The 230,686-nt window shown below is 37.2% G+C and carries 190 protein-coding genes, 8 tRNA genes, 3 rRNA genes and 1 riboswitch (2 of these 202 only partly in view); of the genes, 107 read left to right on the forward strand and 94 right to left on the reverse strand.

The window, feature by feature from the left end:
• From cmk to yciH, 7 genes are all read left to right on the forward strand, one after another.
• Positions 1–173, forward strand: the end of a protein-coding gene (cmk, locus tag CKV78_RS02225) for a (d)CMP kinase (RefSeq protein WP_032855608.1). It extends 508 nt beyond the left edge of the window; the window shows 173 of its 681 coding nt (coding positions 509–681); its start codon lies off the left edge, out of view; its stop codon occupies positions 171–173.
• A 96-nt stretch (positions 174–269) separates the two neighbouring features.
• Positions 270–1,919 (forward strand): 30S ribosomal protein S1, encoded by a 1,650-nt coding sequence (rpsA, locus tag CKV78_RS02230; RefSeq protein ID WP_005764491.1) that lies wholly within the window; start codon positions 270–272, stop codon positions 1,917–1,919.
• Positions 1,920–1,989: 70 nt separating this feature from the next.
• Entirely contained in the window at positions 1,990–2,274 is a 285-nt protein-coding gene (locus tag CKV78_RS02235; protein ID WP_005764489.1) for an integration host factor subunit beta, read from the forward strand.
• Positions 2,275–2,371: 97 nt separating this feature from the next.
• Positions 2,372–2,671, forward strand: coding sequence for a LapA family protein (locus CKV78_RS02240; RefSeq protein ID WP_005764487.1), 300 nt, complete (start codon positions 2,372–2,374; stop codon positions 2,669–2,671).
• Entirely contained in the window at positions 2,671–3,861 is a 1,191-nt protein-coding gene (gene lapB / locus CKV78_RS02245; RefSeq protein WP_005764485.1) for a lipopolysaccharide assembly protein LapB, read from the forward strand. Before CKV78_RS02240 ends, lapB begins: the two co-directional genes overlap by 1 nt.
• A gap of 22 nt (positions 3,862–3,883) precedes the next feature.
• Positions 3,884–4,585 (forward strand): orotidine-5'-phosphate decarboxylase, encoded by a 702-nt coding sequence (gene pyrF / locus CKV78_RS02250; RefSeq protein WP_005764483.1) that lies wholly within the window; start codon positions 3,884–3,886, stop codon positions 4,583–4,585.
• 2 nt (positions 4,586–4,587) lie between these two features.
• The gene (gene yciH, locus CKV78_RS02255) at positions 4,588–4,905 is read left to right on the forward strand and encodes a stress response translation initiation inhibitor YciH (RefSeq protein ID WP_005764481.1); all 318 of its coding nucleotides are present in this window, start codon (positions 4,588–4,590) and stop codon (positions 4,903–4,905) included.
• Positions 4,906–4,975: 70 nt separating this feature from the next.
• On the opposite strand, the gene CKV78_RS02260 is transcribed toward yciH, so the two are convergent.
• Together CKV78_RS02260 and gyrA are read right to left on the reverse strand one after the other, a co-directional pair.
• Positions 4,976–5,326, reverse strand: coding sequence for a SirB2 family protein (locus CKV78_RS02260; RefSeq protein WP_005764479.1), 351 nt, complete (start codon positions 5,324–5,326; stop codon positions 4,976–4,978).
• A gap of 61 nt (positions 5,327–5,387) precedes the next feature.
• On the reverse strand, positions 5,388–8,075 hold the full coding sequence (gene gyrA / locus CKV78_RS02265) for a DNA topoisomerase (ATP-hydrolyzing) subunit A (protein WP_032855606.1): 2,688 nt from the start codon (positions 8,073–8,075) through the stop codon (positions 5,388–5,390).
• 151 nt (positions 8,076–8,226) lie between these two features.
• Between gyrA and ubiG the strand changes: the two genes are divergently transcribed.
• Positions 8,227–8,955 carry a bifunctional 2-polyprenyl-6-hydroxyphenol methylase/3-demethylubiquinol 3-O-methyltransferase UbiG gene (gene ubiG / locus CKV78_RS02270; RefSeq protein ID WP_005764475.1) on the forward strand — a complete coding sequence of 243 codons (729 nt, stop codon included), beginning with the start codon at positions 8,227–8,229 and terminating at the stop codon, positions 8,953–8,955.
• A gap of 95 nt (positions 8,956–9,050) precedes the next feature.
• On the opposite strand, the gene fur is transcribed toward ubiG, so the two are convergent.
• From fur to CKV78_RS02290, 4 genes are all read right to left on the reverse strand, one after another.
• A complete protein-coding gene (fur, locus tag CKV78_RS02275; RefSeq protein ID WP_005764473.1) occupies positions 9,051–9,503 on the reverse strand; it encodes a ferric iron uptake transcriptional regulator in 453 nt (150 codons plus the stop codon).
• Positions 9,504–9,527: 24 nt separating this feature from the next.
• Positions 9,528–10,052: a flavodoxin FldA gene (fldA, locus tag CKV78_RS02280; protein ID WP_005764471.1), complete on the reverse strand. Its 525-nt coding sequence runs from the start codon at positions 10,050–10,052 to the stop codon at positions 9,528–9,530.
• A 5-nt stretch (positions 10,053–10,057) separates the two neighbouring features.
• A complete protein-coding gene (gene ybfE / locus CKV78_RS02285; RefSeq protein ID WP_005764470.1) occupies positions 10,058–10,342 on the reverse strand; it encodes a LexA regulated protein in 285 nt (94 codons plus the stop codon).
• A 115-nt stretch (positions 10,343–10,457) separates the two neighbouring features.
• Positions 10,458–11,246 (reverse strand): alpha/beta fold hydrolase, encoded by a 789-nt coding sequence (locus CKV78_RS02290; RefSeq protein ID WP_032855604.1) that lies wholly within the window; start codon positions 11,244–11,246, stop codon positions 10,458–10,460.
• A gap of 81 nt (positions 11,247–11,327) precedes the next feature.
• Between CKV78_RS02290 and seqA the strand changes: the two genes are divergently transcribed.
• From seqA to dnaX, 9 genes are all read left to right on the forward strand, one after another.
• Entirely contained in the window at positions 11,328–11,954 is a 627-nt protein-coding gene (gene seqA / locus CKV78_RS02295) for a replication initiation negative regulator SeqA (RefSeq protein WP_032855603.1), read from the forward strand.
• A 2-nt stretch (positions 11,955–11,956) separates the two neighbouring features.
• Entirely contained in the window at positions 11,957–13,363 is a 1,407-nt protein-coding gene (gene menE, locus CKV78_RS02300; protein WP_005764465.1) for an o-succinylbenzoate--CoA ligase, read from the forward strand.
• 3 nt (positions 13,364–13,366) lie between these two features.
• Positions 13,367–16,705, forward strand: coding sequence for a mechanosensitive channel MscK (gene mscK / locus CKV78_RS02305; protein ID WP_005764463.1), 3,339 nt, complete (start codon positions 13,367–13,369; stop codon positions 16,703–16,705).
• Between the two features lie 3 nt (positions 16,706–16,708).
• Complete coding sequence (aroC, locus tag CKV78_RS02310; RefSeq protein WP_005764461.1) at positions 16,709–17,782, forward strand: chorismate synthase; 1,074 nt, start codon at positions 16,709–16,711, stop codon at positions 17,780–17,782.
• A gap of 59 nt (positions 17,783–17,841) precedes the next feature.
• Positions 17,842–18,690 carry a penicillin-insensitive murein endopeptidase gene (gene mepA, locus CKV78_RS02315; protein ID WP_005764459.1) on the forward strand — a complete coding sequence of 283 codons (849 nt, stop codon included), beginning with the start codon at positions 17,842–17,844 and terminating at the stop codon, positions 18,688–18,690.
• Positions 18,691–18,714: 24 nt separating this feature from the next.
• Complete coding sequence (locus CKV78_RS02320; RefSeq protein ID WP_005764457.1) at positions 18,715–19,476, forward strand: TSUP family transporter; 762 nt, start codon at positions 18,715–18,717, stop codon at positions 19,474–19,476.
• A 16-nt stretch (positions 19,477–19,492) separates the two neighbouring features.
• The gene (lpxM, locus tag CKV78_RS02325) at positions 19,493–20,440 is read left to right on the forward strand and encodes a lauroyl-Kdo(2)-lipid IV(A) myristoyltransferase (RefSeq protein WP_005764455.1); all 948 of its coding nucleotides are present in this window, start codon (positions 19,493–19,495) and stop codon (positions 20,438–20,440) included.
• Between the two features lie 77 nt (positions 20,441–20,517).
• A complete protein-coding gene (gene apt, locus CKV78_RS02330; protein ID WP_005764453.1) occupies positions 20,518–21,060 on the forward strand; it encodes an adenine phosphoribosyltransferase in 543 nt (180 codons plus the stop codon).
• 41 nt (positions 21,061–21,101) lie between these two features.
• Positions 21,102–23,327, forward strand: a complete 2,226-nt coding sequence (gene dnaX / locus CKV78_RS02335) for a DNA polymerase III subunit gamma/tau (protein ID WP_005764451.1) — start codon at positions 21,102–21,104, stop codon at positions 23,325–23,327.
• Between the two features lie 85 nt (positions 23,328–23,412).
• Here the strand turns inward: dnaX and CKV78_RS02340 are convergent, their stop codons facing one another.
• Both CKV78_RS02340 and CKV78_RS02345 read right to left on the reverse strand, forming a co-directional pair.
• Positions 23,413–24,735 carry a cation:proton antiporter gene (locus CKV78_RS02340; RefSeq protein WP_032855602.1) on the reverse strand — a complete coding sequence of 441 codons (1,323 nt, stop codon included), beginning with the start codon at positions 24,733–24,735 and terminating at the stop codon, positions 23,413–23,415.
• A 106-nt stretch (positions 24,736–24,841) separates the two neighbouring features.
• Positions 24,842–25,195: a RidA family protein gene (locus tag CKV78_RS02345; protein ID WP_005764445.1), complete on the reverse strand. Its 354-nt coding sequence runs from the start codon at positions 25,193–25,195 to the stop codon at positions 24,842–24,844.
• 102 nt (positions 25,196–25,297) lie between these two features.
• Between CKV78_RS02345 and CKV78_RS02350 the strand changes: the two genes are divergently transcribed.
• Together CKV78_RS02350 and CKV78_RS02355 are read left to right on the forward strand one after the other, a co-directional pair.
• Complete coding sequence (locus CKV78_RS02350) at positions 25,298–26,014, forward strand: YwiC-like family protein (protein ID WP_005764443.1); 717 nt, start codon at positions 25,298–25,300, stop codon at positions 26,012–26,014.
• A 9-nt stretch (positions 26,015–26,023) separates the two neighbouring features.
• On the forward strand, positions 26,024–26,767 hold the full coding sequence (locus CKV78_RS02355; RefSeq protein ID WP_005764440.1) for a tetratricopeptide repeat protein: 744 nt from the start codon (positions 26,024–26,026) through the stop codon (positions 26,765–26,767).
• Positions 26,768–26,820: 53 nt separating this feature from the next.
• On the opposite strand, the gene parC is transcribed toward CKV78_RS02355, so the two are convergent.
• On the reverse strand, positions 26,821–29,079 hold the full coding sequence (gene parC / locus CKV78_RS02360; RefSeq protein WP_005764438.1) for a DNA topoisomerase IV subunit A: 2,259 nt from the start codon (positions 29,077–29,079) through the stop codon (positions 26,821–26,823).
• Positions 29,080–29,238: 159 nt separating this feature from the next.
• Entirely contained in the window at positions 29,239–31,137 is a 1,899-nt protein-coding gene (parE, locus tag CKV78_RS02365) for a DNA topoisomerase IV subunit B (RefSeq protein ID WP_005764435.1), read from the reverse strand.
• A gap of 216 nt (positions 31,138–31,353) precedes the next feature.
• On the opposite strand from parE, the gene nspC reads away from it, so the two are divergent.
• The 3 genes from nspC to CKV78_RS02380 all read left to right on the forward strand — a co-directional run bounded on the left by nspC (position 31,354) and on the right by CKV78_RS02380 (position 35,627).
• Positions 31,354–32,469, forward strand: coding sequence for a carboxynorspermidine decarboxylase (gene nspC, locus CKV78_RS02370; protein ID WP_005764433.1), 1,116 nt, complete (start codon positions 31,354–31,356; stop codon positions 32,467–32,469).
• A 199-nt stretch (positions 32,470–32,668) separates the two neighbouring features.
• On the forward strand, positions 32,669–33,907 hold the full coding sequence (locus CKV78_RS02375; protein ID WP_005764431.1) for a saccharopine dehydrogenase family protein: 1,239 nt from the start codon (positions 32,669–32,671) through the stop codon (positions 33,905–33,907).
• A gap of 232 nt (positions 33,908–34,139) precedes the next feature.
• Positions 34,140–35,627, forward strand: coding sequence for a class I SAM-dependent methyltransferase (locus tag CKV78_RS02380; protein WP_005764428.1), 1,488 nt, complete (start codon positions 34,140–34,142; stop codon positions 35,625–35,627).
• Positions 35,628–35,686: 59 nt separating this feature from the next.
• Here CKV78_RS02380 and glnE read toward each other — a convergent pair whose 3' ends face one another.
• Entirely contained in the window at positions 35,687–38,629 is a 2,943-nt protein-coding gene (gene glnE / locus CKV78_RS02385; RefSeq protein WP_005764426.1) for a bifunctional [glutamate--ammonia ligase]-adenylyl-L-tyrosine phosphorylase/[glutamate--ammonia-ligase] adenylyltransferase, read from the reverse strand.
• Between the two features lie 146 nt (positions 38,630–38,775).
• Positions 38,776–38,867: riboswitch (TPP riboswitch) on the forward strand.
• Between the two features lie 38 nt (positions 38,868–38,905).
• On the opposite strand from glnE, the gene thiB reads away from it, so the two are divergent.
• The 9 genes from thiB (at position 38,906) to CKV78_RS02430 (ending at position 49,718) form a co-directional block, all read left to right on the forward strand.
• Positions 38,906–39,910, forward strand: a complete 1,005-nt coding sequence (gene thiB, locus CKV78_RS02390; RefSeq protein WP_032855601.1) for a thiamine ABC transporter substrate binding subunit — start codon at positions 38,906–38,908, stop codon at positions 39,908–39,910.
• 10 nt (positions 39,911–39,920) lie between these two features.
• On the forward strand, positions 39,921–41,531 hold the full coding sequence (thiP, locus tag CKV78_RS02395; RefSeq protein WP_032855600.1) for a thiamine/thiamine pyrophosphate ABC transporter permease ThiP: 1,611 nt from the start codon (positions 39,921–39,923) through the stop codon (positions 41,529–41,531).
• Positions 41,524–42,165 (forward strand): thiamine ABC transporter ATP-binding protein, encoded by a 642-nt coding sequence (gene thiQ, locus CKV78_RS02400; RefSeq protein ID WP_005764421.1) that lies wholly within the window; start codon positions 41,524–41,526, stop codon positions 42,163–42,165. Before thiP ends, thiQ begins: the two co-directional genes overlap by 8 nt.
• Positions 42,166–42,225: 60 nt before the next feature.
• Entirely contained in the window at positions 42,226–43,239 is a 1,014-nt protein-coding gene (bioB, locus tag CKV78_RS02405) for a biotin synthase BioB (RefSeq protein WP_005764419.1), read from the forward strand.
• A gap of 251 nt (positions 43,240–43,490) precedes the next feature.
• Entirely contained in the window at positions 43,491–45,755 is a 2,265-nt protein-coding gene (locus CKV78_RS02410; RefSeq protein ID WP_032855599.1) for a TonB-dependent hemoglobin/transferrin/lactoferrin family receptor, read from the forward strand.
• An 85-nt stretch (positions 45,756–45,840) separates the two neighbouring features.
• Positions 45,841–47,196 carry a PDZ domain-containing protein gene (locus tag CKV78_RS02415; protein WP_005764414.1) on the forward strand — a complete coding sequence of 452 codons (1,356 nt, stop codon included), beginning with the start codon at positions 45,841–45,843 and terminating at the stop codon, positions 47,194–47,196.
• A 9-nt stretch (positions 47,197–47,205) separates the two neighbouring features.
• Positions 47,206–47,991: a heme/hemin ABC transporter substrate-binding protein gene (locus CKV78_RS02420; RefSeq protein ID WP_005764412.1), complete on the forward strand. Its 786-nt coding sequence runs from the start codon at positions 47,206–47,208 to the stop codon at positions 47,989–47,991.
• Between the two features lie 30 nt (positions 47,992–48,021).
• Entirely contained in the window at positions 48,022–48,966 is a 945-nt protein-coding gene (locus CKV78_RS02425) for a FecCD family ABC transporter permease (protein WP_005764410.1), read from the forward strand.
• A gap of 14 nt (positions 48,967–48,980) precedes the next feature.
• Positions 48,981–49,718, forward strand: coding sequence for an ABC transporter ATP-binding protein (locus CKV78_RS02430; protein WP_005764408.1), 738 nt, complete (start codon positions 48,981–48,983; stop codon positions 49,716–49,718).
• A gap of 76 nt (positions 49,719–49,794) precedes the next feature.
• On the opposite strand, the gene nagE is transcribed toward CKV78_RS02430, so the two are convergent.
• Positions 49,795–51,252: an N-acetylglucosamine-specific PTS transporter subunit IIBC gene (gene nagE, locus CKV78_RS02435; RefSeq protein WP_005764406.1), complete on the reverse strand. Its 1,458-nt coding sequence runs from the start codon at positions 51,250–51,252 to the stop codon at positions 49,795–49,797.
• A 281-nt stretch (positions 51,253–51,533) separates the two neighbouring features.
• Here nagE and nagB point away from each other — a divergent pair, with 281 nt between their 5' ends.
• Positions 51,534–52,337, forward strand: a complete 804-nt coding sequence (nagB, locus tag CKV78_RS02440) for a glucosamine-6-phosphate deaminase (RefSeq protein WP_005764403.1) — start codon at positions 51,534–51,536, stop codon at positions 52,335–52,337.
• A gap of 10 nt (positions 52,338–52,347) precedes the next feature.
• Positions 52,348–53,484 (forward strand): N-acetylglucosamine-6-phosphate deacetylase, encoded by a 1,137-nt coding sequence (gene nagA, locus CKV78_RS02445; protein WP_005764402.1) that lies wholly within the window; start codon positions 52,348–52,350, stop codon positions 53,482–53,484.
• Positions 53,485–53,599: 115 nt separating this feature from the next.
• Here nagA and CKV78_RS02450 read toward each other — a convergent pair whose 3' ends face one another.
• The 6 genes from CKV78_RS02450 to dnaK all read right to left on the reverse strand — a co-directional run bounded on the left by CKV78_RS02450 (position 53,600) and on the right by dnaK (position 61,752).
• Positions 53,600–55,936, reverse strand: a complete 2,337-nt coding sequence (locus CKV78_RS02450; RefSeq protein ID WP_005764400.1) for a TonB-dependent hemoglobin/transferrin/lactoferrin family receptor — start codon at positions 55,934–55,936, stop codon at positions 53,600–53,602.
• Between the two features lie 151 nt (positions 55,937–56,087).
• On the reverse strand, positions 56,088–57,206 hold the full coding sequence (gene dnaJ / locus CKV78_RS02455) for a molecular chaperone DnaJ (RefSeq protein WP_005764398.1): 1,119 nt from the start codon (positions 57,204–57,206) through the stop codon (positions 56,088–56,090).
• 189 nt (positions 57,207–57,395) lie between these two features.
• On the reverse strand, positions 57,396–58,664 hold the full coding sequence (locus CKV78_RS02460; RefSeq protein ID WP_005764396.1) for an O-acetylhomoserine aminocarboxypropyltransferase/cysteine synthase family protein: 1,269 nt from the start codon (positions 58,662–58,664) through the stop codon (positions 57,396–57,398).
• 86 nt (positions 58,665–58,750) lie between these two features.
• On the reverse strand, positions 58,751–59,149 hold the full coding sequence (locus CKV78_RS02465; protein WP_005764394.1) for a GyrI-like domain-containing protein: 399 nt from the start codon (positions 59,147–59,149) through the stop codon (positions 58,751–58,753).
• 14 nt (positions 59,150–59,163) lie between these two features.
• Positions 59,164–59,766, reverse strand: coding sequence for an HNH endonuclease (locus tag CKV78_RS02470; protein WP_005764392.1), 603 nt, complete (start codon positions 59,764–59,766; stop codon positions 59,164–59,166).
• An 81-nt stretch (positions 59,767–59,847) separates the two neighbouring features.
• Entirely contained in the window at positions 59,848–61,752 is a 1,905-nt protein-coding gene (gene dnaK, locus CKV78_RS02475) for a molecular chaperone DnaK (RefSeq protein ID WP_005764390.1), read from the reverse strand.
• A gap of 324 nt (positions 61,753–62,076) precedes the next feature.
• Between dnaK and CKV78_RS02480 the strand changes: the two genes are divergently transcribed.
• Complete coding sequence (locus CKV78_RS02480; RefSeq protein WP_005764388.1) at positions 62,077–63,504, forward strand: YdgA family protein; 1,428 nt, start codon at positions 62,077–62,079, stop codon at positions 63,502–63,504.
• 100 nt (positions 63,505–63,604) lie between these two features.
• Here the strand turns inward: CKV78_RS02480 and CKV78_RS02485 are convergent, their stop codons facing one another.
• The gene (locus CKV78_RS02485; protein ID WP_005764385.1) at positions 63,605–64,984 is read right to left on the reverse strand and encodes a Do family serine endopeptidase; all 1,380 of its coding nucleotides are present in this window, start codon (positions 64,982–64,984) and stop codon (positions 63,605–63,607) included.
• 209 nt (positions 64,985–65,193) lie between these two features.
• Here CKV78_RS02485 and CKV78_RS02490 point away from each other — a divergent pair, with 209 nt between their 5' ends.
• On the forward strand, positions 65,194–65,856 hold the full coding sequence (locus CKV78_RS02490) for an NAD(P)H-dependent oxidoreductase (protein ID WP_005764383.1): 663 nt from the start codon (positions 65,194–65,196) through the stop codon (positions 65,854–65,856).
• A 52-nt stretch (positions 65,857–65,908) separates the two neighbouring features.
• Here the strand turns inward: CKV78_RS02490 and mrcB are convergent, their stop codons facing one another.
• The 3 genes from mrcB to erpA are packed head-to-tail and all read right to left on the reverse strand — an operon-like array spanning position 65,909 to position 68,977.
• Positions 65,909–68,245 carry a penicillin-binding protein 1B gene (mrcB, locus tag CKV78_RS02495; protein WP_005764380.1) on the reverse strand — a complete coding sequence of 779 codons (2,337 nt, stop codon included), beginning with the start codon at positions 68,243–68,245 and terminating at the stop codon, positions 65,909–65,911.
• 37 nt (positions 68,246–68,282) lie between these two features.
• A complete protein-coding gene (locus CKV78_RS02500; RefSeq protein ID WP_005764378.1) occupies positions 68,283–68,633 on the reverse strand; it encodes a YacL family protein in 351 nt (116 codons plus the stop codon).
• A 2-nt stretch (positions 68,634–68,635) separates the two neighbouring features.
• Positions 68,636–68,977 carry an iron-sulfur cluster insertion protein ErpA gene (gene erpA / locus CKV78_RS02505; protein WP_005764376.1) on the reverse strand — a complete coding sequence of 114 codons (342 nt, stop codon included), beginning with the start codon at positions 68,975–68,977 and terminating at the stop codon, positions 68,636–68,638.
• A 139-nt stretch (positions 68,978–69,116) separates the two neighbouring features.
• Between erpA and map the strand changes: the two genes are divergently transcribed.
• Both map and glnD read left to right on the forward strand, forming a co-directional pair.
• The gene (gene map / locus CKV78_RS02510) at positions 69,117–69,920 is read left to right on the forward strand and encodes a type I methionyl aminopeptidase (protein ID WP_005764374.1); all 804 of its coding nucleotides are present in this window, start codon (positions 69,117–69,119) and stop codon (positions 69,918–69,920) included.
• 54 nt (positions 69,921–69,974) lie between these two features.
• Positions 69,975–72,593: a bifunctional uridylyltransferase/uridylyl-removing protein GlnD gene (gene glnD, locus CKV78_RS02515; protein ID WP_005764372.1), complete on the forward strand. Its 2,619-nt coding sequence runs from the start codon at positions 69,975–69,977 to the stop codon at positions 72,591–72,593.
• 51 nt (positions 72,594–72,644) lie between these two features.
• Here the strand turns inward: glnD and CKV78_RS02520 are convergent, their stop codons facing one another.
• Together CKV78_RS02520 and hemL are read right to left on the reverse strand one after the other, a co-directional pair.
• Positions 72,645–73,493: a DMT family transporter gene (locus tag CKV78_RS02520; protein WP_005764370.1), complete on the reverse strand. Its 849-nt coding sequence runs from the start codon at positions 73,491–73,493 to the stop codon at positions 72,645–72,647.
• Positions 73,493–74,788: a glutamate-1-semialdehyde 2,1-aminomutase gene (gene hemL, locus CKV78_RS02525; RefSeq protein WP_005764368.1), complete on the reverse strand. Its 1,296-nt coding sequence runs from the start codon at positions 74,786–74,788 to the stop codon at positions 73,493–73,495. Before hemL ends, CKV78_RS02520 begins: the two co-directional genes overlap by 1 nt.
• Before the next feature lie 133 nt (positions 74,789–74,921).
• On the opposite strand from hemL, the gene wecA reads away from it, so the two are divergent.
• The 11 genes from wecA to CKV78_RS02585 all read left to right on the forward strand — a co-directional run bounded on the left by wecA (position 74,922) and on the right by CKV78_RS02585 (position 83,826).
• Entirely contained in the window at positions 74,922–75,989 is a 1,068-nt protein-coding gene (wecA, locus tag CKV78_RS02530; protein WP_032855596.1) for a UDP-N-acetylglucosamine--undecaprenyl-phosphate N-acetylglucosaminephosphotransferase, read from the forward strand.
• A gap of 32 nt (positions 75,990–76,021) precedes the next feature.
• Positions 76,022–76,870, forward strand: coding sequence for an LPS O-antigen chain length determinant protein WzzB (locus CKV78_RS02535; RefSeq protein ID WP_005764364.1), 849 nt, complete (start codon positions 76,022–76,024; stop codon positions 76,868–76,870).
• 147 nt (positions 76,871–77,017) lie between these two features.
• Positions 77,018–77,094 (forward strand) — tRNA-Arg (locus CKV78_RS02540).
• Positions 77,095–77,133: 39 nt separating this feature from the next.
• A tRNA-His gene (locus CKV78_RS02545) sits at positions 77,134–77,209 on the forward strand.
• Between the two features lie 13 nt (positions 77,210–77,222).
• Positions 77,223–77,299, forward strand: a tRNA-Pro gene (locus CKV78_RS02550).
• A 175-nt stretch (positions 77,300–77,474) separates the two neighbouring features.
• Positions 77,475–79,016: ribosomal RNA gene (locus tag CKV78_RS02555) — 16S ribosomal RNA — on the forward strand.
• A gap of 82 nt (positions 79,017–79,098) precedes the next feature.
• A tRNA-Ile gene (locus CKV78_RS02560) sits at positions 79,099–79,175 on the forward strand.
• Positions 79,176–79,209: 34 nt separating this feature from the next.
• Positions 79,210–79,285, forward strand: a tRNA-Ala gene (locus CKV78_RS02565).
• Between the two features lie 278 nt (positions 79,286–79,563).
• Positions 79,564–82,459 (forward strand): 23S ribosomal RNA (locus CKV78_RS02575).
• A gap of 136 nt (positions 82,460–82,595) precedes the next feature.
• A 5S ribosomal RNA gene (rrf, locus tag CKV78_RS02580) occupies positions 82,596–82,711 on the forward strand.
• The 16S, 23S and 5S rRNA genes sit together here with 5 tRNA genes alongside, the layout of an rRNA operon.
• A 347-nt stretch (positions 82,712–83,058) precedes the next feature.
• The gene (locus CKV78_RS02585; protein WP_005761903.1) at positions 83,059–83,826 is read left to right on the forward strand and encodes an SDR family NAD(P)-dependent oxidoreductase; all 768 of its coding nucleotides are present in this window, start codon (positions 83,059–83,061) and stop codon (positions 83,824–83,826) included.
• Between the two features lie 2 nt (positions 83,827–83,828).
• On the opposite strand, the gene CKV78_RS02590 is transcribed toward CKV78_RS02585, so the two are convergent.
• From CKV78_RS02590 to CKV78_RS02610, 5 genes are read right to left on the reverse strand one after another with little or no spacing between them, the layout of a single operon-like run.
• Positions 83,829–84,632 carry a peptide ABC transporter ATP-binding protein gene (locus CKV78_RS02590; RefSeq protein ID WP_005761904.1) on the reverse strand — a complete coding sequence of 268 codons (804 nt, stop codon included), beginning with the start codon at positions 84,630–84,632 and terminating at the stop codon, positions 83,829–83,831.
• A 10-nt stretch (positions 84,633–84,642) separates the two neighbouring features.
• Positions 84,643–85,689 carry a peptide ABC transporter ATP-binding protein gene (locus tag CKV78_RS02595; protein WP_005761905.1) on the reverse strand — a complete coding sequence of 349 codons (1,047 nt, stop codon included), beginning with the start codon at positions 85,687–85,689 and terminating at the stop codon, positions 84,643–84,645.
• A gap of 8 nt (positions 85,690–85,697) precedes the next feature.
• Positions 85,698–86,585 (reverse strand): ABC transporter permease subunit, encoded by an 888-nt coding sequence (locus CKV78_RS02600; protein ID WP_005761906.1) that lies wholly within the window; start codon positions 86,583–86,585, stop codon positions 85,698–85,700.
• On the reverse strand, positions 86,575–87,540 hold the full coding sequence (locus CKV78_RS02605) for an ABC transporter permease (protein WP_005761908.1): 966 nt from the start codon (positions 87,538–87,540) through the stop codon (positions 86,575–86,577). The genes CKV78_RS02600 and CKV78_RS02605 overlap by 11 nt, the downstream gene beginning before the upstream one ends.
• Positions 87,540–89,228: an ABC transporter substrate-binding protein gene (locus CKV78_RS02610; RefSeq protein WP_005761909.1), complete on the reverse strand. Its 1,689-nt coding sequence runs from the start codon at positions 89,226–89,228 to the stop codon at positions 87,540–87,542. The genes CKV78_RS02605 and CKV78_RS02610 overlap by 1 nt, the downstream gene beginning before the upstream one ends.
• 165 nt (positions 89,229–89,393) lie before the next feature.
• On the opposite strand from CKV78_RS02610, the gene CKV78_RS02615 reads away from it, so the two are divergent.
• The 3 genes from CKV78_RS02615 to CKV78_RS02625 all read left to right on the forward strand — a co-directional run bounded on the left by CKV78_RS02615 (position 89,394) and on the right by CKV78_RS02625 (position 92,943).
• Entirely contained in the window at positions 89,394–90,800 is a 1,407-nt protein-coding gene (locus CKV78_RS02615; RefSeq protein WP_005761910.1) for a YcjX family GTP-binding protein, read from the forward strand.
• 14 nt (positions 90,801–90,814) lie between these two features.
• A complete protein-coding gene (locus CKV78_RS02620) occupies positions 90,815–91,903 on the forward strand; it encodes a TIGR01620 family protein (RefSeq protein WP_032855245.1) in 1,089 nt (362 codons plus the stop codon).
• A gap of 86 nt (positions 91,904–91,989) precedes the next feature.
• A complete protein-coding gene (locus CKV78_RS02625) occupies positions 91,990–92,943 on the forward strand; it encodes a sigma 54-interacting transcriptional regulator (protein WP_005761914.1) in 954 nt (317 codons plus the stop codon).
• Between the two features lie 53 nt (positions 92,944–92,996).
• On the opposite strand, the gene hflX is transcribed toward CKV78_RS02625, so the two are convergent.
• The 9 genes from hflX to orn all read right to left on the reverse strand — a co-directional run bounded on the left by hflX (position 92,997) and on the right by orn (position 100,452).
• Positions 92,997–94,346, reverse strand: a complete 1,350-nt coding sequence (hflX, locus tag CKV78_RS02630) for a ribosome rescue GTPase HflX (protein WP_005761916.1) — start codon at positions 94,344–94,346, stop codon at positions 92,997–92,999.
• 14 nt (positions 94,347–94,360) lie between these two features.
• Positions 94,361–94,648: an RNA chaperone Hfq gene (gene hfq / locus CKV78_RS02635; RefSeq protein WP_005761917.1), complete on the reverse strand. Its 288-nt coding sequence runs from the start codon at positions 94,646–94,648 to the stop codon at positions 94,361–94,363.
• 125 nt (positions 94,649–94,773) lie between these two features.
• Positions 94,774–95,721 carry a tRNA (adenosine(37)-N6)-dimethylallyltransferase MiaA gene (gene miaA / locus CKV78_RS02640; RefSeq protein WP_005761918.1) on the reverse strand — a complete coding sequence of 316 codons (948 nt, stop codon included), beginning with the start codon at positions 95,719–95,721 and terminating at the stop codon, positions 94,774–94,776.
• 9 nt (positions 95,722–95,730) lie between these two features.
• Positions 95,731–97,653: a DNA mismatch repair endonuclease MutL gene (gene mutL, locus CKV78_RS02645; RefSeq protein WP_005761919.1), complete on the reverse strand. Its 1,923-nt coding sequence runs from the start codon at positions 97,651–97,653 to the stop codon at positions 95,731–95,733.
• 6 nt (positions 97,654–97,659) lie between these two features.
• Positions 97,660–98,931, reverse strand: a complete 1,272-nt coding sequence (locus tag CKV78_RS02650; RefSeq protein ID WP_005761920.1) for an N-acetylmuramoyl-L-alanine amidase — start codon at positions 98,929–98,931, stop codon at positions 97,660–97,662.
• A gap of 4 nt (positions 98,932–98,935) precedes the next feature.
• Complete coding sequence (tsaE, locus tag CKV78_RS02655; protein ID WP_005761921.1) at positions 98,936–99,442, reverse strand: tRNA (adenosine(37)-N6)-threonylcarbamoyltransferase complex ATPase subunit type 1 TsaE; 507 nt, start codon at positions 99,440–99,442, stop codon at positions 98,936–98,938.
• Between the two features lie 153 nt (positions 99,443–99,595).
• Positions 99,596–99,671: transfer RNA gene (locus CKV78_RS02660), tRNA-Gly, on the reverse strand.
• Between the two features lie 30 nt (positions 99,672–99,701).
• Positions 99,702–99,777, reverse strand: a tRNA-Gly gene (locus CKV78_RS02665).
• A gap of 120 nt (positions 99,778–99,897) precedes the next feature.
• Complete coding sequence (gene orn / locus CKV78_RS02670) at positions 99,898–100,452, reverse strand: oligoribonuclease (protein WP_005761922.1); 555 nt, start codon at positions 100,450–100,452, stop codon at positions 99,898–99,900.
• 82 nt (positions 100,453–100,534) lie between these two features.
• Between orn and rsgA the strand changes: the two genes are divergently transcribed.
• The 7 genes from rsgA to lpdA all read left to right on the forward strand — a co-directional run bounded on the left by rsgA (position 100,535) and on the right by lpdA (position 111,107).
• Entirely contained in the window at positions 100,535–101,584 is a 1,050-nt protein-coding gene (rsgA, locus tag CKV78_RS02675) for a small ribosomal subunit biogenesis GTPase RsgA (RefSeq protein WP_032855104.1), read from the forward strand.
• 230 nt (positions 101,585–101,814) lie between these two features.
• A complete protein-coding gene (gene ptsH, locus CKV78_RS02680; protein ID WP_005761924.1) occupies positions 101,815–102,072 on the forward strand; it encodes a phosphocarrier protein Hpr in 258 nt (85 codons plus the stop codon).
• Between the two features lie 111 nt (positions 102,073–102,183).
• On the forward strand, positions 102,184–103,911 hold the full coding sequence (gene ptsI, locus CKV78_RS02685; protein WP_005761925.1) for a phosphoenolpyruvate-protein phosphotransferase PtsI: 1,728 nt from the start codon (positions 102,184–102,186) through the stop codon (positions 103,909–103,911).
• A 58-nt stretch (positions 103,912–103,969) separates the two neighbouring features.
• A complete protein-coding gene (gene crr / locus CKV78_RS02690) occupies positions 103,970–104,470 on the forward strand; it encodes a PTS glucose transporter subunit IIA (RefSeq protein WP_005761926.1) in 501 nt (166 codons plus the stop codon).
• 475 nt (positions 104,471–104,945) lie between these two features.
• Complete coding sequence (aceE, locus tag CKV78_RS02695) at positions 104,946–107,609, forward strand: pyruvate dehydrogenase (acetyl-transferring), homodimeric type (RefSeq protein WP_005761928.1); 2,664 nt, start codon at positions 104,946–104,948, stop codon at positions 107,607–107,609.
• A 69-nt stretch (positions 107,610–107,678) separates the two neighbouring features.
• Positions 107,679–109,571 (forward strand): pyruvate dehydrogenase complex dihydrolipoyllysine-residue acetyltransferase, encoded by a 1,893-nt coding sequence (gene aceF / locus CKV78_RS02700; RefSeq protein ID WP_005761929.1) that lies wholly within the window; start codon positions 107,679–107,681, stop codon positions 109,569–109,571.
• A gap of 114 nt (positions 109,572–109,685) precedes the next feature.
• Positions 109,686–111,107: a dihydrolipoyl dehydrogenase gene (gene lpdA / locus CKV78_RS02705; protein WP_005761930.1), complete on the forward strand. Its 1,422-nt coding sequence runs from the start codon at positions 109,686–109,688 to the stop codon at positions 111,105–111,107.
• Positions 111,108–111,307: 200 nt separating this feature from the next.
• Here the strand turns inward: lpdA and CKV78_RS02710 are convergent, their stop codons facing one another.
• Positions 111,308–111,757: a LexA family protein gene (locus CKV78_RS02710; protein WP_032855105.1), complete on the reverse strand. Its 450-nt coding sequence runs from the start codon at positions 111,755–111,757 to the stop codon at positions 111,308–111,310.
• Between the two features lie 364 nt (positions 111,758–112,121).
• Between CKV78_RS02710 and sstT the strand changes: the two genes are divergently transcribed.
• From sstT to CKV78_RS02735, 5 genes are all read left to right on the forward strand, one after another.
• Entirely contained in the window at positions 112,122–113,363 is a 1,242-nt protein-coding gene (sstT, locus tag CKV78_RS02715; RefSeq protein WP_005761932.1) for a serine/threonine transporter SstT, read from the forward strand.
• A 150-nt stretch (positions 113,364–113,513) separates the two neighbouring features.
• Positions 113,514–114,437, forward strand: a complete 924-nt coding sequence (locus CKV78_RS02720; protein ID WP_005761933.1) for an SPFH domain-containing protein — start codon at positions 113,514–113,516, stop codon at positions 114,435–114,437.
• A 22-nt stretch (positions 114,438–114,459) separates the two neighbouring features.
• The gene (locus CKV78_RS02725; RefSeq protein WP_005761934.1) at positions 114,460–114,909 is read left to right on the forward strand and encodes an NfeD family protein; all 450 of its coding nucleotides are present in this window, start codon (positions 114,460–114,462) and stop codon (positions 114,907–114,909) included.
• A 7-nt stretch (positions 114,910–114,916) separates the two neighbouring features.
• Positions 114,917–115,534 (forward strand): NAD(P)H-dependent oxidoreductase, encoded by a 618-nt coding sequence (locus CKV78_RS02730; RefSeq protein ID WP_005761935.1) that lies wholly within the window; start codon positions 114,917–114,919, stop codon positions 115,532–115,534.
• Positions 115,524–116,099 carry a TorD/DmsD family molecular chaperone gene (locus CKV78_RS02735; protein ID WP_005761936.1) on the forward strand — a complete coding sequence of 192 codons (576 nt, stop codon included), beginning with the start codon at positions 115,524–115,526 and terminating at the stop codon, positions 116,097–116,099. Before CKV78_RS02730 ends, CKV78_RS02735 begins: the two co-directional genes overlap by 11 nt.
• Before the next feature lie 92 nt (positions 116,100–116,191).
• Here the strand turns inward: CKV78_RS02735 and CKV78_RS02740 are convergent, their stop codons facing one another.
• Positions 116,192–117,130, reverse strand: coding sequence for a Kdo(2)-lipid IV(A) acyltransferase (locus tag CKV78_RS02740; protein ID WP_005761937.1), 939 nt, complete (start codon positions 117,128–117,130; stop codon positions 116,192–116,194).
• A gap of 218 nt (positions 117,131–117,348) precedes the next feature.
• Here CKV78_RS02740 and hldE point away from each other — a divergent pair, with 218 nt between their 5' ends.
• Entirely contained in the window at positions 117,349–118,779 is a 1,431-nt protein-coding gene (gene hldE, locus CKV78_RS02745) for a bifunctional D-glycero-beta-D-manno-heptose-7-phosphate kinase/D-glycero-beta-D-manno-heptose 1-phosphate adenylyltransferase HldE (protein ID WP_005761939.1), read from the forward strand.
• Positions 118,780–119,197: 418 nt separating this feature from the next.
• Here hldE and CKV78_RS02750 read toward each other — a convergent pair whose 3' ends face one another.
• The 3 genes from CKV78_RS02750 to CKV78_RS02760 are packed head-to-tail and all read right to left on the reverse strand — an operon-like array spanning position 119,198 to position 121,266.
• A complete protein-coding gene (locus tag CKV78_RS02750) occupies positions 119,198–119,575 on the reverse strand; it encodes a SufE family protein (protein WP_005761940.1) in 378 nt (125 codons plus the stop codon).
• Between the two features lie 3 nt (positions 119,576–119,578).
• Complete coding sequence (locus CKV78_RS02755; protein ID WP_005761941.1) at positions 119,579–120,781, reverse strand: cysteine desulfurase; 1,203 nt, start codon at positions 120,779–120,781, stop codon at positions 119,579–119,581.
• Entirely contained in the window at positions 120,781–121,266 is a 486-nt protein-coding gene (locus CKV78_RS02760) for a thermonuclease family protein (protein ID WP_005761942.1), read from the reverse strand. The genes CKV78_RS02755 and CKV78_RS02760 overlap by 1 nt, the downstream gene beginning before the upstream one ends.
• A gap of 126 nt (positions 121,267–121,392) precedes the next feature.
• Between CKV78_RS02760 and CKV78_RS02765 the strand changes: the two genes are divergently transcribed.
• Genes CKV78_RS02765 through CKV78_RS02780 form a run of 4 tightly spaced genes read left to right on the forward strand, consistent with a single transcriptional unit; the run spans position 121,393 to position 125,831 of the window.
• Positions 121,393–121,800: a CidA/LrgA family protein gene (locus tag CKV78_RS02765; RefSeq protein ID WP_032855106.1), complete on the forward strand. Its 408-nt coding sequence runs from the start codon at positions 121,393–121,395 to the stop codon at positions 121,798–121,800.
• A 2-nt stretch (positions 121,801–121,802) separates the two neighbouring features.
• Positions 121,803–122,501 (forward strand): CidB/LrgB family autolysis modulator, encoded by a 699-nt coding sequence (locus CKV78_RS02770; RefSeq protein WP_005761944.1) that lies wholly within the window; start codon positions 121,803–121,805, stop codon positions 122,499–122,501.
• Between the two features lies 1 nt (position 122,502).
• Complete coding sequence (locus CKV78_RS02775) at positions 122,503–123,852, forward strand: anti-phage deoxyguanosine triphosphatase (RefSeq protein ID WP_005761945.1); 1,350 nt, start codon at positions 122,503–122,505, stop codon at positions 123,850–123,852.
• Between the two features lie 26 nt (positions 123,853–123,878).
• Positions 123,879–125,831 carry an ABC transporter ATP-binding protein gene (locus tag CKV78_RS02780; protein ID WP_005761946.1) on the forward strand — a complete coding sequence of 651 codons (1,953 nt, stop codon included), beginning with the start codon at positions 123,879–123,881 and terminating at the stop codon, positions 125,829–125,831.
• A gap of 149 nt (positions 125,832–125,980) precedes the next feature.
• Here CKV78_RS02780 and CKV78_RS02785 read toward each other — a convergent pair whose 3' ends face one another.
• The 8 genes from CKV78_RS02785 to rsxA are packed head-to-tail and all read right to left on the reverse strand — an operon-like array spanning position 125,981 to position 133,870.
• Positions 125,981–127,345 (reverse strand): sodium-dependent transporter, encoded by a 1,365-nt coding sequence (locus tag CKV78_RS02785; RefSeq protein ID WP_032855107.1) that lies wholly within the window; start codon positions 127,343–127,345, stop codon positions 125,981–125,983.
• 22 nt (positions 127,346–127,367) lie between these two features.
• Positions 127,368–128,000, reverse strand: coding sequence for an endonuclease III (gene nth / locus CKV78_RS02790; protein WP_005761949.1), 633 nt, complete (start codon positions 127,998–128,000; stop codon positions 127,368–127,370).
• Positions 128,000–128,725, reverse strand: a complete 726-nt coding sequence (locus CKV78_RS02795; RefSeq protein WP_005761950.1) for an electron transport complex subunit E — start codon at positions 128,723–128,725, stop codon at positions 128,000–128,002. Before CKV78_RS02795 ends, nth begins: the two co-directional genes overlap by 1 nt.
• Positions 128,722–129,336 carry an electron transport complex subunit RsxG gene (rsxG, locus tag CKV78_RS02800; protein WP_005761951.1) on the reverse strand — a complete coding sequence of 205 codons (615 nt, stop codon included), beginning with the start codon at positions 129,334–129,336 and terminating at the stop codon, positions 128,722–128,724. The genes CKV78_RS02795 and rsxG overlap by 4 nt, the downstream gene beginning before the upstream one ends.
• A gap of 1 nt (position 129,337) precedes the next feature.
• Positions 129,338–130,414: an electron transport complex subunit RsxD gene (rsxD, locus tag CKV78_RS02805; RefSeq protein WP_005761952.1), complete on the reverse strand. Its 1,077-nt coding sequence runs from the start codon at positions 130,412–130,414 to the stop codon at positions 129,338–129,340.
• Positions 130,415–130,431: 17 nt separating this feature from the next.
• Positions 130,432–132,693, reverse strand: a complete 2,262-nt coding sequence (rsxC, locus tag CKV78_RS02810; RefSeq protein WP_005761953.1) for an electron transport complex subunit RsxC — start codon at positions 132,691–132,693, stop codon at positions 130,432–130,434.
• Between the two features lie 2 nt (positions 132,694–132,695).
• Positions 132,696–133,289, reverse strand: coding sequence for an electron transport complex subunit RsxB (gene rsxB, locus CKV78_RS02815; protein WP_005761954.1), 594 nt, complete (start codon positions 133,287–133,289; stop codon positions 132,696–132,698).
• Positions 133,289–133,870, reverse strand: coding sequence for an electron transport complex subunit RsxA (gene rsxA / locus CKV78_RS02820; RefSeq protein WP_005761955.1), 582 nt, complete (start codon positions 133,868–133,870; stop codon positions 133,289–133,291). The genes rsxB and rsxA overlap by 1 nt, the downstream gene beginning before the upstream one ends.
• A 677-nt stretch (positions 133,871–134,547) precedes the next feature.
• Between rsxA and CKV78_RS02825 the strand changes: the two genes are divergently transcribed.
• The gene (locus tag CKV78_RS02825; RefSeq protein WP_005761956.1) at positions 134,548–135,555 is read left to right on the forward strand and encodes a porin; all 1,008 of its coding nucleotides are present in this window, start codon (positions 134,548–134,550) and stop codon (positions 135,553–135,555) included.
• A 124-nt stretch (positions 135,556–135,679) separates the two neighbouring features.
• Here the strand turns inward: CKV78_RS02825 and prmB are convergent, their stop codons facing one another.
• Positions 135,680–136,621, reverse strand: a complete 942-nt coding sequence (gene prmB, locus CKV78_RS02830; protein ID WP_005761957.1) for a 50S ribosomal protein L3 N(5)-glutamine methyltransferase — start codon at positions 136,619–136,621, stop codon at positions 135,680–135,682.
• A gap of 122 nt (positions 136,622–136,743) precedes the next feature.
• Between prmB and smrB the strand changes: the two genes are divergently transcribed.
• Positions 136,744–137,250, forward strand: coding sequence for an endonuclease SmrB (gene smrB, locus CKV78_RS02835; RefSeq protein ID WP_032855250.1), 507 nt, complete (start codon positions 136,744–136,746; stop codon positions 137,248–137,250).
• Here smrB and yccS read toward each other — a convergent pair.
• The 4 genes from yccS to CKV78_RS02855 form a co-directional block, all read right to left on the reverse strand.
• Positions 137,230–139,383 carry a YccS family putative transporter gene (yccS, locus tag CKV78_RS02840; RefSeq protein WP_005761959.1) on the reverse strand — a complete coding sequence of 718 codons (2,154 nt, stop codon included), beginning with the start codon at positions 139,381–139,383 and terminating at the stop codon, positions 137,230–137,232. The two genes, smrB and yccS, sit on opposite strands and share 21 nt — an antisense overlap.
• A gap of 14 nt (positions 139,384–139,397) precedes the next feature.
• A complete protein-coding gene (locus tag CKV78_RS02845; protein WP_005761961.1) occupies positions 139,398–139,847 on the reverse strand; it encodes a YccF domain-containing protein in 450 nt (149 codons plus the stop codon).
• 127 nt (positions 139,848–139,974) lie between these two features.
• Positions 139,975–140,433: a methylglyoxal synthase gene (locus tag CKV78_RS02850; protein ID WP_005761962.1), complete on the reverse strand. Its 459-nt coding sequence runs from the start codon at positions 140,431–140,433 to the stop codon at positions 139,975–139,977.
• Positions 140,434–140,486: 53 nt separating this feature from the next.
• Positions 140,487–141,143 carry a curli polymerization inhibitor CsgI-related protein gene (locus tag CKV78_RS02855; protein ID WP_032855109.1) on the reverse strand — a complete coding sequence of 219 codons (657 nt, stop codon included), beginning with the start codon at positions 141,141–141,143 and terminating at the stop codon, positions 140,487–140,489.
• A gap of 170 nt (positions 141,144–141,313) precedes the next feature.
• Here CKV78_RS02855 and CKV78_RS02860 point away from each other — a divergent pair, with 170 nt between their 5' ends.
• Positions 141,314–141,586 carry an acylphosphatase gene (locus CKV78_RS02860; RefSeq protein ID WP_005761964.1) on the forward strand — a complete coding sequence of 91 codons (273 nt, stop codon included), beginning with the start codon at positions 141,314–141,316 and terminating at the stop codon, positions 141,584–141,586.
• Here the strand turns inward: CKV78_RS02860 and CKV78_RS02865 are convergent.
• The 6 genes from CKV78_RS02865 to CKV78_RS02890 all read right to left on the reverse strand — a co-directional run bounded on the left by CKV78_RS02865 (position 141,583) and on the right by CKV78_RS02890 (position 146,250).
• A complete protein-coding gene (locus CKV78_RS02865; protein WP_005761965.1) occupies positions 141,583–142,413 on the reverse strand; it encodes a metal ABC transporter permease in 831 nt (276 codons plus the stop codon). The two genes, CKV78_RS02860 and CKV78_RS02865, sit on opposite strands and share 4 nt — an antisense overlap.
• Entirely contained in the window at positions 142,400–143,275 is an 876-nt protein-coding gene (locus CKV78_RS02870; RefSeq protein ID WP_032855111.1) for a metal ABC transporter permease, read from the reverse strand. Before CKV78_RS02870 ends, CKV78_RS02865 begins: the two co-directional genes overlap by 14 nt.
• Positions 143,276–143,277: 2 nt before the next feature.
• Entirely contained in the window at positions 143,278–144,168 is an 891-nt protein-coding gene (locus CKV78_RS02875; protein ID WP_005761967.1) for an ATP-binding cassette domain-containing protein, read from the reverse strand.
• A complete protein-coding gene (locus CKV78_RS02880) occupies positions 144,168–145,049 on the reverse strand; it encodes a metal ABC transporter substrate-binding protein (RefSeq protein WP_005761969.1) in 882 nt (293 codons plus the stop codon). Before CKV78_RS02880 ends, CKV78_RS02875 begins: the two co-directional genes overlap by 1 nt.
• Before the next feature lie 112 nt (positions 145,050–145,161).
• Positions 145,162–145,491: a TusE/DsrC/DsvC family sulfur relay protein gene (locus CKV78_RS02885; protein ID WP_032855252.1), complete on the reverse strand. Its 330-nt coding sequence runs from the start codon at positions 145,489–145,491 to the stop codon at positions 145,162–145,164.
• A 96-nt stretch (positions 145,492–145,587) separates the two neighbouring features.
• Positions 145,588–146,250: a Bax inhibitor-1 family protein gene (locus tag CKV78_RS02890; RefSeq protein WP_005761972.1), complete on the reverse strand. Its 663-nt coding sequence runs from the start codon at positions 146,248–146,250 to the stop codon at positions 145,588–145,590.
• 210 nt (positions 146,251–146,460) lie between these two features.
• Here CKV78_RS02890 and CKV78_RS02895 point away from each other — a divergent pair.
• Positions 146,461–146,550 (forward strand) — tRNA-Ser (locus CKV78_RS02895).
• Positions 146,551–146,621: 71 nt separating this feature from the next.
• On the opposite strand, the gene znuB is transcribed toward CKV78_RS02895, so the two are convergent.
• Entirely contained in the window at positions 146,622–147,407 is a 786-nt protein-coding gene (znuB, locus tag CKV78_RS02900) for a zinc ABC transporter permease subunit ZnuB (protein ID WP_005761973.1), read from the reverse strand.
• A gap of 11 nt (positions 147,408–147,418) precedes the next feature.
• Positions 147,419–148,210, reverse strand: coding sequence for a zinc ABC transporter ATP-binding protein ZnuC (znuC, locus tag CKV78_RS02905; protein ID WP_005761974.1), 792 nt, complete (start codon positions 148,208–148,210; stop codon positions 147,419–147,421).
• A gap of 189 nt (positions 148,211–148,399) precedes the next feature.
• On the opposite strand from znuC, the gene mepM reads away from it, so the two are divergent.
• Positions 148,400–149,944 carry a murein DD-endopeptidase MepM gene (mepM, locus tag CKV78_RS02910; protein ID WP_005761975.1) on the forward strand — a complete coding sequence of 515 codons (1,545 nt, stop codon included), beginning with the start codon at positions 148,400–148,402 and terminating at the stop codon, positions 149,942–149,944.
• 95 nt (positions 149,945–150,039) lie between these two features.
• Here the strand turns inward: mepM and CKV78_RS02915 are convergent, their stop codons facing one another.
• The 7 genes from CKV78_RS02915 to CKV78_RS02945 all read right to left on the reverse strand — a co-directional run bounded on the left by CKV78_RS02915 (position 150,040) and on the right by CKV78_RS02945 (position 156,529).
• Positions 150,040–150,987: a ribose-phosphate pyrophosphokinase gene (locus tag CKV78_RS02915; RefSeq protein ID WP_005761976.1), complete on the reverse strand. Its 948-nt coding sequence runs from the start codon at positions 150,985–150,987 to the stop codon at positions 150,040–150,042.
• A gap of 51 nt (positions 150,988–151,038) precedes the next feature.
• Positions 151,039–151,932 (reverse strand): 4-(cytidine 5'-diphospho)-2-C-methyl-D-erythritol kinase, encoded by an 894-nt coding sequence (gene ispE, locus CKV78_RS02920; RefSeq protein ID WP_005761977.1) that lies wholly within the window; start codon positions 151,930–151,932, stop codon positions 151,039–151,041.
• Entirely contained in the window at positions 151,932–152,552 is a 621-nt protein-coding gene (gene lolB, locus CKV78_RS02925; protein ID WP_005761979.1) for a lipoprotein insertase outer membrane protein LolB, read from the reverse strand. The genes ispE and lolB overlap by 1 nt, the downstream gene beginning before the upstream one ends.
• Positions 152,553–152,593: 41 nt before the next feature.
• Positions 152,594–153,874 (reverse strand): multifunctional CCA addition/repair protein, encoded by a 1,281-nt coding sequence (locus CKV78_RS02930; RefSeq protein WP_005761980.1) that lies wholly within the window; start codon positions 153,872–153,874, stop codon positions 152,594–152,596.
• A gap of 6 nt (positions 153,875–153,880) precedes the next feature.
• Complete coding sequence (locus tag CKV78_RS02935) at positions 153,881–154,492, reverse strand: TIGR04211 family SH3 domain-containing protein (protein WP_005761981.1); 612 nt, start codon at positions 154,490–154,492, stop codon at positions 153,881–153,883.
• Positions 154,493–154,556: 64 nt separating this feature from the next.
• Positions 154,557–155,819: an inorganic phosphate transporter gene (locus CKV78_RS02940; protein WP_005761982.1), complete on the reverse strand. Its 1,263-nt coding sequence runs from the start codon at positions 155,817–155,819 to the stop codon at positions 154,557–154,559.
• A gap of 29 nt (positions 155,820–155,848) precedes the next feature.
• Positions 155,849–156,529, reverse strand: coding sequence for a TIGR00153 family protein (locus tag CKV78_RS02945; RefSeq protein WP_032855112.1), 681 nt, complete (start codon positions 156,527–156,529; stop codon positions 155,849–155,851).
• Between the two features lie 172 nt (positions 156,530–156,701).
• On the opposite strand from CKV78_RS02945, the gene CKV78_RS02950 reads away from it, so the two are divergent.
• The 6 genes from CKV78_RS02950 to CKV78_RS02975 all read left to right on the forward strand — a co-directional run bounded on the left by CKV78_RS02950 (position 156,702) and on the right by CKV78_RS02975 (position 164,601).
• Positions 156,702–157,757: a CYTH domain-containing protein gene (locus tag CKV78_RS02950; protein WP_005761984.1), complete on the forward strand. Its 1,056-nt coding sequence runs from the start codon at positions 156,702–156,704 to the stop codon at positions 157,755–157,757.
• Between the two features lie 2 nt (positions 157,758–157,759).
• Positions 157,760–159,139, forward strand: coding sequence for a DNA repair protein RadA (gene radA / locus CKV78_RS02955; RefSeq protein ID WP_005761985.1), 1,380 nt, complete (start codon positions 157,760–157,762; stop codon positions 159,137–159,139).
• 186 nt (positions 159,140–159,325) lie between these two features.
• Positions 159,326–159,805, forward strand: a complete 480-nt coding sequence (lrp, locus tag CKV78_RS02960; RefSeq protein WP_005761986.1) for a leucine-responsive transcriptional regulator Lrp — start codon at positions 159,326–159,328, stop codon at positions 159,803–159,805.
• A 4-nt stretch (positions 159,806–159,809) separates the two neighbouring features.
• Complete coding sequence (locus CKV78_RS02965; RefSeq protein ID WP_005761987.1) at positions 159,810–162,620, forward strand: DNA translocase FtsK; 2,811 nt, start codon at positions 159,810–159,812, stop codon at positions 162,618–162,620.
• 10 nt (positions 162,621–162,630) lie between these two features.
• Positions 162,631–163,248, forward strand: coding sequence for an outer membrane lipoprotein chaperone LolA (lolA, locus tag CKV78_RS02970; RefSeq protein ID WP_005761989.1), 618 nt, complete (start codon positions 162,631–162,633; stop codon positions 163,246–163,248).
• A 12-nt stretch (positions 163,249–163,260) separates the two neighbouring features.
• Complete coding sequence (locus tag CKV78_RS02975; protein WP_005761990.1) at positions 163,261–164,601, forward strand: replication-associated recombination protein A; 1,341 nt, start codon at positions 163,261–163,263, stop codon at positions 164,599–164,601.
• Positions 164,602–164,694: 93 nt separating this feature from the next.
• On the opposite strand, the gene CKV78_RS02980 is transcribed toward CKV78_RS02975, so the two are convergent.
• Positions 164,695–165,522, reverse strand: a complete 828-nt coding sequence (locus CKV78_RS02980; protein ID WP_005761991.1) for a helix-turn-helix domain-containing protein — start codon at positions 165,520–165,522, stop codon at positions 164,695–164,697.
• Between the two features lie 114 nt (positions 165,523–165,636).
• Here CKV78_RS02980 and CKV78_RS02985 point away from each other — a divergent pair, with 114 nt between their 5' ends.
• Positions 165,637–166,473 (forward strand): cysteine hydrolase, encoded by an 837-nt coding sequence (locus CKV78_RS02985; RefSeq protein ID WP_005761992.1) that lies wholly within the window; start codon positions 165,637–165,639, stop codon positions 166,471–166,473.
• Between the two features lie 210 nt (positions 166,474–166,683).
• Here CKV78_RS02985 and CKV78_RS02990 read toward each other — a convergent pair whose 3' ends face one another.
• Positions 166,684–167,895, reverse strand: a complete 1,212-nt coding sequence (locus CKV78_RS02990; protein ID WP_032855114.1) for an aromatic amino acid transport family protein — start codon at positions 167,893–167,895, stop codon at positions 166,684–166,686.
• 216 nt (positions 167,896–168,111) lie between these two features.
• Here CKV78_RS02990 and ribH point away from each other — a divergent pair, with 216 nt between their 5' ends.
• Genes ribH through dapB form a run of 6 tightly spaced genes read left to right on the forward strand, consistent with a single transcriptional unit; the run spans position 168,112 to position 172,024 of the window.
• Positions 168,112–168,585, forward strand: coding sequence for a 6,7-dimethyl-8-ribityllumazine synthase (ribH, locus tag CKV78_RS02995; RefSeq protein WP_005761994.1), 474 nt, complete (start codon positions 168,112–168,114; stop codon positions 168,583–168,585).
• A 5-nt stretch (positions 168,586–168,590) separates the two neighbouring features.
• The gene (gene nusB / locus CKV78_RS03000; protein ID WP_005761995.1) at positions 168,591–169,025 is read left to right on the forward strand and encodes a transcription antitermination factor NusB; all 435 of its coding nucleotides are present in this window, start codon (positions 168,591–168,593) and stop codon (positions 169,023–169,025) included.
• Between the two features lie 18 nt (positions 169,026–169,043).
• Entirely contained in the window at positions 169,044–170,036 is a 993-nt protein-coding gene (gene thiL / locus CKV78_RS03005) for a thiamine-phosphate kinase (protein ID WP_005761996.1), read from the forward strand.
• 21 nt (positions 170,037–170,057) lie between these two features.
• Entirely contained in the window at positions 170,058–170,543 is a 486-nt protein-coding gene (locus CKV78_RS03010; protein WP_005761998.1) for a phosphatidylglycerophosphatase A family protein, read from the forward strand.
• 15 nt (positions 170,544–170,558) lie between these two features.
• The gene (locus CKV78_RS03015) at positions 170,559–171,194 is read left to right on the forward strand and encodes a homoserine/threonine efflux transporter (RefSeq protein WP_005761999.1); all 636 of its coding nucleotides are present in this window, start codon (positions 170,559–170,561) and stop codon (positions 171,192–171,194) included.
• Positions 171,195–171,211: 17 nt separating this feature from the next.
• Positions 171,212–172,024, forward strand: coding sequence for a 4-hydroxy-tetrahydrodipicolinate reductase (gene dapB / locus CKV78_RS03020; RefSeq protein ID WP_005762000.1), 813 nt, complete (start codon positions 171,212–171,214; stop codon positions 172,022–172,024).
• Between the two features lie 44 nt (positions 172,025–172,068).
• Here dapB and CKV78_RS03025 read toward each other — a convergent pair whose 3' ends face one another.
• Complete coding sequence (locus tag CKV78_RS03025) at positions 172,069–172,647, reverse strand: response regulator (protein WP_005762001.1); 579 nt, start codon at positions 172,645–172,647, stop codon at positions 172,069–172,071.
• On the reverse strand, positions 172,641–174,359 hold the full coding sequence (locus CKV78_RS03030; protein WP_005762002.1) for a sensor histidine kinase: 1,719 nt from the start codon (positions 174,357–174,359) through the stop codon (positions 172,641–172,643). The genes CKV78_RS03025 and CKV78_RS03030 overlap by 7 nt, the downstream gene beginning before the upstream one ends.
• Before the next feature lie 148 nt (positions 174,360–174,507).
• Between CKV78_RS03030 and ttrB the strand changes: the two genes are divergently transcribed.
• Genes ttrB through CKV78_RS03045 form a run of 3 tightly spaced genes read left to right on the forward strand, consistent with a single transcriptional unit; the run spans position 174,508 to position 179,373 of the window.
• Positions 174,508–175,245, forward strand: coding sequence for a tetrathionate reductase subunit TtrB (gene ttrB, locus CKV78_RS03035; RefSeq protein ID WP_005762003.1), 738 nt, complete (start codon positions 174,508–174,510; stop codon positions 175,243–175,245).
• Positions 175,242–176,291, forward strand: a complete 1,050-nt coding sequence (gene nrfD / locus CKV78_RS03040; RefSeq protein WP_005762004.1) for an NrfD/PsrC family molybdoenzyme membrane anchor subunit — start codon at positions 175,242–175,244, stop codon at positions 176,289–176,291. The genes ttrB and nrfD overlap by 4 nt, the downstream gene beginning before the upstream one ends.
• On the forward strand, positions 176,284–179,373 hold the full coding sequence (locus CKV78_RS03045) for a tetrathionate reductase subunit A (protein WP_005762005.1): 3,090 nt from the start codon (positions 176,284–176,286) through the stop codon (positions 179,371–179,373). Before nrfD ends, CKV78_RS03045 begins: the two co-directional genes overlap by 8 nt.
• Before the next feature lie 529 nt (positions 179,374–179,902).
• On the opposite strand, the gene yfaE is transcribed toward CKV78_RS03045, so the two are convergent.
• The 5 genes from yfaE to CKV78_RS03070 all read right to left on the reverse strand — a co-directional run bounded on the left by yfaE (position 179,903) and on the right by CKV78_RS03070 (position 183,457).
• On the reverse strand, positions 179,903–180,151 hold the full coding sequence (gene yfaE / locus CKV78_RS03050; protein WP_081442229.1) for a class I ribonucleotide reductase maintenance protein YfaE: 249 nt from the start codon (positions 180,149–180,151) through the stop codon (positions 179,903–179,905).
• Positions 180,148–180,336, reverse strand: a complete 189-nt coding sequence (locus CKV78_RS03055; protein ID WP_081442230.1) for an alpha/beta hydrolase — start codon at positions 180,334–180,336, stop codon at positions 180,148–180,150. The genes yfaE and CKV78_RS03055 overlap by 4 nt, the downstream gene beginning before the upstream one ends.
• 135 nt (positions 180,337–180,471) lie before the next feature.
• Positions 180,472–181,602, reverse strand: a complete 1,131-nt coding sequence (gene nrdB / locus CKV78_RS03060) for a class Ia ribonucleoside-diphosphate reductase subunit beta (RefSeq protein WP_005762007.1) — start codon at positions 181,600–181,602, stop codon at positions 180,472–180,474.
• Between the two features lie 257 nt (positions 181,603–181,859).
• A complete protein-coding gene (locus CKV78_RS03065; protein WP_032855115.1) occupies positions 181,860–181,952 on the reverse strand; it encodes a methionine/alanine import family NSS transporter small subunit in 93 nt (30 codons plus the stop codon).
• Positions 181,952–183,457, reverse strand: coding sequence for a sodium-dependent transporter (locus CKV78_RS03070; RefSeq protein WP_005762008.1), 1,506 nt, complete (start codon positions 183,455–183,457; stop codon positions 181,952–181,954). The genes CKV78_RS03065 and CKV78_RS03070 overlap by 1 nt, the downstream gene beginning before the upstream one ends.
• 909 nt (positions 183,458–184,366) lie before the next feature.
• Here CKV78_RS03070 and CKV78_RS03075 point away from each other — a divergent pair.
• Positions 184,367–195,181, forward strand: coding sequence for a YadA-like family protein (locus CKV78_RS03075; protein ID WP_005762010.1), 10,815 nt, complete (start codon positions 184,367–184,369; stop codon positions 195,179–195,181).
• A gap of 157 nt (positions 195,182–195,338) precedes the next feature.
• Here the strand turns inward: CKV78_RS03075 and CKV78_RS03080 are convergent, their stop codons facing one another.
• The 3 genes from CKV78_RS03080 to CKV78_RS03090 are packed head-to-tail and all read right to left on the reverse strand — an operon-like array spanning position 195,339 to position 201,076.
• Positions 195,339–199,166 (reverse strand): nSTAND1 domain-containing NTPase, encoded by a 3,828-nt coding sequence (locus tag CKV78_RS03080; RefSeq protein WP_005762013.1) that lies wholly within the window; start codon positions 199,164–199,166, stop codon positions 195,339–195,341.
• Between the two features lie 57 nt (positions 199,167–199,223).
• Positions 199,224–199,949: a RyR domain-containing protein gene (locus CKV78_RS03085; protein WP_005762014.1), complete on the reverse strand. Its 726-nt coding sequence runs from the start codon at positions 199,947–199,949 to the stop codon at positions 199,224–199,226.
• 26 nt (positions 199,950–199,975) lie between these two features.
• Entirely contained in the window at positions 199,976–201,076 is a 1,101-nt protein-coding gene (locus CKV78_RS03090; RefSeq protein ID WP_005762015.1) for a hypothetical protein, read from the reverse strand.
• A gap of 628 nt (positions 201,077–201,704) precedes the next feature.
• Here CKV78_RS03090 and dinB point away from each other — a divergent pair.
• From dinB to CKV78_RS03130, 8 genes are all read left to right on the forward strand, one after another.
• Positions 201,705–202,778, forward strand: coding sequence for a DNA polymerase IV (gene dinB / locus CKV78_RS03095; RefSeq protein WP_005762016.1), 1,074 nt, complete (start codon positions 201,705–201,707; stop codon positions 202,776–202,778).
• 87 nt (positions 202,779–202,865) lie between these two features.
• Entirely contained in the window at positions 202,866–203,729 is an 864-nt protein-coding gene (htpX, locus tag CKV78_RS03100) for a protease HtpX (protein WP_005762017.1), read from the forward strand.
• Between the two features lie 97 nt (positions 203,730–203,826).
• Positions 203,827–204,363 carry an elongation factor P hydroxylase gene (locus CKV78_RS03105; protein ID WP_005762018.1) on the forward strand — a complete coding sequence of 179 codons (537 nt, stop codon included), beginning with the start codon at positions 203,827–203,829 and terminating at the stop codon, positions 204,361–204,363.
• Positions 204,364–204,377: 14 nt separating this feature from the next.
• Positions 204,378–205,313 carry an ABC transporter ATP-binding protein gene (locus tag CKV78_RS03110; RefSeq protein WP_005762019.1) on the forward strand — a complete coding sequence of 312 codons (936 nt, stop codon included), beginning with the start codon at positions 204,378–204,380 and terminating at the stop codon, positions 205,311–205,313.
• Positions 205,310–206,077 (forward strand): ABC transporter permease, encoded by a 768-nt coding sequence (locus CKV78_RS03115; RefSeq protein WP_005762020.1) that lies wholly within the window; start codon positions 205,310–205,312, stop codon positions 206,075–206,077. The genes CKV78_RS03110 and CKV78_RS03115 overlap by 4 nt, the downstream gene beginning before the upstream one ends.
• 172 nt (positions 206,078–206,249) lie before the next feature.
• Positions 206,250–207,209 (forward strand): TAXI family TRAP transporter solute-binding subunit, encoded by a 960-nt coding sequence (locus CKV78_RS03120; protein WP_005762021.1) that lies wholly within the window; start codon positions 206,250–206,252, stop codon positions 207,207–207,209.
• Positions 207,210–207,288: 79 nt separating this feature from the next.
• Entirely contained in the window at positions 207,289–209,898 is a 2,610-nt protein-coding gene (locus CKV78_RS03125; RefSeq protein ID WP_005762022.1) for a TRAP transporter permease, read from the forward strand.
• A 12-nt stretch (positions 209,899–209,910) separates the two neighbouring features.
• Positions 209,911–210,333 carry a universal stress protein gene (locus CKV78_RS03130; RefSeq protein WP_005762024.1) on the forward strand — a complete coding sequence of 141 codons (423 nt, stop codon included), beginning with the start codon at positions 209,911–209,913 and terminating at the stop codon, positions 210,331–210,333.
• Positions 210,334–210,504: 171 nt separating this feature from the next.
• Here CKV78_RS03130 and CKV78_RS03135 read toward each other — a convergent pair whose 3' ends face one another.
• The gene (locus CKV78_RS03135) at positions 210,505–211,566 is read right to left on the reverse strand and encodes a metal-dependent hydrolase (protein WP_005762025.1); all 1,062 of its coding nucleotides are present in this window, start codon (positions 211,564–211,566) and stop codon (positions 210,505–210,507) included.
• Positions 211,567–211,726: 160 nt separating this feature from the next.
• Positions 211,727–214,000, reverse strand: a complete 2,274-nt coding sequence (gene metE / locus CKV78_RS03140) for a 5-methyltetrahydropteroyltriglutamate--homocysteine S-methyltransferase (protein WP_005762027.1) — start codon at positions 213,998–214,000, stop codon at positions 211,727–211,729.
• A 273-nt stretch (positions 214,001–214,273) separates the two neighbouring features.
• Here metE and CKV78_RS03145 point away from each other — a divergent pair, with 273 nt between their 5' ends.
• Entirely contained in the window at positions 214,274–215,200 is a 927-nt protein-coding gene (locus tag CKV78_RS03145) for a LysR family transcriptional regulator (RefSeq protein WP_005762028.1), read from the forward strand.
• A gap of 235 nt (positions 215,201–215,435) precedes the next feature.
• Positions 215,436–215,663 (forward strand): hypothetical protein, encoded by a 228-nt coding sequence (locus CKV78_RS03150; protein ID WP_005762029.1) that lies wholly within the window; start codon positions 215,436–215,438, stop codon positions 215,661–215,663.
• A 107-nt stretch (positions 215,664–215,770) separates the two neighbouring features.
• On the opposite strand, the gene CKV78_RS03155 is transcribed toward CKV78_RS03150, so the two are convergent.
• Positions 215,771–216,583, reverse strand: a complete 813-nt coding sequence (locus CKV78_RS03155) for an ATP-binding cassette domain-containing protein (protein WP_005762030.1) — start codon at positions 216,581–216,583, stop codon at positions 215,771–215,773.
• A gap of 16 nt (positions 216,584–216,599) precedes the next feature.
• Positions 216,600–218,441, reverse strand: a complete 1,842-nt coding sequence (locus CKV78_RS03160) for a glycine betaine ABC transporter substrate-binding protein (RefSeq protein ID WP_005762031.1) — start codon at positions 218,439–218,441, stop codon at positions 216,600–216,602.
• 259 nt (positions 218,442–218,700) lie between these two features.
• Between CKV78_RS03160 and rlmE the strand changes: the two genes are divergently transcribed.
• The 6 genes from rlmE to CKV78_RS03190 all read left to right on the forward strand — a co-directional run bounded on the left by rlmE (position 218,701) and on the right by CKV78_RS03190 (position 225,260).
• Entirely contained in the window at positions 218,701–219,330 is a 630-nt protein-coding gene (gene rlmE, locus CKV78_RS03165) for a 23S rRNA (uridine(2552)-2'-O)-methyltransferase RlmE (protein WP_005762032.1), read from the forward strand.
• A gap of 135 nt (positions 219,331–219,465) precedes the next feature.
• A complete protein-coding gene (gene ftsH, locus CKV78_RS03170; RefSeq protein WP_005762033.1) occupies positions 219,466–221,385 on the forward strand; it encodes an ATP-dependent zinc metalloprotease FtsH in 1,920 nt (639 codons plus the stop codon).
• Between the two features lie 185 nt (positions 221,386–221,570).
• Positions 221,571–222,398 carry a dihydropteroate synthase gene (folP, locus tag CKV78_RS03175; protein WP_005762034.1) on the forward strand — a complete coding sequence of 276 codons (828 nt, stop codon included), beginning with the start codon at positions 221,571–221,573 and terminating at the stop codon, positions 222,396–222,398.
• A gap of 18 nt (positions 222,399–222,416) precedes the next feature.
• Positions 222,417–223,751, forward strand: coding sequence for a phosphoglucosamine mutase (gene glmM, locus CKV78_RS03180; protein WP_005762035.1), 1,335 nt, complete (start codon positions 222,417–222,419; stop codon positions 223,749–223,751).
• Between the two features lie 71 nt (positions 223,752–223,822).
• Complete coding sequence (gene sixA / locus CKV78_RS03185; RefSeq protein WP_005762037.1) at positions 223,823–224,281, forward strand: phosphohistidine phosphatase SixA; 459 nt, start codon at positions 223,823–223,825, stop codon at positions 224,279–224,281.
• A 301-nt stretch (positions 224,282–224,582) separates the two neighbouring features.
• Entirely contained in the window at positions 224,583–225,260 is a 678-nt protein-coding gene (locus CKV78_RS03190) for a hypothetical protein (RefSeq protein ID WP_032855118.1), read from the forward strand.
• Positions 225,261–225,350: 90 nt separating this feature from the next.
• Here the strand turns inward: CKV78_RS03190 and minC are convergent, their stop codons facing one another.
• Positions 225,351–226,013: a septum site-determining protein MinC gene (gene minC, locus CKV78_RS03195; protein WP_005762039.1), complete on the reverse strand. Its 663-nt coding sequence runs from the start codon at positions 226,011–226,013 to the stop codon at positions 225,351–225,353.
• An 89-nt stretch (positions 226,014–226,102) separates the two neighbouring features.
• Between minC and CKV78_RS03200 the strand changes: the two genes are divergently transcribed.
• Positions 226,103–226,354 carry a YcgL domain-containing protein gene (locus tag CKV78_RS03200; protein WP_005762040.1) on the forward strand — a complete coding sequence of 84 codons (252 nt, stop codon included), beginning with the start codon at positions 226,103–226,105 and terminating at the stop codon, positions 226,352–226,354.
• Here the strand turns inward: CKV78_RS03200 and CKV78_RS03205 are convergent.
• The 6 genes in view from CKV78_RS03205 to CKV78_RS03230 are tightly spaced (at most 42 nt apart) and all read right to left on the reverse strand, a layout consistent with a single transcriptional unit that may run on beyond the window.
• Positions 226,344–226,727 carry a pyrimidine dimer DNA glycosylase/endonuclease V gene (locus CKV78_RS03205; protein WP_005762041.1) on the reverse strand — a complete coding sequence of 128 codons (384 nt, stop codon included), beginning with the start codon at positions 226,725–226,727 and terminating at the stop codon, positions 226,344–226,346. The two genes, CKV78_RS03200 and CKV78_RS03205, sit on opposite strands and share 11 nt — an antisense overlap.
• Before the next feature lie 42 nt (positions 226,728–226,769).
• Complete coding sequence (locus tag CKV78_RS03210) at positions 226,770–227,078, reverse strand: c-type cytochrome (RefSeq protein ID WP_005762042.1); 309 nt, start codon at positions 227,076–227,078, stop codon at positions 226,770–226,772.
• Complete coding sequence (locus tag CKV78_RS03215) at positions 227,078–227,593, reverse strand: TlpA family protein disulfide reductase (RefSeq protein ID WP_005762043.1); 516 nt, start codon at positions 227,591–227,593, stop codon at positions 227,078–227,080. Before CKV78_RS03215 ends, CKV78_RS03210 begins: the two co-directional genes overlap by 1 nt.
• Complete coding sequence (locus tag CKV78_RS03220) at positions 227,583–228,254, reverse strand: ABC transporter ATP-binding protein (RefSeq protein WP_005762044.1); 672 nt, start codon at positions 228,252–228,254, stop codon at positions 227,583–227,585. Before CKV78_RS03220 ends, CKV78_RS03215 begins: the two co-directional genes overlap by 11 nt.
• A 22-nt stretch (positions 228,255–228,276) precedes the next feature.
• The gene (locus tag CKV78_RS03225) at positions 228,277–229,392 is read right to left on the reverse strand and encodes an ABC transporter permease (protein WP_095075308.1); all 1,116 of its coding nucleotides are present in this window, start codon (positions 229,390–229,392) and stop codon (positions 228,277–228,279) included.
• 13 nt (positions 229,393–229,405) lie between these two features.
• A protein-coding gene (locus CKV78_RS03230; RefSeq protein ID WP_032855120.1) for an ABC transporter permease crosses the window boundary here: on the reverse strand, positions 229,406–230,686 show its 3' portion. 39 nt of this gene lie beyond the right edge of the window; only the last 1,281 of its 1,320 coding nucleotides appear in the window; its start codon lies beyond the right edge, outside the window; its stop codon occupies positions 229,406–229,408.

Below are 230,686 nucleotides of genomic sequence, written 5' to 3' on the forward strand. Positions count from 1 at the left end.
ACCAGATTTTAGCCGAGATAAAGGAACGTGACTTCCGCGATAGAAATCGTGCAGTTGCGCCTCTTAAACCTGCTGAAGATGCATTGTTGTTGGATAGTACTTTATTAACTATTGAAGAGGTTATTCAACAAGCCTTGTTGTATATTCAGCAAACGCTTAAAATTACTGTATAAATCCGTTTATTCAAGGATGAATAGACTGTTATTCTCAACCCCACATTCAATGGATTTTGAAGTGGACGTTATTAAATTTTAAATTGAAGATTAATTATGACTGAATCTTTTGCTCAACTATTTGAAGAATCATTAAAAGAACTTGAAACCCGTCAAGGTTCTATCGTTAGCGGTACTGTTGTTGCTATTCAAAAAGGCTTTGTACTTGTTGATACAGGTTCTAAATCTGAATCATCTATCCCTGCTGAAGAGTTTTTAAACGCACAAGGCGAACTAGAAGTTCAAGTTGGTGATGTTGTTGATGTTGTATTAAAAGCTGTTGATGACGGTTTTGGTGAAACTGTTGCATCTCGTGTTGATGCGAAACGCAATGAAGCATGGATTGCATTAGAAAAAGCATACGAAGAACAGGCTACTGTTATCGGTTTAATCAACGGTAAAGTGAAAGGTGGATTCACAGTTGAGTTAAACGGTGTTCGTGCATTCTTACCTGGCTCATTAGTAGATACTCGCCCAGTTCGTGAAACTCTACATTTAGAAGGTAAAGAATTAGAGTTCAAAGTGATCAAACTTGACCAAAAACGTAACAACGTTGTTGTTTCTCGTCGTGCTGTAATCGAATCAGAAAATAGCCAAGAACGTGAACAAATTCTTGAGAACTTACAAGAGGGGTCTGAAGTTAAAGGTATCGTTAAGAACTTAACCGACTATGGTGCATTCGTAGATTTAGGTGGTGTTGACGGTTTATTACACATCACTGATATGGCTTGGAAACGCGTTAAACATCCAAGTGAAATCGTGAATGTAGGTGATGAAATTACTGTTAAAGTATTGAAATTCGATAAAGATCGTACTCGTGTATCTTTAGGCTTAAAACAACTAGGCCAAGATCCTTGGGTTGCTATCGCTGAAAATCACCCAGTAGAAAGCAAATTAACAGGTAAAGTAACTAACTTAACTGACTATGGTTGTTTCGTTGAAATTTTAGATGGCGTTGAAGGTTTAGTTCACGTTTCTGAAATGGATTGGACAAACAAAAACATCCACCCATCTAAAGTTGTTAGTTTAGGTGATGTTGTTGAAGTGATGGTATTAGAAATCGATGAAGAACGTCGTCGTATTTCTTTAGGTTTAAAACAATGCAAACCTAACCCATGGTTACAATTCGCTGAAACTCACAATAAAGGCGACAAAGTTGAAGGTAAAATCAAATCAATCACTGATTTTGGTATCTTCATCGGTCTTGAAGGTGGCATCGATGGCTTAGTTCACTTATCTGATATTTCTTGGAATGCATCTGGTGAAGAAGCAGTTCGTAACTATAAAAAAGGTGACGAAGTTGCTGCAGTAGTATTACAAGTTGATGCGGTGAAAGAGCGCATTTCTTTAGGTATTAAACAACTTGAAGAAGATCCATTCAACAACTTTGTAGCAGTAAACAAAAAAGGTGCTGTATTAAGCGCTAAAGTTGTTGAAGCTGATGCGAAAGGTGCTAAAGTTGAATTAGATGGTGGTGTTGAAGGTTACATCCGTGCAGCAGACTTAACAAACGAAGTTAGCGCTGGTGATGTAGTTGAAGCGAAATACACTGGTGTGGATCGTAAAGCTCGTATCGTTCATTTATCTGTACGTGCAAAAGACCAAGCTGAAGAAGCTGCAGCAGTTGCAAATGTGAATAACAAACAAGAAGAAGTTGCTATTCCAAACGCAATGGCTGAAGCTTTCAAAGCAGCTAAAGGTGAATAATTAAGTTCCCTTAATAAAATCGGCTAGCGTGAGAAATCACGCTAGCTCATATAAAAGTTAGGAGAAAGCCATGACTAAATCAGAGCTTATTGAGCGTTTGGTTCAAAAACATCCTTCGATTTCTGCAAAAGATGTAGAAAATTCAGTAAAAGAAATTTTGGATCAGATGTCTTTTGCCTTAGAAAATGGTAAGCGCATTGAAGTAAGAGGATTTGGTAGTTTCTCATTGCATTATCGTCAGCCCCGTTTAGGACGTAACCCAAAAACAGGCGAACAAGTGAAATTAGACGCAAAATCTGTGCCGCACTTTAAAGCTGGCAAAGAGCTGAGAGAGCGTGTTGATATTTACGCATAATTTTAACTAACTTTAATATAACGACACTTTTAAGTGTCGTTTTTTGTATTGATTTTTGGCATAATGGAAATCGTAATTTTCTATTAGGAGAAATGTGATGATTAAATATATTTTAGGATTCGTATTGGTACTTGCAATCGTACTTGTGGCAATTACTATTGGGGCAAATAACGATCAAGTCATCACTTTTAATTATATGATTGCTAAAAGCGATGTTCAGCTGTCAACCTTAGTCGCGATTTTATTTGGTTTAGGTTTGATTTTAGGTTGGCTGATTACTGGAATTTTTTATCTTAAATTGAAATTCCAAAATATGTCATTAGCTCGTCAAGTGAAACGTCAAACGTTACAAATCAATGAGTTAACAACAGCAAGTCGAGATAAGGCTACTCAATAATGCTTGAATTACTCTTCCTGCTTTTGCCTATTGCTGCAGCATACGGTTGGTATATGGGACATCGAAGTGCAAAAAAGGATCAGGAAGATATCAGTAATAAATTATCCCGTGATTATGTGACTGGGGTAAATTTTCTTTTATCAAATCAACCTGATAAAGCGGTTGATTTGTTTCTTGATATTTTGCAAAAGCAAGAAACGGAAAATGAAATTGAAAGTAGCTCTCAATTTGAAGCAGAGTTGACTTTAGGTAATTTGTATCGTTCTCGTGGTGAAGTTGATCGTGCGTTGCGGATTCACCAAGCATTAGATCGTAACCCAGATTATTCTTTTGAGCAAAAACTACTTGCAAAGCAACAGTTAGCTAAAGATTTTATGGCAATTGGTTTTTACGATCGCGCAGAGAATCTTTATATTCTTTTAGTTGATGAACCGGACTTTGCCGAACACGCATTACAACAGCTAGCCCAACTGTATCAAAAAACCAAAGAATGGAAAAAAGCCATTAACGTCACAGAAAAATTAGCTAAGATTGCTCCAAAAGACGATAATGTTGAGCTTGCACAATATTACTGTGAATATGTGAAAACATTGGCAATCAATAATAAAGAAAATTCACAAACTTTGCTTGAACAAGCGCTAAAAGTATCTCCAAAGTGTGTGAGAGCATCTATTCAGTTAGGTGAACTATTGATTGAGAAAGGAGAGTATCAAAGTGCGGTTAATATTTTGGAAAATGTGTTGGTACAAAAAGCGGATTATGTTGGCGAAATTCTAGTGCCTTTACGTAAGTGTTATCATAAATTAAATCAGCTAGAAAATTTTGAGATATTTTTAATTAAAGCGAGTCAGCTAGTAAATAATAGTGCAGTTGAACTTGCATTAGTGGATCTTATTCAAGAAATTGATGGTAAAACTGCAGCACAGGCCAAGCTTTATCAGCAACTTAATCGACACCCAACGGCATTATTATTTCATCGTTTTATTCAATTTCAAATTGATGATGCAGAAGTAGGACGGGGGAAAGAAAGCCTTGAATTGTTACATAAAATGGTCGGTGAACATATTAAACAAGGAACGGGTTATCGTTGCGTAAAATGTGGTTATCATGCACATAAATTAATATGGTGCTGCCCATCTTGCCGTTCTTGGGAAACGATTAAGCCAATTGATGGCATTGAACATAATTAATTGAACACAGAGAGGGAAAATTATGACAAGTAAAGTTATTGTTGCATTGGATTATGAAAAAGAAGAAGAAGCTCTACGCCTTGTAGACCAAATTGATCCGAGTTTATGCCGTTTGAAAGTGGGTAAAGAAATGTTTACCACATTAGGTACTAAGTTTGTTAAAGAATTACATAATCGTAATTTTGACGTTTTCTTAGATTTAAAATTCCACGATATCCCAAATACAGTAGCGAGAGCAGTACGTTCTGCAGCAGATTTAGGCGTTTGGATGGTTGACTTGCATGCAAGTGGTGGCTTACGTATGATGGAAGAAGCGAAGAGAATTCTTGAACCTTACGGTAAAGATGCGCCTTTATTGATCAGTGTAACAGTGCTTACAAGTATGGAAGATCTCGACTTATTACAAATTGGTATCAATGCTTCACCAATGGAACAAGTTATCCGTTTAGCAAACTTAACGCAACGTGCTGGTTTAGATGGTGTCGTTTGCTCACCACAGGAAGTAGAAATTTTACGTGCAAACTGCGGTAAAGATTTTAAATTAATTACTCCAGGTATTCGCCCAATCGGTAGTGATTTTGGTGATCAACGCCGTGTAATGACACCAGCGGCAGCAATCCGTTCAGGTTCTGACTACTTAGTTATTGGTCGTCCAATTACCCAAGCCGATAACCCAGCAGAGGTGTTAAAATCGATTAATGCATCTTTGAAAGTGGCTAATTAATAATGACAAGTGAATTAGTTTATTCCACTGAAACAGGGCGAATTAAAGCCGAAAAGGCACAAGTTGAACGCCCAAAGGGCGATGGTATTGTGCGTATTCAGCGCCAAGTGAGTGGTAGAAAAGGCAGTGGTGTTTCTGTGATTACAGGGCTAGATTTAGCTGATGCAGAGTTGAAGCTACTCGCCGCAGAGCTCAAAAAACGTTGTGGCTGTGGTGGTGCTGTGAAAAATGGCACTATTGAAATTCAAGGTGAAAAGCGAGATTTGCTTAAACAATTACTTGAACAAAAAGGCTATACAGTGAAATTGGCTGGTGGTTGATTTCGAAGTATGTGAATAAAAGAAAAGGATTGAAATGTAATGTTTCAATCCTTTTTTGTTTATCGGTTGCTTAGTGATAGTAAGCAACAAGAATTGTTGTACTTAGTGCAATAATTGCCAAAGAAAAGAAGTTTGGATTAACTTTAGTGGCTTTCTTGCTGAAGAATTTTGCTGCAAAGAAAATATAAGCAACTAATGATAGCATTTTGATAATAAACCACATTTCAATGTTCTTGCCGAACAGAGAAAACATTGTAATACCTGAAACAAGCAATAGTGTATCACTTAAGTGCGGTAGAATTTTTAACAGTTTTTTCTCACGCCAGTTTTTTCCTTTAAGCTGCATAATCCCACGGATTAAAAGCAACATAAACGATACAAAAGCACAGACAATATGAGTATAAATTAAATAAATATCCATTGTTTTTCCCTACAAATAAAAAAGCAGTCGTAACGTACTGCTTTTATTCGTTTATAAGCAATTATTCAGCTGAGATTCCAGAATTGTCGCTCGTATTTTCGCTATCGAAGTCTTCCGCTTCTTCATCCACTTCACAAACACGTTGTAAGCCAACTAAGGTTTCATCTTCAGTGGTTCGAATTAAACGTACACCTTGCGTATTACGACCGACAACGCTAATTTCATTGACACGTGTGCGGACTAATGTACCAGCATCAGTAATCAACATAATTTGATCAGTTTCTTCAACTTGGGTTGCAGCTACCACTTTACCGTTACGTTCACTTACTTTAATTGAAATCACACCCTTGGTATTACGTGATTTAGTCGGGTATTCCACTAACTCAGTACGTTTACCATAGCCATTTTGTGTTGCTGTTAAGATTGCTCCTTGATTTTTTGGAATAACCAAAGACACAACTTTATCAACGTTTAGATCAAGGATATCATCTGAGTTGTCATCAGAAATATCTTCAATTTCGACCGCACTTTCATCATCTGATAGATCATTGGTTAAGGCTAATTTTATACCTCGTACCCCGGTTGCTGCTCGTCCCATTGCACGTACTGCACTTTCACTAAAGCGAACTACACGACCTTGTGCAGAGAAGAGCATAATTTCATTGCTACCGTCAGTGATATCAACACCAATTAATTCATCTTCATCACGTAAGTTTAATGCAATAATACCGCTTGAACGTGGACGACTGAATTCAGTGAGCGAGATTTTTTTCACAATACCGCCAGCCGTTGCCATTACGACAAATTTATCTTCTTCGTAAGCGGTTACTGGTAAGATTGCAGTGATACGCTCATTTTCATCTAGTGGTAAAATATTGACGATTGGACGTCCACGTGAGCCACGACTTGCCTGTGGTAATTGATATACTTTTAACCAATATAAACGACCACGGCTTGAGAAACATAAAATCGTATCGTGGGTATTTGCAACTAATAAACGCTCAATGAAATCCTCTTCTTTAGTTTTCGCTGCTGATTTACCTTTACCACCACGGCGTTGCGCTTCGTAGTCAGTAAGTGGTTGATATTTTACGTAACCTTCGTGTGAAAGTGTCACGACAACATCTTCTTGTGCGATTAAATCTTCTAAATTAATATCACCAGAACTTGCAGTAATTTCTGTACGACGTGGATCGTTAAATTGTTCACGGATTTGTTCTAATTCTTCACGAATGACTTCCATTAAACGTTCTGGGCTACGTAAGATGTAAAGTAGCTCACCAATCACTTCAAGTAGTTTTTGGTATTCGTCTAAGATCTCGTCGTGACCTAAGTTAGTGAGTTTTTGTAAGCGTAAATCTAAAATTGCTTGTGCTTGCACTTCGGTGAGGTAGTACATACCATCACGAATACCATATTGTTCTTCAAGCTCTTCTGGGCGTGCAGCATCAACACCAGCAGCAGCTAACATATCGGCAACGTGGCCTAGTTTCCAAGGTTGTGCGATTAATTCACGTTTTGCTGTTTCTGGGTTTGGGGCTTGACGGATTAATTCAATGATTGGATCAACATTCGCTAATGCAATTGCTAAACCTTCTAAGATATGTGCACGTTCACGAGCTTTACGCAACTCATATACTGTACGGCGAGTGACTACTTCGCGGCGGTGTAAGACGAATGCTTCAATAAGCTGTTTTAAGTTGAGTAGTTTTGGCTGACCTTTATCTAACGCCACAATATTGATACCGAACGTCACTTGTAACTGAGTAAGTGCATAAAGGTTGTTTAAAACCACCTCACCGACTGCATCACGCTTGATTTTAATTTCAATGCGCATACCATCTTTGTCAGATAAGTCAGTAATTGCACTAATGCCTTCGATTTTTTTCTCTTTGACTAGATCTGCAATTTTTTCAATGAGTTTCGCTTTATTTACTTGATAAGGAATTTCGTGGACGACGATAGTTTCTCCGCCTTTTTCATCCGTTTCGACTTCTGCTTTTGCACGCACATAGATTTTGCCTCGACCTGTTTTATAGGCTTCTTCAATCCCTTTGCGACCGTTGATGAGTGCTGCTGTTGGGAAGTCAGGACCTGGAATGTAAGTCATTAACTCATCGATTGTGATTTCGTTATTTTCGATATAAGCCAAACAACCATCTAATACTTCACCTAAGTTATGTGGTGGAATGTTTGTTGCCATACCTACCGCAATACCAGAAGAACCATTCACTAAAAGCGCAGGTACTTTTGTTGGTAACACTTCAGGAATTTGTTCAGAACCGTCATAGTTAGGCACGAAATTTACAGTTTCTTTATCAAGATCTGCTAATAATTCGTGGGCGATTTTTGTCATACGCGCTTCGGTATAACGCATTGCCGCCGCTGCATCACCATCGATTGAACCGAAGTTACCTTGACCATCTACTAACATATAACGTAATGAGAATGGTTGTGCCATACGTACAAGAGTATCATATACTGCACTATCACCGTGTGGATGATATTTACCGATTACATCCCCAACAATACGTGCTGATTTACGATAAGGTTTATTATACGCATTGCCCCCTTCGTGCATTGCAAATAACACACGACGGTGTACAGGTTTTAAACCGTCACGTACGTCAGGTAACGCACGCCCTACGATGACAGACATTGCATAATCGAGATATGAAGATTTGAGTTCTTCTTCAATACTGATCGGGCTAATATCTTGATGAGTATTATCTTGGACTAAATCGGTCATTGAAAACTTCCTAATCATTAAGTTTGATTAATCACAAATTGGCGGAATTATAGCATAAAATCTACTACGCCCCTAATTTTATAGTGAAATTTTGTGAGATTTGGGGAATAATAATGCATTGTTTTTATTCAACCTGATAAGAAAAAATTAAATGCAAAATATCGATCAACAAGAACTTGATAAATTCGAGAAAATGGCAAAAAGTTGGTGGGATCCACAAGGCGATTTCAAGCCAATTCACCAATTAAATCCGCTTCGTTTGAGCTATATTTCACAACAAGCTAATGGCTTAATGGGTAAAAAAATCTTAGATGTAGGTTGCGGTGGTGGTATTTTGTCAGAAAGTATGGCGAAGCAAGGGGCAAAAGTAACTGGGATTGATATGTCTTCAGCACCTCTGGAAGTTGCTAAAAAGCACGCCCTTGAGAGTGGTTTAAATATTGATTATCAACGAATTACGATTGAAGAATTTTTGCAAAATCATACCGCACTTTATACAGAAAACGGTTCTGCTGAAAAGTTTGATATTATCACTTGTATGGAAATGTTAGAGCATGTGCCAGATCCAAGCTCAATCATTGCAAGTAGTAAACAATTATTAAAACCAGATGGTATGATTTTCTTTTCGACCATTAACCGTACATTAAAGGCTTGGATGTTAGTGGTTATTGGAGCAGAGTATATGTTGAAAATGTTGCCAAAAGGCACGCACGATTATGAGAAATTCATCAAGCCAGCAGAGTTATTAGGGTGGTGTGATGATGCAAAATTGACTTGCTCAGATATGGCGGGTTATCACTATAATCCATTAACAGGCAACTTTTGGTTGAATAAAGATGTGAGTGTGAATTATATGGCGAGTTTTCGTATTCAATCCTAAGTAGTTAGATTTTATCAATGAGGATAAAAATAAAGTGCGGTATAAATTTCGAAATTTTATACCGCACTTTTTGTCTATAATTATCAGACTAGGTATTATTTTTTACCGTTTTCGTCACATTTATTCACGTTACTGCACTTACCATAAAGATATAAGCTGTGTGTTGCTAACTCAATACCGTGCTGTTTTGTAATTTCACGTTGACGTTTTTCGATAATGTCATCATTAAATTCGAAAACTTTGCCACAGTCTACACAGATAATATGATCGTGGTGCTCTGTTGGTGCTAATTCAAAAACGGACTTATTACCTTCGAAATTATGGCGAATTAGGATTTTAGCTTCATCAAATTGGTTAAGAACACGATAAACTGTAGCTAATCCAATCTCTTCGCCTCTTTCAAGCAACATTTTATAAATATCTTCTGCTGAAAAATGTTGCATACTATTTTTTTCGTGCATTTCTTGCATTAATGCCAAAATAGTTAAACGAGGCTCGGTGATTTTTAAGCCAGCCTTCTTCAAGAGTTTAATATTTTCTTCAGACATAAGAGCCCCTTAATTATTCTACTATTAAGCAAGTTCTGCTAAACACATTTCATCAAAAACCTGTTTAACCCATTTTTCAACACGTTCTGCAGTAAGTTCTGGCTGACGGTCTTCATCAATACACAAACCAACAAAAGTATTATCATCAACAAGTGCTTGAGAAACTTCAAAATTATAGCCTTCTGTTGGCCAGTATCCCACAATAATTGCACCTTTCGGTTCAATAATATTACGTACTGTCCCCATTGCATCGCAGAAATACTCTGCGTAATCTTCTTGGTCGCCACAACCGAAAATTGCAACTAATTTATCAGTAAAATCAATTTCTTCTAGTGTTGGGAAAAAATCGTCCCAGTCACATTGTGCTTCACCATAGTACCAAGTTGGGATACCAATCATTAAGAAATCATATGCTTCAATATCTTCTTTTGTGCTTTTGGCGATATCACGAATATCAACTAAATCACTGCCTAGTTGTTTTTGAATCATTTTAGCAATATTTTCAGTATTGCCTGTATCACTGCCATAAAATAAACCAACAACAGCCATTTTTGCTACCTATGTTCTTGAATATTAAAATAATCTTGTAAAATAGTTACTATCACTTCTGATCGACTAACATTCAAAGTTGCCGCCAAATCTTCTAGTTGTTCAACTAAATCCATATGTAATTTTAACTCAACGCGTTTTAGCCCAATGGATTTATCACGTTTCAATTGATTACGTTTATTGATGCGGATTTGCTGTTCACGACTCAGTGGATTTGTTTTTGGGCGTCCAACTTTGGGCGTATTAGCAAACAGATCTAATGTAATACAATCTGCGTCTTGTTTTGCCATCTATCAAATCACTGAAAATCAGTGGCTAATTGAGAATGATAAGCCACAACTAAATTGATGCTGAACTATAACACAATTTATGTGGGATTAAAACACGAATTTCAGTGCTTCTAATCTATTTGTTTGATATTAAAAATCTTTCAATTGCACGGATGACAAACTCGGGTTTTTCAGCGTGAACCCAGTGTCCACTACCATTGATCGTAAAAGAGGTTGCTTGTGGAAATTGAGATAAAATCAATTGTGTGTCTTCGGATTTGATATAATTAGATTGTCCACCACGAATAAATAAGGTTGGAGTGTTACTATGACAAAGTTGCCAATCCATAATATTGTCATAATTTTTATGTAAGCTAGTTAAATTAAAACGGAAAAACTCTTTGGCACTTGGGTCAAAAGATTTCAACATAAATTGCTGAATAGCTTCAACTGGGATATGTTGTGCAAGACTAATTTTTGCTTCTTGACGGGTTTTAGGTTGTGCTTTTTGGGTCGCAAATAAGGCATCAAAAATGTCATTATGCCAATTGTTTTGATATTTGACAGGTGCAATATCAATCACGATGAGTTTTTCAACTATATCTGGATAAAGTGCAGTCATTTTCATTGCAGTTTTCCCACCCATAGAATGACCGATTAAGATGACTTTTTTTAAGTCTAATTCATGAATTACTTGTATGAGGTCTTCTGCCATTAAATCATAATTCATCTCATCACTATGAAAACTGCGTCCGTGATTGCGTAAATCAACACGTAAAATCGAATAGGTTTCACTAAATGCTCTGGCAATTACACCCAAATTATTCATGTCTCCAAATAAACCGTGAATAAAAACTAAGGCAGGTTGATTAATTTCTTGTTTTACTTGATCGAATTGGAAATGCAGTAAATTTTTCTCGGACATAATTTTTGTATATAGAGTATTTGTAAATAAGTCGTTATAATGTGTTAAATTTTTAAAGAGATCAAGCAAGTGGAGGAAAAAATGAAAATTATTGAAGTTGATGAAGAGCTTTATCAATACATTGCAAGCCAAACGCAATCTATTGGTGAAAGTGCCTCGGAGATTTTACGCCGTTTGCTTAATTTTCCGAATCATAATGTCGTGCAATCACAAAAAACTCAGACTATTATTGTTAAAGATGAAAATGTGAAAGAAAAGGTTGAAACAGTCACATCTCAACAAGTCCAAGCACCAATTGATGAACAACCAATTTTAGTCACGACAAAAAAACAATCAGATGAGTCAATTCAACAAGTGGTTTTAAAAGTTAAAGCATTGTTGGATTCTGATGAGTTCCAGCAAGAAACTAAAGCGGTTGTGCGTTTCTTAAATATTTTACGTGTGCTGTATCGCACTAATCCAGAGAGTTTTGCACAGGCAACAGAATCATTACAAGGTCGTACTAGAGTGTATTTTGCACGTGATGAAGGGACGTTATTGGTGGCAGGTAACCATACCAAACCAAAACAAATTCCTGATACTCCGTATTGGGTGATTACGAACACCAATAGCGGACGTAAAATGCTGATGTTGGAAGGCGCTATGCAATCAATGCATTTACCAAAAGAACTTATCGAAGACGTTAGAACCTACTTTACTGCAAATTAATAATGTTTCCTTGGCAAAAATTTGCGCATAATCCTGATACTATGAATCTAGTCGCCTTGCAAAATTCGCAAGGCGAGGTTTTTAATTGGCTGCAGCTAAATCAGAAAATTCAACATTATGTTTCCGTGTTACAAGATCAAGGTGTAGGTTGGCAAACGGGCGTAGCATTATGCGGAAAGAATGATATTCAGTTACTTTTGCTTTATTTGGCGACGATTCAAATTGGTGCAAGAGTACTTCCTCTTAATCCTGCTTTTACGTCTCAAAAAATTCAACAAGTTTGCTTTGATGCCAATATTGAATTTTATTATTCATTGGAAATATTAAAGGATATTAATTGCAAGCCAATCAACCTTGAGCTTAACCCTACAACTCATAAAAATGAAGACAAAGTGCGGTCAATTTCTGAAAAGTTTTTGTTACCAGCAACAATGACGTTAACTTCAGGTTCAACAGGCTCGCCAAAAGCTATCGTACATAATGTACAAGCTCATCTTGAAAATGCAAAAGGAGTGTGTGCTTTAATGCATTTTAGTCAAGTAGATAGCTGGTTGTTGTCTTTGCCATTGTATCACGTTTCTGGGCAAGGCATTGTCTGGCGTTGGTTACTCACTGGCGCAAGATTACATTTTCCGCAAAACGATTTTTATGCATCCGTTTGCGAGACGACACACGTTTCGCTTGTACCAACACAATTACAACGATTATTGGCTTATTGGCGCGAAGATAAAATTACACAATTTAAAACACAACACATTTTATTAGGTGGGGCACAAATTCCTACCGAATTGACTCAACAATTAGCTAATTTTGGTGTCAAAAGTTATTCAGGATATGGAATGACAGAAATGGCATCAACAGTTTTTGCTAAGTTAAGTGATGATAAAGTAGGAGTCGGACAGCCGTTATTAAATCGCGACTATCAATTAGTTAATCAAGAAATTTGGTTAAAAGGTGCTGGGTTAGCAATGGGGTACTGGAAAAATGGCGCTCTTTTGCCGTTGACTAATGAGCAGGGCTGGCTACAAACCAAAGATAAAGGTGAATGGATTGATAATGAGTTGGTAATTTTAGGGCGAATTGATAATATGTTTATTTCCGGCGGTGAAAATATTCAACCAGAAGAAATTGAAGCTGTTATCTATAGCAAAGGTAATATAAGGCAAGTATTTGTTTTACCTAAAGAGGATAGTGAATTTGGTCAGCGCCCAGTAGCAATGATTGAATTTTCTGAACCATTTTCGACCGCACTTGTTGATGACTTACAAGACTGGCTGATTAATAAATTAGAGAAATTTAAGCTACCAGTGCAATATTTACCATTAGAGATGGAAAAATTTCAACAAGGTGCGATTAAAATTTCACGAAAAACATTACAAAACGAGCTAAAAGACTTACTAGGAAAGTAACGAATGAAGAAAGCGAATTTTCTAACGCATTTATTTTTAGGATTGAGCCTGTGTTTTATGCTCAATACTTCTGCTATTGCAAAAATTGTTTCGGAGAACGAAATTCAAGCGCAATTGAATGTTGCGAAAAGTGGGGATAGTAATGATCCTAATAATAAAACAGTGGTTCAAAATCTTGAAGAAACACTGGTACTTTTAGGTAAAATTAATAAGCAAAAAGCAGATATTAGCGCCTTGGAAGAAAAAATTTCGAGTGCTACAGATTTAACATTAAAAGCTCAAAAACATTTGGAAGGTTTGAAAAAAGCAGAGAAGCCAGCATTAAATGTTTTTGAAGGTGTGGCGCTAAATGACTTACAAAGTAAATTAAATGTAGCGCAGCAGAAATTGGCTCAAAACCAAACTGCTACATCGATGTTAAATTCAGAGTTAGTTGCTTTACGTAGTGCGCCTGAACGTGCACAAGCAACGTTAAATAATAATTTAACGCGTACTCAAGAAATCAATAAATTGCTTGCAGCGCCAGATTTATTAGCAAGTGGTAAAATACGTTTAGAAACAGAGCTTCAGTTAATCGAACTCCAAAACAGTTTTAATAAAGTATTATTACAAGGTAATAATACGCTGACTTCGTTATATACCGTTCAATTAGAAGATAAAACCTTTGAAACTCATCAAACGCAAGAGCAAATAAAGCTATTGCAAGACGCTATTAATCAGCAGTATCTAAAAGAATCTCAGCAGCAAGTCGCTCAATTAGAGAAATCACAGCAGGATATTAAAACGACTCGTCATCCTGCTGTAGCTAATCAATTAGATATTAATGTGAAGTTAAGCCAAGAACTTGTACAACAAACGACATTAATGAATGCGTTATCACAAGATAATTTACGTATCAAAAACGTATTGGATAACTTGCAACAAACACAACGTAATATTGATGATCAAATCAGTGCATTACAAGGCACATTAGTACTTTCAAGAATTATTAATAAACAAAAAGAGCTGTTACCTCAAGATCAAATGATCAGTGGTTTATCAAAACGAATCGCGGATTTACGTGTACGTATTTTTGATCTGACAGAAGCTAGAGATAGCCTTTATGATACGCAAACCTACATTGCAAATTTAGAGAAAAAAGAAGCAGCGTCATTTACAGCGGAAGAAAAAGTACAATTAAATTCTGTTTTACAAGAACGACGGAAGTTATTATCTGATATTTTGAGTTTATTAAATAATCAGTTAAATCTTGCGATTACCATTGAGTTAAACCAAAAACAAGTCAGTGCTATTAGTGACCAGCTACAGAGTAAGTTGCAACAACAAAGTTTCTGGGTAAAAAGTAATGCTCCGATAGATTTAGATTGGATGACAGGCTTCTTACCCACATTTCAAGTACAGGTGAAAGAGATTATTAAGTTAATCAATTTTTCAAACTGGAGAGATGATTTTATTCCTACTGCACTATTTATTGGCTTGCTGTTAGCACTTTTTGGTTTTATCCAATTACAAAAAAATAAAATCAAACAACGTTTAAATTCTATTAATAGCCGTATAAATACGCTGACATCAGATAGCCAATGGCATACGCCAGAAGCAGTGATGTGGACAATGATTTTATGCTTGCCAAGCACACTAATTTTTTTAGCTGTGTTATTTGTGGTGGTTTATATTTGTTTCCAAAATCCATTTGAGCTTTCACCTTGGATGTTAAAAATGGCAGCATATTGGTGGTTCTTTGCTTTTATGCTAGCAATTTTACGCCCAAATGGTGTGGCATACCGCCATTTTAAAATGCCAAAAGAAAGTGTAGATACGTTCTATAAAGTATTGAAACGTTCTGTTTGGATTTGTGCTTTATGGTTAAACGCATCTATCTTCACTTACTTGGAAACAGGTATTACTAATGATGTGATTGGGCAAGTGATGACAATTTCTGTCTTGATTATTTCTTTATTCATTATCGGACCGAGAATTGGCTCAGCAGTAAGATCTTATGAGAGCAATGCTCAAGAATATACAAATAACTCACATTTTATTTTAAAACTGGGCCGTATTTTTTTAGTGCTTGCCCCCCTTATGTTAATCGCATTAGTAGTAATGGGTTATTATTATACTGCACTGAATTTGATGGCTCATTTAATGTCTTCTTATTTTGTAGTTGCAAGTTGGTTAGTTCTTAAAAATATCATTTATCGCGGGCTTGCTGTTTCAGCGTGCCGAATTTCATATAATCGTGTGAAAGAAAAACGTGAGCAACAAGCCGTGGCGAAGGTTGATACTGAAGAAGAGCTAGGAATGAGCCTTGAGTTGCAAAATGAAAGCTTAGGTATTACACAAGTGAGAGAGCAGTTACTACGTGTGACAGACTTGCTTCTAACAGTGACCTTATTTGGCTTATTGTATTGGGTATGGGCAGATTTAGTCACTGTAGCTTATTACTTACAAGGTGTAACCTTATGGCAACAAAGTGTGACTACTGCTGCTGGAACTGTGTTAGAGTCAATTACTTTATTAAATTTATTACTTGCTGTTGTAATTTTGATTGCGATGTATGCGTTAGTGCGTAATATTGGCGGGTTGTTGGAGGTACTGGTTTTCTCAAGAATTACTTTCTCACAAGGTACACCTTATACGATCACTACATTAGCGACTTATTTTATTATTGCAATTGGAGCAGGTCTAGCATTCTCAACTCTTGGGATGTCATGGTCGAAATTACAATGGTTATTTGCCGCACTTTCTGTTGGTTTAGGTTTTGGTTTACAAGAAATTTTTGCTAATTTCGTATCTGGTTTAATTATTTTGTTTGAGCGTCCAGTACGTATTGGCGATGTGATCACGATTGGTGAATATTCAGGTACGGTATCTAAAATTCGTATTCGCTCAACCACATTGATCGATTTTGATCGTAAAGAAGTCATTGTACCAAATAAAGCATTTGTAACAGAGCGCTTAGTCAACTGGGCATTAAATGATTCAATCACGCGTGTGGTGATTCGTGTTGGTGTAGGTTATGGTTCAGATCTTGAATTAACTAAACGTCTATTGTTGCAGGCTGCAAGCGAGTGTGAGCGGGTATTGAAAGAGCCAGAACCAGTGGTGTATTTCTTGAATTTTGGCGCAAGCTCACTTGATCACGAGTTACGTTTATATGTAGGAAAATTGGCAGATCGTAACCCTACCGTGGATTTCTTAAACCGTCGCGTAAATCAATTATTTGAAGAAAATGCTATTGATATTTCATTTAATCAGTTAGATGTTTTCATTAAAAATCAAGTGACAAATGAGGAAGTAAAATTAAATCAGCAATGTTTTCCAGTACAAAAACAAGAAGGCTAAAATATGGCAGGAAATAGCATAGGACAACTTTTTCGTGTCACCACCTTTGGTGAGTCACACGGTATTGCTTTAGGTTGTATTGTTGACGGTGTACCGCCAGGACTGATTTTGTCCGAAGCGGATATTCAGCCTGATTTAGATCGTCGTAAACCAGGTACATCTCGCTATACAACACCACGTCGTGAAGACGATCAAGTACAAATTTTATCAGGTGTTTTTGAAGGTAAAACAACAGGAACGAGTATCGGTATGGTGATTAAAAATGCCGATCAACGCTCACAGGATTATAGTGAAATTAAAGATCGTTTCCGACCAGGACATGCCGATTTTACTTATCAACAAAAATATGGTATTCGTGATTATCGTGGTGGTGGGCGTTCTTCTGCACGTGAAACGGCTATGCGCGTGGCCGCAGGTGCGATTGCAAAAAAATATTTGCGTGAATATTTTGGTGTTGAGGTCAGGGGATTCCTTTCACAAATTGGTGATGTCACTATTGCGCCACAAGTAATTGAAAATATTGATTGGCAGCAAGTGAATAGCAATCCTTTCTTTTGTCCAGACCAAAGTGCGGTCGAAAAATTCGATGAATTAATTCGTCAATTGAAAAAAGAAGGCGATTCGATTGGTGCGAAGCTCACTGTCGTGGCAGAACATGTGCCAGTCGGGCTAGGTGAGCCAGTTTTTGATCGCCTTGATGCTGATCTTGCACATGCCTTAATGGGCATTAATGCAGTGAAAGCGGTTGAAATTGGAGATGGTTTTGCCGTTGTATCACAACGTGGTTCAGAGCATCGTGATGAAATGACACCAGAAGGTTTTTTGTCAAATCATGCGGGAGGCATTCTAGGGGGAATTAGTTCTGGTCAACCAATTATTGCAACCATTGCATTGAAACCAACATCAAGTATTACCATTCCGGGCCGTTCGGTGAATTTAGCCAATGAACCCGTAGAAGTCGTGACAAAAGGACGTCATGATCCTTGCGTAGGGATTCGGGCTGTGCCTATAGCAGAGGCGATGGTAGCGATTGTGTTACTCGATCACCTACTAAGACATAGAGCACAAAATAGATAACAGATGGGGCTATATAGCTCCACTTTAACTGAGATAAGTATATTATACTTCTGGATCTTATGACAAAATTTGTGAAAACTCTGGCTGTTTTAACTGCACTTTTTAGTGCTTTTTCTTTCGCATCTCCACAAGAATGGCAAAAAATTAAACGCCCAATTCCAGGGCAACCAGAGCCAATTGGTAGCTATTCTAATGGATGTATCATTGGTGCTCAAGCGTTGCCCTATAAAGGTGATGGCTATCAAGTGATTCGTAAAAATCGTAATCGCTACTATGGGCATCCCGATATGATTCGCTATTTGCAGAATTTAGGTAAAAAAGTGAAATCAGCAGGCATGCCAACAATGTTGGTTGGTGATATTGCTATGCCTGGCGGTGGACGTTTTTTAACAGGACATGCCAGCCATCAAATGGGGCTTGATGCAGATATTTGGTTGAGAATGGGGACAATGTCCGATCAAGATGCGCTAAATTCTGATGGCAAAGGTCTGTTAGTTGTGGATCGCAAAGCACAACGTGTTGATGATCGCATTTGGAACCAGAATCACGCGAAGCTGATTAAATTCGCAGCAGAAGATCCAAATGTGACCCGTATTTTTGTTAATCCAGCGATTAAGCTAAAACTATGTCAAACAGCAGGTACAGATCGTAGTTGGTTATATAAAGTACGTCCTTGGTTTGGCCATGACTCGCATTTTCATGTACGTTTAGCTTGCCCAAAAGGTGCAACATATTGTGAAAATCAAACAGCAGTGCCAAGTGGCGATGGTTGTGGGGCAGAGCTTTATTCTTGGTTTGAACCAGCTAAGCCATCAACTACGCCAGCAAAACCGAAAGTAACACCGCCAGCACCGCCGTTATGTCAGCAGATTTTAACAGCTCCAAATCGTAGTGAGTGGTTAGAATAACAAAAGGTCGGAGTAGAAATTGAGATGGAATTTGGTTTAGATATTATTGCGATCTTATTTTGTGTTGCATTTATTGCAGGCTTTATTGATGCTATCGCTGGAGGTGGTGGCTTAATTACCATTCCTGCATTATTGATGACAGGAATGCCACCTGCGTTAGCTTTAGGCACTAACAAATTGCAAGCTTGTGGCGGTTCATTTTCCGCTAGCTTGTACTTTTTACGCCAAAGAGCGGTCAATTTATCCGAAGTTTGGTTAATTTTGTTGATGACTTTTCTTGGGGCATCTTGTGGCACAATTTTAATCCAGCTTGTGGATAGTGGATTGATTAAGAAAGCCTTGCCATTTCTCATTCTTGCAATTGGTTTGTATTTTTTACTCTCTCCAAAACTAGGTGAGGAAGATCGTCAAAAACGCATTTCTTATACAGTGTTTGCTTTCACAGCTGGTATGGGAATTGGTTTTTACGATGGTTTTTTCGGGCCGGGTACAGGCTCAATGTTAAGTTTAGCGTTTGTTATGTTGCTCGGTTTTAACCTCACGAAAGCAACGGCACACGCAAAAGTATTAAATTTTACGTCAAATATTGCTTCCTTGATTTTTTTCTTAATTGGTGGGCAAATTATGTGGTCAGTAGGTCTGGCGATGATGTTTGGACAAATCATTGGCGCTAATTTAGGGGCGAAAATGGTGCTGACAAAAGGCAAAACACTTATTCGCCCAATGGTCGTGATTATGTCATTCATTATGACGATCAAAATGGCGTACGATCAAGGTTGGTTTTAGTTAAACAGGAATTTGGATGTCGGAAGATACTCGTTTAACCGCTCGTGTGGGATATGAACCTCACTTTTCGTGGTCTTATTTATTACCTAAATATTGGCTGATTTGGCTTGGTATTTGTGGATTACTTATTCTTGCGTTTATTCCTTTTAGGCTACGAGACTGGTTCGCAGCTAAATTAGGCGTGATTGTGGCACGTAAAGCTAAAAAACAATATCACCGTGCGAATGTCAATTTACAATACTGTTTTCCCAATTGGACAGTAGAACAGCGTATAGAAACTATTGAAAAAATGTTTATTGTGGTGACACAAGTGATGTTAGGTATTGGTGAAATTGCCGTTCGTTCAAAAGCACATTTGCAAAAACGAAGCGAATTTATTGGGCTAGAACATATTCAACAAGCCAAAGCAGAAGGGAAAAATATTATATTACTTGTGCCGCACGGTTGGGCGATTGATGCATCTGGTATTATTTTACATACACACGGGATGCCAATGACTTCAATGTATAATCCTCATCGTAATCCATTAGTAGATTGGCTTTGGACAGTCGTTCGTCAGCGTTTTGGTGGAAAAATGCATGCTCGCCAAAATGGGATTAAACCTTTCCTTGCACATGTTAAATCAGGTGAGATGGGTTTTTATTTGCCCGATGAAGATTATGGGGCGGAATTAAGCGTATTTGTAGACTTCTTTGCAACTTATAAAGCGACCTTGCCAGGTATTAATAAAATAGCTCGCTTGGCAAAAGCTGCCGTGATTCCAATGTTTCCACGTTATAATGCTAAATCAGGTAAATATGAAATGGAAATTCATCCTGCATTAGAGTTAATGGATGATCCAGAACAGTCTGCGCGTGCAATGAACATTGAAATTGAAAGTTTCGTGACACCAACACCTGAGCAGTATGTTTGGATCTTACGTCTTTTAAAAACCCGTAAGGACGGCAAAGATATTTATCGTTAAATCTTGAGATATATGATAAAATTTTTAGCCTTATTTTAGAAATTTTGTTATTTTAACCGCACTTTTTAGGCTACATAATGAACAACAAACTTGCTTTAATTAAATCATCAATTAAATCAATTCCTAATCATCCAAAAGAAGGAATTATTTTCCGCGATATTACGAGTTTACTTGAAGTTCCTGAAGCATTTCGTGCAACAGTAGATATGATTGTAGAACGTTATAAAGATAAAGGTATTACTAAAGTTTTAGGAACAGAATCTCGTGGATTTATTTTCGGTGCGCCAGTGGCACTTGCATTAAATCTACCTTTTGTTTTAGTCAGAAAACCAGGTAAATTACCGCGTGAAACTATTTCACAAACCTATCAATTGGAGTATGGTCAAGACACTTTAGAAATGCATATGGATTCTATTGTTAAAGATGATAACGTTTTAATCATCGATGACCTATTAGCAACAGGTGGTACAATTGAAGCGACGGCAAAATTAGTGAGCCGTTTAGGTGGTAAAGTGAAATATGCGGCTTTTGTAATCAACTTACCTGATTTAGGTGGTGAGAGGCGCTTAAATGATTTAGGCATTGAAACCTATAATCTTGTGAATTTTGAAGGTCACTAATCCGTATAAACAGCAATTTTAAGTATTGATAAGGGCAAGGAATGAGTTATCAAGTATTGGCAAGAAAGTGGCGACCAAAGACATTTGCGGATGTCGTTGGACAAAGTCATATTTTGATAGCACTTTCCAATGGCTTGAAAGAAAATCGTTTACATCATGCTTACCTTTTTTCAGGGACGCGTGGTGTGGGAAAAACATCTATTGCTCGTTTATTTGCTAAAGGATTGAATTGTGTTAATGGTGTGACAGCAGAACCTTGTGGTGAATGTGAACATTGCAAGGCAATTGAAGAAGGTCGCTTTATTGATTTAATTGAAATCGATGCGGCATCTCGTACTAAAGTGGAAGATACACGCGAGTTATTAGATAACGTCCAATACAAACCAGTACAAGGGCGTTATAAAGTTTATCTTATTGACGAAGTACATATGCTTTCACGCCATTCTTTCAATGCGTTATTAAAAACGCTTGAAGAACCACCAGAATATGTTAAGTTTTTGTTAGCAACAACTGATCCGCAAAAACTCCCCATTACAATCCTGTCGCGCTGTATGCAGTTCCACTTGAAAGCATTGGAACAAACGCAAATTGCTCAACATCTTGAATTTATTTTAAAGCAAGAGAGTATCCCTTTTGATTTTCTTGCCCTAGAGAAACTGGCGAAAGCTGCACAAGGCAGTATTCGTGATAGTCTAAGTTTAGCAGATCAAGCTATTGCAATGAGTAACGGGAATATTACGTTAAACGTTGTGAATGAAATGCTTGGCTTATTAGATGATAATCAAGCCATCGATATTCTTTATACCTTACAACAAGGTAATGGTGAGAATATGATGAAAATTATCCAAGCCATTGCAGAAAAAGGTAGCGATTGGGATTTATTTTTACGAGATATTGCAGAGAAATTACATCAAATAGCAGTTAAGCAATTATTGCCAAAAGATCGTCTTGATGAGTCAAACCAACTTGATTTTCTTGCGACTTTGATTACTCCTGATGATCTGCAATTTTTCTATCAAGTGATCGTTGCTGGACGTAAAGAGCTAGCATTTTCGCCTACACCACGCATTGGCGTTGAGATGACATTATTACGAGCATTAGCATTTCATCCAAAGCTCATTAATAGCAATATTGTTGAGTCAACACAACCACAATCCTCAGTTTCATCTGTGAATAATCAAACTGCTTATGTTGAAATGCCAGTGCTGTCTCAAAATATTAAGTCACAGTATGCGAGTAATTTAAATACACGTACTGTGCCTAAAACTGCACAAAATACATCACAACAAATTCCTTCATCTAATGTTGTTCCAAACAATATGCCAGCAGTTGATGCACAAAGATCTTATTCTCAACCTATTACACTTAAAAATACGGTAGAGAGTGATAGTGAGTATTCGGTTGCATTAGAAGCTCTCGCAGAATTGGATAAGTTAGATAATACTTCTTTATCTTCACTTCAGAAAGAAAAAAAAAAGTCTGATGTAGTTTCTCTTCAAAAAACAATAGACAGAGTAACGGAAGAAACTTCACCAGAAATGACCGCACTTCCAGTTATTGAGACGAAGCCATTCGAACAAAAGTCATTTACCCAAAAACAGCCTAGCAAATTATTAAAATCCTCTACTCAGCCTAGAATGATTGTTTCTAATTCTATTGATATTTCTGAAGAGAGCGTTGAGGTTCGGCAAAGTGCGGTAGAAAATGAAATAGAAATAGATTCTGATGAGGTGGCAGAGGGCGAGAATCTGGCAGAAACCTACCGTTGGGAGTGGAGTAATCCTGAGTTAGCCAAAATGCAAGATGGACCAACTCCATCTGAATTAAAACAATCTTTAGAAAAAGACATTACACCAGAGCTGCGCGAAAAAGTCATTTTGTTATCGCGCAAAGAAGATGTTTGGACAAATATCGTTGAATCTTTGGATATCAATAACTTAACTAAAGAACTTGCGTTAAATTGTGCGTTAATTGAAAAATCTGGAGGGCGAGTTACGTTAGGGATTCATACTGAAAAATCACACTTAGAAAAACGCACTTTTGTTAAAAACCTCACTGAAGAATTAGCGAAATATTATGCAGAGCAGATCGAGTTAGAAATTCGTGTAAGTGATGAAATTACTCAAACTCCAACAGATTTTTATCGTCAAACCTATAAGATGTTGCGTGAAAAGGCTAAAGAAGATTTACAGCAGGACAAAAAATTACAGTTATTTTTAACTGAATTTAATGGGGAATTGGATTTAGCTTCGGTTAAACCTGTATAATGGTTTTGATGTAAAAAGAGCGGTCAGTTTTTATAATTCTTGAATGCCCTTATGTTTTTCATAAGGGCATTTTGGTGAAAGAAAGTTATTTATGTTCGTTTTTATGTGGATTTAAATCTACATAGCCTCTTTGATGTAATACAGTTTCTTTGGATTTTTTAATCATTTTTTCAATGGTGGTGCCTTGCACCAAAATGGAAAATGTTACGACTGCATAGGTCATCACTAACAAAATGTCGCGAACATCCATTCCAATGTGTTCTAAATAAAGCGTTCCTTTCGGAATTGAAAGAGCCATTGCTAGAGATAAACCGCCACGCAATCCGCCCCAAGTCAGAATTTTGAGGGTATAAGGGTTGTAAGTGCGGAAACGCTGCATCAATTTAAATGGCATCCACACACTGATATAACGGCCAGTAAGACAAATTGGCACCGCTAAAATCAGCAAAATAACGCTTTGATAAGTGAAATCGACAAGTAAAAGTGCGAGACCAATTAGCAAGAACAAGAGTGAGTTGAGGAAGTGGTCAATCATTTCCCAGAAGTGATCTAAATATAAACGACTTTGTTTAGAGAAACCAACATAGCGAGTCCAGTTACCAATTAAGATCCCAGCCACCACCATTGCCAATGCACCTGAAACGTGCAACATATTAGCCAGCATAAAGCCTGCGGTTGGAATGGTGAGGGTTAATAGAATCTCTAAACTCCCGTCATCCGTAGATGAAATTAAGAAGTGTGCAATTAAGCCAATCACAAAGCCAAAGGCGATACCTCCAACCGCTTCTTGTAAGAATAACGATGTAATTCCGGTTGTAGTGGGTTCGTGACCAGCAAATGCGACGGCAAAAATGGTGGTGAAAATCACTAAACCAACACCGTCATTAAACAAGGACTCTCCCTCCACTTGCATTGATAAGCGTTTTGGCGCTTTTAAGTTTTTGATAATCGCTAATACTGCAATCGGGTCGGTTGGCGAAATTAATGCACCGAAAAGAATGCAATAGATTAAGTCGATTTGTAAGCCGATAAGAGAGGAAATGCCGTAAAGAATAAAACCGATAAGAAAAGTAGAAGCGAGCGTGGAAAAGAGAGCAAAAGTTGTGATTTCCCATTTTTGATTTTTCAAAACAGGTAACTTGATGCCTAATGCTCCTGCGAACAGTAAGAATCCAAGGATACCATTGAGTAGGAAACTCTTGAAGTCGAGCTGTTCCATTATATTGGTCGCAAAAGTGTCTAAATTAAACCAGTTTAAATTGCCGAAGATAAGGAAGGCTACAGATACAACTATTGAAGTGGCGGTGATAGCGATGGTGTATTGGATTTTGTCGCTGATTTTTCGAGTAATAAAGCCAATCAAAATGGAAATGGCTGATAAGAAACAGATATAAGTGTAGAGGTTCATTGGTGTAACTTCCCTTTTTAAACAAAAAGCCAATTTCGAGTGAAGAAATTGGCTTATGTAGTATAGCAAATGAGAATTATTTAGAAAGCTATAATATTAAAATAAATTAAATAATTGCCGTAATCACAATTTCTACCTTCCAATCAGGACTTGCAAGTTTAGCCTCTACGGTTGCACGTGTTGGTGGTGAATTTTTATCAACCCATTCGTCCCACGCGCGATTCATTGCATCATAGTCGTCCATATCGGCAAGATAGATTTGAGCATTAATAATTCGGCTTTTATTTGACCCCACTTCTGCAAGAAGTTTATCAATAAGACCTAGAACTTCTTTTGTTTGTTCGTAAGCTCCCGCATCTAATGTGGTTTCTGGTACTTGACCTGATAAATAAATGACACCGTTATAAATTGCCATTTCTGATAATCGTTCATTTGAATGAAAACGTTGCACTTTGCCCATTTTTAACCTCCCTAACTGTGTTGCAATAATGAATAATATATCTATTTTGTATCAAACTCGTTACAATTACGCAACTTAATTATTTCTGTAGGAAGAGGCTAAATGAAACTTTTAATTTCAAACCAGCATGGGGCAATTGTTATGGCATTAATGCCATTTTTGTATGGAATGTTAATGGGGAAACCAGTATGGATGCATTTTTTCCTTTTACTTGCTTGGTTTAGCCTTTATTTGATGACTTATCCCTTCTTAAATCTCTTCAAAGGTCGCAATTTACCCAACAATATAAAATGGACTTGGATTTATGGTACGACCAGTTTATTGTGTGCAATCCCAGCATTATGGCATGAATGGCAGGTGGTTTATTTTGTGTTGGCAATGCTACCGCTTGTTGCTGTGAATATTTATTATGTCAGACAAAAAGATGAGCGCGCATTATTGAATGATTTTGCAGGCATCATTATTTTTGCAATTGCAGGAATGGCATCTTATTATTTTTCTGACCGCACTTTTGACCATAAAATCTGGTGGGTTGCGATTTACCCAACATTATTTTTTATTGGTACGACACTTTATGTGAAATCCGTAATGCGTGAGCGTAAAAATCCACGCTATTTAATGGCATCTATACTTTTTCACTTAGGTTGTGTGTTGATTTTTTTACCTTTGCAACAATATTTGTTAGCATTGGCTTTCGTACCGCCGTTAATTCGCGCAATTTGGTTACCTAAAGTTAAATTGTCAGTCAAACAAGTTGGTTTAATCGAAATGGCGGTTTCACTCGTATTTTTTGTAATGTTATTAGTTGCAACGTTATAAGGTGTGATTATGAAATTATCAAAATGGCTTTGTCTCATTCTGTGTGCTAGCTGTGGCTTAGCAAATGCAGTGCAGCCTGAGCTTGATGTGGCTCAGAATGTCACACAATTGTCACAAGACATTTCAGAACGAATCCAAAAACAGCTCGAATCAGAAAATGGGGCAAATTCAGCGTCCGAGATGACAGACGAACAACGTCGTGAGTTAGTCGTGAAAGCTGCTGAAATACAAGATTGGAAAGCGGCGTTTGATTTATTGCTTCCATTAGCACAAAAAGGGGATTATCAGGCACAAGCTAACTTAGGTATTTTATATGCGAAAGGGCAAGGCGCTCCTCAAGATCTGGAAAAAGCCTATTGGTGGTTTAGTGAGGCCGCAGAAAAGGGAAGTGTCAAAGCTATTAATAATTTAGCAGTGTTCTATCTACAAGGTCACGGTGTAAAAAAAGATATTAAACATAGTATTAAATTATTTGAACGTACAGCAAGTTCTGGTTCACAAGATGCCATGGTTGTTTTAGGGCAAATTTATGAAAATGAACTTAAACAACTTAAAAATGCGTTTAAATGGTTCAAAAAAGCTGCGGAAGCGGGGGATTATAATGCGAAATATCGTATTGCATTGATGTATGAACACGGTGAAGGTACTAAGAAAAACAAACAACAAGCCATTCATTGGTATCAAGAAGTATTAAAAGAAAAAGGTGCTCTAACTGAGGTTGCTCAAGAGCGCTTAGCTAACTTGAAAAAATAATATTTCACTTACTATAAATAAAGGGATGTCATTTAACATCCCTTTGAGTTTTATTATTTACTTTCAATTTCAGGTGTAATCACTTCTATTTCTGCATTACTGTGCAATCCGCGTGGTAATTGAGTACCTTTTCTTCCTCGTTCTGCACGGAATTTTTGTAATTCTTCTGGCTTTAAGGTTACTTTGCGTTTGCCTGAATGGAAAACTAAAGTAGAACTTTCTTCAATTAAGAGTAAACGGACCAATAGTTCAGAACGATCTTTAGCATTTACTGCTGGGATAGTGACGATCTTATTTCCTTTTCCTTTAGCCAATGATGGTAAATCTTTCGCTGGGAAGATCAACATTCTGCCAGCAGAAGTTAAAGCGACTAAAAGTGCGGTCTCATTTGTGAGTTTTAATGGCGGTAATACTCTGGCATTTTCAGGTAAGGAAATCAGCGCTTTACCAGCTTTGTTGCGCGCAACTAAATCTTCAAACTTACAAATAAATCCATAACCGGCATCAGATGCCATTAATAATGGTTGATTTTCTGTTTCGATTAGCACTTGTTCAACGCTTGCACCTGCGGGTAGTGTAAGTTTTCCTGTCAACGGCTCACCTTGTGAACGAGCAGAAGGTAGCGTTAATGGATCAAGGGCATAACTACGACCAGTGCTATCAATAAAGACAGCCGCTTGGTTGCTTTTACCATAAGCGTGGGCAAGATATTTATCACCTGCTTTGTAGCTGATATTTTGTACATCAATATCGTGACCTTTCGCACAACGTACCCAGCCCATTTCCGATAAAATCACTGTAACAGGCTCAGCTGGAGTCATGTCACTTTCAGAAATTGCTTTGGCTTCTGCACGTTCCACTAGTGGTGATAAACGTGGGCTGGTATAAGTTTTAGCATCTTGTTGGATTTCTTTTTTGATTAAACCATTTAACCGACGTTCAGAACCTAAAGTCAGTTGTAAACTATCGCGCTCTTCTTCTAAACGATCTTTTTCTGCTTGTAATTCATGTTCTTCTAACTTCGCTAAATGACGTAAGCGCAAGTTCAGAATTGCTTCTGCTTGTTCATCCGTTAAATTAAATCGTGCTATTAACACTTGTTTCGGCTCATCTTCATTACGAATGATCTGGATTACTTCATCAATATTGAGATAAGCAATCATCAAACCGTCTAAAATATGTAAGCGAGCAAGCACTTTATCCAAACGATGTTGTAAACGGCGAGTGACTGTGGTGCGACGGAATTGTAACCATTCGGTGAGGATTTCAACTAAGCTTTTTACCGCTGGTTTATTGTCCAAACCAATCATATTCATATTCACACGATAGCTTTTCTCTAAATCTGTCGTTGCAAATAAATGTGCCATCAATGCATCACAATCGACTCGATTAGAGCGCGGTACAATCACAATACGAATTGGGCTCTCGTGATCGGCTTCATCACGAATATCTTCTACCATTGGCAACTTTTTCGCTGTCATTTGATCTGCAATTTGTGCGATCACTTTTGATGGAGAGGATTGATGAGGTAAGGCCGTAATCACAATTTCGCCATCTTCTTTTTTCCAAACTGCACGCATACGTACAGAACCACGACCTTGTTCATACAGTTTACGGATATCGTCTTTAGAGGAGATGATTTCAGCCTCTGTTGGATAGTCTGGACCTTGAACCACAGTGAGTAAGTCGTCTAATGTGGCTTTCGGGTTATCAATCAACATCACAGCTGCATCGGCAATTTCATTAATGTTGTGTGGTGGAATATCAGTTGCCATACCTACTGCGATACCGGTTGTACCATTTAATAAAATATGCGGTAAACGTGCTGGTAAATATTGAGGTTCAGCTAATGTCCCATCAAAGTTTGGTTGATAATCAACGGTGCCTTGTCCTAATTCTGATAACAGTACTTCCGCAATTTTAGATAAGCGAGATTCGGTATAACGCATTGCTGCAAAAGATTTTGGATCATCTGGCGCCCCCCAGTTCCCTTGACCGTCCACTAATGGATAACGATAAGAGAAAGGTTGTGCCATTAATACCATTGCTTCATAACAAGCTGAGTCACCATGTGGGTGAAATTTACCTAAGACATCCCCCACCGTGCGGGCAGATTTTTTGTATTTTGCTGTGGCATTCAAGCCTAATTCTGACATTGCATAAATAATGCGACGCTGTACTGGTTTTAACCCGTCGCCAATAAAAGGCAATGCACGATCCAAAATGACGTACATTGAATAGTTAAGATAGGCTTTTTCAGTGAACTCGCGTAATGGCGTTTGTTCAATGCCTTCGTAGTTGATTGTGTTCATAGTTGTTTTAGTTTTGGGTTAATTTTATGTTTTATATATCGGGTTTCGCTGAAGGAGACCTTCTTTCTAAATTTGAGCAGTTCACGCTAGAAAATTGGGGTAAAATCCACCGCACTTTTATTTGACTTGAGCTTTGTTATTACAAAGTAATGTCTAAATTTATACAGCTAAATCCACTTGATCGCCTTTGGTTTGTAACCAATTTTTGCGATCTTCTGAGCGTTTTTTCGCCAGTAGCATATCCATTAATTCTAAAGTTTCGGCGCCGTTGTCTTCTTCTTTGTTGTAAGTAAGTTGGACTAAACGTCGGGTGTTTGGATCCATTGTAGTTTCACGTAATTGGATCGGGTTCATTTCACCTAACCCTTTAAAACGTTGTACGTTTGGTTTGCCTTTTTTGTTTTTCAAACGGTCTAAAATCGCCTCTTTTTCACCCTCATCTAAGGCATAGAAAACCTCTTTACCTAAGTCAATACGGTAGAGAGGTGGCATGGCAACATAAACGTGACCGTCTTGTACTAATTTTGGGAAGTGGCGGAGGAATAATGCGCATAATAGGGTTGCGATGTGTAAACCGTCCGAGTCCGCATCGGCAAGGATACAGACTTTACCGTAACGTAACTGAGAGAGATCGTCGCTGTCTGGGTCAATTCCTAAAGCCACTGCAATATCGTGAATTTCTGTTGAAGATAAAACTTGTTCTGATGACACTTCCCAAGTATTTAGAATTTTACCGCGTAAAGGCAAAATCGCCTGATATTCTCGATCACGAGCTTGTTTTGCTGAACCGCCAGCAGAGTCACCTTCCACGAGGAATAACTCGGTTTTTTCTAAATCTTGTTGGCTACAATCGGCAAGCTTACCTGGTAGAGCAGGGCCACTAACTAATTTTTTACGTACCACTTTTTTCGAAGCACGCAAACGGCGTTGCGCTGAACTAATCGCCATTTCAGCCAGTTGTTCCGCTTGTTGTACGTTTTGGTTTAACCATAAACTAAAGGCGTCTTTAACAACTCCGCTCACAAAGACCGCACTTTGACGAGAAGATAAACGTTCTTTAGTTTGTCCTGCAAATTGTGGATCTTGCATTTTTACTGAAAGTACATAAGCACAACGTTCCCAAATATCGTCAGCTGTTAATTTGACTCCACGTGGTAACAAGTTTCTGAATTCACAAAATTCACGCATTGCATCTAGTAAGCCTTGACGTAGCCCGTTGACATGTGTACCACCTTGAATGGTTGGAATCAAGTTAACATAGCTTTCGCCCAATAATTCTCCGCCTTCAGGCAACCATAATAAGGCCCAGCTAACAGCTTCTTTATCCCCTTTAAAATCGCCAATAAAAGGCGATTCAGGTAAGGTCAATAAGCCATTTACAGCTTCGCTTAAATAGTCAGATAAACCGTCTTCATATAACCAAACATCTTCAGTGTCGTTGACTTTATCAATAAATTTAATTTCTAAGCCAGAGCAAAGTACAGCTTTGGCACGTAATAAGTGGCGCAAGCGAGAAATGGAGAATTTATCACTATCAAAATATTTTGGATTTGGTTTAAAACGAACTGTTGTGCCTGTGGTACGGCGCCCGCAAGTGCCGATAACTTCTAATTCTTCGACTTTAACGCCATTTTCAAAGGCAATTTTATATACTTCTCCATTGCGTTTTACTGTGACATCAACACGTTCAGACAATGCATTGACCACGGAAATGCCCACACCATGTAAACCACCTGAAAACTCATAGTTTTTATTGGAGAATTTACCTCCAGCGTGCAGTTTAGTGAGTATGACTTCTACACCAGATACTTTTTCAACAGGGTGAATATCCACTGGCATACCACGACCGTTATCAATGACTTCAAGAGATTGATCTTTATGTAAAATCACTTCGATTTTAGTGGCATATCCTGCTAATGCTTCATCAACACTGTTATCAATGACTTCTTGGCCTAAATGGTTTGGACGAGTGGTGTCGGTGTACATTCCCGGACGTAATTGAACGGGCTCAAGATCTTTTAAAATGGTTATTTCATTCGCGGAATAATTATTTGTCATAAGTTAGGTTATTGGCTGTTTTATTTTTTATTGTCAAAATTGTCCAAGATTCTAGCAAAAAAAGCCTGTTTTTGCACTATAACGTATTTTTAGCATATTTATTCACTATAACTTAATAAATAGCTTAGGAAAACGATTGCTCATTGATAATACTTAGCTATAATAATTAACCTTAAGTTTTTGTAAATTAATGATTGAAAAAGGGTTTAATACGAAATGACAGCATTGCAAACGCCTTATTATTTGATTGATAAAAGTAAACTTTTACGCAATATGGAAAAAATTGCATATTTGCGTGAAAAATCAGGGGCAAAAGCATTACTTGCATTGAAATGCTTTGCGACTTGGGGCGTGTTTGATTTTATGAGTCAATATATGGATGGTACAACTTCATCATCGCTTTACGAAGTACAATTAGGTAAAGAAAAATTTGGTGGTGAAACACACGCTTACAGTGTAGCGTATTCCAATGAGGAAATTGATGAAGTCGTAGCAAATGCTGATAAAATTATTTTTAATTCCATTAATCAGTTACAACGCTTTGCAAATCGTACGGGAGATTTACCACGAGGTTTACGAGTGAACCCACGTGTAAGTACATCAAGCTTTTTGTTAGCAGATCCTGCACGTCCATATAGCCGTTTAGGAGAATGGGATATTAATAAAATTCGCGAAGTGATGCCATTAATCACTGGCTTTATGTTCCACAATAACTGTGAAAATGAAGATTTCGATAAATTTTGTGAGATGCTTGATCGCATTGAAAATGAATTTGGTGAATTATTACACCAAGTGAAATGGGTCAGCCTTGGAGGGGGGATTCACTTTACTGGTGAAAATTATCCATTAGAGGCATTTGCAGAACGTTTAAAACAGTTTTCTGATAAGTTCGCTGTACAAGTGTACTTGGAGCCAGGTGAAGCTTCGATTACGCTAAGTACAAGTTTAGAAGTCACGGTGTTAGATATTTTAAATAACGGTAAAGAATTAGCGATTGTTGATGCGGCAACAGAAGCGCATATGCTAGATTTATTAATTTATCGCTCTGAAGCGAAGTTATTACCAGATGCCTTCAAAGGCAAAGGTGAATATGAATATATGGTTTGTGGTAAATCTTGTTTGGCTGGTGATATTTTTGGTGAATATCATTTTGAAAAACCATTAAAAATTGGTGATCGAATCTCATTTTGTGATGCGGCTGGTTATACCATGGTGAAGAAAAACTGGTTCAATGGTGTAAATATGCCAGCCATTGTGATTAAAGAACTTGATGGTTCAGTTCGAGTGGTAAAAGAATTTGGCTATCAAGATTATGTTGAGAGTCTATCTTAATAATGAATAAGAAGTGCGGTTGATGTTAGCAAAATTTTGTTAAAACAGACCGCACTTTTTCGGTTTAACTTTATCGTATTGGATGATAAAGCTATCTCTGCCCTGATATTGACTTTTTAGGTTTTCAATATGTATCAGGTTTTTATTAACGCCTATGCCGATCCTTTAGCAAGCTCGGTACTTGGGAGGAAAATGCTAAATGAAAAAAAATGTTTTGGTTATTGGTGCGGGTGGCGTATCACAAGTTGTGGTACATAAATGCGCGCAACATAATGATGTACTTGGTAAAATTTCTCTTGCTTCACGCAAAATTGAAAAATGCCAAGCCATTGCGGAAAGTGTGGTAGAAAAAGGTAATTTTAAACTGCCAGCGACCATTGAATGCTTTGAAATTGATGTATTTGACGTAGAAGCGACGAAAGCATTAATTCAAAAAACAGAATCACAAATTGTGATTAATGTGGGGCCATCATTTGTCAATATGTCCGTATTACAAGCTTGTATTGAAACTGGTGCTGCATATATTGATACCGCAATGCACGAAGATCCAAGTAAAGTTTGCGAAACACCACCTTGGTATGCAAACTATGAATGGAAACGTCGTGAGTTATGTAAACAAAACAATGTGACTGCAATTTTAAGTGCAGGCTTTGATCCTGGGGTTGTTAATGCCTATGCCGCATATGCAGTCAATGATGAGTTTGATAGCGTAGATAGTATTGATATTATTGATATTAACGCAGGGAGCCACGGTCGTTATTTTGCTACTAACTTTGATCCAGAAGTGAATTTTCGTGAGTTTACAGGGACAGTTTGGAGTTGGCAAAATAGTCAATGGGTAGCTAACAAGATGTTTGAAGTGAAGCGTACGGATGATCTGCCAATAGTCGGTATGCAAAATTCTTACTTGACAGGTCATGAAGAGCTACACTCGTTATCAACACATTTAAATGTCCCGAATATCCGTTTTTGGATGGGCTTTGGTGAGCATTATATTAATGTATTTAATGTGTTGAAGAATCTGGGGTTATTATCGGTTCATCCTGTAAAAACCGCTGAAGGTTTAGAGGTGATTCCAATTAAGGTCGTGAAAGCCGTGTTGCCAGATCCAGCTTCTTTAGCACCAACATATACTGGTAAAACCTGTATTGGTAATTTGGTGAAAGGTAAAAAAGACGGTAAAGAGAAAGAAATCTTTATTTATAATGTCGCAGATCACAAAGAAGCTTATGAAGAAGTCGGTAGCCAAGGCATTTCCTATACTGCTGGAGTGCCGGCGGTAGCCGCTGCATTATTGATTGCCACAGGTGAATGGGATGTCGGTGAGATGCGTAATGTTGAGCAGCTTGATCCAAAACCATTTTTGAATCTTTTAAACAGAATTGGCTTGCCAAACCGCATTAAAGATGAAAATGGTGATCGTGAATTAAGTTTCTAATTCTGACTTATCATTGAAAGCACAAGTTAATACTTGTGCTTTTTTTGTATTAATAAAAATTTTGAAAAAATTTAACCGCACTTTCTTTAACCCATTCAGCTTGTTACAATGGCAAAGTTCTGCTGTTCAAGCAAAATAAATATAATAGATATATAAAAACTAACTGATAAGAAAGTTTAAACACATTATGTTGTTATCCATATTTTATAAGAATATCTGCGAGTACTGAAAAATGGAAAATATAGAGCGAATTAAAGAAAGCTACAATGAGCTTCCTTATATTTCAAAAAGTTTTGTACATACTTTACCAGAAAGACAAAAAGCGATTTTGTCTTTATTAGGTTTTCAAACACCTGAAATTAAAGGAGCGAAGGTGCTTGAAATTGGCTGTGGTTTTGGTGGAAATATTATTTCTTATGCATTAGCAAACCCCGATACACAATTTACGGGAATTGACTTGTCCGAAAAGCAAATTGAAGGTGGTCGAGAAGTTGTGAAGCAGCTTGGACTTACTAATGTAGAATTACTTTGCCAAGATATTTCTTGCTTTGAAAATCAGGATGTTAAATTTGATTATATTATTTGCCACGGCGTATTCAGTTGGGTACCTGAATTTGTGAGGGATAAAATCTTACAAGTTGTCAAAAATAACTTAGCGGAAAATGGATCAGCTATAATTTCTTATAACACTTATCCGGGATGGAAATCTTTAGAAGTGGTTCGAGATATTATGCGTTTCCGTGCTGATACTTTTGCAAAATATAATGAGAGTTTTACTTCATTAGATAAATTAGCCTTCGGTCGAGGTGCGGTTGCATTTTTAAAAGAATTTGCTATTGGCAATCCCACCGTGAAAGATATTTGTCAACGAGTTGATGATGGCGATGATCATTATGTATATCACGAGTACCACGAAGAATATAATCATCCGTTTTATTTATATGAATTTAATGCGTTATTAGAAAGAAATGGCTTAGCGCATATCTGTGATGCAACTTTAAATAAGACTTTCCCAATTTTTGAAAATGAGGAAATTGAAGCAAAACTTAATCAAGAATGTGGTAATAATCACGTGCTTAAAGAGCAATATTATGATTATCTGTTACATAGCCAATTCAGAACTAGCATCATTACTCATCTTGAAAATAAAGAAAAATGTAATATTTCTCGTGACATCAAAGTAAAAGATTTAGACAGCCTTTATATCCGTGCCAGAGTTCAAGATGATAACCCTCCAGAATTAATCAGTTTTTTATCACGCTTTTATCCCAAAATGGTTAATGTAAAAGCATTTATTGATAATTATGTTGAAGGTGATAAAAATGCGGGCTATGCGGCTATTTTAACCCAAATTTATAATCAAAAATTAGAGTTTTATGCACGTGATATTCCAGTGATAGAAACAGAAAAATTGAAGTTAAAACCTGTATATGCAAAATATTTTGCTTATCATTTGGAAACTGCAAAACCAGTAGTCAGTTTGTCTAACTTTGTTGGGAATATTCTCAGCTTATCTAAGCACGAATTAGAAACTATCTTACAATGTGATGGGACAAAAACAGATCAAGAACTTGTTGATTTTGTGATGGGAAGAATCAATGATGGAGAATGGCAAGTTGTCACAGAAAATGAAAATTCTAACGTTGAAGCCCTCACTGTTGTAGAACGATTTATTAAAGACATCCGCTATTTTATTGAATCTCACTTAATGAATGAATAATAAACAATTAAGCAAGTAAGAAGACGCATATTGCGTCTTCTTTTTTAGTTGAGATTTGTTTATTTAAACAATTGTTGCCAAATGTGCAGGATAAAAGCACGTTCTTTTTGAAACTCATCAGAGCTAGTTTGAGGAGGCAAACCTAACAAATCAAGATGATGAATTTTATTACGTAAGTCCACATAACATTGTTTTAGTTGCTCACAAACTAACTGGGAAATCACCGCACTTTCTGCCATTACATCAAAAATTCGTACATTATCAGACCAAACGGAAAGCGCTGGATTTTTGGGGGCATTAGCAAGTACCAAATATTGTGCAATAAATTCGATATCAGTGATTCCACCACGATCAGTTTTAATATTAAAACGCTCAGGATTGTTTTGTGCTAAATGCGAATGCATTTTTTCACGCATCGCTACTACATCGTTTTTTAACGCTGTAATATCACGTGGGGCACACAGGACTGTCTGTCTAATTTCATCAAATTGTTGGCGTAATTCGGGCGAGCCATAAACTGCACGGCTTCTTACTAACGCTTGTTTTTCCCACATCCATGCCTCTTGTAATTGATAATCTTTGAAGGCTGAAATTGTGCTACAAAGTAAGCCAGATTCACCAGATGGACGCAGTCTCATATCCACTTCATACAAAACTCCCGCAAAAGTATTCACGCTAAAAATACTCACGATTTTTTGTGCTAAACGTAGATAAAATTGGTTGCTATCTAGGCTACGTTTACCGCCGACAGTCTGGCTATTTTGAGTGGATTGATAGAGGAAAACCAAGTCCAAGTCTGATTTATAACCAAGTTCAATGCCACCTAATTTACCATAACCGATCACTAAAAAGCCCTTTTCATTTTCTGTCAAATGCTCAGGTTTACCAAAGCGAGCCGTCACTTGTTGCCACGCTAAATTCACTACCGCATCAATAATGGCTTCAGCTAAAAAGGTCAGATGATCGCTGACTTTCATTACTGGTAATGCACCAAGAATATCAGCAGATGCGACTCGTAATAACGTGGCATGTTTAAATTGTCGTAGACCGTCAATAATTTGTTCTTCATCATCGGGAGGCAAGCGTAATAAATATTGTTTGAGTTCATCGGAATATTCAGTATAAGGCGGTGGATTTAGCAACGCTTTGCGATCTAATAATTCATCTAATAAAATTGGATGACGAGCGACTTGTTCCGCGATTAATTTAGATTTTGCACATAATTCAATTAATTGTTTTAATGCCTGTGGATGTTCCACCAATAATTCTAAATAAGTGGTGCGAGTCAGAATTTTTTCCACGATATTCAACATTCTTGGCAACAGAAGGTGGTAATCCTGATGTTGGAAAATATGTTGCAAAAGGGATGGTAATAATTGATTTAATACTTCTCGTCCACGAGAGCCAATAGGGCGGCGGCAAAGTTCCATTCGAAATTGATTCAGTTTATCAATGATTTCCTCAAAATGTGCTTTTGCAATGTTATTTTCTTCCAACATTATCGTAAGCTCGCTATTTTCTAAGTCAGGATCGAGAAAATCGACCCAGTGATTATCTTCGTTATTTTTTTCGCTTTCCTTTTCATCACCAATTAAATTATTAAAAACTGACCGCACTTTTTGTTGGTGCTGTTGTAACACCGTATAAAAGCTAGCCCAATCTTGAATAGGGTATTCAACTCTTTTTGCTTGTTTTTTTGTATCCCATTGGGTAAATAATTGCGTAGCTTGTACTAAACGCCAACGATCTAGTTCGTTATCAGGCAATACTTGAGTTTGTTGATCGTGAATAGCTTGCAGAATATTTTCAGTACGGCGTAAAAATAAATAGGCGTGTAGTAAATCTTGCTGTTGCTGTTCTGAAATAAAGTCAAGTGCGGTAATTTCTGGCAGAATTTTTAGAAGTTCATGTTGTTGTAAGCGAATCTCTCGTCCACCTCGGATCAGTTGGAAAACTTGAACAATAAATTCAATTTCACGAATCCCTCCCGCACCTAATTTGATGTTATCAACTAAGCCGCGACGGCGCACTTCACGCTCAATTTTGCTTTTCATTTCACGTAAAGATTGAATGACACTGAAGTCAATATAGCGACGATAAACAAAAGGGCGTAGAAGTTGCTGTAAGATTCTGACATTTGGATCTTTCGGATTTATGCCTAAAATACGCCCTTTGATCATCGCATAGCGTTCCCAGTCGCGTCCTTGTTCTTGGTAATATTGTTCCAATGCATTAAAACTCAATGCAAGCGAACCACTTTCCCCAAAAGGGCGTAAACGCATATCGGTACGGTAAACAAAACCATCGGCAGTATATTGATCCAACGCATTGATTAGGCGTTGTCCTAACCGGGTAAAAAATTTATTGTTATCAACGCTACGTCTCGCCCCAATGGTTTCACCATTGCTAGGATAGGTGAAAATTAAATCAATATCAGAAGAAAAATTAAGTTCAAATCCACCCAGTTTACCCATTCCGAGAATATACAGTTGCTGTGGTTGACCTTCTTCATCAACTGGTGTGCCCATTTCAAGACAAGCTTGTTGATAGAGCCAATCTCTTGCCCCAATAATCAAGCTTTCCGCCAATTGTGATAAGCGAATAAAAACCTCTTCTACTGTGCCTAAATTTAAACTTTGGCAAAAACTGAGTTTTGCCATTTCACGATAGCGAAATTGGCGTAATACTTTATAAAGCTGTTCTTCTGAATCTGTGGAAATGAGCAGTTTGTTTAAGCGTTCAGCGTAGTTAGTACAGTCAGAGAAAGTTAGTGCCTTCTGCCAGCATTGATGTAAAAAGTGCGGTTGTTTTTTTAAAGTGTCTACAAAAAAATCTGACAAACTAATCGCAATATAAAGTTGCCCGATTACGGTTTGAGGATCATTTTTCTGTTGCTCAATTTGCTGAAAAATAGGCTGGTTATATTGTTCTGGAAAATGCTGAATTAATAGCTCGGCAAGTTGGTTAAGCTGATTATCGAATTGGGTAAGGGCGAATTGCATAAACTATCCTATGATTAAAGATTGAAACTCAATCATCATAAGCCAAGTATTTCAATGGCTAACTGCTTGACTTTAGCATGAAATTTCTATTTTTAACATTATAGAAAATAAATCTTGTCCTTTTTCTACGAAATATTATAGACTTATTTGCCTAGTCGGGGTGCTTGCAAGGAGCTGAGATAATACCCGTGAACCTGAAGCAGTTAATACTGACGTAGGAAACTAATAGTCATTATTACTGTGTACTTTTTTGATGAAATCACAAGAGAGGACACAATGTCTAAATTAAAAACTTCTTTATTTTTAACCGCACTTTCCACTTTCTCCATCTCTGTATTTGCGCAAAACCAAGCGTTGAATGTTTATACTTATGATTCATTTACATCTGATTGGGGGGCAGGTCCAAAAGTGAAGGCCTCATTTGAAAAAGCACACCCACAGTGTCAAGTGAATTTCACAGCTTTCGGTGATTCAGGCACAATGTTCAACCGTTTACGCTTAGAAGGTAAAAAAACAAAAGCGGATGTGGTTGTTGGTCTTGATAATTATGCATTAGAAGAAGCTGAAAAGAGCGGCTTATTTACAAAAAATAATGTGGATTTAGCACAACTTTCACTCCCAATTGAATGGAAAAATCAAACATTCCTACCTTATGATTTCGGACAATTTGCTTTTATTTACGACAAAACGAAAGTACAAAATCCACCAAAAAGTTTAAAAGAATTAGTTGAACGCCAAGATTTGAAGGTGATTTATCAAGATCCACGCACCAGTAGCGTTGGACGTGGTTTATTAATTTGGATGAACAGCGTATATCCGCAAAATGAAGTAGAAAATGCATGGAAATCGTTAGCGAAACACACTGTTACTGTGGGTAAAGGTTGGTCTGATACTTACGGCGCATTCTTAAAAGGCGAAGCTGATTTAGTGGTAAGTTACAGCACATCACCATTGTATCATTTAGTGTTTGAGCAAAAAGATCAATATGTAGCGACAGAATTGTCAGAAGGCGGCGTATTACAAGTTGAAACTGCGGCGAAAGTGATTGATCGCAACAATGCTTGTGCAGATCATTTCTTAAGCTTTTTAGTGCAATCAGAAGCACAACAACATTTGGTGACAAGCAATGTGATGTTACCAGTTATTCACAGCAAAATTGAACCGCACTTTGATGCATTAAAAGAAAAACAGTTGAAAGCAAAGGTGCTAGATACCAGCAAAGTGACAGCAGAACAGCTTAAAAACTGGATTGCAGTATGGCAGGCAACATTAACAAAGTAATTTTGTAATAATGCCAATGCGTTTTTTCCATCAGACTTTCCGCCCATCGCATTATGTGGGCGGAATTTTTGTGATTGCCTTTTTGTTGCTATTTTGTGGTAGTGCTTTATTTTCGCTTTTTTCTGCACAAGGGGATTATGGCTGGCAACAACTGCTCAGAGATCAGTATTTGCATCACGTTTTAAGATTTAGCTTGTGGCAAGCGTTTTTATCTGCGTTATTATCGATTTTCTTTGGCTTTCTTGTGGCTCGCGCTTTTTTCTATCAAGATTTCAAAGGTAAGCGATTTATTCTTCAATTATTCTCTCTAACCTTTGTTTTACCGTCTTTAGTGGCAATTTTTGGTTTGCTAGGTGTGTATGGTGGTTCGGGTTGGTTAGCAAAACTCGCTGCATTTTGGGGGAGTGATTGGGCACCCAATATTTATGGTTTAACAGGTATTTTAATTGCTCATCTTTTCTTTAATATTCCACTGGCTTGCAAAATGTTTTTGCAAAGTTTGCAGAGCATTCCTGTTCAACAACGCCAGCTTGCTGCACAGCTCAATTTACGTGGTTGGCAATTTATCCGCTTGATTGAATTGCCTTATTTACGCCAGCAAGTTTTTTCCGTTTTCACTTTAATTTTTATGCTTTGTTTTACAAGTTTTGCAATCGTGTTAACGTTAGGCGGTGGCCCGAAATATACCACGTTAGAAGTGGCTATTTATCAAGCGATTTTATTTGAATTTGATTTACCCAAAGCTGCATTATTTGCATTGTTACAGTTTGTGATTTGCTTTTTGTTATTTACGTTAAGTAGCTTGTGGGGCAAAGCTCCCGCTACAGTGGCACATAACAAAAATTATTGGCAAGATAGACAGTCAAGAGCGGTACAAATTTGGCAAATTTTTTTGATCATCGTGGTAAGTTTATTTGTGTTGTTGCCTCTATTTAATACTTTAATTTCTGCCTTTTTTTCTGGCAAGTTTTTAAAGTTATGGGCAAGTGGGCAACTTTGGCGAGCACTGAGTTTCTCGTTGATGATTGCACCAACATCAGCATTATTGTCGGTGTTGATGTCTGTGGCGTTATTGTTATTAGCAAGACGATTAGCTTGGTTGCACTATTCTCTGTTATCGCAAAGTATTATCAGTGTTGGTACGATGATTTTAGCCATCCCTACCTTAGTGCTAGCTATTGGTTTGTTTATGTTATTGCGTGAAATCGATTTTTCAACATTACACCTTTTTGCGGTTGTGCTATGCTGTAACGCTCTAATGGCTATGCCTTTTGTGTTACGTATTTTAGCAGTGCCAATGCATAACAATATGGTTTATTATGAAAAATTATGTGAGTCTTTGAATATTCAAGGTTGGCAGCGTTTTAGCTTAATTGAATGGCACCAACTACGGGCACCGATGCAATATGCTTTTGCATTGGCTTTCGCATTATCGCTCGGTGATTTTACTGCGATTGCTTTATTTGGTAACCAAGATTTTACGTCATTACCTCATTTGCTGTATCAACAGCTTGGACATTATCGTAGCCAAGAAGCGTCAGTTACCGCATTTATTTTATTGATATTATGCATATTGATCTTTGTGGTGATTGAGCGACAAAAGGAAGAAGGAAATGATTAAATTAGAGCAGGTTCACTTTCAATATAAAAGTGCGGATTTCTTGTTTGATTTGTCTGTTCCAACACAACAAAAAGTCGCAATTGTAGGTGCAAGTGGTTCGGGGAAAAGTACTTTATTGAATTTATTGGCTGGATTCGAATTTGCCGTACAAGGTAAAATTTGGTTAAACAATGAAAACCATACCCAAACTTTGCCACATCAACGCCCCATCTCAATGTTATTTCAAGAAAATAATTTATTTACTCATTTAACCGTAGCGCAAAATATCGCTTTAGGATTAAAACCTAGCTTAAAATTGACCGCACTTGAAACTCAGCAAGTAGAGCAAGTCGCAAATGCGGTTGGTTTAGGTAAGTTATTATCACAATCACCGAAAAATTTATCTGGCGGACAGAAACAGCGTGTCGCATTGGCACGTTGTTTATTACGTGATAAACCGATTTTATTATTAGATGAACCTTTTTCTGCGCTCGATTCTGAATTGCGTGCTGAAATGTTAAATTTACTTTTAACGTTATGTGATGACAAAAAATTGACTTTGTTGATGGTGACACATCAGTTAACTGAAGTAAAAGATAAAATGGATCGTATTATTCAAATTGAGAATGGTAGGATCAGTAATTTATCTCTTTGAAATTCACAGTTTTAATGGAAAATAGACCGCACTTTTGTGGTATAAAAACGGAAAACAATTATGACAATAGCAACATCTTTTCAAGTAAAAACCCTAACCCCTCATCCTTCTTTGGAATATTGGTCTGTTTGTAAAGTAGAAGCATTATTTGAAACGCCATTTTTGGATTTAGTGTATCGTGCAGCACAAATACATCGTGAAAACTTTAATCCAAAAGCAATTCAATTATCGACTTTAATGTCGATCAAAACGGGCGGTTGCCCTGAAGATTGTGGCTATTGCCCACAGTCTGCACGCTATCAAACAGGTGTACAAAATCAGCAATTATTAGAAATTGATGAGATTGTCGAAAAAGCGAAAATTGCGAAAGCACGTGGCGCAGGGCGTTTTTGTATGGGGGCTGCTTGGCGTGGTCCAAAACCAAAAGATGTGGCGAAAATTACTGAAATTATCAAAGCAGTAAAAGCCCTTGGCTTGGAAACTTGCGGAACTTTTGGTTTATTACAAGACGGCATGGCGGAAGATTTAAAAGCCGCAGGTTTAGACTACTACAACCACAACTTAGATACTGCACCAGAACATTATCACAATGTGATTGGTACTCGCCAGTTTGATGATCGCATCAACACCTTAGGCAAAGTGCGTAAAGCGGGATTAAAAGTATGCTGTGGTGGGATCGTGGGGATGAATGAAACTCGTAAAGAGCGTGCTGGTTTAATCGCAAGCCTTGCGAATTTAGATCCGCAACCAGAATCTGTGCCAATTAACCAATTAGTGAAAGTGGAAGGCACACCATTAGCAGACGCGGCAGAATTAGATTGGACAGAATTTGTGCGCACGATTGCAGTGGCTCGTATTACAATGCCAAAAAGTTATGTGCGCTTATCAGCAGGCCGTCAAGGAATGTCTGAAGAAATGCAAGCGATGTGTTTTATGGCGGGGGCTAACTCCATTTTCTATGGTGATAAGTTATTAGTTACTGGTAATCCAGAAGAAGATGGTGACCAATTATTAATGGCGAAATTAGATTTAGAGCCAGAAACAGAAGAAAATCGTTATTGTTCAGCAGATTAATATTATTTAAAGTGCGGTCTAAAAATAATGATTTTTAGGTAGAATTCAATCTCCCTCTTTCATTCGTTAAATAAAATGAAAGGGGGAGATTTTTTTATATTTCGAGAAAAATGTCTAGTGAATTATAAGTGATAGGATCAGTTCATTTTTAGAGCAAAGATATAAAGTCGACTGTTTGAAATACATACAATTGACTATATAATGATAATTATTATCATTATTGTTTTAATAAATGTATGGATAATTTAATTATGCAAATTAAACCTCTTTATATCGCACAATTTGTGAGCTTAACTATTACTGGAATGGCTTTTGCTGAAGGCAATAAAACCATTGAATTAGCCCCAATTGTGGTGTCATCTTACACCTCGGATAGCACTTATACCACACCAACTCAGTCTACTGTTAGAAAAGAGCAGCTAAAACGAACAGGCGCACAAAACATTGAAGACATTGTGAAGTACGAGCCGGGCGTAGATGTTGACTCTGACAATATGCGTATGGGACACAATGGCTACAATATTCGCGGTATTCGTCATCAACGCATTCAAATGAACATTGATGGTATTCCATTAACAGAACCTTTTGAAGATGCAGGCCCTCGTGTAGGGCGTAATATTTCCAGTAAATTGGGTGTTGATGTTGTTGAACCAGAAACTTTGCGCCAAGTCGACATTGATAAATCAGGGAATTCTGCGCTTTATGGCAATGGTGCGTTAGGTGGTAGTGTCAATATGATGACTTACAACCCGAGCGATTTTGTTCACGCAGATAAACCGTTTTATGCCGGATTAAAATATGGTTATCGCAGCACTTACAGTGCACATACCAAAATAGCAACTTTAGCTGTGCATTCGCAATTTGTGGAAGGCTTATTAATGCTGACTCAGCGTGATAGCAAAGAGTTTGATAATTTTGCTGAAAATGATGAAAACGGTGATGACAAAACAGTTTCCAATGATCAAAAAACGAAAGGAAACAACATTCTAGCGAAATTGAATTTTAGTCAAGATGCAAATCGTCTTGAATTAACCTTTGAACGCTATGAGCGAAAAATAAATACCCAACGTGATGAGTTTTTAAAAACGATTTCACGTCCATTAATGCAACGAAATCCAAACCAACCACCCGCTATTCGAACTGATAAAGTTACTACAGCGACATCATTAGATAAATTTACTCGTGAGCGTGCGGGATTTGTTTATCGTTATTTACCAGAAAGTGATTGGTTAGATGAAATTAATTTCCAAGGCTATTCACAACGTTTGAAAATTAATGATACGACTTATCAATATTCTGAAAGTTCGGCAACCAATGGTAATAAATTAAACGAAACAACACAAAATAATAACCGATTAACGCATCGTATTTACGGACTTAAATCTGAGTTAAAAACCCATTTCGAGACAGGTTCAGTTAAGCACCGATTATCTAATAGCCTTGAGTTTAGACGAGATGAGTTAGATCGTTTACGTGGTGATGATTATCAACGTCAAAGTAAAAATTCATTGGCGGAAGATAACCAATTCCGTTTATTCCCAAAAACGATCACCAAAAATTATAGTTTAGGTTTGCAAGATCAAATGACCTTTGTAAATGATATGGCATTAAATTTAGCGTTACGTTATCAGTATGAAGAACGCAGATTCAAATCTAGTCATTTAGACACAACGCCAACCCAAGATAAAGCTGCGGTAAATAAAAAATTAACGTATAGCACCTTATCCCCAAGTGTGCGTTTGCATATCCCGATTTCTGATGAATTGGCGTTGTTAGCAGGCTATGCTTATGCGAAGAAACTACCAAACCCACAATACATTGGTGTAGGTGCGGAAATGAATATGGGACCAATGGGAAAATATAAAATTAATCCAAATCCAAACTTGAAACCAGAAGAGGCGAATAGTTTTGATCTTGGTTTGCTTTATGTATCGGACACCTTCAAAGCTCGTTTAAATACTTATTATAACCAATACAAAAATTTCTTAAGTCCAGAGCAAGTATTACCACCTTGTCGAGGTTGTTTGCGTGAAGTGTATTATGGCAATAAAGGTAAAGTAAAAACCTATGGTGCAGAATTATTTACTGCGTGGCAATTTGCGGATAACTGGACATTAACCAATGCAGTTGCGTGGATGAAAGGCTATGTATTGAATCCGAAGAAACCATTAGCAACGGCACATCCGTTGAATGGTGTTGTTGGCATTGAATATGAACGAGATACTTGGGGCTTTAGCACAAAATTCCGTTGGTCAGATAAAAAACGTAATCCTGGCACTTATATGGATAAGAACGTTGAATATTCTTACTTCAAAGCACCGGGCTATGGTGTTTGGGATCTCACCGTTTATTACCAACCTGTGAAAAACGTTGAAATTCGTGCTGGGGTATTCAACCTATTTAATAAGAAATATTGGACCTTTGGTGATGTAGTCGAAATTCCAGATAACAAAACCATCGATCGTTATACCCAACCGGGACGCAATTATACGATTAACGTGGAATTAAAATTCTAAAGAAGTCCTCATAAGTGCGGTGAATTATTGCAAACTTTTCGCAAAATTGACCGCACTTTTTTAGTTTACAAAAGGAATAGAAATAATGAATAAACAATTAGTTAAAACATTTTGGTTGTTGTTATTATCTTTCGTGACAGGAGTTGCTATGGCACAGGGGGAATTTAAAAGTTTTGAATATCAAGGCGAAGATGGCCAAAAACGACCTTATATTTTGTATGTGCCTAAAAACCTTGAACAAGGCAAAAAGCACCCTTTAGTTGTGTATTTGCACGGTGCAGTTTCAGCCACTACATTACGTATTAATCCATTAGAGTCTGCACAGAAATCGCCCTTGGTAAAATTGGCGGACGAAGGCGGATATTATGTGTTATTCCCTTATGGACAAAAGGGCGCAACTTGGTTTGAACCAAATGGGATCAAAATGGTGTTGGCTGAAATCGATAAGATTAAACAAGAAGTTGCGGTTAATGAAGATAAGATCTTTTTAAGTGGCTTCTCTGATGGTGGTTCTGGCACATTATATTTTGCTACGACACAATCTTCGCCATTTGCTGGATTTATTTCCCTCAATGGGTCATTAAGTGTCGCGGCGACAATCGGTAAATCCCCCGTTTATTTAGAAAACTTAAATCATAAGCCGTTATACATCGTGAATACACAATCCGATATGCTTTATCCTGTGCGATTAATGCAACCTACAATCGAAAAAATAAAAGAATATCATTCAGAGGTGGTATTTCGTAGCCCTGAAGGCAATCACGAAATGAGTTATTTTCCAACTATTGCGGCAGAGGTGAAGGCCTTTATCGATAATCATCAACGTCAGCCGATTACAAAAATATCGTTTGAAAGTGCGGATGATTTTTCGAATAAATTTGCGTGGTTAAAGATCACTAAACTTAATCCTGCAGAAACGGCTAAAGAATGGCATACACCATACGAGCTTAAAATGGTTAATGATAAAGCCTCTTTTGGGATGATTTTAGATGCTAGCTATACAGGAAAAGGAATGAAAGTTTCTTCTTTTAATAAAAAAGGCAGTGCGGCAGAAAAAATGGGTGTGCAAGCAGGCGATATTATTTTGAAAATGGAAGATACAGAGTTAGATCATCGTTATGCTGCCTTTAATTATCTCTCAACAAAGAAAGCGGGGGATAAAACCACACTAACTGTGGAGAGAAATAGCCAAATTTTTACGCTATCAGGTCAATTTCCTGAAGGATATGAATATCAAGTCTTTGCTAAACAGCCAATTTCAGGTAAGGTAAGGGCTGAAGTAAATGAGAATCGTTTACTTATAGAAACTTCTCGTGTTTCAGAATTAGAAATTGATTTTTCGCTATTGCCATTTAAAGCAGATTCGATGATTGAGCTAGAGTTAAATGGAAAAATTCAACAGGTAAAACCTGAAAATATGCAAACTTTTACTATTCAATAGGACGTTATTATGAAAAAACTGCTTACACTTTTATTATTAGCCGTTCAACCTTTTGCTTATGCACAACGTATTGTGACTTTAACGCCAGATACGGCTGACATTGTAGTTGCATTAGAAAGTACAGACCAAATTGTAGGTCGTGATCAAACGGCAATGAATCCAGCGGTAGAAAAAGTACCAGTGATTGGTATTCACCGTAAATTAGCGGTTGAGCCAATTTTAGAAACTAAACCTGATTTAGTGTTAGGTTCTTATATGGCAATGCCAGCAACGATTTTTGATAACTTAAACCAACTTGGTGTAAAAACAGTTAACGTCTTACCACAAGATAATATTGAAGCTTTTGGTAAAGCGATTCGCGAAGTGGGCAAGCTGATTTCTAAAGTAGAGCAAGCGGATAAATTAGCAAGTGCTTGGGAAACTGGCATTAAGCCGTTACCAAACACTGGTAAACGTTATTTATTAACTTATGATGGCCGTGTTGTGGCAGGTAAAAATACCGCAGCAGATGAATTGATTCGTCGAGCTGGTGGTGTGAATGCTGCAGTTGATGTAGAAGGAATCAAACCTCTTAACCGCGAAGCGTGGTTAGCTGCGAAACCCGATGTAATTATTGTTGCAGAGCATCAAAAAGAAGTTATCGGTGGAGTTGAGAAATTGCTTGAGCGTCCTGAAATTGCAAATAGCCCCGCGGCTAAATCTGGTCATATTTATTTTTGGTCTGCAAATGACTATTTACGTTATGGTTTAAACACACCAGAAGTATTAAAACGTTTACATAATCTAGCAAAATAAGCCATTCGTGAAGCAGATGTAGTGATTCAAATGAAAAAACTTTCTTTGTTTTTTGCTTTTATTGGAACTGCTTTTCTAATTTGGTTTTCTATTGGTGTCGGGTTTGGTGGCTGGCAGTCGCCAAACTCACTTGATCCTATCGTTTTTGATATTCGTCTACCTCGTATTATCAATGCATTAGTCGTTGGTGCCGCATTGGCTGCTGCGGGAGCAGGGCTCCAAGCACTTTTTGAAAATCCTTTAGCAGATCCAAGTTTAATTGGAACTTCAGGTGGTGCTGCCTTGGGTGTTATCTGTGTTTTAGCTTTTGGCTCAGCTGGTATTGGTGTGCCTCTTGCCGCTTTTTTAGGTGCATTAGTAGTATGCTTATTGATTTTATTCGCTCATCATTTATTTGGTGGCGGTACGCTCGGCTTGCTAATTATGGGCTTTATTCTCAGTGCATTTTGTTCTGCAGTAGTAGGATTAATTTTATTTTTATCTGATGATCTTGTTTTACGTAGTGCGACTATTTGGCTTGCTGGCAGTTTATCTGAAGCAGGTTTTACACCAATTTATTATCCTTTTATGATTATGCTCATTGGTTTGGCTTGGCTAGCCATTTTAGGTCGTCAGCTTGACTCTTTAATGCTTGGGGAAGATACTGCTTTTAGTATGGGTATTTCAGTCTCGAAAGTTCGTTTACAAACTGTTATTGCGGCTGCATTATTAACAGGTGCTGCAGTTTCTTTATCGGGAATTATTGGTTTTCTCGGAATGATGATTCCCAATATTTTAACTACAGTAATTGGGGGGCATCGTCGCAAGCTAATTTTACTGTCTGCTTGGGTTGGGGCTACCTTTTTATTATCAGTTGATAGTGCCTCGCGTTTAATTACCTATCCAATTGATTTACCTGTAGGGATTGTCATTGCATTGTTAGGTGGTCCTTTCTTCTTTTGGATTTTTATCCAAGCGACTCGCCGTAGAGCATAATTAGGAGGTTATTGGTGTCATCACTTTTTGAGTTAGAACCTCTTACTATCCAAGCTAACGAGCGTATTATTTTACAAACAGAACATTTACATATTCCAAAAGGAAAACACACGGCAATTATTGGACCAAATGGTGCAGGCAAATCTACTTTGTTGAAAGCCTTTTTAGGCTATTTTAATGCACAAGTTAAGATGAATGGCGAGCCCGTACAGGAGCAAATTCGCACAGGAAAACTTGCATTGGTGGCACAAAACGGGCGTTATGGAATGCCTCTTTCTGTTGAAGAATATGTGAAATTAGGGCAATTTAACCCCGCACTTTTTTCTACAAAAAAAGTGGATCACGAAAATCTAGATTTATTACTTGAATATTTCGAGCTGATCCATTTACGTCATAAACGTGTGAATATGCTTTCAGGTGGTGAGCAACAACGAGCTAATATTGTACGTGCGTTAATGCAAAATTCACCAGTGATATTATTAGATGAGCCTTGTAACCACTTAGATATTCGTCATCAGCAAAGTTTGATGCATTTTTTAAAACAAAATAAATCCAAGTTTAATGCGGTGATGGTATTACACGATCTTGATTTAGCAGCAGGTTATGCAGATCATATTGTGTTAATGGATAAGGGAAAAATCATTGCGCAAGGTGATGTGGAAGACGTAATGCAAAGCGAGCGTTTAAGTGCGGTCTATCGTTGGCAAATTTTACAGAAAAAAGATGAAAGTGGTATTTTCTTCCGCGTGTAATCTTCTTTTTCGTGTTAAAAATAAAGCACACAGTCAGTGATTGTGTGCTTTTTTATGTTTAGGTAAAACTAGGTTATTATTGCTTTTTCATTGCATCAGCAATTAATTCAGCTTCTGGTCCCAAAATCACTTGTAATGCGTTGTCGCCTAATTTGACATTACCTTTTGAGCCTAATACTTTTAATTTTTCTTCATCTATTTTATTGCGATCAACTAGCACTAAGCGTAAACGAGTGATGCAAGCATCAATGGTTTGCAAGTTTTCTTTACCGCCTAAGGCAACGATGAAGTTTGCGGCTTTTTCTTCACGAGTTGAGTTGTGTTGTAAATCAACATTTGAACCCGCATCATCATCTTCACGTCCTGGTGTTTTTAAGTTGAATGCTTTAATTGCGGCACGGAAAACTACATAGTAAATCACACCAAATGCTAAACCTTGAAGGATTAACATATACCAGTCTTTAGCTAATGGGTTTTGTGAAGAAAGAACCATATCGACAAAACCGGCACTGAAACCAAAACCTGCCATCCATTGCATTGATGCGGCAATAAAGACTGAAATGCCTGTTAATAGTGCGTGGATTACATAAAGCAGAGGTGCAACGAACATAAATGCAAATTCTAATGGTTCAGTCACACCAGTAAAGAATGATGCTAATGAAGCTGCTATCATTAAAGAAGCAACTTGTGCTTTTTTAGCGGGTGCTGCACTGTGGTAAATGGCAAGACCTGCTGCTGGTAAACCAAACATCATTACGGGGAAGAAACCTGCTTGATACATTCCTGTTACCCCTACTATTGCAGTACCATTTGCCAGAGATTGTGCTCCACCCAAAAAGTTAGGAATATCATTGATACCAGCTACATTGAACCAGAATACGGAGTTTAAGGCGTGGTGTAAGCCAACTGGAATAAGTAAGCGGTTTAAGAAACCGTAGATTCCCGCACCTGTAGGTCCAATATCAGTAATTGACTTACCGAAACTAACTAAGCCGTTGAAGATAACTGGCCATAAATACATCAAAATGAATGACACAATAATCATTACCAATGAAGTTACGATTGGAACTAAACGTTTACCGCTGAAGAATGCAAGAGCTGCTGGTAATTCTATATGGTGGAAACGATTATATAATTCAGCAGAAATCACCCCAACTAAGATACCAATAAATTGGTTATTGATTTTACCAAAAGCTGCAGACACTTGGTCAGCTGGAATGTTTTGTAATTGTGCAACTGCACCAGGAGAAAGTAGGGTAGTTACGACTAAAAAGCCGACTAGACCAGAAAGAGCTGCTGAACCGTGTTTATCTTTAGACATACCGAAAGCCACACCAACAGCAAAAAGAATCGCCATATTATCAATGATTGCTGCACCAGATTTAATTAAAAATGCAGCTAGTTGGCTTTCGCCTCCCCAACCATTTGGGTCGATCCAGTAACCAATACCCATTAGAATTGCAGCTGCTGGTAACGCTGCAACAGGAACCATTAAAGCTTGCCCAATACGTTGTAGGTAAGTTAGAACACTCATAGGAACTCCTTTTTTCTTATGTTATGAAAACGTTTACGTTTTATCCACATACTCACTATAATTAAGCAAATTTTCTATGACAAATTAAATTCTTTATTTTTGTGAGTTATATCACTAAATAGCTTAATTGATAGACTTTTTATTAGCTATTTCATAATACTTCTTTTATAATGAGAAAAAAGAAAAAATACTCCATTTTTTTATTTATTTTGATGTTTTAAAAATGAACACTTTAAACTGAATATAATCATATTTTACATACAATAAAGAGGATATAGTCAATGCGTTTAATTCCATTAAAAAATGCAGATCAAGTTGCTAAGTGGTCAGCTCGTTATATTGTAGATCGTATCAATCAATTTAGCCCAACAGAGAAAAAGCCGTTTGTTTTAGGATTACCAACAGGCGGAACACCATTAAAAACTTATCAAGAACTTATTTCATTATACAAGGCTGGTGAGGTAAGTTTTGAAAATGTAGTGACTTTTAATATGGATGAATATGTTGGATTGCCAAAAGAGCATCCTGAAAGCTATCACTCATTTATGTATAGAAACTTTTTTGATCACATTAATATTCAAGAAAAAAATATTAATATCTTAGACGGTAACACTGATGATCATGATGCTGAATGCCGCCGTTATGAAGAGAAAATTAAATCTTACGGTAAGATCAATTTATTTATGGGCGGAGTTGGTGTTGATGGGCATATTGCATTTAATGAACCGGCTTCTTCTTTAGCATCTCGTACTCGTATTAAAACTTTGACAGAGGATACCTTAATAGCTAACTCACGTTTCTTTGATAACGATATTACTAAGGTGCCTAAATATGCATTAACTGTTGGGGTAGCAACTTTACTTGATGCAGAAGAGGTAATGATTTTAGTGACTGGCTACAATAAAGCACTTGCATTACAAGCCTGTGTAGAAGGTTGTGTTAACCATCTCTGGACAGTAAGCGCATTACAAATGCACCGCCATGCATTAGTCGTCTGTGATGAGCCTGCAACCCAAGAACTTAAAGTGAAAACAGTAAAATATTTTACTGAGTTAGAGGCGAGAGCAATTCACAGCGTATTATAGGAGACAAATTATGTATGCATTTACAAATGGTGTGATTTATACCGCGAATGAAGTGCTTTATGGTAAAGCCGTGATTGTAGATGGCGATAAAATAAGTGCAGTTGTTTCTGAGCAAGATTTGCCAGAAGGCATCGAAAGAATTGATTTGAACGGTAATAATTTAACCGCAGGGTTTATCGATCTTCAATTAAATGGCTGTGGTGGAGTGATGTTTAATGAAGATATTTCGGTGAAAACTCTCGAGATTATGCAAGAAACCAATCTAAGATCGGGAACAACTAGTTATTTACCAACGTTTATCACTTCTCCTGATGAAGGAATGAAACAAGCTGTTTCAGTAATGCGTGAATATTTAGGAAAATATAAAAACCAAGCATTAGGTTTGCATTTAGAAGGTCCTTATTTAAGTGTTGAGAAAAAGGGTGTTCACCGTCCTGAATATATTCGTGAGATTAGTCCGGAGATGAAAGCATTTTTATGTGATAACGCTGATGTGATTACTAAACTTACTTTAGCGGCTGAAAATCCAACAGCACAATATATTCCTGAATTTGTTAAGAAAGGCATTATTGTTTCTATTGGGCACTCAAATGCTACTTATGATGTTGCGAAAAAAGCGTTTGGAAATGGAGCAAGTTTTGCTACTCACTTACATAATGCAATGTCACCAATTAGTTCTGGACGTGATATGGGGGTAGTAGGCGCAGTATTGGATACAGATATTTATACAGGTATTATTGTGGATGGTTTGCACGTTAATTTTGCGAATGTCAAAATTGATAAAAAAGTGAAAGGTGAAAAACTTTGTATTGTGACTGATGCTACTGCTGCAGCTGGGGCAGATATTGACTCATTTATGTTTGTGGGCAAAAAAGTCTATGTCAGTAACGGTAAATGCTATGATGAAAATGGAGCATTAGGCGGCGCCTCAATTACAATGATTGAATCAGTAAAAAATGCTGTCAAAGAAGTAGGTATTCCACTTGATGAAACCTTACGTATGTGTAACTATTATCCAGCAAAAGCCATTGGTGTAGATGATAAGCTAGGCTCAATTGAAGTAGGTAAAATCGCTAACTTAACTGTATTTACACACGACTTTAAAGTTATTGGTACTGCAGTCAACGGTGAATGGCAAGTAAACTAATTTGGAAATAAAATAGCATGATTGTTCACGCTTATTTTGACGTGTAGTCCTGTAAAACTGTTGAAAACAAACCGCACTTTGATACTAAAGTGCGGTTTGTTTTTATAACATTTACTTAGAAACGAATTTCAAGTGACGCGGCGTAGTTGCGTCCTGGTGCATAAAAACGCTCTAAGCCTTTTCCTGCACGATCAACAGTGTTTAATGTGCTATTAGCATTAATACCACGAAGAGCATCCCAAGTATGATATTTTTTATTGAATAGGTTATAAATACCTGCTCGGAAAGTGATATCCTCAGTCACTTTATAGTAACCGAAGGTATCAAATACAAAGGCTGATTGATTTAAGTATTTATAAGTAGATAAATCAGGATAAAGCTCTCGTTTTTTACAGCGTGTTATTTGTGGACCACCCCAAGGATCAGGTTCTGTGACTAATTCTACGCAACGGCTTTTGGTTTCATAGGCTTTTGCGTCTCTTGGTTTCTTTGCCCCTAAATAAGTGAGACGGTTGAAAATAGCCCATTTACCACTTGGTGCTTCATAATCAAGTCCAATAATTGCTTTAAGTGGCTGAATTGATAGTAAGTTGGCGTTATTAGAAAGTGTTCCTTTGCTATACCCTAATGCTCCATAGAATTTAAAGCCTGTTGGAATTGCAGAAACAAATTGTTCTAGATTCAAGTGTGTTTTCACTTCAACACCATAAACTTTGGCTTTGTCTAAGTTGACCATTTGTTGCACTTGAGTTTGGAAAATTCTGCCATATTGCTTTTGTTCGATAATACTTTCTTGCTCAAATAAGAAATTACGATAATTTGTCTGGTAAAGCGTTAAATCAAACAAGCCCTTTTCGCTATTTCCTTTTAAAGATACTGTATGGTTAATACTTCTCTCTGGTTTTAGATTTGAGTTAGATTTCCAAGTCCCATAAGCATTAGTGAAGGTGAAGAACATTTCAGATGCAGTAGGAACACGATAACCTGTACTAATATTGTAGCCTAGTGTCCAAGTTGGATTCAATTGTGTATCTAAGCTAGCAAAGGTGCTGATTGTTGAGAAATGGGTTGATTTTGGTTTACCCTCGGCTAAACACGCAGGGCTACAAGGTGCATTTAATGATTTTGGTTCAAGTTTAGTATAGTCATAGCGAATGCCTAAATTACTTGATAATGTATCATTCCAATGTACGGAATCTTTTAATGACACCCCATACTGTTTAGTTCTGATTGGATATTGGATAGTGTAAATGATTTTATCTTTTGATGTTGTCATATTAATGTTGTCTTCATTAATATTTTTAAAATCACGTTGACTAATATAGCTTTTAAGTGTCAATGTATGCTCACCAAATAGGTTAAAAGGTTGAGCAACTAATTCTACAGAACCTCGAGTGAATTTCGTTTTCATTCTGCGATCGTAAATCTCATCAAGTTCTTTTTCATTAGTTTTGTAGTTTCTTCCGCCTTTATAGTTGACCGCTGCAAGATCTGTATATTGATAGTCAATATCAAATTTACTATAAGATAGCCAGCCTGAACTTGGTGCATAGATATAATGTAAGTTAGTATTGATTCGCTCATTCTGGTCATCAGCCTCACGCCATTGTGAGCCAAATAAGGTATAGGATCGTTCATCGATATAACGACCACCTTTTTGACCATTGATTGATACTCCAACACGGTGATTATCATTGATTTGATAGCCTATTTTGGCTAAATAGTTATGGAAACGTTGAGTAACTGGATCTGGGTGCTGGCTGCTTGAATGACGATATTCAGGTCCTGAGCCTCGGCTTTTGAATTCATGTCCTGTTCGTTGTGAATACATCAACAGGGTATCAAATTGGTTACCTACATACGCAATACCGCCAGTACGTATCCATTCGCGATTTTTACTTGCATAAGCCCCTCTTAATAAGGCGCCAAATTGATTGCCTTCTTTGACAATATTTTGTGGCTCTAATGTTTTATAATTTACACCGCCTCCAAGTGTCCCACTACCAGAAGTAAAGGAGTCAGAACCACGGACGATGTCAATTCTCTGAATCAGTTCTGGATCAATGCTTAGACGTGAGTTATTAAAGTTACCATAACGAGCATAAAGTGAATTTTCTTCTGAATCAGGTAAAGAAACACCATCAATACTAATACCTACACGGTTATCCTCAACCCCGCGCATAGCAAAGCCTTTTAAGAAACGCCCGTTGTCACTAATGCCAACATCTGTAGTGTAGCGTACAAGATCTCGTGTATCCCGAATCATTTCATTTTGAAGAGTCGTTACATTTTTGCTGACTACGTCTGGTGATGCTTTATTAGTTTCTATGCTAACGCTATCTTCAACGTTAATTTGCTCTAGGTTTGTTTTTTGAGCATAAATAGGCAATGATATAGCAGAAAAAATAGGTATGGCAGGCAGTAGCCATTTATAAGAGGGAAGAGATTTCATACATAAGCTCCTTAGCTAATAAAATAAGTAGCTTATTGTATTTGATTTAATTAAAAATAAGAATTATTTTCATTTTTATTGTGGTCTAACCTGTTGAAAATAAAACCGCACCCGATTGAGATCTTAAAGTGCGGTTTTATTTTTTATAAATTTATTTGCTTAAATTATCAAAGAATTTTTTCACACTATCAAAGAAACTTGAGGACTTCGGTCGGCTGTTGGTACCTTCAAGACTTTCCTCTAGTTTACGTAATAGCTCTTTTTGTTCTTCATTAAGTTGTATTGGTGTTTCAACGATAATACGACAAATTAAATCGCCACTATAGCCACTACGAGCAGAAGTTACACCTTTGCCACGCATACGGAAGAGTTTACCAGTTTGAGTTTCAGGTGGAACTTTCAGTTTTACACGACCATCCAATGTAGGGACTTCAATTTCACCACCTAATGCTGCCATTGTGAAACTAATAGGTACCTCGCAGTAAAGGTTGTTACCATCACGGTCAAAAATATGATGATCGCGTACGTGGATCACTACATATAAATCGCCACTTGGTGCACCATTTTCACCAGCGGCTCCCTCTCCTGACAAACGTAATTGATTACCTGTATCAACACCAGGTGGAATTTTCACCGAAAGATTTTTCTTTTTATGAACACGTCCATCTCCATGGCATGAACCACAAGGTTTTTCAATTTTTTTACCAGATCCATGACAAGTTGGACACACTTGTTCAGTAACAAAGAAGCCTTGTTGACGACGAACACGACCTGCACCATGACAAGTTGAGCAGGTTTCTACTTTTGAGCCTTTTTCTGCACCAGAACCATCACAAGTATCGCAATGCACTAGAGTATTGATCTGAATATCTTTGGTTGTACCACGAACAGCCTCTTCTAAGCTGATTTCAAGATCGTAGCGTAAATCATCTCCACGAACGACACGTTGGCGACCACGACTACCACCAAAAATATCACCGAACATATCACCAAAAATATCACCGAAGTCAGCACCGCCAAAACCACTGCCACCAAAGCCACCTTGTTCAAAAGCAGCGTGACCGTATTGGTCGTAGTTAGCGCGTTTTTGCTTGTCGCTTAACACTTCATAGGCTTCTTGGATTTCTTTAAATTTTTCTTCTAGTTCCTTGTTGCCCTGTGTGCGGTCTGGGTGATATTTCATCGCCAATTTTTTATATGCACGTTTGATTTCTTTTTCATCCGCACTACGCTCAACACCAAGAACTTCGTAATAATCTTTTTTTGCCATAATATTTATTGTTTCCGTTTATTTACTACTTTAAATCAAATAGGGTTTCTTTGTTTATCAGGAATGATCTCTGTGCTATTCCTGATTTTTAAAGAGATAAGCTGATATTTCTTTTTCAAAAAATATAAGCTTATTGCTTTAGTCTGCACTAACATAGGGCAGAAGTGTTTCTGCCCTGATTATTTTTAATTATTTAGCTGCTTCGAACGCTTGTTCTAAGTCTGCTAAAAGATCTTTGATACTTTCAATACCGCAAGAAAGACGAATTAATCCTGCTGAAATGCCTACATTTTCTAACTCTATTTCGCTTAATTGACGGTGAGTTGAGGTTGCAGGGTGTAAGGCACAAGTACGAATATCAGCAACATGCACTTCACGAGAAACTAATTTCAATGCATTTAACCATTTTGCTGCTGTTTCTCTACCACCTTTAATTTCAAAAGAAATCACACCACATAAGCCGTTTGGTAAATATTTTTGTTTTAATGCGTGATCTTTTGAGTTTGTTAAACCAGGGTAGCTTACTTTCGCTACTTGTGGATGTTTTTCTAAAAACTCTGCCACAGCTTGTGCATTTTCATAGTGACGTTCCATACGCACAGCTAAGGTTTCCATACCAAGATTGAGTAAGAAACTGTTTTGTGGCGCGGGTGTTGCACCTAAGTCACGCATTAATTGTACACGCGCTTTCACAATATATGCCGCAGGACCAAAAGTTTCGGTATAAACTAAACCGTGGTAGGTTTGGTCTGGCGTACTTAATTGTGGGAATCTGCCGTTATTCCAATCAAAGTTACCGCCATCAGTAATTGAACCACCAAGTGCGACTGCGTGGCCATCTAGATATTTTGATGTACTGTGGATCACTACATTGGCACCAAATTCAATTGGACGACAGAAATATGGGGTTGCAAACGTGTTATCTATTAATAATGGTGATTGTGATGCTTTTGCAAGAGCAACAAATTTTTCAATATCCAATACACGTAATGCTGGGTTTGCGATAGTTTCTGCAAATACAGCTTTGGTATTTGGACGAATTGCTTTTTTCAATTCTTCGAGTGGTAAATCTTGATCCACAAATGTCACTTCAATGCCCATTTTTTTGAAGGTATGAGCAAATAAGTTGTAAGTACCGCCATAGACATAAGAAGACGAGATAAAATGATCGCCTGCCTCTAAAATATTGAGCATTGCGTAAAATACTGCTGATTGACCAGAGGCGGTACACATTGTTGCCACACCACCTTCAAGCGCGGTCAGTTTTTCTTCTGCTGCATTTGTTGTTGGGTTAGACAAGCGTGTATAGAAATAGCCAGCCGCTTGTAAATCAAATAACTTGCCGATTTCTTCTGCAGAATCATAAGTAAATGTCGTACTTTGTACGATGGGCTGAACGCGAGCCTCCCCATTTTTCGGGCTATATCCTGCATGTAAACATTGTGTCGCAAATTCCATTGTATTTTTCCTTTATTGTTAATAATGTTATTTTATATAAGCAAAAGAGCGGTCATTTTTTGAAAAGTTTTACTGCATATTTTAGCTTAACAATGTGGTACAACAGAGATATAAATAGCCACGGAATTATCTGGATAGTATTTTTCAAAATCTATTGTATAAGCACGTTTTAGTAAACCTTGTTGCTCTTTTTTCCAAATAATTTGCCAAGTTTGATAAATTTCATCTACTTTACAACGAAATACTTCGTAGAAGCTTAAATCTTCAATATCAATAGTAGGAAAATCAGTCTTTATTGCTTTTTCAGTAGCAATCGAAAAATCATAGTCAGCTTGATTATCTGACTCATAATTAAAATAAACGCCATAACAGTATGCATTTTGAGGTAATAAGTTCGCGTTTTCTTGCCATAGTGAGGGAATTACCTCATTAGCAATTTTGTTGTTAAGGCGTTGTTGAACAATTGGATAGAGTGTTAAAGACATTGTTTACCTTCTAATTATGAGTTATTACCGAAGTGTATTTTTCTATGGCAATTAGGGCATAGCGCAATACAGTTAGATACAGAGTCATCACCATTTTGTGATAATGGAATCTTATGGTGAACTTCTAAATATGGCATATTGTCAACTTTTCGATTAAAAGGCGCTGGTTTTTTGCATGCACCACATACACCATTTGCCTGATAAAGCACTTCAGCAACAACATCAGGATCTCTATGGAATTGTCTGATTTTAACAAATGAGTAGCTGGGCTTTTTAATTTTTTTTCTATCTAATCTCTTTTGCCGTTTTTCAGGGGAATCATGTAATGCTTTTTTAACTTTTTTATCAAATTCACTATCGAAATTTTGATTAGGATAAAGCGCGTTTGTTTGAATATCTATTGCCTCAAAGCCTAAATTTCTTAGTTCTTTAGCAGCGACTCTTGTATTTACTGCATTTGCAGGAGCATGACATGCTAATGCTCGTATGATTTTTAATGGATATAACTGCTCATCATCGGGATTGAGCACAAATACATATTTTGGTTGACCAGAGTTTTGAGGTCGTTTCCCATTATTGTATTCCTTAAAAGCTCTACGAACATCATTAGAATCCATAATTCCTCCATAAAGTATGAATATGATTTATAGATCGAAAGGGCGTATTGCTACGCCCTTCAGATTTTTGTGAGAGTGAAATTATTTGTTGTCTTTCACTTCTTCAAATTCAGCATCAACCACATCATCATTTGGTTTTCCGCTTTGTGCTTGTTGCGGTTGCGCATCAGGTTGTGGCTGAGCCGCTTGCATTAATTTTTCAGATACCTGAATTAATGCTTGAACCTTAGCTTCAATTTCCGCTTTATCTTCACCTTTCACTGCTGCTTCTAAGTCAGATACCGCTTTTTCGATTGGTGCTTTATCATCCGCTGATAACTTATCACCTACTTCGCTTAATTGTTTACGAGTGCTATGAACTAAATGATCTGCTTGGTTACGTGCTTGAACTAATTCTTCAAATTTACGGTCAGCTTCAGCGTTCGCTTCTGCGTCACGTACCATTTGTTGAATTTCTTCATCTGATAAACCAGAAGATGCTTTAATTGTGATTTTTTGCTCTTTGTTAGTGCCTTTGTCTTTCGCAGATACGTGGATAATACCGTCAGCATCAATATCGAAAGTTACTTCAATTTGTGGCATACCACGTGGTGCAGGATTGATACCTTCTAGGTTGAATTGACCTAAAGATTTGTTATCTGCTGCACGTTTACGCTCACCTTGAAGTACATGAATTGTTACCGCACTTTGGTTGTCTTCCGCAGTTGAGAACACTTGTGATTTCTTAGTAGGAATCGTTGTGTTTTTCTCAATTAAAGTTGTCATCACACCACCCATAGTTTCGATACCTAATGAAAGTGGGGTTACGTCTAACAATAATACGTCTTTAACATCACCTGCTAATACACCACCTTGTACTGCCGCACCGATAGCAACTGCTTCATCTGGGTTCACGTCTTTACGAGGTGCTTTACCAAAGAAGGCTTCTACTTTTTGTTGTACAAGTGGCATACGAGTTTGACCACCAACAAGGATGACATCATCAATTTGTGACACACTTAAACCTGCATCTGCTAATGCCACTTTAACAGGCTCTAATGAGCGAGCAACTAAATCTTCAACAAGTGATTCTAATTTTGCACGAGTTAATTTAATGTTTAAGTGTTTTGGTCCTGTTGCATCTGCAGTGATGTATGGAAGATTCACATCAGTTTGTTGTGCAGAAGAAAGTTCAATTTTGGCTTTCTCACCCGCTTCTTTCAAACGTTGCATTGCTAATGGGTCATTACGTAAATCAACACCTTGTTCTTTTTTAAATTCTTCAACTAAGTAGTTAATTACACGGTTATCGAAGTCTTCACCACCTAAGTGAGTATCACCGTTGGTTGCTAATACTTCGAAAGTTTTTTCGCCGCCAACTTCATCGATTTCAATGATTGATAAGTCGAATGTACCACCACCTAAGTCGTAAACAGCGATAGTTTTGTTACCTTGACCTTTATCTAAACCATAAGCAAGTGCTGCTGCTGTTGGTTCGTTGATGATGCGTTTAACTTCTAAACCCGCGATACGACCTGCATCTTTAGTGGCTTGACGTTGCGCATCGTTGAAGTATGCAGGTACTGTAATTACTGCTTCAGTTACTGGCTCACCTAAGAAATCTTCTGCAGTTTTTTTCATTTTTTTCAATACTTCAGCAGAAATTTGTGGTGGTGCCATTTTTTCGCCTTTTACACCTACCCAAGCATCACCATTGTCTGCTGCAACGATCTCGAATGGCATAATGCTCACATCGCGTTGTACTTCTTCATCTTGGAAACGACGACCAATTAAACGTTTGATTGCGAATAAAGTATTTTTCGGGTTAGTTACTGCTTGACGTTTTGCAGGTTGACCCACTAATGTTTCGTTATCTTGTGTATAAGCAATGATTGACGGGGTTGTACGATCGCCTTCTGCATTTTCAATAACACGTGGTGTGCTACCATCCATTACTGCTACGCAAGAGTTTGTTGTACCTAAGTCAATACCAATAATTTTTCCCATTTTGTTTCTCCTAGTAAATTCGTTAATTCGATTTATAATCTGAAAATGAGGATTAAATTTCCTATTTCAAGTCTTTCCAGAAAAATTTTTCTGTTTTCTTATGATTGAAAGAGGGTTCAAATCTTTTGTGTTTCTCTAAATAAGATTTAAAAGAGAAAGTTCAAGGGGAAGATGAAAATTTTTTATCAAATTTAGAAATCTTAAGCAAAATAATGGACAACAATAATTATCAATCTAAGTAAGAATATATTTTATAGGTTTTATAGATATGGTAGAGTACAACCTTTAACAATGTCATAACATAGATTTAGGAAGACAAAATTTATGAAAAAATCATCACTAACTTTAGGTGTAATTGCGGTATTAAGCGCAGCGTGGGTAGGTGCTTCTTGGTACACAGGGAAAAATGTTGAAGCTGAATATAAAACTTATATTGATTCAGCAAACAAACAATTAGAAACATTAAAAAGTGCTGGTGTGGAGGCAAAATTTGTAAATGTAAAATTTGAACGAGGTATTTTTAGCTCAAATGTAACCTATGATGTTGAACTTAACATTGAAAATGAGAGTTGGAAGTACCCAATGGAAGGTAAAATAAATCATGGTCCGTTACCATTAGATCATTTAAGCCAATTCAACTTCGCACCCGTTTTACTTTCTAGCAAAGATCAATTGATTAAAAATGCAGATACTCAGGCTTGGTTTGATTATGCACAAGGTCAAAATCCATTTATGAGTCACGTGGCGATTGGGTATGATCGTAAATTTAGTGGTAAAGTGAATATGGCTTCAATCAAGTTCCCGTTTGATGTGTTAGAGGCAAGCTGGAAAGGATTAGATGCAACTTTTTCAAATGTGGATGAAAAAGGTGCAGGTGATTTTGATTTGGTTGTAAATGGTCTTAATGCGGTTGCTGTAAACCAATTGGGCAAGAAAAATGTTATTGAATTAAATAAACTCAGTTTAAATAGCCAATTAACTACAAGTGAGTGGGAGCAAATTCCTGTTGGTTCACAAAAATTGGTGATCGATAGTTTTAAATTGAAAGGTGAACAGCTTGAAAATCAAGAAGAAAACTTTGAATATCGTGATATTGTAATAACAGCAAATGCCAGCAAAGATGGCGAGTTTGTGAATAACAAATTTGATAGTAAAATCAAGGATATTGTATTTAATGGTAAATCACTTGGTCAGCTAGATATTAACCTTATGTTAAATCACCTTGAAGGTAAAACATTAAATGAGTTATTAACTTTATTGAGTGAAACAGGAATAAATGATCAAGTTTCAAGTGAAAAAATCGCATCTTTAGCAAGAGCCTTATTAGATAAGCAACCGTTATTAGACATTAATCCGATTTCATTAACTAATGAAAGTGGGAAACTAACCTCTGATCTTAAAGTTGAGTTCGCAAATGGTAACTTTGATGCATTAACACAAGGCAACGTTTTAAGTTTATTTAAACAATTTGCAGTTAATGTTGATGTGAATAAAAGTGCATTAGCCAAATTTATTTCTATATCACAACAAGCAGCGAATGTACCGGCACAAGAAGCAGATGAGTACGCGAAATTATATGCGGATAGTGCGATGGCAGATCTTGCACAACAAGGCATTTTTGTTGATGGTGAAACAAATTCAACCTTGAAACTTGCTATTGAAAACGGTGAATTGAAATTAAATGGACAGGTGATCCCAGAAGAACAAATTATCATTGCATTGTGGCAATTATTCTTAGGATTTGGTTTATAATTTAAAGTAAAGTGCGGTGAATTTTTGAGTTTTTCACTGTTGAATATAAAAAAAGGAGGTATTTAATACCTCCTTTTTTATGTTTTGTTTTTGTTAGATATTACTGAATTAATAAATAGAAATTCGAGTCGCCACGTACGATATTTAATGCAATCGCAGATGGTTTGTTATCTAAAATTTTGCGTAATTGACCTAGATTTTCTACTTGCTTGCGGTTTACGCCAATGATGATGTCGTCTTTTTTCAAGCCACGTTGTTCTGCAATAGATTTTGGCGCTACTTTGGTAATTACAACGCCTTTTAAACCTTTTTCATCGTAGTTTGTCATTTCTGCACCAGTTAAGGCTGGAAGTAAGCTACTTGCATCAGCTTGATTTTGATCATCTGATTGTAGTGTCACTTTAGTGTTATGGGTTTTACCATCACGTAAGTAAGTTAAGTCAATTTCTTTACCAGCACCTGAAGTTGCAATTTTTGCTCGCATTTCTGCAAAGCTTGAAATTTTTTGACCATTCATAGCAATCACAACATCACCGGCTTTTAAGCCCGCTTTTTCTGCAGCAGAGTTTGGTAACACTTCACTGACGAATGCGCCTTGTTGTGCTTCAATATCGAATGCTTTCGCAAGATCTGCATTTAATTCGCCGCCTTTAATCCCTAACATACCGCGACGAACTTCACCGAATTCTAAAATTTGTTGTACAAGGTTATTTGCCATATTACTTGGGATAGCAAAAGCAATACCAGCATTACCACCGCTTGGTGAAATAATTGCGGTATTAATACCAATCAACTCGCCTTGTAAATTAATTAATGGGCCACCAGAGTTACCACGGTTTACAGCAGCATCTGTTTGAATATAGTTTTCATAGGTACCGCTGTCTGAACCTGTTGAACGACCAAGAGCAGAAACAATACCTGAAGTCACAGTTTGACCTAAACCAAATGGGTTGCCGATAGCTACGGTGAAATCACCTACGCGTAATTTATCGGAGTCAGCAATTTTCACTGCGGTTAAATTTTTCGGTTTTTCAATTTGGATTAAAGCCACATCAGACATCTCATCTGTACCAATCACTTTTGCAGTTAATTCACGGCCGTCTTGTAATTGCACTATAATTTTATCTGCATCATCAATCACGTGGTTGTTTGTTAATACATAGCCTTTTTCAGCGTTAATAATTACACCCGAACCAATACCACGGAAACTGCGTGGTGCACGATCATTGAAAATATCTGGACCAAAAAAAAATCTGAATTCTTCTGGAATCTCGTGAAATTGTGATGGTCCTCTTGCTTTTTGCTTACCTTCTACTGAGATGGAAACTACAGCTGGTAACACTTTTTCTAACATTGGTGCAAGGCTTGGAACAGCCTGCCCCTCAACATAAGTAGGTAAGCTAGCTTGACTGATCATTGGGGTAGATAAAACACTTAATCCGAGAGCAATACTAGTCAGCAGGAAATGCTTTTTTTTCATTTTTATTCTCCACTATAAAATTACATAATTTCTAACCATCAATATTTGGTTTAGGTAAGTTATAAGACAAAGAAAATAAAAAAATGTTCTGATTTACATAAACTTTTTGTATTAAGAAAATAAATTAAAAAAATAACCGCACTTTTTATCAGGTTGTCAAAATCTTTGCGTATAATATATTAGTTTTTAATAGATGTAAGGAGTTATGCATGTATAACATTAGCAAAGAGCAAGTGCTTGAGGTATTTCATTTTAGAAGTGCTGTTCGTCATTACGACCCAACAAAGAAAATTAGCGAAGAGGATTTTGCTTATATTTTAGAATTAGGGCGTTTATCACCAAGTTCCGTAGGTTTTGAGCCTTGGAAGTTTTTAGTTGTACAAAATCCGGAACTACGTGAAAAATTAAAAGCAGTCAGTTGGGGAATGAAAACACAATTAGATGACGCAAGCCATTTAGTGTTTATTCTAGCAAAGAAAAATGCACGTTATGATTCACAAGATTTTCAACAGACTTTATTGCAACGTGGTTTAACTGAAGAACAATTAGTTAAAGCCTTGAAAATTTATGAGAAGTTTCAAAAAGATGATATAAAAGTACTGCAAAATGACCGCACTTTATTCGATTGGGCAAGTAAACAAACTTACATTGCATTAGCAAATATGATGACAGGAGCCGCATTAATTGGGATTGATTCTTGTCCAATTGAAGGCTTCGATTACGAAGCAGTAAATCAAATTTTAGCGGAAACAAATGCATTTGATAGTAACGAATATGCGGTTTCTGTGGCAGTGACTTTTGGCTATCGTGCTAAAGAGGTCAGAAAGAAAGCACGTAAATCTTTAGAAGAAATTACTTGCTGGGTTAAGTAATTGGAAAATTACAGGGAAATAATAAGGGCAGCTCACTTGCCCTTATTCATTTTTAATTAGCAACAGCATCTTCCACAGGTGCAGGGCTGTTTAGCGGTGTTGGTGTGCTTGGTTTTAACACATCCCAAATACTTTCTTGATATGGTGTTTGTTCGATAGGCTTACAGAAAGATTGATCTTTTTCTGCCCAAACTGGAATCGTTCGTCCACTTGAACAATCCCAACCACCATAGCTATTAATGCCTACCCATTTAATTTTTGGTAAAGAAGTTTGTTTTAATACTGTAGGTGATGAGCGTTCTAAATAATCACGATAAATTTGTAATGCACCTGATGCACCGGTCAATTTAGTGTCGCCATTATCATCACGACCTAACCAAACGGTACTGACATATTGCCCATCTATGCCTACAAACCAAGTATCTCGTGCATCATTAGTTGTGCCTGTTTTACCAGCAAGATGTAAATGCGAAAATTGGTTTTGCAAGCTACGAGCGGTACCTCGTTCAACCACTTGTTGCATTGCATAAATCGTTTGATAAGCAGCCTCTGCGGGTACTATTTGTTCTGGTTCTAAGCGGCGTTGATAGAGTAAATTGCCTTGTTGATCTGTAATACTATCAATCGTTACAAGTGGAATTTTTTTTCCTTGGTTTGCAATGACTTGATATAAATGTGTTACTTCATAAGGTGAAATTGAGTAAGAACCTAATAATGTTGCAGGCACTTTGGGAATCTTTACTTTATCCCAACCCATTGCTTGCTGGGTTTCAATTACTTTTGTTAAGCCTAATTGCATACCAATATTTACGGTTGGAATATTTAAAGAGCGTGCGAGTGCATCCATTAACATCACTGAACCACTATATTTACGATCATAGTTACGGGGTTGCCAAGGCGCACTCCCTTTAATATTGATCGTAATCGGCTGATTTTTAATCGCAGTATTAAGTCGGAATTGCTCGGGGTGTGCAAGTGCGGTCAAATAAATTGCAGGTTTGACTAAAGAGCCAATTTGGCGTCTCGCTGTCAATGCACGGTTAAATCCTGCATATTGAGTTTGTAGCCCTCCAACAATGGCACGAACCTCACCTAAACGATAATCAGCGATCACCATTGCCGCTTGTAAATGTGGATTTTTATATTTGCTTTGTAGACTAGTTGTACTATTTACAACGGCATTTTCAGCATAGGTTTGCTGTTTTGGATCGAGGGTCGAAAAAATACGCGCACCGAGTAAATTCCCCGCTTTATTTTCCCCTAATTGATGGCGTAGTTCCGCTTGTAGAGTTTGGATAAATGCAGGGTATTTACGTGTAATTTTTCCTCGATCTTGCACACCAAGTGGACGCTGTATCAGAATTTGATAGAGCTCATCACCGATCACTTTATGATCTAACAATAAACGTAATACTACATTACGGCGTTCAATAGCATTTTGTGGATTGCGCCAAGGGTTATAGAGCGAAGGGCCTTTCACCATTCCTACAAGCAGTGCAATTTGGTCAAGGCTAATTTCACGTGTCGAACGTCCGAAATAGAAATGACTGGCTAATTCAAAACCGTGAATTTGAGTATCTCCGTTTTGTCCGAGATAAATTTCATTAAGATACGTTTCTAGAATGCGATTCTTCTCATAGCGATAATCCAAAATCACCGCCATTAAAGCTTCGTTGATTTTACGGCTGAGTTTTCGTTCATTACTCAAAAATAAGTTTTTCACTAATTGTTGGGTCAAGGTGCTACCACCTTGAACGGTATGCCCTGCTTGAATATTAGTCAGTGTTGCACGTGCAATGCCGAGTAAGCTAATCCCTTCGTGTTCGTAAAAACGGCGATCTTCTGTTAATAAAAGAGCATCAATCAGCAAACGAGGATAATTATGTAATGCAATAGCTAGGCGTTCTTCTTTATCAGATTGCAACATCGCAATCAATTTTGGAGCTAAACGAAATTCAGGAACGCTACGTTGGTTGATTAGATCCTCAATAATATGTAGCTGATTATTTTGGAAACGCAAGCGGAAAACACGTTGTGCCTCCGGTTGAACAGGAAATGGAAAAGCACGACGAAGGAGAACTATCGTGTCATTTTCGATTTTAAAATCGCCTGGGGCTGCAACAATTGTTGTTTGGCGGTATTCATTTTCCAACAGTAGCTGTTTTACTTGTTCAAAACTTAATTTGTCTTCAATACGTACATATTCAATGCGACTATAAACTTCAGCAGGCAAACGCCAAATTTGCCCATTCATTTTGGAACGAATCTGCCCATCTAAATAAATGCCATAAAAAGCGATCAGAACTGTAGCTGTAAAGGCAATTTTGGCAAGGAAAATCAGCAACGGGAGGAGTTTTCGACTGGGTTGCTTTTCTTTCGTTTTGGACATATTAATGTACTCCAAAATGCCTCATTAGGAGGTGAGATTAAATGAAGTCGAGATAAGCTTGAAGAAAGTGAACAAAGTCATCTGTGCCGCAAAATGCAATACTTTCTTCATCATAATAATGGAAATCATCTTCGAGCAACGAATCATCCTCAATCACCAAATTATTGGCTCTTGCCATTACTTCATCTTGATTTATAAATAGACTGTAGTCTGAACCAACAAAGGTTAATTCTTGTTGTGGTTTGATGTTTTGAATTTGTTGAAGTAAGTTTCTAATTTTTTCAGAATTTGACCGCACTTCACTATTGAGCCAGTTAGCGATAGCCTCGTGCCCCATTGAACATTTAGCAATAATCTTGCCTTGGTATGAAGTAAATTGGAAGTCCATACTTAGATACTAAATGATGAGCCACAGCCACAAGTTGTGGATGCATTAGGGTTGTTGACGATAAAGCGCGAGCCTTCCAAACCTTCTGTATAATCAACAGTGCCGCCGATTAAATATTGTAAGCTCATTGGATCAATTACTAATTGTACACCAGCTTTTTCGATAGTTAAGTCACCATCATTGACTTTTTCGTCAAAGGTAAAGCCGTATTGGAAACCACTACAACCGCCACCTGTAATATAAACACGCAGTTTTAAATTGTTGTTTTCTTCTTCTGAAATCAGTGCTTTGACCTTATTTGCAGCTGCGTCAGTGAAGGTTAGCGGTACAGAAATGTCTGTCATAAATTATCTCACTTAGATTTTAATTGAATTTGCGTATTATCTAATAACCTACTCATTCGTTCAAGAATTTATCAGCGATTTTTAAAATATATAATGTTATAATCCACAAACGATTTTAGTTTTATGGAGAGTATTTTTTATGGCAATCCCTTTGAGAACAGAAGCGGATATTGTGAAATTACGTGAGGCGTGCAAGCTGGCTTCTGACGTTTTAGTTATGATCGAACCTTATGTTAAAGCAGGAATTAGTACAGGCGAGTTAGATCGTATTTGTCACGATTATATGGTGAATGTGCAAAATACTGTTTCTGCTTGTCTTGGTTATCATGGTTTCCCGAAAGCAACTTGTATTTCATTAAATGAAGTGGTGTGTCATGGTATTCCGAGTGATACAAAAATTCTAAAGAATGGTGATATCGTTAATATTGATGTGACGGTGATTAAAGATGGCTATTTTGGTGATAATTCAAAAATGTACATTGTAGGTGAAACCAATGTTCGCAGTAAAAAGCTTTGTGAAGCAGCACAAGAAGCCCTTTATCAAGGTTTACGTGTGGTAAAACCAGGTGTTCGTTTGAATGAAATTGGTCGTGCAGTGCAAAAATACACCGAAGCTCAAGGTTTCAGCGTAGTACGTGAATATTGCGGCCATGGTATTGGCACTGAATTTCATTGTGATCCACAAGTTTTGCATTATTATGCAGATGATGGTGGGGTGATTTTACAACCAGGAATGGTGTTCACCATTGAGCCAATGATTAATGCAGGTAAAAAAGAAGTACGTTTAATGGGGGATGGTTGGACAGTGAAAACCAAAGACCGTAGCCATTCAGCCCAATATGAACATCAAATTGTTGTGACTGAAACAGGGTGTGAGGTTATGACAATTCGAGATGAAGAAATTGCTGAAGGTCGTATTCAGCGAATTATGGTGAACGTATAAATAAAAATGGCTGATTTAGTTTTTTAATTCAGCCATTTTTTATGAGGATTAAGAATGCTTTTCCCGTATTCCCGATTAATATCAGCAAACAAAAAATATAAGCCAACTGATATTAAAAGAGTGGTCAAAATTCAAAAAGAAAATTTAAAGCAATTTGAATTACAACATTTTAATCAATATGATGTGTATGAATTGATTGCTAATCGTACCTTATTTTGTGATCACTTGTTATTAGATTTTTGGCAGCTATTTGAATTAAATAGATTGCCAGAGTTAACGCTAGTAGCAGTTGGGGGATATGGACGAAAAGAAATGTTCCCGTTGTCAGATCTAGACTTTCTGATTTTGACGCCACAAATCTTAAGTGAACAAAGTGCGGTTAAAATTTCAGAATTTGTGCAATGTTTATGGGATTGTGGGTTTGATGTGGGGCACGCAGTACGTACTTTGGCAGAATGTGAAAACGAAGCCAAAGCAGATATTACGATTGCCACTAATTTATTAGAAGCACGTTATTTATGTGGTAATCAAAGCCAGTTTGAGCAGCTGATGGCATTAGTTCAACAGTCTGATTTTTGGCCATGTGAAGCCTTTTTTAATGCAAAAACACAAGAGCGCATAGCTCGTTATCAACGTTACAACAATACTAGCTATAACTTAGAACCAGATATTAAACATAACCCTGGCGGTTTGCGTGACTTGCATTTAGTGTATTGGATCGCACTACGTCATACCGGAGCAAAAAATTTAACAGATATTTTGCAATCAGGTTTTATTTACTCTGAAGAATATCATTTATTACAAGAGAGTCAGCAGTTTCTGTTTAAAGTGCGGTTTGCTTTACACTTAATTTTAAAACGTTACGATAATCGTTTGTTATTCGAGCGCCAAATTCTTGTTGCAGAATTATTAGGTTTTGTTGAGCAAGGCAATGAAGGTGTAGAAAGAATGATGAAAACTTTCTTTCAAGCCTTGCAAACTATTTCATTATTAAGTGATTTGATTGTAAAACATTATCGTGAGCATTTTTTGCAGTCTGACCAACCTATCAATAATCAAATTTTAGATAGCTATTTTGAATTGCAAAATACTGCCATTTGTTTACGTGAACCAAAAATTTTTGTACAAAAGCCCGATCAGATTTTAGATTTGTTTTTTCATTTAACCCAAAATCCTCAAGTGGAAATTCATTCTTCCACTTTGCGACAGTTACATATTGCACTAGGGCAGTTAGAAGGGTATTTGAGTGAAATTCCTTTAGCACGAGAAAAGTTCATACGTTTATTCAATCAGCCAAATGCAATTAATCGTGCTTTTGTGCCAATGCACCAATATGGTGTGTTGAGTGCGTATTTGCCTCAATGGAAACAGATTGAAGGCTTAATGCAATTTGATTTATTCCACTGTTACACTGTTGATGAGCATATTTTGCGCACAATGCAAAAGTTAGAGTTTTTCCTTTCACCTGAAAGTGTCGAAATTCACCCTGTATGTAGTCATATTTTCCCACAAATAACAGACCGTACTTTATTGTATATTGCAGCACTATTTCATGATATTGCAAAAGGGCGAGGCGGTGATCATGCCGAATTAGGCGCTGTTGATGTAGCCGTGTTCGCGCGAGAACACGGCTTTGACCAACGTGAAATACAAACCTTATCTTGGCTGGTGGAACATCATTTATTAATGTCGATTACTGCACAACGCCGAGATATTCATGATCCTGAAGTGGTACTTAATTTTGCTGAAATTATACAAAATCAGGTGCGATTAAATTATTTAACCTGCTTAACTGTAGCGGATATTTGTGCAACTAATGAAACCTTATGGAATAGCTGGAAACGTTCATTGATTGCTAGCTTATATCAATTCACTAATAAACAATTCGAACAGGGAATGGATCGCTTGTTGGATCATCAAGGCAAAATTGCAGAGCATCGTCAAAAAGCCTTCGATTTATTGATGTCGCAAGAAATTGAGTTAACTACGGTGCAAATTGAAAAAGTTTGGCAACGTTGCCCTGATGAGTATTTTTTACGTAATAGTCCAAAGCAAATTGCGTGGCATACGCAACTTTTAGCTGAAAATGAAACCGATTTATTGGTAAAAATCAGTAACCGTTTTTCTGATGGAGGCACAGAAGTCTTTGTGTATTGTAAAGATCAACCGAATCTCTTCAATAAAGTAGTGACCACTATTGGGGCTAAAAAATTCAGCATTCACGATGCTCAAATTATTACTAGTCACGATGGTTATGTTTTTGATACGTTTATGGTGACAGAATTAGATGGTAATTTAGTCAAATTTGATCGTCGTCGTAGTTTAGAAAAATTTTTAACTCAAGCATTGCAGTCAACAAAATTGCCAAAATTAACCCCATTGATTAATCGAAAATTACAGCATTTTAGTGTTAAAACCGAAGTGCGTTTTTTAAAAGAAAACAGAACTGATCAGACAGAAATGGAATTGTGTGCATTAGATCAAACGGGATTATTAGCGAAAGTTAGTCAAGTTTTTAGTGAGTTAAAATTGAATTTGCTAAACGCCAAAATTACTACTGTAGGGGAGAAAGCAGAAGACTTTTTTATTTTAACGAATAGTAATGATCATGCATTGAGTTTAGAACAAAGGGAACATCTAGAGAAACGTTTAAAAGAAGTGTTAGCTGATTAAAAAATTGTTGAAAAAAACCGCACTTTAGAGATAAAAAGTGCGGTTTTTTTATTATTTTTTTAAGTTTACCACAGCAACAGAAACAATGATGATGGCTCCGCCAAGCAACATTTTTAAACTAGGTGTTTGATCTAACCATAACCAAGCAATCAAAATGGCATAAACTGGTTCAAGAGAAATGATCATTGCTGCAGTGCGTGCATTAATAGTATCTAAACTCGATACAAAAAGCGTATAAGCAAAGGTTGTGCAAAGCAAACCAATGCATGCTATCCAAAACCAGTCTTGTAGTGACACTTGTGGTAATTGGTGTGCGGAGAAAGGCAATAACACGATAGCTACCATTAAATATTGCCACCAACTTGCTTGTGCACCAGAGAGTTTAGTTGAGTTAATCCGATTTAAAACAGCTAGTAAACCATAGCTAATTGCAGAGAAAATCCCCCACAATAACCCTTGAGTAGATTGATTGCCAAACTCAAACTCTGGTGTGATGAGAATTAGGCCAATAGAAATGGAGACTAAAAGAAAATATTCTTTCGATTTTAACCGTTCTTTTAAGATCAACATCTCAAATAGTGCAACAAAGGCTGGGAAGCTAGCAAAACCTAATGTACCAACAGCAACACCGCCAACTTTAATGCCTTGATAAAAACTCACCCAATGTAATGCGAGTAATCCGCCTAAAAATAGCTGTAAAAGCATTTCTTTAAGAGATAATTTGGTGAGAACTTGCTTTTTGATAAGAAAAAATAAAGCTAATGAAGCAAAAGCAATGAGTACACGCCCTAAGACTAATGCTTCTGAGCTGCTTTCGATTAAAAAACCGAAAATACCAGAGGCACCGAAAAGTATTGCGGTACCGTGAACTTTAATTAATGCGAGAGAATGTTTATCCATTATTTAGTATACGTTGCTAATTGTGAAAATGCGTGATCAGCTGCTTGTAACGTGATCTCAATATCTTGCTCAGTATGTGCTAAAGACATAAAGCCAGCTTCAAATGCAGATGGAGCAAAGTAAATACCTTGTTCTAACATTGCGTGAAAGAATGTATTAAATGTTGCAGTATTACACTTCATAACATCTTGATAAGATGTTATCGCTTGCTGTTCAGTAAAGAAAATACCAAACATTCCACCTACATAGTTCACAACGAATGGCACTTGATGTTTATCTGCTAAGGCTTTTAAACCCAACGCCAATTTTTCGGTTAATTTGGCTAAGCGATGTTCATTGTCTGGTTTTTTCAATTCATCTAAACAAGCAAGCCCTGCAGCCATTGCAATTGGATTACCGGATAAAGTACCAGCCTGATAGACAGGACCGAGTGGTGCAATATGTTGCATAATTTCTTTTTTACCACCAAAAGCCCCTACTGGCATACCACCTCCGATAACTTTACCTAAACAAGTTAAATCTGGTTTCACATGATAATAAGATTGTGCTCCGCCTAATGCGACACGAAATCCGGTCATGACTTCATCAATAATAAAGATAGCTCCGTATTGATCACAAAGTTCACGTAAACCCTGTAAGAAACCTTTTTGTGGTAGCACACAATTCATATTCCCAGCTACAGGTTCAACAATAATACAAGCAATTTCATTCGGATATTGTTCAAAGGCTTGTCTTACAGAGTCAAGATCATTATAAGTGCAAGTTAATGTGTGTTTGGCAAAATCTGCAGGTACACCAGGAGAATTTGGTTGACCTAAAGTTAATGCGCCTGAGCCTGCTTTTACTAAAAGTGAATCAGCGTGACCGTGATAACAACCTTCAAATTTAATGATTTTGTCTCTATTCGTATAACCTCGAGCTAAGCGAATAGCTGACATTGTTGCTTCTGTACCAGAACTCACCATTCGTACCATCTCAATAGAAGGAATTAAAGTGCAAACTAATTCAGCAAGATCAATTTCAAGTGGAGTAGGTGCACCAAAGCTCAAACCATCTTTTGCTGTTTTTATTACCGCACTTAATATTGCAGGGTGGTTATGACCTAAAATCATCGGTCCCCAAGAGCCTACATAGTCAATATATTGTTTACCCTCAGTATCAAAAATATATGCACCTTGTGCTTTTTTGATGAAAAGAGGAGTACCACCGACACCTTTAAACGCTCGAACGGGTGAATTTACGCCGCCAGGAATGCTTTGTTGAGCACGTTGGAAAAGAGAGATTGACGTTGTCATGATGAAATCCTAAGATTGCTAAAATAATGAACTTTATATTACTGTAAAAAATAAAATAACACATAAAAATATTTATGGAAGAAATGTGCTTTGTGTTATTCTTCCACAAATTAAAATTCAAGGAAAATATCCAATGTTATTGAGTTTATTTGTTACTTTCTTTGGGGCACTTTTAACTTTATTAATCATGAGACCAATTGCCATTAAAATTGGTTTAGTGGATAAGCCAAACTACCGTAAACGCCATCAAGGAGCTATTCCTTTGATTGGTGGCATTTCTTTATTTATAGGTAATCTTTGCTTCTATCTATTAGAGTGGGAGCAAATGCGTTTGCCTTCCCTTTATATCTTCAGCATTTTTGTTTTATTGGTTATTGGGATTTTAGATGACCGTTTTGACATTAGCCCCTTTTTAAGAGCGGGCATTCAAGCCGTATTAGCCGTGTTAATGATTGATTTAGGAAATTTGTATTTGGATCATTTAGGGCAAATTATAGGTCCTTTCCAATTAACCTTAGGCTCTATTGGCTTAATTATTACTGTACTTGCTACTATTGCGGCAATTAATGCATTCAATATGATTGATGGGATTGATGGATTGCTTGGCGGGCTATCAATGGTTGCTTTTATTTCGATTGGCATCTTATTAGTAATGGATAACCAACTTGATTTAGCATATTGGAGCTTTGCATTAATTATTGCTATTCTTCCTTATTTTATGATGAATTTAGGGATCCCTTTTGGGGAAAAATTTAAAGTTTTTATGGGGGATGCAGGAAGCACATTGATCGGTTTCACGATTATTTGGATTTTGCTGTTAAGCACTCAAGGTAAAGGGCATCCTATGAATCCAGTCACCGCACTTTGGATTATTGCAATTCCACTTATTGATATGATAGCGATTATGTATCGTCGCTTAAGAAAAGGGAAAAGCCCATTTAGACCTGACCGCTTGCACGTTCACCACTTGATGATGCGTGCAGGCTTGACTTCACGCCAAGCTTTCTTATTAATTACCTTTATTGCAGCAATTTGTGCAACTATTGGAATTTTAGGAGAAGTTTTCTATATTAATGAATGGATTATGTTTAGTGCTTTTATTCTTTTATTTTTTATGTATTCTTATTCGATCACGCGTGCTTGGCGAATTACTCGTTGGGTGCGCCGAATGAAGCGTAGAGCTAAACGCTCAATTAAATAATTTTAGGAACATTACTTTACTAAGGAAAATCAATGACAAACGAAATGGAAACACAACATAAAAATAACCGATCTTTTTTACGTTATTTTGTTTTAATTTTAATTTTGACAGGTTTAAGTGCCGCTATTGCTTATGCAGCAAGCTTTTTAATTAAAAAAGAATGGCGAGCAGAAGCTTATGTCGGAGCGCCGACAGCAAACTCATTAGGAAATTATTATTCACTTTCTTCGATGTATCAATTTGTAAGCGGTAAACCTACTGATACTACACCAATGGATTTTGTGTATCGTGAATTTAAAAAACAGGCAGGATCTTATGATATCGTTGTTGATTTCTGGCGTAACACAGATTTCTATAAACAAAAACAAACAGGTGAGAATGTTTTTGATCAACAAGAACTCGAGCGTTTAGCAAATAGTTTGGGGTTTACCCCTCAACAAGCAATAAATGGTTTATCTGAGAAAATTGGTGATCGAATTTCCTTAACATTAGGTAGTCCAAAACAAGCAACTGAGTTATTAAGTGATTTCGTTGATTATGTAAACTTGAAAACAAGAAGTGTTGTTTATAATGAATTAATTTATCGTTGGAAAGTTTTATTTGATGAAGTAAAAAAAGCGGGTGAATTAAATGTGGGTAATATGCAAAAGAACAATACTTATGTTTCAGTAGAAGATTGGCAAGGTAAATTAAAACTCATGCAATCTGTTACCCCCCTCGATGATCAGCTTATTGGTTATCGTTACTTTAAAAAACCAACAACAACCGTTCAAGCGACATCTCCTGATCGAGTTTTATGGGGATTAATTGGCGCTGGACTTGGTGGAATCATTAGTGGTTTTATTATCTATATGTTAGCTAGACGTAAGAAAAACATCTAAAAAACTTTAAAATTATAAAAAACAGGCGTATATTTCATAATTTCTGTTCAGATTGAATAAAAAACTATCTAACGAAAAAAAAATTAAAAAAAACACTAGACAACTCTTTGGTAAGTCATTAATATACGCCCCGCAACGACGCGATGAGCGCTCGTAGCTCAGTTGGATAGAGCGTTGGCCTCCGGAGCCAAAGGTCGCAGGTTCAAATCCTGTCGAGCGTGCCAGTAGGTCAATGTTAATTCAAGTTTAACTGAATATCAATGGTGGCTATAGCTCAGTTGGTAGAGCCCCGGATTGTGATTCCGGTTGTCGTGGGTTCAAGTCCCATTAGCCACCCCAAATTTTTATCAGTCGGCGAGTAGCGCAGCTTGGTAGCGCAACTGGTTTGGGACCAGTGGGTCGTAGGTTCAAATCCTATCTCGCCGACCATTTATTTTCTTGTTCTTTAACAATATATCAGACAATCTGTGTGGGCACTTGTTGATTGATTTCATTTTGAAAAAATTTAATTATTGAAGTCTTAATAGGTGCTTAAACTGAAAATTCATAAACTTTTGAAGTGAATGTAAACTTTAGCTAAGCAGTTTATTGAGCGATTGAACTTGAATTGAAGAGTTTGATCATGGCTCAGATTGAACGCTGGCGGCAGGCTTAACACATGCAAGTCGAACGGTAGCAGGAAGAAAGCTTGCTTTCTTTGCTGACGAGTGGCGGACGGGTGAGTAATGCTTGGGAATCTGGCTTATGGAGGGGGATAACTGTGGGAAACTGCAGCTAATACCGCGTAGTATCGAGAGATGAAAGGGTGGGACCTTCGGGCCACCTGCCATAAGATGAGCCCAAGTGGGATTAGGTAGTTGGTGGGGTAAAGGCCTACCAAGCCGACGATCTCTAGCTGGTCTGAGAGGATGACCAGCCACACTGGGACTGAGACACGGCCCAGACTCCTACGGGAGGCAGCAGTGGGGAATATTGCGCAATGGGGGGAACCCTGACGCAGCCATGCCGCGTGAATGAAGAAGGCCTTCGGGTTGTAAAGTTCTTTCGGTAATGAGGAAGGGGTATTATTGAATAGATAATATCATTGACGTTAATTACAGAAGAAGCACCGGCTAACTCCGTGCCAGCAGCCGCGGTAATACGGAGGGTGCGAGCGTTAATCGGAATAACTGGGCGTAAAGGGCACGCAGGCGGACTTTTAAGTGAGATGTGAAATCCCCGAGCTTAACTTGGGAACTGCATTTCAGACTGGGAGTCTAGAGTACTTTAGGGAGGGGTAGAATTCCACGTGTAGCGGTGAAATGCGTAGAGATGTGGAGGAATACCGAAGGCGAAGGCAGCCCCTTGGGAATGTACTGACGCTCATGTGCGAAAGCGTGGGGAGCAAACAGGATTAGATACCCTGGTAGTCCACGCTGTAAACGCTGTCGATTTGGGGATTGTGCTTTATGCATGGTGCCCGAAGCTAACGTGATAAATCGACCGCCTGGGGAGTACGGCCGCAAGGTTAAAACTCAAATGAATTGACGGGGGCCCGCACAAGCGGTGGAGCATGTGGTTTAATTCGATGCAACGCGAAGAACCTTACCTACTCTTGACATCCAAAGAAGGCCGTAGAGATATGGCTGTGCCTTCGGGAACTTTGAGACAGGTGCTGCATGGCTGTCGTCAGCTCGTGTTGTGAAATGTTGGGTTAAGTCCCGCAACGAGCGCAACCCTTATCCTTTGTTGCCAGCGATTTGGTCGGGAACTCAAAGGAGACTGCCAGTGACAAACTGGAGGAAGGTGGGGATGACGTCAAGTCATCATGGCCCTTACGAGTAGGGCTACACACGTGCTACAATGGTGCATACAGAGGGCGGCGAGACGGCGACGTTGAGCGAATCTCAGAAAGTGCATCTAAGTCCGGATTGGAGTCTGCAACTCGACTCCATGAAGTCGGAATCGCTAGTAATCGCAAATCAGAATGTTGCGGTGAATACGTTCCCGGGCCTTGTACACACCGCCCGTCACACCATGGGAGTGGGTTGTACCAGAAGTAGATAGCTTAACCTTCGGGAGGGCGTTTACCACGGTATGATTCATGACTGGGGTGAAGTCGTAACAAGGTAACCGTAGGGGAACCTGCGGTTGGATCACCTCCTTAACCGAAAATGGAACGACTGCAAGTGTTCACACAGATTGTTTGATAAGTTGTGTAAAAATAGAGAGAACGAAGTTCATCCTACGGGTCTGTAGCTCAGGTGGTTAGAGCGCACCCCTGATAAGGGTGAGGTCGGTGGTTCAAGTCCACTCAGACCCACCACTCATATGAGTGAGGACGTAGGAGCAATGGTAATGGGGATATAGCTCAGCTGGGAGAGCGCCTGCCTTGCACGCAGGAGGTCAGCGGTTCGATCCCGCTTATCTCCACCAAACATCATTGCTAAGTATTTTTCATTGGTTTATTAAGATGCCAATGATAAAAAGTAAAAAAGTACTTAGCAATGATGAGCGAAAAAATGGCAAAACCATTTTAACTTGTCTTTATTGTTCTTTAAAAAATTGGAAACAAGCTGAAAAACTGAAGAGATTTTCGAAAGAAAGTCTGAGTAGAAAAATCTTGTATGAAAAAGGCATACAAGTATTAGCGTTTAAACACAACAGTTAAGTAGAAAATAGTAAAGTATTACTAAAAATACTTGAGGTTGTATGGTTAAGTGACTAAGCGTACAGGGCGGATGCCTTGGCAATCAGAGGCGATGAAGGACGTGCTAATCTGCGAAAAGCTTGGATGAGTCGATAAGAGGCGTTTAATCCAAGATGTCCGAATGGGGAAACCCAGTAGATGAAGAATCTACTATCGTTACTTGAATTCATAGAGTAACGAGGCGAACCGGGAGAACTGAAACATCTAAGTACCCCGAGGAAAAGAAATCAACCGAGATTCTGTGAGTAGCGGCGAGCGAAAGCGGAAGAGCCAGTAAGTTTTAGCAAATGCATTAGAAGAACATTCTGGGAAGGATGGCGGCACAGGGTGATAGCCCCGTATTCGACAATGCCTATGTGGAACTAAGCTTACGATAAGTAGGGCGGGACACGAGAAATCCTGTTTGAAGATGGGGGGACCATCCTCCAAGGCTAAATACTCCTGATTGACCGATAGTGAACCAGTACTGTGAAGGAAAGGCGAAAAGAACCCCGGTGAGGGGAGTGAAATAGAACCTGAAACCCTGTACGTACAAGCAGTGGGAGCCTGTAAGGGTGACTGCGTACCTTTTGTATAATGGGTCAGCGACTTATATTTTGTAGCGAGGTTAACTGAATAAGGGAGCCGAAGGGAAACCGAGTCTTAACTGGGCGATTGAGTTGCAAGGTATAGACCCGAAACCCGGTGATCTAGCCATGGGCAGGTTGAAGGTTGGGTAACACTAACTGGAGGACCGAACCGACTAATGTTGAAAAATTAGCGGATGACTTGTGGCTGGGGGTGAAAGGCCAATCAAACCGGGAGATAGCTGGTTCTCCCCGAAATCTATTTAGGTAGAGCCTTGAGCGGACACCTTCGGGGGTAGAGCACTGTTTCGGCTAGGGGTCCATCCCGGATTACCAACCCGATGCAAACTGCGAATACCGAAGAGTGATACTCAGGAGACACACGGCGGGTGCTAACGTTCGTCGTGGAGAGGGAAACAACCCAGACCGCCAGCTAAGGTCCCAAAGTCTATATTAAGTGGGAAACGAAGTGGGAAGGCTTAGACAGCTAGGATGTTGGCTTAGAAGCAGCCATCATTTAAAGAAAGCGTAATAGCTCACTAGTCGAGTCGGCCTGCGCGGAAGATGTAACGGGGCTAAAATATAGCACCGAAGCTGCGGCATCAGATGTAAATCTGTTGGGTAGGGGAGCGTTGTGTAAGCGGATGAAGGTGAATCGAGAGGTTTGCTGGACGTATCACAAGTGCGAATGCTGACATAAGTAACGATAAAACGAGTGAAAAACTCGTTCGCCGGAAGACCAAGGGTTCCTGTCCAACGTTAATCGGGGCAGGGTGAGTCGGCCCCTAAGGCGAGGCTGAAAAGCGTAGTCGATGGGAAACGGGTTAATATTCCCGTACTTGGATAAACTGCGATGTGGGGACGGAGAAGGTTAGGTTATCGACCTGTTGGATGGTCGTTTAAGGTAGTAGGTGGAAGATTTAGGCAAATCCGGGTCTTCTTAACACTGAGAGCTGATGACGAGGTGCTACGGCACTGAAGTAACTGATACCACGCTTCCAGGAAAAGCCACTAAGCTTCAGGTTTATCTAAACCGTACTGAAAACCGACACAGGTGGTCAGGTAGAGAATACTCAGGCGCTTGAGAGAACTCGGGTGAAGGAACTAGGCAAAATAGCACCGTAACTTCGGGAGAAGGTGCGCTTACCGTAATTGTAGTCCCTTGCGGACGAAGGTGAAGTAAGTCGAAGATACCAGCTGGCTGCAACTGTTTATTAAAAACACAGCACTCTGCAAACACGAAAGTGGACGTATAGGGTGTGATGCCTGCCCGGTGCTGGAAGGTTAATTGATGGTGTTATCGAAAGAGAAGCTCCTGATCGAAGCCCCAGTAAACGGCGGCCGTAACTATAACGGTCCTAAGGTAGCGAAATTCCTTGTCGGGTAAGTTCCGACCTGCACGAATGGCATAATGATGGCCAGGCTGTCTCCACCCGAGACTCAGTGAAATTGAAATCGCCGTGAAGATGCGGTGTACCCGCGGCTAGACGGAAAGACCCCGTGAACCTTTACTATAGCTTGACACTGAACATTGAATTTTGATGTGTAGGATAGGTGGGAGACTAAGAAGCAGGCACGCCAGTGCTTGTGGAGTCGTCCTTGAAATACCACCCTTTAACGTTTGATGTTCTAACGAAGACTGCGGAACGTGGTCTCGGACAGTGTCTGGTGGGTAGTTTGACTGGGGCGGTCTCCTCCCAAAGCGTAACGGAGGAGCACGAAGGTTTGCTAATGACGGTCGGACATCGTCAGGTTAGTGCAATGGTAGAAGCAAGCTTAACTGCGAGACAGACAAGTCGAGCAGGTGCGAAAGCAGGTCATAGTGATCCGGTGGTTCTGAATGGAAGGGCCATCGCTCAACGGATAAAAGGTACTCCGGGGATAACAGGCTGATACCGCCCAAGAGTTCATATCGACGGCGGTGTTTGGCACCTCGATGTCGGCTCATCACATCCTGGGGCTGAAGTAGGTCCCAAGGGTATGGCTGTTCGCCATTTAAAGTGGTACGCGAGCTGGGTTTAGAACGTCGTGAGACAGTTCGGTCCCTATCTGCCGTGGGCGTTGGATGATTGATTGGGGCTGCTCCTAGTACGAGAGGACCGGAGTGGACGCATCACTGGTGTGCCAGTTGTCTCGCCAGAGGCATTGCTGGGTAGCTAAATGCGGAAGAGATAAGTGCTGAAAGCATCTAAGCACGAAACTTGCCAAGAGATGAGTCATCCCTGACTTAAAGTCAGTAAGGGTTGTTGGAGACTACGACGTAGATAGGCTGGGTGTGTAAGTGTAGTGATACATTGAGCTAACCAGTACTAATTGCCCGAGAGGCTTAACCATACAACGCTCAAGTGTTTTTGGGTGTAGGTGAGAGACGCTAAGCAAAGCAATAACGCAGACGAAAATTGGAAAGACTCATTAGACAGCTTGTTTCGAATTAAAGAACAAAGACAATAAGATAACATCAACGGGATATCTTGGCGGCGATAGTGCAGTGGACCCACCTAATTCCATGCCGAACTTAGAAGTGAAACGCTGTTACGCCGATGGTAGTGTGGGGTTTCCCCATGTGAGAGTAGGTCACCGCCAGGTTTTGATTTAGAGAGAGCCTCAACTAGTGATAGTTGAGGTTTTTTTGTGTTCGGTGGAAATTGTAAAAGATGAAAAAAATGGCTAGATGAAATACTAGATGAAATAAAAGAGGGTTAGCTTTTAGTTTTACACTAACTTTAATCTTATCCAAGTCACAGAAAAGTAAGATAAAAGAAAAACAAAGAAACGAATAAATAAAGCTCATAAAAAATACCGCACTTGGTGCTCTCAAAGGGCGGTGTGTTTTAAGAAAGTTTTATCATTTTATTACTCAAAGGTTACTCTATATTAGTTGTTTTTATGTAAAATGAATTGGACTTACATCGAATGATGGTAAAGGAATAAATATGAATAAGGAATATATTTTAATTACAGGAGCAAGCTCAGGAATAGGTTATGAGCTTGCTAAAATTTATGCGCAACAAGGGCAAAGTTTGATTCTTGTAGCGCGTAATTTAGATTCATTGCTACCTTTGCAGCAAAAATATCAAAATATAGAGCTTATTAGCCTTGATCTGTCTATTCTTGACAATGCACATAAACTTTATCAAATGACACAAGCAAAAAATTATTTTATTCATACATTGATTAATAATGCAGGTGTTGGTTTATTAGGTGATTTTTATTCTACGGATTTAGAAACAGAAATCTCAATGGTTAATCTAAACGTGCAAACGTTGATGATCTTAACAAAATATTATGTACAAGATATGGTCAAGCAGAATAGTGGCTATATTCTGAATGTTTCTTCGGTTGCTGGAGAAATGCCAGCCGGGCCTATGATGTCGGTTTATTATGCGACGAAAGCATTTGTGACATCATTTAGTGATGGGCTACGATACGAGTTAAGAAAGACTAATATCAAAGTTTCTATTTTAGCACCAGGACCAACGTTGACTAATTTTGTAAAAACCGCTACAAAAGAAAATAATGCGAATTTATTTGCAAATTTGAAATTCCATCGGGCAGAAACGGTTGCACAATATGCTGTCAAGCATTTAGGAAAGCCATTAATTATTCCTGGGCTTTTTAATAAGCTACTTGTGTATTCAAGTTATTTTATGCCAAAGTCGATTGTTCTGTTTATCGTAAATCGTATTCAAAGCCTAAAGTAGGCTTAACATTCCTGAATAGACCAAGATTCTTCTTTCAAGAGACGACCAAAGTGGCTTTCGACTAAACGTTTAGTTACTTCTGTTTTAGGGTGAGTAAAAAGATTCTTGGTTGCACCATATTCAATCATTGTACCCTCATCCATTACTAAAATATTATCTGCAATGTGTTTTATGATTCCTAAGTGTTGCCCAACATAAATATAGGAAATACCCAACTTTTCTTGTAATTCTAGCATGAGATTAGTTAATTGGGTTTTAACAGTGGCATCTAGTGCACTTAGAACATCATCTGCGATAATGATTTCAGGTTTCAAAATTAAGGCACGAGCTAAGGCTATACGTTGTTTTTGGCTCGCAGACATTGTATTAATTTTAATATTTGCGTGATCAGGATAAAAACCGACAAGTTTTAAGGTTTCAAATATTATTTTATTTCGTTCGTGGATATCTAGGTGCGTTACTAATCTCAGAGGTGCATCTAAGATTTGACCGACATTTAAGCCAGGATTAAATGCACTATTTGGATCTTGAAAAACCATTCTTATATGTTGTGCACGATAATGATAATCTCCAAACTCTAATGTTTTTCCTTGAAGTAAAATTTCACCAGAAGTAGGCGGTATAATACCCACAATCATTTTTGCCAGTGTTGATTTACCAGAGCCATTTTTCCCAATAATTGCGAGAGTTTGCTTAGGTTCAAGTGAAAAACTGATGGGATGTACTGCTTTAAATTGTTGAGTACCAAAAAAGCTAATTTTGTCTGTAAAGGATTTAGATAGATTTTTAACTTGCAATAATGTCATATACTCTCCTTTACTCTGATTTATTTTGTAATGTGAGTGGTGTAGTGTTTGTTTTTTCTTTAAAGTTCTTTTCTCTTAAATTCAGAGGGTAATGGCAAGAAAATTCATGTTGCTTGATACGATAACGGTTTGGTTTCACAATACATTTTTTTTGAGCAAATGGGCAGCGAGGACCAAGGCGACATCCTATTGGCATTTGTTCTAATACAGGCACAGTTCCTTTTAATGTATTCAAACGACTTTTAAGTGGTAAAGGTTGACTAAAATCAGGTATTGAATGTAGCAGAGCTTGTGTATAAGGGTGGTGTGGGGTTTCTAAAATGTTTTCTTTAGGGCCTGATTCTGCATTTTGTCCACAGTAAAGTACTGAAAAAGAGTCACACCATTCACTAATGCTGTTAATGTCATTGCTGGTAATCAAAATTGATGTTCCCAAGTTCTGATTCATACTTGAAAGTAGACGGAAAATCTGTATTTTTGTAATTGATTCCACAGAATTTGTGGGCTCATCTGCTACTAAAAGGCGTGGTTGATTAGCAACAGCAATTGCGATCATTACTTTTTGTCCTTCCCCCTCAGTAAGCTCACTTGGATAACTTTGCATAATATCCTTATGCTCTTTAATTCCTACTTTATGTAATAATTCAGTGGCACGACGTTTTTTCCAGCCAAACCATTGCCACCAACGACCTTTAAATGTCCAAGAGGGAATATTTTGAATAATCTGTTTTCCTACTTTTTTACTTGGGTCAAGACAAGTCAAAGGGTCTTGGAAAATCATTGATATTTCTCGCCCCAGCAATTTACGGCGTTGTGATGGACTCAGTTTTAATAATTCAACGTTATCAAAACGGAAACGGTCGGCTGTAATAATCCAAGAATCTTTAAAAACGTTACATATGACTTTAGCAATCAAGCTTTTCCCTGAACCTGACTCACCTACAAGTCCACAAATTTCGCCTTCATTTAATGTTAAGTTAACATTATCAACAATTTTAATACGGCCACTTGGTGTATTAATTTCAATAGAAAGATTACGAATATCTAATAAAGCCACTGTTTCACCTATTCATAATGTTTTTCAATGGCTTTGCATAGCCCTTTGCTAGAAATCAACACAACAAGAATAGTGATAATGATAGCAATGCCAGGCAAAATAACAGTCCAAGGTGCTAGATAAATGAGTTCTAACGAATCTTTGATCATTGCTCCCCATTCTGGTGTAGGACGTTGAGCACCAAGAGATATAAAACTCAATGAACTAATGTCTAAAATCGCAATAGCAAATGCTCTAGCGATTTCTTGAATGTAGCGTACAGAAATATTTGGGAATATAGTTTCTTTCAACAACATCCAATTTGATATACTATCTAGCTTCAACATCAACACGTATTCTTTTTTTAGTTCTTGTTGTGTAATTTTATATATTTCGTGGATGAAATAAGGCACTAATGCCAGAGTTGTAGCTAAAATAGCATTGATCAAGCTTGGTTGCATGAGTGTGGCGATGATGATCGCAATTAATAAACTCGGTATTGATAAGAAAGTATCCAAGAAATGGCTTAAAATTTTGGATTTTACACTGCGAGAAACTCCTGCCCAAAGCCCTAATACACTACCGATGACAACTGTAAAAAAAAGAACTACAAGAGATGCACCAATAGTGTAACTTGAGCCAATAATAATTCGGCTAAATACATCACGTCCAATATCATCTGTACCAAAGAAAAAAGAAATTTGCCCTTCATTGGTCCAAGATGGGGGGATTAATTCTTTACTAATAAATTGCATATCGCTTGGGTAGGGAGCAATCCATTGACTAAAAAGTGCGGTCAAAATAAATGCAATAAATAAATAGAAACTAAATAATGCAATTTTATCTTGAGCGAAATAATGCCAAATTTGTTTTAGCCCTTCTGTTTCACGAAAGTCTTCTGGTTCTCTATCTTGCATACCAACCCTTCTTATTAAACGGATCTAAAATAAATGACAAACTCTCGGATAGTACATTGACGATAATGATACAAAGCCCAATAACAACTACACCAATCGAAATACTATTATAATCTTGATAGGTCACTGCTTCGATAAGCCAGCGCCCAATACCCGGCCAGCCTAAGGTGCTTTCAACTAACATACATTGTGTTAAGACTAGAGTAAATAATTGAGTAGTTTGCGGCACTAATAATGGCAATGTATTACGTAATACATAATGATGTAAAATCTGGATTTGTGATTTTCCCCGAGTGCTTGCTGTTTTCACATAATTTTGTGAGAAAACATATTCTGCGCGTTGCTGAATAATACGTGTAATTTCCATCGTTGGTAGAATAGTAAGTACTAGAGTAGGTAAGACTAAATGTTGTAAAACATTTTGTATTACTTTAGTTCGGTAATGTTCTTCAATAAACCAAACATCGATAATGGCAAAGCCTGTAATAGGTTTAATTTCATAAAGTAAATTATGTTGCCCAATTGCTGAAATTTCCCATCCTTCAATTGCTGAAAAATATAATAGTAGTGGTGCAATCCAAAACACGGGGATCGATAATCCTAATGCAGATACTCCACGAATACTTATCCCGATGGCGTTATCTCGATTAATAGCACCAAATAAACCGAGTGGAATACCGAAAAGAACTGCAAGTAAGATCGCTGTAAAACAGAGTTCTAATGTTGGAGGGAGAACAGTCAGAATAATGTCGTTTAGTGGATCACCACCATTATAAGTAATACCAAAGTCACCCTGTAAAAGGTTATAAATATATTGTACATAACCGTGGTAAATGGTTGGTGTTGTGAGCACTCCATTAAGTGGATCTTGAACAAGAATACTGTAACTCACACTAGACAAAATAAGTAATGTAAGCACTAAAGTTCCTAAGTATCGTAGGAAAGCAAATAACATTATTTACCTCCTTTTTTCAATGAAAGTGTATCAAAAGAGATACTGCCAAAAGGGTTCATATCAACGCCTTGAACTTTAGTATTCACAAGCAACATCCGTTTAGCGTTAGCAATAGGGATAATTGGCAATTGGTCTAAAATAAGCTCTTGTGCCAAATGATACTCCCGTGCTCTTAAGCGTAAAAAATCAGTGCCTAATGCGCTATTCATGAGATGGTCAAAAGTTGGTTCACACCAATTTGATAAGTTAGTAATTTCATTGACTGAACCACAACTTAAAATTGGGCGCATAAAGCTATCTGGATCTAAATTACCAGCGAGCCATCCAGCAAGAATAATATCGTAATATTCAGTTTGGTTAGATAATTGTTGGATTAAATATGTGCGTGTAACAGAATTTATTTTTACTTCAACTCCAACTTTAGCTAAATCATCTTTGATTAATGCTGCCATTTTTAATGGGGAAGGGTTATAAACTTGTTCTTCATTTATCACCCACATATTTAGGATAAGTTTTTTATCTCGTAAAACTGTTTTTGCTTGTTCAGGATTATAGTCATAAGCAAATTCAGGCGTATTAACGAGAGATGCCCATGAAATATTAGGAATGATGTTGTTTGCAACAGTTGCTGTATTATGATAGATAGTTCGTACAATGCGTTTTCGATCAATCGCTTGTGAGATTGCTCGACGAATATTGACATCTTGCATAACAGGTTTTTGGAAGTTAAAGGCAAGATAGGATAAGTTCATCCCTTCTGTTGATTTCATATAGAAACGTTCATTATTTTCTTGCAACAAACCAAGTTGACTTACATCGGGGTGTGAAGTGATTTGGCATTCGTTATTGAGAAATTTCACTAAACGTCCAGTACGATCTGTTGACAGATCAATAATAATATTTTTTACGTTAGGCGATGTTTTCCAATATTTTTCATTTTGTTCTAAACGGACATATTGGTTACGGAAATAGTTTTTAACTTTATAAGGTCCAGTACCAACAGGTAAAAGGTCTAGCTGAACCAGATTATCATCCGCATTGAGCTGTAATGCATATTCTTGAGAGAAAATAATAGCATATTGACTAGCTAAATGAGACAGAATTGATGAATCTGGCTCAAATAATGTGATTTCAACCAAATAAGGATTTAGCGCTTTAACGGATTTGATTTTTTTGTTTAGCTTGATGCTCTCAAAATAAGGAAAGCGAACTTTTTTCGCTTCTTCATGGAAAATTTTATATTGTGGGTTGTCATAATTAATAACGTGCGTATCTAAGTTTGGTAAGTAGGCGTTATAACCTAAAACACGGTTCAATGAAAACACCACATCATCAGCATTGAAATTGCGTGAAGGAGTAAACCAAGCAGTATGGTGAAATTGGATACCTTTGCGTAATTGGATAGTGATCACTTTACCATCTGCTGAAATATTATAAGATTTTGCTAAAACGGGGGTAACTGAAGCACTATTATTTTTGATTTCAAATAATTTATTATAGATCTGCTCTGTGATGACATTCATACTAGTGCCAGCATCTGCAGTTTGTGGATTAAAGGAAAAACCTGTTGCGTGTGTACAATAAATCAAGCCATTCTGAGTCAGCTCATTTGGGATTTTGGGGGCGGCTGTTACAGAATGTGTGAGTAAAAACAAAAAACTAACAAGGATAATTTTTCTAATCAGCATAAATAGGGTATTTGTGATAAATTAACTGAAGATTGTAAAATATATTGTTTAGATAAGCTATCCTTTTTGGTGTTTAGCCACTGTAATTGGGTAAGGATTAAGAAAAAACTCAGTTTTTTATGGTATCTTGAATAATAGTACATTTCACTGGATGAAAAATATCATATGTTGAATTATCTAAAAAAAGAAGTAAATGAAATAATTAATCGAGGCTTAGACCGCACGTTGCGTATTGCCGTTACAGGTTTAAGTCGTAGTGGCAAAACCGCATTTATTACTAGTTTGATTAACCAATTATTACACATCAATCGTGTAGATAATGCGCACTTGCCTCTATTTGAAGCTGCGCGCAGTCAATCTATTATTGCCGTAAAGCGGATACATCAGCTTAATCTTAGCATTCCACGCTTTGACTATGAAAATAATCTGAAAGCGTTAGCTCAGCAACCCCCAACTTGGCCACAATCAACTCGGGGTGTAAGTGAAACTCGTCTTGCGATTCGTTATCAACATCAAGATAGTTTAATGAGTTATTTGAAAGAAACGGGTACCTTATATCTGGATATTTTTGATTACCCAGGTGAATGGTTGCTTGATTTACCATTGTTGGATCTCAACTTTCAAGAATGGTCGCAAGAGTTATTTCGTCTCAATTATGGTCAACGTGCGAGTTTATCTTCTGGTTGGATAGAAAAAGTAAAAAATTTGGATCTTAGTGCCGTTGCAGATGAAGATATTTTAGCGCAGCTATCTCAAGACTACACTAATTACCTCTTGGAATGTAAACAAAAAGGATTGCATTTTATTCAACCAGGGCGATTTGTATTGCCCGGGGATTTAGAAGGTGCGCCAGCATTACAATTTTTTCCATTGATACATTTAACAGAAGAAGAGTGGAGTGCTCTGAAAAATAGGAAACAATCAAATAGTTATTTTTCACTATTAAATCAACGTTATGAATATTACCGTCAAAATGTTGTGAAAAGTTTCTATAAAGATTATTTTTCTACCTTTGATCGCCAAGTGATTTTAGCAGATTGTTTAACGCCACTTAATCATAGCCAGCAAGCATTTTTAGATATGCAAGAAGGGCTACAGCAATTGTTCAAAAACTTCCATTATGGAAAGCGAAATTTATTACACCGCTTGTTCTCGCCACAAATTGATAAACTGATGTTTATCGCCACAAAAGCAGATCATATTACTAGTGATCAATTACCTAATTTAATAAGTTTAATGCGTCAATTAGTACAAGAAGGTGGCCGTTATGTGGAATATGAAGGCATTGAAACTGAATATACAGCGATTGCAGCGATTCGTGCAACACAACAAGTTATTGTGAATCAAAATGGACAAAGCTTTAGAGCTTTACAAGGTGTACGTTCAAGTGATAAACAAAAAGTGATTATTTATCCAGGTACTGTACCAAATCGATTACCACCAGCGGAGTTCTGGCAAAAGCAGCATTTTGATTTTGATCAATTTGAGCCACAACCGTTAACTAGTGGGGAAAGCATTTCTCATCTCAGAATGGATGCGGTATTGCAATTTTTATTAGGCGATAAGTTTTAGCGGAGGCAATGGAAATGAATGATAAACGTGTTTTTTCACAAGAGAACGAAGAAAAAGAGCTTGTTGATTTTCAGTCTAAACGTGAGTTTTTTGAGCCAAATCTTGAAATTGAGATTGAACAAATTGAACCTCAATTAGTGGAAGGGGAATTATTAGAAGAAAAATTTGAGCTATCAATGATGCCTAAGTCCCGTTGGTGGAAAACTGGATTTATTTTGACCGCACTTTTATTTATGATCGCCACAATTGCACAATCTATACAATGGTTAATTAATGCTTGGCAACAAAATCAATGGATCTATTTTGCCTTTTCATTAGTGGTATGTTTTGCAGTGCTATTGGGGGTGTCAGCTATTGCTAAAGAGTGGTTTCATTTAGCAAAATTAAAACGTCGAACTAAATTACAACAAAAAGGGGAACAACTTTTATTGGAAAGTGCGGTCAGTTTTGATAATAGTTTGTCAACTGAAAAGTCAGAGCAAGCCAAACTCTTGTGCTTAGAAATAGCTAATATGTTGCAATTACCTGATTCAGATCCAAAACTTGCTCAATGGAAAAAACAAATTGGCGAAGGTTATTCAGCCAAAGAGGTTACTCAACTCTTTAGTCACATCGTCTTGAATCCCATTGATAAACAAGTCAAAAAATTGATTACTAAAAGCGCGGTGGAATCTGCAATGATTGTGGCTGTTAGCCCATTAGCAATTGTTGATATGTTTTTATTATCTTGGCGAAACATTCGTTTAGTTAATCGTATCGCACAAATTTATGGTATTGAATTAGGTTATTGGAGCCGTATTCGTTTATTAAAAATGGTCTTGCTTAACCTAGCTTTTGCAGGTGCCACTGAAGTAGTACAAGATGTAGGATTGGATTGGCTATCACAAGATATTACAGCAAAATTATCTAGCCGTGCAGCTCAAGGTATTGGTGTTGGGCTATTAACAGCAAGATTAGGAATTAAAGCAATGGTTTTTTGCCGTCCATTAGCCTTTACACAAAAAGAAAAACCACGTTTACAGCACATTCAACAAGAATTATTAAGTACAGTAAAAGAAACTATTTTTCGTACAAATAAGACAAAAGAAAAGCAAACAGTGTAAATGTAAATTAAACTTTCCACACTTTATTCATTCTTTACAAGTTTAATGGTATTATAACTACAAGAATGGTGACTTGAGGAAAGTTTATGTCCTTAAACGAAAATAATAGTGAATATTTTGCACACATTGTGGCAAAAAGTCCAAAAATGAAAAGCGTGATAGAACAAGCGCTGAAATTTGCAGTTAGTGATGCACCATTATTAATCCAAGGTGAAACTGGAACTGGTAAAGATCTGATTGCTAAAGCTTGCCATCTCAAAAGTCCACGCAGCTCAAACAAGTTTATCGCTGTTAATTGCGCAGGATTACCGTATCAAGATGCGGAAAGTGAAATGTTTGGTCGCGGTGGTTCGGAAAATGAATCTCTTGGCTTTTTTGAATATGCTAATGGCGGCACGGTATTGTTAGATAGTGTTGCTGAGTTATCTTTAGAATTGCAAGCTAAATTATTGCGCTTTCTCAATGATGGTACGTTCCGTCGTGTGGGGGAGGAGCAGGAACATTATGCAGATGTTCGTGTGATCTGTACCTCTCAAGTGCCGTTACAGCATTATGTTGACGAAGGCAAAATGCGTAGCGATTTATTTCATCGCCTAAATGTATTAACATTGAATATACCTCCTTTACGTGAACGTAAAGAAGATTTACCTGATTTAGTTCAAATTTTTGTTAAGCAAATTAGCAAAGAATTAGGGATCTCTGAACCGCACTTTGATGCACAATTCCTTCAATATTTGCAGAACCATTTGTGGAAGGGGAATGTTCGAGAGCTTTATAATGCCTTGTATCGTGCTTGCTCATTAGCCGAAAATCATCAGCTTACGATTGCTGGATTAAATTTAAATACACACGAAAATATGCCTGTGACATTAGAGCAATTTGGCGATGAAACGCTCGAAGAAATTATGCAAAAATTTGAGTCCGCAGTGTTACGAAAATTTTATGAGCAGTACCCTAGCACAAGAAAATTGGCGACTCGTTTAGGCGTATCTCACACGGCTATTGCAAATAAATTACGCCAATACGGTATCAGTAAATAAAGTATAGTCAATAAAAAGAAAGGCAACTTTATAGAGTTGCCTTTTTTGAGTAATTAGTTTATTGATGCCAGTTCTGGAAATTGTTTAACCAATTTTAACCATTCCACTTTATCAATTTGAATTTCTAATAAAAACTCACCTTGTTCGTTGATATCTTCTTTACGAATGCAATCTAGTTGATACAAATAGTGACGAAGTTTGCCTGCATAAGTGGCTAATGTGAGCGATAAGCTAAGAATTTCATTTTTTAAACGTTGGCGAATTGCATCAAACAAAAGATCAATCCCTTTGCCAGAAGATGCCGAAATATAGACGGCATTTGGTTTATTTTCTTCATCATATTCAATGTGGGGTTCAACACCTTCTAATTGATCGATTTTGTTATAAACAAGTAATATTGGAATCTCATTTGCTTTGATTTCAACTAATACTTCATCAACGGCAGCGATATTTTCTAATTTACGAGGTTCAGCACAGTCAATGACATGTAGCAGCAAAGAAGCTTCGGTGGTTTCTTGTAATGTTGATTTGAATGCAGAAACTAAGTCATGGGGTAAATGACGGATAAAACCAACAGTATCAGCTAAAATAGTAGTACCTACATCTTGTAATTGCAAACGTCGTAGCGTTGGATCAAGGGTTGCAAAAAGTTGATCTGCCGCATAAACATTTGCTTGTGTGATTGCATTGAATAACGTGGATTTCCCTGCATTGGTATAGCCAACTAGTGAAATTGTTGGAATATCGGCTTTTTGGCGTGTTTGGCGGTTTTGGTTACGTTGTTTTTCAACTTTTGCTAAACGAGCTTGTAACTGTGCTATACGCACTTTAATTAAGCGACGGTCTGTTTCTAATTGGGTTTCGCCAGGACCACGTAAGCCCACCGCACCTTTTTGTTGATCTAATCCTGTTTTACGTCGGACTAAACGCGTTGATAAATGTTTTAATTGTGCTAACTCAACTTGCAATTTACCTTCATGAGAACGAGCACGTTGAGCAAAAATATCTAGAATTACTCCTGTTCTATCAACAACTCGACATTGACAAAGGCTTTCTAAGTTCCTCGTTTGTGCAGGAGTTAAACTATGATTTACTAGTATTACATTGGCATTGTGCAGTTTAACTGTATCAGCAATTTCATCTGCTTTACCTTGTCCAACAAAATATTTTGCTTGTGGTGTGGCGCGTGAAGTAGTGATGATAGAGACAATTTCAACTTGAGCAGATTCGGCGAGCAATTCAAATTCTGCTAAATCATCCTTATTTCGATTCTGTGACAGAAAACAATGAACAATAATGGCCTTATCAGCAGATGTTGAATCAGGGGAAGATGAAGTTTCAGATAAAAGTGCGGTGGATTCTTCATCAAAATCCACCGCACTTGGAATTGTGTTATTTAACATTCATTCAACTTCAATTATTCAGATTGTTCTTTCACATCAGTTTGCTGATCTTGCGCTTGCTGGCTGTGGTGTTGATTTGAATTGTTATTATGGTGAGATACAGAACGCGCTGGCACAACTGTTGAAATTGCGTGTTTATATACCATTTGGTTTACTGTGTTTTTCAGTAAAATTACGAATTGATCGAAAGACTCAATTTGACCTTGTAATTTAATACCGTTCACTAAATAAATTGATACAGGAATGCGTTCACGACGTAATGCGTTTAAATAAGGATCTTGTAAAGATTGTCCTTTTGCCATTTTTTGTTCCTTCCTCTAAGAAATAAAAACGAATATAAATAAATTCAATACAGAAGTCTGTATTTCCTCCAATCGACAATATAACAATAAATTAATTTAATGTCATTAGCCAAGTCAAATTATTTTTAAGGTTGTGAATTTTCTCGTTCTTTTACAGCAGAAAGAACTTTTTGTTTTGCCTTTTCAGGAGCTAAGCTGTCTAACCATTCAATAGGATATTTCCAACCTCGTAGCCAAGTAATTTGACGCTTTGCAAGCTGTCTTGTTGCACAAATTCCTCGAAAAATCATTTCTTCGTAATCATAATCCCCACGTAAATATTCCCACATTTGACGATAACCTACACAGCGGATAGAAGGCAAATCTGGGTGAAGATCAGGGCGTTGATATAGCTTTTCAACTTCTTGTTGAAAACCTAGTTCGATCATTTTATGGAAGCGCAAAGCAATACGGTCATGTAAGACGTAGCGATCTTTTGGAGTGATTGCAAATTGAATAATCTCATAAGGTAAGCTTTCGCCTTTTTGTTCAGTGAGCTCAGTTAATGATTTGCCGGTTAAATAAAAAACCTCTAATGCACGATTAATACGTTGTGAATCATTTTGATTGATTCGCTGTGCTGAAATGGGATCAATCATTGCTAACTCTTGGTGTAATGTAGCCCAGCCAAGTTTTGCCGCTTTTTCTTCAATTTCTGACCTCACTTTTTCGTTGGCAGAAGGTAAAGGAGAAAGTCCTTCAATTAAGGCTTTGTAATACAGCATTGTACCTCCCACTAACAGAGGGATTTTTCCTTGCGCAGTAATATCTTGCATTTCACGTAGTGCATCAGTACGAAAGTTAGCAGCAGAGTAGCTTTCAGCAGGATCGCAAATATCAATTAAACGATGTGGTGCCAATGCTAATTCTTCTGCACTTGGCTTTGCTGTACCAATATCCATTCCTTTGTAAATTAAAGCAGAATCGACACTAATCACTTCCACGGGAAGTTCTTGGTATAGTTGAATTGCTAAATCTGTTTTCCCAGAGGCAGTTGGCCCCATTAAAAAAATAGCTAATGGTTTTTTTGACATAGAATTCTCTTATATTTGAGCTAAATAATGTTGCCAATCAATAGGTATTAATAGCGATTGCAAATGTTCTGTTTGTTTTGAGCTTAATCGTTGTTCGGTTGATGTAAGTAATGTTACAGCATCAGCAAAGACATTGATTTCAGGTAACTGAAGAGACTGACAAAGAGCGGTCAAAAAATGAGAAAATTCTTCACTTGGTGTTGCAAGAAGTGAAAGCACACATTGTTGTAAGTTTTGCTGGCGTAAGCAGCTTGGTACTTTATTGAGTGTCAGGCGTTTTTGTTGTGGATTTTCGACAAATTCAAATCCTACTTGAGTGAAGAAATCCTGTTGCTGTTGCCAATGTGCGAATTCTTTGTCATTTAATCGAAAAATGACAGGGATTAATAAAGGTTGTTGCAACACGGGTGGTTCTTGCAAGGTCAGTTTGATATTTAGATGTTGCAGTTTTTGAACGGGTAATAAATAGAAGTGTTGCTGTTGTTGCAATAATAATGCTCTGTTCTCAACCAACGCCAATGTACGTAAGAAAGCATTTTGATTGAATAAAATTGGTGATGTTTGTGCAGTTACATTGCTGACACTTATATTCACAACAGTAGTTTGGTTAGTGGAAATTAAATTAGATTTTTCTTCTTCTGTTTTTGCATATAATGAGGTTGCGTGAGTATAAACTGGCTTTTCAGTTTTTTCTGTATTCAATAACTCATCATATGCCTGGAGTTCTTGCTTTGTTGGTTGCAGGTGTTGCCATTGCTGAGCAAAGTGCGGTCGATTTTCTGTAAATTTTGACGATATATTATTTTTGTAACTGTGATTACTTGAGGTTGCAAAAACATTTTGCCCCGCAGCTGCACGATTAGGTTTAATTGAACTGGCCACCTGCCAACTTGGAGCTGGTTCTTGAATTGTGTCGTGGAAAGTCAGGTTAGCCTGTTCAGAAGCTAAAGCATTGCTGATTCCCTGACAAATAAAATCGTGTATTAAACGTTGTTGGTGGAAACGCACTTCGTGTTTGGTCGGATGTACATTCACATCCACATCATTTGGATTTAAATCCAAGAACAATACGAAGGCAGGGTATTGATCGTTATGCAAATGTTCTGAGTAGGCTTGGCGAATAGCGTGATTAATCACTTTATCACGCACCATTCGACCATTAATATAGCAATAATTTAAGTCATTTTGTGTGCGAGAAAAGTGTGGTAATGCTACCCAACCTGATAAATGCAAATCGTCGTGCCTCCACTCAATTTGTAGTGCATTTTGTACGAAATCCTCACCACAAATAGCGGATATGCGTTTTAATTTTTGTGTATCATTGACCGCACTTTTATAGTGGCGGATAGTTTTGCCATTGTGTGTTAAGATAAATTGAATATGACTTTTAGCGAGCGCAATGCGGCGAATGACTTCATCAATATGTGCAAATTCTGTTTTATCGGTGCGTAAAAATTTACGTCGAGCGGGTGTATTAAAAAACAGATTAGCTACTTCAACCGTAGTGCCAACAGGGTGTGAGGCAGGCACAATTGTGGTGTCCATATCACGTCCTTGGGCATAGACTTGCCAAGCCTCGTTTTGGTCAGTAGTACGAGAGGTGAGTGTTAAACGGGATACCGAGCTAATACTTGCCAGAGCTTCACCACGAAAACCTAAGCTCAAAATACAATCTAGATCATCTAAACAACTGATCTTGCTGGTAGCGTGGCGTGCTAATGCTAAGCTTAATTCCGTTTTGGGAATACCCACACCATTATCACGAATTCGAATTAGACCACTTCCACCTTGCTCAATATCAATTTGAATACGTGTAGCACCCGCATCAAGGCTATTTTCAACTAATTCCTTGACCACAGACGCAGGGCGCTCAACCACCTCGCCAGCGGCAATTTGGTTTGCAAGTTGTGGTGGCAAAACTCGAATTGGCATAGATTGTTATTCTCTTAATTTAATATTCTGTCCAGTGAGGACTTTTCCATTTTTTAACTTTGGATTTAATGCTAATAATTTTGCTGGTGGAATTTGGTAATCTCTCGCAATCGAATAGAGTGTTTGCCCTGCTTTTACTCGATGATATTTTGGAATATCCGTTTTCTGCTCATTTACTTTATCGTTATGCTTATTATTAGTTTTGTTCTCTTTTGTTTTATTCGCTTGTGTTTTGGTTGGTTGTTCTGTTTTTGTTGTATTTTTTTCAGTTTTATTTGCTGCCTTTTCGGTTTTCACTTCACCAGGTATTTTTAAGGTTTCTCCAATCCAAAGTTCCCGACGTTTTAATTTGTTCAAACTTTGAATATCATTTGCTTTCACATTATATTTTTTTGCAACACCATTCAGTGTTTCGCCCGATTTTACTTTATGACGAACGCCACTGTCTTGAATCGTTGATTTATCTTGATGTGTAATCTCTCTTTCTTTTGATGTATTTTTAATAGGTTGTGGTACATTTTTACGTCGATATTCCACTAAACTCTCATAAATCATATATGCCACTTTTTTGCGATAAGCGATCGTGCTGAGTTTTTTCTCTTCTTCTGGATTTGAGAGGAAGCCTGTTTCTACTAGAATGGAAGGAATATCAGGTGAACGTAATACACCTAAACTGGCGTGTTGTGGTGTGCTGCGGTTAAGCGTTGTGATTTTTGCGAAATGTTTTAACACAATTGAGCCTAATTCATAACCCACGCGTTGGCTGTGTCCGAATTGTAGATCTAATACAGTTTGGTCTAAATATTTATCATTATGCGTGGATAATACCGTACCCGCACCACCTAATAATTCAGAACGTTTTTCATGATCTTCTAGCCATTGCCCCATTTCACTGTTAGCACGACGATTTGATAAAACCCAAACAGATGCACCACGTAAATTGGCAGACAAGTTAGAGTCTGCGTGAATAGATACTAAAAAGTTGGCTTTTTGTTTCCGAGCAATTTCTGAACGTTTAGGAACAGAAATAAAGTAATCACTTTTACGTGTTAACACACCCTTAAAGTTAGGATCTTTGTCTAATAGTAGTTTTAATTCTCTTGCGATGGAAAGAGTGACATTTTTTTCATACATTTTGAGGTTGCGACTGATTGCGCCAGGGTCTGTGCCACCATGACCGGGATCAATAGCAATCGTCCAAACTGTATTTGCATAAGCAAAATTGACAAAGCAAAGTAAAAATGCAAAACAAAGAGAAATAAAATTAAGCTTTTTCATCGTGTTACAAAGTATTTTGAAGTTTGTGTTGCTGTAATGTTTTGATTATCTGCTCACCTTGTATGCTTTGTGCAATAAGTGAGATATTACGTGCATTGTCTGCATAGGCAATATTGATAATAATATCAGGTTCTGCAAGCAACCCTTTACCTTTTTCAGACCACTCGATCAAGCATAGACAATTTTGATTGAAATAGTCGCGAATTCCCATAAATTCGAGTTCTTCAGGATCGCTTAAACGGTATAAGTCAAAGTGATAAACAGTTTTTTGTGGTAAGTGATATTCTTCAACCAAAGTATAAGTTGGGCTTTTCACATTACCTTGATGACCTAAAGCTTGAATAATTCCGCGACTTAATGTGGTTTTTCCTGCGCCTAAATCACCATTGAGATAAAAAGTAATTGCATTAGAAGAAGGAAGTTTACAGATTGCATTTACTAAATCTGCACCAAAAGCACACATTGCGGTTTCATCGGGAATATATTGTGTATAGTGAGATAAGTCAGTCATTCGTTTACCAATTTTATACTTAAAGAGAACAGTTAAAATAGTTGGAAATTGTACCGCACTTTTATGGGATTACATAGTAGATAGCACAAGTTTATTCATTGAATAATGCAACAAATTGATAATTATTCAGTGATATAAATACAAAAGAAAATTTGGAGCGGGAAACGAGGCTCGAACTCGCGACCCCAACCTTGGCAAGGTTGTGCTCTACCAACTGAGCTATTCCCGCATTGAAGGTGGTATTGAGATGATGTGTGATTGGAGCGGGAAACGAGGCTCGAACTCGCGACCCCAACCTTGGCAAGGTTGTGCTCTACCAACTGAGCTATTCCCGCATTCACATAATCAGCACTGTTTAACAGCGATAGGGCGGTATTATACGAAAAAATTTATTGTGTGCAAGCCCAAAATGCGAAAAAAAGTGAGCTTGCCGATATATTCAACAGTTTGGGTATTTATTGATCTTTTAAGTTGATAAAATACTCACGGTAGTAGGCAAGCTCTGCTATAGACTCACGAATGTCATCTAATGCAAGATGTGTATTTTTCTTTTGAAACCCTTTGAGTACCTCAGGCTTCCAACGGCTGGCTAGTTCTTTTAAGGTACTCACATCTAAGTGACGATAGTGAAAATAATCTGCCAATTCGGGCATATATTTGAATAAAAAGCGTTTATCTTGCGACACACTGTTACCACAGATTGGTGATACACCTTTTGGTACCCATTTTTTTAAGAAGTCGATGGTTTGCAATTCTGCAGCACGTTCTGTTAATTTGCTGTTTTTCACTCGCTCAACTAAACCATTTTCAGTATGGGTTTTAGTACACCACTCACTCATTTTACGCAATAATTCATCAGATTGATGCACTGCAAGCACAGGGCCTTCCGCTAAAATATTTAAATTTTTGTCCGTCACAATTGTGGCGATTTCAATAATGCGTTCTTTTTCAGGATCTAAGCCTGTCATTTCAAGGTCGATCCAAATGAGATTTTGTCTATCTAATTGCATAATGTTATCCTATGTAAATCATTTTTCGACATTTTAGCGGAAAATCTCGTAAAAAACGACCGCACTTTTGAAGGATAACCCATTGAGCAAACGTAAATTAACGCAAAATCAAAAACGCCGTATTCAATCTAATAATGAAAAAGCATTGCATCGTCATCAACGCCGTGAAAAGAAAGAAATCGAATGGCAAGATGATATGTTGGGCGAATCGCAAGATGGTATTGTTGTCACACGCTATTCGGTTCACGCAGATGTAGAAAATGCCCAAGGTGAGATTTTCCGTTGTAATTTACGCCGTACCCTATCAAGTTTAGTCGTAGGGGACCGTGTTGTTTGGCGACAAGGCAATCAACAATTACAAGGAGTGAGCGGTGTGATTGAGGCGATTAAACCACGCCAAAATGAAATCACACGCCCTGATTATTACGATGGTTTAAAAGTGATCGCTGCTAATATCGACCGTATTATTATTGTTTCTGCTGTTTTACCTACCTTATCTTTAAATATTATTGACCGCTATTTAGTTATTTGTGAAACGGCTAATATTCCAGCAGTGATTGTAGTTAATAAAGTGGATCTATTAACAGATGAAGCACGCAAAGAAGTCGAAGAACAACTCAAAATTTATGAAAAGATTGGTTATCAGACAATGATGATCTCTGCAATGAGTGGTGAAAACATGGAAAAATTGACCGCACTTTTCAATAATAGCACCTCGATTTTGGTGGGACAGTCTGGTGTAGGAAAGTCGAGTTTGATTAATCATATTTTACCTGAAGTTAATGCTCACGTTGGTGACATCAGCGAAAATTCTGGACTTGGGCAACATACCACAACGTCTTCTCGTTTATATCACCTTAATCAAGGTGGAAATCTGATTGATTCACCAGGAATTCGTGAGTTTGGATTATGGCATTTGGAGCAAGATCAAATCACAAAAGGCTACCGTGAGTTTCAGTATTTTTTAGGCACTTGCAAGTTCCGTGATTGTAAACATCTTAATGATCCAGGTTGTGCATTGAGAGAGGCAGTCGAGCAAGGAAAAATTCATTCGGTGCGTTTTGATAATTATCACCGCTTGATTGCAAGCTTAAATGAAACAAAATCACAGCGTTATTTTTCAATAGAATAAGTTCGTTAATTTAATGTTAACAGGGGATTAAAAAACACTCTTTTTGAGTATTTTTTTGTGATCTATCTCAAACTTTCATTTGTTTAAACTTGATTATTTATGTGCTTGCTTAGATACTACAGCAAGATTTATTTTTTATTGAAAAATAAATATAAGATAAATAAACAATCAGTCTAAATAATTCCAAATTTATACTGTACAAATATTCTGATTAATATGAGGAGAAAATCATGTACTCAAAAGACGTTGAAATTATTGCACCAAGTGGATTACATACCCGTCCGGCAGCGCAATTTGTTAAAGAAGCAAAAGCATTCGCCTCTGATATTACAGTGACTTCTGCGGGTAAAAGTGCAAGTGCTAAAAGTTTATTTAAATTACAAACATTAGCTTTAACACAAGGTACTGTGATTACAATTTCTGCGGAAGGCGAAGACGAGCAAAAAGCGGTTGATCATTTAGTAGCTCTTATCCCAACTTTAGAATAATTCCTATCTAGCCATTGGTAAGTAAGGTTGAGTGAAGCACTTAATTCTCTTTTCAATGGCTATGATGTTTCACTGTTAGATTATTATTTTCATTATTTCAGAAGGTTATCTATGATTTCAGGAATTCCAGCTTCACCAGGCATTGTTTTTGGTAAAGCATTAGTGCTCAAAGAAGAAAAAATTGTGCTTGATATGCAAAAAATCAGTGAAGATCAGATTGATGCTGAGATTGCACGTTTTTATCGAGGGCGTGAGGCCGCTATCGAACAATTGAACTCAATTCGTGATCGTGCATTTGCATCATTAGGCGAAGATAAGGCGGCGATTTTTGAAGGTCATTTAATGATCTTAGAAGACGAAGAACTAGAGGAAGAAATCCTAGATTATATGCGTTCAAATAAAGTGAATGCAGGTGTTGCAGCAAGTAAGATTATTGATCAACAAGTAGCAATGCTTTCTGAAATTGATGATGAATATTTAAGAGAGCGTGCGGGTGATATTCGTGATATCGGTAACCGTTTGATTAAAAATATTTTAGGTATGCATATTGTCGATTTAGGGGATATTAATGAAGAAGCAATTTTGGTTGCTTATGATTTAACTCCATCTGAAACGGCACAATTAAACCTAGATAAAGTATTGGGTTTTATTACCGATATCGGTGGTAGAACATCACATACTTCAATTATGGCTCGTTCATTAGAATTGCCTGCGATTGTGGGTACAAATAATGTGACAGAGCAAGTGAATACCGGCGATTACTTAATTCTTGATGCCGTGAATAATGTGGTTTATGTCAATCCAAAGCAAGAAGAAATTGATCGCTTAAAAGCTCAAGAACGAAAATTAGCTGAAGAAAAAGCAGAATTAGCAAAATTAAAAGATTTACCAGCGTTGACATTAGATGGTCATCGTGTTGACGTTGTAGCCAATATTGGTACGATTCGTGATGTTGAAGGCGCTGATCGTAATGGCGCGGAAGGTGTAGGCTTATACCGTACTGAATTCCTCTTTATGGATCGTGAGCAACTTCCAACGGAAGAAGAACAGTTTATTGCTTATAAAGAAGTTGTTGAAGCAATGAATGGTCGCTTAGTAGTATTACGTACAATGGATATTGGTGGTGATAAAGATTTACCTTATTTAGATTTACCAAAAGAAATGAACCCATTCCTAGGGTGGCGTGCAATTCGTATTGCGTTAGACCGTCGTGAAATTTTAAATGCACAATTAAGAGCGGTATTGCGAGCTTCAGCATTTGGTAAATTAGCGGTAATGTTTCCGATGATTATTTCTGTAGAGGAAATTCGTGAATTAAAAGGCGTGATTGATACTTTAAAACAAGAATTACGTGATGAAGGCAAAGCATTTGATGAAAATATTCAAATTGGTGTGATGGTAGAAACGCCATCTGCGGCAGTCAATGCAAAATTCTTAGCAAAAGAAGTTGATTTCTTTAGTATCGGTACTAACGATTTAACACAATATACTTTAGCTGTAGATCGTGGAAATGAATTAATTTCTCATTTATATAACCCGATGTCACCTTCTGTATTAGGTTTGATCAAGCAAGTGATTGATGCTTCACACGCAGAAGGCAAATGGACTGGAATGTGTGGTGAGTTAGCTGGTGATGAAAAAGCAACAATCCTCTTGTTAGGTATGGGCTTAGATGAATTTAGTATGAGTGCAATTTCAGTGCCTCGTATCAAAAAATTGATCCGTAATGTGAATTATGAAGATGCGAAAGAGCTTGCCACAAAAGCATTAGAGAAGCCAACAGCAACAGAAATTGAACAATTAGTTGAAGATTTTTTAGTTGAAAAAGCATTAAATTAGATACAAGTTTAAAATTTTAAGCTAGAATATGCCCGAATTTACTTAGTAGGAGACTAAAATGGGTTTATTTGACAAATTATTTGGTTCAAAAGACAAAAAAGCTGTTGAAGTGGAAATTTTTGCTCCGCTTGCAGGTGAAATTGTAAATATTGAAGATGTGCCAGATGTCGTATTTTCAGAAAAAATTGTAGGTGATGGCATTGCTATCCGTCCAACAGGTAACAAAATGGTTGCTCCTGTAGATGGTGTTATCGGTAAAATTTTTGAAACTAATCACGCATTTTCAATGGAATCAAAAGATGGCGTAGAATTATTTGTTCATTTCGGTATTGATACTGTTGAGTTAAAAGGTGAAGGTTTTACTCGTGTCGCTCAAGAAGGTCAAACGGTTAAGCGTGGTGATACTGTGATTGAATTTGACTTAGCTGTACTTGAAACTAAAGCGAAATCAGTACTTACACCTGTTGTGATTTCAAATATGGATGAAATTAGCAGTATTGAAAAGAAAACTGGCGAAGTTGTTGCTGGTGAGTCTGTAGTTTTAGTTTTGAAAAAATAATTTTTGAAATTTTTATTAACAAAGTCTGCTTTAGAAATAAAGCAGACTTTTTTATTGTCTAGTTTTTGTAGTGTTATGCTAGACTTTTGTTCGATTTTGTGATCCAAGTGCGGTCTTGTTTCTATAAATTTTCTTCTTCAAGTTGTATAATGGAGACCGAATTTTGATAGAGTATAATCATTATCAATAAGTTTTATAGGCATAAAAAAGCCATTAATTTAAGCAGTGTTTTTACCTTAATATACTCATACTTAAAATATGAGCTTTTTCGTGTTTGATGAGAAAAAGCACTATCTTTCTCTCAAAAAATCTAATAATATTTACGAAATTTGTTAAAAATTTGTAAAGCAATTTTGTTGATATTAATTTTGCTCAAATTACATTCAGTTTAATAATTTTAGTTATTAATTCATCGTTTAATCTACTTTGATATGATTAAACTTAACTTTTAACTTAACAAAATAAGGAAAAGACTATGTCAGAAATGCTAAAGAATGACGTAGATCCAGTCGAGACTAATGATTGGTTATTAGCTATTGATGCTGTCATTCGTGAAGAAGGTGTTGAAAGAGCACAATATATTATTGAGCAACTTATGCAACACGCTCGTGCAAATAATGTTTCTTTACCTACAGGTATCACAACTGACTACATCAATACCATTCCAGCTTCAGAAGAACCTAACTATCCAGGCAACTTAGATTTAGAAAGACGCATTCGTGGCGCAATCCGTTGGAATGCAATTATGATGGTTTTACGTGCATCTAAGAAGGATTTGGAATTAGGGGGGCATATGTCTTCTTTCCAATCTTCTGCGACTATTTATGAAGTATGTTTCAACCATTTCTTTAAAGCTCGCTCAGCTAAAAATGGTGGTGACTTAGTTTTCTTCCAAGGACATATTTCACCAGGTATTTATGCCCGTGCATTCTTAGAAGGTCGTTTAACTGAAGAACAAATGGACAATTTCCGTCAAGAAGTTCATGGTAAAGGTCTTTCTTCTTATCCTCATCCGAAATTAATGCCTGAATTCTGGCAATTCCCAACAGTATCAATGGGTCTTGGTCCATTGAACGCAATCTACCAAGCTCGTTTCTTAAAATACTTACACAACCGTGGCTTAAAAGATACAGCGGATCAAACTGTATATGCGTTCTTAGGTGATGGTGAGATGGATGAAGTTGAATCACGCGGTGCAATTTCAGTTGCTGCTCGTGAGAAATTAGATAACTTAGTATTTGTCATCAATTGTAATTTACAACGTTTAGATGGTCCTGTAACCGGTAACGGTAAAATCATTCAAGAATTAGAAGGTTTATTCAACGGTGCTGGTTGGGAAGTGATTAAAGTTATCTGGGGGCGTCGTTGGGATCGTCTATTACAACGTGATACCTCAGGTAAATTATTACAATTGATGATGGAGGTTGTTGATGGTGACTACCAAACAATGAAATCAAAAGATGGTGCTTACGTTCGTAAACACTTCTTTGGTCGTTACCCAGAAACTGAAGCATTAGTAGCGGAAATGACAGATGATGAAATCTGGGCATTAAACCGTGGTGGTCATGATCCATTAAAAGTATTTGCTGCATTTAACAAAGCAAAACAAGTTAAAGGTAAACCAGTGGTTTTACTTGTTAAAACAATTAAAGGTTATGGTATGGGTGATGCTGCAGAAGGTAAAAACATTGCTCACCAAGTTAAAAAAATGGATATGTCAGGAGTTAGACACGTTCGCGATCGTTTCAACGTGGATGTATCTGATGCAGATATTGAAAAATTACCATATATCAAGTTTGCCGAAGGTTCTGAAGAGTATAAATATCTTCATGAGCGTCGCCAAGCATTACAAGGTTACTTACCAACCCGTTTACCACGTTTTACTGAACAATTAGAGGTACCAGAATTAGAAGAGTTTGCACAATTATTTGAAGCGCAAGCACGTCCAATTTCTACCACAATGGCATTTGTTCGTTCATTAAACGTATTATTGAAAAACAAATCTGTGGGTAAACGTATTGTTCCAATTCTTGCAGATGAAGCACGTACATTCGGTATGGAAGGCTTATTCCGTCAAATTGGTATTTACAACCCATACGGTCAAAATTATACTCCGCAAGACCGTGAACAAGTGTCTTATTACCGTGAAGCGATCGATGGTCAAGTATTACAAGAAGGTATCAATGAACAAGGCGCAACAGCATCTTGGTTAGCAGCTGCAACTTCATACTCAACCAATGACTTTCCAATGATCCCATTCTATGTGTACTACTCAATGTTTGGTTTCCAACGTATTGGTGACTTAATGTGGGCAGCCGGTGACCAACAAGCACGTGGTTTTATGATCGGTGGTACATCAGGTCGTACAACGTTGAACGGTGAAGGTTTACAACACGAAGATGGTCACAGCCATATTCAATCATTAACTATTCCTAATTGTGTCTCTTATGACCCAGCATTTGCATTCGAAGTGGCTGTAATTATGCAAGATGGTGTACGTCGTATGTATGGTCCAGAGCAAGAGAACGTTTACTACTACATCACAACCTTGAACGAAACTTATGATCAACCAGCAATGCCAAAAGGTGCTGAAGAGGGTATCCGTAAAGGTATCTATAAATTTGAAACCGTAACGGGTCAAGGTAAAGGTAAAGTTCAGTTATTAGGTTCTGGTGCGATTTTACGTCACGTTCGTGAGGCTGCTCAATTATTAGCTAACGACTTTGGCGTAACTTCAGATGTGTATAGCGTACCGTCATTCACTGAAGTGGCTCGTGAAGGTGCTGATGCAGATCGTTGGAACTTATTACACCCAGAGGCGGAAGCTCGAGTTCCTTACATTGCACAAGTCATGAATGATGCACCGGCAGTTGCTGCAACTGACTATATGAAATTATTTGCAGAACAAGTTCGTGCATACGTACCAGCTGCAAGCTATCGTGTATTAGGTACTGACGGTTTCGGTCGTTCAGATAGCCGTGAGAACTTACGTGAACACTTTGAAGTAGATGCTCGTTATGTTGCAATCGCTGCATTATCTGAGCTAGCAAAACAAGGTACTATCGGTAAGAAAGTTGTTGCAGAAGCAATTGCTAAATACGGTATTGATGCAGATAAAGTGAACCCACTTTACGCCTAATTTACGATTAACATTCCTCGCTCCCTGAATTTAGGGAGCATTTTGAGGAATGACTGGAGGATGAAATAAATGTCAAAACAAATTCAAGTGCCAGATATTGGTGGTGATGAAGTTACCGTTACAGAAGTAATGGTAAAAGCTGGAGATACAGTTGCAGTAGATCAAAGCGTAATCAATGTAGAAGGTGATAAAGCGTCAATGGAAGTGCCTTCTCCAGAAGCGGGTGTGATCAAAGAAGTTTTAGTTAAAGTTGGTGATAAAGTGTCTACTGGCTCGCCAATGTTTGTATTAGAAGCTGGCGATGCAAAACCAGCAGAAGCACCAAAAACAGAAGCTGCTCCAGCACCTGCTGCAGCGCCAGTAGCAAGCGCAGTAGTTGAAGTTCACGTGCCAGATATCGGCGGTGATGAAGTAAACGTCACTGAAATTATGGTGAAAGTGGGCGATAAAGTTGAAATTGAACAATCTATCATCAATGTAGAAGGTGATAAAGCGTCAATGGAAGTTCCAGCACCAATCGCAGGTGTTGTAAAAGAAATCTTAATTAATGTAGGTGACAAGGTTTCAACTGGTTCATTAATTATGAAATTTGAAACTGGTGCAGCACCTGCAGCATCAACTCAACCACAACCAGCGGCAGCTGCTCCAGCAGCACCGGCGCAAAGTGCGGTTAAAGATGTAAATGTTCCTGATATCGGTGGCGATGAGGTAAACGTAACTGAAATTATGGTGAAAGTAGGTGATACCATCACTGAAGAACAATCATTAATTACCGTTGAAGGCGATAAAGCATCAATGGAAGTACCAGCTCCATTCGGTGGAGTAGTGAAAGAAATTTTAGTGAAATCAGGTGATAAAGTATCAACTGGCTCATTAATTATGCGCTTTGAAATTGCCGGTGCAGCACCTGCAGTAGCAGCGGCTCCAGCACAAGCTGCGCCAGCTCCACAAGCGTCTGCGCCAGCACCAGTTGCAGCAACTGCGCCAGCGGGTGATTCGGAAGTAACAGGTAGCTCAGTATTTGCTTATGCAACACCAGTTGTTCGTCGTTTAGCACGCGAATTTGGTGTTAACTTAGATAAAGTAAAAGGTAGTGGTCGTAAAGGTCGTATCTTAAAAGAAGACGTTCAAGCGTATGTGAAAGCAGCAATTAAAGCTGTTGAGTCTGGTTCAGTATCTGCAACACCAGCATCAAGCGGTGTAGCAAATGGTGCGGGTTTAGGCTTATTACCTTGGCCGAAAGTAGACTTCAGCAAATTTGGTGAGACAGAAGAAGTTGAGTTAGGACGTATTCAAAAAATCTCTGGTGCTAATTTACACCGTAACTGGGTGATGATTCCACATGTTACTCAGTGGGATAAAGCTGATATCACTGATTTAGAGCAATTCCGTAAAGAACAAAATGTTTTAGCTGAAAAACAAAAATTGGATGTTAAAATTACGCCATTAGTGTTTATTATGAAAGCAGTCGCTAAAGCATTAGAAGCATATCCACGTTTTAATAGTTCATTATCTGAAGATGGTCAACGCTTAACATTGAAAAAATATATCAATATTGGTGTTGCAGTAGATACCCCGAATGGTTTAGTAGTACCTGTCTTTAGAGATGTAAATAAGAAAGGAATTATTGAACTTTCTCGTGAGTTAGCAGAAATTTCTAAAAAAGCTCGTGCAGGTAAATTGACTGCTTCTGATATGCAAGGTGGCTGTTTTACTATTTCAAGCTTAGGTGGAATTGGTGGTACTCATTTCACACCAATTGTGAATGCGCCAGAAGTGGCAATTTTAGGTGTGTCTAAATCTGAAATGACGCCAGTTTGGAATGGTAAAGACTTTACGCCTCGTTTAATGCTACCACTATCATTATCTTATGATCATCGTGTGATTGATGGTGCGGATGGTGCGAGATTTATCACATTTATTAATGGTGTCTTGTCTGATCTTCGCCGCTTAGTTATGTAATCCTGTAATCCGTTCAATGAAGAATTGGACGGATTACTTCTCAACTCTAAATGTGGTGAAAGTGCGGTCAAAAACGCAATATTTTACAGAATCACATCGTTTAACGAGGTTAAAATGAATAAAGAAATTAAAACTCAAGTTGTGGTATTAGGCGCTGGCCCTGCTGGTTATTCTGCTGCTTTCCGTTGTGCGGACTTAGGTTTAGAAACAGTGATTGTTGAGCGTTATTCAACATTAGGTGGTGTTTGCCTAAATGTTGGTTGTATTCCATCTAAAGCATTATTACATGTTGCTAAAGTGATTGAAGAAGCAAAAGCACTTGCTGAACATGGTATTGTTTTTGGTGAGCCAAGCACAGATGTAAATAAAATTCGTGGTTGGAAAGAGAAAGTTATTGGTCAATTAACTGGTGGTTTAGCTGGTATGGCTAAACAGCGTAAAGTTCAAGTTGTAAATGGTTATGGTAAATTCTCTGGTCCTAATACAATTATTGTTGCAGGTGAAGAAGGTGAAACAACAATCAAATTCGATAATGCAATTATTGCAGCAGGTTCACGACCGATTCAATTGCCCTTCATTCCACACGAAGATCCGCGTATTTGGGACTCAACAGATGCTCTGAAATTAAAAGAAGTGCCAGAAAACTTATTAATTATGGGCGGTGGTATCATTGGTCTTGAAATGGGAACTGTTTACCACGCATTAGGTTCAAAAATTGATGTAGTTGAAATGTTTGACCAAGTTATCCCTGCTGCGGATAAAGATATGGTTCAAATCTATACTAAACGTGTATCTAAGAAATTCAATTTATTATTAGAAACTAAAGTAACGGCGGTTGAAGCGAAAGAAGATGGCATTTACGTTTCAATGGAAGGTAAAGCAGCGACAGAAACACGTCGTTATGATGCTGTGCTGGTTGCTATCGGTCGTGTACCAAATGGTAAACTAATCGATGCTGGTGTTGCTGGTGTTGAAGTTGATGATCGCGGTTTCATTCGTACGGATAAACAGATGCGTACAAACGTACCGCACATCTTTGCTATCGGTGATATAGTTGGTCAACCAATGTTAGCACATAAAGGTGTTCATGAAGGTCATGTAGCTGCAGAGGTTATCGCAGGCATGAAGCACTACTTTGATCCAAAAGTCATTCCTTCAATTGCTTACACTGAACCAGAGGTTGCTTGGGTAGGTAAAACCGAGAAAGAATGTAAGGCTGAAGGTATTAACTACGAAGTGGCTAAATTCCCATGGGCAGCTTCAGGTCGTGCAATTGCATCTGACTGTGCAGATGGTATGACTAAATTAATCTTCGACAAAGATACTCACCGTGTCATTGGTGGTGCTATTGTGGGGACTAACGGTGGTGAATTATTAGGTGAAATTGGTCTTGCGATCGAAATGGGTTGTGATGCGGAAGATTTAGCATTAACTATCCATGCTCATCCAACCTTACACGAATCAGTTGGTTTAGCGGCAGAAGTCTTTGAAGGTTCAATTACTGACTTGCCAAATCCAAAAGCGAAGAAAAAATAATTACATTGCTTAAATAATCAGCCACTTTTGCCATCTCAATATTGAAATGTGCAAAAGTGGCTTTTTTATTAGTCGATTTTGCGAATTCAAAAGGTAGTCTAAATTTAGTAAATCACGAAACGTAAATATATTTCATCAATGTTTAATGTTGTTTATATCATAAAATTTCAAAAATGTGACCGCAATTTTGGGAATTATCTTTAAGCAGCAAAACGCATTTTGTTTTTTGGCTTCATTTGATGGATAGTATTTGTTACTGTACCAATGATAGGTAAGTTTAGCCAGTTATCTGTTTTAATGTTTTCTTGGGTAGAATCCAAGGCGAAGAAAATAAATTCATTATTTTGATGGATCATAAATTCGTAAACTTGGAATTGTGAGTCAATTTCAACTACAACTAAATCCCCAATAGCAAGGCTACTACTTTTTTCTACAACTAGCATATCATCAACTTCAATTCCCCAAGCCAACAAATTGGGGTTAGTTACTCGGATGAAACAAGTTTGTTGTGGGCGCTTCACACAATAGAGGTTAAGATCTAGTTTTTTGCTAAAATTCAAACGTGAGTTCTGCACATCATCATAATAAGGGATATGGCGACAAGGTAATGTATTGTCATTTATTGTTAGGCTATGCATCATTGTGTTCATCATTATCCTCACTATAAAATAAACTGGTTATTTATACAGCTCAATAATACTGTTTTTATATACAGTGTGTCAATGGTGTTTTTATTAAAAAATATACTTTTTTAGTTTATTTAACATGCTTACTATTAAACGATGAGAGATAAATCAAAGAAGATTGATTTTATTTAAAAAAATCAGTGAGAAATAGAAAAATTTCAAGTATAAAAAGAAAAGTTATCATATCAACGTAAAAATATCGTGAAAAAATTAAAAAATAATATTTTCTTTAATTAAAATTTAAGCTATCTTTAGCTTCGTTTGGGGGATCAAGCGATTGATCTGATTATTTACTGCAAATTCTGCATAACACTTCGTGATAAAAATTATGAATCTATCTCGTTTATTTGCTTTTTTTTTCCAAGGCAATTTAGTTAAGCGTATCTTTATTGGTCTTATTCTTGGTTTAGTTGTTGCTTTGATTACACCAACTTTACAACCGATTTTAGATTTTAATCTTGCTGAGAAAGCCGGTGTTTTAGGAACTATTTTTGTACGTTCTCTACGCGCTGTGGCTCCTATCCTGATTTTCGTATTAGTAATGGCTGCTATTGCAAATAAGAAAATTGGTACGAAAAGTAATATGAAATCTATTATTGTTTTATATCTCTTAGGTACATTTTTAGCTGCTGCAACGGCTGTCGTTGCTGGTTTCTTATTCCCAAGTCATGTTGCATTGGCAAACCAAGAAGATATTACAACAGCGCCACAAGGTGTTGGTGAAGTTCTTCTTACCTTAGTATTTAACCTTGTTGATAATCCATTAAATGCATTATTTAAAGCAAACTTTATCGGTGTATTAGCATGGTCTATAGGTTTAGGTTTAGCCTTACGTCACGCAGCTGATACTACAAAAACAATGATTGCTGACTTAGCTGAAGCTGTTTCAAAAATTGTTCATGTGATTATCTCACTAGCGCCAATTGGGGTATTTGGTTTAGTGAGTGAAACACTTGCACATAAAGGTTTAGCTGCATTAGGTAGTTATATTCAATTATTAGCTGTATTAATTGGTACAATGCTATTTGTTGCATTTGTTGTTAATCCAGTTTTAGTTTTTTGGAAAATCCGTAGTAACCCATATCCATTAGTGTGGACTTGTATACGTGAGAGTGGTGTAACAGCTTTCTTTACACGTAGTTCAGCAGCCAATATCCCGGTGAATATCAACCTTGCAAAACGTTTAAATTTAGATGAAGAAACATATTCTGTATCTATTCCGCTTGGTGCGACTATTAATATGGCGGGAGCTGCAATTACAGTGACTATCTTAACGTTAGCAGCTGTACATACGTTAAACTTGGAAGTCTCTTTCTTTAGCGCACTACTATTGAGCGTAGTCGCAAGTGTATGTGCTTGTGGTGCTTCTGGTGTTGCAGGTGGTTCATTACTATTAATTCCATTAGCTTGTAGTTTATTTGGTATTCCAGATAGTATCGCAGCCCAAATGATTGGTGTTGGTTTCGTGATTGGTATTTTACAAGATTCAACTGAAACTGCATTAAATTCATCAACTGACGTATTATTTACTGCAGCAGCATCAATTGCTGAGCAAAATAAAAATGCATAAGCATTAAATAGTTTTTTAATATAAAAGCGGGTTTCGATCCGCTTTTTTTGTGCATGTTCGCTTGAAAAGAATCCTTAATATTCTTATATACAAAGTGCGGTTTAATTTGTTAGACTTTTCTAAATATTATACCTAATAAGGAGAACAACAATGGACTTTATTAATGGCTTACCTATTGCCACAATTTTCTTTATTGTGCTTGTGATTTTTGTGTTGTATTCCACATTAAAGACTGTACCTCAAGGTTATCACTGGACAATTGAGCGTTTTGGTCGCTATACACGAACGTTAACGCCAGGTTTGAACTTTGTTGTTCCTTTTATTGATCGTGTTGGTCGTCGTATCAATATGATGGAACAAGTACTAGATATCCCATCACAAGAAGTTATTTCAAAAGATAACGCTAACGTATCTATTGATGCAGTCTGTTTCGTACAAGTGATTGATGCACGTAATGCAGCTTATGAAGTAAATCATTTAGAACAAGCAATTATCAATTTAACGATGACAAATATCCGTACTGTATTAGGTTCGATGGAGTTAGATGAAATGTTGTCGCAACGTGATTCTATCAATAGTCGTTTATTGTCTATTGTAGATGAAGCGACTAATCCTTGGGGAATTAAGGTCACTCGTATTGAAATTCGTGATGTACGTCCACCGCAAGAATTGATCGCTGCGATGAATGCACAAATGAAAGCAGAACGTAATAAACGCGCAGATATTTTAGAAGCAGAAGGTGTGCGTCAAGCCGAAATTTTACGTGCAGAAGGGGATAAACAAGCGCGTATCTTAAAAGCAGAAGGTGAACGCCAAGAAGCATTTTTACAAGCAGAGGCGCGTGAGCGTGCCGCTGAAGCGGAAGCTCGTGCAACACAAATGGTATCTGATGCGATTGCAAGTGGAGATACCAAAGCAATTAATTACTTTATTGCTCAAAAATATACTGAAGCATTAAAAGAAATTGGCAGTTCAGAAAACAGTAAAGTAGTGTTAATGCCGTTAGAAGCAGGCAATTTAATTGGATCTATTGCAGGGATTTCTGAATTATTAAAAGGTGATAAAAAAGCCTAATAAAAGCTAAGTGAGGTTAAGTATGGAATGGTTTTCCACTTGGAGCCTTTGGCATTGGCTCATTCTAGGTTTCGTGCTATTAACCGCAGAACTGTTGCTACCAGGCGTATTTTTACTCTGGTGGGGGCTTGCAGCAATTGTGATTGCTGGTGTGATGGCTATGTTTCCAAGTTTATCCTTAACTGCACTTGCAATTAGTTATGCAGTGTTAGCTCTGATTTTAAGTGTGACTTGGTGGAAATATCAACACAGTAAAGATAAAGTCGATCAATCGAACTCCTCTTTAAACCAACGCGATCAGGCAATGTTAGGTGCGAAAGGTACAGTACAAGAAATTGCTGTCAATGGCATTGGACGTGGTTATTTTGGAGATACGACCTGGCGCATTCAAGGCAATGATCTCGCTGTTGGCGATTTAGTTGAGGTTGAACGTGTTGAAGGCATTACATTACACGTGAAAAAAGTGAATTAAAAAAGTTATGAATCATCTTATTATTTTTGCACATCCGAATAGCCAAACCAGTTTTAACCGTGCTATTTTGGATGCTGTTGTACAAGCCAGCCAAAAGCAAGGTGTACATACCGTTGTACGCGATCTTTATACGCTTAATTTTAATCCCGTTTTATCTTGGGAAGAAATGCAGGCTGTCTATCAAGAAATTGTGCCAGCTGAAGTCAAATTTGAACATCAACTAATCCAAAATGCAGATTTAATCACCTTGATTTATCCTGTATGGTGGATGGGATTTCCTGCAATTTTGAAAGGCTATTTAGATCGTGTATTAAGTTACGGATTTGCTTATAAAATGGGTGATGATGGGCAATCTGTAGGTTTATTAAGTGATAAAAAAATGCAACAATTTATCACGATTGGTAATAATGTAGAGAATTATCAAGGATTGGGCTTTACTCAATCTTTGAAAGATTGTTTAGTGGATGGCTTGTTTAATTACTGTGGCGTTACTGATATTCAACATGAGTTTTTCGGTGATATTCACATTATTGATGATGTCGCTCGCCAAGCAATGTTACAAACGGTAGCTAAAAAAACTCAGCAAAATTTGACCGCACTTTTAGAGAAAAAGAATGACAACTGAAAATCAATTAAATCACTTTTCAATGATTAGCCGCCTTTTCGGCAATTTATTTTATCGTTCACCTTGTGATCCTATTTTGGTCAACGTATTTGCGTGGTTACAACAAAAAGGTTTAACTTCACTTTGGGTATTAGATACAGATGCACAAAGCCAACAAGCGATTGATAGCGTACAAATGCCGTTAGATTTGATCGCACTTGATAAAGAATATCAAAAGTTATTTGGTGGTGAGAATCCACAAATTAGCTCAAAAATTAGCACATATGGTGTTGATGTTGAGGCATTTGTGAATTTCAGAAGAACTCGTGGAATGCCAGAGGTGGATAGTGCAGATCATTTTGCGTTACTTTTATTAACAGCATCTTGGATTGAGGATAATTTAGATTCGCTAGCAGCTCAACATGCGTTTTTTGAGCAATTCTTATTGCCTTGTGCAAGTAAGTTCCTTAGACACGTTGAAAGCAAGGCAACCTTACCTTTCTATCGTTCATTAGCGTTATTGACGGAAGAAATTTTAGCTGCAATGGCAGATGAGTTAGAAGAGGAAACAGTAGTCGCAGAATAATTTGACAAAATTATTGCAAATAAAAAGCAGATATAAAAATCTGCTTTTTTCATTCCTATTTTTTATCTCACTTTTATATTTTTTACTTGAAACTATTCATCATATAAGCTTGGTTGATCTTCATCAGGTCGTGTTTTGAAGCGACGATGTAGCCACATATATTGTTCAACACCTTGCATAATTTCGGTTTCAACCACTTTATTCATGCGAATTGCGATATTGGTTTCATCGGTAATATCTGAAAAATCCACTGGTGGTGAAATTTTTACTGTATAACCAGAGCCGTCAGCATTGCGTAATGGGGCAAAGGGAATAACTTTACTCGACGGTGATGATTTTAATAAAAAATAACTTCCTGTAGTTGTAGCCGCATCTGGTACCGCAAAAAATGGTACAAACACCGCATTTTTACGACCATAATCGTGATCAGGCGCATACCAGATAATCTCACCTTGCCGTAATGCCCGGATCATCCCACGTAGATCCTTACGATCAAGCATATCTTTATTAGAACGTAAGCGCCCTTGTACCTGTAGCCAATCCATTATAGGGTTGTCATTTGGACGATAAACGCCAATACCCGGTTGATGTAAGCCAACAATACGGGCACCAAGTTCTAGCGTTAAGAAATGAACGCCTACAAGAATAATTCCGTCTTTCTTGTATTGTTGGAGATATTCTAACCCTTCAATTTTTGACCATTTTCTCATTCGTTTATCAGACCAAAACCACGCCATACCCGTTTCTATTATTGCCATACCGGTTGCTTTTAGGTTTGCTTGTAATAAATCTTCAATTTGTTGCTCTGAATAATGAGGAAAACAGAGTTCTAAGTTTCGTTTAGCAATCTTGGAACGACGTTTACCTACACTTAACTTAGTGAGTATCCAACCAAGCCCATGACCTATTTTAAGCAATATAGGGTAGGGTAAACAAAGGATTAGACGCCACAAACCGATGCCTAACCAAAACCCCCAATATTTTGGTTTTAAGAATGCTTTTTGAAATGTTGGTAATTTATAATTTGCCATAAAATCGTTTTGTATTTTGAGTGATTAGACGAGCACAATAAAAATATGTTGAATACGAATGTTGCAGATTATCGCATAAATAGGGCGTGAATATTACTAATTATCTAATAATAAGAAAAGCAATCTTGTAAAAAGTCTGGTTATTTCATTGAATTTGAGGGGAAATAGCATTTTTCCTATGTTAAAATTAGCAAAATTTTTACAAAGAGAGAAATCAAATGTTTCAATATTCAGCAGAATTTCAAAAAGCAAAAGTATTAGTATTGGGTGATGTGATGCTTGATCGCTATTGGTTTGGGGCAACCAATCGTATTTCACCAGAAGCGCCAGTGCCGGTAGTTCGTGTTCAAGATAATGAAGAACGTGCAGGTGGTGCAGCAAACGTAGCAATGAATATTGCCTCATTGAATGTTCCAGTGAAGTTATTGGGTTTAACAGGACAAGATGAAGCAGGTTCAGCATTAGCTGGCTTGCTTGCAAAAAATCGTATCGATTGTGATTTCGTTCAATTACACACTCATCCCACTATCACTAAGCTCCGTATTTTATCTCGCCATCAACAATTATTACGTTTAGATTTCGAAGAAGATTTCCAAAATGTCACAAGCGACGCTTTATTAGAAAAATTAGAAAGTGCGGTGAAAAATTACGGTGCTTTAGTGCTTTCAGATTACGGCAAAGGCACATTGAATCAAGTACAAGCAATGATTCAAGTGGCGCGTAAAGCGAATATTCCTGTATTAATCGATCCAAAAGGTACGGATTTTGAGCGTTATCGTGGTGCGACATTATTAACCCCAAATATGTCAGAATTTGAGGCTGTTGTCGGTAAATGTAATTCTGAAGAAGAAATTATCGAAAAAGGTTTAAAATTGATCGAAGATATTGATTTAAGCGCTTTATTAGTGACACGCTCTGAAAAAGGAATGACTTTATTGCGCCCGAATCAACCTGCATTCCATTTAGCTACTGAAGCAAAAGAAGTCTTTGATGTGACAGGTGCCGGTGATACGGTTATCAGTGTATTAGCAACGGCACTAGCTGATGGTCGCACCTTCGAAGAAGCTTGCTATTTAGCTAATGTTGCAGCGGGTGTTGTAGTAGGTAAACTAGGTACTTCAACTGTTTCTACTGTAGAATTAGAAAACGCCATTCACGGTCGCTCAAATACAGGGTTCGGCATTATGAGTGAAGAAGAATTAAAAGTTGTAGTATCTCAAGCAAAAGCACGTGGTGAGAAAATTGTGATGACAAATGGTTGCTTTGATATTCTTCATCCTGGTCATGTTTCTTATTTAGAAAATGCACGTAAACTCGGTGATCGTCTGATTGTAGCTGTTAATAGTGATGCATCTGTAAAACGTTTGAAAGGCGAAACACGCCCAATTAATAACCTACAAGCGCGTATGGCAGTTTTAGCTGGGCTTTCTTCAGTGGATTGGTTAGTAGAATTTACTGAAGATACACCACAACGCTTAATTGGTGAAATTTTACCAGATTTACTAGTAAAAGGCGGTGATTATAAACCTGAAGATATTGCTGGCAGTAAAGAAGTTTGGGCAAATGGTGGTGATGTTCGTGTGTTGAATTTTGAAAATGGTTGTTCAACCAGTAATGTAATTAGTAAAATTCAGCAATTAAAAGATTAAGATTTTTTTGATCGTATATTCATTTAAGGGCAGACATAAACGTTTGCCCTTTTTGTATTTGGAACTCGATAATAAAATTGTATTGGAAAGGTGCTAACGGCTTTAGTTGCCATATTGGGTCAGCCAATCATATTTTTATGGCTGATATATATCGGCTTTCGCCCGATGGGCGACCTACTTTTTCTTTTCTTGTGCAAAAGAAAACGTAGGCAAAAAGAAAGCACACCCTGATTTTTCTTTTTCCTACGCTTATTGCTAATTTTTGGCACCCACTTTCCAAACTCACTTGGCGTGCCAAGCTCAAATAAAGAAAGTGTTGCTCAAAAGTTGACGCAACCGCTACGGCGAAAAATAAGGAGGAAAAGGGAGCATTAGTCTGGTTTTGTTTAGAGTGAAACTTTTTCAAAAAACACCGCACTTATTTTAAGCGATGCAATAAATTCTCAATCTGTTTTAAACCATTTAAGCGAGTCGAGCTTAAACGCTGTGCGATGCCTAATTCAGAAAAATAAGCAGTTAAATCAAAGGATTTCAGTTGTTCTGCGGTTTTGCCATTAATTTTTTGCAATAAGATCCACAATAATCCGTTGATAATTCGAGCTTCGCTGAAGGCATCAAAATCAAAAGTGCGGTCATTTTTTTCATTAATTTTAAACCACACTTTGGCTTCACAGCCTGTAATAAGTTGCATTTGAGCGAGAGTTTGTTCATCAGGTTGAGTGAGATTTTTACCTAACTGAATAATCAAACGGTAACGTTCTTCCCAACTTTTTGCATTAAGAAATTGTTGTTTCATTGTCTAATCTAATAAATTTAACGCATTGTCGAGTGCATTAAAAAATGCATCAACATCTGATTGTTGATTGTAAGGTGCAAAGGATAAACGTAGGGTATTGGTTTGGCCTAAACGGGCTAAATAAGGCTGCGCACAATGTTCTCCCGAACGTAATGCAATATTTTGTTCTGCCAGCAAAGTAGCGATATCTGAAGTTGCAATGCATGAGAAAATAAAACTCACAACTGTACTTGGCTGTGGCGATTCAAACAGTTGGCAATTTTTGTAATTTTTTAACCGCACTTTGCATTGTTCCGCTAACGCGATAGCGTGTTGTTCTGCAAGATCAAAATCCCATTTTTCTAACCATTCCAATACCGCATTAAAACCAATCACGCTAGCAATATTCGGTGTGCCAGCTTCAAGACGATAAGGCAAATCGGCAAAGGTGATCTGCGATTTTGATACCCGATCAACCATTTTGCCACCGTAATTAGACGGACTGAGTTGTTCAAGTGCGGTCAATTTTCCACTTAAAACGCCGAGACCATTTGGTCCATATAATTTGTGCGCTGAAAAGGCGAGGAAATCGGCATCTAAAGCCTGTAAATCAATGCGTAGATGGCTAATCGCTTGGGCTGAGTCCACTAATACTAATGCATTTGAGTATTGGCGGATCAATTGGATCAATCTTGCAACAGGCTGTTCTGTACCAGTCACATTTGACACAAAATTTAACGCAACAAGAGCCGTTTTTTCATTGAGTGTGCGGATTAAAGTTTGTTCATCAATCAGCCATTGATCATTAATTGGCAAAATATGAATTTTTGCACCGCACTTTTGGGCAATTTCATTCCAAGTGACAAAGTTAGCGTGGTGATCTGCTTCGCTAATAATAATTTCAGAATTGGCTGTGATATGTGCGTGTGCTAATCCATTTGCAACCATATTAATGGCTTGGGTGGTGCCTGACGTCCAAATCACCGCTTGAGTAGATTCTGCATTGATCCAATTTTTTACACGTTCACGAGCCTGTTCAAAAAGTGCGGTCTGTTTTTCATCATATTGGCTACGATGAACAGAGCCTGCTGATTGATAAAAATCTACCGTAGCCTCAATTAGGGCGTGTGGTTTTAATGCAGTTGCAGCGCTATCTAAATAAACGGCAGTATCTTTTTGTTTAAAGTAAGGAAAATCAGCGCGAAATGCGTTTGGATCAAATGCCATTAGTTGTTTCTCTTTTGTTTACGCCATTCTTCAGGCGGAATAGGATGGCGATCTTGCCAAAGTCCTATTTTTCCTTGTTGCGCTTGTTTTTGCTCACGTAAATAAGCAGGATCTTGGCTATATTTTTCATATGCCCAAGCCATACCTAATTTTACCATTGTTAAGTTAATATTTTTACCTTGTTGATCATAAACAGTAGCTATCGTACGTTGATAACGATCGTGACCATTAATAACCAATTTTACATGACTTTTATGCACGAGCTGACCTAATGCCATTCGTGATTTCGTACCAAAAGGTTGTGCTTTTTCAGGGGCATCAATTTCGGCTAAGCGGACTTGTAATTGTTTATTATTCTGCAATAAGCAAGTGAATGTATCGCCATCAGTAATACTTACTACTCTACAATATAAAGTACGATCGGCTTGTGCGCAGAATGTTAGAAATAAGCAACATATTGCAATAACTGTTGATTTATTAAACATATTAAATTTTATCTCATTGGAAATGGGGTTATTTTACCGAAAAACTAACAAAATTGAAAAAATGGGAGTAAAATATTCACTCATTTTTATCTAAATGACGATTTCTTGTCAAAAGTGGGAGTAAAAATGGCTCGGAAAATAGTTGATATCATCCGTTCTTTATTTATTTTATATGCAATGTTGTGGATTGGCGGGCAAATTGCACATTTTATACCTATCGGAATTCCTGCCAGTATTTGGGGTTTATTACTTTTATTCTTATGCTTAACTTTCCGAATTATTAAATTAAATTGGGTGCTTGCCTCCTCAAATTTATTAATTCGTTATATGGCGTTACTTTTTGTCCCTGTGAGTGTTGGGATTGTCAAATATGCAGATCTTTTATTTGAGCAAATGAAAGTCTTGCTATTGCCCAATATTATCAGCACTTTTCTAACTCTTATCGTGATTGGTTTTCTGTCCGATTATATATTCTCTTTAAAATCATTTGCTTATTTACGGAAAAAAGCAATAAAAAGACAAGCAAGGAAGTAACAATGGGTCATTATCTTATTTATCTTTATTCATTTTTAACTATTGCAGTTTTTGCTTTTGCACTTGAAATTAATAAACGTTGGAAATCAATTTTCTTTAATTCTTTTGTATTGACTGTATTAGTTGTTGCCGCTGTGTTACTGGGTTTTCATATTCCTTATGAAACCTATATGGAAGGTAACACACCGTTAAATGAATTATTAGGAGTGAGTATTGTTGCATTAGCTGTGCCTTTGTATGAGCAATTACGTCAAATCAGCCAACGCTGGAAAGGCATTTTATTTATTACCATTTCAGCCTCTTTGTTGTCGATGTTTTCAGGTGCGGTTTTAGCATTATTACTAGGCGCTAATCCACAAATTGTGGCAACTGTATTACCAAAATCTGTCACCACACCAATTGCAATGGCAATTTCTGAAAGTTTAGGTGGTATTCCTTCTGTTGCTGCTGTTGGTGTATTAATTGCAGGGTTACAAGGCTCTGTGTTGGGTTTGTTGGTATTACGAAAATTAAAAATTAAACACGCAGAAGCATTAGGATTAGCAATCGGTTCTATTTCTCATGCACTGGGAACAGTAAGTTGTATGGAAATGGATCAAAAAGCTGGTAGTTATAGTTCCATCGCCTTGGTATTATGTGGCATTATTACATCTATTCTTGCACCAGTGATGTTTAAGTTAATCTATTTAGTGACCACATAATATGAAAAATTTGATAAATCCACTTTGGCAATCACGTTTTCTTGCTGATAAACCGCGAGAAAAAGATCATCGCCCGCCATTTCGTCGAGATCGTGGGCGAATTTTACACTCAGCTGCTTTTCGTTGTTTACAAGCAAAAACACAAATTCACGCAGTTGGCGAAAATGATTTTTATCGCACACGTTTAACCCATTCTTTAGAGGTTGCACAAATTGGCAGTAGTCTTGTGGCACAAATGGGATTTATCGAAGCTTTTTCCTCATTAAGCGCTCAGCAAAATGAACGAGCTGAGTTACAAAAACAGCTGAAACCTTTGCTACCAAGTAATGATCTTATTGAAAGTTTATGTTTTGCACACGATATTGGGCATCCGCCATTTGGCCACGGTGGTGAAGTCGCACTGAATTACATGATGCGTTCTAATGGTGGGTTCGAGGGCAATGCACAAACCTTCCGTTTACTGACAAAATTAGAGCCTTATACGCAAAATGCGGGAATGAATCTAACTCGTAGAACTCTGCTTGGGATCGTCAAATATCCAGCAATTTTAGATCAATCCTCTGCTCAATATTCAGAACTACCACACTCGCAAAATGCAGACCCTCGTTATGTTAAAATTACCGACTGGCGACCAGGAAAAGGCATTTTTCGAGATGATCTCAAAATGTTCGAATGGTTGTTAGCTCCATTGAGTGAGCAAGATCGTGATTTGTTTGGACAATTTCAAAAAGAGCGGTCAAATCCAGCCGAGATTTTAAAAACACGTTTTAAATCATTGGATTGTAGCTTAATGGAGCTGGCGGATGACATTGCATACGGCGTACACGATTTAGAAGATGCGATTGTGGTTGGTGTGGTGAATCTACATCAATGGCAAGAGGCGCTGGTGGAATTGAAAAATTGCCCTTCTGAGTGGATTCAACAACATATTGACAGTTTGACTGAAAAATTGTTTTCAGACCAACATTATTTACGTAAAAATGCGATTGGTGCATTAGTCAATTATTTCATCACCAGTGTACGTTGGAAGCTCACTGCTGAGTTTGATGACCCATTATTACGTTATAATGCAGAGTTACCAGATGAAGTGGTGGCTGTCTTAAACATTTTCAAAAAATTTGTTTGGAAATACGTGATTAGAAATGTGGAAACACAACGCATTGAATACAAAGGACAGCGTATTTTAACGGAAATGTTCCAAATCTTTGAGTCTGATCCAGATCGTTTGCTGCCACGTAATACTGCAATGCGTTGGAAAAATGCAGCAGAAAATGGCAAAAAACGTGTTATTTGTGATTATATTGCCGGTATGTCCGATGCGTATGCATTAAGAGTTTATCAGCAGTTATAAAAAGAATTATTTAAAAAAGAGGCATTATGGCATTAATATCCTTAACCAATGGATACCTTTCTTTTAGTGATCACCCTTTGTTAGATCACACCGATTTACATATTGAAGCAGGTGAGCGTGTGTGTTTAGTTGGTCGCAATGGTGCGGGCAAATCCACGCTAATGAAGATTTTATCGGGCGAAGTCATCATGGACGACGGTCGCTTGCAGTTTGAAAAAGATATTGTTGTTTCTCGTTTAGAACAAGACCCGCCTCGTCACGCGGAAGGCAACGTGTTTGATTATGTTGCCGAAGGGATTGAACATCTTGCGGAATTATTGAAAGACTATCACCGCATTTCATTGCAATTAGAGAAAGAATATAGCGAAAATGCCCTCAATCAATTAGCCCAAGTCCAAGCAAAATTAGATCACGCAAATGGCTGGCGTTTTGAAAGCAAGATCAAAGAAGTTCTAGCCAAATTAGCCCTTAATCCTGACACGTTATTATCTGAATTATCAGGTGGTTGGTTGCGTAAAGCTGCATTAGCACGTGCTTTAGTTTGTCAACCTGACGTGTTATTACTAGACGAGCCAACAAACCATTTAGACGTTGATGCAATCGAATGGCTTGAAGAATTTTTATTAGGCTTTGAAGGCAGTATCGTATTTATTTCTCACGATCGTTCGTTTATTCGCAAAATGGCAACCCGAATTGTAGACTTAGATCGTGGTCAGCTGGTATCTTATCCGGGCAATTACGATCTGTATCTCACCACAAAAGAAGAAAACTTACGTGTTGAAGCCTTACAAAACGAACTCTTTGATAAAAAATTGGCGCAAGAAGAAGTGTGGATTCGTCAAGGGATTAAAGCACGTAGGACTCGTAATGAAGGGCGTGTCCGTGCGTTAAAAGCCTTACGTGAGGAACGCCGTCAGCGTCGTGAAGTGTTAGGCACAGCAAAATTACAAATCGATAACTCAAGCCGTTCTGGCAAGATCGTGTTTGAAATGGATAACGTTAGCTATGAAGTTGCAGGCAAAAAACTTCTGCAAAACTTCAGCACGACTATTTTACGGGGCGATAAAATTGCGCTTGTTGGCCCAAATGGTTGTGGTAAAACAACTTTCATTAAATTATTGCTGGGTGAAATCAAACCAACATCAGGCACGGTGCGTTGTGGTACTAAATTAGATATCGCTTATTTCGATCAATATCGTGCTGATCTTGATCCTGAAAAAACGGTGATGGATAACGTCGCTGATGGCAAGCAAGATATTGAAGTAAACGGTATCAAACGCCACGTATTAGGCTATTTGCAAGACTTCTTATTCCCACCAAAACGAGCAATGGTGCCAGTTAAGGCATTATCGGGTGGTGAGCGCAACCGCTTATTACTTGCGAAATTGTTACTTAAACCAAATAACTTATTAATTCTGGATGAGCCAACCAACGATCTTGATGTTGAAACCTTAGAATTATTAGAAGAAATTTTGGCGGATTATCAAGGTACGTTATTAATCGTCAGCCACGATCGTCAATTTATTGATAATACGGCAACAGAATGTTTTATGTTTGAAGGCGATGGCGTGCTGAATGAATATGTGGGCGGTTTCCACGATGCAAAACAACAGCAAGCGAACTATTTTGCGCATAAAGCCGAGCAAGAAGCCTTAAAACAGAAGAAAGCAGCACAAGCAGAGCCTGCGAAAAGTGCGGTAGATTCTGAACAAGTTTCGCACACAGGTAAGAATCAACAGCGTTCAGTAAAACTTTCCTATAAAGAACAAAGAGAGTTGGAACAATTGCCACAACTTTTGGAAGAATTGGAAGAAAAAGTGACCGCACTTCAGACTGAAATTGGCAGTGCCGAGTTTTTTCAACAAGCCCACGATTATACTTCTGCAAAATTGCAGGCATTAGCCGATGCTGAACAAGCGCTTGAAGAAGCATTTTTACGCTGGGAAGAGCTCGAAGAAAAGAAAAACACAAGTAAATAGTGAGAGAAATGGGGTAAGTGGATTTACCCCATTTTTATAGGTAATCAAAGTGCGGTTGATTTTGAAAAAGTTTTGAAGTGTTTTGATACTTAATGAAAAATTGAGATGTGTGGTAAGCATAAAGAAAGTGGGCTAGACCCACCTTCTTTTTAGATTAAGTTACTGATGAAAATCACTAAAATAATGAACGGTACAACGAATTTCACATAGTTAAACCAAATTTTTGTGAAGGTTGAATTTGGATTTGGTGAAAGTTCGCGTTTTGCATCGTCCTTGAGTACGAAACCAACGAAGATTGCACAACCTAATGCCGTTAACATAAAGAGAATGTTACCGCTGACATAATCGAAGGCATCAAAAATGCTTTTACCGAAAATAGTCACATCTTTGAAAATATTGTCGCCTAAAATCGATGGGATATTACCTAAAACAAAGATTCCACCAAGTGTGAGAATAATTGCTTTGCTACGACGCATTCTAAGTTTTTCTTGTAGTGCGGTAATAATTACTTCATAAATGGTTAATGAGGTTGTTAGCGCTGCGATCAACAATAAGCTAAAGAAGATGATTGCAAAAACTTTACCTAACCACAAATGCGAGAATACGATTGGTAAACTTTGGAATACCAGTGTTGGCCCTGAATTTGGTGCGATCCCAAAAGTGAATAATGATGGGAAAATCATAAAGCCTGCTAATACAGCAATAATGGTATTTGTAAAGCCGGTGATAACGGCTGTTTGGATAAGATTTTCTTCTTTGTTTAAGTAGCTTGATAACGTAATCAATACGCCGAAACCTAAACTTAAAGCGAAGAATACTTGACCTAAGACGAAGATAAATAATTGTGGCGTGATTTTAGAAAAATCAGGTTTGAGATAGAATGTAATCCCTTCCATTGCGCCGGGTAATGTCACGTTACGAATCACCATACCAATGAGGAAAACGAATAATAATGGCATTAAATATTTCACTGAGCGTTCAATACCGCCAATAATGCCTTTCGCTAAAATAAAGTAGTTTACAGCAACGAAAAGTAGGGTATAGAGTGAAATTTCGAGTGGGCTGTTGCCAATATGTAAATCGTAGAATTCTTTTGCGACTTCTTTTGTGATTGGAGCTGAAATATCCAATGTGCCAGTCACTAGGTTGATAATGTAAGTGATTACCCAGCCACCGAGTACCATATAATAAGCCATAATCCCGAAAGCACCGAGTAAGCCCATATAGCCGATGATTTTCCAGTATTTAGAATGACCTTGTCCCAATTTATCGTCAAATGCATCGATTGAGTTTACACGTAAACGGCGTCCAATCACATTTTCCACTAGGATCATGGGAATACCGATCAAAATCATAGCTAAACAAAATAAAAATACGTAAGCACCACCACCGTTTTCACCCACTAAGTAAGGAAAACGCCAAGTTGCGCCAAAGCCAACAGTTGCACCAGCTACTGTCATAATATAAGTCAAACGGCTTGACCAAGTTTGTCTTTCTTGTTTTTTTGTTGTCATAAATTTACATCCAAATTTAAAATTATTCTGTTTTTTCCTTAAACTCGCATAAATCTTCGATAATACAAGATCCACAGCGTGGTTTACGAGCAATACAAGTGTAACGCCCGTGCAAAATCAACCAATGATGCACATCGACTTTAAATTCATCTGGCACAACTTTGAGTAATTTTTCCTCCACTTTCACCACATCTTTACCCGGTGCAAATCCAGTACGGTTTGAAACGCGAAAAATATGTGTATCAACGGCAATAGTTGGCTGTCCAAAAGCAGTATTTAAGACGACATTGGCAGTTTTACGTCCAACGCCAGCCAAGGCTTCAAGTGCGGCGCGATCTTGTGGAATTTCGCCATTATGTTTTTCAATTAAATCACGGCACGTTTTAATAATATTTTCAGCTTTACTATTAAATAAACCGATAGTTTTAATATATTCTTTTAAGCCATCTACACCTAAGGCTAAGATTGCTTCAGGCGTGTTTGCCACAGGAAAGAGTTTGTCTGTGGCTTTGTTGACGCCTTTATCTGTAGCTTGTGCAGATAAAATTACGGCAATTAATAGCTCAAAAGGTGAGCTATAATTTAATTCAGTCGTAGGGTGAGGATTTTCATCACGTAGGCGTGTCAAAATCTCAATACGTTTTTGCTTATTCATTATTTTTTACGTTGATCAATAAAATTTTTCATTGCTAGCAGTAATGCTAAACCGATAAATGCGCCTGGAGGTAAAATCGCAAGCAAGAAATGGCTGTCTAAATGGAACAGCTCAATACGTAAACCTTTTGCCCAGTCTCCGAGTAAATGTTCAATACCATCAAATAACGTGCCGTTGCCTAAGATTTCACGAACTGCCCCTAATGCGACAAGGCTTAAGCACATACCTAATCCCATCGCAAATCCATCAAAAATGGAATGAGACAGTGGATTTTTTGAGGCGAATGCTTCGGCACGTCCAATTACAATACAGTTAGTCACAATCAATGGAATGAAGATCCCTAGAGATTGATACAACGAATAAGTGTAGGCATTCATCAAAAGTTGTACGATGGTTACTGTTGTTGCAATGATCATCACATAAATCGGAATACGAATTTCCGTTGGAATATGACGACGAAATAGCGACACTACGGTATTGCTACAAATTAATACCAACATTGTGGCAAGTCCCAACCCTAATGCGTTAGTTACTGAATTGGAAACTGCTAATAATGGGCAAAGCCCTAATAATTGCACAAGTGCGGCGTTATTTTTCCACAAACCTTGCTGTAAAAGCTCTTTCCAAATTGCATTGCTAGGTTTTGCGGTTACGACCGATGAGTTATCAAGAAGAACAGTGGTCTCATCTGAAAGTGCGGTGGTTTTTTCTACTGTTTCGCTCATTCTGCTTTCTCTTTATTGATTTCATCTAACATGGCTAAAGTCGCAGTTTTTACTTGATTAACAATTGCACGTGGCGTAATTGTTGCCCCTGAAAATTGGTCGAATTTTCCACCGTCTTTTTTCACCGCCCATTCAGATAAATTATCTGGGGTAATCTGTTGATTATTGAAACTTAAAATCCAGTTAGAAAAACGGGTTTCAATTTTATCGCCAAGTCCCGGTGTTTCGTGATGCTCTAACACACGTACACCTAAAATTTCACCCTCTGGTGTCATTCCAACAAGTAGGCGAATATTGCCCGAATAGCCGTCTGGTGCAATAGTTTCAATTGCGTAGGCCGTTTTTTTGCCCGTTTGAGTGGCAATACAAATTTCCTGAATACGGTTGTCTTTTAATATGCTGCTCTCAGGTTCGTAACAATACTCAATGAGCGCATTATCAAAATAAGTTTGCGGCACAACTTGCAAAAGCAAATCTTGTTTCTGTTTATTAATTTCCGATTCAATTGTATCTTTAGTTAGAAAGTAAATGCTTGTAGATAATACTGCACAAATAAAAGCAACTGATGCTAAAAGCAAACCATAACGAATAGATATTTTTACTGTTTTCATTTTATGCTCTTTTTCTTTGATGACCAGCTACTCTTGGTCGAGTATAGTGATCAATTAACGGCACGCAGATATTGCCTAATAACACTGCAAATGCAACACCGTCAGGATAGCTACCGTAGAAACGAATAATGTATACAAGGAATCCCACTAAACCACCAAAGACAAGTTTTCCTTTTGGCGTAATTGAGGCTGTGACAGGATCGGTTGCAATAAAAAATGCACCAAACATCATTGCACCGCTGAATAAGTGCGGTAATGTCTGATAATGTTGCATTGGTGCAATAAGTTCTGTCAGACCTGCAAATACAGTAAAGCTGACTAACATTGCGACTGGAATTTGCCAATGAATAATGCGTTTCCAAATTAAAAATAGCCCGCCACATAAAAAAGCTAAATTCACTTGCCACCAACCAATTGCGACATTTTCACTAAAGATTGGAGAGCTTAATAAAGTGCGGTATTTTATTTCAGCATTTTCTACTGAGGAATTTCCTAAAACGACTTTTGCACTATCGAGTGGTGTCGCTTGTGTAATGGCATCTACGGATTGTGTTAATTGATGTAGGCTAAAACCATCGGTGCTAAATCCAGTAAAAATCAAATGGTAAGCATCTGCAAATGTTGGAGGCTCATTTAATAAAGTGAGCGGAGGCAACCACGTTGTCATTTGCAGTGGAAATGAAATCAGTAAGACTACATAACCAATCATTGCTGGGTTAAATAGATTTTGCCCAAGCCCGCCATAAACGTGTTTACCTAAAATGACTGCACTAAACACCCCAATTAAAATTATCCAATAGGGTGCATAAGGTGGAATTGCTACAGCAAGAATAAACGCCGTTAGCACAACACTAAAATCTGAAATATAAAACAGGGCTGGTTTTTTACGTAATAAAGTGACAATCCATTCCAAAATCAGTGCAAAGCTAATAGCAAGTGCAGATTGAATCAATACACCGTAGCCAAAATAATAGAGTTGAACACACATTGCAGGTAGCATTGCTGTAATGACCCACAACATAATGCGCATTGTGAGCTTTCCTGAATGGGTGTGTGGGGAACTTACCATTTTAAACATATTGCTATTTTTATCCTTTATTCATTATTTTTTGCTTGTTGAGCGGCCACTTTTTTAGCCTTAGCTCGTGCAATTGCTGCTGCAACGGCAGCCTTACGAGGATCGTTTTCTTCCACTGTATGAGCTATTGGAATTTCTAAATTTTCCACCGCACTTTTATTCGGATTTTCACTCACTCCTGAAATAACTTCACTAGCAAGTTGCGCTTTCTTCGCTTTCGCACGAGCGATAGCAGCAGCAATTGCAGCCTTGCGAGGATCATTTGCTTCTGTTGCTTGATCGTCTGAAATTGGAGAATTTTCTACCGCACTTTGTGTTGCTGATTTGTCTATGGCGTGTTCATCTGTTGTGCCAGCTTGCTGTGCTTTCTTCGCTTTTGCACGGGCGATAGCCGCTGCAATCGCCGCTTTGCGCGGATCGTTTTCTTCTGTTGGTTGGGCAGTTGAAACTTCTGTATTTTCTACCGCACTTTGTGTTGCTGATTTGTCTATGACAGGTTCATCTGTTGTGCCAGCTTGCTGTGCTTTTTTCGCTTTAGCACGGGCAAGCGCAGCAGCCACTGCGGCTTTTTTAGGATCTATATTGTTTTGCGCTTCGTTATTTTCAGCCAGTTTTGCTGTTTCACCTGCTTCTTGTTGACGTGCTAAACGGCGTGCTTTACGTTGTGCCATAATATCGCTGTTGTCAGGTAATATTTCGCCTTTCTCGCCGATAATCGTTTTGACTGGAGTGAGTGATGCTTCAGTTTCTGTTTTCTTTGCTTTTAAGCGTTCTAATGCAGCTTGTACAGGATCAACGCCGTCTTGTGTTTTCATTTCTTCACGACGAGCTACCATTGCTTTTTGTGCACGTGCCTTACGCTCTTGTTCTTCTTTTTCTAAACGTGCTTGGCGTGCTTCAAAACGTTGTTTGGCTTCTTCAGCTTGTTTTGCTTTTTCTTTGATATCCCAAATTTTCGCTTTTTCTTGGCGGAAATATTGGATTAATGGAATATGGCTTGGACAGACATAGGCACATAAACCACACTCAATACAATCGTGTAAGGCATACTCTTCGGATTTTTCGTGATCTTCACTGCGAGCAAACCAATATAATTGCTGCGGCATCAAATTGACAGGGCAGGCATCAGAACAAGCTGAACATCGAATACAAGATTGTTCTGGTGCCGGTGGTGCGTATTCAAAATGATCTGGTGCAAGTAAACAGTTAGTAATTTTTGTAACAGGAGCTTGTAAATCGGGCAAAATAAAACCCATTAGCGGCCCACCCATAAAAACAGGGAAGCGAGAATCATATTGGTAGCCATATTGCTGCAAAAGTTGATAAATTGGTGTACCAATTCGCACCCATTGATTGCCTTTATTAGCCACTTTATCACCTGTTAGCGTGACTACACGTTCAATCAAGGGTTCATCATTCATTACTGCGCGTTTAATCGCAAATGCAGTTCCCACGTTTTGCATAAGTACGCCAATACTGGAAGAACGTTGCCCACTTGGCACTTCCATACCTGTTAAAATATGGATGAGTTGTTTTGCTGCACCAGATGGATATTTGGTTGGAATAACGCGAATTTCAATATCATTTGCGCCCTGTAAGGCTTTTTGTAGAGCTTCAACTGCTTCTGGTTTGTTGTCCTCAACTGCGATAACCACTTTTTCAGGGCGTAAAATATAACGAAGAATGCGTATGCCTTCGATAATATCTTCTGGGTAATCGCGCATTAAACGGTCATCACAAGTGATATAAGGCTCACATTCTGCACCATTGATAATTAATAATTTGACTTGTTTATCAGCAGAATGAATTTTCGCTGCCGTAGGGAAGGCCGCACCACCAAGCCCTGCAACACCTGCTTTATAAATTTTATCGACAAGTTGTTCTGGCGTTTGGGTTAAGAAATCATCAATAGGGTTGCGTTCTATCCATTGCTCTGTCCCATCGGATTCGAGATGAATACAAAGTTCGGGTAATCCAGAAGGGTGTGCAGCCACATAAGGGGCAATATTTATAATATAGCCTGAAGTTGGTGCGTGAACAGGTAATATACGCAAACCATCACCTTGCGTGAGGGGTTGTCCTTTTAATACATAGTCGCCGATATTAACTAGAATATCGCCAGCTTTTCCAGCGTGTTGTTTAACGGGAATATAGTATTTTTCAACTAATTTTGCATGACGGATAGGTACGTGGTTTGATTGAGATTTGCGTTCAGGTGGATGAATTCCCCCTTTGAAATCCCATAATTTACCTAAATTAAATTGCGTTAATACATCCATCTTTATTCCCCTTTGATAATTCTTTTTTGTGTCGTTGTTGTATCAACAATGGGAATAACGAGTTTAGGATCAAATTTCCAATTCCAGTTATTAATATTTTGTTCGACTTTAATCATTGAAATACAGTCAGTTGGGCAAGGTGGTACACATAATTCACATCCAGTGCATAAATCAGGAATAATAGTATGCATTGCTTTATTTGTGCCAATAATGGCATCAACAGGGCAAGCTTGAATACATTTAGTGCAACCAATGCACATTTCTTCATCAATAAATGCAACCATTGGTGCTGGGTCACCTTCAACATCGGTTGCGGGTGGTTCAACGCCCATTAGCTCTGCAATATTTACGATTACGGTTTGCCCACCTGGAATGCATTTGGTAATGTCATCACCATTTGCTATAGCTTCTGCATAAGGTTTACAACCAGGATAACCACATTGTCCACATTGGCTTTGTGGTAACAATGCATCTATTTTTTCGACAATGGGATCAGACTCGACTTTAAGCTTTATTGATGCTAAGCCTAAGATTGCACCGAAAATAAGGGCTAAAATAGTAATGGAAATCAGAATTAAATATACAGTTGAAGTCATTAAAGTCTCACTAATCCTGTAAAGCCCATAAATGCTAATGACATCAAGCCTGCGGTAATAAGTGCAATAGAGGCACCTCTAAATGCATTAGGCACATCAGCAGCAGCTAATCGCTCACGAAGGGCGGCGAATAAGACTAAAACAATACCAAATCCTAGAGATGCACCAAAACCATAGACAACAGACTGGGTTAAATTATGAGCTAAATTAATATTAAGTAGTGCAACACCGAGTACAGCGCAGTTTGTCGTAATCAGTGGCAGGAAAATACCTAACAAACGATAAAGTGTAGGACTAGTTTTGTGAATAACCATTTCAGTGAACTGAACAACCACAGCAATTACAAGGATAAATATAAGCGTACGTAAAAATGTGGCACTTAAAGGGGTTAAAATATAAGTATCAATTAAATAAGCTGAAATCGAAGCAACGGTAAGAACGAACATTGTTGCTAAGCTCATACCTATTGCAGTTTCAATTTTTTTTGAAACGCCCATAAACGGACAAAGCCCTAGGAATTTCACTAGGACAAAGTTATTTATTAAGGCTGTGCTAATAATAAGTAGGATATATTCAGTCATAATCTCTATTAGTTAGAAGAAACATAGTTCCCTTTTTCAAGTCAGTCGCATATTATCGCTGTTTCTTGCAGTGAGAACAATACAAAATTTGATGTAAATTATCACTTAAATTAAAAGGTATTATTTATGCTATATCAAATAACTAGTCATTTTTTATCAGATTTTATTTTGAACAGTAATTAACCTATTTATTGTTGAATCTGACTTATGGTAAATGTGCAAAAACGTGCGTTTTTAGCAAAAATGTGCACTCGTTTTTCTTAGAAATGTGATCTCCGTCACAAAAATGAAATGAACTTTTAAAAAACATATTGATTAGGGTATTTTCATATACTGTGATTTTGCTTTTTTGGTTAAATTTTATTTAAAATCAATGTGTTATGTTTTTTTTAGATTGTATTGACAGTGAATAAATATCATAAATTGTGATCTTGTTAACACTTTTATTATTATTTTTTTTTTAATAATTATATTTAACTTATTGTTTTTAAATTAATTTTTTTATTGTTATGATTGTTGGAGTGATATTTTAGATTTTGACAATAAAAAATAGCTTTGCTATCTTGCATTTGCAAAAAGTAAGAAGCCAACCAATGGCTTTGTTATTGATTTTTAGGTTGATTGAGTAAACTCTTACTCAGTTAAGTATAAAACTCCAAAAACAAGGTAGTGATTTTATGAAAAAGACAATCGTAGCATTAGCAGTAGCCGCTTTTGCAGCAACTTCAGCAAACGCAGCAACAGTATTTAACCAAGACGGTACTAAAGTAGATGTAAGCGGTTCTGTTCGTTTACTTTTACAAAAAGAAAGTGGTAAACGCACTGATTTAAAAGATAAAGGTTCACGTGTTTCTTTCAAAGCATCACATGAGTTAGGTGGTGGCTTAAGCGCATTAGCTTATACTGAATTACGTTTCAGTGGTAAAGAGTTTGGTGATAGTGTTACTTTAAAACGTCTCTATGCAGGATTTGATTATGAAGGCGTTGGTACATTAACATTCGGTAAACAATTAACCATTGGTGATGATATTGAGTTAGCTAAATACAATTATAATTTAACTGGAGTGAATAGATTAGTTACTTCTGGCGATAAAGTTGTTCACTTCAAATCAGCAAACTTCAATGGTTTTAGATTTGGTGCTGACTATGTATTAGCAAAAGACCCTAGTAAAAATGATGCTCAAGGTCAAAAAGCAGTTAATAAAAATGCTTTTGTAGTTGGTGCATTATACAGCAGAACAATGGGTGAATTTGGTTTTGGTTTAAAAACTGGTTATAGCCAAGAACGTGTAAGCCAAGATGTAAAAAATAGAGCATTTACAGTCGCTACAGAGCTTTCTTACGGTCCTTTTGCCGCTGGAGTTGATTATTCACAAGAAAAAAGCTCTAAAGATGCAAAACAAGTAAAATGGCGTGATAGTGTAATGTACAATAAAGTACGTGAACTTGAATTAGGTTTAAAATATCAAATCGTAGAACCTTCAAAAGTCTATTCAAATATTGTCTGGGGTAAAGCAGAAGATAATATGAATAAAGCTAGATTACGTGCTTACGTCTTCGGTGTAGACTATAAACTACACAAACAAGTTATTACTTACTTAGAAGGTGGTACATTCCGATATAAAAAAGATAACGTATCATCTAGAGATAACAAAGTGGGTGTAGGTTTACGTGTATATTTCTAATTAGAGCAGTCTAATTGATTGGAAAAGGCCGATGAAAATCGGTCTTTTTTATTTGGATTAAAAGTTAATAAAAAATAACCGCACTTTTTAAAGAAAGTGCGGTTTGTTTTTTTGAATAATTTGATTAAGCAAATAAGTGGCGATATTTGATTAAATCCATTTTTTTCAGTGTAAAGACGCCTACTCCACCATTTTTTAGTTCAACCCAGTTGAATGGTACATCTGGATATTGTTCGATTAAATGCACCATGCTGTTGCCAACTTCACAAACAAGGACACCTTTTTCGCTCAGATAATCAGGTGCTGCGTATAAAATGCGTTTTGTGATTTCTAAACCATCAACACCAGATCCTAATGCCATTTCTGGTTCATAATGGAATTCTTCTGGCATATCCGCTAAATCTTCTTCGTCCACATAAGGTGGGTTACTCACAATTAAATCATATTCCACTTTGGCTAAATCATTGAATAAATCTGATTGCATCGGGAATACTCGATGAAGTAATTGGTGGCGTTCAATATTGATTTCAGCGACTTCTAATGCATCGGGTGAAAGATCAACTGCATCTACTTCAGCATCAGGGAATTGCACTGCACAAGCAATAGCAATACAGCCACTTCCCGTGCACATATCTAAAATGCGTTTAGGTGGTTCACTGAGTAGATCAGAGAAACTGTCTTGAATCAGTGCATTAATTGGTGAGCGTGGCACGATAACTCGTTCATCAATATAGAATGGTAATCCACAAAACCAAGATTGGTTAGTGAGGTAAGCCACTGGAATGCGTTTTTCAATGCGTTGAATCACTGAACGAATAAGGACTTCTTTTTCTGAACGGGTTAAGCGAGCAGAATATAATTCATTAGGAAAATCTAGGGGCAAATCGAGTGTTGATAACACTAATTGCATTGTTTCGTCCCAAGCATTGTCGTAGCCATGTCCATAATATATATCGGAGCGGTTAAATGTGCTGTATGTCCAGCGTAGGAAGTCTTGAATAGAATGAAGCTCGTTATAAACTTGATCAGCAAGGATAGTTTCAATAAGTTCTTGGTTGTGCGTCATAAAATACCTATTGGTTAAGAACGGAAATAAGCCCAGTTTATATCATATAAATACAAATTTGGGAAATAACCTAAAAAAGAATATGATATGATTGCACGCAATTTGTAAATGGAAAGAAGATGATGTTAGAACAAGACGATATTGATTTATTCCGTGAGGCAACGAAAGGCATAAAAGCATTCAAACAAGATACTTTTTTAATCCCACGTCAAAAAACAAATAAGCAAAAATCGCCATTACGTGATATTAGAGAAAAAGAAGACACGTTATTTTATTTTTCGGACGAATATGAACCCTTATTAAATGAAGAAAGTGCGGTCAAATATTTAAGAGAAGGAGAAGATTCACATTTGTTGAAACAATTAAGAAGAGGTGATTTTTCTCCTGAGTTGTTTTTAGATCTGCATGGTTTAACAAGGGAACAAGCTAAACTAGAGCTTGCTAGCTTAATTCAAGCTTGTGAAAACGAACATGTTTATTGTGTAAGTGTGATGACTGGTTATGGTTCTTATATTTTAAAACGTCAAATTCCCCGTTGGTTGGTACAACATCCGAAAGTTCGTGCATTACATCAGGCCCCAAAAGAATGGGGCGGTGATGCAGCGATTTTAGTCTTGCTTGATGTGTAAATCCGCTTTATGAAAACTGCTATAAAGTGAGGGAAGAACTTGGCAAATCATATTAAGCTGTTGAATTGGTACACTAAATTGCGGTTGTAATAAGTTTTCTGCTTGTTCTGCACTTGCTTGTTTTAAATCTGATTCAATTCTTTTCTGTAGCTTTTCAAAAACAGTTGGTGTTAATTTCTCTATATGTTCAAGCACATAAATGATTTTTTTTGCAATTGGATAAAAGCCTGCTAGAAAACGCGTGCTTTGTTGTAGCTTTTTCATATTACTACGATATGCGCCCAAAGCTGAAATATAACTGAGCAATGAATAATTAATTTTGAGCAATTCAAAACCTTGCTGTAAATGCGCTTGGTATTTTTGTGGCTCATTATTCATATTCGAAATTGTAGCACTTAATGCAGTCGCATTTTCGTGGGCATTGCGGCGTACAATACGATATTTTAGATTATCCCCTTTACCAAATTGCAGTTGGCTTATGATATAAAGCAAGTATTTGGCATTGCTTTTAATTGCTTGCCGAGTGACTTTGTCTAATTGCAAATATTTCCAATCAGGCCATAAATAAGACACGGCTATCCCAGAGATTGCGGCACCAATAAGGGTATCAATTACACGAGAATACATCGCATCATGGAGATCAAACCCCATAACGTTAAAGCTAATTAACACTTGTATTGTGATAAAAAATGTTGAGAAACTGTAGTTATTGCTTCTGAAAAAGAAAAACAGCGTACTTGTTGCTACAATTAAACCTAATTGAAGTTCTAAAGTAGGATTGATATATGGTAAAAGTGAGCCAATAATTACACCAAAAATAGTGCCTAAAATACGCTGGCGTAAACGTAATTTAGTGGCGGAATAATTTGGTTGGCAAACAAATACTGCAGTTAATAAGATCCAATATCCTCGATCAAGTTGGAAAAACTCTACAATAGCACAAGAAGTAAATACTACTATAGATAAGCGTACAGCATGGCGGAAAAGCTGTGAGTTAAAATTACAGTGGGTTTTAATCGTATAAAAGATATTACGCAAGCCATGAATTTGATCTGTATGAATTTTGGCGGTTTCTGTGCGTTCGATTTGGTTTGTATCTTGATCTAAATGACGAAGTTGCCAATCCACAGCTTGAATATTTTCAATTAAGGTTTTTAGATTAAGATGAGCACTGTCATTTTTCTTATTTTGTTGAATATAAAGCTCAAAAGATTGTGTTAAGCCTAATACCGCTTTTTCCATACGGTTGTCATATTTATAATCTTTGCTTTGTTGCAAACTTAAACCGATTTGTCTACAAGCTTGAGCTTGTAGTTCAAATAATCGCTGAATACGGAAAATTAAATCGGTATTTTTCAGCTGCTCTGCTAAGGCTTGATAATTAAATAAACTTGAATTAGCTTTTTCATGAATATCCTGTGCTGAAAAATAATAGCGGATCATTTTTTGTGTGCGACTATGGCGATATTGACCTCTAATACGATAGAACAAAGAAATACGGCAAGCATTAAACGCCTCGATTAGTTGGCTGTCTTTCATCGCAAGATTGACTTCTTTATGGCTTAAGTTTTCGACATCATCAGGATCAAAAAATAGTGATTTAGCATCTAAATAAGCACCAAGAGATAAGAAAGATCTGGCAATATTTTCTTGCACTGGACGGTTGGGGAATAATAAATGAACAACTAGTGCTATCACGCTATATAGCAATGTACCACATAGAATCATAATTGGATTAATAAACCATGGGGTATCTGGCAGATAAGAGAGTGTTGTATAAAGTGCAATGACTAGGGTTCCAAATGCAATTGTGCTGTAACGTTGTCCGATTGCTCCGACCATCGTAAAAATAAAAGTAATTGTTGTCATTAACAGGGTAAATTGATAGCCATTACCAATACTAATTTGCACGATGAGTGAGGAAATAGAAAATGCGATTAAGGTATAAAAGAGGTTTTTTAATCGCCCAGTAAGTCTGTTGTCTAAATCAACCAAACCGCCTGCGATGATTCCAAGAATCAAAGGCATACTTTGTGCAGAAATATCAAGTAGCCAGATTGCTATTGCAGCAAGGTTTACTGCAATAAAAATAGGAATTGTGGCAATCACTTTTGCGTTAAGCCAGTTGTTCATTGATATCCTTATAATTATTTATATTGGCTGAATTGCTTTTCGGCAGCTTGTTTGCGTGCAAGTTCTGCGATTTCTTTTGGCACAACACGCTGACCCACAGGAAATAAAGCGATTCCTGCCAATTTAAAGTTAGCTAAGCCTACGGGAATGCCAATAATGGTTAAGCATTGTGCAATACCTGCAAAGATATGTGATAAACATAACCACCAACCAAATAGGATGAACCAAACTACATTTAAAATTGTACCAATTGAATTGCTAATTGAATTTTTGGGTTCAAGGTATTTTACGTGAATAATATCGTTCCCGAATGGCACAAGGGACATTTTGCTGATTTCCCAACAGCTACGTGTATAAGGTAGCGTGATTATTAGTACTGCACTGACTAATGTTGCTAATAACCAACCTAAAGTGGTTACAAAACCGCCTAATACAAAATTCAAAATATTTAAAATTAAGCCCATTCCTGTTCTCCTTAGATTGTGTGTTTATCAGAATGCTTGTTGAGGCAAATAAATATCACTCAACATAATGATGATGAGCGATATTATAATGAGATTTGAAAATTTCACAAAAATAGACCGCACTTTTTTATTTTAGGCGAGCTTTTAAGTAAGTATCATAATCAGGAATACGAATTTGTACTTCTTGATTAAAGTTTGGTGAATTGATTAAAAAGTTAGCTGTCGCAATATTCATTGCCATTGGGATGTTCCAAACAGTTGCTATACGCATTAGCGCTTTTACATCAGGGTCGTGTGGTACGGCATTCATTGGATCCCAGAAGAAAATTAGCATGTCAATTTTCTTCTCAGCGATTAATGCTCCAAGTTGTTGGTCTCCCCCCATTGGGCCACTAAGTAATGGATTGACAGTCAGTTCCGCCATTTGTTGAATCATATTGCCCGTTGTACCTGTACCATAAAGATGATGTTGAGAGAGTAAAGTGCGGTGTGTTTTACACCAATTTATTAATTCTTCTTTACAGTGATCGTGTGCAACTAAAGCAATGTGCTTTTGTGTCGGTAATGTTCGTTGGGTATTATTCATTCAGTTCCTCGAAGACATAAAATAAAAGTGAGCTGTACGCTCACTTTTAGTCATCATTTTTGATTTTTAGCCCAGTTTAAGAAACGAATTTGAGTTTCTTTGTCTGCTTGCTGATACCAATATTGTAACATTTGTTCTGCAACATTTTCGCCTTGTACGGTAATTTTGCCTTTTTGTGCTTTACTAAAGCCTGGGATTGCAGCAGGCATTGTTGTACTTGCAAAACTTTTTACTGCGGCTGGAGCATCAGAAGAATTGTATTCTGAAAGATTATCAATCAGATTAACCACTGGTAAGAAACCTTCTTGTTTCAAATACTCTTGTTTAGTAGGTACTTCACTACCAGAAACCGTTTTTACGTGGATAATTGGTGATTTTTTAAATGCATTTGCATCTCTTTCTGTTTCTAAGCGAGGTGCAGAAATCACAACATCATCTGCTGAACCTTGGAAAGTAACAACGATAGGATCAGATTCAAATAAAGTGCGGTCAGAACCTGAACGAACAATTTCAGATACGCGAACAACGACTTGGTGGGTTTGTGTATCATTGATATTGAAAGAACGGGTTTCTTTTAGAAGTGACTTACTTGCTTTTTGTCCATCGATTGCGAGAAAATCGATATTAGATGAGCTTGTTATGACACCTGCAAAGCTCGCAGTGCTAGTTAATAAGGCTGCGGTTGCTAATGCAGCGAAACGGAATTTCATATTTACTCCTAGTTTTGTAAGGAACATAAGTTTAAAGCCAAGCACTTTATTCAGTAAAGTGTTAGGTTATATGCTAGTCGAATTTTCAAGAAATGAAAATAGAAAGACTGAATTTAATATTAAAAACTGTGAAGCAATGAACATTATTTAACACAAGAAGTGAGGATTTTATGGTTAAGAAACAATTTTTTGTCTTTGGTATCGTACAAGGTGTTGGTTTTCGATACTTTACTTGGCGTGAGGCAACAAAAATCGGTGTTCAGGGTTTTGTGCGTAATCGACAAGATGGTAGCGTAGAGGTGGTAGCAACAGGCTCTGAAGAGCAGATCACTGCATTACATAATTGGTTAATGCAAGGACCTAGAACCGCCACAGTTGAACATGTAATTGCTCAATGCTATGAGGGTTCTGAGGCTTTTGAGGGATTTAATGTATTACATTAATGCAGGTGGCGTAATTTAATTTTTTGGTGAATTAATGCTATTAAGAAAAAGAGTGCTTGTAATAAAATAATACAAGGCCCTGTGGCGGCATCGATATGATAGCTAATAATCGTCCCTAATAAGCTGGTGATAACCGACATTGCGATAGCGATTAAAAGCATATAATCAAAGCGTTTACTCAAAGTAAATGCAGTAATTCCAGGTGAAATCAACATTGCCACAACCAAAATCACCCCAACGACTTGCATTGCAGTAATAATGGTTAATGCGAGTAACACTAATAAACCATAATGTAAGATTTTTGGCGAAAGCCCTGCAACTCGAGTATGGCTGGGGTCAAAACAATATAAGAGAAAATCCTTTCTCTTAAAGGTAATAATACTAAAAATAATGGCTGAGATAATTAGTGTTTCGATTAGTTCACTATCACTTACACCAAGTAAATTACCAAATAAAATATGTGATAAATGTTGATCGGTTTCTACTTTAGTAAAAAGTACGATACCAAAAGCAAACATTCCAGAAAAGACGATCCCCATTACAGTATCTTCTTTTATTCGACTGTTTTCTTTCAAATAACCTACACTTAATGCACAAAATAGTCCTGCACCAAACGCACCAATAGAGAGTGGTAATCCCAATAAAAACGCAATTACAACGCCAGGTAAAACAGCATGTGAGATTGCATCGCCCATTAATGACCAGCCCTTTAACACTAAATAACAAGATAATACTGCACAGATAATTGCCACAATTAATGCTGTGAATAAAGCATTTTGCATAAATGGATAGCTAAAAGGCTCGATTATCCAATCATAGATTGCCATTATTTGCCTCCATTTCTGCTTTATCTCTCGTTATTGAATGACGGCGTAGAATGCCATATTTAGGTGAGAAGAAAAAGGCAAGTAGGAAAAGGGCGGTCTGAAAACAGACAATTAATCCACCTGTGGCACCATCTAAATAATAACTGACATAAACTCCGATAGTGCTAGTAATTATACCCAAAGTAACAGCAATAATAGCAAGAATACGGAATTTATCTGTTAATAAATAGGCGGTTGCACCCGGTGTAATCACCATGGCAATAACTAAGATTGCACCTACGGTTTGTAGTGCAGCAACAACACATGCACTTAATAACGTGAAGAATAAAATTTTGTAACGTAATGGCGAAAGCCCTACAGAAGTTGCGTGTGTCTCATCAAAAAAGACTAGCAATAAATCTTTCCAGAAAATGAGCAATAACCCCAATGTAATAGCAATAATAATCGCAACTTGCGTTACATCTTCGTCTGCAATCCCTAAAATATTGCCCAAGATGATATCTTGCACATTAATCGATGTTGGATTTAATGAAATAATGAGTAAGCCAAGGGCAAAAAATGTCGTGAAAATAAAGCCTATAACAGCATCTTCACGCAGTTTTGTAATAGATTTTATCCAAAGGATGGAAAGTGCGGCTAAAATTCCTGAAAAAAATGCACCCAGCGCATAGGGTAAAGTGAGTGCATAAGCGATAGCCACACCAGGGACGACTGAATGTGAAAGAGCATCCCCAATGAGTGACCAACCTTTCAACATCAAATAAGAAGATAAAAAAGCACATATTCCACCTACAGCAGCTGAGAGTAGAATTGCTTTTGTCATGTAATCATATTGAAAAGGCTCAAGTAAGATATTCCACATCATTAATCTCCCTTATGTCCAGGGTGCTTTATGATTGGTGCTGGAGGATCATTTTTTGTCTCACCATAGAACACAGCAGGTAGTTCATCATCACTTAAGACTGTAACGGAACGAGAATCCTCATCATCATGGATATCTTTACCCAGTAATTTGATGTGACGTAATACACCGCCAAAGACCAGTTCTAAGTTCTTTTGTGTAAAGGTAGTTTCTGTTTTACCCACAGCAAGGACGGTGCGGTTAATCATTACTACTTGATCACAGAAGTCAGGAACTGTACCAAGGTTATGAGTGGAAATAAGGATTAAATGTCCCTCATTACGCAATTGATCTAACAGAGCCATAATGGCATTTTCTGTTTTCACATCAACGCCCGTGAAAGGCTCATCTAATAAAATAATTAAACTTTGTTGAGCAAGTGCTCGTGCTAAGAATACACGTTTTTTTTGCCCACCTGAAAGTTCTCCAATTTGTCGGTCAGCTAAGTGTTCGATATTGACGCGTTGCATAGCTTCTTGCACTTTTTGTTTATCAAGTGCGGTCGGAATTCGTAAAAAATTCATATAGCCATAACGTCCCATCATCACAACATCATAGACAGAAACGGGGAATTGCCAGTCAACATCTTCTGATTGGGGCACGTAGGAGACGAGATTTTTTTTCAATGCCACAGATATAGGTAAACCACAAAGAGAGATAGACCCCTCTTGTGGTTTAACAAGTCCCATTAGACTTTTGAAAAGTGTGGATTTTCCACTCCCGTTAACTCCTACCAGTGCACAAGTTGTACCGCCTTCTAAATGAAAGGTCATATCGTGTATAGCGATGTGTCCATTGTTATAGCGTACAGTAACATCATTGACCGAAATAGATGCAATGGTAGGATCGGTCATTATTTCTCAAAGCCCTTCACGATAGTAGAAACTGTTACGTTTAATAAATCAATGTAAGTTGGAACAGGACCTTTTGCAGCTGATAATGAGTCTACATATAAAACGCCACCGTATTTAGCGCCAGTTTCTTTTGCAACTTGTTTCGCTGGTTTTGGTGAAATTGTACTTTCACTGAACACAACAGGAATGTTGTTTTTGCGAACAGTTTCGATCACATTACGTACTTGTTGTGGAGTACCTTGCTCTTCAGCATTGATAGGCCATAAGTAAGCTTCTTGTAAACCGTAGTCTTTGGCTAAGTAGCTGAATGCACCTTCACTGGTAACTAACCAACGTTGACCTTCAGGGATTTTAGCTAATTTTTCGCGTAAAGGTTGGTCTAATTTTTTGATTTTGTTTGCATAATTTTCTGCGTTTTTCGCATAAACATCAGCATTTTTTGGATCGTATTTCACCAATGCATTTTTAATATTTTCAATGTAGATCAATGCGTTTGATGTTGACATCCACGCGTGTGGATTTGGTGCATCTTTGTAAGGACCTTCATAGATTGAAATTGGTGTAATACCTTCAGTTACAACAACGGCTGGTTTATCTTTCACATTTTGGAAGAATTGCTCAAACCAACGCTCAAGATTTAAACCATTCCATAATACAAGATCTGCATTTTGTGCTTTCACGATATCTTTTGGTGTTGGTTCATAGTCGTGAATTTCAGCACCAGGTTTTGTGATTGACTCAACAACAGCAGCATCGCCTGCTACGTTTTGAGCGATATCTTGAATAACGGTAAATGTAGTTACCACTTTAAATTTTGCAAAAGCAGGTGATGTAGAAATACCAAGCACAATTGCACTTAAAATAACGGCTAAGCGACGCATATCATTTTCTCCTTATGTTGTTAGTTAATAAAGTCGCAAGCGTATTCTATGCTCAAAAAATAGCTTTGTAAATAGGAATGGTTCTCAAAAAAATAGAAATTAAAATTTTGATTTATAAACACTTTGCAGGCTTTGGTAAACCCGCTAATTTTGTAGCTTGTTTTGCTGGACCGTCAGGGAAAAGACGTTGCAAATAACGGCTATTTCCTTTCTCTTCACCTAAATTTTGTGCCATTGCTTTGACAAGCATTCGGATTGCAGGAGAGGTTTTATATTCTTGGTAAAAATTACGTACAAAATAAATGACTTCCCAATGGGCTTCTGTGAGTTCAATATTTTCTAATTGGGCGATGGCTTGTGCAACATCTTCATTCCATTGGTTTAAATCCAATAAATAGCCGTAGGCATCTGTTTCAATTTGAATATTATTTACTTCTATCATTTTTTTATTTTCTAAAAATTGACCGCACTTTGAGGAGTGCTTATTATAGCAAAACGCCCCAACATGGGGCGCTAAATTTGTTGAAAGCATTGAAGCTTATTCATCATTAGATAATATCGAGAAGATATTTAATAAGCTGATGAATAAGTTATAAAGCGAAACGAAAATACTCACTGTTGCGCGAATATAGTTAGTTTCGCCACCGTGAATAATATTACTGGTTTCGTATAAAATACCCATTGTAGAAAACACTACAAACAAGCCACTTATTGCGATGTAGAGCATTGGGGATTGAAAGAAGAAACTTGCTATCATACCTAAAATTAACACAATGAATAATGCAAACAATGTGCCTGAAAGGAATGACATATCTTTTTTCGTTGTTAAAACATAAGCTGAGCAAGCAAAAAATACGGCTGCTGTGCCAGCTAAAGCAAATACAACTATATCACTTGCGCCCTTGTTCACATAGACATTTAAAATTGGCCCAAGTGTATAGCCTAAGAAGCCAGTGAAGGCAAAAGTTGCCACAATACCTAATCCACTATTTGATAATTTATAGGTTAAAAATAATAAACCATAGAAACCCGCTAGCATTAAGATAATGCCCGGGCGAGGTAAATTTAAACTCATTGAGATATAAGCAACAACTGCTGAAAAAGCGAGTGTTAAGCCGAGTAGGAAATAAGTGTTACGTAGTACTTTGTGCGTGCTAAGTAGCGATACTTCTCTATTATCAACAACAAAACGAGATTCCATAGATTAAGCTCCTTGTGCAAATGGAATAAAAATATTGCCTTAAAGTACTGGTTAGGTCAGTAAAAGTCAATCTTGAAAATTAACAATTCTGCAATATCTTGTTTAATTCAGAAACAATGTGAGCAAAATAACAACGTTTAAAGGTTGTTGTTCCATTTTTTAGTTTACTCTCTTACATAACTATATTATATTGCACCCCATTAAAACCATGGAGGAATGGTCGAGTGGTTGAAGGCACCGGTCTTGAAAACCGGCGAGGGTTTACGCCCTCCGTGAGTTCGAATCTCACTTCCTCCGCCATCAAATTTATAGAAAGCCGTAAGTTACAACTTACGGCTTTTTACTTTTGTATATTTATCAAAAACAGCTTATTAAGCTACTTCTTTCTTAAATAAAGAAAGTAAAAATAGTAAACTCGAGCATATCACCACTGATGGTCCCGCTGCTGTGTCATAATAAGCTGACAAAAGCAATCCTAGGCTGACAGAAATCATGCTAATCAACACAGCGATGATTGCCATCTGCTCTGGTGTTTTTGCAAAACGGCGTGCCGTTGCAGAAGGAATGATAAGTAATGAAGTGATAATAAGTGCACCCACAAATTTCATACTTAATGCGATTGTAAGTGCGGTCAGAATCATTAAAATAAAACGCATTTTGTTGATATTAATTCCTTCAACCTGCGCTAATTCGGCATTCACTGTGGTTGAGATTAATGGCTTCCAATAATATATTAATGTGCCTAATACGATTACAACGCCTGAAGTGATGAAAATGAGATCATCGTAGGTGATTGCAAGTAAGTCACCAAATAAATATGCCATTAAATCTACTCTGACATTTTCTAATAATCCGACTGTCACCACACCAAGAGATAAACAGCTATGTGCGATGATACCGAGCAATGTATCGACGGAAAATTGTGTTTTGCCTTCTAGCCACACCATTATGACTGCTAATATTAATGTTAAAATTAAAATAGATAGGTAAGGATTGATTTCTAAAAAGAAGCCAAGTGCGACACCTAAAAGAGCCGAGTGAGCTAAGGTATCGCCAAAATATGCCATTTTTCTCCATACCACAAACGCACCAAGTGGCGCAGTAGTCAAAGAAAGTAAAATGCCTGTTAGCCAAGCAGGAAAAAGAATATCAAACATAAAGGATCTCGTTAGTTTTTATGCTCACATTGTGCAGACTGAAAATCAGAAGTGAAGCATACGTCGCCATGCATATTATGTTTATGATTATGTTTATGTGTATAAAGTGCCACATTTTTAGCAAATTGATCGCCAAAAAAATGAATGAATGTGGGATCATTGGAAACAATTTCAGGCGTACCTGCACAGCAAATATGCTGGTTAACACATAATACTTCGTTGGTATCTGCCATCACAATATTCAAGTCGTGTGACACCATTAGAATGGCGCAACTTAATTTTTGTTGTGTTTGGTGAATAAGTTGGTAAAGCTCGGCTTGTCCGTTTATATCAACACCTTGAGTCGGCTCATCTAATACCAATAAATTAGGTTTATTAAGAATAGCTCGAGCAAGTAAAATACGCTGCATTTCCCCACCTGAAAGCTTTTGCATACTATTTTTGCGTAAATGGCTGACAGATAGTAATGCTAGTGTCTCATCAATATCTTGTTTACGGATGCCTTTTTTGAGTGCCAAAAATTTTTCGACAGTCATAGGTAAGTTGTGATCAAGATGGATCTTTTGTGGCACATAACCAATGCGTAGATTATCGCTATAAATCACTTGACCAGACGAAGGTTTGATGAGTTTTAGCAGTATTTTTAATAACGTCGATTTTCCCCCACCATTAGGACCTACAATTGTGATAATTGAGTTTTGATAGACAGTTAAATTGATATTTTGAAGTGCATTTTTATGCTCAAAAGAAACATAAATATTTTTTAGCTCAACTAAGGGTATTTTGATAGAATGAATTTGCATTATTTGCTAGACTTGGATCTTAAAATTTCGATAAAAATAGCCTATTTTTAAGGTTTTAACAAGGTTGTGCTGATAAAAATCCAGTAATGAGCAAGATTTCAGCACATATTTAGTTTTTTCAATTCAGTAATGAATTTTTTAACATTTACTTAGTCATAATATAACGAATATTAATTGAAGGAATAGCCAGTGCGACACGTTAAGTTAGCAAGAGATCGAAGAAAAAGAAAATTTCAGATTAAGTTGGGAATTTTCTTAATTGCTATTCTATTAATTGGATTAGGTGTATTTTTAACCCCAAAAAAAGATACACCACCAAGTGAATTAGTGGAAACAACAAGTACAGCGTCTGTAGATACGCAAATTTCGACAGAGCAATCTGCGAATGAGGATAAAGTAACTACTTCAATACCTAGTGAAGGAGCTGAGTCAGAAGAAGAAAGCAAAGATGAGGTTGCTGATAATCAGACCACACTTATTGGATCTAATGAAAATGACCTTCCAAATTCAAAACAAGAAAATGGGCTTGATGCAACGTCTTTTTATGATGAGCTAGATGCAAAAGATGACGAAGTAGATGAAGTTAAGACCATTAATGAAGATATTCTTTCTGATTTGCCTGAAGATGCAAAAAATGCGTTGATTGATTTATTTGATGTTATGGATCAAGCATTACGCATTAAAAACCAATTTAGTCATACTGTTGTTGCTGGGGATTCATTGCAAAATGTTCTTGAATTGTCAGGTTTAGAGGATGACACGAGTACAAGTTTATTAAAAAATTACCCTGAGTTTAAAAAACTTAAACCTGGTCAGCAATTTTATTGGATTTTAGATGCCAAAGGTAATTTAGAATACTTAAATTGGTTGGTGTCAGAACGAGAAGAGTTTGTTTATGAACGTCAGTCTGATAATTCATTTAAACGACAAATTATAGAGAAGAAAAGTATTTGGAAAAAAGAAGTACTAAAAGGGAAAATTAATGGTTCCTTTAATACTAGTCTTAAAGCCTTGGGATTACAAGGTAGACAAATTAATCAGCTTACAACAACTTTACAATGGCAGACTAATTTAAAACGCCTTAAAAATGGTGACAAGTTTTCATTATATATTTCACGTGAATATATCGGAGATAAATTGACTGGCCAGGGCAATGTGGAAGCAATTCATATTGTAACTGCGGGTAAAAGTTATTATGCGATCCAAGCAACTAACGGTCGATATTATAATTCTAAAGGGGAAACATTAGGTAAAGGCTTTGCTCGCTATCCGTTACAACGCCAAGCACGTATTTCTTCACATTTTAACCCGACTCGCCGTCATCCTGTAACAGGACGGATTGCGCCACATAAAGGTGTGGACTTTGCAATGCCAATTGGGACGCCAATTATTGCACCCGCAGATGGAGTTGTAGAGAAAGTTGCTTATCAAGCAAATGGTGCGGGGCGTTATATTATGATTCGTCACGGCCGTGAATATCAGACTGTTTATATGCATTTAAGCCGTTCATTAGTGAAAGCAGGTCAAAGCATTAAACGAGGTCAACGCATCGCATTGTCAGGTAACACCGGACGTTCTACTGGTCCACATTTACATTATGAATTCCACATTAATGGACGAGCTGTTAACCCATTAAAAGTGAAGTTGCCGGGAACAAGTAATACTATGGGTACAGCTGAACGTAAGAAATTCTTAGCGAGAGCGAAGGAAATTGAAAGATTATTAAGACTGTAATACAACTAATTTAAAATTTATTATTGAAGTAAAAAAGAGCGGTTGAAAAGTTCAAAAATTTCAACCGCTCTTTTTACGAGTAAATCGGTTTCTGACTAGCTGAACATCGCAGAGATTGACTCTTCGTTACTAATACGACGAATGGCTTCTGCTAACATACCAGAAAGGGTTAATACACGAACTTTGTTTAATGCTTTGATTTCTGGCGAAAGAGGGATTGTGTCAGTAACAACCACTTCATCTAATGCATCACTTGCAAGGTTCTTTGCTGCTGAACCAGAAAATACCGCGTGAGTTGCATAGGCAAATACACGTTTAGCACCACGTTCTTTTAATGCTTCAGCCGCTTTACATAAAGTACCACCTGTATCGATCATATCGTCAACTAAGATACAGTCACGCCCAGAAACATCACCAATTATGTGCATTACTTGTGCAACGTTAGCTCGTGGACGACGTTTATCAATGATTGCCATATCGGTATCATTTAATAATTTAGCGATTGCACGTGCACGTACTACTCCTCCGATATCTGGAGAAACTACGATTGGGTTTTCCATATCTAATTTTTTCAACATATCGTGAACAAGTACAGGTGACCCGAATACGTTATCTACTGGAACATCAAAGAAACCTTGAATTTGTTCTGCGTGTAAGTCACAAGTTAAAACACGGTCAACACCAACACTTGATAAGAAGTCAGCAACTACTTTTGCTGTGATTGGTACACGTGCTGAACGTACACGACGATCTTGACGAGCATAACCAAAGTAAGGAATTACAGCAGTAATACGACCAGCTGAAGCACGACGAAGCGCGTCAACCATTACAATCAATTCCATAAGGTTATCATTAGTAGGTGCGCAGGTAGATTGAATAATAAATACATCACTACCACGTACATTTTCGTTGATCTGAACTTGGATCTCGCCATCGCTGAAACGGCCAACAGTGGCATCACCTAATGAAATATATAAACGTTCAGAAATTCGTTTTGCTAATTCTGGTGTTGCGTTACCAGCGAAGAGTTTTATGTCAGGCATTTTTAATTGAACCTCAGGTTTTTTAGATTGTCAGAAATAAAATTATCAGTTTTAATCATTACATAATTGAGCAATCATCTTATGTAATGGAGAAAGATTTAAGCCTTGTGCAACAAAGCCAAAATATTGAGCAGGCTTTGCTTGAAATGCGAATTGTGCGGTTTGCTCATCATCGAATTCGGCAAAAATACAGGCGCCAGTGCCTGTTAGTCTTGCCGGCGCATATTGTAACAACCAGTGGAGTGTTTCTTCAACCTCTGGGTAGTGATTTCTTACAACTTTTTCGCAATCGTTTTCATATTTTTGCAGTAACAATTCACTCAATGCTTTTTTAGGTGTATTTCTAGCCAAATCTGGATCAGAAAATACTGTTGCAGTTGAAATAGATACATTAGGTTTTAGGACTAAATACCATTTTTCTTTAGGTTCACAATAATGGATTTTTTCGCCCACACCTTCTGCGAAAGCGGCTTTTCCATGTACAAAAATAGGCACATCCGCACCGAGTGTGAGCCCCAGTTGAGCCAGTTGTTCGGTGTTTAATTTAGTTTTCCAAAGATAATTCAAGGCAACTAAGGTTGTTGCGGCATTTGATGATCCCCCACCAAGACCACCTCCCATCGGTAGAATTTTATCTAAGTGAATATTGGCACCAAGTTTACAGCCTGTATGCTGTTGTAATAAACGTGCGGCCCGATAAATTAAGTTATCTTCGGTTTTTAAATGTGGAATTTCTGGTGTTAAGTAAATTTTGCCATCTTGGCGAATATCAATTTCTAGCCAATCGCCAAAATCAAGAAATTGAAAAAGGGTTTGTAATTCGTGATAACCATCATCACGTCTACCATTGATATATAAAAATAAATTTAGTTTTGAAGGTGAGGGAAAACGGGGTGGTTTTCCCTCTATTTGTTGAAGTGCGGTAGAAAGTTGATAATTTTTCATTAGTATTTCCAGTTATCTACACGAATTTTCAACGTTTGCCCTTCTGTTTTTAGCAAGATATCTTTCGGTAGTGGTAATAGGTTAGAGTGATAGCTTAGATAGTCTGCAGTCCAAGTTTGTCCATTGATTGGATAATCGAAACTTGCAAGTAAATGATTTTCACCTACTTTATAATCTGTGTTTTGAGAAGGCTGTCCTTTTAACCAGAAAGCAAATTTATCTAATGGTAATTCTGCCCCCATCATTTTTATTAGTAAGACTCTTGCTTCTTCAGCACTGCGTTCATTACCTTTATTATCAAAGATACGCAATATATTATTGCGCATTTCAATTGTTAGGGTAGAACTGCTTATGTTAGAAGATAGGGCTAAAACATAGTTAGTTGAGTTTTGATATTGCCAATCAAAACGAGTTGAAAAACGCTCTTTGTTATTAATATAACCTAATTGTCCTTGGTTATGGTATGACTTGATTTGTTGGATTTTAGATAAGTGCTGTAGCCAGGTTGGGTCATCTTGACTAATATAGTTGACATTAGTAGGACGAGCGACATCTAAAGTACAAGCACTTAAGAAGACACTCATCAGACAAGTTGAAAAGAGAACATATTTTAATTTCATAACACGATTCTATGTTAAAAAAGTGAGTCTATTCTACGAGCTTAATTTGGATTAGTAAAGTGCGGTAGAATATCTGCTTTTTTTTGTTTAACAGTAAACGTACGGCGTTTAGTTAATTCATCCCTAATTCCTTGCTTTTCGAAGCCATCAGCAATCACTTGTTTGACATCTACTGCTAATGCCGCCTCATATAATTGCCATAAATAGTCTTTTTGTGGGTACTCCACTTGTGTAAAGCCTGTTCGACCACGGCTATCAGCAAGACAAACCAACAGCAATTCTTCAAAACGTCGTGGTTTGCGCCATACATCAAGACGATTAAATAATTTTATTACAGTTTCTGGGCTCAGCTCAAAGGCTTTATGTACAAGAGTGTGATATTCACAACATAGCTCGGCAAATTCTTGAATTGTGCTTGGTAGTTTAAAGCGTTTGCATAACTTGCGAGTCGGTTCGAGCCCTGCTTTTTCGTGCCCGTAGTGATGAGGAAGAATTTCTTTAGGTGTGCGGGCTTTACCCAAGTCGTGACAAATTGCGGCAAAACGCACCGCACTTTTATGATAATTTGTGTTTTCTGTTAATAGTACTGCTTGTTGTAATACTAACATCGTGTGTATAAAACTGTCTATTTCTGGATGATATTTCGCGGGATTTGGCACGCCAATTAGGGCTTCTAGTTCAGGAAATAAGACTTTTAATGCACCTACCTGACGTAGCGTATGGAAATAAATTTCAGGATTTTTTTCTAATAACGCTTTTTCAGTTTCTAACCATACTCGTTCTGCAGTCAAATGAGCAAGTTCCCCTTGTTTAGTGAGTTGCTTCATTAACCTTAATGTTTCAGGTGCAATAGTAAAACCGAGAGAGTGATAACGGGCAGCAAAGCGAGCTACGCGCAAAACACGTAAGGGATCTTCAACAAAAGCAGGTGAAACATGGCGCAAAATACGTTGATTAAGATCTTCAATTCCACCATAAAAATCATATAAATTGCCTTCTACATCTTGAGCAATAGCGTTGATGGTTAAATCTCGACGGAGTAAATCTTCTTGTAAAGTGATATTTGGGGAAAATTCACAGATAAACCCAGTATAACCACTACCAGCTTTACGTTCTGTACGAGCTAAAGCGTATTCTTCTTTGGTTTTGGGGTTAAGAAATACAGGGAATTCTCGACCAACTTGTTGATAACCTTGAGCGAGCAAATCATCAGGTGTTGCACCAACAACAACCCAATCTCTATCTTTTACAGGCAAATGGAGGAGCTGATCTCGCACAGCTCCTCCAACAAGATAAACCTGTATCGCTTTTGATGAGGTCATAATATGTTATGCCCAACCACTGTTACGACGACGTTTTGGGATAATAAGTGGAATGAGTAAACCAAGCAATAATCCTACACCTAATACAGAACCACCATAAATAAACCATTGAATTGCAATTTCACGTTTACCCGCATCAAGCATTGCTTCTAAATCACGATTTTTATTTTTGGTAATTTCAAGTTCACGTTTAAGTTGAGAGTTTTGCTCTAATAATTGGCTACTTTGTTGTTCAGCTTGGCTTGCACGACGTTGCATTTCGCTTGTACGTTGCTGCCAATCTGTATCTAAACGGTTTAGCTTCATTGTGAGCTCTTGAATTTGATTTTTTAGCTTTGGATTTTCTTCTTTGCTACTTGGCGTAGAAGTCAATTCACTAGTTAAAATCCACGCATCGCGATTTTTACTATCACGAATAAGTGTGTAACGTTCTTTTTGATCTAAGACAGTGACTTGTTCCCCAGCTTTAATTGCTCCCGCAATTTTATATTGATCGCCAGCACCTTTGCGTAAGAATGTGCTTAAGTTTTCCGTAACATATTTAGTTTCAGCTTGCGCTGTTTGTAGAGAAACCCCGAGGAAAAGGCAAGAAAGTAAAATTTTGGTTAGCTTATGCATAAAAACAACACCTTATCAATAGAATAAAAGTGCGGTAGATTTTACCGCACTTTTGTGGAAATGATTAGTGAAATATAGCACTTAATACATAGTAAATGATGATTGCAAACAATGCTCCTGCTGGAAGTGTAACGATCCAAGAGGCTATAATGTTACGAATTACATTTAAGTTAAGTGCTGCGATACCACGTGCAAAACCTACCCCTAATACTGCTCCTACAAGGGTTTGTGTTGTTGAAATAGGTAAGCCAGTACCTGATGCTACAACTACGGTTAATGCTGTTGCAAATTGTGCAGCGAAACCACGACTTGGCGTTAAGTCAGTGATACCAGTCCCGATGGTGGCCATGACTTTATAACCCATCACAATTAAGCCAACCATAATACCAGCTGCACCTAATGGTAAGATCCACCACGCTAGTTGAGTTTTAGGTAAAATTTGACCACCGTGTTCAACGATAGAAACAACAGCAGATAATGGACCGATTGCGTTTGCAACATCGTTAGAGCCGTGAGCGAAAGCCATTGCACAAGCGGTTAGAAGCATCAAAATACTAAATACCTTTTCTACACCACCAAAAGTACCACTGCGGACTTTTTGAATGAAGGTTGAACTACGGAAATAAATGTAACAACCTGCGATAGAAATAACACTAATTACGAGGGAAATTAAAAACACTTCAAAGCCACTTAAATGTAAGCCAACGTGTTTAAGTCCTTTGGTGAAAGTAACGATACATAAAATAAATGCGGTGATACCCATATAGTAAGGACCATATTTTTGTGCATTTTTTAAAGGCTCGTCTGTATCGAAAATCAGTTTTTGTGTACTTGCGAAAATGCCGTAAGCGATGATACCTGCAATTAATGGTGTGATGAACCAACTACCTACGATATTTTTGATCATTCCCCATTCAACAGCTTCTTTGCCTACAGTAACACATGCAAAACCAACAACTGCACCAATAATTGAGTGAGTAGTTGAAACAGGCCAACCCATACGAGATGCAATTAATAACCAAACTCCAGAAGCAAATAATGCAGCCATCATACCAAGCACTAAAACATCAGGAGAGGATGCAAATTGCATTGGGTCAATAATACCACTTTTAATTGTTTCAGTTACTTCTCCTCCCGCTAAGTACGCACCAGCAGATTCGAAGACCATTGCAATGATAATGGCTTGTTTTGCTGTAATTGTGCCAGAACCAACAGAGGTTCCCATTGCGTTTGATACGTCATTCGCACCAATACCAAACGCCATAAAAAAACCAAACAGCGCAGTAATGATAACTAGCAGAGTACCATATTGATTAAGTAGTTCCATTTTCTTTTTTCCTATAACAGATCAATGAGTTATGATCTTGCTAACATCAGCTCAATACGAGAACCAACGCGTTGTGCTTGGTCTGCTAATACACCTACCCATTCAAGTGTTTTATATAAAAACATGACATCAACAGGGTTAAAGCGAGATTCAATATTTAATAACATCTTACGCAATTTAATTTGCATTTGGTCGGTATCATCTTCGATGGTGTCTAATTCATTGATCATTCGATTCACAAGATCTAATTCGCGACCTTTAAAGCCTGTTTCAAGTAATTGCTCCATTTCATCGATCACTTTATGTGCTTGAATTGTTGCATCTAAGTTACGTTTTAAATAGGCTTCAAAATCTGGTTGCATATCTTCTGGAATTGCAAAATGGCGACCCACCATACGACCAGCGATATCTTTAGCAAAGTTTGCTAATTTGTCTTGCTGTGTCACAAGTTCTAATAAATCGGTGCGATCAATCGGCATAAATAAGCCACGAGGTAATTTCAGTCGGATTTCACGTTTTAAGGTATCAGCTTGACGCTCACATTCAGAGATTTTCGCCCTTAATTCTTCTGCTTTTTCCCATTCGCCTTTGAAAGTATATTCGAAGAAAGGAATAAGTAAGTTACAGCATTCAGTAACTTTTTCTGAGTGTTTCTGTAACGGTTTTAACGGCGAATGTGCAAATAATCCAAGGATATTATTAATTGCCATAGTGACTCCCATAGAGATTAATGTAATTTTTCACGCGAATATTACATTATGTGAATTAAAAATTCACGATTTTAATCGAAAAACTTTGGCATTTATTAGATAATGTTTATATAACTCCATATGAAATTTGTTTTTAATCAAATTATTTTATTGAAATAAAAGGATTTTTATTATGACTAACGAGATTGAATTAAAATTATCAGTCAGTCCCGATTTTGTAGATTTTTTAAGCCAAGAGATGACAAATTTTTCTGTTCTTTCTCACAAAAAGCAGTTCTTAGGTAACACTTATTACGACACTAAAGATCAATTTTTTTCCAACCTCAAAATGGGACTTCGTGTTCGTAAAGAAAGCGGCCTCCACACATTAACCTTAAAAACAGATGGCAAAGTACAAGCCGGTTTGCATATTCGCCCTGAATATAATGTGGAGTTAGTCGATGCTAAACCTGATTTAGACTTATTGGTAGAAAAGACAGGTTTGGACTTAGGGGATATTTCAGCGTTGAAACTCGAGCCGATTTTTAGCACCGATTTTGAACGCCAATCTTGGTTGGTTGAATGTGGCAACGGCACGGTGATTGAAGTCTCATTCGATTTAGGTGATATTCTTGTAGGTGAAAAAACAGAAAAAATCTGTGAAGTAGAATTTGAATTAAAAGCTGGTTCAACAGAAGATCTATTACGTTTTGTACACGGTTTCACATTAGAACAGGGTGTACGTTTGAGTTCAGTCTCCAAAGCAAAAAGAGGTTATATTTTAGCGAGTCCAAAAGGTCTTAAATCAGAAAATTGGATCGAAAAATGGCGTGATTTTTTGCATCAAGATCACCAAGATATTCATACAAAACTGACCGCACTTTTTGCCTTAGAACAAGATTTAATTGAAGAAACGTTTGCACTTGGTCTAGATTATTTTGAGCTAGATTTTCTACGTACCGTTGAGCGTATTGGCGCATTTTTCAATCTTTATCATTATTATACTGATAACGCTAAATTACTGCAGGATGTTTTCCAACAATCAATGGTGCAGTTATTAGATGAGCAAGATCTACTTGAATTAATCGAACAGCATCAAATTTTATTCAGTGAAATTCGAGATATTATTCGTTTACACAGTGAAACAAAAAATAATAGATTAGCGTTGGAAAAACTGTTCCAACTTTTACAAACCGGGCAGTATGTCAGACGTATGTTAAACTTTATTTCTTTAACAATGAGTAATTAATTATGGCAAAAGCACCTAAAACTGCTTATGTATGTAATGACTGTGGCGCAGAATTTTCACGTTGGCAGGGGCAATGTGCGGCTTGTAAGGCGTGGAATACTATTAGTGAAGTTCGGTTAGTTTCTGCTAATAATATGCCAAAAGGTGATCGTTTTAGTGGCTATGCAGGTGAAACTCGTGCCAAAATCCAAACGCTTTCTGAAATTAGCTTGCAAGAAACTCCTCGCTTTTCAAGTGGATTTAATGAGCTTGATCGTGTGCTAGGTGGAGGCGTTGTACCGGGAAGTGCAATCTTAATTGGTGGTCATCCGGGAGCGGGTAAAAGTACCTTGTTATTACAAGTAATGTGTGGTTTAGCAAAAAGCATGACCGCACTTTATGTGACAGGGGAAGAATCATTACAACAAGTGGCAATGCGTGCAAAACGTTTGGGTTTGCCAGCGGATAAGCTCAATATGTTATCTGAAACGTCAGTTGAGCAAATTTGTAACCTTGCGGATCAACTTAAACCACAGATTATTGTCATCGACTCTATTCAAGTAATGCATTTAGCGGATATTCAATCTTCACCGGGAAGCGTAGCGCAAGTACGTGAATGCGCATCATTTTTAACACGTTATGCCAAAACTCGCCAAGTAGCGATTATTATGGTAGGACACGTAACAAAAGACGGCACGCTTGCAGGCCCGAAAGTGTTAGAGCATTGTATCGACTGTTCGATCTTATTAGAAGGCGAGTCTGACTCACGCTATCGCACCTTGCGTAGTCATAAAAACCGTTTTGGCGCGGTGAATGAGTTAGGGGTATTTGCAATGACAGAACAAGGCTTGCGTGAAGTGAAAAATCCATCTGCGATATTTTTAAGCCGTGGCGAAGAGCAAACCGCAGGCAGCTCAGTCATGGTGATTTGGGAAGGTACTCGTCCGCTGTTAGTCGAGATTCAAGCCTTGGTGGATCATTCAATGCTAGCTAATCCTCGTCGTGTTGCGGTGGGCTTAGAGCAAAATCGCTTGGCGTTATTATTAGCGGTTTTACACCGTCACGGTGGATTGCAAATGTCTGATCAAGATGTATTTGTAAATGTAGTTGGTGGAGTTAAAGTCACGGAGACCAGTGCAGATCTTGCTTTATTGCTCGCTTTAATTTCTAGTTTTCGCAACCGACCATTGCCGCAAGATTTAGTGGTATTTGGCGAGGTGGGGCTAGCAGGTGAAATTCGCCCAGTACCTAGTGGTCAAGAGCGTATTAGTGAAGCAGCTAAACATGGTTTTAAACGAGCAATAGTGCCTTATGCAAATCGTCCTAAAAGTGCGGTGCAAAATATGGAAGTTTTCACAGTGAAAAAGTTAGCAGATGCTTTAGCAATCTTAGATAACTTCTAGTTCTTCACCTTCAATTTAGTAGCAAAAAGTGAAAAGACAGGTAAATGCGATGTTTACCTGTTATTTTTTTATAAATAAAGCAGATAAGAGAGATTTCTGCTAACTAAAACAAATTAAATTTTGAAAAATGGTGTACAATTGGTTAATCTCACTACTATTTTGTGGCATTCATCATAGCGAGGAAGTATGGAAAAAAAATTAATGAAAGCGCTTGATAGCATTGATATCAAAATTTTAAATGAATTGCAGCGTAACGGAAAAATTTCCAATATTGATTTGTCAAAGAAAGTAGGTTTGTCGCCGACTCCTTGTTTAGAGCGCGTGAAGCGTTTAGAAAAGCAAGGTGTAATTATGGGCTATCGTGCATTACTTAATCCAGAATTACTTGACTCACCATTATTAGTGATTGTGGAGATTACCTTGATTCGTGGCAAACCAGACGTATTTGAAGAATTTAATTTAGCTGTTCAACAGCTAGATGAAATTCAAGAGTGTCATTTAGTTTCTGGTGATTTTGACTATTTACTCAAAACTCGTGTGGCTGATATGGCTGCCTATCGTAAACTATTAGGAACCACCTTATTACGCTTGCCCGGTGTGAATGACACACGTACTTATGTCGTAATGGAAGAAGTAAAACAAACGAATTTTTTACAATTGAAGTAAGCCAATGATTAAACGCATTTCTGAAAAATTTACGCCTAAACAGTATATTTTCAAATTTTTCGCAATTTTGACCGCACTTTTAGGTTTATATCTATTAGTTGCGTGGTCAAGCTATTCGCCTTTAGATAATTCTTGGGTGTCTTCAGCTTCTCATCAACAAACTATAAATAAAGCGGGTCCATTTGGTGCTTGGATAATCGATCTTTTCTTTGTTTTATTCGGTTATGTGGGGCATTTATTTCCATTTATGATTTTTATTTTGCCACTTGCTTGGTTACGTAAAAAATCAGAAATGGAATTCAGTTGGGCAAAATTTGCTTTACGTTTTTTAGGACTATCGATATTTTTATCCGGTACATGCGTCTTATTTACCTTACTTTTTTCCCATAACCCTTATTATTTGTCTGGTGGTGTATTAGGTGGCAGTATTGTTACCGCATTATTTTCGTTACTTGATTTTGTGGGATTAATGCTCTCAGGCTTTGTATTTGCAGTGGTTGGTTTTGTATTGTGTTCAGGTTCCTCGTTAATCCAATGGCTTGTGAAAGCCTATTATTGGTTAACAATGCAAAATGAAGAAAAATCTCAGCAAGAAGAAAGCAAAGAAAATCAAGAAGAAAGCACAACAGAACAAATTGAATTCGAGCTTGGTTCAGAAGTGGCTACGGAAAACATTGAGTCTCAAAAAGTTGTGGCAAATGCAGAAACGCCAATGCAACCAATAATCACAAAACCTGTTGAGGCTACAGTGAGATCTGAACCATTAATTAATATTGAAGGTTTAGAACGATTAGATTCACAAAAAAATAGTGTAGAAAGTTCGACGAACCAGTTTGATGATGTAAATGCAGTTCAATTAGGTGGTTATGTTGCAGGTCAAGAAGAACAACTGCCAACAGTAAGTATGGTGGCACCGCCAAGTTTGCATGATGAACTGGCAACTTCGCCAGAATGGAAAAATACTCGTTTATCTGCAATTGAAGAATTACCAATAGAAACACAAACAGTCAACTTACAAGATGACTTGGCACCAATTCCGACAGTCTCGCTTTCACCGTTAGCCGAAAAAACACAATCAGAAATGACCGCACTTGAGTCGGAAGATAATGAAATCGAAAGTGATCTTGCTCGTCAGTTTGCGTTACAAGAACAACAACGTCTTAATGAAATGGCAATGCGAGCAAAAGAGTTAGATGCAGAAGAAGTGTTAGATCATATTTTAGATAAAAATGATGAAAAAACTGTACAATCGTCAATCTATAAACCTTATGGTGATTCGTTGATTCACCCAGCTTTACAACAGCAAGTAACGATAAAAGCCAAACCAACAACACCAATGCCAAGTTTGGATTTATTGGAGCATCGTCCAGCACAAGCACACCGTGTGACACAAGAGGAAATTCGTGAGACCTCACAGCGTATTGAACACCAATTACGTAATTTTAACGTGAAAGCCACAGTAAAAGGTGTGCTTGTTGGCCCAGTAGTTACTCGCTATGAACTTGAATTACAACCAGGTGTCAAAGCAGCAAGAGTAACCGGTATCGATACAGATTTAGCGCGTGCGTTAATGTTCCGTTCTATTCGTGTTGCAGAAGTGATTCCCGGTAAGCCTTACATTGGTATTGAAACACCAAATGATCATCGTCAAATGGTGACTTTACGTGAGGTGTTGGATAGTGATGAGTTCCGTCAATCTAAATCCTTGCTTTCAATGGCGTTAGGTAAAGATATTAGTGGGCATCCAGTAGTAGTAGATTTAGCCAAAATGCCTCATTTATTGGTGGCAGGCTCAACTGGTTCGGGAAAATCTGTTGGTGTGAACACAATGATTTTAAGTTTGCTTTTCAGAGTTAAACCTGAAGAAGTGAAATTTATTATGATTGACCCGAAAGTCGTTGAATTGTCTATTTATAATGGTATACCACATTTATTGACAGAAGTTGTGACTGATATGAAAAAGGCTGCTAATGCACTGCGTTGGTGTGTAGATGAAATGGAGCGTCGTTATCAACTGTTATCTGTATTGCGTATGCGCAATATTGAAGGTTATAACGAAAAAATCGACGAATACGAAGCGCTCAATATGCCTATCCCAAACCCGTTATGGCGACCGGGTGACACAATGGATGCGTTACCGCCACCATTGGAAAAACTCAGTTATATTGTTGTTGTTGTCGATGAGTTTGCGGATTTAATGATGGTTGCTGGTAAACAAGTAGAAGAGTTGATTGCACGTTTAGCGCAAAAAGCACGTGCGATTGGTATTCACTTGATTTTAGCAACACAACGACCATCAGTGGACGTAATCACTGGCTTAATTAAAGCGAATATTCCAAGCCGCATTGCATTTACCGTAGCAAGTAAAATCGACTCTCGTACGATCTTAGATCAAGTGGGCGCAGAGGCCTTACTTGGTCGAGGTGATATGCTGTATTCTGGTGCAGGCAGTTCAGATTTAGTGCGTGTACATGGTGCATTTATGAGTGATGATGAAGTGGCACGTGTTGTAGATGATTGGAAAGCTCGGGGCAAACCAAATTATATTGAAAGTATTTTGGATGGCAGTGAAGAAGACGAAAATGAGAGTTCACGTTCTGTTAGTGATTCAGATGAACTTGATGATTTATTTGATGAAGTGTCAGCGTTTGTGATTGATACAGGAATTACGTCAATTTCAAGTATTCAACGAAAATTCAAAGTAGGTTTTAACCGTGCAGCGCGCATTATGGAACAATTAGAAGAGCAAGGTATTGTTTCTTCTATGCAAAATGGTAAACGAGATGTCTTAGCAAGACGTTCTTCAGATTTTTAGGAAAGCAAATATGAAAAAAATGTTAGTAAAAAGCACCGCACTTTTTATTGCAACATTTAGCACATTCGCTTGGGCGGATGCTGCAAGTGAATTGCAAATGCGCTTAAGCAAAGTGGATGAGCTAAGTGCGACCTATACACAAACCGTAAGCAGTGTAGAGGGTAAAAAAGTGCAAGATGGTAGTGGTACATTGAAAATTAAACGTCCAAATTTATTCAGGATGGACAATCAAGTACCGCAAGAAACACAAATTATTTCAGATGGTAACACGTTGTGGTTCTACGATCCTTTCGTAGCGCAAGTGACTGCAAGCTGGGTAAAAGATGCTGTAAATAACACACCATTTGTGTTGTTGACTTCGAGTGATAAGAGCCATTGGGCACAATACGATGTGGAGCAAAAAGCGGATACTTTCGTGTTAAAACCAAAAGCGAAAAATAGCAATTTACGCCAGTTTGATATCCGTATCGACAGCGAAGGTGTGTTACGTCATTTCAGTACAATTGAAAAAGATGGTCAGTCGAATTTATATGTATTACGTAATATCACGAACCAGCCAATTGCGAACAGTTTATTTAAATTTAACCTACCAAAAGGCGTTGAGTTAGACGATCAACGTAAAAAATAGTGAGCTTTGAATATGTCTAACTTAAATTTTGACTTTGCAGAACAAGATTTTCGCCCTTTAGCGGCGAGAATGCGCCCGACTACATTAGCCCAATATTATGGTCAGTCGCATTTAATTGGTGAGGGCAAACCGTTACGCAAAGCGATTGAAGTGGGACATATTCACTCAATGATCTTTTGGGGACCGCCGGGAACGGGGAAAACGACTCTTGCAGAAATTATCGCTCAACGGATCAATGCCGAAGTGGAGCGTATTTCTGCAGTAACAAGTGGTGTAAAAGAAATTCGAGAGGCGATCGAACGAGCAAAGCAAAATCGTTTGTCTGATCGCCGAACTATTCTTTTTGTTGATGAAGTGCATCGTTTTAATAAAAGTCAGCAAGATGCCTTTTTACCGCATATCGAAGATGGCACCATCATTTTTATAGGTGCCACTACAGAAAATCCTTCTTTTGAATTAAACAGCGCTTTGCTTTCACGTGCGAGAGTTTATGTGCTGAAATCATTAACAATCACTGAAATCACCCAAGTCTTACGACAAGCCTTGCAAGATGAAGAGCGAGGATTAGGCAAAGAGAGGTTTTTTTTAGAAGAAAATTTGCTCGAAATGTTAGCAGAATATGTGAATGGTGATGCACGTTTAGCCTTAAACTGTTTAGAGCTAATGAGCGATATGGCAGAAGAACATGAAAACGGTAAAATTTTGAACCGCACTTTATTAAAAGAAGTGTTAGGGGAAAGACAGGCCCGTTTTGATAAACAAGGTGATCGTTTTTATGATCTGATTTCTGCATTGCATAAATCGGTACGAGGTTCTGCGCCAGATGCGGCTTTGTATTGGTATGCAAGAATTATCACAGCGGGTGGCGATCCTCTTTATGTGGCAAGACGTTTGTTAGCTATTGCTTCTGAAGATGTGGGGAACGCAGATCCACGAGCAATGCAGGTCGCATTAGCTGCTTGGGATTGTTTTACTCGAGTGGGTGCATCTGAAGGTGAAAGAGCGATTGCACAAGCGATTGTTTATCTGGCGGTTGCTCCGAAAAGCAATGCTGTTTATAACGCATTTAAACAGGCGAAAAAACACGCTCAAGAAGCCCCAGATTATGATGTGCCAGAACATTTACGCAATGCACCAAGCAAATTAATGAAAACATTGGGCTATGGTGCTGAATATCGTTATGCTCACGATGAAGAAAATGCTTATGCGGCAGGGGAGAGTTATTTCCCTGAGCCACTTAAAGAGACACAATATTATTTCCCAAGCAGTAGGGGAATGGAAATTAAGATCAAAGAGAAATTGGATTGGTTAAGAAATTTAGATGTACAAAGTCAGACTAAACGCTATGAATAAAAAATGAAATTTTTGACCGCACTTAATGTGCCAAAGAATGGGAGGAATATGCATTATCTCCCATTTTTGTTATTTATTGAATTAAAAGGCATTTTATTTTGTCTCTTTTTTATTTAGCTTCAACCAATCTGTAGGGGATTTACCGACAATCCGTAAAAAGGCTCTGGTCAGTGCTGCATTATGGCTATAGCCCACATCATCAGCAACTTGCGTAAGGGATTTTCCTTTTAATAGTAATGTTTGCGCTAATGTGATTCTCCAATGGGTTAAATATTCCATTGGTGATATACCTAAAATATTTTTGAAATAAACCGCAAATTTAGAACGCGACATCGCTGCTTTGGTCGCTAATTCATCTAATTTCCAGTTATATTCAGGTCGCTGGTGCATATCAAGTAGCACTGGAGCAAGATATTTATCAGTCAATCCTTTTAGTAAACCCGTCTTAAAATGGTTTTGTTTCAAACAGCATCGGATGACTTGTAGTGTGAGATAAGCTGATAAGTGATGAATAATGGCTTGAAAACCATATTCTTGAGATTCACTTTCTTGAAAAATTTGTGAAGCAATGACAGCTAAATCGGGTTGCTCACTAATATCTAATATCACAGTATCTTTAATTGTATTTGTAATTGGATTTAGGACACCACTACCAAAATCAAAACTAATACAGAAAATATCCAACTCATCACTTAGTGGATGGATATTATGCAATGTGTTAGAGGCAGAAAGAATAATGCAAGGTTTATCAATTCGTTTGGGCGGATGATTATGAATCTGTAATAAGAAACTCCCTTGGCGAATAAAATGTAGATAGCCTTTGTTTTCTTCTTGAAACTTTGCGATTTGACAGAGTTTACCGATAAAGAAGAGATCTGTACGAAAAGGAAAATAATGAAATAACTGACTTAATGCGTCCATTTGGATTCTCTGTTAATAATTTTGGATTTTGGGTTAAAACAAGGAATTTGGGTTTGAGTAATATAGCGCTGTCGGATATCGACGCATAGCAAAAAATTTATTAGGAGTATAATTATGACAGATAAAGTAATGAATGAACAGATTGATACAGAACGTCGTAATGCATTAGACAAAGGATCGCGTGTTGCAATGGCGGCCACTGTTTTAGGTGCAATGGGGATATCGAGTACTGCAAATGCGAAAGAAAATAAAGGGAAGAATAGTGCTTATGATGAGCCAAAACAGTATGGAATGCAAAGAAAAGGAATGCAAATTGATAAAAAACGTGTTGCATTAGTAGTTGTTGATCCACAAATTGATTTCTTAAGTCCTCAAGGTGTTACCTGGGGTGTAGTTGGGGAAAGTGTTACTGAAAATAACACTGTTGAAAACATTGAACGCTTATTTAAAGCAGCTAAGGCAGTGGATATGCCTGTTATTGTTTCTCCTCATTATTATTATCCAGCGGATCATAAGTGGGAATTTGGTGGTCCGGGTGAGCATTTTATGCACGATGTAGGTATGTTCTCTCGTAAGAGTGCTTACAGTATGGAAGGGTTTGAAGGCTCAGGTGCTGATTTTATGCCTGAATACAAACCTTATATTTTTGATGGTAAGACAGTTATTGCATCGCCACATAAAGTATTTGGTCCAGAAACGAATGATGTTGTTTTACAGTTAAGAAAGCTTAAAGTGGACCAAGTTATACTTGCGGGTATGTCTGCAAATCTATGTATTGAGTCTCACTTAAGAGAGCTCATTGAGCAGGGTTTTGAAGTTACTGTGGTTAAAGATGCAACCGCCGGACCTCGTTTACCAGAAGGGGATGGATATCTTGCTGCTTTAACTAACTTCCGTATTATCGCAAATGATTTATGGACAACAGATGAAGCCGTCAAAAAAATGGCATAATTTTATATGAGGTGATGTTGAGACAATCACCTCGAAACATATAACGATTCATATTTAACTCAAAGTACTTTTCTGATTTTCTCAAGTAAAGCAACAATGAGTTTTGCCGTCTTCAAAAGGATTTTGAAATTTTGCCACCATTATTGGTGGCTTTTCTATGACTAAAAAAGGCTTATACATTTTATATAAGCCTTTTTATTTAAAAAATAATTACCCAATCACTGTAGGCAAATAACCCGCTTTGATTAAGAATGGTACATTCATAATCAATAAACCGAGAATTAATGCACCTAATAATGTGATACTACCACCAATGACACGGTATGGTAAATCTGGATAAATTTTTCTTGCACGCCACGCCATACCAACAGGTAAAACAAGACCATAGAATGTGAACATTTGACCTGCATATCCTAACGCCATTACGAAACCTTCGGGATAGAATAACGCAAAAACGAGTGGAGGTAAGAATGTTAAGACACCTAAAGATATGCGATTTGCTTTAATTTTCACGCGTTTTAATAAGTCATATAGGCAGTCAAATAATGATAATGCTACGCCTAAGAATGAAGTAATTAATGCAAGTGTAAAGAATAAACGCATTGCAATACTAATGACAGAACTGTCTGTTGCTTGGTGTGTGGCGGTAATTAATCCGTTAAGCGTTGGATCAGAATTAATGATTTCCACAAATTGAGTTTGTGGGAACACACCGTGTGTTGCCATCTGCCAAATAATATAAGCGACTAATGGAATTGCTGTACCAGTAATAATTGCAATACGTAAACGGCGAATATCGCCATCCAAATAGCTATTAATACTTGGAATAATCACATGGAAACCAAATGATGTAAAAAATACAGGGCTTGCTGAAATAATCAAAAAGTCTTTTAATGGCATTGCCATCAAGTTTTCACTTTTTACCAAAGGTAGCATCATCAACAATACAAATAAAAATGCAATTAATTTGATGATGAATAAGAATCGAGTCAATAGGTCAACTGCACTTGTACTGATCACAATAAATATACCTAAGACAAGAGTGAAAAGTACAATAGAAATTTGAGTTGCATATTCCCCTAAGAAAGGCAGGATACTAGATAATAATGAACCACCGCCTGTGACGTATGCTGAAAGAATTGCATACATAAAAATTACTAGGGAAAATGTCGCTAAAATACGTCCAGGCAGACCAAAATATTGTTCAGCTAGAGTTGCGATTCCTGCATTTTTAGTTTCTGCTTTTTGATAGACTTCAACAAATAGCAATGCACTATAAGAAAGGAGTCCCCATAGGATAAAGAGAAGAATTAGGGTATAAGTGAACCCCATTTCTGCGGAAGTAAGGGGCATTGCTAACATACCAGCACCAATAGTGGTACCAGCAACTAATAATGCACTGCCGAAGGTTTTATTTTTCATAGATATCTCTCGAGTAAAAATAACAAGTAAGGTCAGCATTTTAACTGAAAAAAAATAAAATGTAATCATTTTATTACAGTTGTTATTTTTTTTTTACACTCTGTATTATTATGTTCACAACAGATCATAAACATAACTACTGATTGAATGAAAAAATTGTGTTAAAATTCGCAACCGATTTTATCCATTACTATTTTATTTAGATTAGGAAATAATATGAACGTATTAGAAGGTGCTGTTGCAGCCCCAAATGCAAAAATTGCAGTAGTAATTGCCCGCTTTAATAGCTTTATCAATGAAAGTTTATTAGAAGGTGCGTTAGATGCGTTAAAACGCATTGGTCAAATAAAAGATGAAAATATCACTTTAGTACGTGCGCCAGGTGCATATGAATTACCATTAGTTGCACGCCACTTAGCGGAAACTAAAAAGTATGATGCAATCGTGGCATTAGGTACAGTGATTCGTGGTGGTACCGCTCATTTTGAATATGTTGCGGGTGAAGCAAGTAGTGGTTTAGGTCAAGTTGCAATGAACGCTGAAATTCCAGTAGCATTTGGTGTATTAACCACCGAAAACATCGAACAAGCGATTGAACGTGCTGGCACTAAAGCAGGTAATAAAGGTGCGGAAGCTGCTTTAGTCGCTTTAGAAATGGTAAATTTATTAGCTCAAATTGATGCAGCGTAATTCAGATGGTAGAAGAAATAGTCGAGAAGAAAGTATCTCCACGTCGTCGTGCGAGAGAGTGTGCAGTTCAAGCGTTATATTCTTGGTATGTATCGCAAAATTCACCGGCAGAAATTGAGCTTGAGTTTGTTGCTGAACAAGATTTAAAAGGTGTTGATGTTCCTTATTTCCGTAAGTTATTCCGTCAAACTGTTGAAAATGTAGAAACAGTTGATGTTATTATGGCACCTTATTTAGATCGTGATGTAAATGAAGTCGATCCAATTGAAAAAGCGATCTTACGCCTTGCTGTTTATGAATTAAAATTTGAGCTTGATGTTCCGTACAAAGTTGTGATTAACGAAGCAATCGAAGTTACAAAAGTATTTGGCGCAGATGATAGCCACAAATATGTGAATGGTGTACTAGACAAAGTTGCACCAGCATTATCTCGTAAATAATTGGTTTAGAGGTACTTAATGAGTAATGGCGAATTTGATATAATTCAACGTTATTTTACAGCCTCAAAGCGAACTCCGCGTAAAGATGTCATTGTATCTATTGGTGATGATTGTGCGATAACAGAATTAAAGCAAAATCAACGCCTTGTGGTTACCACAGATACAATGGTGGAAAATACGCACTTCCTACCAAATATTCGTCCAGCGGATTTAGCTTATAAATCCGTTGCGACTAACCTAAGTGATCTTGCCGCAATGGGAGCAGAGCCTGCTTGGGTTTCTCTTGCATTGACCCTACCTGAAATTAATGAGCAATGGCTAAGTGAATTTAGCGAAAGTTTTTTTGATATTTTGGATCACTATAATGTAGATTTGATTGGTGGAGATACCACTAAAGGACCACTCTCAATCACAATTACTGCACAAGGTATTATTCCAAAAGGGAAAGCACTTTGCCGTCATAGTGCCAAAGTGGGGGATTGGGTGTATGTTTCTGGCACGTTAGGTGACAGTGCTGCGGGTCTTCAGTTTGTTTTAAAGGGAGAAAGTGCGGTCAATTCTGCTCAAGAATATTTGATCAAACGTCACTTACGTCCAACCCCTCGTGTATTGCTCGGTTTAGAGCTTTCAGTTTCTGCTTTAGCAAATGCGGCGATTGATATTTCGGACGGTTTTGTTGCTGATCTAGGACATATCTTATCGCGTAGCCAATGCGGTGCATTGATTGATATCGGTAAATTACCTTTATCTGAACAGTTAATTGAAACTGTAGGGCGAGAAAAAGCGGAAGTGTTGGCGTTAACAGGTGGTGAAGACTACGAACTTTGTTTTACTGTGCCGGATAATAATCGTGCAAAATTAGAACGTGCTTTGGCGTATATTGGAGTCCAATACACTTGTGTGGGACAGGTTCGCGCAATTAGCCCAAATAATAAAAAACGGATTAAATTTGAACGAAATGGTGAGCCTGTTGAGCTTGATATTAAGCCAGGCTTCGATCACTTCAAATAAAAATTAAATAGGATTTACGCAATGAAAGATTCCCCACTTCAACGTGTTAGCTTAACAAACCTAGTTCATTTTTTAGCACTTGGCTTTGGTTCAGGGTTAATGCGATCTGCACCGGGTACGTGGGGAAGTCTTGTTGGGTTGGTGTTAGGCTGGCTATTGTTACAATATTTAAGCCCAATAATTTTCTTTATTTTGACCGCACTTTGTTTTGCGCTAGGTTGTTATCTTTGTCAAAAAACTGCAGATGATATGGGCGTGCACGATCACGGTGCGATTGTGTGGGACGAAATTGTTGGTGTTTTTCTGGTGTTGCTTGCATTGCCTGAATTATCTTTATTCTGGTGTGTGGGCGCATTTTTAGCGTTCCGATTTTTCGATATTTTAAAACCTTTTCCTATTCGCTATTTCGATCATAAGATTGAAAGTGGCTTTGGCATTATGCTAGATGATGTCCTTGCTGCTATTTATGCGATTCTTGTTTTAGTTGCTCTTCAATATTTTCTTTAATGGATAAAAATCACAATGCTGAATTTAATGATTGTGCATTTTTTTGGTTTGATTACACCGGGTCCTGATTTCCTTTATGTCAGTCGATTAGCGGCTAGCAATTCTCGCCGTAATGCAATATGTGGCGTTACCGGCATTACATTAGGCGTGTTATTTTGGGCATTAGCCTCTATTCTTGGCTTGGCGATTTTATTTACCACAATCCCAATGTTACACGGCGTGATTATGTGTTTAGGTGGTGGCTATTTAGCCTATTTAGGGCTACTGATGCTAAAAAGCCGCGACAATGTGGTGTTTGAAGAAATGAGCGAACAAGCCCTTAATCAGATGACTTCGATTAGAAAAGAGATCTTAAAAGGGCTTATGGTCAATTTATCCAATGCTAAAGCGATCATTTATTTCGCCAGTGTGATGTCATTAGTTCTCGTCAATTTAACAGAAACTTGGCAAATTTTAACCGCACTTTTCGTGATTGTGGTCGAAACATTTTTGTATTTTTATGTGATTTCAGTGTTATTTTCGCGTCCAATAGCAAAACATTTTTACAGCCAATATAGCCGATACATTGATAATTTCTCGGGTGTGATTTTTCTGCTGTTTGGTTGCTATTTGGTGTATAGTGGAATCCTTGAAATGAAACACATCATCTAATGTAGAGGGGATAATATATGACATTAAGAATTGCAGTAGTCGGCGCTGGTGGCAGAATGGGGCGTCAACTTATTCAAGCGGTAACAGAAGCGGAAGGCGTGAGTTTAGGTGCGGCTTTTGAGCGTCAAGGTTCGAGCTTAGTTGGTACAGATGCGGGTGAATTAGCGGGTATTGGAACAATTGGTGTGAAAGTCACAGATGATTTAGCTAGCCAAAAAGATCAATTTGATTTGCTGATCGACTTTACTCGTCCAGAAGGTACACTTGCGCATTTAGCATTTTGTGTTGCTCACCAAAAAGCAATGGTTATTGGTACAACGGGTTTTGATGATGAAGGTAAAACAAAAATTAAACAAGCTTCAGACAAAATTGGTATTGTATTTGCATCAAATTATAGTGTGGGCGTGAATTTAGTCTTCAAATTACTAGAAAAAGCTGCCAAAGTAATGGGCGATTATTGTGATATTGAAATCATTGAGGCTCACCATCGTCACAAAGTCGATGCACCATCTGGCACCGCATTATCAATGGGTGAACATATTGCGAAAACTTTAGGCCGTGATTTAAAAACACACGGTGTATTTGCACGTGAAGGGATTACAGGCGAGCGTAAACGTGATGAAATTGGTTTCTCTACGATTCGTGCAAGTGATGTGGTAGGTGAGCATAGTGTGTGGTTTGCGGATATTGGCGAGCGTGTAGAAATTGCACATAAAGCCACAAGTCGTATGACCTTTGCAAAAGGTGCGGTGCGTGCAGCAAAATGGGTAGCTGATAAGCAAAGCGGGCTATTTGATATGACAGATGTGTTGGATTTAAATAATCTCTAATGTAATAAATAAGGCAGTAGATACTGCCTTATTTTTTATCTTTTTTATAATTGAGCTGTTTTATAAATCAATTCTGCAATAGTTTGTGCTTGCATTTTTTCCATAATATGAGATCGATGAACCTCAACTGTTCGCACTGAAATATTCAAGGTTTCAGCAATTTGTCGATTGATATAGCCTTGAATTAATAATTCTAAAATCTCTAATTCTTTTTTGCTCAATTGTTCATAGCAGCTTTGAATTTTATAGCGTTCATAGCTAGTATGGGTTTTTTCTTCAGCTAATTTCAATACAGATTGCAATTGGCTGAATTGCACGGGTTTTTGTAAAAAATCTACCGCACCTTGTTTCAATTCTTGCACAGCCATTGGTACATCGCCATGCGCAGTCATAATAATAACCGCAAGTGTACTGTTTTTTTGACGCAAAAATTGATGAACTTGATGTCCGTCCATTAATGGCATTTTCATATCAAGTAACACAATACTTGGTTCAAATAATGGCACGTTATCGACAAATTCCTGACTATTTGGCCATGTTTTGACTTGATAGCCTGCTTGTTCTAGCAAAAAACAAGCTGCGTCTAATACAGTTAAATCATCATCAACCAGATGAATTAACATATTTCCCCCTTATTATTTGGCAAGGTTAAAATCACTTCTGCACCTTGTTGACCTGTGCGATTTTGTAAAGTGATTTCACCTTCAATAGAACGAATTAAGCGCTGACATAATACTAACCCTAAGCCTAACCCGTTAGTTTTACTGGTGCGAAATGGGACAAAAGGAAAGTCTAGTTCAGTGGGCTTAAAGCCTGTTCCGTTATCTAATAAATGAATATAAGTATTATTTTCTGTTTCTTTAACATCGATTTGAATTTGAGTGGCTTTAGCTTGTGAGGCATTCAGCAAACAATTACAAATCACTTGCTCTAAAATAGTAGTTTTGAGTTCCAGTTTAAGTGACGTTGGGCAATTGAGTATAATCGTTGGCTGATTATGATATTGCAAAGAGATAAACTTAATAATGCGTTGTAACAGTTTATACAATTCAACAGATTCTGTTTTATCATCACTTTTCCCTTTTGCCCAGTTCATTAAATTGCGGATGATTTCCGTACTACGATCCACTTGTAGCAAAATTTTATCTAAAATTGCAATAGTATTTTGCTCAGTCCCTGCTTGATTGAGTTGGTATTTAACCCCTTCAACATACATTCGAATTGCCGAAAGTGGTTGGTTAATTTCGTGCGCAATACCTGTGCTCATTTCTCCCAAAATGCTTAAGCGATCGGCTTGTGCTAATTGTCGTTCATATTGTCGCATTTCTTGATAGGCTTTTTCTAACGCTTTACTTTTACGATGAACCTGAAAACTTATCCACAGATAGTTCAATAGCAATAATAAGCCAATGACAATAATCCAACTGCGATATTGTTGAAACCAATATTTCGTGCTGTCCCATAAATTTTGTTTTGGATGTTTATAGATACTACGCAAAATATTGTCTGCTTGAGTGGTGGAATAAGGTGGTGTCCATTGTGGTAAGTGCGGTGGAATTTCACTCAATAATAAAGTGACCAACTTTGAGGCAAGTTCAACAGGCACTTGTGGTAATGCAGCAAGTGACCAATTAGGCAATAATTCTGTGCTGGCTAAGCAACCGATCGGATTTTCTTTGCCGGCGAGTAGGCGGAAGTCGTTTTGCTTCACAATGCCCTCTTTGGCTAAATCTTCCAAAATACAAACAGGCACAATGGCAGCATCAACTTTCTTTTCTTGCAGTAATAACAATGTGTTATCAACAGGAAAACCTGTAAATTTGAGTTTGAAATCCTTATTTTCAATTAATCCATATCGATATAATTCATTATAACCGAGCAAAAAACCACCAAAGGCATTATCTCCTACTGCACTGATAGTTTTGTTTCTTAAATCCGTTAATTGATAAAAAGGGCTTTCTTGACGGACTAAAATAGCACTGCCAATACGTCCCATTGTAGATTGATGACTTTGGCGTGGAGAGCTTAATGTAACGAGCCAACGAACATCATTATTATTCAGATAAAAGAATTGTGCTTGATTAGTGAGTAGAAAATCCACTCCTTGTGCCTGTTCTTCTGCTAATTCATTGAGATCTAGTGTGACTAAGCTAAATTGATGCTGTGCTTGAAATTGTTGATTAAGCCAGTCAATCCAAGGTTGCCAAGTGGCGTGGGTATGTGCGATACCACGTTGTGCCAAAATGCCAATTTTCCATTGTTGTGCTTGGGCTAGAGCGGGCAATAAGCCTATCAGTAGCAGAGAAATTTTAAAAAATTGACCGCACTTTTTCACCTTTCATTCCTTTTCTTGATTGAAATCAAATTCACTCACATTTTATGTGGAAAACCACAATGGTTTTTTATTTGAGCAGCATTAACAATACGCTAAAAAAAGTCATAACTCAATTGAGTTAGTCATAATCACGAAAGGGAATGCAACTATGAAAATGAGTAAGCGCATTTTTTTGAAAAAATTATCTGTGTTAAGTGTGGGGCAAGCGTTTATTCCATTGAGTCAAGCGGAAAGTCAGTTTCAACCAGTGAGACGAGATGGGAGTGATGAGCATCGCTATGCAATGTTGGTAGATTTACGTCGTTGTATTGGTTGTCAATCTTGCACAATCAGCTGTGGTATTGAAAATGCTACGCCGATTGGTGAATTTAGAACAACTGTTCGTCAATATGAAGTGACAGATGAAAAACAAGTAGTGAATAACGTGTTATTGCCACGTTTATGTAACCACTGTGATAATCCGCCTTGTGTACCTGTTTGTCCTGTGCAAGCGACATATCAACGTAAAGATGGCATTGTAGTGATTAATAATGAACGCTGTATTGGATGTGCTTATTGTGTGCAAGCTTGTCCTTATGATGCCCGCTTTATCAATGAGGAAACCAAAACTGCGGATAAATGTACATTCTGTACACACCGTTTAGAAGCTGGGTTATTACCTGCTTGTGTCGAAAGCTGTGTGGGTGGGGCGCGTATTATTGGTGATTTAAAAGATCCAAATAGTACGATTAGCAAAATGGTGGCAGCACACAAAGCAGAATTGAAAGTGTTAAAACCAGATGCCGGTACTATTCCTCATGTCTTTTATTTAGGATTAGATGATGCATTTGTGGATCAAGTCAAAGGGCAACCAATGTTATGGCAAGGTCAGGAGGCTAGATTATGATGATTCGTGAAATCGTGGTTGAGCCACAAGCAATCGCTTGGTTACCTTGGGCAGTCAGTTATTTCTTCTTCATCGGCTTATCTTTCTCTTCGGTATTTGTCGGTTTATTAGCCAATTATAAAGAGAAAAACTTACGCACAGAATTTATCGCTATTGTGATTGCGTTAACTTGTTCTATTGTTGCACCTATCGCATTGACAGCAGACTTACACCAACCTAGCCGAATTACAAACTTCTATTTGAATTTAACACCTTGGTCGTGGATGGCGTGGGGGGCAATTTTCCTACCATTATTTACTGTGGCTGTTGCAGGATATTTCTTATGTTTACTGCGCCAAGTTGTGCCACAAAATAGCCTACCGAAATTCTTACATTTGCTTTATTGGGGCAATTTGAATATTACACGTTGGACAACAGTTTTCCGTTTATTTGCTTTCGTAATGTCATTATTGATTTTGGTTTATACCACGATGGAAGTGTACGTGGTTGAGGCACGTCCTTTATGGCATCACTATAGTTTAATGCCGTTAATTTTATTCAGCGCATTACCTAGTGCATTTTTATTATGTCGTTTTTTTAGTACGCTTTTTGCACAACAAAACAATCCAACTTATTTCTCGCATTTTACTGCACTGAGTTTGGTTGCTTTGTGTGTCACTTTACTTACTTTTTATTTTTCGTCAGAACAGACCGCACTTCAGTTGACGCAATTATGGTATTTCAGCAATTTACCATTATTGGCGATTGCTTGCTTAGTGGCATTGTTTGTGTTGGTTTATTTACCACATTCAATGTTATATAACTTAGCGACAGTAGTGGTCGCACTTTGTTTGACTTGGTTAGTACGCTGGATCTTATTAATCCAAGTACAAAGTGTGGCGAAATATAACGCATTGATGAACCCATATCAGCTTGGTTGGCATATTGATGGTGCGATAGGAATTTTATCCGTATTTAGTTTGTGGATCTGTATTGGCATTTTGCTGTGGTGGCTATTTAGTGCCGCATTATTACAAAAAGGTTTTACTGGAGGCGAAAATGAATAATCAAAGACGTAATTTATTAAAAGGCGGCTTAGCACTCGGCACCGCAAGCGCGTTTATAGCGGGTTATTCACCGAAAGTAAAAGAAATTGCAACTGGGATCATTGAGGGCACTTCTGGTGAGCATACCGCAGATAAAATTAACGGTAATTCTTTATTACCTGAGTATCAAGTGCAAAATGGGCAATTGATTAGCAGCGGTAAACAAGTGGTGTGCAATACACAATGTATGGGCTGCTGGACATTATGTGGTTTGCGTGCAAGGGTGGATTTAGAAACAAATCAAGTGATACGCATCAACGGCAACCCTTATCATCCATTATCTGCCGATAAATACCTTGATTTTAACCAATCTATTAAAGAAGCAGAATTAAGTGTAACAGGGGAAAACGGTTTAGAAAATCGCTCAACGGCTTGTGCAAGGGGCACAGCCTTCCTTGAAGGGATTAATAGCCCATATCGTATTATTCAACCCTTAAAACGTGTGGGCAAACGTGGCGAAGGTAAATGGAAAACCATTAGCTTTGAACAACTCGTTGATGAAGTAGTAAATGGCGGTGATTTATTTGGTGAAGGGCACGTTGATGGCTTAAAAGCGATTCGTGATTTAAAAACGCCAGTCGATAGCGAAAACCTAGATTTTGGTGCAAAAGTTAATCAACTTATGGTGACTTTTGCTGGCCCTGAGGGGCGTCAGCCATTATTAAAACGTTTTGCCAATAACAGTTTTGGGACGATCAATTTTGCTTCACATGGATCATTTTGTGGCTTGTCTTATCGTGCAGGTTCTGGCGCATTTATGAATGATTTAGCCAATAACTCACACGCAAAACCCGATTGGGATCACGCTGAGTTTATTCTCTTTATGGGAACATCACCAGCACAAGCGGGTAACCCATTCAAACGTCAAGCACGCCAATTAGCAAAACAACGTACAGAAGATCATTTTGATTATGTAGTTGTTGCACCACGTTTAGAGTTAACAAATAGCCGAGCGGTTAAACAAAATCGCTGGGTACCAATTATGCCGGGTACTGATTTATCGCTCTCTCTAGCGATGTTGCGTTGGATTATTGAAAATGAACGTTATAACGCAGCATATTTAGCTATTCCAAGTGAAGATGCAATGCAAAAAGCTAACGGGGTTAGTTTCTGCAATGCTACCCATTTATTTATTGCAGATCCTGCCCATAAACGTTATGGACAAGCGATTCGATTACATGATTTGCTAGAAATGCCAGTGCCTGAAAAAAACACTGATGGTGATATTATCGTGAAAGATCAATTGACTGGTGAATTTATTGCAGCAAAAGATTGTGAAAGTGCGGTCATTTTCGTAGAAGATTTTGTCACCTTAAAAGATGGCTCTCAAGTATTAGCAAAATCTGCGATGCAATTATTTAAAGAGTCTTGTTTTGAACATAGCCTTGAAGAATATTCAGCCCATTGTGGCGTGCCGACAGACACTATAATCCAGCTTGCAAAAGAGTTCACTTCACACGGACATCGTGCTGCCGCAATAACACACGGTGGCACAATGCACGGTACAGGATTCTATACAGCTTGGGCGATTCTATTACTTAACGCAATGGTAGGTAATATGAATAAAAAAGGCGGTATGAGTATGTCGGGCGGAAAATTCAAGGATTTTGGTGGTGGTCCACGTTATGACTTAGCCAATTTCCCGAATATGGTGAAACCAAAAGGCACTAATCTTGCACGCAGTAAAAAAGCTTATGAGAATTCAAGCGAGTTTAAACGCAAAGTAGAACAAGGTGTGTCACCTTATCCTGCGAAAGCATCGTGGTATCCATTTGTCGGTGGACAAATGTCAGAAATGATCACCTCAGCTTTGCAAGGTTATCCTTACTCACTGAAAGCGTGGATTAGCCATATGAGCAACCCGATTTACGGAATGACGGGGATTCATCACATCACAGATACGAAGTTGCGTGATCCAAAAATTTTACCGTTATTTATTGCAGTCGATGCATTTATGAATGAAACCACTGCATTAGCGGATTACATTGTGCCTGATACGCACAACTTTGAAAGTTGGGGATTTAGCACCCCTTGGGCAGGTGTACCAACAAAAGCTAGCACTGCACGTTGGCCAGTGATTCAGTCGAAAAATGCGCGTACAGCCAATGGTGACGTGGTTTGTATGGAAAGTTTTATCATTGCAGTGGCTAAAGCAATGAACTTACCGGGTTTTGGTGACAACGCTATTATGGATAAACAACAAAACAGCTATCCATTAAATTGTACTGAAGATTTCTTCTTACGTGCGGCCGCCAATATTGCCTATGACGGTAAGGAACCAGTAAAAGATGCTTCAATAGAAGATCTATTATTGACAGGTGTGCAACGTTTAATACCGAAATTAGAACAAACATTGAAACCAGAAGAAGTGTTGAAAGTAGCAAATGTGTATTGTAAAGGTGGACGTTTTGCACCGCATAAAAGTGCGTGGCAAGAAGATAATATGCAAGCACGTTGGAAAAACTGTTTACAAATTTGGAATGAAACTGTCGCAAAAGCCAAACATTCTCAAACCGGTAAGCACTATCATGGCTGTCCAAAATATTTTTTACCGCAGTTTGCGGATAATTCAACACTCGAAAGCCATTATCCAAGCAAAGAATGGCCTTTTAAATTGATTTCATTTAAATCAAATTTAATGAGTAGTATTACTGGGCCCTTATTGCGTTTACACTCTATTAAACCAGAAGGACTTGTAGCAATGAACCAACAAGATGCCACAGAACAAGGTTTAAAACATGGCGATTTAGTTTCATTAATGACACCGGGTGGTCAACAAAATGTGCAAATTGTTGTGATGGACGGCGTAATGAAAGGGACAATTGCTATTGAGCATGGTTATGGACACAAACAGTTAGGGGCTACCAGCTATGTCATTGACGGTATAGAGATCTCTGGTAATTCACAAATAAAACGTGGAATAAATATCAACGATTTAGGCATATTAGATATAACAAAAGAAATTGTATCGCCTTGGGTAGATTGGGTATGTGGTTCAGCGGTAAGGCAAGGAATTCCTGCCAAATTAAATAAAGTTTTATAATCAAAGTTAAAATTAAATAAAAGCAAATAAGAGTGTGAACCACAGATCTTATTTGCTTTTTCTTTCTATGCATCGGTTCAGATTTTTACTCCGCTGAATATCAGCTCTTCTTATTCAATCGTATTATATATTGCTTAGTATTTTACTAATCCAACCCTTATTAATTAGAATAATTTTGGCGCTACATTTAAAGCAAACTAGTTGCTTTGTTTGACAATGTGCTTAAAAAGAGTTGTGTTCATATAGACAATGGCATTCAGGCATTATATCCACAAAAAATTCATCAAATTTTTTCAGGGATGCAATTATGTATTGATCTATAGCAGAATAAGGTTACATCTATAGTACCTTGTCAGGTGATTACAGCTCCACTATATAATTGGTTTACTAGTTGCACAAGTAGTAAGCTCACTGACTAATAGGAACTATCATATTGTCTGTTTAACAACATAGTAATTATTTGTATTTTTTGAAAATAATAGAGTGATTTTTAGGTCCTAAAACAGCTAGTGGGAAGTTGAAAAGATAGTTACATCTCAATTTCTAAATCTTCTTCAACGTGACAGCAACAGAGTAGAATCTCGTTAGGCTGAACAAAGGCAAGAGGGAGCTCTTTATAGGATACCTTGCCTTTTCTTATTCTTACACGGCAAGAACCGCAATAGCCTGAACGACATTGATACTCGTGAAAAATGCCATTGTTTTCTAAGTGAGAAAGTAATGATGTTTTATTGTTATGTTCTAATGTAATTTGACTATGAATTAAATGAATCTTCATTCGTGTTTAAAGTAACTTTTTATTTTTTCTAATACTAAAGGAAATTCGAGCCAACCTTCATGGGCCAGAAAATGGCCACCTTGTTGTAAACGAATATAATCCGCTTGTAAATCCTTTGCTAAAATATCGCTATATTGATGTGGAATAATGTGATCATCCAACGCAGCAATTACAAAGGACTTGATTAAATAACTCTAAGAAAGATTTTTTATTTTCGATATACCCGTGAATGACGTAAACTTGTTTCATATTATAATATCTACATAAACAAAGACCGCACTTTAATTTCAGATAAAAGTGCGGTCCATTTTTAGCAAATTTTAGAGATCAAAATCACCGAAATCTTTTGTATCTACTTTAGAGTCAATTTGTCCAACAAGGTATGAACTCACTTCAACTTCTTGTGGCGCAACTTGTACGTTATCTGATACTAACCATGCATTGATCCAAGGAATTGGGTTTGAACGCGCTTGGAAAGGCAATGGTAAGCCAACAGCTTGCATACGAATATTGGTGATATATTCCACATATTGGACTAGAATATCACGATTTAAGCCAATCATTGAGCCATCTTTGAATAGATAAGATGCCCATTCTTTTTCTTGTTCCGCTGCTGCAACGAATAAGTCATAAGCTTCTTGTTTGCATTCTTCCACAATTTCTGCCATTTCCGGATCATCTTGACCTGATGCCATAATGTTAAGAATGTGTTGTGTACCGGTTAAATGTAACGCTTCATCACGTGCGATAAATTTAATGATTTTCGCATTACCTTCCATTAATTTTCGTTCTGCAAAAGCAAAAGAGCAAGCAAATGACACATAGAAACGAATAGCTTCAAGTGCATTTACACTCATTAAGCAAAGATAAAGCTGGCGTTTTAAGTTACGTAAAGTTACTGTGCACTCTTGCCCATCTACATTGTAAGTGCCTTCACCATAAAGGGTGTAAAGCTGTGTATCACGAATTAAATCATCGTAATAGCACGAAATATCTTTTGCGCGTTTGATAATTTCTTCGTTTGTGACAATATCATCAAAAACGACAGAAGGATCGTTTACGATATTACGAATAATGTGTGTATATGATCTTGAGTGGATAGTTTCAGAGAATGTCCAAGTTTCGATCCAAGTTTCTAATTCAGGAATGGATACTAAAGGCAATAATGCTACGTTTGGGCTACGACCTTGAATTGAGTCTAATAACGTTTGATATTTTAAGTTACTGATAAAAATATGTTTTTCGTGTTCTGGTAATGCTTGGTAGTCAATGCGATCTTGCGATACATCGACTTCTTCAGGACGCCAGAAAAATGACAATTGCTTTTCAATGAGTTTTTCAAATGTCTCATATTTCTGTTGGTCATAACGGGCTACGTTCACATTTTGACCAAAGAACATAGGTTCTTTTAATTGATCATTTTTATTTTGTGAGAAAGTAGTATAAGCCATAGTATGCTCTCCATAAGTTGATTATGCTAAAAAATAAACCGCGCTTTAGGTAAAATTAATAGATGTTGGCTATTCTACCGAAGTCTAAAATTATAAGCTAGAGAAATGACAATATTTCTCATTTGTTTATCTATTGTTCTGATTTAACTCTTTGATATTAAAAAATAACAATAAAATTGTCAGTAATGTAAAGATAGAATTGTGCGATAAAAAATCAGCACCATAATAACGGTGCTGATAAAAGTGCGGTCGATTTTTTATTCTTTTGGTAGTCTTAATACAGAGAGGATTAACCCTCCCCAAATGATTGTTAATGCGACTACCATCATAATAATTGCGCTATTACTCATTATTTATCTCCTCTTGAGTCGTTAATATGTTTCCAAGGTAAGCGTGAAAGTAAGAATGCGATTACACCTAAACCAATTGCCATTCCCCAACCAAAGCTATTAATAAACCAAGCAGGGTAACCACCATAACCTTCGTTTACAACTTTGTTGATTTCAGTGAATAACATATAAACTAAAACAGTTGAAGTGACAGTACCAATTAACACACGCCAGATTACCCCCACTTTAAATGATGAAGTTTCGTTAATATGTGCTGCTAAGCCAGATAAGGATTCATTAATTAATACTGCATAAATCACCATCAATCCTACTGCAACGATACCAAAACTGTTTACAAATTTATCTAATACATCTAACACAGGTAAGCCTGTTGTAGTGCCAAATAATAAGATAGAGACAATCGCCATTGGCACACAAACAATAGTAGTTGAAATTGAACGGCGCATTCTCAACTTATCTTGTACTGCAGATACAATCACTTCAAGAATTGACATTAATGATGTAATACCCGCAAACAATAATGAACCAAAGAATAATACACCAATCACGCTGCCAAATGGTGCTTGGTCAATGATCGCAGGGAATGCAATAAATGCTAAACCAATTCCTGATGCGGCGACTTCACTTACTTCTTTACCTCCCGCTGTAGCCATAAAACCAAGTGCAGCGAATACGCCTATACCTGCTAATAATTCAAAACTACTATTTGCAAAGCCAACTACTAATCCGGAGCCTGTTAAGTCACTTTGTTTTTTAAGATAAGAAGAATAAGTAATCATAATCCCGAAACAAATTGATAGAGAAAAGAAAATTTGTCCGTATGCAGCTACCCACACAGTTGGTTCTAATAATTTAGACCAATCTGGAGTAAATAATGCATTTAAGCCTTTGTTTGCACCGGGTAAAAAGAGTGAAGTGATAACTAAAATAGCAAACATTACAGTTAAAAGTGGCATAAAGAAGCTGGCTGATTTACCAATCCCTTTTTGTACCCCTAAGGCTAAGATCACCAAAATAAATGCCCAAACGCCGATTAATGGTCCAGTAATACTCGCAACAAAGTCAAAATTGATAGTTACACCTTCAGCCATTTGCAAATAATCTTTAAAGAAGAAACTTGCAGGATCATTACCCCAAGTGCTGCTTAGAGAAAAATAAGTATAGGAGGCAGCCCAACCAATAATTACCGCATAATAAATACCAATAATTACGTTAATCATTACTTGCCACCAGCCAAAGGTTTCAAAGTGGCGATTTAAGCGACGAAATGCAAGTGGTGGCGAAGCTCGAAATTTATGCCCGATTGCATAATCTAAAAATAATAGGGGAATACCTGCGGTTAATAACGCAATTAAATAAGGGATAATAAATGCCCCGCCCCCATTGTCATAAGTCACATAAGGAAAACGCCAAATATTTCCCAACCCAACAGCTGAACCAATAGCAGCAAAAATAAATGCTCGACGTCCAGAGAACGTTTCACGACTTTGAGATGATGTTGTCATAATTTACGACCTTTTTTCGTTATTTCTTGTTTGTTAAATAAATGTTAGGTTTCAGATTTTAATAAAATTTAAATGTCAGTCAATAGATTAAAATTCTAAAGATGGTGTTTTTTATAGTTATTTAATGGTTTAATAATCTATTATTATCTTTTTTATTAGAGCTATATTTTGTATTTTTGGGAACGATAACATTTTATTACCAAAAATAAACGAAAAATTGAGTATAAAAAACTATCAAGCAAATAATGAAAAAATCAAAAAATAGGGAATTTTAAAATAAGACAATGTTGGTTAGAAAAATCCATTACATTTTCTAAAATAAGAAGATTTTAGGGAGCTATAGGGTAACTAGTTTTAGTGAAAGCAAACTAGTGATATCAGATCAATTCTTTTGTTATAGATGGTTTAAGAGAAGTAGAGGTAAACACATTATTTTTAATAAAAGTAAATAATGTTTTATAAAGTAAAGATATATAACCAATTGTTTTTATATTGATTATTTTTATTGGATAGACGTTAGACTATCCTTAATCTAGTTCCATATGTCTTACTTCATTTGAATGAAAAGAGTTGTAAATGTTGTTTTTTTATTTACATTGAAACATCTATTTTTAATGGATTAAGTAGAATAGATGCTTGTGAATACTGGATTTTTAATGTAAAAAAGTGTAAAATTGTTTGAAAATTAACCTTGGGGGGAATAAATTTTTTATAGAAAATTAACCTAATTAAGTTTGTGTGTTTTGCTGAGTTTTGCTCATCTTTCATTTTTTAAGGAATTAGTTAACGTAATTTTTTTACACAATGCTTCAATTAGCCTCTCTAGATAAGCGTATTCGAATTATTGGTATGTTATCTCTTTCTCATATTACTTAACGTACCAATGCTCAAACATAAAAGGAATCTTATATGAATAAAGTCTATAAAGTGATTTGGAATCATTCTTTAAACACTTTTGTTGTCGTCTCTGAACTTGCAAGAGGTTATGTTAAATCTTCATCTTCAAGTAACTCATCTACTTCTAAGCTTTCTAAAGTATTCAAATTAAATTTGTTGGGGTTATTACTCGCTATTTCTTTGCCTAGTCAGGCATATATTGCTATCGATAGTGTAGAAAATGGTCGTATAGGTTTTGCTAGTGCGGATGCAAGACCACAAAACCCAGCTGTTGACGGTGGAACCTATCCATTGGATTATAAAAACCCAGGCAATAAATCGTATGATAATAAAGATATATCTATTGGTGGTAATAATTATAGCCCTAGAACATCATCAGGTATTGCTATTGGTAAATATTCATCGGCAATAGCTTCTCGTGCCGATAGACGATCTAATGGTATTGCTATTGGTGATTATAGTAAAGCTACAGGTGGACTATCTATGGCTTTAGGTAGTTTTTCTCTTGCCGGGAATGTAGGTTCGATAGCACTAGGAACTGCTTCAAGAGCTGATGGATTTAATGCTTTATCGATGATGCGTCAGTCTGCCGCAATAGGTGATTATTCTACAGCAATAGGTTCAGTGTCTTGGGCAAATGGCACAGCGAGTTTTGCATTAGGCGCTTCAGCAACAGCTTTTGGTGATCAATCTATTGCGATTGGTTCAGTATCCCCTACAACTTCAGCTAGTGCGAGTAATTCAAAAAAGACTAAATATGATGGCTTAAATCGCACACAAACTAATGGCAATAACTCTATTGCAATGGGGTCTGCAGCACGAACAAATGGGGAAAATTCTTTTGCTATAGGATCGGGGGCTGAAACAGGAGAATTTATTGAAAAAAGAGATACATATCTTGAGGACATGGTTAGAGAAGCCGATGTAAACAAAAAAGCCAAAGGTGCTATGGCGTTTGGTGTAAATGCAAAAGCTAAAGAGGCTAAAGCAATAGCATTTGGTGAAGAAGCTAAAGCATTAAAAGAGAATTCAATGGCGTTTGGTGCACAAGCAAATGCATCAGAACAAAATGCAATAGCGTTCGGTGCCCTAGCAAATGCAACGAATAGTAGTGCCATGGCATTTGGCTCAAAAGCAAATGCTTTAAAACAAAATGCAATGGCATTTGGTGCGAATGCTCAAGCTACTCAACAAAATGCAATGGCATTTGGTACAAATGCAAAGGCAACAGTTACAAAAGCAATTGCTATTGGTTTTAATACTAATGCAACACAAAATAATGCAGTGGCAATTGGTTCAGAGACCAATGCAACTCAATCGAATACAACAGCAATTGGTACAACAGCGAAGGCATCTCAAGCAAATTCAACCGCATTAGGTTTTGGAGCACAAGCTACTCATGAAAATAGTGTTGCTCTAGGGGCAAACTCTAAAACTGATAATGCCGTAGCAACGGCTAATTCCCAAATTAATGGAGTCAACCACCAGTTTGCTGGTAATAATCCGATTGGCACAGTCAGTATTGGTGATACTAATAAAGAGAGAACTATCACTAATGTAGGAGCAGGGCGTATTTCTTCTACTTCAACGGATGCGATTAATGGAAGCCAATTACACGCAGTAATTACTGAGGTAAATAAAGGCTGGAATATTACTACTGCTGCAGCCGGTGGTGAGGTTAGCGGTAATAATAATCCTGCAAAAGTAAAATTAGGTGACACAGTTACAGTTACTGCTGGAAAAAATATCAAAATCACTCAAGCTGATAAAAATATTACCGTTGCGACTAAAGACAATGTGACTTTCAAAAAAGTAGATGCCGAAACTTTAAATGTGACTGGAGATACAACAGTTAAGAACTTAACTGCAACTGGTGACACAAAAGTTAAAAATTTTACCGTTGATCCTAGCAGTAATATCAATATGGGTAATAACCGTATTATGAATGTTGGAGATCCTACAGAAGCTACTGATGCAGTAAATAAAAAATATGTTGATAATGTTGAGTTTAACTATAAGGGTGATTCAGGTACAGGTAAGAATAAATTATCTACTCAAACTGCTTTTAAAGGTACTGCTAATGAAATTGTAACGGCAGCTACAAATGGAAGTGTTACTTTTAGTTTAGCAAAAGAAGTTAAAGATTCTTTAGTTCTGGCAAAAAGTGCGGTGCAGAACTTTACTGTTGGAGTAGGTTCAACAGCTTCAAGCATTTCTATCGATAAAACAAATAAACATTTTGATATTGTCGGGGGTAGTAATTATGTGACTACAACTATTACTGATAGAAAAGTAAAAATTGATCTTTCAGATAATATTAAAAATGTCATTAATGATGTCACTAATAATTTAATTACTGTTACAGGAGGAGCTACTCAAGCTAATTCATTTAAAATTAGCAATGGTGGTTCTGTTAAAGTTATTTCTAATCCAAACGATGCCACGAATATTATTACCGTAGGGGCAGATACTAATCAAAAAGCAATTACTGTTGGCGTAAATTCAGAGAGCTTAAATACATTTATTACTAATAATCCACAAGTTCAGGCGAATAAAAATAAAATTGCTGCCCTTGAACCTAAAGTAGAGAGTAATACAAATAGAATAAATGCATTGGAGCCTAGAGTTCAAAATACAGAAAAGGAAATTACAGCGTTAAAACCACAAGTTACAAATAATAAAAATGAAATTGACGCTTTAAAACCACAGGTTACAAATAATAAAAATGAAATTGATGCTTTAAAACCTCAAGTGGAAACAAATAAGCAAGATATTGCTGATTTAAAACCTCAAGTAGAAAGTAATAAAGCTGAAATTGATACTTTGAAACCCAAAGTTGATAAAAATACAGCAGATATTGCAGCCGGCTGGGAATTACAAGCAAATGGCACTAAAATTAAAGATGTTAATCCGAATGATAGAATAGCTAATTTTACACAAGGACAAAATATTGAGATTTCTGTAGAGAATAATTCAATAAAAGTTTCTACTTCTTTAACACCAAAATTTACCAATGCTACATTTGGCGATAATAGCGACAAAACTGTTATTGATAAAGATGGAATTACAATTACTAATAATGGTAAATCGCCAGTCAAATTAAATGACAATGGTTTAGATAATGGTGGGAATAAAATACAAAACCTTGCTAATGGAACATCACCAAATGACGCAGTTAATATGTCTCAATTAGATGCTGTTAACGCAACAGCGAATTCTGGTTGGAAATTACAAGTCAATAAAGAACCTGATTCTGAAAGCAAAGTGACTCCAAATGCTACTGTCAGTTTAAATAATGATGATGGGAATATTCAAATTACTAAAACTAAGAATGACAATAATGTAACTTTTGCTTTAAACACAACTTTAACTTTAGGTAAAAATGGTGCAGATCAAACAGGAAAAGATGGTTCATTAACTGTCACTGGTAAGGATGGCTCATCAGTTGTTTTAAATGGTAAAGATGGCTCTATTGGATTAACAGGAACTGCTGGTGCAAACGGTTTAAAACCTCAAACAACGATAAAAGTTACGAAAGGTCAACCTGATGTAAATAATACGGGAAATAAGACTCGTATTACTTATACGAATGGTAATAATGACAATGTCGAAGAGGTAGCAACCCTGCATGATGGATTGAAATTCCAAGGTGATGACAAATCACCTATTGCCAAACAGTTAAATCAAACATTAGACATCGTTGGTGGAGCCCAAGGCCCTGTATCTGATAACAATATTGCAGTTAGAACGAGTACAGATAAAACTAAATTAGAAATTAAATTAGCTAAATCACTTACTAATCTGACAAGTATTGAAGTTGGTAGTGGCAATGATAAAACGAATATTGATAAAGATGGAATTAGAATTATTAATGCAGATCCAACGAAGAATGTTAGTTTAACTGATACTGGTTTAAATAATGGTGGGCATAAAATTGAAAATATTGCTAACGGTACAAATTCAGGTGATGCGGTTAATTTTTCTCAATTAGATGCAGTAAGTAAAGTTGCAAATGCCGGTTGGGTATTATTTACGAATAATCAAGATAATACAAAAAGTGTAATCAAGCCTAATGCAACAGTGAGTTTAAATAATAACGATGGCAACATTCACATCACTAAAACGAAAGATGATGGTAATGTCACTTTTGCCTTAAACCACAATATTACTTTAGGTAAAGCCGGAAATGGCAATGATAATCATGACGGCGCATTAACTGTTCAAGGCAAAAATGGCTCATCTGTTGTACTCAATGGTTCTGATGGTTCAATTAGTTTAACTGGAACACCGGGCACTCCAAACACAAAAATTAAAGTAGGCAGTGGTGCTGGCGGTGTTGAAGATACTAATAGCATTCATAAAAATCGCATTACTTATACTAATGGAAATAATAATGAGGAAACCGTTGCAACTTTAAATGACGGCTTAAAATTTAAAGGTGATGACACAACTGTTATTAATAAAAAATTAAACCAACAGTTAGAGATTGTTGGGGGCGCAGAGAATTCAAAACTTAGTGACAGAAATATTGGTGTTAATTCTAACAATGGAAAATTAGAAATTAAGTTATCAAAAGAGCTTAATGAATTAACTTCAACTACTTTTGGTTCAGGTGCAGATAAAACATTTATTAACAAGGATGGAATTACTATTCATGCTACTGCACCTAATAAAAATGTGAGTTTAACAGAGAGTGGCTTAAATAATGGAAATAACCAAATTACTAATGTCGCGAGTGGTTTAGGAAAAGGGAAAACATTATCTACTTTACAAGTGAATGATGGTGATCTGACGAATGCAGCAAATATCGGCGATTTAAAAAATGCGATTGATAATATCACTAAATCCACAGCTGATGGTGGTTTTGGATTTATTGACTCTGATAATAATGCTGTTAAGCAAGATTTAGGCACAACCATCAAAGTACAAGCAAAAGATGGTATAAGTGCAAAAGTGGTTAATACAAATGACGGTAAGAAAGCACTAGAATTTGGTTTAAATAGCACAGTATCTATAGGAAATAATGCTGAACCTGGTCAAATAACAATTAAAGGTGAAAATGGTCAAGATGGCATTACGTTAAACGGAAAAGACGGTACGATTGGATTAAAAGGAAAAAATGGTGTCAGTGCAAATATTACTGTTGGAAATGGTCCTAATACTTTAGATAGCCAAACTAACAATACTACTCCTCGTATTAGCTACACAAATGGCAGTAAAACAGAGTATGTTGCAACAACAAGTGATGGTTTAATTTTTGGTGCAAATACTGGAGTTGATCATAAGGCTAAATTAAATACGAAAATTGAGATTAAAGGGGCATCTACTAATCAAAATTGGGATGCGTTTGACTCAGGCACTAACTTGATGACCAAAGTCGATACTGACAATCATTTAATTACTATTGCTTTATCTAAAAACTTAAAAGATTTGGTAAGTGCAACCTTTAGCAATGGAGTAAATCCAACAGTAAAAAGTGAATTAACTGGTCATGGATTGACAATCACCCCAACTGTTCAGGGTAAATCACCTGTTAAATTAACTGATTCAGGGTTAGATAATGGCGACAATCAAATTACTAATGTGAAAAGTGGTTTGAATGGTGTGAATTTAAATGATGCTCAAGGCAATACATTAAAAAATGCTGTAAATGTTGAAGATCTCAAAAATGCCATTAATAACACTGTTGGCCAAAGTGGTTGGAATTTAAAAGTTAATGGTGGAACTTCTGTTAAAGTCGGTCATGACAATACTGTAGAGTTTATTAATGGAGATAACATTAATATTACTAATAATGATAAAAATATTACTATTGCCACATCAAAAAATCTAAGTGTTGATACATTAAAAGCAGGCAAAAAAGGTGAAAATGGTCAGCAAGGCGTTGATGGTAATGTCACAGCAGAAGGTAAAAATGGTTCTTCAGTAATATTGAATGGGGGAAATGGCTCAATTTCTGTATCAAATAAAGGTGTAAATGGGGCTGATGCGAATATTACTGTAAAACAAGGCCATCCTGATGTTGATGGGGCAGATGGTAGCCATAAAGCTAGAATTGTGTACACTCCTGTGAATGGACAACCAGAAGAAGTAGCAACTTTAAAAGATGGTTTGAAATTTATTGGTGATAAAGGCGGTGCACTTGTTAAACATTTAAATGACACAGTCACGATTAAAGGTAATTTGTCAGAGACTGCTGAAGTGACAGATAAGAACCTCCGTGTCGATAATGACAATGGTAGTTTGATTTTGAAAATGGCAACGTCATTACAGGAATTAAAAGAGGCAACATTTGGTAAAGATACTGATAAATCAGTTCTTAATAAAGATGGTTTAACTATCACAAATGGTAATGACACCAATAAAACTGTGAGTTTAACAGATACAGGGTTAAATAATGGTGGTAATCAAATCAAAAATGTAAGCAGTGGTTTAAGTAATGGTAAAACATTATCTACCTTACAAGATGGTGATGAGGACCTAAAAAATGCTGCAAATATTAGTGATTTGAAAAACGCTGTTAATGATCTTACTAAAGCAGGCACTTTAGGTGGCTTCGGTTTATCAGATCAAAATGGTGATGAAGTTAAAGAGGATTTAGGTAAGTCTATTAAAGTTAAAGGTGATGAAAGTATTGTAACGAAAGTTAATACTGCAGAAAAATCACTTGAAATCAGCTTGAATAATAAAATTACTGTGGGTGATGCCACAAATCCTGGTTCTGTCACAATTAAAGGTAATAATGACAAAGATGCTATCGCATTAAATGGCCAAGATGGAACAATTAAACTAAAAGATGCTAACGGTGGTGATCGAGTATCTCTAAATGGTAATGATGGTTCTATTGGTTTAACTGGCAAAGATGGTGTAAATGGTACTTTAACTTTTGCAAAAGGGGATTCTCATATTGATGGCACAGTCGGTACAAAAGAAACAACACGCATCAGTTATACACCAAATGGCAGTACGACCCCTGAATTTGTTGCAACATTAAATGACGGCCTAAAATTTGGTGCGAATACAGGGCCAGTACGTAATGCTAAATTAAATAGCCAAATTGATGTTAAAGGTGCAGAAACAAATACAGAATGGGCGAAATTTGATGCGGGTAAAAATATTATGACTAGCATCAATGGTGGGACTATTACTGTAGGATTGGCAAAAGCATTGACTGATTTAGAAAGTGTTACTTTTAACAAGGATAAAAACGGTGGAACACCAACAGCTACAACTAAAATTGACAGTAATGGTTTAACTATTACGCCTACTGGTAATAATGTGCCAGATAAAACAGTCAGTTTGACAGATAAAGGTTTAAATAATGGTGGAAACACAATTACTAATATTGCAAGTGGCTTAACTAAAGCTGATGGCTCTAAGAGTGAATTAAAAGATGCTACTGGTGATGTATTGAATAATGCCGCCAATATTGGAGACTTAAAGTCTGCATTAACCAATCTAACTGACAATGGTTTCGGTCTAAAAGATCAGGATGGTAAGGAGTTTAAACACAAACTTGGGGAAACAGCTCAAATTAAAGGTGACGGTAGTGTTGTAACTAAAGTTGTGACTAATGATGATAGTTCAAAAGCATTACAAATCGGTTTAAATAAAGACATCACTGTGGGTAATGCGAAAGATCCTGGTTCAGTAACAGTTAAAGGTTCCAATGATAAAGATTCTATCAAACTGGATGGTACAGCAGGAAAAATTACAGTTAAGAAAGATGATGGTAAAGATGCCGTTTCTTTAAATAAAGATGGCACAATTGGTATTGATGGAGCTGATGGAGCAAGTGCTTCTCTAACCATGAAAAAAGGACCTGCTGATTTAGAAGGTAAAAACGCCAATGAGCAAAACCCTCGTTTAAGTTACACGCCTAATGGTAGTAAGACTCCGGAGTTCGTTGCAACATTAAATGACGGCCTAAAATTTGGTGCGAATACAGGTACAGTACGTAATGCTAAGTTAAATAGCCAGATTGATGTTAAAGGTGATGTGAAGAATACAGACTGGAATAAATTTGATGCGGGTAAAAATATTATGACCAACATCAATGATGGTACTATTACAGTCGGATTAGCAAAAGCACTAACTGATCTAGAGAGTATTACTTTTAATAAAAATACTAATGGGAATCCAACAGCCACAGCTAAAATTGATAGTAATGGTTTAACTATTACGCCTAATGGTAATAATGTGCTAGATAAAACTGTTAGTTTGACAGATAAAGGTTTAAATAACGGCGGAAACAAAATTACTAATATTGCAGCAGGAGATGTTTCTGAAAATAGTAAAGATGCAGTAAACGGCTCACAACTTTATGAAGTTAAAGAAACTGCAAATGCGGGTTGGAATTTATCTGTAAATGAAGATAAAGCGAATAACTCTAGTAATGTTAAACCAAAACAAACAGTTGAGTTAAATAATTCAGATGGAAATATAGTTATTACTAAAACAGAAGATAATGGGAAACATAAAGTTGATTTCAAACTTGGTGATACGTTGACCGTAGGTCCTAAAGATGCAACAGGTAAACCAACAGAAGGTGCAGTGGTTATCGGTAAAGATGGTCGTGATGGTAAAAATAATGAAAATACTATTGCACTTGTTGGAAAAGATGGTAAGGATGCTGTTTCTATTAAAGGAAAAGATGGTGTTGGTACAATCGGTTTAACTGGTGCTGCTGGTAATGATGGCACAAATACCTCTGCTGAACTTTCAATTGCTGAAGGTGAGAAGGGATTAGAGAATAATGACAGAGGCGATAAAAAGACTCGTATTGTTTATAAAAGTCCAACAGGAGACAAAGAAGAAGTTGCAACACTTAATGATGGTTTAATGTTTGCAGGTAATGATGAGAAATTAATTAATCGTAAGTTAAATACGAGATTGAATATTTTAGGGGGTATTGTTGATAAAGAAACTCTTAAAATGGATTCAACATCAGTTTCCTCAAATAACTTAGGTGTTCGTTGGAAGTCAGATGATAGCCTTGAAATAGTAATGAAAGAGCGTCCAACTTTCTCTGGTTTAGTGTTGAATGGAAAAGATGGACAACCTGCTAAGATCGATTTTAAAGATGCAAATGGTACTCAAGGAATGTCAATTTCTGGTTCAAATGGTAAGAATGGAGATCCTTCATTAGTCATTAAAAATAAAGACGGCCAAGACGGTGTTACCTTCACTAACGATGGAAGAATCACTAACGTTGCTGATGGTAAAGAGGGTAAAGATGCTGTTAATATGAGTCAACTTAACAAAGTGAAGGATGATCTTGTTAATAAAGGATTTGCACTTAAGGCTGAAGATAATGGTATTGTTAATAAACCTTTAGGTGAAGCGATTGAAGTAGTGGGCGCTGACTCGAATATTTCAACTAAAGTTGCAGATGGTAAAGTTAAGATTGAATTAGCGAAAAAACTCGATTTAGGTGATGCCGGTAGTGTAAAAATGGGAGACACTACAGTAAATAATGAGGGCGTTAAAGTTGGCGATAAAGTTAAACTAACTAAAGATGGCTTAAAAGTTGGCGATAAAGTCAATATTACGGAATCTGGTGTTAAGGTCGGTGATGTAAATATTACTGATGCCGGAATTGATGCAGGAAGTAAGAAAGTCACTAATGTAGCTGATGGTGATATCAGTGCAAATAGTAAGGACGCTGTAAACGGTAGCCAGTTATTTAAAGAAGCAGCTAAAGCTAAAACTGAAGTTGAAGCTGGTGAAAATATTGTAGTTACACCTAGAGACGGTGATAATGGTCAAAAAATTTACACTGTAGCAACCAAAAAAGATGTATCATTTGATAATGTTAAAGTTGGTGATATTGCTATTAATAAAGACAGCGGCATTAATGCGGGTGATAAGAAAATCACGAATGTTGCTAATGGCGAAATTGGTAAAGGAAGCAAAGATGCTGTAAATGGTGATCAATTATTTACTGAAGCAGCTAAAGCGAAAAGTGAAGTTAAAGCAGGTACGAATGTTGCTAGTGTGACTACTGGAACGGGCGACAAAGGCCAAACAATTTATACAGTGAATGCGGATGGTGCAAGTGTCTCAGCTGGCTCTGATAAAGTGACTGTCACAAAAGGTACTAAAGATACTAATAATGTCACAGATTACAAAGTTGATCTTGCTCAAGCTACGAAAGATGATATCGCTAAAGGTGTTGATGCTAAAGCTCAAGTTGATAAAGGGATTAATTTTGCAGGTGATGATGGTAAATCAACTAATTATAAACTTGGCGATACCGTTACGATTTCAGGAGATAGTAACTTAACCACTGAAACCACTGATAAAGGTGTGACAGTGAAATTGAATAAAGATATTAATCTGAACTCTGTGTCAGCCAATACCTTTAAAGCTGGTGGAGTGACAATTTCGGCAGATAGCGGTATCAATGCTGGTGGTAAACAAATTACCCATGTAGCAAGTGGCTTAGTGGATAAAAATGGCAATAAAATCCATATTCGCAATGCGGCGGGTGATACTCTAAACAATGCTGTAAATGTAGGTGATTTGAAAACAGTTGCTGGCGATATTTACAATAATATTGATACAACAAATAAACGGGTAGATAAACTTGATAAACGTGTTCGTGGTATTGGCGCAAACTCTGCGGCGGCAGCATCACTTCCACAAGTTTATATTCCAGGCAAATCAATGGTTGCAGCATCCGCCGGTGGCTATGGTGGTGAAGCAGCAGTTGCATTAGGTTACTCACGAGCAAGTGATAACGGTAAAGTTATATTGAAACTTACGGGTACAGCAAATAGTGCGGGGCATTACTCGGGAGGTGTAGGTGTTGGTTACCAATGGTAATGCACTGAGATCAGGTAATAAATGAGTGAATGAAAAAGTAGAAGGCATTATCCTTCTACTTTTTTATATTCAAAATAAGATAAAAAAGCACCGCACTTTAGATAGTAAAATAGAATGCGGTGCTTTTATCTATTTTTTATGGCTTAATCTTATACCGTTATTTCAGCTTAGCACGTAATTTTTGGTATTCATCGTGGTGGAATAACATATTTTCGTTATCTTGTAAGTCTTGATAAACTGCACTTAATTTTTGGTGTAAATAAGCAGTGTTTTCAAATAAACTTGTATTTTCAGGTTGTTCTTTCAAAAGCATTTCTGAAAAATATAGCGCTTGCTGATAATAATATAAGGCTTGGCTATAATTTTGTTGTATTTTTGCGACATCACCTAAAAGTTCATAGGAAATTGCCATATCTTGTTGGCTTACTCGGTTATTCATATTTTTGAGGTATAGCTTATAGCGAATAGAAAAGCTAGTTTGAAAATGCTCTAATGCTTTCGCATAATTTTTCTTGCCTTGCTCAACCAAGCCTAACTTATTATGTGCAATACTAAAAATGCGTTGTATTTGTCTATTTTTAGAGGATTGCTTTGCCAGTTTTTGGAAAATATGAAATGCTTTATTATAGTATGTTTCCGCTTGTTTTAAGTCATTTTTCTCTATCGCAATATTACCTAATTTATCATAAGCAATGCCTAAGCTACGTTGGGCTTGTCGATTACTTGGTTGATTGTTGGCAAGCTGCTGAAAAATATCTAATGCAGCATGATAGTTTTTCAATGCTTGATCTGAATGTTTTTGCAGACGATTAATGTTACCTATTTTTTCATAAGAAAAGCCGAGATTGCGTTGTAAGTTAGGATCATTGGGATCTTGCTCTGCCTGTTTTTTATCAATTTCAATAGCTTTTTGATAATAAAACAGGGCGTTTTCGTATTCATTTTGTGCGTATTTAACATCACCTAAACGTTCATAAGCGACACTAAGATCTTGCATCGCTTTTTGATTTGTAGGATCACGTTTTACCCATTCTTTGCTTAGTTCAAAAGCCATTTGATAGTATGAGAGCGATTGTGAATATTGATGTTCTGCATACATCAAATTCCCTAAATTATGATATGAGATACTCAACTCTCGTAAAGTACCATCATCTTCTGGTTGAAGTTTCACTAAATGTTCATCGATTTCAAGAGATGCACGATAATTATGTAATGCTGTTTGAGATTGATTGCGTAAATAATAAATATCCCCCAGTTTTTTATACGCAATACTTAAACTACGTTGTGCGATTCGATTTTCAGGATTGCGCTCAGACAACTGTTGACGAATATTAAAAGAGGACTGATAGTTCATTAATGCTTGTCGGAAATTTTGTTGCATTTCTGCTATATTACCTAATTTTTCATACGCTACACTCAAATCTTGTTGCGCTTTTGGATCTTCAGGTGCTTGTTCCGCAAGAATTTTAAATTCTTTAAATGCACGTTGGTAATAACGTCCCGCCTTTTCTAAATCACCTAAACTCCAAGCGTAATTACCTTGATTAATATAGGCGGTGGCAACCTGACGAGATTCTTTTTGATTAGAATAATATTCTAAATTCTCTCTTAAATGTTCTATTTGCTCATAGATAGCTGTTTGTTTAGTGATTGGTACATATTGCTCTAAGACATCACGTAGATCAAAATTTAAAAAACGTACCGCACTTCCAATTTCTTTTAAGAGTATTTTGGATTTTTCAAGTTCCATTTGATATTTGATTGTTTGTTGTTCAGCTTCCTGTTTTTTCTCAAAAGCAAACAGACCTACAAATATAGATAAACTGAGTAGTGCGGAAGATAAAATTAAGCCAACTTTTGCGTGTTTCAAGGCGGTTGCTCTAGCTTGAGCTAACGCTTTAGCTTTATTCAATTCATCTTCTTGTTCTTGTACTTCTTGAAGATAGCAACTCTGCAAATAATTTTGCTGTTCTTTGGAAATGTAATGTTTAAATTTTCCCTGTTGTAACTGTGTTGCCGCTTGTAAACGCCCTCCACGTAAGCGTAACCACTCAGGATGTTTCTTTGATTTGAGCCAAGCAGTAGTTTCTACTTGCAGCATCTCTAATAGTGATAAATCTGCAATGTCTTCTTTTAACCAATCAGATAATAGATGCCATTGGCGCAAAATACTTTCATGAGCAAGCTCAATAGTAATAAAATGCTCTGATGATTCTCCATTTGCAATGAGATTTTTTTCTTCTTCAGATAGTTGAGTGCAATAGTCTTTTGTTAACAATCGACTTTCTACCAGAGAATCAATTAAAGGGCGAGCATCTTCAGGTATATCACGATAATGTGCAATTTTTCGATGTGGGCTATGAGTTTTTAGATCAATACTTGCCAGATAAGGAATAAAAGCTCGGCGTAATAATTGCATACAAGCAGTATGATCCTGTGGGATGCGAGGATCTTGTTGTGCTTTGCGAAGTGCCTCATCAATTGCAATATTCACCGCACCCTGTAAGCCTCCTAAACCAGAGTGTTGTTGAGTCGAGTCATCTTGAAAAGTCAGATATTCTTTCAGCTCTAATTTACCATTATAACCATAATCAAGATATAAACGCTCTAAGGTAAATGCTAATAAAGGTAAAGCATCTTTTCCTCCATCTTGTTCAAGATCTTTGAGTAATTGATCGGTAAGTTGTGGATCTATACATAATGGTTTTTGTGTTTTAGCCAATAGCTTTGCAGGGCCTTCAATGATCTGTTGATAAGCACCTTTAGCAATACGAGGTAAAGAGAAGGGGTATTGATGAATACCTTCTAATTTTTTTGCTGCTTGTAGCAATGAATAAGCATCTGTTCTAATAGTAGAAAGTACCATAAGATCGATTTCATTACTGAGAATAAGATCCGCAATCAATAGTAAAAATGGATTTGCCTCTTTATTATTTTCAGTAAAGAGTTCTTCAGCCTGATCCAGAGGTAAAATTAAGGTGGCTGGTTGCAGTTTTTTACTATTATTATTTAAAAAAGCAATAGAATTATTGGTTTTAATAATATGTTTTAAAAACAGTTTAAAGTTGGATACAGCTTCAGGATTTAATGTTACTTCTGTTATATCATCATTTTTATAGAGGTTTTTAATCAGGTTGACAATTTGTTGTTTAGTATACCCTAGTTTATATTGATAATTATATTGAACTAATGATTCAATAAGCCCTTTTTCACCACTTAAAACAGCGTCATAAGGTCGAATAATGGGCAATACAATAAAATGTTGAGGATAGCGAGCTAAACGAGGCAAAATACCTGCTCGTAGGAAAGACGATTTTCCTGCTCCAGATGCCCCTTGAATTGCAATTACTCTGATTTCTGTACTATTGCGTAGACGATGGAGCTCTGACATTAAAGCTTTAATTGCACCATCTCGTCCGAATAGAATTCCTGCATCTTCTTGTTCTAAGGGTTTTAATCCTTTATAAGGACTTGGTGGATTATGATAGCGTGAAAGTGGTGGCCATTGAAAACATTCTGGATGTAAATCTGCAAGAGTTAAACCACCTTTTAGGCTATTTAAACCGGCTTGGCTAAAAGATACAATTTGATTTTTACCATTTTGCAATGTTACAGAAATATCTAATTGAGGATAGCCTAAAGTAAGGTTACCGATATTCCATTTGTCTAATATTTCTTTTGGAATTGCTTGCTTTTTTACTTTACCAATAATTAATGGAAATATAGGCTTATTTAAAAAGACAGCCGTTTGATATTCAGATAAACAATGCAAGGATGTAAGCCAGTTATCTGAAATCAATAATAAAATGGCTTCACATTCATTAATTGAATAATGCAATTTTTTACGCCATTCCTCTCCAACCTGAATACCACTTTCAGGATCTAAATCTAAAAATAAGGACCAGCCTTGCTCACGTAACCAATCTCGTAAAGCGATTGCTTGTGCATTATCTAAGCTAGAATGGCTAATAAATAATTGACTCATTATGGTTTTCCTTTTCTATAAATCACTTATCCTTGTTTAAATATTTACTTAATTCACCTATTGGCTACACTCACAATGCGTTTTTACCTTAATCAATTTGTAATAATTTTGTACCATTGGTTGTGCCAAAATAAAAGGGATTAGTCTGAGCAGACTTTCATTCTTATGCCTGTCTTGTACTGAAAGTTGCTCAAAAGGTAAAAGACTACTATGTAATTGGAGTTTTTCATCGTTTTTTTCTGCATAAATCCAACCGTCAGTAAGACGTTCTTGGCAAAAACGTTGATGTTCTAATTTCAGTAACGCATCAAGATGTTGTTGGATTGTGCAATGTAACTCTGCGATCAATAACATATTTTTATTTGAGTTGTTAGGACTATAAATTAGCTCAAATCCCAGTTCTCGTAATTTAATAAAGAGGTGATCAGCAGCACAGCGATTAGAGTGTCGAAATCCCTCTTGTAATTCTTCTTGCCAATGTTGTTTTGCCAAAGGTATACACGCTAAAAATGCAGAAGCAAAGCGCGGTGCAAATTCGACCGATTTTATCGCTGGCAATGTGGTGTCTTTCATTGCTAAATATGCAGTATGGATAATTAGCGGTAAAATATCGTAAATATGCTCATCTGAACAATGCATATTATTGGTGATCATTGAAAAGTAATGGATATCTTCTTTTGCTGTACGAGTTTGAGCCGCTTCTTGATTCAGTGCCTCAATACATTTCAGATCTCGCCAACAGAGGCAACTTGTAATATGGTTACGCACTTTAAGTGCGGTCATTATTTGGCGAGTTTTATGTGATAATTCTAATGTCGTATATGCAGAATCATCATGTATATAGATATGTGAAAACTCACCTTTTTCAGTGATGACATCCGATAATAGTTTGGGTGAAATATTGGTTGGATGACACGGGTAGTGTTGTATTGTAATGGGGAAGTTCTGCTGATTAAAAATATTGAGCTGACGGTTTTCTGAACATAAAATTGAGTTTTCTTGGAAAAAACCTCATACTCTTCAACATTTGAGCTGAATAGGCTAATCTCAATTTTTTGAATATTCAAATAGGCACAATTGCGCATAATTGTGAGAATAAGTTGTTGAATGAGGTTTGAGAAACCAATTAATCCGATATGCAAGACGCCGGAATGAGTCAATGAACTTTCACGTAAAGGTGGGCGTTGTTGTAGAACGGTTCTTGCCAATTGATGCATAGAGTTTATCCAGGTAATTTCACCTTTTTGTGCTCGATAATTTTTGAAAATCTCTTCTTGTGTTGCCATTTTCAACATTAATTGATTGCAAACACTAATAAATAAACGAGGTTTATGTGATTTATCCTTTAATAAAGGAATAATGGATTTTGCAAGTGCAATATTAATATCTTCTTGAGTGGCAACAAGATAAATATTTTTTGCAGATTGTAGCGATAAGTTTTTGAGTTGATTAAAAGATAAATCAGGAAAATGCCATAATTTATACCCTTTATTTGGCAACTCATCACGGTAATTAATACTATTTGGATGGATATCTAGAAAGAGTCTTTTACCTAAATGCGGTGCTAAAATACTAATAACAACAGCAGGTAATGAATTACCAAAGATAATAGTATCTACCGGAGAGATTTTTAGCGTTAAATAAGCGTATTGCTCACCGATAGCTTGCCATAATAATTTAAGAATTGCCATTATTGTGAATAAAGGTAAAGCGAAACGTGCAAATTCTAATTGCCAATTATGTACGTGTTCTTCACCATTGAGAACAATGAGCTTAATACTATTATAAAGTGCATCAGAAAATGGTACATTTTGTTCTACATAACCCCAAGTGCCAATACAGAAGAAAATACTAAAGAAAAGGTAAATCAGGCAACCTTTTGTTCTTGATTTATTAGGTAATTTATACATATTTTTGGTTATTGTTTTAATTATAAATTGAATAACATTGTATTATTGATCAAATAAAATGAATAAATGATCATTAGTAATTGGAAGTATGAGAGGATAATCTTTTGATACAAGATTAAGCGAGTTTACTTATCCTCGTTATAAATATGAAAGTAAATTAAAATCGTTAGTGAAATATTAAGATACTTTTTTTATGGAATAGTTGATATTTAACTTTCAGATAATGACAAATATTGTGAGTAATATAGAAAAAATAAAATTTCATATTAATTAACATCTCATTCTATTTTGTAAGTCTTTGTAAAGAAGTCGGTCATTTTATGTTAATTTTGAGCAAATCTGGTCTGACTAGTGAATGAAAATGATCAGTTTTAGACCAAAAAGTAATCAAACAAGACTTTTATATATAAAACTTGTTCCTTTTTCTATGAATAATGCTATCTAGTAACCAGACAGTCCATCTTAATAGGTATTTTTTAAACAATATTATTTTGTATTAGATAATATGAAATTATTCATTCTTTTCATTTAGTTGAATTTAAAGTATTGCTCATTTATTAAAGAATATTTATTTTGATAAAATACATACAATCTTGTAGAAATTTACCGCACTTTGAATAGGATAAAGATGAAATTTCGTAAAATTATTCATATTGATATGGACTGCTTTTATGCTTCTATTGAAATGCGGGAAAATCCATTACTGAAAGACAAGCCTGTTGCTGTGGGTGGTTTAGCTACGCAACGAGGTGTACTTGCCACCTGTAACTATAAAGCGCGAGAATTTGGTTTACATAGTGCAATGCCAACAAATCAAGCGTTAAAACGCTGTCCAGATCTCGTGTTATTGCCTGTGAATATGGCATTGTATAAAGACGTTTCACAGCAAATTCATCAGATTTTCCGTCGTTATACAGAAATAATTGAACCATTGTCTCTTGATGAGGCTTATCTTGATGTCACTGCTTGTCAGCGGTGCTTTGGCTCTGCGACTTGGATTGCACAGGATATTCGTCAAGCGATTTGGGATGAACTTAACTTAACAGCATCAGCAGGTGTTGCCCCCTTGAAATTTTTAGCTAAGATTGCTTCTGAGCAAAATAAACCTAATGGACAATTTGTGATCAAGCCAGAGGAAGTAACTGATTTCATTAAAAAATTACCTTTGAAGAAAATTCCAGGTGTAGGAAAAGTCACCGCACAGCGTTTAGCTGCTATTGGGTTGAATACTTGTATGGATGTTCAACAAATGAACAAAATTCAATTATTAAATAAATTCGGCAAAATAGGGGAGCGAATTTGGCAATTTAGCCACGGTATTGATGATCGAGATGTGCAGCCGCATCGTGTACGAAAGTCAGTTGGTGTAGAAATTACGTTATCACACAATATTGCACAAATTGATGAGGCTTTTCCTATATTAGCAAAACTGTATACGGATTTAATATATCGGTTGAAGATAAGTTGTCCAAACTTATCCTTAAATGATATTTATAAAATTGGGGTAAAGCTTAAGTTTGCGGATTTTCAAGTCACTACATTAGAAAAAAGTGCGGTGCAATTTAGTCAAGAAAATTTTATGCGATTGTTACAACAAATTTGGCAACGCACGGAAGGACGAGAGGTGCGTTTGATTGGTCTGCAAATACAGTTGCCAGATCAGAAACAAATAGTATCGCAGGAGCAATTGAGTTTATGGTAAATTTTTTGTTATATCCTCTTGAATTTAACAACTTTGTAACCATATACTTCACCAGTTATTTACTCTAACGATTAAGGGCTTTAAATTATGATGCGAATTTTACTTTTTTTGGCAACGAATATGGCAGTTTTAGTTGTCTTTAACATTATTTTAAGTTTAACGGGGATCCATTCACAGGATACCGCTGGTCTATTGATTATGGCTGGCTTATTTGGTTTTTCGGGTTCTTTAATTTCATTGTTTTTATCAAAAACAATGGCGTTACGTTCAGTGGGTGCAGAAGTGATCACACAACCACGCAATGAAGTAGAAAGCTGGTTAGTGAATACTGTTCGTTCACAAGCAGAGCGTGCAAATTTACCTATGCCAGAAGTGGCGATTTATCATTCTGAAGATGTGAATGCGTTTGCTACAGGTCCAAGCAAAAATAATTCTTTGGTGGCAGTGAGCACCGGTTTATTGCGTTCAATGACCCGTGATGAAGCAGAAGCAGTGCTTGCTCACGAAGTTGCACACATAAAAAACGGTGACATGGTGACGATGACCTTATTGCAAGGTGTATTAAATACTTTCGTAATTTTCGTATCTCGCCTAATTGCAAAAGTAGTTTCAAGTGGTCGTGATGGTGAAGAAAGTAACACAGGCATTTATTTTATGGTATCGTTTGTGTTAGAAATCTTGTTTGGTTTCTTAGCAAGTATTATTGCAATGTGGTTCTCCCGTTACCGTGAATTTCGTGCAGATGCGGGTTCCGCTGAATTAGTCGGTAAACACAAAATGATCGCAGCATTGCAACGTTTACAAAGCCTACATGAGCCTCAAGAAATGGATGGTCAGCTAGCAGCATTTGCAATTAATGGTAAACGAGGCGGTTTGGCGGCGTTATTTATGAGCCACCCACCACTTGAAAAACGTATTCAAGCGTTACAACAATTGGATAGTTTTAAATAAAACTGGTAATCTTTCTAAGAAAGAGGCAAGATCTTGCCTCTTTTTTCTTTTTTAAAGTGCGGTCATTTTTTAGAGAATTTTATGTTCGGAGTTTTTTATGGAGCATCAACTTTCGGATTTAATCCAGATTTTTAACCAATGTTTTGAGCAGGAATATAATACGATTTTAGTTAAAGGGGGTGATGAACCACTTTATGTCCCTGCCAATGAAGATAATCCCCATAATGTGATTTATTTTGCTCGTGGTTTTTATAGCAGTGGGTTACATGAAATTGCACATTGGCTAGTTGCAGGCAAAGAACGTCGTAAATTAGAAGATTTTGGTTATTGGTATGAGCCAGATGGTCGCTCCGAAGAACAACAGCGCTTATTTGAAAAAGTGGAAGTTAAACCGCAAGCGATTGAATGGATTTTATCCACCGCAGCCGGTTTCCGTTATTTTGCAAGTGCAGATAATCTAAATGGCAATCCAGGCGATACACAGCCGTTCAAGAACGCAGTTTATGAACAAGTCAAAGTGTATGCAAAAAAGGGCTTACCTAAACGTGCAGAAACCTTACGTAAGGCGCTATGTGTTTTTTATAGTACGCCAGATTGTATTGATATTAACCAATTTGATATAAGTCGAATTTAACTAAGTAACTTCTTATGTTGGCATTAGAAATTAAACAATTAACAAAAGAATATAAAAATGGTGTAAAAGCATTACACGGTATTGATCTTGAAGTCCAAGAGGGCGATTTTTATGCTTTGCTTGGTCACAATGGGGCAGGTAAATCCACGACGATTGGCATTATTAGCTCATTAATCAATAAGACGAGTGGTCAAGTCAAAGTATTTGGTTATGATTTGGATTGTAATTTGCGTGAACTCAAGCAATGTATTGGTTTAGTTCCACAAGAATTTAATTTTCATCAATTTGAACGGGTCATTGATATTCTGGTCAATCAGGCCGGTTATTATGGCATTCCTCGTCAAGAAGCGTTAAAACGAGCAGAAATTTGGTTGAAAAAACTTGAACTTTGGGAAAAACGTACACAGCAGGCAATTCGTTTATCTGGTGGGATGAAACGTCGTTTGATGATCGCACGAGCATTAATGCATAATCCTAGATTATTGATTTTAGACGAGCCAACAGCAGGAGTAGATATTGAGCTACGTCGTACAATGTGGACGTTCTTACGTGAATTAAATCAACAAGGTACTACTATTATTTTGACAACCCATTATTTGGAAGAAGCAGAAATGCTATGCCGTAATATTGGAATTATTCAACAAGGTAAATTAGTGGTTAATATGTCAATGAAATCCTTGTTAGCTAAATTAGAAACAGAAACTTTTATATTAGATATTTCCTCTTGTGCAATAAAACCGCAAATTGAAGGTTATCACGTTGTAGTAAACCAAGATGCGAGTTTGGAAGTCGAGGTAAAAAGAGAGCAAGGGCTTAATGACCTATTTAGACAATTAAGCGAACAGGGCATCAAAGTGCTAAGTATGCGTAATAAAGCCAATCGTTTAGAAGAATTATTTGTTTCAATGTCATTAAATAAGCAAAAAAATGATACACAGGAGGTACAATGAAACTCGCATGGGTTGCTTTTCAAACGATCTTAACTAAAGAAACTCGTCGATTTACTCGTATTTGGGTGCAAACCTTAGTGCCTCCAGTGATTACAATGACGCTTTATTTTGTGATTTTTGGGCAATTAATTGGTAGTCGTATTGGTGAAATGGGTGGATTTACCTATATGCAATTTATTGTGCCGGGATTGATTATGATGTCCGCACTTACAAACTCATTTGGCAATGTGGCATCGTCTTTTTATAGTACAAAGTTTGCGAAAAACGTAGAGGAATTGCTGATTTCTCCAACGTCTTCACACGTGATTATTTTAGGTTATGTTGCTGGCGGTATGGCGAGAGGCTTATGCGTTGGTGCGTTAGTGACTATCGTTTCGCTCTTTTTTGTCTCTTTTGATGTCCATTCTTGGTGGATTGTGATATTCACTTTAATGTTGACCACTGCAACGTTTTCATTAGGTGGCTTAATCAATGCGATATTTGCACGATCATTTGATGATATTAGTATTATTCCAACCTTTGTTTTAACGCCATTAACCTACCTTGGGGGAGTATTTTACTCTATCAGTTTGTTGCCTGAATTTTGGCAAGGTGTTTCAAAACTCAATCCGATTGTTTATATGATTAATGGATTCCGTTATGGCTTTTTAGGCATTTCAGATGTGAGTTTAATCACCTCTTTTGTGGTGCTATGTACTTTTATTATAAGTTTATATTTTATTGCTTACTTACTCATTCAACGTGGTACTGGATTACGTAGCTAAAAATTTTAAAAATTGACCGCACTTTGGTCTGACGACTTATCTCATAATGTGAAATAGTAAAGTAATACGGCAATCTCTTGTTGCAAAAAAGTAAAATCTCTGTTATTTGTAATTTGCGATGTGAAGTGCGCTTCTAAGCAAACCAACAAACAAAAATAAGGAAAATAAGTTTATGAAAAAGTATCTAAAACTTTCAATGGCAGCCGCATTAATATTTTCTTCAAGCGCAGTATTCGCCGCTGATAAAATTGTAACTATTGGGACAGGTGGGCAAACTGGTGTTTATTATGTAGTTGGACAATCGGTTTGCCAATTAGTGAACCGTGATTCTGCAAAAACAGGTGTGAAATGTAATGCTCCTTCAACTGGTGGTTCTGTTGCAAACTTAAACTCAATTGCAAGCAACCAAATTGAACTGGGGATTGCCCAATCAGACTGGCAATATCATTCTTATAATGGTTCAAGTTCTTTTGAAGGTAAGAAAAATGATAAATTAAGAGCCGTATTTTCTATTCATCCTGAACCATTTACTTTAATGGCTCGCACTGATGCAAATATCAAACATTTTGATGATCTTAAAGGTAAACGTGTCAATGTTGGTGATCCAGGCTCAGGTACTCGTGCAACAATGAACGTGATTCTTGGTGCAAAAGGTTGGGACACTTCGGCATTTAAAGTCGCTTCAGAATTAAAACCAGCTGAAATGGCATCAGTAATGTGTGATAACAACTTAGATGCGATTACTTATAACGTAGGTCACCCAAATGGAGCATTAAAAGAAGCCGCAGCATCTTGTGATGCACATTTAGTGCCAATTACAGGTCCTGAAATTGATAAATTAGTTGCAGATTACTCTTATTATGCAAAAGCAACTATTCCAGGTGGTTTATATAAAGGTAGTGATGCCCCAACAGAAACCTTTGGGGTATACGCAACTTTAGTTTCTTCTTCAGATGTTGATGCAGATAGTGTATATGCGATCGTAAAAGCCGTATTTGATAACTTCGATCGTTTTAAACGTTTACATCCAGCATTTTCTAATTTGAAAGAAGAAGAAATGATTAAAAATGCATTATCAGCACCATTACACGATGGTGCAGTGCGCTATTATAAAGAAAGAGGATGGTTATAATTTATTCCCTCATATTTTAAGGCAGGCTAAGTTCCTGCCTTTTCCGTTTTTTATTTTTAGATGACGAGGAGTTTTTAGCGTGTCAACAAAAAATATTGATTACGATGATTTACAAGATATTGTGGCATCTAGCGATACTGGTGGACGAGATCCTGATGGGTTTCCCAAAAAATTGATTGCCGGTGTTGCGATTTTATGGTCATTATTCCAACTGTATTATGCTTCACCAGCACCTTTCTGGTTGCAAGAGTTTTTGCGTAACATAGGCTTGAATATCAATGTTGTGTTTGATGATACTAAAGCACGCTCTATTCATCTTGCATTCGCATTATTTTTAGCTTATTTATCTTATCCAGCATTTAAATTTTCACCAAAACACCGTATTCCTTTAGTTGATTGGGTATTTGCAACAGTAGGGGCATTCTTAGGTGCTTACTATTTATTTTTCTATGATGGTTTGGTGACTCGTTTCGGTGCACCAATTCTACAAGATATTATTGCTGGCTGTATTGGTATTTTCTTATTGTTAGAAGCAACAAGACGTAGTTTAGGCCTGCCATTGGTGGTTATTGCCATAGTCTTTTTACTGTATAACTATTTCGGACAATTTTTACCAACAGATTGGATTGTCAGCCATCGTACAGGTTCTCTTTCCCATATTATTAACCAACAATGGATCACAACTGAAGGGGTATTCGGTGTCGCATTGGGTGTTTCGACAAAATATGTGTTCTTATTCGTGTTGTTTGGTGCTTTGCTCGATAAAGCTGGAGCAGGTAATTATTTTATTAAAAGTGCTTTTGCTTATTTAGGACATTTACGTGGTGGCCCTGCAAAAGCAGCGGTGGTAGCATCTGGTTTAACAGGGTTAATTTCAGGGTCTTCTATTGCTAATGTAGTAACCACAGGAACATTCACCATTCCAATGATGAAACGTGTTGGTTTTTCTGCAGAAAAAGCGGGGGCAGTAGAAGTAGCTTCTTCGGTCAACGGTCAAATTATGCCACCTGTAATGGGTGCTGCCGCATTTTTAATGATCGAATATGTTAATATGCCGTATAGCCAATTAATTACGCATGCGTTTTTACCTGCTGTCATTTCTTATATAGCGCTTGTTTATATTGTGCATTTAGAAGCTTGTAAAATGGATCTTAAAGGTTTACCTAAAGCTGATGAGCCTAAACCATTTTTGAACTCATTAATTCGTGCATTAGGGACTTTTATTTTCCTTTGTGTGCTTTATTTTGCTGTTGATTTTAGTTTAGGTTGGTTAAAAAATGTGACACCAAATTATGCATTTAGCATTGTTATTGTGTTATTGAGTATTACCTATCTTTTATTACTTCGCAGAGTAGCACAATTCCCTGATCTTGAAATTGATGATCCACACTCTCCAGTAGTGGTATTGCCTTCTGCCAAACCAACAGTTAATTCAGGTTTGCACTTCTTATTACCAGTAGTGATTTTGATTTGGAGCTTAATGGTTGAGCGTTTATCTCCGGGGTTATCTGCATTCTGGGGGGCGTTATCATTAATCGTGATCTTATTAACACAACGCCCATTACTTTCTTTTTACAGAAAACAAAATACTTTTAGATCAGATTTAAAACAAGGTTGGAAAGATCTTGTTAGTGGTTTAGAAGCTGGTGCAAGAAATATGATTGGTATCGGTATTGCAACGGCAACTGCTGGTATCATTGTTGGGGTTGTTTCCTTAACTGGGTTTGGTGTACAACTTGCAACTATCATTGAAACACTGTCAATGGGGAACATTTTCTTAATGTTACTTTTAGTAGCGGGCTTTAGCTTAATTCTAGGCATGGGCTTGCCAACTACTGCTAACTATATTGTTGTATCTTCTTTAATGGCTGTCGTGATTATTGAGGTAGGTCGTCAGAATGGATTTATTGTGCCATTAATCGCTGTACATTTATTTGTATTTTATTTCGGGATTATGGCTGACGTAACGCCACCAGTAGGATTAGCTTCTTTTGCTGCTTCTGCAGTGTCGGGTGGGGATCCTATTAAAACAGGTTTAACGGCATTTTCATATAGTTTACGTACTGCAATTTTACCATTCCTATTTATTTTTAATACTGATCTGTTATTGATTGATGTAGGTTGGGCAAAAGGTATCCTTGTCTTTATTACGGCAACTATTGGTATTCTCGCCTTTACCGCTGGTGCAGTGGGATATTTCTTCCGTCCTAATAAACTCTGGGAAAGCGTGGCTCTTTTCGTATTAGCGTTTGCGTTATTCCGTCCAGGTTTCTTTATGGAACATATTTCACCGACGCAATATCAGTTTGAGCCAGTTGATTTAATGCAACAAGTTGAAAAAGCACAAACAGGTGATACTTTAACCTTGAAAGTCTCTGGTTTAAATCCTTATGGGAAGCAGATTGAGTTTTTTGCTCAATTACCTATTGCTGAAGGTTCAACAGGAGAAGAACGCTTGAAAAATATGGGATTAACTCTCTTTGAACAAGATAAGCCAGAAGGAAAAGAATTAGTAATTGATGCAGTAGAAATTGATTCTACAGCAGCGAAAGCAGGACTAAATTGGGATCAAGTTATTTTGAATGGTTCTGTACCAATCAAAGATGCACTTGCGAAAGAGTGGTTTTTTATCCCGACTTTATTCTTGCTGTTTTTACTCGTAATGAACCAACGTCGTCGCCCACAATAATAAGGAAAAGTTATGTTTAAAAAGATTTTAATCACAGCAGACTTAAGTCATTTGGAAGATGCAGAAAAAGCAGTGAAAACTGCCTTAGAAATGACGAAGAACAATCCGGATACTGTTTATCGAGTGATGAGTGTGATTCCCCCATTTGGTAGTAGTTTTGTATCATCTTTTTTACCCAAAAACTTCGACCAAGATGTTTTAGGGGAGGCAAATAAAGCACTTCATGAGTTTACTAAAAAACATTTTCCAGAAGGGGCAAAAGTGCAACATATTTTAGCACACGGTCCGGTTTATGAAGAAATTAATCGTATTGCGAAAGAAAAAAATATCGATTTAATTATTATGATGGCAGCTCGAGAGAATAAAGAAGGGCTAAGTTCGAATACGGTGAAAGTGGCACGTTACAGTGATAAACCCATTTTGATTTTACGTTAATTGAACTTTTTAGTTAAAGATTCAAAAGGGTAGGATAGTTTATATTCTACCCTTTTTATTAGGAAGTATCTGAACCGATCTAAAGTGCGGTCAAAAATTTGAAAATTTTGACCGCATTTTTCTTTATATTGATTAAACTAAGTTGCATATTCGGCAATATAAGGACCTATCTTATATTGCCTCACTTTTAGGCGTTAATTGAGACCATCTTTCTAAAGGTAGCGGCACTTTATCTGACCACATTCTTTGCCACAATAATGACAACATTTCTGTTCTAAAATGTACTCTAGCTGTTGGATAGCTTTGTGGTTGAATTGCTTTCCATTGACCATTTTCTTTTTTAGCAACCACAAAACGGAAATTAAATTGTCCAGCTAGCCCCATACGCGTATCACTTACCACGATTTTGTCATCGATTTCTTTATAATGTAGCCAGTTATCAGTAAACCATTGTAACCGTTGTAATTCAGGCGATTGTGGTGATATTTCCGCTTGATAAGATAAATTTAGTGGGATTGTGACAAATTCTGGGGTTTCTTTTTTATCGAACCAACCGCTTACCGCATCATATAAATTGCCATTTTTGTCTACTGCAATCACACGCCACAGTATTGTATTGAAAGCTGTTGGTGTCGCAAGTACTTTTTCTATTTCAATGCCTTGTCCATTTAGTACGGTTGTTAAGCGATGTTCGTGATATGCCTTGCCAATAAAACCTGTACCGAAATAGCCAAAACCAAAAACGAGTGCAATAAACATTCCTTTAATGGAGGCAGGGCTCATTTTTTTCCATAGCGCCCACAAGCAAGTGAAAATCAGAGGTAAAGTATAAATGGGATCGATAATAAATACAGTTGACCACATTGTTGGCGTAAAGTTGAAAGGCCAAAATAATTGTGTACCATAAACGGTCATTGCATCAATAATTGGGTGCGTAACCAAAGCCAATGTTAAAGTAACAAAAAGCCGTTTGAAGGAGAAGGGCAGCGCTTTATTTCGTTTGAAAGTGATCCACGTGATCACAAAAGCAAGTGCGGTCAAAACAAAAATAGAATGACTAAATCCACGATGGTAAGTCATTGATGAAATAGGATCAGCATAACGAATTAATATATCAAGATCGGGTAGCGTGCCTAGCATACCGCCGTAAAGTAAGGCTTTTCGTCCTTGATATTTCCCCATTCCAACGCCTTGAACAGCAGCACCGAGTACAAATTGAGTCACGGAATCCATTTGATTTTTTATTTCCTACAAAAGTAAAAACTAGGCTGTATTTTGAGGAGAATTTAAACTATCGTCAATGTTCTTTTGAGCAAGAATAAAAAATGGCTCTTGAAATCAAGAGCCATTAGGTTACGGTTTGCTATATTGTTATGGATAAATTGTTTTTTAATTAGTTTAATTCAGCACGTAATTTTTTGGTTACGCTCATCATTACTTCTAATTGTGCGATAGTTTCTGGCCAGCCACGAGTTTTTAAACCACAGTCTGGGTTCACCCATAAACGCTCTTTTGGTACAACATTTAGTGCTTTACGTAACAAACGTTCAATTTCTTCTGCCTTTGGTACACGTGGGCTGTGAATATCATATACACCAGGGCCAATATCATTTGGATATTTGAAATCACCAAACGCAGTTAATAATTCCATATCTGAACGAGATGTTTCAATCGTAATCACATCTGCGTCTAAACCTGCAATTGCGGGTAAAATATCGTTGAATTCAGAATAACACATATGCGTGTGGATCTGAGTATCATCTTCTACGCCCATATAACTTAAGCGGAATGCTTCACCGGCCCATTGTAAGTATGCATCCCAGTCTGCACGTTTAAGTGGTAAACCTTCACGAATTGCCGGTTCATCAATTTGAATCACTTTGATACCCGCTTTTTCTAAATCTAATACTTCATCAGATAATGCCACACCTATTTGTTTACATACGGTTGAGCGTGGAATATCGTTACGTACAAATGACCATTGTAAAATTGTAACAGGACCAGTTAACATTCCTTTCATTACTTTGTTCGTTAAGCTTTGGGCATATTGTGACCAACGTACTGTCATAGGTTTAGGACGTGCCACATCACCGTAAATCACGGGTGGTTTCACACAGCGTGAACCATAACTTTGTACCCAACCGAATTTTGTGAATGCGAAACCGTCTAGCAATTCACCGAAGTATTCCACCATGTCGTTACGTTCTGCTTCACCGTGTACTAATACATCAAGATCAAGTTCTTCTTGGCGACGTACCACAAATTCAATTTCTTTTTTCATTGCGGTTTCGTAATCAGCTAAGCTGAGTTCGCCTTTCTTGAATTTCGCACGAGCTTGGCGAATTTCACTGGTTTGCGGGAATGAACCGATATTAGTGGTTGGTAATAATGGTAAATTTAACCACGCATTTTGTTTTGCAATACGCTCTGCGAATGGCGATTTACGTCTATCCGCATTTGCTGGTAAGTTAGCTAAACGTTCTGCTACCTCAGGGCGATGAATTTCTTTACTGTTTGCACGAGCGTTTGCTGCTGCTTGGCTTGCATCAAGTTCATTTTGTACAGCTCCACGACCTTGTTCAAGTGCGGTCTTAATTACACTCAATTCTTGCACTTTTTGTAATGTGAAAGCTAACCAATTATAAAGGTCTGGTTTATTTGCTCTCAGTTGTGTTTCTACTTCTAAATCATACGGAGTGTGTAGGAGTGAACAGCTTGGTGCGATCCAAAGGTTTTCACCTAATTTCGCTTTTAATGGCTCAACAACATCTAATACTTGATTTAAGTTTGCACGCCAGATATTACGCCCGTCAATCACACCTACAGAAAGCACTTTATTGTAATCTTCAAATGCTGAAAGCTGCTCTGGTGCTCGCACCAAATCAATGTGTAAACCATCAACTGGCAATCTTTTAAGTAGTTGTGCGTGTTCTGTTACTGAACCAAAATAAGTTGCTAATAAGAGTTTAGCATTCACTTTCTCTTTTAATGCCGTGTAAACTCCATTATAGGCCTCAACCCATTCAGTAGGTAAATCTACGGCTAGTGCAGGCTCATCAATTTGAATCCATTCTGCTCCTTCAGCAGCTAATGCGTTCAGAATATCTACATACACAGGTACAAGTTTAGAGAGTAATTCTAAACGATAGAATGCTTCTCCTTTTTCTTTACCTAACCAAAGAAAAGTGAGTGGACCTACAATGGTTGGTTTGAATTTAAAGCCTAAAGCTTTTGCTTCACGAATTTGTTGTACGTAATGTTTGGGGTTTGCGTTAAATTCTGTGTTTTTATTAAATTCTGGCACTAGGTAGTGATAGTTGGTATCGAACCATTTCGTCATTTCAATCGCAAACTGGCTTTGGTTACCACGAGCAAGTTGGAAATATTGACTTAGGCTTAAGTTTTGGCTGTCGAAACCAAAACGTGACGGAATAGCACCTGTCGCCACTTGAAGATCTAGAATGTGATCGTAAAAAGTAAAATCTGCCACAGCCACAAAGTCAGCATTTGCTGCCTCTTGGTGCTTCCAGTTAATTTCACGTAATTTTTGTGCAATTTCTAATAAGTCTTGCTCTGAAATTTCTCCACGCCAGTAACGCTCTTGTGCAAATTTGAGTTCACGTTTTGCACCTACACGCGGAAATCCCGCTAAATGAAATGTCGTCATAGTAATACCTCTTTTATCAATGTTGTGTTATTCTAAATAGACGGCTAAACGTCTGTATGGATATAGAATGAGGTATTTTATAACATTATGCAATATCATAATTTTCACGAAGATCATGAAAAATTTTAATATACTTAATCAGCATTGAAAGTAAGGTTATTTGTTTATCGTTTAGATAAAATGAAGCTTACTTCTTTTAAGTTAAATGAATAGAAGAATTTTTAGGTATATGATAGTTTTTAATACAATGCATTTATTTTTACGAGCTTTATTATGAAACCGATTTTTTTAGAATTACGCCATTTGAAAACGTTGCTTGCGTTAAAAGAAACGGGCAGTGTTTCACTTGCCGCCAAACGAGTTTATTTGACTCAGTCTGCGCTGTCACATCAATTAAAGTTAATTGAAGAACAATATGGCTTACCTTTATTTGAGCGTAAAACGCAACCTTTGCGCTTTACACCTGCGGGGGAGCGTCTTATTCAATTAGCAAATGAGATTTTGCCCAAAGTTGTAGAAGCAGAGCGAGATTTAGCTCGGGTGAAACAAGGCGAAGCAGGGGAGTTGCGTATTGCTGTGGAATGTCATACTTGTTTTGACTGGTTAATGCCTGCGATGGATTCCTTACGGCAACATTGGACGTTGGTCGAATTGGATATAGTCTCTGGTTTCCATACTGATCCTGTGGGACTTTTATTAACTCATCGTGCTGATTGGGCTGTGGTTTCTGAAATTGAAGAAACATCAGGCATTATTCATAAACCACTGTTTTCCTATGAGATGGTTGGATTATGCGCCAAAGATCATCCATTAGCCTCAAAAATAGTATGGGAGCCAGAAGATTTTATTGATCAAACCCTAATTACTTACCCTGTGCCAGATGATATGTTGGATTTATTAAGAAAAGTATTGCATCCCAAAGGGATTAATCCAACACGCCGGACCAGCGAATTAACTATTGCGATTATTCAGTTAGTAGCAAGTAAACGTGGTGTGGCGGCATTGCCGTTTTGGGCGGCAAAACCTTATTTAGATCGAGGCTACATTGTGGCACGTAAAATTACGAAAAAAGGGTTATACAGTAATTTATATGCTGCTATTCGTGAAATTGACTCTAACATTGCTTTTATTGATGATTTTTATCAAACTGTTAAATCACAAAGTTTTTCTACTTTGCCAGATCTATTAGTTTTAGAATAATTGAGTTACGTAAAATTGATATGAAAGAAGACAAAATTGAATTTTTTGATTCATTATTGTTCTTTAATATTCGTTTTTATCTATCAAAAGGTACTAAAAGTTAGCTGTTTTGAAAAAAATAACTCAAATATTTTTTTGCAATCGTTTGCTCATTTGGTGTGCTCTTTTAGGAAATTTAAAAATATTTTATTATTGTAACTCACATTAAATAAATAATTTATATTAAAGGGGCAATATGGAATTTAATGAATTATTAGGTTATGCGGCAGGCTTACTAGTCGCAATATCATTTCTATTTAAGGATATTGTTTTCATTCGTGTGATTAATGGTATTGGTGCGATCTTATTTGTGGTTTATGCCGTTCGTATTGGTGCTTATCCTGTTGCGGGCTTAAATATATTTTTAGTGTTAATTCACATTTATCAACTTTGGCTTTTGAAAAGAGCAAAAAATTTATCATAAAGCAGGTCTATCCTATTTTTTAAAGACCGTGTTGAGCTCATTATGCCAATAGCTATAGGCTCATTCTTATATAAAGAGCGGTCTATTTTTAAAAAGTTTTAGCAATGCTAATAGGTTTTTGCTGTTTGCATAAATTCTGCCACATATTCATTTGCTGGATTTTGTAATAATTCTTGTGGCGTGCCAGTTTGAATAAGCTCGCCAGAATTGAGGATCGCAATATAATTTCCCATTTTTATTGCCTCATCAATATCGTGAGTAATGAACACAATGCATTTATTTAAACGTTGTTGAAGATTTAGCACAAGATCTTGTAATTTCACTCGAATAAGGGGATCTAGAGCAGAAAAAGCTTCATCCATCAAAATAATATCGGTATTGGCAGTTAATGCTCGAGCTAATCCCACACGTTGACGCATCCCCCCTGAAAGCTGTGAGGGGTAAGCATTTTCATAGCCTGATAATTTCACTTCATTGAGCCAATAACGAGCTTGTTCTTGTTGCTCAGCCTGACTGGAACCACGTACTTTTAACCCATAAGCCACATTTTGTTGTACGGTTAAGTGAGGCAATAAACCAAAATGTTGGAATACCATACTTACGCGCTCTTGACGGAAAATACGCAATTCAGTTTGGCTTAATGCAGTTACATTGGTTTCACAGGCCCAAACCTCGCCGCAACTAGGTTCAATTAATCTATTGATATGGCGAACTAATGTGGATTTTCCTGAGCCAGATAAACCGATAATGCAAAAAATACTATTGCCATTCATTTGTAAATTGATGTTGCGTAATCCAATTTGACAACCTGTTTGTTGAAAAATTTCAGTATTAGGTGCATTTTCTTTTAAAAGCGCGAGGGCTTTGTCACAATGTTTTCCGTAGATCTTGCTAATATCTTTTAATACAATTTCTGACATTTTGAATTCCTTAACATTACTGCTTTTGTCTACGCCCGTAAGCTTGTGTGATGCGATCAATAATAATAGCTAGAATCACAATCGCTGCTCCAGCTTCAACCCCTTGACCAATATTCAAGGTTTGAATAGCTTGTAGTACATATTCGCCCAAACCTTTTGCCCCAATCATTGAGGCTAACACTACCATTCCTAAAGACATCATTACCGCTTGGTTAATTCCTGCCATAATGCTTGCTTTTGCTTGTGGTAAAAGCACCCAGACTAGCAACTGCCAACGGGTACTGCCGAATGATTGTGCTGCTTCAATAATTTGTGGATTAACTTGGCGAATTCCTAATGCGGTTAAACGAATAAGTGGTGCAATTGCGTAAACGACCGTTGCAAATAAAGCAGGCACCTTGCCGATTCCAAATAACATTAAAACGGGAATTAAATATACAAAGCTTGGCATCGTTTGAATTACGTCAAGAATAGGTTGTAGTATGCGATGCAATCTTGCATTAGAGGCCATTAAAATACCGATTGGAATACCTAGTAGGGTAATAAATAATGCTGAGACAATCAGCAAAGCTAGAGTTTGCATTAGTGGAAACCATAGTCCTAGAGCACCAATTAAATATATTCCTCCTAGGCAAAGTAGTGAAAACCACCATTTTTTTGTGGCGTGCCAACTGATGAGCGCAATAAGAATCAGTATTAGCCAAGCAGGTGTAGCTTGTAAAACACTCTCAATGGGAAGTAGCAAATAATCCAATGAAATTTGACTGATTTGGCGAAACTCAACACCATAATTTTGCACTGTTTTAACTAATGAACGATTGAGAGAGTCTGCGATAGACCAAGGGGCAAAAATGGAGTTCTCTTGTTTTTCATCTTGTTGTAAGAATTGTTGTAGCTTCTCTTTTGCTTGCTGTGAAACCCACTTTTGCCAAATATCGGGGTGTTGTTGTAAAAAGAAAAAAGCTTGAGTTGATCCATTTCGTTTATTTTCAGCCATTTCTAAAATTGCTTGATTTAAAGTGTCCGGTTCAAATTGGATATGCTTAATTAACTCAATTAGCTGAGGGTATTGATTAGCAAATGTGCTGGAGACAGACATTGCTAATTGAGAACGAGGGAAACCACTTACGCAACTTGGTTGGTTATCTGAATGTAATAATTGCTCCCAACACGTAGGTTGATAAGTAGGAAATTCAATCGGTTCAAAGGCATATTTTGCCATTAGTCCAGTGGGCTGCCAGTAATAAAATAGAATGGGTTTACGTTGTTCATAAGCAGAAGAAATTTCGGCATCTAGCGTTGCCCCAGTACCGGGGTGAACATTATTAAATTGCTTTGAAAGTCCAGTATTTTTTAATAGATGAGTATTGAATATTTCGCAGGTCCACCCAGTTGGACAATTTAAAAAACGGGCTTTATTTGGTTGTTCAGGATCTGAAAAAAGATGATGAAATTGGAGTAAGTCAGTGACATTTTTTAATGTGGGATGTTTTTTCTTAGTATAATCAGGTATATACCAGCCTTGTGTAGCCCCACCTTTCAAGGTATTACCAATTATTTGAACTTTACCTTCATTCACTGCTTGTTCAATGATAGGAGAACGTCCAACCCATTGTTCAGCAATAATTTGAATATCATTTTGCGCAAGTGCAGTTTCTAATGCATTAGTTGCACCTGGCACAATTTCAGTTTGGCATCCATATCCTTTACGTAAGATTAGATCGAAAAGTGCGGTCGAAAATTGTCCACTTTCCCAATCTAATGCACCAAGTTTTATTGGCTTATTTGTATCGCAAGCGAGAGAGTCACTACTAAAAAGTAATAGAAATGCGATACTTAAGCTTTTTAAGACTTTCATTCAAATTCCTTTATTTAATTTTAGTACAAACAGATTGTAACGAAATAGATTTTAGATGCAATGGCTCTAAAAGTCAGTGCTGAATATGATCTAATCCAAAGATAAAAAGAGCGGTCAATTTTTATTGTTTTGATATTAAAAAATTAATATGTCATTTTATTAGCGATCAGAAAAGTAATTAACTTTTTCTACGAAATCCCCCTTGAAACTTGTGTATAATGCCCCATATTCAACAAATGATTAAATAGTAAAGAAGTTTATGGGAAAGAAAAAACGTTCAGCGAGTTCTTCTCGCTGGTTAAATGAGCATTTTAAAGATCCGTTTGTACAAAAAGCACACAAACAAAAGCTACGTTCTCGTGCCTATTTTAAGTTGGATGAAATTCAACAAACCGATCGTTTATTTAAACCGGGAATGACGGTGGTTGATTTAGGTGCGGCACCGGGAGGTTGGTCGCAGTATGTGGTGAGCCAAATTGGTGACAAGGGTCGAGTGATTGCTTGTGATATTTTAGAAATGGATCCTATCGTCGGAGTCGATTTTTTACAAGGTGATTTCCGCGATGAAAATGTTTTAGCTACACTATTAGAGCGTGTAGGGGAAGGTAAAGTTGATGTGGTGATGTCAGATATGGCACCAAATTTTAGTGGTATGCCTTCAGTTGATATTCCACGTGCAATGTATTTAGTTGAATTGGCTTTAGATATGTGCAAACAAGTGCTTGCAACTAAAGGCAGTTTTGTTGTGAAAGTATTTCAGGGTGAAGGTTTTGATGAATACTTAAGAGAAATTCGCTCTCTCTTTAGTGTTGTAAAAGTTCGTAAGCCTGAAGCCTCAAGAGATCGTTCTCGTGAGGTATATATTGTTGCGACAGGGTACAAAAATTAATTTGGTGATATCAATGTTTGATATTTGCACAAATATTGACTATTAATACGATAATTTCCAATTTTATAATAAATATAGTAATCTCTCGTAACAAATTATTAACGTTAGCAAAAAAGAGGTCAAACCTTGAACGATATGGTAAAAAATTTAGTCCTTTGGATTGTGGTAGCTGTGGTAATGATGACCGCATACCAAGGCTTTAACTCTGCTTCGTCAGGCAATACCACCGACTATACAACCTTCATTTCAGATGTTGGCAATGATCAGGTGCGTCAAGCACGTTTTGATTATAATGAAATTTATGTAACCAAAACAGATGGTTCAAAATACACTACTGTGATGCCATTAGATGACGATAACTTATTGAATGATCTATTAAATAAAAAAGTAAAGATTGAAGGTACACCACCAGAAAAGCGTGGTTTCTTCTCACAAATCTTAATCTCTTGGTTCCCAATGATCTTGCTAATTGGCGTATGGTTATTCTTTATGCGCCAAATGCAAGGTGGTGGAAACAAAGCAATGAGCTTTGGTAAAAGCCGTGCACGTATGATGACACAAGAGCAGATTAAAACGACTTTTGCCGATGTTGCTGGTTGTGATGAAGCAAAAGAAGAAGTGGGTGAAATTGTTGATTTCTTACGTGATCCAGGTAAATTCCAAAAGTTAGGTGGTAAAATTCCTAAAGGGATCTTGATGGTTGGTCCTCCAGGTACGGGTAAAACATTACTTGCAAAAGCAATTGCGGGTGAAGCAAAAGTACCATTCTTTACGATTTCAGGTTCTGACTTCGTAGAAATGTTTGTGGGGGTTGGTGCTTCACGTGTACGTGATATGTTCGAACAAGCCAAGAAAAATGCACCTTGCTTGATCTTTATTGATGAGATTGATGCTGTTGGCCGTCAGCGTGGTGCAGGTTTAGGTGGTGGTCACGATGAGCGTGAACAAACGCTTAACCAAATGCTTGTAGAAATGGATGGCTTTGAAGGTAATGAAGGTGTAATCGTTATCGCTGCAACTAACCGTCCAGATGTGCTTGACCCTGCATTAACTCGTCCTGGTCGTTTTGACCGCCAAGTTGTAGTTGGTTTACCTGATGTACGTGGACGTGAACAGATCTTAAAAGTACATATGCGTAAAGTACCAATTGCACCAGATGTTGATCCAATGACATTAGCACGTGGTACACCAGGTTATTCTGGTGCAGACTTAGCAAATTTAGTGAATGAAGCTGCGTTATTTGCAGCTCGTACTAACAAGCGATTAGTAACAATGCTTGAGTTTGAAAAAGCGAAAGACAAAATCAATATGGGACCAGAGCGTCGCACAATGATTATGACGGATAAGCAAAAAGAGTCTACTGCATACCACGAAGCTGGCCACGCAATTGTAGGTTATATTGTACCAGAGCACGACCCTGTACATAAAGTAACGATTATCCCTCGTGGACGTGCCTTAGGTGTGACATTCTTCTTACCTGAGGGTGATCAAGTAAGCATCAGCCAAAAACAATTAGAAAGTAAGCTTTCTACACTTTATGCTGGTCGTTTAGCTGAAGATTTAATCTATGGTGAGGAAAATATCTCAACGGGAGCATCAAACGATATTAAAGTAGCGACAAATATCGCACGTAATATGGTGACCCAATGGGGCTTCTCTGACAAACTTGGTCCAATTCTTTATTCAGAAGATGATGGTGAAGTGTTCTTAGGTCGCTCAATGGCAAAAGCAAAACATATGTCAGATGAAACGGCACACCTTATCGATGAAGAAGTGCGTGCAATAGTGACTCGCAACTATGAGCGTGCAAGACAGATTCTGATTGATAATATGGATATTTTGCACGCAATGAAAGATGCGTTAGTGAAATATGAAACCATTGAGGAAGAGCAGATCGAACAGTTGATGAAACGCCAACCTGTAACACCTCCTTCAGGCTGGGATGATTCAGACAAGAAAGATCAAAATCAACCAACACAATCAGATGATGATAGTACCAAAAGTGCGGTCGAAAATGATTTAAATTCTGAAGAAAGTAGTTTCTTTGAGAAGTAGTGTACAATAAGATAAATTTATTTCTAAAATAAAGCTTCCTTGTTGATAAAATAAGGAAGCTTTTTCTTTAATTATGTAAGTTTTCTCTATAACTTAGACAATAAATGTCTCTTTTGTAAGAATTTATTTTTATCCACTTCATCTTTAGTTATAATTGCTACTAATTTACTTAATCAGCACAAGCAATGAAACTATACGCAAATAATAAAATCTTAGATCTTTCTATGCCCCAAATTATGGGGATCCTAAACTTCACTCCGGATTCTTTTTCAGATAGTGGTCAATTTTTTAATTTAGATAAAGCACTCTTTCATGTTGAGAAAATGTTGAATGCGGGGGCTGCGATCATTGATATTGGCGGAGAATCTACTCGTCCGATGGCAGATGAAGTGACACTTGAACAAGAATTAGCTCGTGTGATTCCCATGGTTGAAGCGGTAAATAAAAACTTTGACTGTTGGATTTCCGTGGATACTTCGAAATCTGTAGTAATGCAAGAAGCAGCAAAAGTCGGAATGGATTTAATTAATGACATTCGTGCACTACGCGAGCCCAATGCATTAGAAACAGCAATTGCGTTGGATTTACCTACTTGCATTATGCATATGCAAGGAGAACCTCGTACAATGCAACTCAATCCAACTTATGATAATGTGGTTGAGGATGTTTTTACATTCTTAATGCAACGTACAGAAGAATGTGTGAATGCAGGCATGAAAAAATCCCACTTGATTTGGGATATGGGGTTTGGTTTTGGTAAAACTGTTGAGCACAATTATAAATTATTGAAAAATATACCGCACTTTTGTACGCAAGGTTATCCTGTCTTAGCTGGGCTTTCTCGTAAATCAATGATCGGTACTATATTAAATAAATCAGTGGAGAAGCGAATGGTTGGTAGTGTCTCAGGTGCATTATTAGCCGCAATGAATGGTGCGAGTATTTTGCGGGTGCATGATGTTGAAGAAACAGCAGATGCGTTAAAAGTTTGGCAAGCGATGAATGTCGCATAACTAAGAAGGAAAGTAACTATGGCAAATCGTAAATATTTTGGAACAGATGGGGTGCGTGGCAAAGTGGGTAGCGCACCAATTACACCAGATTTTGCATTAAAATTAGGCTGGGCAGCAGGCAAAGTATTGGCTACACAAGGCTCACGTACAGTTTTAATAGGTAAAGATACACGTATTTCTGGCTATATGTTAGAGTCAGCGCTGGAAGCTGGTTTAGCTGCTGCAGGGCTTTCTGCAGCATTTACTGGCCCAATGCCTACCCCTGCAATCGCTTATTTAACACGTACTTTTCGTGCGGAGGCCGGCGTTGTGATTTCAGCATCACACAACCCTTATTATGATAATGGGATTAAGTTTTTCTCGGCACAAGGAACCAAATTACCAGATGATGTAGAAGAAGCTATCGAAGCGATGCTTGAACAACCTATCGATTGTGTTGAGTCAGCAGATCTTGGTCGTGCAAGTCGTATTAAAGATGCCGCAGGTCGTTATATTGAATTTTGTAAAAGTACATTTCCTGCACATTTAAGTTTAGAAGGCTACAAGATCGTTGTGGACTGCGCAAATGGGGCAACTTACCACATTGCACCAAATGTAATGCGTGAGCTAGGCGCAGAAGTAATTGAAATTGGTACTCAACCAAACGGGATGAATATCAATGAAAAATGTGGTGCAACAGATATTCAAGCGCTAACAGAAAAAGTTCTCGAAGTGAACGCAGATGTAGGTTTAGCTTACGATGGTGATGGTGATCGCATTATGATGGTGGATCATTTAGGAAATAAAGTAGATGGTGACCAAATTTTATTTATTATTGCTCGTGAAGCCTTACGTTCAGGAAACTTAAAAGGTGGTGTTGTTGGTACATTAATGAGTAATATGAGCTTAGAACTTGCACTTAAACAGCTTGGTGTACCATTCTTACGCGCAAACGTGGGTGACCGCTATGTACTTGAAAAAATGCAGGAAAAAGGCTGGATGTTTGGTGGAGAAAATTCAGGCCATATTATCATTGCGGATAAAAACACCACTGGCGATGGGATTATTGCTTCTTTAGCAGTATTAAGTGCAATGGTAGAACATCGTTTATCATTAAATGAATTAGCAAGTGCGGTACAATTATTTCCACAAGTGTTAATTAATGTGCGCTTTGCGGGTGGTTCAAACCCACTTGAAAGTGAAACAGTAAAAAGAGTTGCAGCACAGGTTGAAACTCGTTTAGTAGGAAAAGGTCGCATTCTATTACGTAAGTCGGGCACAGAACCATTAATTCGTGTTATGGTCGAGTGTGAAGATGGTCAGTTAGCACAGCAATGTGCAGAAGAAATTGCAGAAGCAGTAAAAGCAAATTAAAACAATACTAAAAATAAACTGGGTAGGTTTGCCCAGTTTATTTTTGTTTTATAGTTAGGAGTCTCCAATTAATGGATATTTTTGTAATGCGCCACGGTGAAGCAGAAATGAACGCAGGTTCGGATCAGGATAGAAAACTGAATTTGCGAGGATTACAGCAAGCAAACTCTCAAGGAATGTGGCTAAAATCGACTGCACTTTTTGATAAAGTTTTAGTCAGTCCTTATATTCGTGCACAGGAAACATTTAAACAAATTAATTTAATTTTTGGTGATATATTGACCTCTCGTCAAGAAACTTGGCAAGGAATTACGCCTTACGGCAATTCAAATATCGTGATTGATTATCTTGATGTATTGGCTGAACAAGGGGTAAAGTCTGTATTGATTATTTCACATCTACCTTTAGTGGGAGAAATTGTCAGTGCGTTGTGTGGAAGTAATGGTGTTCGTTTTTATCCTTCCACTGTTGCACACATAGTTTGGGATAGAAAAACTGGTCATTTGGAGCAAATAAAGTATCCTGAGTGATCAAGTGATTTTGTTTGTTTCTGCTGTATTTTAGATAATAAATGGCACATTAATATACAATGTGAAAAGTTCAAATATTTACAAATCTTCACTTGTTTAAATTGGAATTTATTTTCATTTTTTTTATAATCAATAGGTTGTATTTGCTTTTCATTTATAAAATGAAATCAATGAAAATGATTTTTGGTAAAGAAGTGTAAATGGTCATTTCTTTTTTGATTGATTTATTACACACTATCGCTCAGCAAAGAGATTCTTTGTGAGTGTGATTTTATGGCCTCGTAACCATTTAGGAGAAATGATGAAAAAATCAGTATTAGCAGCATTAGTATTAGGTGCAAGTTTAACAATGACTGGCTGTTTCGATAAAGATAGCAAAGCTGGTCAAGAAGTTGAAAAAGCAAAAGCGAGTGTTGTAGAAGCTAAAGATGCAGTAAGTAATGCTGCTTCAGATGTAAAAAATGCAGCAGCTGAAACTGCAAAAGAAGTAAAAGAATCTGTAAAACAAAGTGTTGCTGAAGCAAAAGAAACTGTTGCAGCAAAAGTTGAAGATGTGAAAGCAGCAGCAACAGAAGCGAAAGATGCAACTGTTGAAAAAGCAGCAGAGCTAAAAGACGCTGCAGCAGCTAAATTAGATGAAGCAAAAGTGGCTGCAACAGAAGCGAAAGATGCAGTATCTGATAAAGCGGCTGAAATGAAAAAAGCAGCAGAAGACAAAGTAGAAGCAGCGAAAGATGCAGCAGCAGATAAAACTGCAGAAGCAAAAGTAGCAGCTGAAGCGAAAGTTGAAGAAGCGAAAGCAGCGGCAGCAGATACTAAACAAGCAGCAGCTGAGAAAGTTGAAGAAGTGAAAAAAGCGGTTGATGAAAAAGTCACAGAAGCAAAAGCGGCAATGACTGAAGCAAAAGAAGCGGTTGCAACAAAAACTGAAGAAGCTAAAGATGCAATTAAAGCTGTGGTTCAACCAAAATCAGAATAAACTTCTAGGTTCTATAAAAATAGAGGGTATATATCCCTCTATTTTTTTATTTGTTGGACTGAACTACAAATACTTCTTTCATTTAAGCTATTAGAATGTGGAAAATGCAAGTTTTTCTTTTTCTGCAAAAATTCTGACCGCACTTTGGCGATATTCGCTTGGGAGCTTTTCTTTATAAATAAAACGGCTATTTACAGCGATAAATTCGGCATCTAAATATTGGGTATAAATTGCACCTGAACTTGAATTCACACCAGCCATTGCTCTACCTAGCAATTTTCCATAGATATGAATATTGCCATCTGCCGCAACTTCTGCACCTTCTTCAACGTTGCCGTGAATGATTAAATCGCTATTTTTTGCATAAATAACTTGATTTGCACTTACGCTTTGCTCAATAACCTTTGTAGGTAAATACCGCGGTTGTGGCAGAATATCCAATATTTCGCCACTTTTTCCTAATAATGGTAGATTCGCAGTTAAAATAATTTCTTTTTGTAAGTCATGTTGCCAATCAGATACACCAATAATTTGAATTCGATATTCGGCAAATAATGCTTTAAGTGCAATTAAATCGATTTTTTCAAGGCTTGGTGTGAATTTAAGAATGACTGCGATATTGTCAAAAAATGACGGAGAGTTTTGAATTTTCCTATTCAGGTTACGTTTAATGACGGTGAGGCTCGTGCTGTTCAAAGTGATGAAAACTGACGAAAATTGTCCAGTATGAAATTCCACGATATCCTGTGCCATAATGCCATCCAAATAATAAAATTGACTGTTTTAATCATAAAGAATTGTGCTAGGATCGGCAAATCTTTTTTGATGTAGGAATATGAGTAATGCTGTGTGCAATTTATAAAAGTAAGCGAAAAATTGGAACTTATTTATATGTAGAAAAGCGTGATCAATTTAACCAAGTTCCCGATGTGTTAAGAGAGGCATTTGGTACACCTATTTTCGTGATGATGTTTAATTTAAACGGTGAAAAACCTTTAGTAAATGCAGATAAGGAGGCAGTCTTAAAACAAATCCAAGAAAAAGGTTTCTATCTGCAAATACCAAAAGAGGATGATTGGTTATTCAAGATTTAACTTGAGTAAAGCGAGGTTTAGCGGGCATTCGCTCCTCAATTCTCGTTTTATTTGCCTCTAAGGCATTTTGAGTGGGCTCGTAATCGAGCCATAATAAAGGATCTTCAGGCAAGTCTGTTGGCCAGATATATTTTACATTAAACCCTCTGGCAAGACATTCTTGATGTAATAAATCATAACGTCGTTTTAAAAATGCTAGTTTATTGAAAAAGAAACGCACATGACCAGAGCCTAATTTATAGTCATCAGGCTGTCCTGCTAGGTTAAACTTCCCTTTAGCAACGGCATTAGGAATTCTGGTGAGTTCTCTATGTTCTGCAAGTAAATGTTGATCACAAAGCTCATCTACAGGGATAAGATTAATTCTCGTCATTGTAAGGTAAAATTGGTGCGCACAATTTAGCGCACCATTTAGTTATTTGAGGGTTTGAATGAAGTCTGCAATGGCTTGCATATCTTCCGGTGATAAACGTGATTTTGCAGCATTACCTGCACCAACGATTTGACCTTCTTTACGTGCTTTAAGTGAGTTCACAATTTCACTTGCAGGTAATTGATTTAAGATCTTAGATTGATTAAGTGCTGATTTTTCAGCATTATTTCCGTGGCAGAAGGAACACGATTGTTTAAACAATTTTTGTCCATGTTCAACACTTGCTTGAACGGTACCAGCCGATAACATAAATACTGTCGTTAAGAATAGAGTAGAGTAAGTTTTTTTCATTATTGACCTTTAATTTTTCCTTGAAAAAGTAAGTGTAAAAAATCATCAGGGATTAAGCTTTCGAATTTATAAAGGATTTTGCCTTCGGGGTCAATAACGAAAGAAGAGGGGGTGCCAATCAATTTATAACGCTCTGCGGTAATTTTGAGTTGATCTTTGACTACGGGTAACATAATTTCTCTTTGATTTACAACATCTTGTGTTTTTGCTTTCTCACCATCAATATTTATTGCAAGGATATGTAAATTATGTGCTGGATATTGCTTTATTAGTTGTTCAAACTGTTTAAGTTCTGCAATACATATACCACAATTTTCTGACCAGAAATTGAGCAATATGGTCTTTCCTTTGTATTGTGTCAGGTTAACCGTATTCCCTTGTAAATCGAAAACCGCAATTTCTGGTGCAGGATGACCTATTTCTGCACTTTCGTCTTTACATGAAATTAATGAAAAACTAACCGCACTTAGCAAGCATAAATGTAAAACAACAAATAAAAATGATTTAATTTTCATTGCTTTGTTCTCGCAATAATTTCCCATGTTGCAGGAAAATAATGCGGTTGGCTAATTTTCCTAAATCGGGGTTGTGTGTGACCATTACGATAGTTCTACCTTGCTTGTTAAGGGATATGAGTAGATCGAGAACCAGTTGTTCATTTTTTTCATCAAGGTTACCGGTTGGTTCATCGGCAAAAATGACGGGAGGTTGATTGACTAATGCTCGTGCAATACAAACACGTTGTTGCTCACCGCCTGATAATTGGCTAGGGCGATGATCAAAACGGTGTGCTAATCCCACTTGAGTTAATACCGCTTTAGCGGCATCTTCATCGACAACACTATGATAATGTTGTGCAAGCATCACGTTTTCAAGAGCTGTGAGATAGGGAATTAAATGGAATTGTTGGAAAACTAAGCCGATTTTTTCGGCTCGAAATCGTTGACGACCTATTTCATCAAGTTGTGCGGCATCAATGCCATCTAAAATCACTTTGCCTTCTGTTGCGGTATCCAATCCTGTGAGAATGTTCATCAAGGTGGTTTTCCCAGAACCTGAAGCCCCCATTATTGCCACAAATTCTCCTTTTTGAATATGAATATTAATGTCCTCAAGTGCGGTTATTTGTTCAAATCTTTTATAAAGGTGTTGGGTTTCAATCACATTTTTTGACATAATTTTTCCTTTTCTTATTTCCCTATTCGCCTTTCAATACATTGGCGGTTTGAATATGTAAGGCACGACGAGCTGGGACTATAACAGCGATAAATGCCACTAATAATGAAAGTATTATCGTGATTGGCAATACAGGTAGACGCATATCAATGCTAGCTTTAAACACTGTTAAACCGAGTAATTGAGCTAAAATGTAGCCGAGAATCAAGCCTACTAAAATGGCGCAAAGGGCAATCATTAAAATTTCAGTCGCAATTTGCAAAATGATATCCTTGCGTTTGGCGCCTAATGCTTTTTGTAAGGCGAATTCTTTAGCACGTTCGCCTACGATAGCTATTAAGGTGGTATTCACACAAAGGGTTGCAAGTACAAGAATGACAGCAGAGATCAATCCCATTAATCCTTTGATCTTATCTAGAATTTTCCCTTCCGATGCAGATACTTTACGAATTGGGCGGATTTCTAATTCTGGATATTGTTTTTTTAACTGTGTAGCAAAAGCATCTACTTGCCCTTGATCATTTTTCACATTCATCAAGACGTTCGTCGCTTGTCCTCTTTTATCAAGCCAAGTTTGTGCAAATTCTAAACTCACAATTAACATATTATCGGTAGCATCGCCTGATTCGATGATTGCCTTAATATTAAAACGGTGTTTTTCATTGTTATTTTTGGTTAAAGTTAATTTATCGCCAATTTTTAAATTTAAGCGCTCCGCTAAGGTTTTTCCAATCATTGCATTGCGATCATCAAAATTTACACCAATCGCTGACCCCGTAATTTGCCAATAAGGTGATAGAGTTCGAATATTTCCAAACCAAACCCCCATAATCACTATTTTTTCTAATTCACTGCGAGTGACACCATATAAATAAGGACTTGCTGCACTAATTAAACCTTCTGGTGCTTGTTGGATAATTTGCTGTAATTGCTGTTCTTGAATTAAGCCACTGGAATTTGAACCAATATAGAAGTTTGCACCAAATGTACGTAATTCTTGGCTCATTTTAGTGTTGATATCAAAATACACGGCAGCCATTGCTGTAACAATACTTGCTCCAACAGTTAAGGCTGCAAAAATAATCAATACACGTTGTAGACGTAAACGAAGGGATTGGAAAATCAAGCGCCAAAACATACTGAATTTTTGATTAACGCCCATATAACACCTCTACTGGATACAAGCGTGCAATACGATGGGCAGGGAACCAAGTACCAATCAGTGCGATTAAAACTGATAAGACCAAAACGCAAGGTATTACGATCCAAGCAAAGTCGAGTGGTGTACCAAATAGTGCAGTACCAATAAAGCGTGCTAATCCCCAACCAGCAATACAGCCAAGTAAACCACCGAATAATGCACTAATAATAGCTTCGGAATAAAATAATAAGACTATTTGCCATTGGTAAGCACCAAGGGCTTTCATTAATCCAATCTCCTTGCTGCGTTCGATAATGGTGGTGCTCATTAATGAGGCTATACCCATTGCTGCGGCAATTAATGCTGCTACGGTTACAACAGCGAGTAATAATTGAATTTTTTCTATCACTACTCCTTCAGAAGCCGCTACTTGCCAAATGGGTCGCACTACTGAACCAGAAATCGCCTCTTCTAATTGATGAGAAATAGAAGACACGTAAGCAGTACAGTACCAACGGTCATATTCTTCAGCATTTAACCCATCTACATTTGCACGAGCTTTGCGTGAAAGTGCATTTTCAGGCACCGTTAAGGCAGATACTTTAATCGCTTGAACTTTGCCTTGTAAATTTAGTAATTTTTGCACTGCACTTAAAGGCATCACAAGCTGTTGCTCTTCAGAACCACCTGTTGCAAGTACGCCTTTTATTTCAACCTCAAGTTGATGTGAAAATTCCCCTTCTTTGTAATACAATTGAATACGATCGCCAGTCACCCAGTGGGTATTTTGGGCTAATTGTTCACCAATTAAAGCCGGAATAATATTTTCAAATTGACCATTAAAATCATCTACCCATTCGCCTTGCACTTTCCAATAAGGACTAATAATTTTTTGCCCAGTGTGGTAAGTATCTTCATCAGGGATTGCAATTTGGTGATCGAAGAAAGTGCCTAAAATTTGAATATTTTTGACCGCACTTTCATTGTGTTTTTGAGCTTTTATATCAGCACTTAATAAGGGAGCAAAGCCGACGATATTGTTACGCCAGAAAATATCTTTGACGTTCGGTAGTTCTTTTTCATCGAGGAAATCTTGTGAGGCAAGGGCACTTGCACCATTAACATCATCAGGTAAAATCGCACTACTTGCTGGTTTAACTAGAATATTTGCGCCGTAAGATTTCAATTCGCGTGCCATTTTGTCGCCAATATCAATGGACACAGCAAGTAACGCAGACACTAAACCTGCCGCGAGAAAAATAGTAATAATTGCAAGAAATTTACGTTTTAA

This window comes from Pasteurella dagmatis (genome assembly GCF_900186835.1).
GTDB lineage: Bacteria > Pseudomonadota > Gammaproteobacteria > Enterobacterales > Pasteurellaceae > Pasteurella > Pasteurella dagmatis.

Excerpts from the sequence above, each read along its gene's own strand:
- rpsA (WP_005764491.1), top strand. The coding sequence starts at position 270 with ATGACTGAATCTTTTGCTCAACTATTTGAAGAATCATTAAAAGAACTT.
- CKV78_RS02235 (WP_005764489.1), top strand. The coding sequence starts at position 1,990 with ATGACTAAATCAGAGCTTATTGAGCGTTTGGTTCAAAAACATCCTTCG.
- CKV78_RS02240 (WP_005764487.1), top strand. The coding sequence starts at position 2,372 with ATGATTAAATATATTTTAGGATTCGTATTGGTACTTGCAATCGTACTT.
- lapB (WP_005764485.1), top strand. The coding sequence starts at position 2,671 with ATGCTTGAATTACTCTTCCTGCTTTTGCCTATTGCTGCAGCATACGGT.
- pyrF (WP_005764483.1), top strand. The coding sequence starts at position 3,884 with ATGACAAGTAAAGTTATTGTTGCATTGGATTATGAAAAAGAAGAAGAA.
- yciH (WP_005764481.1), top strand. The coding sequence starts at position 4,588 with ATGACAAGTGAATTAGTTTATTCCACTGAAACAGGGCGAATTAAAGCC.
- CKV78_RS02260 (WP_005764479.1), bottom strand. The coding sequence starts at position 5,326 with ATGGATATTTATTTAATTTATACTCATATTGTCTGTGCTTTTGTATCG.
- gyrA (WP_032855606.1), bottom strand. The coding sequence starts at position 8,075 with ATGACCGATTTAGTCCAAGATAATACTCATCAAGATATTAGCCCGATC.
- ubiG (WP_005764475.1), top strand. The coding sequence starts at position 8,227 with ATGCAAAATATCGATCAACAAGAACTTGATAAATTCGAGAAAATGGCA.
- fur (WP_005764473.1), bottom strand. The coding sequence starts at position 9,503 with ATGTCTGAAGAAAATATTAAACTCTTGAAGAAGGCTGGCTTAAAAATC.
- fldA (WP_005764471.1), bottom strand. The coding sequence starts at position 10,052 with ATGGCTGTTGTTGGTTTATTTTATGGCAGTGATACAGGCAATACTGAA.
- ybfE (WP_005764470.1), bottom strand. The coding sequence starts at position 10,342 with ATGGCAAAACAAGACGCAGATTGTATTACATTAGATCTGTTTGCTAAT.
- CKV78_RS02290 (WP_032855604.1), bottom strand. The coding sequence starts at position 11,246 with ATGTCCGAGAAAAATTTACTGCATTTCCAATTCGATCAAGTAAAACAA.
- seqA (WP_032855603.1), top strand. The coding sequence starts at position 11,328 with ATGAAAATTATTGAAGTTGATGAAGAGCTTTATCAATACATTGCAAGC.
- menE (WP_005764465.1), top strand. The coding sequence starts at position 11,957 with ATGTTTCCTTGGCAAAAATTTGCGCATAATCCTGATACTATGAATCTA.
- mscK (WP_005764463.1), top strand. The coding sequence starts at position 13,367 with ATGAAGAAAGCGAATTTTCTAACGCATTTATTTTTAGGATTGAGCCTG.
- aroC (WP_005764461.1), top strand. The coding sequence starts at position 16,709 with ATGGCAGGAAATAGCATAGGACAACTTTTTCGTGTCACCACCTTTGGT.
- mepA (WP_005764459.1), top strand. The coding sequence starts at position 17,842 with ATGACAAAATTTGTGAAAACTCTGGCTGTTTTAACTGCACTTTTTAGT.
- CKV78_RS02320 (WP_005764457.1), top strand. The coding sequence starts at position 18,715 with ATGGAATTTGGTTTAGATATTATTGCGATCTTATTTTGTGTTGCATTT.
- lpxM (WP_005764455.1), top strand. The coding sequence starts at position 19,493 with ATGTCGGAAGATACTCGTTTAACCGCTCGTGTGGGATATGAACCTCAC.
- apt (WP_005764453.1), top strand. The coding sequence starts at position 20,518 with ATGAACAACAAACTTGCTTTAATTAAATCATCAATTAAATCAATTCCT.
- dnaX (WP_005764451.1), top strand. The coding sequence starts at position 21,102 with ATGAGTTATCAAGTATTGGCAAGAAAGTGGCGACCAAAGACATTTGCG.
- CKV78_RS02340 (WP_032855602.1), bottom strand. The coding sequence starts at position 24,735 with ATGAACCTCTACACTTATATCTGTTTCTTATCAGCCATTTCCATTTTG.
- CKV78_RS02345 (WP_005764445.1), bottom strand. The coding sequence starts at position 25,195 with ATGGGCAAAGTGCAACGTTTTCATTCAAATGAACGATTATCAGAAATG.
- CKV78_RS02350 (WP_005764443.1), top strand. The coding sequence starts at position 25,298 with ATGAAACTTTTAATTTCAAACCAGCATGGGGCAATTGTTATGGCATTA.
- CKV78_RS02355 (WP_005764440.1), top strand. The coding sequence starts at position 26,024 with ATGAAATTATCAAAATGGCTTTGTCTCATTCTGTGTGCTAGCTGTGGC.
- parC (WP_005764438.1), bottom strand. The coding sequence starts at position 29,079 with ATGAACACAATCAACTACGAAGGCATTGAACAAACGCCATTACGCGAG.
- parE (WP_005764435.1), bottom strand. The coding sequence starts at position 31,137 with ATGACAAATAATTATTCCGCGAATGAAATAACCATTTTAAAAGATCTT.
- nspC (WP_005764433.1), top strand. The coding sequence starts at position 31,354 with ATGACAGCATTGCAAACGCCTTATTATTTGATTGATAAAAGTAAACTT.
- CKV78_RS02375 (WP_005764431.1), top strand. The coding sequence starts at position 32,669 with ATGAAAAAAAATGTTTTGGTTATTGGTGCGGGTGGCGTATCACAAGTT.
- CKV78_RS02380 (WP_005764428.1), top strand. The coding sequence starts at position 34,140 with ATGGAAAATATAGAGCGAATTAAAGAAAGCTACAATGAGCTTCCTTAT.
- glnE (WP_005764426.1), bottom strand. The coding sequence starts at position 38,629 with ATGCAATTCGCCCTTACCCAATTCGATAATCAGCTTAACCAACTTGCC.
- thiB (WP_032855601.1), top strand. The coding sequence starts at position 38,906 with ATGTCTAAATTAAAAACTTCTTTATTTTTAACCGCACTTTCCACTTTC.
- thiP (WP_032855600.1), top strand. The coding sequence starts at position 39,921 with ATGCCAATGCGTTTTTTCCATCAGACTTTCCGCCCATCGCATTATGTG.
- thiQ (WP_005764421.1), top strand. The coding sequence starts at position 41,524 with ATGATTAAATTAGAGCAGGTTCACTTTCAATATAAAAGTGCGGATTTC.
- bioB (WP_005764419.1), top strand. The coding sequence starts at position 42,226 with ATGACAATAGCAACATCTTTTCAAGTAAAAACCCTAACCCCTCATCCT.
- CKV78_RS02410 (WP_032855599.1), top strand. The coding sequence starts at position 43,491 with ATGCAAATTAAACCTCTTTATATCGCACAATTTGTGAGCTTAACTATT.
- CKV78_RS02415 (WP_005764414.1), top strand. The coding sequence starts at position 45,841 with ATGAATAAACAATTAGTTAAAACATTTTGGTTGTTGTTATTATCTTTC.
- CKV78_RS02420 (WP_005764412.1), top strand. The coding sequence starts at position 47,206 with ATGAAAAAACTGCTTACACTTTTATTATTAGCCGTTCAACCTTTTGCT.
- CKV78_RS02425 (WP_005764410.1), top strand. The coding sequence starts at position 48,022 with ATGAAAAAACTTTCTTTGTTTTTTGCTTTTATTGGAACTGCTTTTCTA.
- nagE (WP_005764406.1), bottom strand. The coding sequence starts at position 51,252 with ATGAGTGTTCTAACTTACCTACAACGTATTGGGCAAGCTTTAATGGTT.
- nagB (WP_005764403.1), top strand. The coding sequence starts at position 51,534 with ATGCGTTTAATTCCATTAAAAAATGCAGATCAAGTTGCTAAGTGGTCA.
- nagA (WP_005764402.1), top strand. The coding sequence starts at position 52,348 with ATGTATGCATTTACAAATGGTGTGATTTATACCGCGAATGAAGTGCTT.
- CKV78_RS02450 (WP_005764400.1), bottom strand. The coding sequence starts at position 55,936 with ATGAAATCTCTTCCCTCTTATAAATGGCTACTGCCTGCCATACCTATT.
- dnaJ (WP_005764398.1), bottom strand. The coding sequence starts at position 57,206 with ATGGCAAAAAAAGATTATTACGAAGTTCTTGGTGTTGAGCGTAGTGCG.
- CKV78_RS02460 (WP_005764396.1), bottom strand. The coding sequence starts at position 58,664 with ATGGAATTTGCGACACAATGTTTACATGCAGGATATAGCCCGAAAAAT.
- CKV78_RS02465 (WP_005764394.1), bottom strand. The coding sequence starts at position 59,149 with ATGTCTTTAACACTCTATCCAATTGTTCAACAACGCCTTAACAACAAA.
- CKV78_RS02470 (WP_005764392.1), bottom strand. The coding sequence starts at position 59,766 with ATGGATTCTAATGATGTTCGTAGAGCTTTTAAGGAATACAATAATGGG.
- dnaK (WP_005764390.1), bottom strand. The coding sequence starts at position 61,752 with ATGGGAAAAATTATTGGTATTGACTTAGGTACAACAAACTCTTGCGTA.
- CKV78_RS02480 (WP_005764388.1), top strand. The coding sequence starts at position 62,077 with ATGAAAAAATCATCACTAACTTTAGGTGTAATTGCGGTATTAAGCGCA.
- CKV78_RS02485 (WP_005764385.1), bottom strand. The coding sequence starts at position 64,984 with ATGAAAAAAAAGCATTTCCTGCTGACTAGTATTGCTCTCGGATTAAGT.
- CKV78_RS02490 (WP_005764383.1), top strand. The coding sequence starts at position 65,194 with ATGTATAACATTAGCAAAGAGCAAGTGCTTGAGGTATTTCATTTTAGA.
- mrcB (WP_005764380.1), bottom strand. The coding sequence starts at position 68,245 with ATGTCCAAAACGAAAGAAAAGCAACCCAGTCGAAAACTCCTCCCGTTG.
- CKV78_RS02500 (WP_005764378.1), bottom strand. The coding sequence starts at position 68,633 with ATGGACTTCCAATTTACTTCATACCAAGGCAAGATTATTGCTAAATGT.
- erpA (WP_005764376.1), bottom strand. The coding sequence starts at position 68,977 with ATGACAGACATTTCTGTACCGCTAACCTTCACTGACGCAGCTGCAAAT.
- map (WP_005764374.1), top strand. The coding sequence starts at position 69,117 with ATGGCAATCCCTTTGAGAACAGAAGCGGATATTGTGAAATTACGTGAG.
- glnD (WP_005764372.1), top strand. The coding sequence starts at position 69,975 with ATGCTTTTCCCGTATTCCCGATTAATATCAGCAAACAAAAAATATAAG.
- CKV78_RS02520 (WP_005764370.1), bottom strand. The coding sequence starts at position 73,493 with ATGGATAAACATTCTCTCGCATTAATTAAAGTTCACGGTACCGCAATA.
- hemL (WP_005764368.1), bottom strand. The coding sequence starts at position 74,788 with ATGACAACGTCAATCTCTCTTTTCCAACGTGCTCAACAAAGCATTCCT.
- wecA (WP_032855596.1), top strand. The coding sequence starts at position 74,922 with ATGTTATTGAGTTTATTTGTTACTTTCTTTGGGGCACTTTTAACTTTA.
- CKV78_RS02535 (WP_005764364.1), top strand. The coding sequence starts at position 76,022 with ATGACAAACGAAATGGAAACACAACATAAAAATAACCGATCTTTTTTA.
- CKV78_RS02585 (WP_005761903.1), top strand. The coding sequence starts at position 83,059 with ATGAATAAGGAATATATTTTAATTACAGGAGCAAGCTCAGGAATAGGT.
- CKV78_RS02590 (WP_005761904.1), bottom strand. The coding sequence starts at position 84,632 with ATGACATTATTGCAAGTTAAAAATCTATCTAAATCCTTTACAGACAAA.
- CKV78_RS02600 (WP_005761906.1), bottom strand. The coding sequence starts at position 86,585 with ATGCAAGATAGAGAACCAGAAGACTTTCGTGAAACAGAAGGGCTAAAA.
- CKV78_RS02605 (WP_005761908.1), bottom strand. The coding sequence starts at position 87,540 with ATGTTATTTGCTTTCCTACGATACTTAGGAACTTTAGTGCTTACATTA.
- CKV78_RS02610 (WP_005761909.1), bottom strand. The coding sequence starts at position 89,228 with ATGCTGATTAGAAAAATTATCCTTGTTAGTTTTTTGTTTTTACTCACA.
- CKV78_RS02615 (WP_005761910.1), top strand. The coding sequence starts at position 89,394 with ATGTTGAATTATCTAAAAAAAGAAGTAAATGAAATAATTAATCGAGGC.
- CKV78_RS02620 (WP_032855245.1), top strand. The coding sequence starts at position 90,815 with ATGAATGATAAACGTGTTTTTTCACAAGAGAACGAAGAAAAAGAGCTT.
- CKV78_RS02625 (WP_005761914.1), top strand. The coding sequence starts at position 91,990 with ATGTCCTTAAACGAAAATAATAGTGAATATTTTGCACACATTGTGGCA.
- hflX (WP_005761916.1), bottom strand. The coding sequence starts at position 94,346 with ATGTTAAATAACACAATTCCAAGTGCGGTGGATTTTGATGAAGAATCC.
- hfq (WP_005761917.1), bottom strand. The coding sequence starts at position 94,648 with ATGGCAAAAGGACAATCTTTACAAGATCCTTATTTAAACGCATTACGT.
- miaA (WP_005761918.1), bottom strand. The coding sequence starts at position 95,721 with ATGTCAAAAAAACCATTAGCTATTTTTTTAATGGGGCCAACTGCCTCT.
- mutL (WP_005761919.1), bottom strand. The coding sequence starts at position 97,653 with ATGCCAATTCGAGTTTTGCCACCACAACTTGCAAACCAAATTGCCGCT.
- CKV78_RS02650 (WP_005761920.1), bottom strand. The coding sequence starts at position 98,931 with ATGAAAAAGCTTAATTTTATTTCTCTTTGTTTTGCATTTTTACTTTGC.
- tsaE (WP_005761921.1), bottom strand. The coding sequence starts at position 99,442 with ATGACTGACTTATCTCACTATACACAATATATTCCCGATGAAACCGCA.
- orn (WP_005761922.1), bottom strand. The coding sequence starts at position 100,452 with ATGCAATTAGATAGACAAAATCTCATTTGGATCGACCTTGAAATGACA.
- ptsH (WP_005761924.1), top strand. The coding sequence starts at position 101,815 with ATGTACTCAAAAGACGTTGAAATTATTGCACCAAGTGGATTACATACC.
- ptsI (WP_005761925.1), top strand. The coding sequence starts at position 102,184 with ATGATTTCAGGAATTCCAGCTTCACCAGGCATTGTTTTTGGTAAAGCA.
- crr (WP_005761926.1), top strand. The coding sequence starts at position 103,970 with ATGGGTTTATTTGACAAATTATTTGGTTCAAAAGACAAAAAAGCTGTT.
- aceE (WP_005761928.1), top strand. The coding sequence starts at position 104,946 with ATGTCAGAAATGCTAAAGAATGACGTAGATCCAGTCGAGACTAATGAT.
- aceF (WP_005761929.1), top strand. The coding sequence starts at position 107,679 with ATGTCAAAACAAATTCAAGTGCCAGATATTGGTGGTGATGAAGTTACC.
- lpdA (WP_005761930.1), top strand. The coding sequence starts at position 109,686 with ATGAATAAAGAAATTAAAACTCAAGTTGTGGTATTAGGCGCTGGCCCT.
- CKV78_RS02710 (WP_032855105.1), bottom strand. The coding sequence starts at position 111,757 with ATGAACACAATGATGCATAGCCTAACAATAAATGACAATACATTACCT.
- sstT (WP_005761932.1), top strand. The coding sequence starts at position 112,122 with ATGAATCTATCTCGTTTATTTGCTTTTTTTTTCCAAGGCAATTTAGTT.
- CKV78_RS02720 (WP_005761933.1), top strand. The coding sequence starts at position 113,514 with ATGGACTTTATTAATGGCTTACCTATTGCCACAATTTTCTTTATTGTG.
- CKV78_RS02725 (WP_005761934.1), top strand. The coding sequence starts at position 114,460 with ATGGAATGGTTTTCCACTTGGAGCCTTTGGCATTGGCTCATTCTAGGT.
- CKV78_RS02730 (WP_005761935.1), top strand. The coding sequence starts at position 114,917 with ATGAATCATCTTATTATTTTTGCACATCCGAATAGCCAAACCAGTTTT.
- CKV78_RS02735 (WP_005761936.1), top strand. The coding sequence starts at position 115,524 with ATGACAACTGAAAATCAATTAAATCACTTTTCAATGATTAGCCGCCTT.
- CKV78_RS02740 (WP_005761937.1), bottom strand. The coding sequence starts at position 117,130 with ATGGCAAATTATAAATTACCAACATTTCAAAAAGCATTCTTAAAACCA.
- hldE (WP_005761939.1), top strand. The coding sequence starts at position 117,349 with ATGTTTCAATATTCAGCAGAATTTCAAAAAGCAAAAGTATTAGTATTG.
- CKV78_RS02750 (WP_005761940.1), bottom strand. The coding sequence starts at position 119,575 with ATGAAACAACAATTTCTTAATGCAAAAAGTTGGGAAGAACGTTACCGT.
- CKV78_RS02755 (WP_005761941.1), bottom strand. The coding sequence starts at position 120,781 with ATGGCATTTGATCCAAACGCATTTCGCGCTGATTTTCCTTACTTTAAA.
- CKV78_RS02760 (WP_005761942.1), bottom strand. The coding sequence starts at position 121,266 with ATGTTTAATAAATCAACAGTTATTGCAATATGTTGCTTATTTCTAACA.
- CKV78_RS02765 (WP_032855106.1), top strand. The coding sequence starts at position 121,393 with ATGGCTCGGAAAATAGTTGATATCATCCGTTCTTTATTTATTTTATAT.
- CKV78_RS02770 (WP_005761944.1), top strand. The coding sequence starts at position 121,803 with ATGGGTCATTATCTTATTTATCTTTATTCATTTTTAACTATTGCAGTT.
- CKV78_RS02775 (WP_005761945.1), top strand. The coding sequence starts at position 122,503 with ATGAAAAATTTGATAAATCCACTTTGGCAATCACGTTTTCTTGCTGAT.
- CKV78_RS02780 (WP_005761946.1), top strand. The coding sequence starts at position 123,879 with ATGGCATTAATATCCTTAACCAATGGATACCTTTCTTTTAGTGATCAC.
- CKV78_RS02785 (WP_032855107.1), bottom strand. The coding sequence starts at position 127,345 with ATGACAACAAAAAAACAAGAAAGACAAACTTGGTCAAGCCGTTTGACT.
- nth (WP_005761949.1), bottom strand. The coding sequence starts at position 128,000 with ATGAATAAGCAAAAACGTATTGAGATTTTGACACGCCTACGTGATGAA.
- CKV78_RS02795 (WP_005761950.1), bottom strand. The coding sequence starts at position 128,725 with ATGAGCGAAACAGTAGAAAAAACCACCGCACTTTCAGATGAGACCACT.
- rsxG (WP_005761951.1), bottom strand. The coding sequence starts at position 129,336 with ATGAAAACAGTAAAAATATCTATTCGTTATGGTTTGCTTTTAGCATCA.
- rsxD (WP_005761952.1), bottom strand. The coding sequence starts at position 130,414 with ATGTTTAAAATGGTAAGTTCCCCACACACCCATTCAGGAAAGCTCACA.
- rsxC (WP_005761953.1), bottom strand. The coding sequence starts at position 132,693 with ATGGATGTATTAACGCAATTTAATTTAGGTAAATTATGGGATTTCAAA.
- rsxB (WP_005761954.1), bottom strand. The coding sequence starts at position 133,289 with ATGACTTCAACTGTATATTTAATTCTGATTTCCATTACTATTTTAGCC.
- rsxA (WP_005761955.1), bottom strand. The coding sequence starts at position 133,870 with ATGACTGAATATATCCTACTTATTATTAGCACAGCCTTAATAAATAAC.
- CKV78_RS02825 (WP_005761956.1), top strand. The coding sequence starts at position 134,548 with ATGAAAAAGACAATCGTAGCATTAGCAGTAGCCGCTTTTGCAGCAACT.
- prmB (WP_005761957.1), bottom strand. The coding sequence starts at position 136,621 with ATGACGCACAACCAAGAACTTATTGAAACTATCCTTGCTGATCAAGTT.
- smrB (WP_032855250.1), top strand. The coding sequence starts at position 136,744 with ATGTTAGAACAAGACGATATTGATTTATTCCGTGAGGCAACGAAAGGC.
- yccS (WP_005761959.1), bottom strand. The coding sequence starts at position 139,383 with ATGAACAACTGGCTTAACGCAAAAGTGATTGCCACAATTCCTATTTTT.
- CKV78_RS02845 (WP_005761961.1), bottom strand. The coding sequence starts at position 139,847 with ATGGGCTTAATTTTAAATATTTTGAATTTTGTATTAGGCGGTTTTGTA.
- CKV78_RS02850 (WP_005761962.1), bottom strand. The coding sequence starts at position 140,433 with ATGAATAATACCCAACGAACATTACCGACACAAAAGCACATTGCTTTA.
- CKV78_RS02855 (WP_032855109.1), bottom strand. The coding sequence starts at position 141,143 with ATGAAATTCCGTTTCGCTGCATTAGCAACCGCAGCCTTATTAACTAGC.
- CKV78_RS02860 (WP_005761964.1), top strand. The coding sequence starts at position 141,314 with ATGGTTAAGAAACAATTTTTTGTCTTTGGTATCGTACAAGGTGTTGGT.
- CKV78_RS02865 (WP_005761965.1), bottom strand. The coding sequence starts at position 142,413 with ATGGCAATCTATGATTGGATAATCGAGCCTTTTAGCTATCCATTTATG.
- CKV78_RS02870 (WP_032855111.1), bottom strand. The coding sequence starts at position 143,275 with ATGTGGAATATCTTACTTGAGCCTTTTCAATATGATTACATGACAAAA.
- CKV78_RS02875 (WP_005761967.1), bottom strand. The coding sequence starts at position 144,168 with ATGACCGATCCTACCATTGCATCTATTTCGGTCAATGATGTTACTGTA.
- CKV78_RS02880 (WP_005761969.1), bottom strand. The coding sequence starts at position 145,049 with ATGCGTCGCTTAGCCGTTATTTTAAGTGCAATTGTGCTTGGTATTTCT.
- CKV78_RS02885 (WP_032855252.1), bottom strand. The coding sequence starts at position 145,491 with ATGATAGAAGTAAATAATATTCAAATTGAAACAGATGCCTACGGCTAT.
- CKV78_RS02890 (WP_005761972.1), bottom strand. The coding sequence starts at position 146,250 with ATGGAATCTCGTTTTGTTGTTGATAATAGAGAAGTATCGCTACTTAGC.
- znuB (WP_005761973.1), bottom strand. The coding sequence starts at position 147,407 with ATGTTTGATATTCTTTTTCCTGCTTGGCTAACAGGCATTTTACTTTCT.
- znuC (WP_005761974.1), bottom strand. The coding sequence starts at position 148,210 with ATGCAAATTCATTCTATCAAAATACCCTTAGTTGAGCTAAAAAATATT.
- CKV78_RS02915 (WP_005761976.1), bottom strand. The coding sequence starts at position 150,987 with ATGCCTGACATAAAACTCTTCGCTGGTAACGCAACACCAGAATTAGCA.
- ispE (WP_005761977.1), bottom strand. The coding sequence starts at position 151,932 with ATGAAAAATTATCAACTTTCTACCGCACTTCAACAAATAGAGGGAAAA.
- lolB (WP_005761979.1), bottom strand. The coding sequence starts at position 152,552 with ATGAAATTAAAATATGTTCTCTTTTCAACTTGTCTGATGAGTGTCTTC.
- CKV78_RS02930 (WP_005761980.1), bottom strand. The coding sequence starts at position 153,874 with ATGACCTCATCAAAAGCGATACAGGTTTATCTTGTTGGAGGAGCTGTG.
- CKV78_RS02935 (WP_005761981.1), bottom strand. The coding sequence starts at position 154,492 with ATGCATAAGCTAACCAAAATTTTACTTTCTTGCCTTTTCCTCGGGGTT.
- CKV78_RS02940 (WP_005761982.1), bottom strand. The coding sequence starts at position 155,819 with ATGGAACTACTTAATCAATATGGTACTCTGCTAGTTATCATTACTGCG.
- CKV78_RS02945 (WP_032855112.1), bottom strand. The coding sequence starts at position 156,529 with ATGGCAATTAATAATATCCTTGGATTATTTGCACATTCGCCGTTAAAA.
- CKV78_RS02950 (WP_005761984.1), top strand. The coding sequence starts at position 156,702 with ATGACTAACGAGATTGAATTAAAATTATCAGTCAGTCCCGATTTTGTA.
- radA (WP_005761985.1), top strand. The coding sequence starts at position 157,760 with ATGGCAAAAGCACCTAAAACTGCTTATGTATGTAATGACTGTGGCGCA.
- lrp (WP_005761986.1), top strand. The coding sequence starts at position 159,326 with ATGGAAAAAAAATTAATGAAAGCGCTTGATAGCATTGATATCAAAATT.
- CKV78_RS02965 (WP_005761987.1), top strand. The coding sequence starts at position 159,810 with ATGATTAAACGCATTTCTGAAAAATTTACGCCTAAACAGTATATTTTC.
- lolA (WP_005761989.1), top strand. The coding sequence starts at position 162,631 with ATGAAAAAAATGTTAGTAAAAAGCACCGCACTTTTTATTGCAACATTT.
- CKV78_RS02975 (WP_005761990.1), top strand. The coding sequence starts at position 163,261 with ATGTCTAACTTAAATTTTGACTTTGCAGAACAAGATTTTCGCCCTTTA.
- CKV78_RS02980 (WP_005761991.1), bottom strand. The coding sequence starts at position 165,522 with ATGGACGCATTAAGTCAGTTATTTCATTATTTTCCTTTTCGTACAGAT.
- CKV78_RS02985 (WP_005761992.1), top strand. The coding sequence starts at position 165,637 with ATGACAGATAAAGTAATGAATGAACAGATTGATACAGAACGTCGTAAT.
- CKV78_RS02990 (WP_032855114.1), bottom strand. The coding sequence starts at position 167,895 with ATGAAAAATAAAACCTTCGGCAGTGCATTATTAGTTGCTGGTACCACT.
- ribH (WP_005761994.1), top strand. The coding sequence starts at position 168,112 with ATGAACGTATTAGAAGGTGCTGTTGCAGCCCCAAATGCAAAAATTGCA.
- nusB (WP_005761995.1), top strand. The coding sequence starts at position 168,591 with ATGGTAGAAGAAATAGTCGAGAAGAAAGTATCTCCACGTCGTCGTGCG.
- thiL (WP_005761996.1), top strand. The coding sequence starts at position 169,044 with ATGAGTAATGGCGAATTTGATATAATTCAACGTTATTTTACAGCCTCA.
- CKV78_RS03010 (WP_005761998.1), top strand. The coding sequence starts at position 170,058 with ATGAAAGATTCCCCACTTCAACGTGTTAGCTTAACAAACCTAGTTCAT.
- CKV78_RS03015 (WP_005761999.1), top strand. The coding sequence starts at position 170,559 with ATGCTGAATTTAATGATTGTGCATTTTTTTGGTTTGATTACACCGGGT.
- dapB (WP_005762000.1), top strand. The coding sequence starts at position 171,212 with ATGACATTAAGAATTGCAGTAGTCGGCGCTGGTGGCAGAATGGGGCGT.
- CKV78_RS03025 (WP_005762001.1), bottom strand. The coding sequence starts at position 172,647 with ATGTTAATTCATCTGGTTGATGATGATTTAACTGTATTAGACGCAGCT.
- ttrB (WP_005762003.1), top strand. The coding sequence starts at position 174,508 with ATGAAAATGAGTAAGCGCATTTTTTTGAAAAAATTATCTGTGTTAAGT.
- nrfD (WP_005762004.1), top strand. The coding sequence starts at position 175,242 with ATGATGATTCGTGAAATCGTGGTTGAGCCACAAGCAATCGCTTGGTTA.
- CKV78_RS03045 (WP_005762005.1), top strand. The coding sequence starts at position 176,284 with ATGAATAATCAAAGACGTAATTTATTAAAAGGCGGCTTAGCACTCGGC.
- yfaE (WP_081442229.1), bottom strand. The coding sequence starts at position 180,151 with ATGAAGATTCATTTAATTCATAGTCAAATTACATTAGAACATAACAAT.
- nrdB (WP_005762007.1), bottom strand. The coding sequence starts at position 181,602 with ATGGCTTATACTACTTTCTCACAAAATAAAAATGATCAATTAAAAGAA.
- CKV78_RS03065 (WP_032855115.1), bottom strand. The coding sequence starts at position 181,952 with ATGAGTAATAGCGCAATTATTATGATGGTAGTCGCATTAACAATCATT.
- CKV78_RS03070 (WP_005762008.1), bottom strand. The coding sequence starts at position 183,457 with ATGACAACATCATCTCAAAGTCGTGAAACGTTCTCTGGACGTCGAGCA.
- CKV78_RS03075 (WP_005762010.1), top strand. The coding sequence starts at position 184,367 with ATGAATAAAGTCTATAAAGTGATTTGGAATCATTCTTTAAACACTTTT.
- CKV78_RS03080 (WP_005762013.1), bottom strand. The coding sequence starts at position 199,166 with ATGAGTCAATTATTTATTAGCCATTCTAGCTTAGATAATGCACAAGCA.
- CKV78_RS03085 (WP_005762014.1), bottom strand. The coding sequence starts at position 199,949 with ATGACCGCACTTAAAGTGCGTAACCATATTACAAGTTGCCTCTGTTGG.
- CKV78_RS03090 (WP_005762015.1), bottom strand. The coding sequence starts at position 201,076 with ATGTATAAATTACCTAATAAATCAAGAACAAAAGGTTGCCTGATTTAC.
- dinB (WP_005762016.1), top strand. The coding sequence starts at position 201,705 with ATGAAATTTCGTAAAATTATTCATATTGATATGGACTGCTTTTATGCT.
- htpX (WP_005762017.1), top strand. The coding sequence starts at position 202,866 with ATGATGCGAATTTTACTTTTTTTGGCAACGAATATGGCAGTTTTAGTT.
- CKV78_RS03105 (WP_005762018.1), top strand. The coding sequence starts at position 203,827 with ATGGAGCATCAACTTTCGGATTTAATCCAGATTTTTAACCAATGTTTT.
- CKV78_RS03110 (WP_005762019.1), top strand. The coding sequence starts at position 204,378 with ATGTTGGCATTAGAAATTAAACAATTAACAAAAGAATATAAAAATGGT.
- CKV78_RS03115 (WP_005762020.1), top strand. The coding sequence starts at position 205,310 with ATGAAACTCGCATGGGTTGCTTTTCAAACGATCTTAACTAAAGAAACT.
- CKV78_RS03120 (WP_005762021.1), top strand. The coding sequence starts at position 206,250 with ATGAAAAAGTATCTAAAACTTTCAATGGCAGCCGCATTAATATTTTCT.
- CKV78_RS03130 (WP_005762024.1), top strand. The coding sequence starts at position 209,911 with ATGTTTAAAAAGATTTTAATCACAGCAGACTTAAGTCATTTGGAAGAT.
- CKV78_RS03135 (WP_005762025.1), bottom strand. The coding sequence starts at position 211,566 with ATGGATTCCGTGACTCAATTTGTACTCGGTGCTGCTGTTCAAGGCGTT.
- metE (WP_005762027.1), bottom strand. The coding sequence starts at position 214,000 with ATGACGACATTTCATTTAGCGGGATTTCCGCGTGTAGGTGCAAAACGT.
- CKV78_RS03145 (WP_005762028.1), top strand. The coding sequence starts at position 214,274 with ATGAAACCGATTTTTTTAGAATTACGCCATTTGAAAACGTTGCTTGCG.
- CKV78_RS03150 (WP_005762029.1), top strand. The coding sequence starts at position 215,436 with ATGGAATTTAATGAATTATTAGGTTATGCGGCAGGCTTACTAGTCGCA.
- CKV78_RS03155 (WP_005762030.1), bottom strand. The coding sequence starts at position 216,583 with ATGTCAGAAATTGTATTAAAAGATATTAGCAAGATCTACGGAAAACAT.
- CKV78_RS03160 (WP_005762031.1), bottom strand. The coding sequence starts at position 218,441 with ATGAAAGTCTTAAAAAGCTTAAGTATCGCATTTCTATTACTTTTTAGT.
- rlmE (WP_005762032.1), top strand. The coding sequence starts at position 218,701 with ATGGGAAAGAAAAAACGTTCAGCGAGTTCTTCTCGCTGGTTAAATGAG.
- ftsH (WP_005762033.1), top strand. The coding sequence starts at position 219,466 with ATGGTAAAAAATTTAGTCCTTTGGATTGTGGTAGCTGTGGTAATGATG.
- folP (WP_005762034.1), top strand. The coding sequence starts at position 221,571 with ATGAAACTATACGCAAATAATAAAATCTTAGATCTTTCTATGCCCCAA.
- glmM (WP_005762035.1), top strand. The coding sequence starts at position 222,417 with ATGGCAAATCGTAAATATTTTGGAACAGATGGGGTGCGTGGCAAAGTG.
- sixA (WP_005762037.1), top strand. The coding sequence starts at position 223,823 with ATGGATATTTTTGTAATGCGCCACGGTGAAGCAGAAATGAACGCAGGT.
- CKV78_RS03190 (WP_032855118.1), top strand. The coding sequence starts at position 224,583 with ATGAAAAAATCAGTATTAGCAGCATTAGTATTAGGTGCAAGTTTAACA.
- minC (WP_005762039.1), bottom strand. The coding sequence starts at position 226,013 with ATGGCACAGGATATCGTGGAATTTCATACTGGACAATTTTCGTCAGTT.
- CKV78_RS03200 (WP_005762040.1), top strand. The coding sequence starts at position 226,103 with ATGCTGTGTGCAATTTATAAAAGTAAGCGAAAAATTGGAACTTATTTA.
- CKV78_RS03205 (WP_005762041.1), bottom strand. The coding sequence starts at position 226,727 with ATGACGAGAATTAATCTTATCCCTGTAGATGAGCTTTGTGATCAACAT.
- CKV78_RS03210 (WP_005762042.1), bottom strand. The coding sequence starts at position 227,078 with ATGAAAAAAACTTACTCTACTCTATTCTTAACGACAGTATTTATGTTA.
- CKV78_RS03215 (WP_005762043.1), bottom strand. The coding sequence starts at position 227,593 with ATGAAAATTAAATCATTTTTATTTGTTGTTTTACATTTATGCTTGCTA.
- CKV78_RS03220 (WP_005762044.1), bottom strand. The coding sequence starts at position 228,254 with ATGTCAAAAAATGTGATTGAAACCCAACACCTTTATAAAAGATTTGAA.
- CKV78_RS03225 (WP_095075308.1), bottom strand. The coding sequence starts at position 229,392 with ATGTTTTGGCGCTTGATTTTCCAATCCCTTCGTTTACGTCTACAACGT.